Source organism: Chromobacterium sp. IRSSSOUMB001, from assembly GCF_023507765.1.
Lineage (GTDB): Bacteria > Pseudomonadota > Gammaproteobacteria > Burkholderiales > Chromobacteriaceae > Chromobacterium > Chromobacterium haemolyticum.
Genome location: NZ_JALCYU010000013.1, coordinates 1 through 167,122, shown reverse-complemented (window position 1 = coordinate 167,122; position 167,122 = coordinate 1). Strand labels below are relative to the sequence as shown.

Annotated in this window: 159 protein-coding genes, 1 other RNA gene and 1 riboswitch; of the genes, 105 read left to right on the top strand and 55 right to left on the bottom strand. The window is 62.5% G+C overall.

The features are described 5' to 3' along the window. A partial coding sequence (locus tag MOV80_RS23475; RefSeq protein ID WP_275975361.1) for a calcium-binding protein occupies window positions 1-677 on the top strand: 677 nt, incomplete at its 5' end. Between the two features lie 50 nt (window positions 678-727). On the opposite strand, the gene MOV80_RS17705 is transcribed toward MOV80_RS23475, so the two are convergent. Both MOV80_RS17705 and MOV80_RS17700 read right to left on the bottom strand, forming a co-directional pair. Then, window positions 728-1,909 (bottom strand): DUF1501 domain-containing protein, encoded by a 1,182-nt coding sequence (locus tag MOV80_RS17705; RefSeq protein WP_107732584.1) that lies wholly within the window; start codon window positions 1,907-1,909, stop codon window positions 728-730. 11 nt (window positions 1,910-1,920) lie between these two features. Continuing rightward, on the bottom strand, window positions 1,921-3,423 hold the full coding sequence (locus MOV80_RS17700; protein ID WP_118267959.1) for a DUF1800 domain-containing protein: 1,503 nt from the start codon (window positions 3,421-3,423) through the stop codon (window positions 1,921-1,923). 138 nt (window positions 3,424-3,561) lie between these two features. Further along, a riboswitch (TPP riboswitch) is annotated at window positions 3,562-3,656 on the top strand. A gap of 45 nt (window positions 3,657-3,701) precedes the next feature. On the opposite strand from MOV80_RS17700, the gene MOV80_RS17695 reads away from it, so the two are divergent. The 4 genes from MOV80_RS17695 to MOV80_RS17680 are packed head-to-tail and all read left to right on the top strand — an operon-like array spanning window position 3,702 to window position 7,777. Beyond that, window positions 3,702-4,718, top strand: coding sequence for a thiamine ABC transporter substrate-binding protein (locus tag MOV80_RS17695; protein WP_081574845.1), 1,017 nt, complete (start codon window positions 3,702-3,704; stop codon window positions 4,716-4,718). Beyond that, window positions 4,715-5,263: a GNAT family protein gene (locus MOV80_RS17690; protein ID WP_118267957.1), complete on the top strand. Its 549-nt coding sequence runs from the start codon at window positions 4,715-4,717 to the stop codon at window positions 5,261-5,263. The genes MOV80_RS17695 and MOV80_RS17690 overlap by 4 nt, the downstream gene beginning before the upstream one ends. Beyond that, window positions 5,263-6,816, top strand: coding sequence for an iron ABC transporter permease (locus MOV80_RS17685; protein WP_118267955.1), 1,554 nt, complete (start codon window positions 5,263-5,265; stop codon window positions 6,814-6,816). Before MOV80_RS17690 ends, MOV80_RS17685 begins: the two co-directional genes overlap by 1 nt. Beyond that, on the top strand, window positions 6,809-7,777 hold the full coding sequence (locus tag MOV80_RS17680) for an ABC transporter ATP-binding protein (RefSeq protein WP_043593059.1): 969 nt from the start codon (window positions 6,809-6,811) through the stop codon (window positions 7,775-7,777). The genes MOV80_RS17685 and MOV80_RS17680 overlap by 8 nt, the downstream gene beginning before the upstream one ends. Here MOV80_RS17680 and motA read toward each other — a convergent pair. Then, complete coding sequence (motA, locus tag MOV80_RS17675) at window positions 7,761-8,621, bottom strand: flagellar motor stator protein MotA (protein ID WP_019103943.1); 861 nt, start codon at window positions 8,619-8,621, stop codon at window positions 7,761-7,763. The genes MOV80_RS17680 and motA overlap by 17 nt on opposite strands. Before the next feature lie 935 nt (window positions 8,622-9,556). On the opposite strand from motA, the gene MOV80_RS17670 reads away from it, so the two are divergent. From MOV80_RS17670 to MOV80_RS17640, 7 genes are all read left to right on the top strand, one after another. Further along, complete coding sequence (locus MOV80_RS17670; protein ID WP_249605345.1) at window positions 9,557-10,369, top strand: N-acetylmuramoyl-L-alanine amidase; 813 nt, start codon at window positions 9,557-9,559, stop codon at window positions 10,367-10,369. Between the two features lie 378 nt (window positions 10,370-10,747). Further along, on the top strand, window positions 10,748-11,098 hold the full coding sequence (locus MOV80_RS17665) for a hypothetical protein (RefSeq protein ID WP_146176134.1): 351 nt from the start codon (window positions 10,748-10,750) through the stop codon (window positions 11,096-11,098). A 356-nt stretch (window positions 11,099-11,454) separates the two neighbouring features. After that, on the top strand, window positions 11,455-11,979 hold the full coding sequence (locus MOV80_RS17660) for a fimbrial protein (protein ID WP_019103939.1): 525 nt from the start codon (window positions 11,455-11,457) through the stop codon (window positions 11,977-11,979). 314 nt (window positions 11,980-12,293) lie between these two features. Then, a complete protein-coding gene (locus MOV80_RS17655; RefSeq protein ID WP_118267953.1) occupies window positions 12,294-14,717 on the top strand; it encodes a fimbria/pilus outer membrane usher protein in 2,424 nt (807 codons plus the stop codon). Window positions 14,718-14,733: 16 nt separating this feature from the next. Next, window positions 14,734-15,468: a molecular chaperone gene (locus MOV80_RS17650; protein WP_118267950.1), complete on the top strand. Its 735-nt coding sequence runs from the start codon at window positions 14,734-14,736 to the stop codon at window positions 15,466-15,468. A 30-nt stretch (window positions 15,469-15,498) separates the two neighbouring features. Then, window positions 15,499-16,509: a fimbrial protein gene (locus MOV80_RS17645; protein ID WP_141113142.1), complete on the top strand. Its 1,011-nt coding sequence runs from the start codon at window positions 15,499-15,501 to the stop codon at window positions 16,507-16,509. 66 nt (window positions 16,510-16,575) lie between these two features. Next, the gene (locus MOV80_RS17640; protein WP_019103935.1) at window positions 16,576-17,103 is read left to right on the top strand and encodes a fimbrial protein; all 528 of its coding nucleotides are present in this window, start codon (window positions 16,576-16,578) and stop codon (window positions 17,101-17,103) included. Window positions 17,104-17,171: 68 nt separating this feature from the next. Here the strand turns inward: MOV80_RS17640 and MOV80_RS17635 are convergent, their stop codons facing one another. After that, window positions 17,172-18,041, bottom strand: coding sequence for a serine hydrolase (locus MOV80_RS17635; RefSeq protein ID WP_019103934.1), 870 nt, complete (start codon window positions 18,039-18,041; stop codon window positions 17,172-17,174). Between the two features lie 223 nt (window positions 18,042-18,264). On the opposite strand from MOV80_RS17635, the gene uvrB reads away from it, so the two are divergent. Further along, window positions 18,265-20,277, top strand: coding sequence for an excinuclease ABC subunit UvrB (gene uvrB, locus MOV80_RS17630; protein WP_249605346.1), 2,013 nt, complete (start codon window positions 18,265-18,267; stop codon window positions 20,275-20,277). A 57-nt stretch (window positions 20,278-20,334) separates the two neighbouring features. Here the strand turns inward: uvrB and MOV80_RS17625 are convergent, their stop codons facing one another. Continuing rightward, window positions 20,335-21,306: a bile acid:sodium symporter family protein gene (locus tag MOV80_RS17625; protein WP_019100007.1), complete on the bottom strand. Its 972-nt coding sequence runs from the start codon at window positions 21,304-21,306 to the stop codon at window positions 20,335-20,337. A 95-nt stretch (window positions 21,307-21,401) separates the two neighbouring features. On the opposite strand from MOV80_RS17625, the gene MOV80_RS17620 reads away from it, so the two are divergent. The 29 genes from MOV80_RS17620 (at window position 21,402) to gltX (ending at window position 49,301) form a co-directional block, all read left to right on the top strand. Next, window positions 21,402-22,325 (top strand): LysR family transcriptional regulator, encoded by a 924-nt coding sequence (locus MOV80_RS17620; protein ID WP_191185616.1) that lies wholly within the window; start codon window positions 21,402-21,404, stop codon window positions 22,323-22,325. A gap of 193 nt (window positions 22,326-22,518) precedes the next feature. Next, complete coding sequence (locus MOV80_RS17615) at window positions 22,519-23,736, top strand: EAL domain-containing response regulator (protein WP_118267942.1); 1,218 nt, start codon at window positions 22,519-22,521, stop codon at window positions 23,734-23,736. An 11-nt stretch (window positions 23,737-23,747) separates the two neighbouring features. Beyond that, window positions 23,748-24,257, top strand: a complete 510-nt coding sequence (locus tag MOV80_RS17610) for a molybdopterin-dependent oxidoreductase (protein ID WP_043592932.1) — start codon at window positions 23,748-23,750, stop codon at window positions 24,255-24,257. 5 nt (window positions 24,258-24,262) lie between these two features. Next, on the top strand, window positions 24,263-26,488 hold the full coding sequence (locus tag MOV80_RS17605; protein ID WP_052052173.1) for an ATP-binding protein: 2,226 nt from the start codon (window positions 24,263-24,265) through the stop codon (window positions 26,486-26,488). A gap of 129 nt (window positions 26,489-26,617) precedes the next feature. Next, the gene (locus MOV80_RS17600) at window positions 26,618-27,115 is read left to right on the top strand and encodes a low molecular weight protein-tyrosine-phosphatase (RefSeq protein WP_083860550.1); all 498 of its coding nucleotides are present in this window, start codon (window positions 26,618-26,620) and stop codon (window positions 27,113-27,115) included. A 79-nt stretch (window positions 27,116-27,194) separates the two neighbouring features. Further along, a complete protein-coding gene (locus MOV80_RS17595) occupies window positions 27,195-27,893 on the top strand; it encodes a chemotaxis protein CheB (RefSeq protein WP_085951880.1) in 699 nt (232 codons plus the stop codon). Between the two features lie 22 nt (window positions 27,894-27,915). Next, a complete protein-coding gene (locus tag MOV80_RS17590) occupies window positions 27,916-29,292 on the top strand; it encodes a sigma-54 dependent transcriptional regulator (protein ID WP_019099999.1) in 1,377 nt (458 codons plus the stop codon). Between the two features lie 2 nt (window positions 29,293-29,294). Continuing rightward, window positions 29,295-29,615: a flagellar hook-basal body complex protein FliE gene (fliE, locus tag MOV80_RS17585; RefSeq protein WP_019099998.1), complete on the top strand. Its 321-nt coding sequence runs from the start codon at window positions 29,295-29,297 to the stop codon at window positions 29,613-29,615. Window positions 29,616-29,716: 101 nt separating this feature from the next. Continuing rightward, window positions 29,717-31,411, top strand: a complete 1,695-nt coding sequence (gene fliF / locus MOV80_RS17580) for a flagellar basal-body MS-ring/collar protein FliF (RefSeq protein ID WP_019099997.1) — start codon at window positions 29,717-29,719, stop codon at window positions 31,409-31,411. Further along, window positions 31,404-32,402, top strand: a complete 999-nt coding sequence (fliG, locus tag MOV80_RS17575; protein ID WP_043592937.1) for a flagellar motor switch protein FliG — start codon at window positions 31,404-31,406, stop codon at window positions 32,400-32,402. Before fliF ends, fliG begins: the two co-directional genes overlap by 8 nt. Further along, a complete protein-coding gene (locus MOV80_RS17570) occupies window positions 32,383-33,213 on the top strand; it encodes a flagellar assembly protein FliH (RefSeq protein ID WP_043592939.1) in 831 nt (276 codons plus the stop codon). The genes fliG and MOV80_RS17570 overlap by 20 nt, the downstream gene beginning before the upstream one ends. Further along, window positions 33,191-34,588, top strand: coding sequence for a flagellar protein export ATPase FliI (gene fliI, locus MOV80_RS17565; RefSeq protein WP_019099994.1), 1,398 nt, complete (start codon window positions 33,191-33,193; stop codon window positions 34,586-34,588). The genes MOV80_RS17570 and fliI overlap by 23 nt, the downstream gene beginning before the upstream one ends. A 9-nt stretch (window positions 34,589-34,597) precedes the next feature. Then, the gene (gene fliJ / locus MOV80_RS17560) at window positions 34,598-35,047 is read left to right on the top strand and encodes a flagellar export protein FliJ (RefSeq protein WP_118267938.1); all 450 of its coding nucleotides are present in this window, start codon (window positions 34,598-34,600) and stop codon (window positions 35,045-35,047) included. Window positions 35,048-35,120: 73 nt separating this feature from the next. Beyond that, complete coding sequence (locus MOV80_RS17555; protein ID WP_157221975.1) at window positions 35,121-36,062, top strand: flagellar hook-length control protein FliK; 942 nt, start codon at window positions 35,121-35,123, stop codon at window positions 36,060-36,062. 106 nt (window positions 36,063-36,168) lie between these two features. Continuing rightward, window positions 36,169-36,693: a flagellar basal body-associated FliL family protein gene (locus MOV80_RS17550; RefSeq protein WP_019099991.1), complete on the top strand. Its 525-nt coding sequence runs from the start codon at window positions 36,169-36,171 to the stop codon at window positions 36,691-36,693. Window positions 36,694-36,698: 5 nt separating this feature from the next. Beyond that, on the top strand, window positions 36,699-37,703 hold the full coding sequence (gene fliM / locus MOV80_RS17545; protein ID WP_019099990.1) for a flagellar motor switch protein FliM: 1,005 nt from the start codon (window positions 36,699-36,701) through the stop codon (window positions 37,701-37,703). Between the two features lie 95 nt (window positions 37,704-37,798). Further along, window positions 37,799-38,179 (top strand): flagellar motor switch protein FliN, encoded by a 381-nt coding sequence (gene fliN / locus MOV80_RS17540; RefSeq protein ID WP_198001705.1) that lies wholly within the window; start codon window positions 37,799-37,801, stop codon window positions 38,177-38,179. An 11-nt stretch (window positions 38,180-38,190) separates the two neighbouring features. After that, a complete protein-coding gene (gene fliO / locus MOV80_RS17535) occupies window positions 38,191-38,655 on the top strand; it encodes a flagellar biosynthetic protein FliO (RefSeq protein ID WP_249605344.1) in 465 nt (154 codons plus the stop codon). Then, entirely contained in the window at window positions 38,652-39,398 is a 747-nt protein-coding gene (gene fliP, locus MOV80_RS17530; RefSeq protein ID WP_039753250.1) for a flagellar type III secretion system pore protein FliP, read from the top strand. Before fliO ends, fliP begins: the two co-directional genes overlap by 4 nt. 71 nt (window positions 39,399-39,469) lie before the next feature. Next, window positions 39,470-39,739 (top strand): flagellar biosynthesis protein FliQ, encoded by a 270-nt coding sequence (gene fliQ / locus MOV80_RS17525; protein ID WP_019099986.1) that lies wholly within the window; start codon window positions 39,470-39,472, stop codon window positions 39,737-39,739. Then, window positions 39,739-40,515: a flagellar biosynthetic protein FliR gene (fliR, locus tag MOV80_RS17520; RefSeq protein ID WP_019099985.1), complete on the top strand. Its 777-nt coding sequence runs from the start codon at window positions 39,739-39,741 to the stop codon at window positions 40,513-40,515. Before fliQ ends, fliR begins: the two co-directional genes overlap by 1 nt. 226 nt (window positions 40,516-40,741) lie before the next feature. Then, a complete protein-coding gene (locus MOV80_RS17515; protein WP_019099984.1) occupies window positions 40,742-41,467 on the top strand; it encodes a YebC/PmpR family DNA-binding transcriptional regulator in 726 nt (241 codons plus the stop codon). A gap of 323 nt (window positions 41,468-41,790) precedes the next feature. After that, window positions 41,791-42,681 (top strand): ribokinase, encoded by an 891-nt coding sequence (locus tag MOV80_RS17510; RefSeq protein WP_019099983.1) that lies wholly within the window; start codon window positions 41,791-41,793, stop codon window positions 42,679-42,681. Beyond that, on the top strand, window positions 42,678-43,076 hold the full coding sequence (gene rbsD / locus MOV80_RS17505; RefSeq protein WP_019099982.1) for a D-ribose pyranase: 399 nt from the start codon (window positions 42,678-42,680) through the stop codon (window positions 43,074-43,076). The genes MOV80_RS17510 and rbsD overlap by 4 nt, the downstream gene beginning before the upstream one ends. 11 nt (window positions 43,077-43,087) lie before the next feature. Then, window positions 43,088-44,581, top strand: coding sequence for a sugar ABC transporter ATP-binding protein (locus MOV80_RS17500; protein WP_118267936.1), 1,494 nt, complete (start codon window positions 43,088-43,090; stop codon window positions 44,579-44,581). A 66-nt stretch (window positions 44,582-44,647) separates the two neighbouring features. Continuing rightward, on the top strand, window positions 44,648-45,586 hold the full coding sequence (gene rbsC / locus MOV80_RS17495; RefSeq protein WP_019099980.1) for a ribose ABC transporter permease: 939 nt from the start codon (window positions 44,648-44,650) through the stop codon (window positions 45,584-45,586). Window positions 45,587-45,648: 62 nt separating this feature from the next. Then, window positions 45,649-46,584, top strand: a complete 936-nt coding sequence (gene rbsB / locus MOV80_RS17490) for a ribose ABC transporter substrate-binding protein RbsB (protein WP_081574954.1) — start codon at window positions 45,649-45,651, stop codon at window positions 46,582-46,584. Window positions 46,585-46,744: 160 nt separating this feature from the next. Beyond that, the gene (locus MOV80_RS17485; RefSeq protein WP_043592956.1) at window positions 46,745-47,758 is read left to right on the top strand and encodes a LacI family DNA-binding transcriptional regulator; all 1,014 of its coding nucleotides are present in this window, start codon (window positions 46,745-46,747) and stop codon (window positions 47,756-47,758) included. Between the two features lie 157 nt (window positions 47,759-47,915). Continuing rightward, complete coding sequence (gene gltX / locus MOV80_RS17480) at window positions 47,916-49,301, top strand: glutamate--tRNA ligase (RefSeq protein ID WP_019101012.1); 1,386 nt, start codon at window positions 47,916-47,918, stop codon at window positions 49,299-49,301. A gap of 214 nt (window positions 49,302-49,515) precedes the next feature. On the opposite strand, the gene MOV80_RS17475 is transcribed toward gltX, so the two are convergent. From MOV80_RS17475 to MOV80_RS17465, 3 genes are all read right to left on the bottom strand, one after another. Then, complete coding sequence (locus MOV80_RS17475) at window positions 49,516-50,310, bottom strand: iron-containing redox enzyme family protein (protein ID WP_043592960.1); 795 nt, start codon at window positions 50,308-50,310, stop codon at window positions 49,516-49,518. 96 nt (window positions 50,311-50,406) lie between these two features. Continuing rightward, complete coding sequence (locus MOV80_RS17470; protein ID WP_019101010.1) at window positions 50,407-52,830, bottom strand: EAL domain-containing protein; 2,424 nt, start codon at window positions 52,828-52,830, stop codon at window positions 50,407-50,409. Between the two features lie 456 nt (window positions 52,831-53,286). Next, window positions 53,287-53,796: a winged helix DNA-binding protein gene (locus tag MOV80_RS17465; RefSeq protein ID WP_019101009.1), complete on the bottom strand. Its 510-nt coding sequence runs from the start codon at window positions 53,794-53,796 to the stop codon at window positions 53,287-53,289. 171 nt (window positions 53,797-53,967) lie between these two features. On the opposite strand from MOV80_RS17465, the gene pxpB reads away from it, so the two are divergent. The 7 genes from pxpB (at window position 53,968) to pcp (ending at window position 59,683) form a co-directional block, all read left to right on the top strand. After that, complete coding sequence (gene pxpB / locus MOV80_RS17460) at window positions 53,968-54,615, top strand: 5-oxoprolinase subunit PxpB (protein WP_019101008.1); 648 nt, start codon at window positions 53,968-53,970, stop codon at window positions 54,613-54,615. Next, window positions 54,608-55,540, top strand: a complete 933-nt coding sequence (locus MOV80_RS17455; RefSeq protein WP_043592962.1) for a biotin-dependent carboxyltransferase family protein — start codon at window positions 54,608-54,610, stop codon at window positions 55,538-55,540. The genes pxpB and MOV80_RS17455 overlap by 8 nt, the downstream gene beginning before the upstream one ends. Further along, window positions 55,525-56,262: a 5-oxoprolinase subunit PxpA gene (pxpA, locus tag MOV80_RS17450; protein ID WP_019101006.1), complete on the top strand. Its 738-nt coding sequence runs from the start codon at window positions 55,525-55,527 to the stop codon at window positions 56,260-56,262. Before MOV80_RS17455 ends, pxpA begins: the two co-directional genes overlap by 16 nt. Window positions 56,263-56,325: 63 nt before the next feature. Next, window positions 56,326-57,039, top strand: coding sequence for a DUF969 domain-containing protein (locus tag MOV80_RS17445; RefSeq protein WP_019101005.1), 714 nt, complete (start codon window positions 56,326-56,328; stop codon window positions 57,037-57,039). Continuing rightward, complete coding sequence (locus MOV80_RS17440) at window positions 57,036-58,022, top strand: DUF979 domain-containing protein (protein WP_019101004.1); 987 nt, start codon at window positions 57,036-57,038, stop codon at window positions 58,020-58,022. Before MOV80_RS17445 ends, MOV80_RS17440 begins: the two co-directional genes overlap by 4 nt. A 9-nt stretch (window positions 58,023-58,031) precedes the next feature. Further along, a complete protein-coding gene (locus tag MOV80_RS17435) occupies window positions 58,032-59,042 on the top strand; it encodes a DUF2891 domain-containing protein (RefSeq protein WP_019101003.1) in 1,011 nt (336 codons plus the stop codon). Continuing rightward, a complete protein-coding gene (gene pcp / locus MOV80_RS17430) occupies window positions 59,039-59,683 on the top strand; it encodes a pyroglutamyl-peptidase I (protein ID WP_081554967.1) in 645 nt (214 codons plus the stop codon). The genes MOV80_RS17435 and pcp overlap by 4 nt, the downstream gene beginning before the upstream one ends. A 6-nt stretch (window positions 59,684-59,689) precedes the next feature. On the opposite strand, the gene crcB is transcribed toward pcp, so the two are convergent. The 7 genes from crcB to MOV80_RS17395 all read right to left on the bottom strand — a co-directional run bounded on the left by crcB (window position 59,690) and on the right by MOV80_RS17395 (window position 65,148). Continuing rightward, window positions 59,690-60,079 carry a fluoride efflux transporter CrcB gene (gene crcB / locus MOV80_RS17425; protein WP_039754418.1) on the bottom strand — a complete coding sequence of 130 codons (390 nt, stop codon included), beginning with the start codon at window positions 60,077-60,079 and terminating at the stop codon, window positions 59,690-59,692. Window positions 60,080-60,284: 205 nt separating this feature from the next. Next, window positions 60,285-60,647 carry a roadblock/LC7 domain-containing protein gene (locus MOV80_RS17420; protein WP_019101000.1) on the bottom strand — a complete coding sequence of 121 codons (363 nt, stop codon included), beginning with the start codon at window positions 60,645-60,647 and terminating at the stop codon, window positions 60,285-60,287. Window positions 60,648-60,697: 50 nt separating this feature from the next. Next, window positions 60,698-61,330, bottom strand: coding sequence for a hypothetical protein (locus MOV80_RS17415; RefSeq protein ID WP_019100999.1), 633 nt, complete (start codon window positions 61,328-61,330; stop codon window positions 60,698-60,700). Further along, window positions 61,327-61,875: an ATP/GTP-binding protein gene (locus MOV80_RS17410; protein WP_019100998.1), complete on the bottom strand. Its 549-nt coding sequence runs from the start codon at window positions 61,873-61,875 to the stop codon at window positions 61,327-61,329. Before MOV80_RS17410 ends, MOV80_RS17415 begins: the two co-directional genes overlap by 4 nt. A gap of 18 nt (window positions 61,876-61,893) precedes the next feature. After that, entirely contained in the window at window positions 61,894-62,967 is a 1,074-nt protein-coding gene (locus MOV80_RS17405; RefSeq protein ID WP_118267934.1) for a hypothetical protein, read from the bottom strand. An 11-nt stretch (window positions 62,968-62,978) separates the two neighbouring features. Next, the gene (locus tag MOV80_RS17400; protein ID WP_249605343.1) at window positions 62,979-64,364 is read right to left on the bottom strand and encodes a hypothetical protein; all 1,386 of its coding nucleotides are present in this window, start codon (window positions 64,362-64,364) and stop codon (window positions 62,979-62,981) included. Further along, window positions 64,357-65,148 carry an MBL fold metallo-hydrolase gene (locus MOV80_RS17395; RefSeq protein WP_019102839.1) on the bottom strand — a complete coding sequence of 264 codons (792 nt, stop codon included), beginning with the start codon at window positions 65,146-65,148 and terminating at the stop codon, window positions 64,357-64,359. The genes MOV80_RS17400 and MOV80_RS17395 overlap by 8 nt, the downstream gene beginning before the upstream one ends. Before the next feature lie 255 nt (window positions 65,149-65,403). Between MOV80_RS17395 and hmpA the strand changes: the two genes are divergently transcribed. From hmpA to MOV80_RS17380, 3 genes are all read left to right on the top strand, one after another. Further along, the gene (gene hmpA / locus MOV80_RS17390) at window positions 65,404-66,621 is read left to right on the top strand and encodes an NO-inducible flavohemoprotein (RefSeq protein ID WP_019102838.1); all 1,218 of its coding nucleotides are present in this window, start codon (window positions 65,404-65,406) and stop codon (window positions 66,619-66,621) included. 188 nt (window positions 66,622-66,809) lie between these two features. Next, a complete protein-coding gene (locus tag MOV80_RS17385) occupies window positions 66,810-67,256 on the top strand; it encodes an Rrf2 family transcriptional regulator (RefSeq protein ID WP_019102837.1) in 447 nt (148 codons plus the stop codon). Window positions 67,257-67,354: 98 nt separating this feature from the next. After that, window positions 67,355-68,212, top strand: coding sequence for an endonuclease (locus MOV80_RS17380; RefSeq protein WP_019102836.1), 858 nt, complete (start codon window positions 67,355-67,357; stop codon window positions 68,210-68,212). 19 nt (window positions 68,213-68,231) lie between these two features. Here MOV80_RS17380 and MOV80_RS17375 read toward each other — a convergent pair whose 3' ends face one another. Genes MOV80_RS17375 through MOV80_RS17360 form a run of 4 tightly spaced genes read right to left on the bottom strand, consistent with a single transcriptional unit; the run spans window position 68,232 to window position 72,119 of the window. Then, window positions 68,232-69,086, bottom strand: coding sequence for a carbohydrate ABC transporter permease (locus MOV80_RS17375; protein ID WP_107732568.1), 855 nt, complete (start codon window positions 69,084-69,086; stop codon window positions 68,232-68,234). Between the two features lie 17 nt (window positions 69,087-69,103). After that, window positions 69,104-69,970, bottom strand: coding sequence for a sugar ABC transporter permease (locus MOV80_RS17370; protein ID WP_107732567.1), 867 nt, complete (start codon window positions 69,968-69,970; stop codon window positions 69,104-69,106). A 10-nt stretch (window positions 69,971-69,980) separates the two neighbouring features. Continuing rightward, window positions 69,981-71,225 (bottom strand): extracellular solute-binding protein, encoded by a 1,245-nt coding sequence (locus MOV80_RS17365; protein WP_019102833.1) that lies wholly within the window; start codon window positions 71,223-71,225, stop codon window positions 69,981-69,983. Between the two features lie 27 nt (window positions 71,226-71,252). Then, window positions 71,253-72,119: a BadF/BadG/BcrA/BcrD ATPase family protein gene (locus tag MOV80_RS17360; RefSeq protein WP_249605342.1), complete on the bottom strand. Its 867-nt coding sequence runs from the start codon at window positions 72,117-72,119 to the stop codon at window positions 71,253-71,255. Between the two features lie 232 nt (window positions 72,120-72,351). Between MOV80_RS17360 and MOV80_RS17355 the strand changes: the two genes are divergently transcribed. Continuing rightward, window positions 72,352-73,563, top strand: coding sequence for an ROK family transcriptional regulator (locus MOV80_RS17355; RefSeq protein ID WP_118267932.1), 1,212 nt, complete (start codon window positions 72,352-72,354; stop codon window positions 73,561-73,563). A 103-nt stretch (window positions 73,564-73,666) separates the two neighbouring features. After that, a complete protein-coding gene (locus tag MOV80_RS17350; RefSeq protein ID WP_249605341.1) occupies window positions 73,667-75,349 on the top strand; it encodes a glycoside hydrolase family 9 protein in 1,683 nt (560 codons plus the stop codon). 71 nt (window positions 75,350-75,420) lie between these two features. On the opposite strand, the gene MOV80_RS17345 is transcribed toward MOV80_RS17350, so the two are convergent. After that, window positions 75,421-76,740: a DEAD/DEAH box helicase gene (locus MOV80_RS17345; RefSeq protein WP_019102829.1), complete on the bottom strand. Its 1,320-nt coding sequence runs from the start codon at window positions 76,738-76,740 to the stop codon at window positions 75,421-75,423. A 521-nt stretch (window positions 76,741-77,261) separates the two neighbouring features. Between MOV80_RS17345 and MOV80_RS17340 the strand changes: the two genes are divergently transcribed. Together MOV80_RS17340 and MOV80_RS17335 are read left to right on the top strand one after the other, a co-directional pair. After that, window positions 77,262-78,791 carry an EAL domain-containing protein gene (locus MOV80_RS17340; RefSeq protein ID WP_233423348.1) on the top strand — a complete coding sequence of 510 codons (1,530 nt, stop codon included), beginning with the start codon at window positions 77,262-77,264 and terminating at the stop codon, window positions 78,789-78,791. Window positions 78,792-78,867: 76 nt separating this feature from the next. Then, window positions 78,868-79,695: a hypothetical protein gene (locus MOV80_RS17335; protein WP_107732564.1), complete on the top strand. Its 828-nt coding sequence runs from the start codon at window positions 78,868-78,870 to the stop codon at window positions 79,693-79,695. A 63-nt stretch (window positions 79,696-79,758) separates the two neighbouring features. Here MOV80_RS17335 and MOV80_RS17330 read toward each other — a convergent pair whose 3' ends face one another. Beyond that, the gene (locus MOV80_RS17330; RefSeq protein WP_019102826.1) at window positions 79,759-80,556 is read right to left on the bottom strand and encodes a response regulator; all 798 of its coding nucleotides are present in this window, start codon (window positions 80,554-80,556) and stop codon (window positions 79,759-79,761) included. Between the two features lie 302 nt (window positions 80,557-80,858). On the opposite strand from MOV80_RS17330, the gene flgB reads away from it, so the two are divergent. The 11 genes from flgB to flgL all read left to right on the top strand — a co-directional run bounded on the left by flgB (window position 80,859) and on the right by flgL (window position 91,081). Beyond that, the gene (gene flgB, locus MOV80_RS17325; protein ID WP_019102825.1) at window positions 80,859-81,272 is read left to right on the top strand and encodes a flagellar basal body rod protein FlgB; all 414 of its coding nucleotides are present in this window, start codon (window positions 80,859-80,861) and stop codon (window positions 81,270-81,272) included. After that, a complete protein-coding gene (gene flgC / locus MOV80_RS17320) occupies window positions 81,272-81,682 on the top strand; it encodes a flagellar basal body rod protein FlgC (protein WP_019102824.1) in 411 nt (136 codons plus the stop codon). Before flgB ends, flgC begins: the two co-directional genes overlap by 1 nt. 19 nt (window positions 81,683-81,701) lie before the next feature. After that, window positions 81,702-82,412, top strand: a complete 711-nt coding sequence (locus MOV80_RS17315) for a flagellar hook assembly protein FlgD (protein ID WP_107732563.1) — start codon at window positions 81,702-81,704, stop codon at window positions 82,410-82,412. A 36-nt stretch (window positions 82,413-82,448) separates the two neighbouring features. Next, on the top strand, window positions 82,449-83,693 hold the full coding sequence (flgE, locus tag MOV80_RS17310) for a flagellar hook protein FlgE (protein WP_043592998.1): 1,245 nt from the start codon (window positions 82,449-82,451) through the stop codon (window positions 83,691-83,693). A 17-nt stretch (window positions 83,694-83,710) separates the two neighbouring features. Beyond that, window positions 83,711-84,454, top strand: a complete 744-nt coding sequence (locus tag MOV80_RS17305; protein WP_039754246.1) for a flagellar basal body rod protein FlgF — start codon at window positions 83,711-83,713, stop codon at window positions 84,452-84,454. Between the two features lie 72 nt (window positions 84,455-84,526). Then, on the top strand, window positions 84,527-85,309 hold the full coding sequence (gene flgG / locus MOV80_RS17300; RefSeq protein WP_043593001.1) for a flagellar basal-body rod protein FlgG: 783 nt from the start codon (window positions 84,527-84,529) through the stop codon (window positions 85,307-85,309). Window positions 85,310-85,353: 44 nt separating this feature from the next. Continuing rightward, a complete protein-coding gene (locus MOV80_RS17295; RefSeq protein WP_233423349.1) occupies window positions 85,354-86,049 on the top strand; it encodes a flagellar basal body L-ring protein FlgH in 696 nt (231 codons plus the stop codon). Window positions 86,050-86,120: 71 nt separating this feature from the next. Then, complete coding sequence (locus tag MOV80_RS17290; RefSeq protein WP_249605340.1) at window positions 86,121-87,206, top strand: flagellar basal body P-ring protein FlgI; 1,086 nt, start codon at window positions 86,121-86,123, stop codon at window positions 87,204-87,206. 91 nt (window positions 87,207-87,297) lie between these two features. Then, window positions 87,298-88,284 carry a flagellar assembly peptidoglycan hydrolase FlgJ gene (flgJ, locus tag MOV80_RS17285; RefSeq protein ID WP_233423350.1) on the top strand — a complete coding sequence of 329 codons (987 nt, stop codon included), beginning with the start codon at window positions 87,298-87,300 and terminating at the stop codon, window positions 88,282-88,284. An 81-nt stretch (window positions 88,285-88,365) separates the two neighbouring features. After that, window positions 88,366-90,147, top strand: coding sequence for a flagellar hook-associated protein FlgK (gene flgK / locus MOV80_RS17280; protein WP_019101935.1), 1,782 nt, complete (start codon window positions 88,366-88,368; stop codon window positions 90,145-90,147). A 10-nt stretch (window positions 90,148-90,157) separates the two neighbouring features. Further along, window positions 90,158-91,081: a flagellar hook-associated protein FlgL gene (gene flgL, locus MOV80_RS17275; RefSeq protein WP_019101936.1), complete on the top strand. Its 924-nt coding sequence runs from the start codon at window positions 90,158-90,160 to the stop codon at window positions 91,079-91,081. A 63-nt stretch (window positions 91,082-91,144) separates the two neighbouring features. Here flgL and MOV80_RS17270 read toward each other — a convergent pair whose 3' ends face one another. From MOV80_RS17270 to MOV80_RS17260, 3 genes are all read right to left on the bottom strand, one after another. Next, on the bottom strand, window positions 91,145-92,164 hold the full coding sequence (locus MOV80_RS17270) for a hypothetical protein (RefSeq protein ID WP_146176133.1): 1,020 nt from the start codon (window positions 92,162-92,164) through the stop codon (window positions 91,145-91,147). Between the two features lie 106 nt (window positions 92,165-92,270). Beyond that, window positions 92,271-93,020 carry an MgtC/SapB family protein gene (locus tag MOV80_RS17265; protein WP_043593006.1) on the bottom strand — a complete coding sequence of 250 codons (750 nt, stop codon included), beginning with the start codon at window positions 93,018-93,020 and terminating at the stop codon, window positions 92,271-92,273. A gap of 70 nt (window positions 93,021-93,090) precedes the next feature. Beyond that, on the bottom strand, window positions 93,091-94,491 hold the full coding sequence (locus MOV80_RS17260) for a CoA transferase (protein ID WP_118267927.1): 1,401 nt from the start codon (window positions 94,489-94,491) through the stop codon (window positions 93,091-93,093). Window positions 94,492-94,665: 174 nt separating this feature from the next. On the opposite strand from MOV80_RS17260, the gene MOV80_RS17255 reads away from it, so the two are divergent. The 5 genes from MOV80_RS17255 to MOV80_RS17235 all read left to right on the top strand — a co-directional run bounded on the left by MOV80_RS17255 (window position 94,666) and on the right by MOV80_RS17235 (window position 99,568). Then, window positions 94,666-95,697 carry a flagellin gene (locus MOV80_RS17255; RefSeq protein WP_118267925.1) on the top strand — a complete coding sequence of 344 codons (1,032 nt, stop codon included), beginning with the start codon at window positions 94,666-94,668 and terminating at the stop codon, window positions 95,695-95,697. Between the two features lie 209 nt (window positions 95,698-95,906). After that, window positions 95,907-96,761, top strand: coding sequence for a hypothetical protein (locus MOV80_RS17250; protein WP_118267923.1), 855 nt, complete (start codon window positions 95,907-95,909; stop codon window positions 96,759-96,761). Between the two features lie 40 nt (window positions 96,762-96,801). Next, on the top strand, window positions 96,802-97,869 hold the full coding sequence (locus MOV80_RS17245; RefSeq protein WP_019104195.1) for a hypothetical protein: 1,068 nt from the start codon (window positions 96,802-96,804) through the stop codon (window positions 97,867-97,869). A 54-nt stretch (window positions 97,870-97,923) separates the two neighbouring features. Next, entirely contained in the window at window positions 97,924-98,688 is a 765-nt protein-coding gene (locus MOV80_RS17240) for a YdcF family protein (RefSeq protein ID WP_019104194.1), read from the top strand. A gap of 4 nt (window positions 98,689-98,692) precedes the next feature. Further along, entirely contained in the window at window positions 98,693-99,568 is an 876-nt protein-coding gene (locus MOV80_RS17235) for an AraC family transcriptional regulator (protein ID WP_052052177.1), read from the top strand. Here the strand turns inward: MOV80_RS17235 and MOV80_RS17230 are convergent. Further along, complete coding sequence (locus tag MOV80_RS17230; RefSeq protein ID WP_249605339.1) at window positions 99,542-100,126, bottom strand: LysE family translocator; 585 nt, start codon at window positions 100,124-100,126, stop codon at window positions 99,542-99,544. The two genes, MOV80_RS17235 and MOV80_RS17230, sit on opposite strands and share 27 nt — an antisense overlap. Window positions 100,127-100,361: 235 nt before the next feature. On the opposite strand from MOV80_RS17230, the gene MOV80_RS17225 reads away from it, so the two are divergent. Next, a complete protein-coding gene (locus MOV80_RS17225) occupies window positions 100,362-101,612 on the top strand; it encodes a glycosyl hydrolase family 18 protein (protein WP_118267921.1) in 1,251 nt (416 codons plus the stop codon). A 96-nt stretch (window positions 101,613-101,708) separates the two neighbouring features. Here MOV80_RS17225 and MOV80_RS17220 read toward each other — a convergent pair whose 3' ends face one another. Further along, the gene (locus MOV80_RS17220; protein WP_019104190.1) at window positions 101,709-102,437 is read right to left on the bottom strand and encodes a peptidylprolyl isomerase; all 729 of its coding nucleotides are present in this window, start codon (window positions 102,435-102,437) and stop codon (window positions 101,709-101,711) included. Between the two features lie 1,046 nt (window positions 102,438-103,483). On the opposite strand from MOV80_RS17220, the gene MOV80_RS17215 reads away from it, so the two are divergent. After that, the gene (locus MOV80_RS17215) at window positions 103,484-103,912 is read left to right on the top strand and encodes a thioesterase family protein (RefSeq protein WP_019104189.1); all 429 of its coding nucleotides are present in this window, start codon (window positions 103,484-103,486) and stop codon (window positions 103,910-103,912) included. Window positions 103,913-104,124: 212 nt separating this feature from the next. Here MOV80_RS17215 and mnmC read toward each other — a convergent pair whose 3' ends face one another. Continuing rightward, on the bottom strand, window positions 104,125-106,110 hold the full coding sequence (mnmC, locus tag MOV80_RS17210; RefSeq protein ID WP_019104188.1) for a bifunctional tRNA (5-methylaminomethyl-2-thiouridine)(34)-methyltransferase MnmD/FAD-dependent 5-carboxymethylaminomethyl-2-thiouridine(34) oxidoreductase MnmC: 1,986 nt from the start codon (window positions 106,108-106,110) through the stop codon (window positions 104,125-104,127). A 159-nt stretch (window positions 106,111-106,269) separates the two neighbouring features. Then, window positions 106,270-107,307, bottom strand: a complete 1,038-nt coding sequence (mnmH, locus tag MOV80_RS17205; protein WP_043593010.1) for a tRNA 2-selenouridine(34) synthase MnmH — start codon at window positions 107,305-107,307, stop codon at window positions 106,270-106,272. A 20-nt stretch (window positions 107,308-107,327) separates the two neighbouring features. Between mnmH and selD the strand changes: the two genes are divergently transcribed. Both selD and umuD read left to right on the top strand, forming a co-directional pair. Continuing rightward, window positions 107,328-108,368: a selenide, water dikinase SelD gene (gene selD, locus MOV80_RS17200; protein WP_052052178.1), complete on the top strand. Its 1,041-nt coding sequence runs from the start codon at window positions 107,328-107,330 to the stop codon at window positions 108,366-108,368. A 40-nt stretch (window positions 108,369-108,408) separates the two neighbouring features. Continuing rightward, the gene (umuD, locus tag MOV80_RS17195; RefSeq protein ID WP_240333817.1) at window positions 108,409-108,876 is read left to right on the top strand and encodes a translesion error-prone DNA polymerase V autoproteolytic subunit; all 468 of its coding nucleotides are present in this window, start codon (window positions 108,409-108,411) and stop codon (window positions 108,874-108,876) included. Between the two features lie 9 nt (window positions 108,877-108,885). On the opposite strand, the gene MOV80_RS17190 is transcribed toward umuD, so the two are convergent. Continuing rightward, on the bottom strand, window positions 108,886-109,368 hold the full coding sequence (locus tag MOV80_RS17190) for a hypothetical protein (protein WP_107732555.1): 483 nt from the start codon (window positions 109,366-109,368) through the stop codon (window positions 108,886-108,888). A gap of 243 nt (window positions 109,369-109,611) precedes the next feature. Here MOV80_RS17190 and clpB point away from each other — a divergent pair, with 243 nt between their 5' ends. After that, the gene (gene clpB / locus MOV80_RS17185) at window positions 109,612-112,191 is read left to right on the top strand and encodes an ATP-dependent chaperone ClpB (RefSeq protein ID WP_019104183.1); all 2,580 of its coding nucleotides are present in this window, start codon (window positions 109,612-109,614) and stop codon (window positions 112,189-112,191) included. Window positions 112,192-112,248: 57 nt separating this feature from the next. On the opposite strand, the gene MOV80_RS17180 is transcribed toward clpB, so the two are convergent. After that, window positions 112,249-112,815 carry a DNA-3-methyladenine glycosylase I gene (locus MOV80_RS17180; protein ID WP_191185606.1) on the bottom strand — a complete coding sequence of 189 codons (567 nt, stop codon included), beginning with the start codon at window positions 112,813-112,815 and terminating at the stop codon, window positions 112,249-112,251. Beyond that, on the bottom strand, window positions 112,815-113,249 hold the full coding sequence (gene fliW, locus MOV80_RS17175; RefSeq protein WP_019104181.1) for a flagellar assembly protein FliW: 435 nt from the start codon (window positions 113,247-113,249) through the stop codon (window positions 112,815-112,817). The genes MOV80_RS17180 and fliW overlap by 1 nt, the downstream gene beginning before the upstream one ends. 206 nt (window positions 113,250-113,455) lie before the next feature. On the opposite strand from fliW, the gene MOV80_RS17170 reads away from it, so the two are divergent. The 12 genes from MOV80_RS17170 to argS all read left to right on the top strand — a co-directional run bounded on the left by MOV80_RS17170 (window position 113,456) and on the right by argS (window position 129,404). Then, window positions 113,456-114,670, top strand: a complete 1,215-nt coding sequence (locus tag MOV80_RS17170; RefSeq protein ID WP_019104180.1) for an EAL domain-containing protein — start codon at window positions 113,456-113,458, stop codon at window positions 114,668-114,670. Beyond that, a complete protein-coding gene (locus MOV80_RS17165; RefSeq protein ID WP_081574981.1) occupies window positions 114,667-115,398 on the top strand; it encodes a response regulator in 732 nt (243 codons plus the stop codon). Before MOV80_RS17170 ends, MOV80_RS17165 begins: the two co-directional genes overlap by 4 nt. Before the next feature lie 10 nt (window positions 115,399-115,408). Then, window positions 115,409-119,263 carry an ATP-binding protein gene (locus tag MOV80_RS17160; protein ID WP_118267912.1) on the top strand — a complete coding sequence of 1,285 codons (3,855 nt, stop codon included), beginning with the start codon at window positions 115,409-115,411 and terminating at the stop codon, window positions 119,261-119,263. A 234-nt stretch (window positions 119,264-119,497) separates the two neighbouring features. Next, a complete protein-coding gene (locus MOV80_RS17155; protein ID WP_039754871.1) occupies window positions 119,498-120,331 on the top strand; it encodes a ferritin-like domain-containing protein in 834 nt (277 codons plus the stop codon). Window positions 120,332-120,363: 32 nt separating this feature from the next. Further along, the gene (locus MOV80_RS17150) at window positions 120,364-120,579 is read left to right on the top strand and encodes a hypothetical protein (protein WP_019101450.1); all 216 of its coding nucleotides are present in this window, start codon (window positions 120,364-120,366) and stop codon (window positions 120,577-120,579) included. Between the two features lie 166 nt (window positions 120,580-120,745). Further along, window positions 120,746-121,165: a hypothetical protein gene (locus MOV80_RS17145; protein WP_019101451.1), complete on the top strand. Its 420-nt coding sequence runs from the start codon at window positions 120,746-120,748 to the stop codon at window positions 121,163-121,165. 33 nt (window positions 121,166-121,198) lie between these two features. After that, window positions 121,199-122,542, top strand: a complete 1,344-nt coding sequence (gene yegQ / locus MOV80_RS17140; RefSeq protein ID WP_019101452.1) for a tRNA 5-hydroxyuridine modification protein YegQ — start codon at window positions 121,199-121,201, stop codon at window positions 122,540-122,542. Window positions 122,543-123,217: 675 nt separating this feature from the next. Continuing rightward, window positions 123,218-124,312: a polyamine ABC transporter substrate-binding protein gene (locus tag MOV80_RS17135; protein WP_043593021.1), complete on the top strand. Its 1,095-nt coding sequence runs from the start codon at window positions 123,218-123,220 to the stop codon at window positions 124,310-124,312. 314 nt (window positions 124,313-124,626) lie between these two features. Continuing rightward, the gene (locus tag MOV80_RS17130) at window positions 124,627-125,535 is read left to right on the top strand and encodes an ABC transporter permease subunit (RefSeq protein ID WP_081574983.1); all 909 of its coding nucleotides are present in this window, start codon (window positions 124,627-124,629) and stop codon (window positions 125,533-125,535) included. Then, on the top strand, window positions 125,532-126,371 hold the full coding sequence (locus tag MOV80_RS17125) for an ABC transporter permease subunit (protein ID WP_019104629.1): 840 nt from the start codon (window positions 125,532-125,534) through the stop codon (window positions 126,369-126,371). Before MOV80_RS17130 ends, MOV80_RS17125 begins: the two co-directional genes overlap by 4 nt. 112 nt (window positions 126,372-126,483) lie before the next feature. Continuing rightward, window positions 126,484-127,518 carry an MBL fold metallo-hydrolase gene (locus MOV80_RS17120; protein ID WP_161523963.1) on the top strand — a complete coding sequence of 345 codons (1,035 nt, stop codon included), beginning with the start codon at window positions 126,484-126,486 and terminating at the stop codon, window positions 127,516-127,518. 167 nt (window positions 127,519-127,685) lie between these two features. Next, on the top strand, window positions 127,686-129,404 hold the full coding sequence (gene argS / locus MOV80_RS17115; RefSeq protein ID WP_081574986.1) for an arginine--tRNA ligase: 1,719 nt from the start codon (window positions 127,686-127,688) through the stop codon (window positions 129,402-129,404). Between the two features lie 68 nt (window positions 129,405-129,472). Here argS and MOV80_RS17110 read toward each other — a convergent pair whose 3' ends face one another. From MOV80_RS17110 to ssrA, 4 genes are all read right to left on the bottom strand, one after another. Then, on the bottom strand, window positions 129,473-129,679 hold the full coding sequence (locus tag MOV80_RS17110) for a hypothetical protein (protein WP_019104626.1): 207 nt from the start codon (window positions 129,677-129,679) through the stop codon (window positions 129,473-129,475). Between the two features lie 161 nt (window positions 129,680-129,840). Beyond that, window positions 129,841-130,788, bottom strand: a complete 948-nt coding sequence (locus MOV80_RS17105; protein ID WP_249605338.1) for a diguanylate cyclase — start codon at window positions 130,786-130,788, stop codon at window positions 129,841-129,843. Beyond that, complete coding sequence (locus MOV80_RS17100; RefSeq protein WP_161523962.1) at window positions 130,679-131,452, bottom strand: hypothetical protein; 774 nt, start codon at window positions 131,450-131,452, stop codon at window positions 130,679-130,681. Before MOV80_RS17100 ends, MOV80_RS17105 begins: the two co-directional genes overlap by 110 nt. 153 nt (window positions 131,453-131,605) lie before the next feature. Further along, window positions 131,606-131,970, bottom strand: a transfer-messenger RNA (tmRNA) gene (gene ssrA, locus MOV80_RS17095). Window positions 131,971-132,438: 468 nt separating this feature from the next. Here ssrA and MOV80_RS17090 point away from each other — a divergent pair. Continuing rightward, window positions 132,439-132,882 carry a hypothetical protein gene (locus tag MOV80_RS17090; RefSeq protein WP_146176120.1) on the top strand — a complete coding sequence of 148 codons (444 nt, stop codon included), beginning with the start codon at window positions 132,439-132,441 and terminating at the stop codon, window positions 132,880-132,882. A 262-nt stretch (window positions 132,883-133,144) separates the two neighbouring features. Here the strand turns inward: MOV80_RS17090 and MOV80_RS17085 are convergent, their stop codons facing one another. The 4 genes from MOV80_RS17085 to MOV80_RS17070 all read right to left on the bottom strand — a co-directional run bounded on the left by MOV80_RS17085 (window position 133,145) and on the right by MOV80_RS17070 (window position 139,701). Further along, complete coding sequence (locus MOV80_RS17085) at window positions 133,145-134,245, bottom strand: two-component system response regulator (RefSeq protein WP_081575626.1); 1,101 nt, start codon at window positions 134,243-134,245, stop codon at window positions 133,145-133,147. After that, window positions 134,242-137,340, bottom strand: a complete 3,099-nt coding sequence (locus tag MOV80_RS17080) for a response regulator (protein WP_161523887.1) — start codon at window positions 137,338-137,340, stop codon at window positions 134,242-134,244. Before MOV80_RS17080 ends, MOV80_RS17085 begins: the two co-directional genes overlap by 4 nt. A gap of 238 nt (window positions 137,341-137,578) precedes the next feature. Beyond that, a complete protein-coding gene (locus MOV80_RS17075; RefSeq protein ID WP_118267903.1) occupies window positions 137,579-138,892 on the bottom strand; it encodes an amidohydrolase family protein in 1,314 nt (437 codons plus the stop codon). 20 nt (window positions 138,893-138,912) lie between these two features. Then, entirely contained in the window at window positions 138,913-139,701 is a 789-nt protein-coding gene (locus MOV80_RS17070; RefSeq protein WP_118267901.1) for a uracil-DNA glycosylase family protein, read from the bottom strand. A gap of 195 nt (window positions 139,702-139,896) precedes the next feature. Here MOV80_RS17070 and MOV80_RS17065 point away from each other — a divergent pair, with 195 nt between their 5' ends. From MOV80_RS17065 to MOV80_RS17050, 4 genes are all read left to right on the top strand, one after another. Continuing rightward, entirely contained in the window at window positions 139,897-141,459 is a 1,563-nt protein-coding gene (locus tag MOV80_RS17065; protein ID WP_118267899.1) for an alkaline phosphatase D family protein, read from the top strand. Window positions 141,460-141,554: 95 nt separating this feature from the next. Further along, window positions 141,555-142,100, top strand: a complete 546-nt coding sequence (locus MOV80_RS17060) for a TetR/AcrR family transcriptional regulator (protein ID WP_118267896.1) — start codon at window positions 141,555-141,557, stop codon at window positions 142,098-142,100. 132 nt (window positions 142,101-142,232) lie between these two features. Next, the gene (locus MOV80_RS17055; RefSeq protein WP_118267894.1) at window positions 142,233-142,544 is read left to right on the top strand and encodes an SMR family transporter; all 312 of its coding nucleotides are present in this window, start codon (window positions 142,233-142,235) and stop codon (window positions 142,542-142,544) included. 1 nt (window position 142,545) lies between these two features. Next, window positions 142,546-142,860 (top strand): SMR family transporter, encoded by a 315-nt coding sequence (locus tag MOV80_RS17050; RefSeq protein WP_118267892.1) that lies wholly within the window; start codon window positions 142,546-142,548, stop codon window positions 142,858-142,860. Window positions 142,861-142,877: 17 nt separating this feature from the next. On the opposite strand, the gene ampC is transcribed toward MOV80_RS17050, so the two are convergent. Together ampC and ampH are read right to left on the bottom strand one after the other, a co-directional pair. Further along, entirely contained in the window at window positions 142,878-144,047 is a 1,170-nt protein-coding gene (ampC, locus tag MOV80_RS17045) for a class C beta-lactamase (protein ID WP_205422939.1), read from the bottom strand. A 207-nt stretch (window positions 144,048-144,254) separates the two neighbouring features. Next, window positions 144,255-145,367 carry a D-alanyl-D-alanine-carboxypeptidase/endopeptidase AmpH gene (ampH, locus tag MOV80_RS17040; RefSeq protein ID WP_249605337.1) on the bottom strand — a complete coding sequence of 371 codons (1,113 nt, stop codon included), beginning with the start codon at window positions 145,365-145,367 and terminating at the stop codon, window positions 144,255-144,257. A gap of 496 nt (window positions 145,368-145,863) precedes the next feature. Here ampH and MOV80_RS17035 point away from each other — a divergent pair, with 496 nt between their 5' ends. After that, a complete protein-coding gene (locus MOV80_RS17035) occupies window positions 145,864-146,565 on the top strand; it encodes a hypothetical protein (RefSeq protein WP_048413902.1) in 702 nt (233 codons plus the stop codon). An 84-nt stretch (window positions 146,566-146,649) separates the two neighbouring features. Here MOV80_RS17035 and MOV80_RS17030 read toward each other — a convergent pair whose 3' ends face one another. The 4 genes from MOV80_RS17030 to MOV80_RS17015 are packed head-to-tail and all read right to left on the bottom strand — an operon-like array spanning window position 146,650 to window position 150,782. Then, window positions 146,650-147,840 (bottom strand): AMP-binding protein, encoded by a 1,191-nt coding sequence (locus MOV80_RS17030; protein ID WP_019104612.1) that lies wholly within the window; start codon window positions 147,838-147,840, stop codon window positions 146,650-146,652. Then, window positions 147,837-148,763, bottom strand: coding sequence for a glycosyltransferase family 2 protein (locus MOV80_RS17025; protein WP_019104611.1), 927 nt, complete (start codon window positions 148,761-148,763; stop codon window positions 147,837-147,839). Before MOV80_RS17025 ends, MOV80_RS17030 begins: the two co-directional genes overlap by 4 nt. A gap of 22 nt (window positions 148,764-148,785) precedes the next feature. After that, window positions 148,786-149,970, bottom strand: coding sequence for a hypothetical protein (locus tag MOV80_RS17020; protein WP_043593046.1), 1,185 nt, complete (start codon window positions 149,968-149,970; stop codon window positions 148,786-148,788). Next, entirely contained in the window at window positions 149,967-150,782 is an 816-nt protein-coding gene (locus MOV80_RS17015) for a hypothetical protein (protein WP_043593048.1), read from the bottom strand. Before MOV80_RS17015 ends, MOV80_RS17020 begins: the two co-directional genes overlap by 4 nt. On the opposite strand from MOV80_RS17015, the gene MOV80_RS17010 reads away from it, so the two are divergent. Continuing rightward, entirely contained in the window at window positions 150,765-151,055 is a 291-nt protein-coding gene (locus MOV80_RS17010; protein WP_141113228.1) for a hypothetical protein, read from the top strand. The two genes, MOV80_RS17015 and MOV80_RS17010, sit on opposite strands and share 18 nt — an antisense overlap. Then, window positions 151,012-151,368, top strand: a complete 357-nt coding sequence (locus MOV80_RS17005) for a DUF4180 domain-containing protein (RefSeq protein ID WP_249605336.1) — start codon at window positions 151,012-151,014, stop codon at window positions 151,366-151,368. The genes MOV80_RS17010 and MOV80_RS17005 overlap by 44 nt, the downstream gene beginning before the upstream one ends. 28 nt (window positions 151,369-151,396) lie before the next feature. On the opposite strand, the gene MOV80_RS17000 is transcribed toward MOV80_RS17005, so the two are convergent. Then, a complete protein-coding gene (locus tag MOV80_RS17000) occupies window positions 151,397-151,813 on the bottom strand; it encodes a DoxX family protein (protein WP_019100803.1) in 417 nt (138 codons plus the stop codon). Window positions 151,814-151,940: 127 nt separating this feature from the next. Here MOV80_RS17000 and soxR point away from each other — a divergent pair, with 127 nt between their 5' ends. Continuing rightward, complete coding sequence (gene soxR / locus MOV80_RS16995; protein WP_039754197.1) at window positions 151,941-152,402, top strand: redox-sensitive transcriptional activator SoxR; 462 nt, start codon at window positions 151,941-151,943, stop codon at window positions 152,400-152,402. A 114-nt stretch (window positions 152,403-152,516) separates the two neighbouring features. Here the strand turns inward: soxR and MOV80_RS16990 are convergent, their stop codons facing one another. Continuing rightward, a complete protein-coding gene (locus MOV80_RS16990; protein WP_019100806.1) occupies window positions 152,517-152,885 on the bottom strand; it encodes a LecA/PA-IL family lectin in 369 nt (122 codons plus the stop codon). 299 nt (window positions 152,886-153,184) lie between these two features. Further along, window positions 153,185-153,514 (bottom strand): hypothetical protein, encoded by a 330-nt coding sequence (locus MOV80_RS16985; protein WP_019100807.1) that lies wholly within the window; start codon window positions 153,512-153,514, stop codon window positions 153,185-153,187. 162 nt (window positions 153,515-153,676) lie between these two features. Between MOV80_RS16985 and MOV80_RS16980 the strand changes: the two genes are divergently transcribed. Together MOV80_RS16980 and MOV80_RS16975 are read left to right on the top strand one after the other, a co-directional pair. Continuing rightward, window positions 153,677-154,048, top strand: a complete 372-nt coding sequence (locus MOV80_RS16980; protein WP_141113227.1) for a hypothetical protein — start codon at window positions 153,677-153,679, stop codon at window positions 154,046-154,048. Continuing rightward, window positions 154,045-154,665, top strand: coding sequence for a CHAP domain-containing protein (locus MOV80_RS16975; protein ID WP_019100809.1), 621 nt, complete (start codon window positions 154,045-154,047; stop codon window positions 154,663-154,665). Before MOV80_RS16980 ends, MOV80_RS16975 begins: the two co-directional genes overlap by 4 nt. A gap of 16 nt (window positions 154,666-154,681) precedes the next feature. Here the strand turns inward: MOV80_RS16975 and MOV80_RS16970 are convergent, their stop codons facing one another. Continuing rightward, on the bottom strand, window positions 154,682-155,767 hold the full coding sequence (locus MOV80_RS16970) for a chitosanase (protein ID WP_240333816.1): 1,086 nt from the start codon (window positions 155,765-155,767) through the stop codon (window positions 154,682-154,684). 96 nt (window positions 155,768-155,863) lie between these two features. Here MOV80_RS16970 and MOV80_RS16965 point away from each other — a divergent pair, with 96 nt between their 5' ends. Next, window positions 155,864-156,763: a surface-adhesin E family protein gene (locus MOV80_RS16965; protein ID WP_162897083.1), complete on the top strand. Its 900-nt coding sequence runs from the start codon at window positions 155,864-155,866 to the stop codon at window positions 156,761-156,763. 173 nt (window positions 156,764-156,936) lie between these two features. Continuing rightward, window positions 156,937-158,034 (top strand): SGNH/GDSL hydrolase family protein, encoded by a 1,098-nt coding sequence (locus tag MOV80_RS16960; RefSeq protein ID WP_232060395.1) that lies wholly within the window; start codon window positions 156,937-156,939, stop codon window positions 158,032-158,034. A 2-nt stretch (window positions 158,035-158,036) separates the two neighbouring features. Here MOV80_RS16960 and MOV80_RS16955 read toward each other — a convergent pair whose 3' ends face one another. From MOV80_RS16955 to MOV80_RS16945, 3 genes are all read right to left on the bottom strand, one after another. Beyond that, window positions 158,037-159,458 (bottom strand): hypothetical protein, encoded by a 1,422-nt coding sequence (locus MOV80_RS16955; RefSeq protein ID WP_019102503.1) that lies wholly within the window; start codon window positions 159,456-159,458, stop codon window positions 158,037-158,039. A gap of 81 nt (window positions 159,459-159,539) precedes the next feature. Then, window positions 159,540-160,016, bottom strand: coding sequence for a hypothetical protein (locus MOV80_RS16950; protein ID WP_019102502.1), 477 nt, complete (start codon window positions 160,014-160,016; stop codon window positions 159,540-159,542). A gap of 161 nt (window positions 160,017-160,177) precedes the next feature. Then, window positions 160,178-161,119 carry a DMT family transporter gene (locus tag MOV80_RS16945; protein WP_200123245.1) on the bottom strand — a complete coding sequence of 314 codons (942 nt, stop codon included), beginning with the start codon at window positions 161,117-161,119 and terminating at the stop codon, window positions 160,178-160,180. Window positions 161,120-161,233: 114 nt separating this feature from the next. On the opposite strand from MOV80_RS16945, the gene MOV80_RS16940 reads away from it, so the two are divergent. Beyond that, a complete protein-coding gene (locus MOV80_RS16940) occupies window positions 161,234-162,142 on the top strand; it encodes a LysR family transcriptional regulator (protein ID WP_081575615.1) in 909 nt (302 codons plus the stop codon). Window positions 162,143-162,318: 176 nt separating this feature from the next. Here MOV80_RS16940 and MOV80_RS16935 read toward each other — a convergent pair whose 3' ends face one another. The 3 genes from MOV80_RS16935 to MOV80_RS16925 form a co-directional block, all read right to left on the bottom strand. Continuing rightward, window positions 162,319-163,689, bottom strand: a complete 1,371-nt coding sequence (locus MOV80_RS16935) for an amidase (protein ID WP_118267883.1) — start codon at window positions 163,687-163,689, stop codon at window positions 162,319-162,321. Beyond that, a complete protein-coding gene (locus MOV80_RS16930) occupies window positions 163,671-163,886 on the bottom strand; it encodes a hypothetical protein (protein WP_019102498.1) in 216 nt (71 codons plus the stop codon). The genes MOV80_RS16935 and MOV80_RS16930 overlap by 19 nt, the downstream gene beginning before the upstream one ends. A gap of 133 nt (window positions 163,887-164,019) precedes the next feature. Continuing rightward, window positions 164,020-164,964, bottom strand: coding sequence for an MBL fold metallo-hydrolase (locus tag MOV80_RS16925; protein WP_198001578.1), 945 nt, complete (start codon window positions 164,962-164,964; stop codon window positions 164,020-164,022). A 69-nt stretch (window positions 164,965-165,033) separates the two neighbouring features. On the opposite strand from MOV80_RS16925, the gene MOV80_RS16920 reads away from it, so the two are divergent. Next, window positions 165,034-165,921, top strand: a complete 888-nt coding sequence (locus tag MOV80_RS16920) for a LysR family transcriptional regulator (protein ID WP_249605335.1) — start codon at window positions 165,034-165,036, stop codon at window positions 165,919-165,921. A gap of 416 nt (window positions 165,922-166,337) precedes the next feature. Continuing rightward, a complete protein-coding gene (locus MOV80_RS16915; RefSeq protein WP_019102495.1) occupies window positions 166,338-167,027 on the top strand; it encodes a type 1 glutamine amidotransferase domain-containing protein in 690 nt (229 codons plus the stop codon). Window positions 167,028-167,122 lie beyond the last annotated feature (95 nt).

Below are 167,122 nucleotides of genomic sequence, written 5' to 3'. Positions count from 1 at the left end.
CGGTGAAAGACTGGTTCGCTGACCAGAGCAACTGGATCGAACTGATCACCTTCGCCAGCGGTGTGAAGTGGACGGCCGATCAGCTGATGCAACAGGGCGTGCCGCTGGTGGGCATGGAACTGGGCGACACCTTGCGTGGCGGCAACGTCAACGACTGGATGCTGGGCAACGGCGGCAACGATTCGTTGTACGGCGGCAACGGCAACGACCTGCTGGAAGGCGGGGCGGGCGACGACGGCTTGTACGGCGAAGAGGGCAACGACACCTTGCGTGGCGGCCGCGGCAACGACGTGCTTGAGGGCGGCAACGGCAACGACACCTATCTGTTCGAGCGTGGTGATGGCCAGGACGGCATTACCGACACCGGTGGCCAGGATCTGCTGAAGTTCGGCCAGGGCGTCAATGCCGATCAGCTGTGGTTCAAGCGTCAGGGTGCCAGCTTGGAGGTCAGCGTGATCGGCACTGACGACAAGGTGTCGATCAATAACTGGTTCGGCAGCGCCGCGAACCAGGTCGAGACCCTCCAGTCCGGCGACGGCAAGGCGCTGGCGGCCAGCCAGGTGCAGGCGCTGGTCAACGCGATGGCGGCGTTCAACCCGCCGGCAGCGGGCCAGGTCAATCTGCCGGACAACTATCAGGCGGCCTTGCAGCCGGTGCTGGCGTCCAGCTGGAAGTAAAGCGCTGATTTGAGCGTTGTAGACGGCCGGCCCTCAGGGGCCGGTTTTTTTCATGTCTTGAGAATGGGCAAGGGGGCGAAGCGTCCGCCCAGCGCATTGTGGCTGTCCTTGCCCCACCAGCTCTGGATGGCTGTGGCGTAGACCTGGCGGAAGTCTATCGCGTAGGGCAGGTTGCCGTCGCTGACGCCGGCCAGTTGCGGGCTTTGGCCGTACAGGCCGCCGCGCACGCGTCCGCCGCTGGCGAAATGGACGTTGGCGGTGCCGTGGTCGGTGCCGCGGTTGCCGTTCTCGCGCGGCCGGCGGCCGAATTCGGTGTAGCTGAGCACCAGGGTGTCGTCCCAGCGCCCTTGCGCCTGCAAGCGCGTGCGCAGCAGGGCGATGCCGTCGGCCAGTTCGCCGAGCAGCCTAGCCTGGGTGGGAAGCTGGTTGCCGTGGGTGTCGAAGCCGGTCAGCGTGATGCGGGCTACGGCGATGGACACGCCGCGCGACAGGGTGTCGGACAGGGTGGCGACGGCTTGGGCGAAAGCTCCGGCCGGCCGGGGGGCGGCCATCGGCGAATCCGCAGCGGCCACGGACTTGGCCGGCTGGCCCAGTTCGGCGGCGGCCTGGCGGATATCGCCCTCCACCTTGAGGATGTGGCCCAGCGCGCCGCCGGCGCCAGCGTGGCCCTGGTCCGCCGCCAGCTTGGCCTGGCGCGCGAAGTCTTGCTGGTTGCTCAGCACCACCGCGCGCGCGCCGCCGTCCAACGGGCCCAGCACCTGGCTGGACAGCACCACCCCGTCGGCGGCGAAATCGCGCGGCGTCGGCTGTTCGCGGAACAGCCGGCTCAGCCAGCCCTCGCTCAGGTATTGCTGGCTATTGGACGCGGTTTCCCAGATCTCGATGGAGCGGAAGTGCGACAGGTTGGGATCGGGATAGCCAACCCCCTGCAACACCGCCAGCTCTTGCTGCTGCCACTGCGGGCGCAGGCCGGCCATGGCCGGGTGCAAGCCCACTTGTTCGTTCAGCTGGATGACCTGCTCGCGGGGAATGCCGATGCCGGGGCGCAGCCGATAGTAGTCGGCGCTGGCGTAGGGCACCACGGTGTTGAGGCCGTCGTTGCCGCCCTTGAGCTCGATCAGCACCAGCAGGCGGCGATAGCCGGCCGGCGCCAGCGCCCAACTCAGATTGGGCAGCACCGATACCATCAGGCCGCCGGCCATGGCTTTCAGAAATTGGCGTCGCTGGAACATGGCGGAACCTTTCAATGGACTTGGTATACCGGGTCCAGCAACAGCGGGGCGATCGCTTGCGCGCCGCTGAGAGACTCGGGTAGAGGGTTGGCCGGCGGCAGCGGCAGCAGCAGCTTGGCGGTGTCCTGAGCGCTGCGCACCTGATAGATGGCGCTCCATTCGTCGGGCTGCAGCTTGAGCGAGCGCAGGCCGGCGGCCACCAGCCGGTTGATGCGCGCCTCGCGTCCCTTCATTTCGTCCATGCCGCCGTCCGGCAGCGCAAAGGCGTTGCGCGCCGGCGCGGCGTCGTGGGCGATGCGGTCCAGGAACTGCTTGCGGCTCAGCAGGGTGGCGCTATTGATCCAGGCTTCTCCGCCCGGCCAGCCCTTGACGTTGGGCGGCGCGAACACATCCTGGCCCAACTGGCGATTGAGCCCGGCCAGCGCGCGCCAGTCCGGCGGGCCGAGATCGAAGGTGACCAGCGTGCCCATGGTCAGTTCCAGTGGCGATTTCACCAACTGGCCCTGGCTGCTCCAGAACTGCGGGCTCAGCAACAAGGCGCGCAGCAAGGGTTTGATTTGGTAGCGGCTGTTGCGGAAGCCGCTGGCCAGCCGTTTGATCGCGGCCGGGTCCGGCTTGGGCGAGATAAAGGCTTTCCACAGTTTGGCGGTGATGAATTCGGCGGTGGCCGCTTGTTGCAGCAGCAGGTCCAGCACGGCGTCGCCGTCGAAATTGCCCCGCTGGCCGAAGATTAGCTTGTCGCCGTCGTCGTGCAGCTTGGGGCGGTTGACGAAGTTGTCGTCGCGATCCAGCCCCCAGCCGGTGAAGGCGCGCGCGGCCTCGCGGATATCCTGTTCTCTGTAATGGCCTTCGCCCAGGGTGAACAATTCCATCACCTCGCGAGCGAAGTTCTCGTTTGGCTGGCCCTTGCGGTTATTAGCGGTGTCCAGGTAGCGCATCATCGCCGGGTCGCGGGCGACGGCGTGCAGCATTTCGCCGAAATTGCCCAGCGCGTAGCGGCGCAGCAGCAGGTTCTGCTGGTACATCAGCTGCGGCGAACGCACCTTGTCCAGCGCGGACACGAAGTGGTTGTGCCAGAACAGAGTCATTTTCTCGCTGAGCGGCGACGAGGTGTAGCGCATCTCGTTCAACCACCAGCCGCGCAGTTCCACCGCGTGTTCGGCGCGCAGTTTTTGCAGCGCCTTCTTCTCTTCCTCGCTGAGATTGGGCTGGCCGGGGCGCTCGAACGGTTTCTCGACCCAGGCCGGCGGCGGGGTGGCGGCGGCGGTGTGGGTGCCCGCCAGCAGGCGGCCCACCGCCGCCTCGCGGTCCAGCGGCGCGTAGACGGCGATTTGCGCCGGGTTGGCGCCGAAGCCGGTGCGAGACAGCAAGTGGCGCGCGCCGGCGATGCCGATGCCAGCCTGGGCCAGCGCGGGCAAGCCGAGAACGGCCAGCAAGAGTCCGGCCTTGGCTGCGGCACAGATGGCATCCGCCGCTTTTGTCAGCGGCCAGCAAAGGATTTGCAAGGGGTTCAAGCATGGTCTCCCGGCGCGCCCGGAGCGGGCGCAAGCACATTCAGCTTAGAAGGCGCTTGTCATCGGCGTGTTAAGCCGCCGGCAGACTCTGTTAAAGAGTGTTGGCTGTCAGCGCGCGGCCGCTGCGGTATACTGGCGCGCTGTCACCAGGGGTGCCCGCGGCGCGGGCTGAGAAAATACCCTGCAACCTGATCTGGGTCATGCCAGCGGAGGGAGCGTGATGCGCGGGCCAGGGCCCGCATTCCGCTTGCTCCGGACTATCGTGTACGGAGATATCCATGAAGCGCTTTTCCTCTTTGATAGCCGTTGCGCTGGCGGCGTCCAGCCTGGCCGCGTCGGCGGCCGAGCTGCGTGTGCTGTCGCACAGTTCTTTCACCGTGTCCAAGCCCTTGCTGGCCGAGTTCGAAAAGCAGAACGGCGCCAAGGTCTCCATCATCAAGGCCGGGGACGCCGGCGAGATGCTGAACAAGCTGATTCTGACCAAGGCCAATCCCATCGCCGACGTGGTGTTCGGCATCGACAACAGCCTGATCGGCAAGGCGCAGCAGGCCGGCGTGCTGGCTCCGGTGCCGGCGGCGCTGGCCCAGGGCGGCAAGGCCGCCTTGCCCGGTGCGGTGAGCATAGACTACGGCTACGTCACCCTCAATTACGACAAGGCCTGGTTCGCTCAGCGTCGACTGGCCTTGCCCAAGACGCTGGAGGATTTGACCAAGCCGGCCTACAAGAACCTGCTGGCGGTGCAAAATCCGGCCACTTCCAGCCCGGGCCTCGCCTTCATGTTGTCCACTGTCGCCGCGATGGGCGAGGACAAGGCTTTCGCCTTCTGGGGCCGCTTGCGCGACAACGGACTGAAGGTCAGCAAGGGTTGGAGCGAATCCTACTACACCGATTTCTCCAAGAACGGCGGCAGCCGTCCGCTGGTGGTCAGCTACGCGACCAGTCCGGCCGCCGAGGTGTTCTACAGCAAACAGAAACTGAACGACGCGCCCACCGGCAATCTGCCCTTGAAAGGCGGCGTGTTCCGCCAGGTGGAGGGCGCGGCCCTGGTCAAGGGCGGCAAGGAGGCGGCGTTGGGCGAGAAATTCATCGCCTTCCTGCGTTCCGAAGCGGTGCAGAAGGACGTGACCACCACGATGTGGATGTATCCGGTGATGGACAAGGTGGCCTTGGACCCGGTTTACCGCTTCGCCGAGCAGCCGGCCGCGCACGACACCCCGGACAGCAAGGTGATCGCCGAGCGCTCCCGCCAATGGGTGTCGCGCTGGACTCGGGTCGTGTTGAAGGGCGGGCAATGATTCCGGACATCGAAACGCCGCGGCTGCTGCTGCGTCATCTGGACCCGCAAACGCTGTGGCTGTGCCTGGCCGGCCAACCGGAAACGGCTGCCGAGCTGCTGGGCGCGCCGCTGGCCGCGGAATGGCTGGACGAGCAGGAGTTGATGGGTTTGCGGCTGGACGATATCGAACGTCAGCCTGATTACGCGCCCTGGTCGGTGCGCGCTTTGCTGCGCCGGGATGATCTGACGATGGTGGGCCATGCCAACTTTCATTCCTTGCCCGGCCATCCTTATTTGGGCGGCTACGGCGACGTGGAGCTGGGCTATACGATTTATCCGGATTACCGCCGTCAGGGCTACGCCCGCGAGGCGGTGCTGGCGATGGGCGCCTGGGCGGCCTGGGCCGGCGCGCCGCGGCTGGTGCTGTCCATCGCGCCGGACAACCTGCCATCGCAAGCGCTGGCCGCCGGGTTGGGCTTCGCCAAGGCGGGGCAGAGCGTGGACGAGGACGGGGTGGAGGATGTATTGACCGCCTGTTGGCCGTTGAAGGGAACGCAGTCTTGATGTTGAGCCGTAGGAGCCGCCTATTGCTGGCGGCGCCCCCCTTGCTGTTTTTGCTGGCCATGTCCGCCTTGCCGTTGGCGCGGTTGTTGCAGGAGGGCGGAGAGCCGTTGTCCTTCGGTTTGCTCAGCGATCCCTATCTGCGCTGGCGCATGTTGTGGTCGGTGCTGCAGGGCGGAGCGACCTGCTTGCTGGCCTTGTTGCTAGGCGTGCCGGCGGCGTGGGCGCTGGCTCGATTCCATTTCGCCGGACGCGGCCTGGCGCTGCGCCTGCTGATGTTGCCTTTTGTGATGCCTCCCCTGGTCGCCGGCGTCGGGGTGCTGGCGCTGTTCGGCCCGCAGGGCTTGAGTGGGCTGGACCTGCAGGACTCGCCCTGGCTGTTGCTGTACGGCAATCTGTTCTTCAATCTGCCGCTGGTGATTCGCTCCGCCGCGGATGGCTTCGCTCAGGTGCCCGCCAGCCGGCTGGCCGCGGCCCGCAGTCTGGGCGCCGGCCGCTGGCGTGCGTTCTGGCGCGTGGAATGGCCGGCGGCGCTGCCCTGGCTGCTGCCCAATCTCTGCTTGGTCTTTCTATATTGTTTCTCCGGTTTCGGTCTGGCCTTGTTGCTGGGCGGCCAGCGTTACGCCACGGTGGAAGTCGAGATCTACACGCTGGTGGCGTATGAACTGAACCTGGCCGACGCCGGCGCGCTGGCGCTGTTGAGCCTGCTGGTGGCCGGCGGCGTCGCTGCGGTCTACGCCTGGCTGGAAGCGCGTTTGGGCGTGCCGGCGCGCTGCGAGCCGCTGCTCCCCGCGCCCGCGCGGACGTGGGTGGACTGCGCCTGGCTGACGGCGGCCCTTGCCATCCTGTTGATCTTCGCAGGCTTGCCCTTGCTGGCGGTGCTGTGGAAAGCGCTGTCCGCGCTTGATGGCCTGACCGGACTATGGGACGAGGAATTGCGACTGGCTTTGTTCAACTCGACGCATTTCACCTTGCTGACCGTACTATTGTCCGGCGTACTGGGCCTGTGCCACGCGCTGGCCACCGGACGCTGGCTGTGGTTGCGGGCCCTGGCCTTTCTGCCTTTCGTGGTGTCGCCAGTCTGCGTGGCGTTTGGCCTGCTGTTGCTGTACCCAAGCTGGAGTGCCGATTTGGCCATGCTGTTGGCGGCCTACGTCTTGTTGGCCTATCCCTTCGTCGCCAAGGCCGTCGGCGTGGCTTTGGACAGTATGCCGGAACATCTGGCGCAGGCGGCGCGCTCCCTGGGGGCCTCGCCCTGGCGGCTGTTTCGGCGGGTAATCTGGCCCTTGTTGCAGCCAGCTCTGCGGCGCGGGCTGGCCTTCGCAGCCGCCACTGCGGTGGGGGAATTTGCGGTTACCTTGTTTCTGTCCCGGCCGGAATGGCTGACCTTGACCACCTTGATTTATCAAAAGCTGGGCCGACCCGGCCAGGCCAACGCGGACGCGGCGATGTTGTTGTCCGGCCTGCTGATGGTGCTGGCGACGCTGGCTTTCGCTGTTATTGAAAGCAGCGCGGCGAGGCCGGGCGAGCCGGAGAAAGGAGATGGGCGTGCTTGAACTCAGAGGGATTGAAAAGCGTTTCGGCGCGAGAGTGGCGGCGGACGGCGTGTCGCTGGAGGTGGCGGCCGGAGAAACTTTGGCCTTGCTGGGACCGTCCGGCTGCGGCAAGAGCAGTTTGCTTAAAATCATCGCCGGCCTGCTGCCGCTGGACGGCGGCACCGTTCTCTTCGACGGCGAGGACATGAATCTGTTGCCGCCGGAACGGCGCGGCTTCGCGCTGATGTTTCAGGATTTCGCCCTGTTTCCGCATTTGGACGTGGCGGGCAATGTGATGTTCGGGCTGATCGAGCGCGGGCAGTCCCGTGCCCAGGCCGCTCGCGAGGCGGAAGCGATGCTGGAGCGGTTGGGGTTGGGAGGGTATCAGCGGCGCAAGGTCTGGACCTTGTCCGGCGGAGAGCAACAACGGGTGGCGCTGGCGCGCGCGCTGGTGACCCGGCCGCGGCTATTACTGCTGGACGAGCCGTTTTCCAGCTTGGACGCGCACTTGCGAGGCCAGTTGCAAGGGGAGTTCACGCAACTGCTGACAGAGTCGGGGATACCGGCGATTCTGGTCACGCATGACCGGGAGGAGGCGTTCGCGATGGCGAGCCGTGCCGCCGTGCTGTACCAGGGGCGCATCGTGCAATGCGACGCGCCGCGGCACTTGCTGGCTAGGCCAGCAAACGCGTGGCTCGCGCGCTTCATCGGTTATGAAAACGTGCTGGAACATGCTGTGGTGCCAGGCCGCGCTCTGCGGCTGGGGCCGCAGTACCCGCCAGCGCGTATTGAGTCGCTGACCTGGCTGGCGGACGGCGCCCGCGTGGAAGTGGCCGCGCAGGCGGGGCGCCTGAGCCTGAGTCTGTCCGCGCGCGAGGCGGCGAGCCTGGGCGCGGAGTTACGGCTAGGCGGCCAGTTTGGCCTGGGAGTGAACGCAGAGGAGCTGATCCCCTTGCCGGGCGAGCTTAGCGCAGGCTCTTGATGCGTTGTTCCAGTTCTTCGAACTCCGGGCGCTCGCTCGAAAACAGCACCTTGCGGCCAAACTCGATGGCGCTGGGCGGCGGATAGCCCTGCATGCCGGCCAGCAGCACGGTCTTGATGCATTGCAATTCCTTGCTGTCTTCGTCCAGCTTCTGTTCTAGCAGCGAGCCCAACGGCGTCACCATGCCGTAGGACAGCAGAATGCCCAGGAAGGTGCCTACCAAGGCGGAACCTATCATGCCGCCCAGCACCGCAGGCGGCGCGCCGACCGAAGCCATGGTGTTGACCACGCCCAGAACGGCGGCGACGATGCCGAAAGCCGGTAAGGCGTCGCCTAGGCGCTGGATGGCGGCGATGGGCGCCATGCCTTCCTGATGGTGTGTTTCCAGTTCCACATCCATCAGGTTCTCTATTTCGAAGGCGTTCAGATTGCCGCTGACCATGATGCGAAGGTAATCGCGGATGAAGCTTAGCGCGTGGTGGTCGCCGGCGATGGCCGGGTATTTGCTGAAGATAGGGCTTTGCTGAGGGGCATCGACATCGGCCTCCAAGGCCATCATGCCCTCTTTGCGCGCCTTGACCTGCAGTTCGTACAGCAGGCTGAGCAGATCCAGCGCGCGGGCCTTGTTGTGGCGCGAACCCTTGAGCGCGGCGGGCAGCGCGCGTGCCACCGCTTTCAGGTTCTTGGTCTGATTCGCAACGATGAAGGCGCCCATCGCGCCGCCCAGAATCGCCATCATCTCGGTGGGCATCGCGGAGAGAATGGCGCCGATGGCGCCGCCGTGGATCAGGAAGGCGCCGAAGATCATGCCGATCACGACGACGTAGCCGATGATTACATTCATATGTAGTAGTCCCAAGCGATTTAGGCCGCGGAGAGAGCGGCGCGTTTGCGAGAAAAGAAGGCGGAACGCTTGGAAACTAACCAAGGTTTCGCGAGAGAGAGGCAGGGCGTTGCGGCAGAGAAAGCGGAATGTACAAGCGGTACATGGAGCATCTCGCAGTCGCACTTCCCGTGTACGTTCTACGACGCGCGGTAGATCGTAAACAGGTTCTCAGGCGCGGGGCGGCCGGCGCGGAGGAGTGGGAGGAGGGCGTTGTTGAAGGGCGGTGACGAAGTCGGGCCAGCCTGAGGTCGCCGCGTTTGCCGCTAAGCTTGGGCTTGCGCATGGCAAAGCCTGACACTCTCCGCATCCGCCTAGTTCGCCGGCGCAGTGTGCGTGGCTGCCGCTCGCGATTTGCATTGTGGCGATGCCGTGGCCGGGGGCAAAGCGTTGGCCGGCGCGGCCAAGCGCGTCGTCGGCGTGAACCGCGGCGTTGGCCAAGGGCAGAGCCTGCCAAAGAATGAATAGTAGCAGGGCCAACCGGGTAATGGATTTGAATGCCGATAGTCTCAATGCAGGTTTCCCATGAGTCGCTGCGCAATCTAAAGCAGGATCAGTGGGTTGGCAAGCCTGAATGCATGATTTCACGCTGATCTTGAATATTTTCATGTTAATTAAATGGCATTTATCATGCCAATATCTTAATTGGAACTATTTATTAGTTAAAAAACTCTACCTGTGCAGCGTGTGCCGGAAAAATGACCGCGCGCATACTTGACGATAAGGTTGAATGGAAAATGATCAGTAGAAGACACATTTTGGGTTGGACGGGGGCCTTGCCCCTGCTGGCGCCGTTGGCGGCCAGCGTATTGAGTTCTGCATGCGCCAGCGCGGCGGGAACAGCCAAAAGCTATCGGATAGACGCTAGTTTGCTTTCCGAGAATCAGGATTCCAGGGTGCGCAACCTGGTTTTCCATTACACCGCCGTGCCCAATGCCCTGGCGCTGGAAATGCTCACGCAGAGCCAGCACGGGGCCAGTGCGCATTATCTGGTGCCGGATGCCGCTTTGCTGGGCATGTCCAACAAGGTGTACCAATTGGTGCCGGAGGAGCGCAGAGCTTGGCACGCCGGGCGCAGTTACTGGCAAGGGGACCGGCTGATCAACTCCAGTTCCATCGGCATCGAGATTGTGAATCTGGGCTATCCGTCTCCAGAAGAGGACGAACTGCCCCTGATGCGACGGCAGTGGTTCGACTTCGATGAGGCGCAGGTCTCGGTGGTGGCGCAGTTGGCGGCGGACATTATCGCGCGGCACCAGATTCCGCCGCACAAGGTCGTGGGGCACTCCGACGTGTCGCCGGGGCGCAAGGTGGACCCGGGGCCCAGGTTTCCGTGGGAGCGCTTATACCGCGACTACAACATCGGCGCTTGGCCGGAGCGCGAGGCGATTGAGTTCTACCTGCGGCAGGCGCCTTATCGCGGAGACATACGGGATTTGCAGAAACGCTTGCTAGATTACGGCTATGAAGCGCCGCAAACCGGCACACTGGATAAAGAGAGCCAGGACGTGGTGGCGGCTTTCCAGATGCATTTCCGGCCCGCTCGCTATGACGGCGTGCCGGATGCCGAAACTTCCGCGATTCTGGATGCCTTGCTGGAAAAGTACTTCAACCGGACGCGGCCGGGGCGGGCGCCGGGGTCGAAGCCGGTCGCGCCGCCGAGAAAAGACAATGGAAAGGGCAGCGATACCTGGCCGCTGATGCCCTGACATCGCCCAGTCATTCGAGCCGACATCAGGCCGGCGGAGCAAAGGGACGGTATGCCGTCCCTTTTTTGTTGCTGGTCGTCCCGTGGGCCTGTTCCTCTTATCCGCTCTGTTGGCGGCGATCGCGCTTAGTTTGTGCCATAACGATAGTCAGACGTCGTCATTTGATAAACTTAACTGTTTCCTAATTAAACATGCATTTATTAGTAAGTTTTTGTTAATTCTAAAACAAAACAATTTGTAATAAAATCTATCAAATAGCCCTTTCAATTTAAATGCCACTTGTACTAGAATGCAATTGAACCGGTTAAGCTTATAAAAAAAGCATAAACCTAAAAGTAATTGCTTACTAATTGCGGGATTTGGAAAGGAAGGTCGAAAATGAAACGTCTGCACGCACTTGGACTGGCAGCCCTGCTTTCCGCTCTCTCTACCGCAGCAATGGCTCAAGGCGGCCAGGTGCACTTCTACGGCGCCATCGTTGAAGGCGGCTGCAGCGCCCAAACCCACGAAGTGGCTAGCGCCGATGCGGCTCGCGCGAAGCCGGCCCTTGAACTCAATCAATGCGCCAGCCCGGCCAAGCTGACGCTGGACAGTGAAGCCGCCGCCCAGCAAGGCAAGATCGCCAGCCTCAGCGTGCGCAAAGGCGAGAACCAGTTCAGCAGCCGCGATTTGCTGCGTAGCGCCACCGCCCGAGCTGGCGCGGTGAATCTGGTGGTCAACTACTTCTGATAGCAGTCCAAAACTGCTCAATAATTCAGCAAAAAACCCACCTGGCATTATTGAGGTGGGTTTTCTTTATTTGAAGTGTTGTTTTATTGCAAATATTGCCCAATTCTTAACAAACCCCTGAAATAAAACAAATATTCAAGATTGATTCATCAAATCGTTTAAAGTCGGCGAGGCCTCTTTTTGTGTAGATTTTAAAGAAAAAATTTAATATGAAACAAAAAAATCTACGCAATGGTTCCGCTTGATACTATGCGTCTGCGTTCCAGTACTGCAGGTCAGCACTGGCGGATGGTCCGCGACGCGGCAAGCGAGGCTGCTGTGCGGTTTGAGAATGATTACCTTAGTCGGAGTCAAGAATGAAAAAATTTGTATTTGCTGGTTCCCTGATGGCTGTTGCCGCTTCCTCCATTTTCGCCGCCGCCGGCACCCTGGACGTTAAGGGCGAAATCGTTACCGCCGCTTGCGGTCTGGATTCCAAGAGCGTGAACCTGGAAGTGGGTCTGGGCAAAGTGCCGACCCATGTGTTCAAGAAAGTGGGCGACCGTTCGGCTCCGACCCCGTTCCAAATGACCCTGACCGACTGCACCACCACCACGCTGAAGACCGTGGCTGTGATGTTCTCCGGCACCGCTGGCACCAACAACGAACTGATGGCTCTGAAGAGCGGCGGCGCCAAGGGCGTGGGCGTTCGTCTGGTGAATACCAACAACGGCGACCAGATCAAACTGAATCAGTACGGCACCGCTGTGAACCTGGTTGACGGCAACAACACTCTGAACTTCAGCGCCGCATACGAAGCCGATGGCAAAGCCGGCGACGCAGTTGCCGTGACCCCGGGTCAAGCCGATGCCTTCGCCGTATTCGATCTGCAGTACAAGTAATCCGCAGTTCGATTCAAAAACGGAACCAAGCAAAGTTCCGACCCCTGTTTCCTTGTGCCCTGACGGTCTGTTCGCTTAGGCGATGATCAGGCCTGGTTTGTCCGCTGTCAGCAATGAGTAGTCTGCAAACCAGGGCATGAGGTTAGTCATCTGCAAGCATTCTCCCAAGGCATACTCCTGCGCCTGAAAATCGGCGCGGCTTCGTCATTGCTTGGCGGGACAGAATCAAGGCCGGCGCGATCAGACGCGACGGTGTGTTTTTGGCAAGGCTGCCGTAAGGCGGCGCATGCACTTAAATCGGGATATCAGCAGGCATGAGCAAGCATCGCATTTACATTGTGGCAGTGGCGTTGACGCTCGGCCCTTGCATTGCGCATGCGGTGGAGTTCAACGACGCCTTTTTGCAGCTAGACCCGAGCAGCAGCGTGAGCCTGGAGCAGTTCGAGCAGGCCGGCTATATCGTGCCGGGCCGCTATATTGCCGATGTGTATTTGAATCAGCGCTTTTTGCAGCAGTTGGAGCTGGATTTTCGCCCGGAAGGCGCAGATCAGACGGTGCGTCCGTGTCTGCCGCCGGAATTGATCCGCCAGCTTGGCCTACGCTCCGGCATTGTCTGGCCGCAGAACGAGCAATGTGTTGATTTGTCTGCGGTCAGCGCAGCCAAAGTGCGTTACAGCAAGAGCAACGCGCGCCTGGACATCTCGGTGCCGCAAGCGGAACTGGCTTACCGCGATGAAGACTATGCGCCGCCGGAAACCTGGAACGACGGCGTGCCGGCCGCGATGCTGGATTACCGGGTGTTCTATCAGCGCACCGACAACGGTCTTGGCGCCAGCAGCAGCAAGACCACCAGTTACGGCGTGGCCGGCGCCAACGCCGGTCCCTGGAGGCTGCGTTCCAATTACCAGTACGACGACAGCGCGACTAACCGCAGCCGTCTGAGTTGGAATAATACCCAGGTCTACCGCGATTTGCGCGGCATGCAGGCGCGGCTGACCTTGGGCGAAGTGTTCAAGACCTCCGAGATTTTCGACGCCTTCTCCATGCGCGGCGCCACGCTGAACAGCGATGACCGCATGATTCCGCAAAGCCTGCGCGGCTATGCGCCGCAGGTCAATGGCGTGGCCAAGACCAATGCCAAAGTGACCATCCGCAACCAAGGGCGGGTGCTCTACACTACCAATGTGCCGCCGGGCCCGTTTTCCATTCGCGATCTGAGCAGCAGCACGCAAGGGCAGCTGGATGTGACGGTGGAGGAGGCCGACGGCAGCCAGCAGACCTTTACCGTCAACACCGCCTCGGTGCCTTTCCTGACGCGTAACGGCATGTGGCGCTACAAGGCGGCCATCGGTCAGGCGGATCAGAACGGCAGCGCGTCGCACCCGAGTGTGGCCAGCGTCGAGGCGTCCTACGGTCTGACCCAGACCTTGTCGCTGTACAGCGGCTTCATCGCCTCCGCGGACTACCGTTCGCTGGCGATGGGCTTCGCCAAGGATCTCGGCGGCTGGGGCGCTTTGTCCGCCGACGTGACCCAGGCCAACGCTCAAATGCGCGGCGGCATGAATATGGCCGGCCGTTCTTACCGTTTCAACTACGCCAAGAAGTTTGAAAGCCTGAACGCGGATATCCGCCTGTTCGGCTATCGCTTTTCGGACCGCAATTTCCGATCCTTCGGTCAATTCCTCAGCGATCTGGACGGCCAGACCTATATCAGTGACAAACAGCGGGTGGGTATGACCGCCAGCAAGACTTTCGGCCAGACCAATGTGTTTCTGTCGGCGGAGAAGTCCACTTATTGGAATGCCACCGCCACCCAGCGCGTGGATTTGTCGCTGAGCCGCGACATCAATATCGGTTCCTTGCGCAATGTCAGCCTCAACTTGTCGGTGCAGAACCTGCGTGATCAGACCGGCAGCAGCAACCGTGTTTACCTGGGCTTGAGCATGCCGCTGGAGAATAACCGTCGCATCGGCTACGACATCCAAGGCAGCGCCGGCAATACCAGCCACACGGTGCGCTATTCGGACAGCAGCACCCCCAACCACAGCTACAACGTGGCGATGAGCGCGGATACCCGCTCTGGCAAGCCGCTCGTGTCCGGCGACTATCATTACACCGGCCGTGTCGTGCAGGCCGATGTTTCGGCCAGCAAGCAGCAGGGCGGTTACAGCAGCGTGTCCGCCGGGATGGGTAGCTCGCTGGTATTGCACGCCGGCGGCCTGACCATGGGCAACAGCTACGGCGGTGAAACCCGCATGCTGGTGGATACCGATGGCGTGGCTGGCGTGCCGGTGTACGGCGTGACGGCGCTAACCGACCGCAACGGCTTCGCTATGCTGAGCAGCGTGGCGCCGTACTACAGCCAGGACGTGCGCTTGGACGACGACAATATGCCGGACTCCGTAGAGGCCAGTTCCGTGGTGCGCCGCGTGGTGCTGACTGAAGGCGCGGTGGGGCGCACTGAGTTTCCGGTCAAAGTGGGACGCAAGGCCTTGCTGACGGTGAGGCTGCCAGATGGCAAAATGCCGCCTTTGGGCGCCACCGTGAGCGATGTGGCCGGCAAGCGCGATGTCGGCATGGTGGGCGACGGCGGCCTGACCTTCGTCACCGGCTTGAGTCCGACGCCCAAGCTGGAAATTTCCTGGGGCAAGACGCGTTGCCGCGTGGACCCGCTGCCGGCCGATTACGAGCTGAGCCAGGGCGGCCGCGACATGACATGCACGCCTCTCGCAGAATAAAGAATAAGGAATCGATATGAAAACTCTTCATCGCGCACTGGGGCTGGCGAGCGTGTTGGCCGCGCTGACCGCGCCGCTAACGGCCCAGGCCAACATATTGCTGGACCGTACCCGGATGATTTATCTGGAGCAGGACAAGAACGTCAGCATGGTGCTGACCAACAAGAACCCTGAGCAACCCTATTTGGTTCAGTCCTGGCTCAGCGACGGCGAAGGCAAGCGCCTGGCTTCGCCCTTCCTGGTGTTGCCGCCCTTGCAGCGTATCGAGGCCGGCGAGAAGGGCGTAGTGCGCTTGAGCCGCATTCCGGATCCCAGCTTGCCGTCCGACAGGGAATCGCTGTTTTATCTGAACGTGCAGGAAGTGCCGCCCAAGAGCGACAAGGACAATGTGCTGCAACTGGCGATCAAGTCGCGCATCAAGGTGTTCTACCGTCCCAAGGAGGCTCAATTGCCGCGTGGCGAAAACCCGGCCAACAAGCTGCAGCTGAGCTTCGACGCCGCCGCCGGCAAGCTGGTGTTCAAGAACCCTAGCCCGTATCACCTGACCCTGGTGGGGCTGGAACTGCCGGGAGACAAGAAGCCGCGCGATATGGACGGCCTGATGGTGCCGCCCAAGGGCGAGGCCCGTTTTGCGCTGAAGGCGCTGCCGGCCAGCCTGAAGCTGAGCAACATCAATGATTTTGGCGCTCAGGATACCTTTACCTTCGTTTGCGCGGACGGCCAATGCCAATGCCGCGAAGACAAGAAATAATTCCGTAAGCGCACAGTGCAGGGAGAGCCAATGTTGAATCGTCGTTTGCCGCGTTTGCTATTGATGGCCGCGCTGTCCATGCTGCCGGCCTTGAGCCACGCTCTGGCGTGCATGCCGGCGGATGGTAGCACTAACCCAATGATCACGGAAAGCATTGGCTCTACGGTGGCGGTGCCGATTACTGAGGCTTCGGGTAAGCCAATTTGGCATTCTTCGCCACGTTCAGTTTCAGTAAATTGCTATAAGGATCACGACGGACTTCGGGATGCCGAGAATGTTTATTTCTACCCGAATCCTCGGGGAGATGGTGTTCCGCAGGGCGTGCAGTTTGGTGTTGTCTATAACAATGTCCCTTACTATCAGACCCAAAAAATTGACACTGGCAAACGGATTCCCGCATGTGACCGATCTATCCCCATAGAGCGCTGCCCTAAAGTACGAATCGACTTGAATTTCACAGTGGAAATTGCCACAAAAACACCGTATCCCCCAAGTGGTGGGGTGGGGAAAAATGAATTTCAGGTTCTACAATTTGATGGTGTTGGTGGTATTAATGACAAGCCGAATAGTAACGTAGTATATAAATTGGTTGGTCTAAGCAATATTCGATTTATTCAGTGTGCGGTTGAGGTGCGCTTGGAGCCTGCAAATAATACGTTGGATTTCGGGCGAATAGTAAAAAGCGTGAAAGGTCTGGTGCCGACCTTGCCTAGGAAGGACTTCCGTCTGAACTTGGTGAAAACATGTGATGATCCCGTAAAAATTAATGGATTCTTCACCGGCAAAAATGGAAGCAATGATACATATACTGCGACCTTGGTTAAGAAAAAAGATGGTAGTGATAGCGGTTTGGGTTTGCAGTTGTTTTTTAGCGATGGCCGTCAAGTGCCGTTTGGGCGAACTGAGTTTCTAGCGGATTTCAAATTGGGCGATCGCCAGAAAACCGTGCCGATGTACGGAACCATTGTTCCCACTAATATGGGTAAAGTAGAAGAGGGCCCATTTCAGGGCATGATTAATATCGATCTGGATTATATCTAAGCGGCTTGGGCCGTCTGGTCTTCAGATGATCAGACGGTTAACTGAAGTGGCGTAAGGAGTGGAGCAATGAAATTCAAGGCAATGGTGCTGGCTTTGGCGCTGGCGGCGCCGCTGGCGCATGCGGCTGACGGCACCTTGAACGTTTTCGGCGAGCTGGTATTGAGCGCCTGCGGTCTGGATCCCAATTCACAAAGCCTGGAAGTGGGGCTGGGCTTGGTGTCCTCGCAAATGTTCCGCAAAATCGGCGACCGTTCCCGTCCGGTGGCCTTCGACATCCGGTTGACCGAGTGCTCCATCGACACCATGACAACGGTGGCGGTCCGCTTTAACGGAGAGGCCGACCGCGACAACGGCGAACTGATGGCGATCAACGGCAGCGCCGCTGGCGTGGGTATCCGCCTGATGGGGCCGGGCGGCGGGGACATTGTGCTGGGTCAGTATTCGCCGCTGGTGGGCTTGACCAACGGCAGCAACACGCTGCGCTTCAACGCGATGTACGAATCCACCCGCGCACCCGTGCCGCAAGGGCAGGAAGGCGGGATCAAGCCTGGCTCGGCCAACGGCCTGGCTCAGTTCGACTTGCGTTATATGTGAGCGGATGTAATGAAAACGGCCCTTCCGTCATTTGACGGAAGGGCCGTTTTCATTTGGGAACGGCGAGCTCAGCCGGCCAACCAGTTGCCGGGGTGCGCCTCCAGCCAGGTTTTGATGCTTTTGGCGTCGTTGACGCGGGCGGCGCTACCGCCGGCGGCCAGCAACACGATGATCAGAGGTTGGGAACCCACCGTGGCCTGCAACACCATGCAGCGGCCGGCTTCTTGGATGTAGCCGGTTTTTTGCAGCGAAATCTCCCAGTCGCCTTCGCGCACCAGCGCGTTGCTGTTCTTATATTGCAGTACGCGGCGGCTCACCGATTGAATCTGGTGTTTCTCCGTGGTGGTGAAGGCGCGAATCAGCGGGTAGCCGTGCGCGGCGCGGACCATGCGGGCGAGGTCCGCGGCGGTGGAGGTGTTGCGCATATCCAGGCCGGTAGCGTCGTAAAAAATGGTTTCGCTCATGCCCAGGCTACGGGCTTTGCGATTCATGCGCTCCACAAAGGTGGCGGTGCCGCCGGGCAGCGCGGTGCGGGCCAGGGTGGCGGCGGCGCGGTTTTCCGACGACATCAGCGCCAGCAGCAGCATTTCCTTGCGGCTGAGAGTGGTGCCCACCGCCAGGCGCGAGGAGGTGTTTTTCACCCGGTCGATCTCGGCGTCGGACACGGTCACTTCTTGGTCCAGCGACGCTCCGGAATCCAGCAGCACCATCGCCGTCATCAATTTTGTGATGGAAGCGATCGGCATGCGTTGGTGGATGTTCTTCTGGTACAAGGGTTCGCCGGTGATGCCGTTGAGCACCAGTACCGAATGCGAATTCAGCCGCGGAACGGATAGATCGGCCATCTGCGAGGCCACCATCACGCTGGACGGCGAACCTGCCAGCACCGGCATGGCTAACGCCGCGGATACCAGCAGGCTTGCAATTTTCTTGATCATGCTTCACTCCAGGGAGAGCGGATTTAACGAAATCTCGGACCGAAAAATAGGCTCGCGACATCTGCGCCGCAAGCCGTGTTTTATGCTTGGTCTGACTGTATTTTAAACAATGTTTTGACTGTGTATAGCCTGAATCGCAGCTTTTTTATATGCAGTCGCGTCGGGGGTGTGAAGCAGGGACGAACCGCGTAGAATCAGGCTATCTCCTCCGATGTCTCGACCCATGCTGCGCACCTATCCCAACAGTCCGTTCAAACTGCATCAACCATTCGAGCCTGCCGGCGATCAGCCGGGTGCCATCGCCCAACTGCTGGAAGGGCTGGACGACGGCCTGTCCTACCAGACCCTGCTGGGGGTCACGGGTTCCGGCAAAACCTACACCATGGCCAACGTCATCGCGCAAAGCGGACGTCCGGCCATCATCATGGCGCACAACAAGACACTAGCGGCGCAGCTCTACAGCGAGATGCGCGAGTTTTTCCCGGAAAACGCCGTTGAGTATTTCGTTTCTTATTACGACTACTATCAGCCGGAAGCCTATGTGCCCAGCCGCGATCTTTTCATCGAGAAAGATTCAAGCATCAACGAGCATATCGAGCAGATGCGCTTGTCGGCGACCAAGTCCATTCTGGAGCGGCCGGACTGCATCATCGTCGCCACCGTCTCCGCCATCTACGGCATTGGCGATCCTTCCGATTACCATCAGATGATTTTGCATCTGAAAGAAGGGGGGATGCTGGCGCAGCGGGACATCATCAGCCGTCTGGCCACCATGCAGTACGACCGCAACGACATGGATTTTGGCCGCGGCACCTTCCGAGTGCGCGGGGACGTGATCGACATTTATCCGGCGGAAAGCAGCGATACCGCGCTGCGTGTCAGCATGTTCGACGACGAAGTGGAAACGCTGACCCTGTTCGACCCGCTGACCGGAACGACCAAGCAGCGAGTGGGGCGTTTCACCGTGTTTCCCTCCAGCCACTACGTGACGCCGCGCGACACCGTGTTGCGCGCCTGCGAGCACATTAAGGAAGAACTGCGCGCGCGCCTGGAGTGGTATCAGAAGGAAGGCAAGCTAGTGGAAGCGCAGCGCCTGGAACAGCGCACCCGTTTTGACCTGGAGATGTTGTACGAGATGGGGTTTTGCAAAGGCATCGAAAACTACTCTCGACATTTCTCCGGCAGGGGGCCTGGAGATCCGCCGCCCACGCTGATCGATTACCTGCCGAAAAACGCGTTGATGTTCATCGACGAATCCCATGTCACCGTGCCTCAAGTGGGCGCCATGTACAAGGGCGACGCCGCGCGCAAAGCCAACCTGGTGGAGTATGGCTTCCGCTTGCCGTCGGCAACCGACAACCGGCCGTTGAAATTTCACGAATTCGAATTGCTAATGCCGCAAACCGTATTCGTGTCCGCCACGCCAGCCAACTACGAGAAGGAACACGCCGGACAGGTGGTGGAGCAAGTGGTGCGCCCCACCGGCTTGGTGGATCCTGTAATGGAAGTGAGGCCAGTTGCCACTCAGGTGGACGATCTGCTGTCCGAGATCCGATTGCGCATGGAAAAGGGCGAGCGCGTGCTGGTCACCACGCTGACCAAGCGCATGGCCGAACAACTGGCGGATTACTACACCGAGCACGGCATCAAGGTGCGCTATCTGCACAGCGACATCGACACGGTGGAGCGGGTGGAAATCCTTCGCGACCTGCGTCTGGGGGTATTCGACGTGTTGATCGGCATCAATCTGCTGCGCGAAGGCCTGGACATTCCGGAAGTCAGCCTGGTGGCGATTCTGGATGCGGACAAGGAAGGCTTTCTGCGCTCGGATCGCTCGCTGATCCAGACCATAGGCCGCGCCGCGCGCAACCTCAACGGCAAGGCCTTGCTCTACGCCGACCGCATTACCGACTCGATGAAGCGGGCGATGGACGAGACTGAACGCCGCCGCGCCAAGCAGATGGCCTTCAACGCCGAACACGGCATTGTGCCCAGAGGGGTGGAGAAGAAGATCAAGGACATCATCGACGGCGTTTACAGCGTGGAGGACGAACGCAAGAAGCTGGTGGACAACGCCCGCGTGGCGATGATGGACGAAAAGACGCTGGCCAAGGAAATCAAGCGCATGGAGAAGGAAATGATGGAGGCCGCGCGCAATCTGGAGTTCGAGAAGGCGGCCGGCTTGCGCGACCAGCTCAAGCACCTGAAGGAGCAGGCCTGGATCAACGATCTATAAGCGTCCTGGCCATGTCCGCGCAACACCCCGCTCGAATCCGAGCGGGGTGTTGTCTTTTTAACGAGACTCCGCCGTTTGTTGTTGCCGGCGGTAGCGCTGCGCCAGCGTCGCGCACGCCATCAACTGGATCTGGTGGAACAGCATCAGCGGCAGCACGATGGAGCCCAGCGTCGGCGCGGCGAACAAGACCTTGGCCATGGGCACGCCGCTGGCCAGGCTTTTCTTGGAGCCGCAAAACACAATGGTGATCTGGTCCGCGCGTGAAAAACCCAGCTTGCGGCTCAGCAGCATGGTGATGCCCAGCAGCAGGCCGAGCAGAATCAGGTTGACCAGCAGCAGCGCGGCCAGCGCCCGGGGAGGCGTTTGCCGCCACAGCCCGCTGATCACCGCGGCGCTGAAGGCGGTGTAGACCACCAGCAGGATGGAGCCCTGATCGACGTAGCGCAGCAGGCCCTTGTTGCGGTCCACCCAGCCGCCTATCCAGCGCCGGGCGATCTGGCCGGCGACGAAGGGCAGCAGCAATTGCATCACGATGTCCAGCACCGGCCCCCAGCCCTGGCCGGCGCCGTGGTGCTTGACCACCAGCAGGCTGACCAGCAGAGGCGTGATGAAGATGCCCAGGATGTTGGAGGCGGTGGCGCTGCAGATGGCGGCAGGCACATTGCCCTGCGCCATGGAGGTGAAGGCGATGGACGACTGAACGGTGGAAGGCAGCATGCACAGATAGAGCACGCCCAGGTAGAGCTCAGGCGTCAGCAGCGGCTGCAAGGCCGGTTGCAAGGCTAGGCCGAGCGCCGGAAACAGCAGGAAGGTGCAGCCCAGCACCAGCAGGTGCAGCCGCCAATGCGCGGCGCCGGCCAGCACCGCCTCGCGCGACAGCTTGGCGCCGTGCAGGAAGAACAGCAGCGCGATCGCCAGATTGGTGACGAGGTTGAACGCGGCGGCGACGTCGCCGGAGCAGGGCAGAACGGAAGCCAGCGCGACGGTGGCGAGCAGGGACAGGGTGAAGGCGTCGAGTAGTTTGGGCATGGGGCGATGCGGCGATGGCAGGGGAAGCCGCTATTGAACCGCAGCGCAATTGAGAATACAAATGCATTTATCTGATCTATTCATGAGTAATTGATATGAATGTGACTTTGCGCCAATTGCGGGTCTTCCAGGCCGTGATCGAACTGGGGGGCTTCAGCCGCGCCGGCGACGCGCTGGGCTTGACCCAGCCGGCGGTCAGCCGCGCGGTGAGGGAGTTGGAGCAGGCCTTGGACTTGCGCTTGTTCGACCGCACCACGCGAGAGGTGGAGCCCACCGCGGCGGCCCGCCGGCTGCAAGGGAAGCTGACGCGGGTGCTGGAAGCGCTGCAAGAAGCCTTGAGCGAAGCCCGGATGGAGGGCGCGCAGGCCCACGGCGTGGTGCACGTGGCCAGCAGCCCTACCTTGTCGGCTAGCCTGATGCCTTTGTTGATTGCGCGTTGTCGGCAGCGCTACCCGCAATTGAAGCTGGTACTGCACGATCAGGTGCAACGGTTGAACATCGAGGCGGTCACGAGCGGGGAGGTGGATTTCGGCCTGGTGGTGGAGCCCGACGCGGCTGTTCCGCTGGAGAGCGAACCCTTGCTGGAGGACGACTTCTGGCTGGTGTGCCGCAGCGACCACGATTTGGCCGCCCATGAGGCCGCGCATTGGGCGCAGTTGGACGGCCTGCCGCTGGTGTTGCTGGACCACAGCTCCGGCAGCCGCAGACTGATTGATGAGCTGCTGGTCAAGCATGGCCTGGAGTGCGAAGTGACGCAGCAATTGGGGCACTCGCAATCGGTGTTCCACATGGTGGAGGCCGGCCTGGGCCTCAGCGTCACGCCTGGGCTGGCCATGCCACTGCCCGCCGGCGGCGGTTTGAGCGTATTGCCCCTGCTGCCGGTGGAAAGGCGCCGCATTGTGTTGATCAAACGGCCTAACCGTTCCTTGTCGCCGCTGGCGCGGAAGGTCTGGCTGCTGGCGCTGGAAATGCGCGAGGAACTGGCCGTCGCGGCGCGCCCCGCCGCTTGGGGCGGCTGAGTTTGCCGGTCATGGCCGGGGGCGCTTGCTGGAAAAGACGAAGGCCGCAGGCTATTTAGATACTAGCAGGAGTAAAAACGGCCTTGGACCGTGGCGCGGCGTAAAACAGCGCAGAGGGGCTTGGTTGCGGAGGCTCGCAGCGGGCGCCGGTAGCGAAAATAGCCAGCAGGAGATGGGCTAGATGGGGGGGGAGATGCCGCAAATCTTGGTGGTTGACGATGAAGCCATATCCCGGCAATTCCTGACAGCAGTGCTGCGCCAAATGGGCATGAATAAGATATCCGAAGCGGTGGACGGCTTGGACGCGCTGATGCAGCTGGATGCCGGAGACCGGGCTTTCGATCTGATCTTTTGCGATTTGGACATGCCGCGGATGGACGGCGTCGAATTTGTGCGCCATTTGGGAGAGAGGGCTTACCAAGGTAAATTACTGATCACCAGCGGTTTCGACGAGAGGGTGTTGGACAGCGTGGCGGATCTGGCGAGGATGTACGCGCTGCGCTTGTGTGGCGTCTTGCCCAAACCGGTGGATCCGGAGCAATTGCTGGCAATGCTGGCCGCGCCCATTGCGGCGGGAGAGGCCCTTTGTCTACCCATGGAGCGGATCAATAGCGAAGAGTTGCGCCTGGGTATCGATCGCGGTGAAGTGGTGCCGTTTTTCCAGCCGCAGGTGGATGTGGCCTGCGGCCGGGTGTTGAGCGTGGAGGTGCTGGCGCGTTGGCTGCATCCGCAACTGGGCCTGCTCGGCCCGCTGCAGTTCATCGAGCTGGCCGAACAGAGCGGCCTGATCACGCAGATGACCAAGCGCTTGTTCGCTGATGCGTCGCAAGCGTTGAAGCGTCTGGACGCGTGGAAGCGCCTGGACATGTCGGTCAATCTTTCCATGCAGTCCTTGAAGGACTCCAGCCTGGTGGCTTCTTTGGTGTCGATTGCGCGCGAAACCGGTTTGGAGATGTCCCGGGTGACGTTTGAAGTCACGGAAAGCGGCGTAATGGCGGATCCGGCCTCTGCGCTGGAAATCATGACCCGCTTGCGTTTGAAGGGCGCTGGCCTGGCAATTGACGATTTCGGCACCGGTTTCGCCAGCATGGACCGGCTGGCGCGCATCCCGTTCACCGAATTGAAAATCGACAAAGGCTTTGTCATCGACGCGGCGGGCAACGCCACCAACCGCTCCATTTTCCTCGGTAGCGTCGAACTGGGGCACAGGCTGGGGCTGAAAGTGGTGGCCGAAGGTGTGGCTTCCGAGGCCGAATGGGCCTTGTGCCGGGAGTTCGGCGTGTCAGCCGCTCAAGGTTCCCTGATCTCCCCGCCGGTAGACGAGGCTTCCTTCGCCGAGTGGCTGGCGAGTTGCGCGGGAGGGGGGGGGCAGTCAGCGCGGGATTGGATATTCATTGCAACGCCTACCTAAGCGAGAAAATCATGAGACGACTTGGAACCCTATTGCTGCTGCTTGGCCTGGCCGTCGCGGCGCCCTTGGCCACGGCGGCCGCCGTTTTGGCCAAACCCGTCGGCAAAGCGGTGCTGGTGATCAGCGGCAACATCAGCCAAAAGAACCAGGGCGACGCCGCGGCCTTCGACATGGCGATGTTGGCCAAGCTGCCGCAACGCAGTTTCAGCACCCATACCCCCTGGTATCCGGGCTTGACCCGCTTTTCGGGGCCGTTGTTGCGCGATGTGCTGGCCGCCGCCGGCGCCCATGGCAAATTGTTGAAGGCGGTGGCGCTGAACGACTACAAGACCGACATCCCCTTTGACGACGCCAGCCGTTTCGATGTGATCCTGGCGACTCAGATGAACGGCAAGCCAATGCCGGTGCGGGAAAAAGGCCCCTTGTTCATCGTCTATCCCTACGACTCGCAAGAAGAGCTGCGTTCGGAGCTGTATTACAACCGTTCCGCCTGGCAACTCAAATCCCTGCTGGTGCATTGAGCGCGATGGATACGCCGCAGCGCAGCCATTCCACCTGGCGTAGCCTGATCTTGATCGGGGCTACGCTGGCCTGCGTGTTCGCCGGAGTGGCTTACATTCAGGTGCGGCAGGCGGACATGCTGAACACCGCGGCGCGTTACGAGGGCGACAACATCGTATGGGCCTACTTCCAGCTCGAAACCGAGGCCATGCGGCTGCAGACGACGATAGAACACGTGCTGAACCACGAGCAGGACCGGGCCGAGCTGCAGGAGCGCTACGACATCTTTGTCAGCCGGGTGGGAGTGGTGGATCACGGTCTGTACTCCAGCCTGCTGGACGGCACCCAGGAATACCAGCAGGCCCGTCCCAAGCTGGACGCCTTCATCCGCAAGGCCGACGCCTATTTCAGCCGCCAGTCCGGCGCGGTGCTGGAACTGGACGGCTTGCGACGGCTGGACTCCGAACTGGACTTGCTGAGCGGGCCGTTGCACGACCTGTCGCTGGTGGCCAATCAGCGCATGGCGGAGCAAGTGGACGCGCGCAACAAAAGCATGCAGCAACACATCGTGGTCAGCAATTGGTTGATGGCCTTTGAATGGGCGCTGATCCTCGGCTTCGCCACTATCGTGGTCCGGCAGTTGCGGCAGTTGGAGCGGCGGCGCCACGAGCTGGAAGAACTGACCGACGTACTGGAGCTGGCGCGGGTGCAGGCCGAAGCCGGCAGCATGGCGAAAAGCGTGTTTCTCGCCAATATGAGCCATGAAATCCGCACGCCGCTCAACGGCGTTCTGGGCATGCTCTCCTTGCTGGGAGACTGTACCCCCACGCCGGTGCAAGCCGACTACATCAAGACCGCCGAAGAGTCCGCTCGCCATCTGATGGCTTTGCTGAATGATGTGCTGGACGCCAGCAAGCTGGAGTCGGGCAAGCTGGACCTGCTGCCCACGGTGTGCAATTTGCGGCAACTATTATTGCAATGCGAAAGCCTGATGCGCGGTCAGGCCGTGGCCAAGGGGTTGGCCATGCGCATGGCTCTGGATTTGAACGTGCCCGAATGGGTGCTATGTGATCCGACCCGCCTGCGGCAAATCCTGCTCAATCTGCTCAGCAACGCGATCAAGTTCACCGAGATGGGCGCGGTGACTATCCAGGCTGAGGCCGTGGAATCGGGGGCGGAAAGCGGCGCCGTGTTGCGGATCACGGTCAGGGACACCGGCATAGGCATGGACGACGCCACCCTGGCGCGGCTGTTCAAGCGCTTCTCCCAGGGCGACAGCTCCACCGTGCGCCAATACGGCGGCAGCGGCCTGGGGCTGGAGATTTCGCAGAACCTGGCGCAGCTGATGGGCGGCGGCATCACCGTGCACAGCGCGCTGGGCGCGGGCAGTGTCTTTGTGCTGTCGCTACCCTTACAGGCGATGAGTGCGCCGGAAGGCCGGGTCAAGGCGGGGGGGGAGGCGGATCCGGCGGAGCTGGGACGTCAGCTGCGCGTTTTGGTTGTGGACGACAACCCGGTCAATCGCAAATACATGCAGGCGATGCTGCAGAAACAAGGGCATTTCGTCACCGTGATTCAGGACGGCGCGGAAGCGGTAGAGGCGGCAACTCGGCAACCTTTCGATCTGGTCTTGATGGATTTGCACATGCCGGCGATGGACGGCATCGAAGCGACAAGACATTTGCGCGAGCGTGCGATGACGCCGGGCATGAAGGTCGTCGCTTTGACGGCCGATGTTCTCGCGGAAACGCGGGATAAAGCCCTGGCCGGCGGGCTGGATGATTTTCTGGCCAAGCCGCTGCACGTGGAAGATTTCCAAGCCATGCTGGAGCGTCAGTTCGGCGATGAACCCGCTCCGGAGCACAGCGCCGAGCCCTCCATGCTGCCGGCCTTGCTGGACGTGGCGATGATAGAAAAAATGACGGAAATGCTGACCCTGGAAAAATACCGGGAGCTGGTGGCGCAATTCTTCGCCGGCAAGGTCGGCCGGGTGGACGAATTGCTGGCCGCGGCGCTGGCCGGTCAGCGGGATCAGGTGCGGCGCCACTCGCACAATTTGAAGGGCGCCGCGCTGACACTGGGCTTCAGCGCTTTGGGCGGGTCCTGTGCCGGACTGGAGCGCTTGGCCCTGGCCGCGGAGGAGGATTTGGCCGACGAGGCGGAAAGAGTGGGCCTCCTGTTTGATTCCACGCGCAGCGCCTGCATCGCGGCCGGCTATCTGGATGGCATGGACTTGCCGGCGTTGCGTTAGTCGCGGGGGCTGCGTGAAAATCGCCGGCGCGCCCCTCATGGGCGCGTAGCCGGCGGTGGAAGTGATAAGATCGAGGCGAGTCAGTGCTTGAATCCCATACTGAATAAAAATAGAGAGCCGAAGCCGTCCATGAGCCAGAACGATTGCTTGTCCATTTTGTTTGTTTGCATGGGAAACATCTGCCGGTCGCCAACCGCGGAAGGGGTGATGCGCGCCAAGCTCAAGAGCGCAGGCCTGGAGGCGCGGATGCGGGTGGAATCCGCGGGCACGCATGACTACCACGTCGGCGAAGCACCGGACCGGCGCACCTGTCAGGCGGCGCTGCGCCGCGGCTACGACCTGTCCGATTTGCGGGCAAGACAGGTGGAAGCGCTCGATTTCGAGCGTTTCGACTGGATTTTGGCCGCCGACCGGCAAAATTTGGCTTTGTTAAACGCCCAATGTCCGCCATCCTATCGCGGCAAGCTGCATTTATTGCTGGAGCCGCTGTCCGGCGCCGTCCGCGAGGTGCCCGATCCCTACTACGGCGGCGCTGGCGGTTTCGACGCCGTGCTGGATCTGGTGGAGGCGGCTTGCGACGCCTGGCTGGCCCGCATGGCCGACGCGGAGACGGAGCCGGCGCCATGAAGCCGTTTGACGCGGAAGTGCCGCGCGCGCGGGCTGTTTTTACGATAACCATAGAAAGTCAAGGACGCGTATGGGGCAGATGACGAGGGGAACCTCCGCCAAGAAGCCGCTGGATGTTGTGCCCAGCCACAATGCGGACATCATCTTGCCCAAGCAGGCCGGTAAAATGCCCTTGGCCAGCCAGGCAGTGATCGTCATCGGCTCTTCCACCGGGGGCACGGAGGCCCTGCGCACCTTGCTGACCGCGCTGCCGCCCTCGATGCCGCCCATTCTGATCACTCAGCACATGCCGGAAATGTTCACCCATTCCTTCGCCACGCGCTTAAACACCTTGTGCAAGTTGACTGTGAAAGAGGCGGAAGACAATGAACGGCTGCAAAACGGCACCGTCTACATCGCGCCGGGCCATTCCCACCTGCTGATCAAGCCCGCGCCCACCATAGGCTACGCCATCGGCCTGCATGCTGGGCCGCCGGTCAACCGGCATCGGCCGTCGGTGGACGTGCTGTTCCGCTCCGCCGCCAATCTGGTGGGCAAGAACTGCATCGGCGTTATCCTGACCGGAATGGGCAGGGACGGTGCCAGCGGCATGCTGGAGCTCAAGCAGGCAGGCGCCTGGAATATTGCCCAGGACGAAGCCAGCTGCGTCGTGTTCGGCATGCCCAAGGAAGCCATCGCCATGGGCGGCGCGCATGAGGTGCTGGCCTTGGAGAGCATCGCCACGCGCCTGTCGGTGCTGGCCTCGCAAAAGCAACACCAAGCCGGCGGGTCGGCTTAACCCTCTGATAGAACAAGAAAACATGAAGTATCTCCCTATTTTGGTGGTGGAAGACGACGCCGATTTGCGCGAAGCCATCGTCGACACTTTGAGCCTGGCCGGCTACCCCACATTGGAGGCCGGCGACGGCGCCGCGGCCCTGGCCAAATTGAAAGAAGCGCCGGTGGGGTTGATCGTGTCCGACGCCCAAATGGCGCCGATGGACGGCTATACGCTGTTTGAGGAGGCGAAAAAGCGTTATCCCGGCGTGCCTTTCATTCTGATGACCGCATACGGCGTGATTGAAAGGGCGATTGAATTGCTGCGCGCGGGCGCCGCGCATTACCTGCTCAAACCGTTCGAGCCGGCTAGTCTGATTACTGAAGTGGAAAAGCACCTGCTGCGCATGCCCAGCGAAGCGGGCGGCGAAGTGGTGGCGGAGTCCGCCGCGATGCGGCAACTGTTCGCGCTGGCCGGGCGCGTGGCCGGAAGCGACGTCAGCGTGATGATTTCCGGCCCCAGCGGCGTAGGCAAGGAGGTGTTGGCGCGTTACATCCACCGGCACTCCAGGCGCTGCGAAGGGCCTTTCGTCGCGGTCAACTGCGCGGCCATCCCGGAAAACCTGCTGGAGTCCACCTTGTTCGGCCATGAGCGCGGCGCCTTCACCGGCGCGGCGCAGGCCTTGCCGGGGAAGTTCGAGCAGGCGCAGGGCGGTACCATTTTGCTGGATGAAGTCACCGAGATGCCGCTGTCGCTGCAAGCCAAATTGCTGCGGGTGCTGCAGGAGCGGGAAGTGGAGCGCGTCGGCGGCACGCGAACCTTGAAACTGGATATCCGCGTGTTGGCCACTTCCAACCGCGACCTGCAAGCCGCGGTGGACGCAGGCCAATTCCGCGAGGACCTGTATTTTCGCCTGAACGTGTTCCCGATGCGCATCCCGGCGCTGGCTGAGCGGCGCGACGATATTCTGCCTCTGGCACGAATCATGCTTAAAAAGTACGCAGAGGCCGCCGGAAGAGGCAATCTGATCCTGTCCGAGGATGCGGAACGTCATTTGACGGCCTATAGTTGGGAGGGTAACATCCGCGAACTGGAGAATGTGGTGCAGCGGGCGGTGATTCTTGCCGCCGGGGCGGAAATTTTTGCCGCCGATCTGCTGCTGGATCACGACTCCGTCGCGGCTCAGGTTACCCGGACAGCGTCTGAAAAAGACAATTCCGTGTCGGATGAAACCGACATGAAAACGCTAGAGAAACGCCATATTCTGGAAACCTTGACCGCGGTGGGCGGCGTCAAGAAGCTGGCCGCGGAAAAACTGGGCATCAGCGAGCGCACATTGCGCTATAAATTGCAGCGTTACCGTGATGAAGACGCTGCCGACGGATGTCAGGAGGTTCCAGGTGGAAATGGCTTGGAGTAACCATGTCAGTGCCAAATATCGATCAACTGTTGGGCGAGCTGCGCACCGCCTCGGCCCTGGCCGCGGGCAAACCCGCCGCTACGGCCCCGGAAGCGTCCCAGGTGGACTTCTCCGCTGTGCTAAAGTCCACCTTGGAGCAGGTGAACTCGGCGCAGCAGACTTCGCAGGAGATGCAGAAGCAATTTGAATTGGGTGACGAGGGGGTCAACCTGCAGGACGTGATGGTGTCGCTGCAGAAAGCCAGCCTGTCGTTCCAGACCATGGTTCAGGCGCGCAACAAGCTGGTCACCGCCTATCAGGAAATCATGAATACCCAAGTCTAGCGCTGCCGGACCCGACCAGCCGGCGGCGGTGGGCTCGAACCTAAAACCACTGTATGGCTGACCTGGCAGAAGAAAACGCTACGCCCGTTTGGCGAAGCCGCATGAATGAAGCGTCTGATCGCTTCAAAGCGCTTCCCAACAATAAAAAAGTCCTGTTCCTCGCGGCGGTGGCCGCTATTTTCGCCGTCATCGTGGGCGCGGTGGTGTTGAACCGCACGCCCAGCTATAAAATCCTGTTCTCCAATATCTCCGACCGCGACGGCGGCCAAGTGGCCGCTTCGCTGCAGCAGATGAACGTGCCGTACCAACTGGGCGAGGGCGGCACCATCTCCGTGCCCTCGGACAAGGTTTACGACGCGCGCTTGAAGCTGGCGGCGCAAGGCTTGCCCAAGGCCGGCGGCGTCGGGTTCGAGCTAATGGACAATCAGAAGTTCGGCATCAGTCAGTTCGCCGAGCAAGTCAACTATCAGCGCGCGATCGAGGGCGAACTGGCGCGTACCATTGAAGCGGTGGGTTCGGTGGAGAGCGCACGTGTTCATATCGCCATCCCCAAGCAAAGCGTATTCGTGCGCGAGCAGCAACAGCCCACCGCTTCGGTGATGTTGACCCTGTTCCGCGGCCGTTTGCTTGACGCGGGGCAGATCGCGGGCATTCTGCACTTGGTGTCCAGTTCGGTGCCCAATCTGCCGGTTAAGAACGTCACCATCGTCGATCAGGATGGCAATCTCCTGTCCAAACAGAGCGGCCCGGATGAGAACTCGGGTCTGGATCAGAGACAGCTGGGGTACGTGCGGCAGGTTGAAGAGGGTTATGTCAAGCGCATTGAGGATATCCTCGAGCCCATTTTCGGAAAGGGCAACTCGCGCGCTCAGGTTACCGCCAGCGTCGATTTCGCCGAGGTGGAGCAGACCTCGGAAACCTTCAAGCCCAATTCCAGCCCCAACCCATCCGCTACCCGCAGCCAGCAGATCAGCGAAAAGCTGAATAACGGCGCGGCGCTGCCGTCCGGGGTGCCGGGAGCCTTGTCCAATCAGCCTCCGTCGGCCGCTTCCGCGCCGATCACGCTGCCGCCGGGTGCCGCGCCCGGCACGGCCACGTTGTCCGGGCAGACCATGGGCGCGTCCGGCACCTTGCAACGCGACATCACCACCAATTACGAAGTCGACAAAACCATACAGCACACTAAGATGCCGCAGGGCGGCGTCAAGCGCCTGTCCGCCGCAGTGGTGGTCAACTACCGGCGCATGCCAGACAAGAACGGAGAGATGAAGCCGACGCCGCTGACTCCGCAGGAGGTTCAGCAGATCAATAATCTGGTCAAAGAGGCGATGGGCTTCAACACTCAGCGCGGCGACACCCTGAACGTGGTCAACGCAGCCTTCGCCGACGCCGAAGTGCCGGCGACGCTGCAGGAAAAAGTTACCGACTACGTGACCAGCAACGGTTCCAGCCTGCTCAAGTACGGCCTGCTGACCATCGCAGTGCTCTACCTGTTGTTCGGCGTGGTGCGCCCCATCATGCGCGACTTGGTCAAGCCGCCGGCCCCAGCCAAGGGCAGCGAAGAAGAGGCCGCGGCGCAGGCCGCCGCCGCGGGCGGTCGCTTGCTGGGCGTCGCAGGAGAAGAGGGCGAAGAAGGCGCGGCCGGTCACGCTGGCGGCGCCGCGGGCGGCGGCGATCCGCGCGAAGCGCAGATGCGGCAATACACCACCAATCTGGAAGCGGTGCGTGAAATGGTGAAATCCGATCCGCGCATGGCCGCTCAGATCATCAAGGAATGGATAAGCGCCGATGAGTGAGAACGGAGTGCGCAAGAGCGCGGTGTTGCTGTTCAGCCTGGGTCAGGCGGAAGCCGTCGAGGTATTTAAATACCTTGGCCCCAAGGAAGTGCAGAAGATTTCTCTGGCGATGGCGGCGATCAATAATCTGAGCTACGAGCAGATTGACGAGGTAGTCAGCGAATTCAAGGGCGAGTGCGCGGCGCGCGCCAGCATCGGCGCGTCCGACGAATACTTGCGCAATGTGCTGATCGAGGCGCTGGGGCCGGATAAGGCGGCCAACCTGCTGGACAAGATCATGCAGGGCAACGATCACAGCGGGATCGAAAGTCTGAAGTGGATGGATCCTTCTTCCGCCGCCGACTTGATCCGCAACGAGCACCCGCAGATCATCGCCACCATTCTGGTGCATCTGGAGCCGGACCTGTCCAGCTCCATCCTGTCCTACTTCCCGGAACGGATGCGCAATGAAGTGCTGATCCGCACCGCCACGCTGGAAGGCGTGCAACCGCAGGCGCTGCGCGAGTTGAACGATGTGTTGACCCAGCTCTTGTCCGGCTCCGACCGCATCAAGAAGAGCGCGGCCGGCGGTATTGGTCTGACCGCGGAAATCCTCAACTTCATGGGGTCCAACGTGGAAGCCGCGGCGCTCAACTATATCCGCGAATACGATCCGGAGCTGGCGCAGCGCATTCAGGACAAGATGTTCGTGTTCGAGAACATCCTGGAAATCGACGACCGTTCGATCCAGACCATTCTGCGCGAAGTGCAATCCGATTCCCTGGTGATCGCGCTCAAGGGCACCAGCGCCGAGCTCAAGGACAAGATTTTCCGCAATATGTCGCAGCGCGCCGCGGAAATGCTGCGCGACGATCTGGAGTCCAAGGGGCCGGTCAAACTGTCCGAAGTGGAGGCCGAGCAGAAGGAGATTCTCAAGGTGGTACGCAAGCTAGCCGACGACGGCCAGATCGTGCTAGGCAGCAAGGGCGGTGATGAAGGTCTCGTCGAGTAATCCCATCATTCCCGGCGAAGAGTTGGAGGGCTGGAGCAGTTGGAGCCCCAACGCGCTGGACGGCCTGACCCAGAGACTGACGCCGGTGCAGCTGATGGAGCTGGCGCAGCAGCGTCGCCGTCAACAGGAGCAGGCGCAGGCTGAGTCCGCCGTCGAGCCGGCTTCGGCCGAGGGGGGGGAGGCCGCCGAAGCCGCGGACGGCGAGCGCGCGGTGAGCGGCTATCCCACCGCTGCCGAGCTGGAGGCCATTCATCAGGAGGCCTGGCAGTCCGGCCATGAGGCTGGGCTGGAGGCCGGCCGCGCGGCCGGTTACCAAGAAGGCTTGACCGCCGGGCGGGAGCAGGGCTTGGCCGAGGTGCGTGCTGAGCAGGAAGCTCGTTTCGCCGAGGCCTGGCAGCCCTTGCAACAGTTGGCGGAAGGGCTGGCGCAACAGATTTCCCGTTTTGAAACTGAACTGTCCGCGGATTGGTTGGCCTTGGCGTTGGAGCTCGCCGGCCAACTGAGCCATGGTCTGGCGCGGCAGAACCCTTTGCTGATTCAGGAGCTGCTGCGCGAGGCGCTGGACGATCTGCCTGCCACGCTGGCGCAGGCGCGCTTGCGTCTAAACCCGGCCGATCTGGAGGTGGCGCGAGAGTTTCTGGCGCAGGAAACACCGGAAACCCAGTGGCAATGGATTGAAGACCCCGAGGTGGAGCGCGGCGGCTGTGTAATAGACACTGCCGCGCTGAGGTTGGATCTGACCATGGGCACCCGTATTGCCGCCATGCGCAAGGCGCTGGGAATGGACGATGAGCCACCCGCAGCTGATTGAGCGCCAACGCGCATGGCTGCGCGACTGCGCGGACAGCGCGCGCGCCGCCAAACTGTGGCAGCCCTGTGGCAAGCTGGTTCGCGTTACTGGCATGGTGATGGAGGCTGTGGGTCTCAAGCTACCGGTGGGCAGCGCTTGTCAGGTGGCTTTGGCGGACCGGAAGCTTGTGGAGGCCGAGGTGGTGGGCTTTTCCGGCGACAAAGTGTTCCTGATGCCATTGAGCAACGTCCACGGCCTGTTGCCGGGCACGCCGGTGATGCCGCTGACGCCGCGGCACCCGCCGCAATTCGGCAAGACTCAAGCCCAGGCGGCCACCGACGGCTCGTCCGGCCGCATGGTGCCTGTGGGGCTCAGCCTGCTGGGCCGAGTGTTGGATTCGCTGGGGCGGCCGCTGGACGGCAAAGGCCCCATTCATCCTGATGCCTGGTTCCCGTTGCACAGCCAACCGATGAACCCGCTGGACCGATCGCCGGTGCGCGATGTGCTGGATGTCGGTGTGCGTGCCATCAACGGTTTGTTGACGGTGGGGCGGGGTCAGCGCTTGGGCCTGTTCGCCGGCTCCGGCGTGGGCAAGTCGGTGTTGCTGGGCATGATGGCCCGCTTCACCAAGGCCGATGTGGTGGTGGTGGGCTTGGTTGGCGAGCGCGGCCGAGAGGTCAAGGACTTCATCGAAAACATTCTGGGCGACGAAGGCATCGCCCGTTCGGTGGTGGTTGCCGCGCCGGCGGACATGCCGCCGCTGATGCGCCTGCACGGGGCGGCTTACGCCACCGCGCTGGCCGAATACTTCCGCGCTCAAGGCCTGGACGTGTTGCTGCTGATGGATTCGGTGACCCGCTATGCGATGGCGCAGCGCGAGATCGCGCTGGCCATTGGCGAGCCGCCGGTGACCAAGGGCTATCCGCCGTCGGTGTTCGCGCGCCTGCCGCAATTGATTGAGCGCGCAGGCAACGCCGCGGAGGGCGGCGGTTCCATCACGGGCTTTTATACGGTGTTGTCTGAAGGTGACGATCAGCAGGATCCGATTGCCGATTCCGCCCGCGCCATTCTGGACGGCCACTTTGTGCTGTCGCGAGAACTGGCCGAGTCCGGTCACTATCCGGCCATCGATATCGAGCAATCCATCAGTCGGGTCATGGTGGATGTGGTGCCTCAAGCGCAGATGGCCTTGGCCCGGCAATTCAAGCAGCTGTACTCCCGCTATCAACGCAACCGCGACCTGATCAGCGTCGGTGCCTACGTGCCGGGTTCTGACCCGGTGCTAGACGACGCGATGCGGCGCCAGTTGCCCATGGTCGGTTTTTTGACCCAGCCGATGCATGAGTCGCAGGATTTCTCTTCCAGTTGCGAACAATTGCAGGGCGTGTTGTCCTGAGGCTGAGCCGTGGCGGAAAGCAAATACCTGTTGTTGATTCGTTTGGCCGACGACAAGCAGAAAGCGGCCGCCGAGCGTATGCGGCTGGCGCAAAGCCGGTTGGCGGAGGCCCGTTCGCGCCAGGAGCAGCTGGACGCTTTTCGCGGCGAGTACCGGCAACGGCTGACCAGCCGCGGCGCGCAGGGCATCAGCGCTTTGCAATATCAGGATTTTCAACGTTTTCTCGCACGCCTGGATGAGGCCATGGTGCAGCAGCAGGGAGATGTGGAGCGCTGCACTCAGCGCTTCTTGCTGGAGCGCCAGGCCTGGCAGCATGAGTACAAGAAGCTCAAAGCCTACGAAAAACTGTTGCAGCGCGAGCAAGAGCGCGCTGCCGTGCGCGAGGCGCGGGCGCAGCAGAAGGCCAGCGATGAATTCGCCACCCGGCGGTTTTGGGACAGTACCCACGGCGAGGAGTGAGGGCCGACTCAAGGTCCGCGCTTGGCACGCTAGTTGCTTTATTGCTTGCGTCTTACTTGTTAGAGAGTCGGCCATGACGACACCTGTGAACGCAGCCGCGGCCAATCCGGTCAGCGGCAAAGCCAATATGCCGGGGGGCAATCTGGCCACTGCCGGCGATACCGGCGCCGGCGATCTGTTCGCCAGTCTGCTGGGGCTGCAGATGAGCTCCTTGGGCAGCTCCTTCTTGCCGGGCGCCAACGCCGACCCTTTGGCGGAGGCGATCCTGGACAAGGATAAGCCGACCAAGAGCGAGGATGGTCAAACTTTGGCGACGCCGTTGCCGGGAATGCCGCTGATGGGCTCGGCGCAGCAGCCTGTTCAGCAGCAGGCGGTGACTTCGCCGCGGGCCAATAGCGATTTACCGACCGGTGCCAAGCCCGTTGAACTCAAGCCCGACATTGCGGCGACGCTGCCCGCTTCGCTGGCCAAAGCCCGCAATCTGTCGCTGCCGGCGCAGCAAAATTTGCCGGAGGACGGCAAGGTCTTGCCGCAGTTTTTGCCGCTTCAGGGGCATGAGCAGCTAGCGGCCAAGCCGGCTGCGCCCACGCCGGTGTTCACCGTGCAACAGCCGGTGACCGATCCCAACTGGGCCAAGGCCATGAGCGAGCAGGTGATGGGCATGGTCAGCCTCAAAGCCGACAAGGCGCAGATTCAGCTGAACCCGCCGCAATTGGGACCGATCGAGGTAACGCTGAAGATGAACGGCAACGACCAGGCGCAGGTGTTGTTCGCGGCGGCGGTGCCGGCCACGCGCGAGGCGTTGGAAAACAATATGCATCGTCTGTCTTCCATGCTGGCCGCCGGCGGCATTCAGCTAACCGACGCGCAGGTGTCCAGCGGACAATCCGGACAGCAACAGCAGGCGTTCCAGCGCGGGCAATCGCAGCGCCAGAACGAGAACGCCGAGCCCGAGCCGATGGATGCATTGAGCAGCATCAAGGCGGCTCGCGGCATTCTCAGCATTTTCGCCTGATCATTTGTGATAATCTCCCCTGTTCAATTTGCATCTAAAATTAGAAAATATAGTGAAGAAATCGTTTAAGATTTCACTATGAACACCCAGTGAACAGGGCAGGTATATGGCAGAAGATAAAAAAGCGGAAAAAGCAGAGAAAAAAGCAGGGGGCGGCGGCGGTAAATTGATGCTGATCGTCATTATATTGCTGGTGCTGGTCTTGGCCGCGGTGGGTGGCTTGGCCGCCTATATGTTCACCAATATGAATAAGCCGGCGGCGGCTGGCGAACACGCCGAGCAGACCAAGGAAAAACCCAAGAAGAAAAAAGAAGGTCCGCCGATCTTCGAAAAGCTGGATACTTTCGTGGTGAACTTGGCCGGCAACGACGGCTCCTTGCTGCAGGTGGATATGCAGGCGGAGCTGGCCGACGAGGAAGCCAAAAAGAAATTCACCGATTACGCGCCTAAAATTCGCAGCGCGTTGATCTTGCTGCTGTCGTCCAAGTCCGCGGTGGAGTTGGCCACGCCTGACGGCAAGGTGCGGCTGAAGGCCCAGGTCAAGCAGATCATCAATGAGTCGATGGACGCCGGCGAGGAGCAGCCGGTGGAAAGCGTGCTCTTCACTTCCTTCATCATCCAGAAGCAGTAAGCGGCATGGGCGACGATATTCTTTCCCAGGAAGAGGTGGATGCCCTACTCAGGGGCGTCTCCGGGGAGGATGAGGATGATGGCGGCGGCGGGGACGCGCAAGGCGTCCGCGGCTATGACATCGGTCGGCAAGAGCGCATCGTGCGCGGCCGCATGCCGACGTTGGAAATCATCAACGAGCGTTTCGCGCGCAATCTGCGCATCGGCCTGTTCAACTTTATCCGCCGCAACGCGGAAATCTCGGTTGGGCCGGTGCGGGTGCAAAAGTACAGCGAGTTCATCCGCAATCTGGTAGTGCCCACCAACCTGAACCTAGTGCATGTCAAGCCCTTGCGCGGCACCGGGCTGTTGATTTTCGACCCGGACTTGGTGTTTCTGATTGTCGACAACCTGTTCGGCAGCGACGGGCGCTACCATGTGCGGGTGGAAGGCCGCGACTTCACTCCCACCGAGCAGCGCATCATCCGCCGTTTGCTGGATGTGGTGTTCGTCGAGTGTCAGAAAGCCTGGGAGCCAGTGCATCCCATCGAGTTCGTCTATCTGCGTTCCGAAATGAACACCCAGTTCGCCAATATCGCCACGCCCACCGAGGTGGTGGTGGCGATGACTTTCCATATTGAGCTGGGCGCCGGCGGCGGCGATTTCCATATTTGTCTGCCGTATTCGATGGTGGAGCCTATCCGCGACGTGCTGTCCAGCACCATGCAGGCGGACCGCACGGAGGTGGACAATCGCTGGGTCAACCTGATGACGCATCAGGTGCAGGCGGCGGAAGTAGAATTGGTGGCGACTTTAGGCAAGACCAAGGTGACCTTGGGTCAGATTTTGAATTTGAAGAACGGCGACGTGGTGATGCTGGAGATTCCGGAGCGGGTGGAAGCCGACGTATCGGGCATTCCGGTGTTCGAAGCCAGTTATGGCACCGTGCAGGGGCGCTATGCGCTGAAGGTGGAGCAGGTGTTGGCCGGCGCGAATGATTTTCACGAGCCTCTGGGGGATAAAGAGCAATGAGCGAAGAAGAATTGCAAGCCGCGCAGATGGAGGCCGAAGCGGCCGCAGCCGCGGCAGCCGCTGCCGGCGGAGCCGGCGGCGAGGAAGAAGTGTCGATGGACGACTGGGCCGCCGCAATGGCCGAGCAGGAAGTGGTGGATTCCGCTCCAGAGCCGATGCCGGCCCAAAACCTGTTCCAAGAACTGGGTGCGAGCACCTCCGGCGCGGGCGTCCCGCAGAATCTGGACATGATTCTGGACATCCCGGTGCAATTGACCGTGGAGTTGGGCCGAACCAAGATCGCCATCCGCAACTTGCTGCAATTGGCGCAGGGGTCGGTGGTGGAACTGGACGGCATGGCCGGGGAGCCGATGGACGTGCTGGTCAACGGTTGTCTGATCGCCCAGGGTGAAGTGGTGGTGGTCAACGACAAGTTCGGTATTCGTCTGACCGATATCATCACGCCCGCGGAACGCATTCGCCGTTTGCAAAAATGACGAGGTCAGCCATGTTTGCGATGACGCGCCGTGCTGTGCAGGGCGCTTTTTATTTGGCGGCGTCCGGTCTGGCCGCTGCCGCCACGGCCACGGCCACGGTAGCACCGTCTCCGGCGGCCGCGCCGTCGCCGTTCATGAGTTTGCTGCAGGTCTTGTTCGGCCTGGCTGTGGTGCTGGGCGCCATCGTCGGCATGGCCTGGCTGTTCAAACGGCTTTCCGGCGGCATGCTGGGCGCCTCCAACCGCCTGAAGGTGGTCAGCGGAACCATGGTGGGGCCCAAGGAGCGCGTGGTGATCGTGGAGCTGGAGGGGGAGTGGCTGGTGCTGGGCGTGACGCCGCAGCAAGTCAATCTGCTAAGCAAGCTGCCGCGCCCGGAAGGCGCGGAAATCGAAGCGGCGCCGGCGGCGGAGCCTTTCGCGCGCTGGTTGAAGGCGGCAATGGACAAGAGCCGCAATAGCAAGGCGGGACCGCGATGAGGCCATGTTTCCGATACGGCGCGCTGGTTTTGTTGGCGACGCCGTTGATCGCGGACGCGGCCGGCGGCTTGCCTTTGATGAGCAGCACGCCGGCGGCCGGCGGCGGGCAGAATTATTCGCTCAGCTTGCAGATGCTGCTGTTCATGACCGGGCTGACCTTCATCCCGGCGATGATGCTGATGATGACGGCTTTCACTCGCATCATCATCGTGATGTCGCTGCTGCGGCAGGCGATGGGCACCATGCAGTCGCCGCCCAACCAGGTGATCGTCGGTTTGTCGCTGTTCCTGACTCTGTTTGTGATGGGGCCGACTTTCGACCAAGTCTACGCCAAAGCCTGGGTGCCGTTCTCAGACGATAAGATCACGCTGCAACAGGCGGTGGACGAGGCCAGCAAGCCGATGAAGGCTTTCATGCTGCGCCAAACCCGGGAGAAGGACCTGGCCTTCTTCATCGAGATTTCTCAATCGGAAAAGCCGCAGACCAAGGCCGACGTATCCATGAAGACCCTGGTGCCGGCTTATGTGATCAGCGAGCTGAAAACCGCCTTCCAGATCGGCTTCATGGTGTTTATTCCCTTCCTGATCATCGATCTGGTCGTGGCCAGCATCCTGATGGCGATGGGCATGATGATGGTGTCGCCGGTGACGATATCGTTGCCGTTCAAGCTGATGCTGTTCGTGCTGGTGGACGGCTGGACCTTGCTGATGGGCTCGCTGGTGCAGAGCTTCTATACTGGCTGAGGCGGCATGACGGGGTGTGACTGGAAACGTCGCCGGGCGGGGCCCGGCGTTTTAGGCGAGGAGCGGGCGGCATGAGTCCGGAGCTGATCATCAATATCGTGCAGAACGCGCTGTACATCCTGATCATCGTCGCGGCGCCGGTGTTGCTGGTGTCGCTGTTGGTGGGTTTGCTAGTCAGCGTGCTGCAGGCGGCGACTCAGATCAACGAGATGACGCTGACCTTCATTCCCAAGCTCCTGGCGATGTTTCTGGTGCTGGTGCTGGCCGGACCGTGGATGCTGAACACGCTGATTGAGTACACCACGCGGCTGTTCCAGAGCATTCCGCACGTGATCGGCTGATGCTGAGCATTTCCGATGCGCAGATCAACGCGCTGGTGGCCATGTTCGTTTGGCCGTTCGCGCGCATCGTCGGCCTGCTGCTGGTGGAGCCGGTGTTCGCCTACCGCGGCGTGCCGCGCCGTTTCAAGGCCGGGTTCGCGCTGATCCTCACCGTGATGCTGGCGCCCTTGCTGCCCCCGTTGCCGGCGGTGCCGCTGGTATCGGCGGAGGGAATGGCCATTCTGTTGCAACAGTTGTTGATTGGCCTGTCGATGGGTTTCGTCATGCGTATCGTGATTTCCGCGGTGGAAGTGGCGGGTTTCATCATGGGTTCGCAAACCGGCTTGGGTTTTGCCATGTTCTTCGACCCGATGCACTCAGCTCAAGTGCCGGTGGTGTCGCAGCTGTTGACCCTGTTCACCTTCTTGCTATTCCTGGCCTTCGACGGTCACCAAGTGGTGTTGTCCACCTTGGTGGAAAGTTACCGGGTGCTACCGATAGGCATGAGCATGCCGGACCAGGGCATCAAGTCGCTTGCCCTGTGGGGCGGCCACCTGATCGAGTGGGGTGTCTGGCTGGCCATGCCGGTGATTGCGGCTCTGCTGATCACCAACCTGGCGATCGGGGTGATGACCCGCGCCGCGCCGCAGTTCAATATCTTCACTTTCGGTTTTCCGCTGACCCTGATGATAGGCTTCATCAGCATCTACCTGACCTTGCCAATGATGGTGCCGGTGCTGGAGCAGATGTATCGCGCCGGTTTCGAGATGATGCTGGCCATGCTCAAGGCCAAGTAGCGGCGGCCGCCGCCCCTGTCCAGACTCCAGTGGATTCGAAAAGCCTGCTGGCAGCGTTGATTCCGCGCTCGTTCGCTGTACCCCTTGTGTTTAGGCCTCTGTGCGCGGTGCGCCTTGCTCTCGAGACGCTTGCGACGGTATTCGAGGTCCCCTCAAGTTCTGATAGAATAGGCGCCAATTTTGACTGAAAGGTCCGTAGTGGACCGGACAACAGACAGAGGCAACTATGGCAGGTCACAGTAAATGGGCTAACATCCAGCACCGCAAAGGTCGTCAGGATGCCAAACGTGGCAAGATCTTTACCCGCTTGATCAAGGAAATCACCGTTGCGGCCAAGATGGGCGGCGGAGACCCCAATATGAACCCGCGCCTGCGCCTGGCGGTGGACAAGGCCAAGGCCGAGTCCATGCCCAAGGACAATATCGATAACGCGATCAAGCGCGGCACAGGCCAGTTGGAGGGCGTCGATTATGTTGAGTGCCGCTACGAGGGTTACGGCATAGGCGGCGCGGCGGTGATGGTGGACTGCCTGACCGACAACAAGACCCGCACGGTGGCCGATGTGCGCCACGCGTTCTCCAAGTACGGCGGCAATATGGGCACCGACGGTTGCGTGTCTTTCCAGTTCAGCCATTGCGGCTATCTGGTGTTCGCGCCGGGCGTGGATGAGGATGCCTTGATGGAAGCCGCGCTGGAAAGCGGGGCTGAGGATGTGGTCGCCAACGACGACGGTTCCATCGAAGTAATCACCGGTCCGTACGAGTTCTCCGACGTCAAGAGCGCGCTGGAAGCCAAGGGCTTCAAGGCGGAAATGGGCGAAGTGACGATGAAGCCGCAGAACGAGACTGAATTGTCCGGCGATGACGCCGTGCGCATGCAGAAACTGCTGGACGCGCTGGAAGACCTGGACGATGTGCAGGATGTTTACACTTCCGCGGTGCTGGACGAGTAAGAGCCTGTTCAAAGGCTTGCTCTAGTTCGCGAGATCGTAGACACGTTCTAAGCGCTGCTGCGGCATCCGGAAAAAAAGCTCCCTAAGGGGAGCTTTTTTGCGTCTGGGCTAGGCGCGCGGCGTGTAGTTGCCTCGCTACATCGAAGCGCAGCCGCCGTCAAGCGTCGCCGATGCGCTTCGCGAGGACTGTTGCATTTGCTGAACAGATTGAGTTTATCGCTTCCGGCCTGTAGGCAGCTCTGCTATAAAGCGTCAGCTGATTACGTTTTAGCAATGGATGCCGTCGACTAAGGCGCGCGTCGCTTGATAACGATGAGGAAATTATGACCCGGGTCCTGGTTGTGGGCAGCGTGAATATGGATCTGGTGGTGGAGGCGGAACGCTATCCACGGCTGGGTGAAACCTTGTTTGGCAAGCGCTTTGCGTCCTATCCGGGCGGCAAGGGCGCCAATCAGGCAGTGGCCGCCGCGCGGCTGGGCGCGCAGGTGACTTTGCTGGGCTGCGTGGGCCGCGATATGTTCGGTTCTCAGCTCAAGGAGACCTTGCAGGGCGAGGGCGTGGATATTGGTCGCCTGCGCGAAACGGACGTGGCCACCGGGCTGGCGACGATAACCTTGGCCGAGGGGGACAACGCCATCGTGGTGGTGCCCGGCGCCAACCATGAGTTGCTGCCGCAACATCTGAATCAGGACGAGCAGGCGTTTCGCGATGCCGACGTGGTTCTGGCGCAGATGGAGGTGCCGCTAGCCACGGTGGAGCGCGCGGCCGAACTGGCTCAGCGCCACGGCAAGCCTTTCTTGTTGAATCCGGCGCCGGCCCATCCGCTGCCGCCCAGCTTGCTGGAGCGCACCGCCTTGCTGACGCCGAACGAGCATGAGTTGGCGCAGGCTCTGGACGAACGGGGCGGGGACTGGCAGGCGCTGATGCGCAAACTGCCGGGAAGGGTGGCGATGACGCGTGGCAAAGACGGCGCTTATTTCTGCCGCGCCGACGGCAGCCTGCATCACCAACCCGGCTTCGTGGTGTCCGCGGTGGACACCACCGGCGCCGGCGACACCTTCAACGGCGCCTTGGCCGCGTTCTGGCCACAGGGTCTCGAGGCGGCAATGGCACTGGCCTGCGCCGCGGCGGCCTTGTCCGTGACCCGTGCGGGCGCGCAAAGCGGCATGCCGACGCTGGCCGCGCTGCAACAGATGTTGAAGGAGCAGGCATGAAGCGGCTGGGACATCTGAACCGCGATATCGCGCGGGTATTGGCCAGCATGGGGCATACCGACAGCCTGGTCATCGCCGATTGCGGCCTGCCGATTCCGCCCGGCGTAGAGTGCATAGACCTGAGCCTGCGCTTGGGCGTGCCGGAGTTCCCCAGCGTGTTGGACTCCATCCTGGCGGACTTCAAGGCGGAGCGTGCGCTGTTCGCCGCCGAGTGCCTGGAACACAGTCCGGCTGTGGAAGTGCTGGCCAACGATATGGCCGCGCACGGCGTGGCGGTGGAATACGTGCCGCATGAGGAGTTCAAGCGCCGCTGCCGCGAGGCCAAGGCGGTGATCCGTACCGGCGAATGTACGCCGTACGCCAATGTGATCCTGTATTCCGGCGTGATCTTTTGAAGGGGCGGGCAATGAAGGTAAGCATGCGCGGCATCAGCAAGGCCTTTGGTCCGGTCAAGGTGCTGGAGGCGGTGGATTTCACCGTGCAGGGCGGCGAAGTGCATGCCTTGATGGGCGAAAACGGCGCCGGAAAATCGACCCTGATGAAGATTCTATCCGGCGTGCACCAGGCCGACGCCGGAGAAGTACTGCTCAATGATCGGCCGGTGACGATCCGCTCCACCACCGAGGCCGAGGCCCACGGCATCGCCATCATTCACCAGGAACTGAACCTGATTCCGCAGCTGTCGGTGATGGAGAACCTGTTTTTGGGACGCGAGCGCGAGCATAGCCGCTTTGGCGTGATCAATCGCGCCGGCATGCGGCGCGAGGCGAGCCAGATTCTGCAGCAGTTGGGCGCCGGACGGATCAATCCGGAGACTGAGGCCGGGCAATTGTCCATTGGTCAGCAGCAGATGGTGGAAATTGCCAAGGCGATGTCTTTGAACGCCAAGGTGCTGATCATGGACGAACCAACCGCCGCATTGACCGAGCGCGAGATTGAAGCGCTGTTCGTCTTCATGGAGCAGCTCAAGCAACGCGGCGTAGCGATTGTCTACGTGTCGCACCGGATGGAGGAGATCTTCCGTGTCTGCGACAAGATCAGCGTGTTGCGCGACGGCTGTTTCGTCGGCGAGCGTCAAATCGCCGCCACTGATTTCGACGAGGTGGTGAGGCTGATGGTGGGTCGCGAGATCGGCGACCGTTTTCCCAAGCGCGCGTGCGCGCCGGGCGCGGTGCGTTTGGAGGTGGAGCGTCTGGCCGACGACGGCAGGATTCGGGACATCGGCTTCGACGTCCGCGCGGGCGAGGTGCTGGGTGTGGCCGGGTTGATGGGCGCTGGGCGCAGCGAGATTCTCAACGTATTGTTTGGCGTCAAGCCGCGTCGGCAGGGGCGGGTGCGGCTGGATGGCGCGGAGCTGGACATCCGCCGTCCCGGCGACGCCATCGCCGCCGGCATCGCCTACGTCACGGAAGACCGCAAGAGCCAGGGCCTGGTGTTGGGCATGTCGGTGCGGGAAAACGCCACCTTGGTTCATCTGCGCCGCCACGCGCGACTGGGGGTGGTGAGCCGTCGCTCCGAGAACGAAGAGGCGCGGCGGCTGATTGAGCAATTGCGCATCCGCACCCGCGACGCTGAACTGGATGTCAAATCCTTGTCCGGCGGCAATCAGCAGAAGGTGGTGTTCGCCAAGTGGCTGGCGGAGCCGCCCAAGCTGCTGCTGCTGGACGAGCCGACGCGAGGCGTCGACGTGGGCGGCAAGGCCGAAATCTACCACATCATCAATCAACTGGCCGCCGCCGGCGTGGCCATCGTCATGGTGTCGTCCGAACTGCCGGAGGTGATGGCGATGAGCGACCGCATCCTGGTGATACACGAGGGCCGCCGGGCCGGGCTGTTTGAAGCCGCTTCGGCGACGCAGGAAGACATCATGGCCGCGGCGGCCGGCGCGACGGCGGACTGAGCACCGCCGCGCATTGAATATTCAGGTCGCGCCCATTGGGCGCAAGCAAGGGAAACGGTAAGCAAGATGACCCCGCAACAAAAAGCAACGCTGCAAAAACTCGGGCCTTTCATCGCCCTGCTGGCGATCTGCGCCGGCTTGTCGGTGATGAGCGCCGACTTTCTGACCATGGGCAATCTGCTCAATGTGATGCGCCAGGTCTCCATCAACGCGCTGATCGCCTTCGGCATGACCCTGGTCATCCTGCTGGGCGGCATCGACCTGTCGGTGGGCTCCATCTTGGCTTTGTCGTCGGTGCTGACCGCGATGCTGCTGCAGGCCGGCGTGGATCCGCTGCTGGCCACCCTGTTGGGCATCCTGTCCGGCGCGCTGATGGGCTGCTGCAACGGTCTGGTGATCAGCAAGGGCAAGGTGGCCCCCTTCATCGCCACGCTGGCGTCGATGACGATTCTGCGCGGCCTGTCGCTGGTGGCGTCCAACGGCAGCCCGATCACCGGCTTCGGCAGCGATATGTTCTCCATGTTGGGCGGCGGCTATGTGGCCGGCGTGGTGCCGGTGCCGGTAGTGTGGATGCTGCTGATGTTCGCCGGCTTTTGGTTCATGTTGAAGAAAACCGTTTTTGGCCGCCATGTTTACGCCACCGGCGGCAACGAGGAGTCCGCGCGCCTGTCCGGCGTTAAGGTGGATCGGGTCAAGATCTGGGTCTACACCTTGTCCGGCGCGCTGTCGGCGATGGCCGGCGCGGTGCTGACTTCGCGCTTGAATTCGGCGCAACCCACCGCTGGCGCCGGCTATGAGCTGGATGCCATCGCCGCGGTGGTGCTGGGCGGCACCAGCCTGACCGGCGGCCGCGGCTGGATTGTAGGCACGCTGATCGGCGCTTTGCTGATCGGGGTATTGAACAACGGCCTGAATCTGCTGGGCGTGTCTTCGTTCTACCAGCAAGTGATCAAAGGCGTTGTGATTCTGCTGGCGGTGCTGTTGGACCGCAGCGGCAAGAAGTGAGAACGGGCCCGCCGCCGGCGGGCGCGTAGCGCAAGCGACCATTACACAAGGGGAGTTCCGATATGCAACGCTTAATCAAGCCTTTGGTTTTCAGTGTCATCGCGGCCAGTCTGATCGCCTGCACCAAGCAGGGTCCGGCCGACGGCGCGTCGGTTGGCGCCAGCGCGCCGGCCGCGGCCTCCGGCCAACCGGTAGTGGGCCTGGCGGTGTCCACGCTGAACAATCCGTTCTTCGTCTCGCTGCGCAAGGGAGCGGAAGACGAGGCGGCCAAAGAGGGTGTGCGCCTGATCACCGTGGACGCGCAGGACGATTCCGCCAAGCAGCAAGCCAGCGTTGAGGACCTGATCCAGAAGAAGGTGAGCGTGATCCTGATCAACCCCACTGACTCCTCCGCCGTCGCCAATGTGGTGAAGGAAGCGGTGAGCAAGGGCATCAAGGTGGTATCGCTGGATCGCAGCGTCAACGGCGCGGAAGTCAGCGCCCACATTGCCTCCGACAATGTGGCCGGCGGCAAGATGGCGGCCGACTTCCTGCTGCAGAAGCTGGGCGGCAAGGGCCGGCTGGTAGAGCTGGAGGGCATCCCCGGCTCCTCCGCGGCACGCGAGCGCGGCCAGGGTTTCCACGCGGTGGCGGACGGCAAGGCCGAGGTTAAGGTAGTGGCCAAGCAGCCGGCCGATTTCGACCGCGCCAAGGGCTTGTCGGTGATGGAAAACATTCTGCAGGGCAATAAGGACGTGCAAGGCGTGTTCGCTCATAACGACGAAATGGCGCTGGGCGCTTTGAAAGCAATTCAGGCCGCGGGACTGAAGAACGTTGTGGTGGTGGGCTTTGACGCCACCGCCGACGCCGTGGCTTCGGTCAAGGCAGGGGGGCTGGCCGCCACTGTGCAGCAACAGCCGGAGTTGATTGGCCAGTACGGCGTGCAGACCGCCAAGAAGCTGATCGACGGTCAGCAGGTGGAGAAATTCATCCCGGTACCTTTGAACCTGGTCAAGTAGTAAGCCGGGGAGGCCGCCATCGCTCTGGCGATGGCGGCCCGCTTGAGGTAAGGTTGCCAGCAATCGGCGGCCCCGCCCCGCGCTTGCGCAGGCCGGGGCTGTTTTGCAATCGAGTTTCGGGCGGCGGGCATGGCGCCGCCGCATGAGGAATAGGCTGTCGATGAGTGGCTACAAGCGTTTGACCATAGACGACATCGCCGAACTGGCCGGCGTGTCGCGCACTACCGCCAGCATGGTGCTCAACGGCCATGCCGAGCGTTATCGTATTTCCCGGGCGACGGTGGAGCGCGTGGAGAAGGTGGCGAGCGAGCAGCATTTCAACCCTTCGCAGTCGGCGCGCTCCTTGCGTTCGCGGCGCAGCAATTCGGTGGGGCTGGTGATTCCGGATCTGACCAACTCCGCTCACGCGGCGCTGGCCCAGGCGATGGAAGAGCTGTGCCGCCAGCGCGACTACCAGATGCTGCTGGTGACCAGTGACGAAGACCCGCGGCGCGAGGCCGAGGTCATGGCCCATCTGGCGGCGCGGCAGGTGGACGCGATGATCGTGGTGCCGTGCACGCACGAGGCCAAGTCCTACCAGAAATGGGTGCGGCGGTTGCCGCTGGTGTTTGTCGACCGCAGGGTGGACGGTAGCGGCATTCCGTCGGTGGTGACTGACGGTTGCGCCAGCGTGGAGCGGCTGGTGGGCGATGCGTTGGAGCAGGGCGTGTCTGAAGTGGTGTTCTTCGGCGGCCAAGCAGAGTTGTCGCCCAGCCGCGATCGCTTGCAAGGCTACCGCCAGGCCTTGGCGCTGCATGGCGTGGAGGAAAAGCCGGGCTGGGTGTGCCATCGAGACTACCTGCGCCGCTCCGGTTTCGAACTGATGCAGCAATGGCGGCAACAGCATCACCGCTTGCCGCAGGCGCTGTTCACCGCCTCGGTCTCTTTGCTGGAGGGCGCGCTGGCCTTCCTCAATCAGCACTGCGGCCTGGCCAACGCGCCGCTGCGCCTGCTGACCTTCGACGATCACTCCTTGCTAGACTGCTTGCCGTTGCGCGTCGACGCCATCGTGCAGGACAGCCGCGAGATGGCGGCGCGCAGCCTGGAATTGGCCTTGGCCTTGCTGGAAGGTCAGGCCCTGGCCGAGCCGGAGTTCTTGGTGCCGGCCAGTCTGCACCGGCGTTGGCCGGCTTAGAACCTGTTTGCGATCTACTTTTAGCCCGAGAGATCGTAAACACGTTCTTAAGGGGCTTGCGCTGGCAGGGAGGGCGTTTCCCACAAACCCTGGGGTTTGCTGCCGCTTCGTCAGCCGGCGTACAATAGCCGTTTTACGTTTTCGAGCCTGAGTCACCATGATCCGTACCCGTTTCGCTCCCAGCCCCACCGGTTATCTGCACATCGGCGGCGTGCGCACCGCGCTGTTTTCCTGGGCCTACGCCCGCAAGAACAAGGGCGTGTTCGTGCTGCGCATCGAAGACACTGATCTGGAGCGTTCGACGCCGGAATCGGTGAAGGCGATTCTGGACGGCATGCACTGGGTGGGCCTGGACTACGACGAAGGCCCGTTCTACCAGACCCATCGTTTCGACCGTTACAAGGATGTGATCCAGCAGCTGCTGGCCTCCGGCCACGCTTACCTGTGTTATTGCAGCAAGGACGAGCTGGAAGCGATGCGGGCAGAGCAGGAAGCGCGCGGGGAGAAGCCGCGCTACGATCGTCGCTGGCGTCCGGAAGCCGGCAAGACCTTGCCGGCGATCCCTGCGGATGTGGCTCCTGTGGTGCGTTTCAAGACCCCGCTGGACGGCGTGGTGGCGTGGGACGACGCGGTCAAGGGCCGCATCGAGATCGCCAATCAGGAACTGGACGATCTGATTATCGCCCGTCCGGACGGCAGTCCGACCTATAACTTCTGCGTGGTGGTGGACGACTGGGATATGCAGATCACCCACGTGATACGCGGCGATGATCACGTCAACAACACTCCACGCCAGATCAATATCCTGAAGGCTTTGAACGCGCCGCTGCCGGTTTACGGCCATCTGCCCATGATCCTCAACGAGGACGGCCAGAAGATGTCCAAGCGCCGCGACGCGGTCAGCGTGGTGGACTACGCCGACAAGGGCATTTTGCCGGAAGCGCTGCTGAACTACCTGGCGCGCCTGGGCTGGGGCCACGGCGACGACGAGTTCTTCAGCATGGAGCAGTTCGTCGAGTGGTTCAGCCTGGAGGCGGTGAGCGCGTCCGCCAGCCGCTTCAATCATGAAAAATTCATGTGGCTGAACGCCCAGCACATCAAAACCGCCGACAACGGCCGCCTGGCCGAACTGATCGCGCCGCGTTTGGCCGCCGCCGGCGTCGAGCTGTCCGGCGGGCCTGCCATCGAGGACGTGATCGCTCTGGTCAAGGAACGGGTGCAGGATTTGAACGCGCTGGCGCTGGAAGTGGACTACTTCTATCGCAAGCGGGAAGCCGCGGCGGCCGACGTGGACAAGCATTTGTCCGGCGACAGCGTGGCGCGCATGGGGCGTTTCGCCGACAAGCTGGCGAGTTTGGACACCTGGTCCGCGGAAGCCATCCACGAACTGTTCAAGCCTTTCTGCGCGGAAGAGGGCATTAAGATGGGTCAGCTGGGCATGCCGCTGCGGGTGCTGGTATGCGGCACCACGCAGACCCCTTCGGTGGACGCGGTGCTGGCCTTGATCGGCAAGGATGAGGTGTTGCGTCGCCTGCGCGGCTAAACCGCTCCATAGAGGCAAAGTAAACCGCCCTGCAAGTTTTGACTTGTGGGGCGGTTTGTTTTACGACGGGCGCTGTATGCGTTCATTGCCTGCTGCGCGGGGGCGGTTGTGCTTGGCGAGTACGGTTGCGGGATGTTTGCGCCGGTCTTGCGCGTCCCTCCTTTTCAGCCCCAAAGCTTTGTCCGTCCTGTGCTGGCGAGGCTTTGAGCAGTCTTCAGGCCAGCGCCGGCTCCGCGCAGGCGCGCGCGCAAGTTTCTGGCACGGGCTGGCTCATGTAATGATCCAGCAGTAGGCGCATGTAGCGGTGGCTCTGACAGATCGCGTGACGCAGTTCCGCCACTTGCCGCGAGCTTGGGTCTTCGCCCACCAGAGTGACGATGATTTCCAACGCCTCCCACGGGTGCTCGTCGTCGTAATGCGCGTGCAGCGCCAGCCACTTCATCGCTTTGGCGCGCTTTTCCTTGGGAAACTGCCGGGCGTAATCCTCCTTGGAGCAGACGGCGGCGCACCATTCTCCAGTGGCGCCTTCGATCGCATAGTTGGTGGCCGCCATCGCCACCTCCAGCGATTCACGCTCGCAGACCTGATGGCACCAGTGGCTGAGGCTCAGTGTTTCCAGCGCCTGGGGGTTGCGCAGCAGGCTGTCGGCGTCCACGCCGGACGCCGCGGCCCATTGCACCCAGTGGTCTGCGTGGTTTTGCTCCACGCGGATATTGCGGATCAGGTAGCGGCGCGCCATATCGTGGCCGCGATGCTGGCCATAGCGCACTTTCAGCAGGTTTTTGGCCATGTATTGCGGAAACTGTTCGATCACAGGCCAGCCGCCGCGCAGAAAGGCCTGGTGGACGGCGACGGGCAGCACGCCGTCGCGCATCTGCCGGAACAGCTCGTGCTCCACCACCTGGCGCTTGAAGACGTCGCAGTGACGCACCATCTCCCGTGTCCATTCCGGATAGCTGTGGAGGTCCATCAGCGGGCCGCTCCTGACAAAACCGATCTCTTTACTCATCGTGTCCCCTTTCCTTAGAAGCAAGGCCGGGCCAAGCCGGCCAGACGCGGCGGCCTCCCGGCCGCCCTGATCCGGCCTGACAATCAGGCCGGTAGCCTATTGCTGTCGCATTCGGCGGTCGCCTCGCGCATGGCGGAAGCCGAAGGGCTCCGGCCGGCTCAGGTGGAAGCCCTGGGCGTAGTCCACGCCCAGTTTGCGCAACTCGGCCACGATTTCGGGCGTGTCCACGAATTCGGCGATGGTGCGTTTACCGGTGACGTGGCCGATGTGATTGATCATCTCCACCATGGCGTGGTCTATCGGGTCTGTCACCATCTCGCGGACAAAGCTGCCGTCGACTTTCAGGAAGTCCACCGGCAAGTGCTTCAGGTAAGCGAAGGAAGACATGCCGGTGCCAAAATCGTCCAGCGAGAACAGGCAGCCGATTCGGCGCAGTTCGTGGATTAGCCGCTGTGCGGCTTCCAAGTTGGCGATGGCGTTGGTCTCTGTGATTTCGAAGCAGATCAGTTCCGGGGGGACGCCGCTGCGTTGGAACTGCTGCTGCACGAAGGCGAGGAAGCCGTCGTCGCACAGGGTGGAGCCGGATAGATTGATCGCGCAGTGTCTAATGTCCTGATTGCCGGCGCGGCGCAGGAGCGCCAGTTCCTGAAACACTTTTTCCACCACGATGCGATCAATTTCGGTCATCAGGCCGTAGCGCTCGGCGATTGGCACGAATAAGCCCGGGGGCACCTGGCTGCCGTCGTCGGCGTTGAGGCGCAGCAGCACCTCGACATAGCGTCCGCGCTCCGGATGGGCGGCCAGCGGGACGATGTCCTGAGCGTACAGAGTGAAGCTGTCGTCGCGCAGGGCCTGGCGCAGCCGCTGCACCCAGTCCATCTCGTGAAAGCGCGCCGACACTTCGGAATTGTGAGGAATGTGCAGTTGGATGCGATTGCGGCCTTTTTCCTTGGCCATGTAGCAGGCGATGTCGGCCGAACGCATCACCTCGGCCAGCGAGGTGTCGGCGTCGGACACGCAGACCAGGCCGATGCTGGCGCTGATGGAAAATTGGTTGCCTTCCCACTGGAAGCTGCACTCCATGATGGCCTGGCGCAGATTATTGGCCTTGGCGATGGCGGATTCCACCGAGCTGTTGCCGAGTAAGACGCCGAACTCGTCGCCGCCCAACCGCGCCAGCGTGTCCGAGGCGCGTAGGCGCCGCGCCACAGAGCGGCTGATCTGGCACAGGAGTTCGTCGCCGGCGGCGTGGCCGTAGGTGTCGTTGATCAGTTTGAATTGGTCCAGATCGATGAACATCAACGCCAGCGACGCCTCGGCTTGGTCCAGTTGCTTGATCGCCTTGATGGCGCGGGTTTCGAACTCCCTGCGGTTGACCAGGCCGGTCAGCGCGTCGTGGCTGGCCTGCCAGGACAGTTCGTTGATGTATTGCTGCTCCGCGGTATTGTCATGCAGTACCAGTACGATGCCGTATTGCTCGCCGTGGCGGTCGCGAATCGGCGCGGCCACCAAGCTGACCTGAAGCGGGATCGCGTTGTGGCGCAGCATGTTCAGCTTGGGATAGGTGCGGCTGGTTTCGTCCTGGCGGCAAAGCTCGGCGAAGCTCAGCGCGCTGTCGGTTTCTTGCCCCTGTTTGATCAGGCTGAGCAGTTCGTCGAAGTGCAGGCCCAGGCTTTCCGTCCCTAAGTGGCTCAGCATGTGTTTGGCGCTGTGGTTCAGATAGATCACCGCGCCTTGCATGTTCAGTGTGATCACCGCGTCGCCTATCGATTGCAGCGTGATCTCCGCGCGTTGCTGCTCCGCTTGCAAGGCGGCTTTGTAATTGTCTGAAGCCTGTATTAACCGGCGGATCTGCAAAATGGTCAGCAGCACCAGTAGCATCCCGGCGATCAGGTTGGCGCTCCAGACCGCTTGGCTTACCTCGCGGGAGGCGTTGCCCAGCACGCGGGAAAAGCCTTGGGCCGGCGCTTTCACCGCTTCGTTGATTTCGGCGATCTGAGAAGTGAGGGCGGCTTTGTCTGCCTGGCTCAAGGAGCCGTCGGCGTAGCCTTGGCGCAACTGCTCGCCTATGGTCTGAATTTCCTGCAGGTAGTAATCGCCAATTTTCCAATAGCGGATGGCTTCGGCCAGGTAGCTGATGCGGTGAAACCACAGATAGGCGCGGATGATGTTTTCAATGTCGTCTGGATGGTTGCCGCCGTCCAGGAAGCCTTGGCGCGCGGTATCCAGATCCGGCGGTTTGCGATCCAGCGCCAGCCGGGCCCGGTGGTCGCCCAGCTGGATGGAGATCGCCAGCCGGTAGCGTTGGAAATCGTGGTCGGACCCGGTCTGGGCGTAGCGGGTCAAATGGTAGATGGAGTCCTTCTGCGCTTTCGACCATAAGCCTTCCCCCGCCACGTAGGCTCGGGCGGTGGAAACCACATAGAGGCTGAACGCGCTTAGCGCTACCTGCATGACGACGATGAGCAGGAAGGGCAGCACGACAAAGAGCAACTGTCGGTTGGCGGTATTCGACCTCATGGCGGTTCCGGCTGATGAATATGGTAACTATGCGGCTAATGGTCCCCATCAAGCGCCGACGCCGACGTCTCTGGCCCGAGCGGCGAGCCGACGCCGCGGTTGAATTCGGAGCCGGCCTGTCGCGGCGCGCCCGCCGACGGGCGGTAGTTCACCGGTCTAAGTGCTGGTGTATGGCGTTTTTATCATCCCATTCGAAATTATTCAATGTTTTTGACAACTATATCGAATGTTTATTTTAGATGAGAAGGTTTGATAATAAATGAATAGCCTAATTTCTCTGGGCTTGCCGTTGGCGTGATTGAATTTGCGCCTGGGTACGGGAAGAGTCTGCGTCTGCGAGACACGGAGAGGCCAGCGGCAAGAGCGGCGTTCGCCGTAAGGTAGCAGGGCAAGCTTGGACCACGTTAGCCGCGCGAGTTTTTCTCCACGCGCGGCGGTTCGCAGATCAACCAGCGCTTACATAGAGGCCGCGTCGCGCGAGGCCTGATCGTAGAGGCCGGCCAGCATGCGCAGCAGTTGGGCGTTGTCGCCGATATCGGCCTGTTGGCCGCCGTTGTCGATCAGCGCGTTGATCAGGCATTGCTCGCGCACGTCGCGGTAGCGCTGGCACAGTTCAATGCCGGCCTGGGTCGTGGCGAACAAGGCTTCCTTGCCCACTTTTTCGCTGCCGACATAGCCCATTTTCACCAGCTTCTTCAGCGCGTAGGACACCACATGAGTGTCCTCGATGTTCAGCACGAAGCAGATGTCCGCCAATTTCTTGCTGCGGCCGCGGTGGTTGACGTGATGCAGCAGGGACACTTCCATCGCGGTCATATCGCTCTCTCCAGCGGCTGTCATGCAGCGGGTCATCCAGCGATTGAAAGCGTTGTTGGCCACGATCAAGCCGAATTCGAACTCGGATAGCTCGGCGCAACGCTCGGAGACTAGATGCGATGAGGAGACGATGTTGCGTTGAGCGTTCATGGACGGGTCCGGAGACGAAGTGGCTTGGCCGACCAGTATAACAAAACGTCATTTGCGCTGGACATAGCCAATAAATACAAATAATTTATAGATGTTTTATCAGCAAAATAACAGATACACGCACCGCGAGACGGGCGGCTGCAAATGGAGAATGGTTTGGCATCGAACTCAATGCGCTATTACCTGCTGGGCGAGCGGGCCGCTGTATTGGAAAGCGTTAGGCCGGCCGATCTGGCGTGTCAGCGACGCATTTGGTGGCTGGCGCAAACCTTGACGGGCGCGCCAGGGCTGACCGACGTGGTGCCCGGCATGAACAATCTCACCCTGATCTTCGACCCGGACGCCGGCGACGGCGAGGCTTGGCTGGGGCGCTTGCGCCGCGGCTGGGCGGAAGCGCAAGAGGCCGCGCCGCGTGTGCGGCGGGTGGATGTGCCGGTGCGCTACGGAGGTCGCCACGGTCCGGATCTGGCGGTGGTGGCGGCGCATGCCGGCTTGAGTGAGGCGGAAGCGGTTGCCGCTCATGCTTCGGCGGACTACGTGGTGTACTTCCTCGGTTTTCAACCCGGCTTCGCCTATATGGGGGGACTGCCCGAGCGTTTGGCCACGCCGCGGCGCGCAGAGCCCAGGCTGGCGGTGCCGGCCGGCTCAGTGGGCATTGGCGGCGGGCAGACCGGCATCTATCCAGCGACCAGTCCCGGCGGCTGGCAGATCATAGGCCGGACTCACCTGACATTATTCGATTCGCGACGCGCGGAGCCGTCTCTGTTGCTGCCGGGCGACTGCGTGCGCTTTGTGCCGCGGGAGGACGGAGATGATTGAAATTACGCAGGCCGGCATTCAAAGCACGGTACAGGATTTGGGCCGGCGTGGTTTGCGTCACCTCGGCGTCGCGCAGAGCGGAGCGCTGGACGCGCCGGCGCTGATCATGGCCAACCGTCTGCTGGGCAACGCCGCGGACGCGGCTGGCATCGAGGTGGCTTTAGGGCCGTTTGGCGCCCGCTTTCTGCGCGATGGCTGGTTCGCGTTGATGGGGTCGGACTTCGGCGCGGAGCTGGACGGCGAGCCGGTGTGGAGCGGCTGGCGCTATCCGGCCCGCGCGGGTCAGCATTTGCTCTTGCGCGGCTGCCGTCACGGCATGCGCGCTTATCTCGCCTTTGCCGGCGGCATCGACGCGCCTCTGGCTCTGGGCGCGCGCGCCACCGATCTGCAAGCAGGTTTTGGCGGCTGGATGGGGCGGGCGCTGGAGGCCGGGGACCGATTGCCCTTGGGGCCGGCGCTTGCGCTGTCTGGCCGGCTGGGCCGGCGCAATCTTGGCTGGACGCCGTTGTTGCGCGCCTTGCCGGGCCCGGAGTGGCAGCAGTTCTCCCGAGTGGCGCGACAGGCGTTCAGCGAGAGCGAGTGGACGGTGTCCGCGCAGAGCAATCGCATGGGCTATCGCTTACAGGGCGAGGCCTTGGCGCGGGAGGCCGCCGGAGATTTGCCGTCCCACGGGGTTCTCCCCGGCGTAGTGCAGGCGCCGCCGGGCGGTCAGCCCATTGTTTTGCTGGCGGACGCGCAGGCGACGGGAGGCTATCCGCGCATCGCCTGCGTGATTGAAGCGGATTTGTGGAAGCTGGCGCAAGCGCGGCCGGGGGCCAAGCTGCGTTTCGAGATGGTGGACGCGCAACAGGCGGCGGCGGCGCGCTTACGTCTGCGGCAGTGGTTGCAGGGACAGGATTGGAGTCAGGCATGCAGATCGATTTGAACGCCGACATCGGCGAGGGTTGCGGCGACGACGCGGCGATCATGGACCAGGTCAGCTCGGTGAACATCGCCTGCGGCTGGCATGCGGGCGACGCCGAAACCATGTGGCGAGCGGTGCGGGACGCGACGCGACGCGGGGTGGCGCTGGGTGCCCACCCAGGCTTTCCCGACCGCGAGCATTTTGGCCGAAAGACGATGCAGCGCGCGCCGGAACGGGTATATCAGGACGTGCTGTACCAAGTGGGCGCGCTGGAGGCGATGGCCCGGGCAGCCGGAACGCGACTGCGCCACGTCAAGCCGCACGGCGCGCTGTACAACCAGGCGGCGCGCGATCCGGCGCTGGCCGACGCCATCGCCCGCGCGGTGAGGGATTTCGATCCCGAACTGCGGCTGGTGGGTTTGGCCGGCGGAGAGTCCGGCCGCGCCGCGAGGCGTCACGGCTTGCAAGCGATAGAAGAAGTGTTCGCCGACCGCGCTTATCTGGCCGACGGCAGTCTGGCGCCGCGCGGAATGCCGGGCGCGGTGATCGAGGATGCGGAGCAGGCTTTGCGCCAGACCCTGGAGCTGGTGTTGCGAGGACGAGTGGCCACGCTGGACGGCGGGGAGTTGGAGATTCGCGCCGACAGCGTTTGCCTGCACGGAGATGGCGCGCACGCGCTGGAGTTCGCGAGGTTGTTGCGTCGGCGCTTGGAACAGGAGGGCGTTGGCATCATGGCTTTGTGAGCCTTATCCGGAAACTAGAGCCGTCCGCAGGCGGCCATTTCCATCATACAAAGGAGAAACTGCATGGATCTTGCATCCTACCTGCCCCTGGTGGGCATTCCCGTGGTTGTGGCGGGCTTCGCGTTGCGCTTCAATCCGCTGCTGGTGGTCACCGCCGCAGGTCTGAGCACAGGCCTGGCGGTCGGCATGGATCTGGGCGCGCTGTTGGAAACCTTCGGCGAAAAATTCCTCAATAGCCGTCAATTGGCCACCTTTATTCTGATCCTGCCGGTGATCGGCCTGTTGGAGCGTTATGGCCTGAAAGAACGCGCACAGCAATGGATAGCCGGCATTCGCAGCGCCACCACCGCGCGCATCCTGATGCTGTACTTCGTGGTGCGCGAGCTGACCGCCGCGCTGGGTCTGATCAATCTAGGCGGCCACGCCCAAACTGTGCGCCCTTTGCTGGCGCCGATGGCCGAGGGTGCCGCGGCCAATCAGCTGGGAGAGCTGCCGCCGGTCTTGCGCGACCGCATCCGCGCCCATGCCGCCGCCTGCGACAATATCGCGGTGTTTTTCGGCGAGGACATCTTCATCGCCTTTGGCGCGGTGTTGTTGATGGATGCCTTCCTCAAGGAAAACGGCATCGCCAATATCGAACCGCTGCACATCGGCCTGTGGGCGATTCCCACCGCCGTCAGCGCGTTGATCATCCATATGGCGCGCTTGGCGCGGCTTGACGCCAGATTGCAAAGCGATATCGCCGCTTGGCGCGCTCAACAGGAGGCTGCGGCATGAAGGCATGGTTCAGCATCAATGACATTTATTATCTGATTGGCATTGTGGTGATGCTCTTGGTGGGCATGACGCTGCGCGACCGCGGCAATCCCAAGCGCTATACCACCGCCTTGTTCTGGTTCTTGTTCGGTTCCACCTTTTTGTTCGGCGACTTGATAACGGCGGTTCTGGGCAAGGATATGGCCTATCGGCTGGTGGGCCTCATCGTGATCGCGCTTGCCCTGTTGGCCGGAGCCGGCTGTTTGGCGTCCGGCAGTTATAGCCAAAGCAGCGATCAGCAGCGACGGGAGGCCGCCAGCCGCCTGGGCAACAAGATTTTCCTGCCCGCCTTGTTGATTCCGCTGTTGACTGTGGCTTGCACGGTGTTGCTGAAGGATGTCGGGATTGGCGGCGAGGCCTTGTTGGATCAGAAGCATTTGACCCTGGCCGCCTTGGCGGTGTCCTGCGTCTGCGCGCTGTTGCTGGGATGGAAGCTGACTGGAGGCACCCCGCTGCAGGCGGTGCGCGAATCGCGTCGTCTGGTGGACTCCATTGGTTGGGCCGCCATCCTGCCGCAAATGCTGGCGATGCTGGGAGGGGTGTTCGTCGCCGCCAAGACTGGCCAGGCGGTGCAAGAGGTGGTGGGCCTGTTTGTTGATCCGGACAACCGTTTTCTGCTGGTGGCGATCTATTGTATCGGCATGGCCCTGTTCACCATGATCATGGGCAACGCCTTCGCGGCTTTTCCAGTGATGACTGCCGGCATCGCGCTGCCTTTTCTGATCGTCGGCCATCACGCCGACGCGGCGCCGCTGGTGGCGATAGGCATGTATTCCGGCTATTGCGGTACGCTGATGACGCCGATGGCTGCCAATTTCAATATCGTGCCGGCGGCCTTGCTGGAGCTGAAGGACCGATATCTGGTGATCAAGACCCAGATTCCCACCGCGCTGGCTTTGCTGGGCGTGAATATCCTATTGATGTATTTCATTGTGTTCCGTTGAGGAGACAGCATGAATCCGCAACAAGCATCCAAGCTGGCGGCGCTGCCGCTGGCCGGGCTGGTTCGGGAGTATCCGAATCTGCTGAGCCATCTGCTGAACGGGCCGGAGGACGCGCGCGCGCCGCGCGATTTGCACCCGGTGTTCTACGGCTGCTACGACTGGCACTCCGCCGTGCATGGCTTCTGGCTGTTGGCGCGCCTGGCGCGTCGTTTTCCACGTTTGCCGGAGCAGGCTGATATCGCCGCTCTATTCACCAGCCATTTTTCGCCGCAGGCTTTCCAGGCAGAGGCGGACTACTTTGCCGCCCCGGGCCGTACAAGCTATGAGCGGCCTTATGGCTGGGCCTGGTTGCTGGCCTTGACGCAAGAGCTTGAGGCCTGGGAGGCGCCTCAATCCGGTCAATGGCGCGAGGCGATGCGGCCGCTGCTGACTTTGATCCGTCAGCGCTGGCTTACGTTTCTCCCTTTGCAGGATTATCCGATCCGCAGCGGCGGGCACGCCAACACCGCCTTTGCCTTGTTGCTGAGCCTGGACTATGCACGCGCCGCCGACGATGCCGAGCTGGCGCAGGCGCTGGAGGCGGCAGCCCGGCGTTATTTCCTGTCCGATGCGGATTATCCGGCGCGCTTGGAGCCAAGCGGCGATGATTTCCTGTCGCCCTGCTTATGCCAGGCTTTGTTGCTTAGCCGGCTGTTGCCGGCCGAGCCGTTTTGCGCTTGGTTGCGCGTTTTCTTGCCCGATTTGCCGCGAAACGCTGCCCTGCTGAGTCCGGTAAAGGTCAGTAACGGCTCGGACCCCAAGATCGGCCATCTCATCGGCTTGAATTTGAGCCGCGCCTGGTGTTTGCGCCAGTTGACGGCGGCGCTGCCGGCGGACGACGCTTGGGGGGCTTTGTTGGGCCAAAGCGCGCGGGCGCATCTGGACGCCGGCCTGCCGCACGTGGTCAGTGGTCATTACACTGGGGAGCATTGGCTGGGGACTTTCGCCTTGCTGGCTTTGGACGAGGGAGAGCTTGAATGAGCAAGATCGTGTTGTTGACGGGCTTCGAACCGTTTGGCGGCGAGAGCGTGAATCCGTCATGGGAGGCTGCGAGCCGGCTGGATGGAGAGTCGTTGATGGGCGCGGTGGTGGCTGCGAGGCGGCTGCCATGTGTGTTTGGCGAGGCCTTGAGCGTTTTGCGCGGAGAAATGGCCGCATTGCGGCCGGCGCTGGTCGTGGCGGTGGGTCAGGCGGGCGGACGCCCCGAGCTATCTTTGGAGCGGGTGGCGATCAATGTGGACGATGCCCGCATCGCGGATAATGCCGGCCATCGACCGATAGACCGGCCGGTGGTGCCGGGGGGGCCAGCCGCTTATTTTTCCACTTTGCCGATCAAGGCGCAGGCGGCGGCCTTGCGCGCCGCCGGCATTCCAGCGGCCGTGTCGCAAAGCGCGGGGACCTTTGTCTGCAACCATGTGTTCTACGGCCTGATGCACGCCTTGACCGGCGCGCCCGCGCGCGGCGGTTTCATCCACATTCCCTATTTGCCGGAGCAGGCCGCCGCGCATCCGGGAGCGCCCAGCATGAGCTTGGAGATGATAGTCGCCGGTCTGCGGCTGGCCTTGGAAACGGCTTTGACCGCGACGGAGGACATTGTCGAGACGGGCGGGGCGACGCACTAGACGGCATCACCCCTTGAGCGCGCGCAGCCAGTGCCAGCTGGCGATGCCGGTCAGGGTGGCCAGCAGCGAGCCGCCGACATGAACGGTGACGGCGGCCAGCGCCGGCAACAGCCGTTGTTGCTGCAGCAAGGCGATGACTTCGGCGGAGAAGGTGGAGAAGGTGGTCAGGCCGCCGCAAAAGCCGGTGATCACCAGTAGCCGCCATAGCGGCGACACCCCCGGCGCGCTGGCGAAGAAGGCGACGGCCAGTCCGATGATGTAGCCGCCGATCAGATTGGCGGCCAACGTGCCTGGCGGCAGGCTGGGCCATAGACTGTTCAGCTTGACGCCCAGCGCCCAGCGCAACAAGGCGCCCAACGCTGCGCCGACGGAGATGGCGAGTATGGTTTTCCACATGGAGTCGAGTCTTGCGCGGAAGCAAAACCGTATTGTGCCGGCCATGCGCCGCCAAGCATAGGCCTGCTTGTTAGATCCTGTTCAAAGTCTGTTGTGCTTCGTGGAGCGTTGCACGGTGAGTACAAGCTCAAAATGCGCATGTACCACCCGACCATTCCGCTTTTTCGCTCGTTTTCGCCTTGTCTCGACCCTGCCCGCGAGGTTCTCAGAGAATTTCGGCAATGCTGCGCGCCGCGCGTTTGGCGTCGAGAAAAATCAGACCCAGCTTGGCCTCGCGCCGTGCGATCACGGTCAGCACCGCGTCCGGGCTGGCGTGGCTCATCAGAATGTAGCCGTGCTCTCCCTTGACCATCACTTGTTCCAGCCCGCCACGCGCCAGTTCTCGCGCGGTGCGCTCGCCCAGCGAGAGCATCGCAGCGGCCATCGCGCCGACCCGGTCTTCGTCAACCTCCTGCGGCAGCAGCGCCGCCATGGTTAGGCCGTCGGCGGAAATGATGGCGGATGCTTCTATGTCGGCGGTTGCGCCGTTGAGGTCGCTCAGGATGGATTTGAGCATCTGTTCACGCATGGTGTTCTCCAGGTTTTTGTTCAATTCGCCGGCCGTAGCGCGGCCGGGGTTCAGGCGTAGCGGCGCGCCAGCAACTCCACCAAGCCCACAAAGGCTTCGCTTTGCAGCCGAGGTTCGCCGCCTATGATCAACGCGAAGGCCTGCTGCGCCACGTGCAGGGGGTAAAAAGCCAGTTGGCTGCGGCCGGCCGGGTCCACCGCGGCCCAGGCGGCGCTTCCCAGATTGAGATGGTTCTTGAGCAATAGATGATGCCGACGGCTTAATGACATCAAATCGCCGGCCAGCGCGGCGATTTCCTCGGCGGTTTCGTGGTGGAAGCCTGCGGTGGCGTAATAGAGGCCGTTATCGTCGGCCAGCAAGGCCTGACCGCTGCCGGACAAAGCCTCCAGAAGCTCCGGCAGCTGGCTTTCCAGGTTGCCGGCGAGGGCAGGCCGCGGTTCCGCTGTGCCGTGCACGAATTCCAATCGTTGCAACCGATAAAGGGTGGCCAGCGCCTGTTCCAACTCGTCGTCGCACCATTCGCTGAGCAAGGGTTCGCTCAGCGGCACTGCATGGCCAAGCCGCAGGATGTTGAACAGCAGGCGACGGGTCAGGTCGGCTTCGGCTCCCGCTACGGCGTAAAAGGCCCCGGCCGGCGTGGCCATCGGGTAGAGCGGCCCGCTCAGCCGCAGTTCTTCGTTCATTGCGGTTCTCCCAGACCAGGGTCTATCGAGTACAGCAGCGCCAGCAGCAGTTGTTTGATGTCTTCGCGGCGGCGGCAGTCCACTTCGAACACCGGCGCGTTCAAGCCGCGCGCGGCGAGGGCTTCTGCGTAGACGTCGGTGGCGGACAGCGGCGCGAGATCGGTCTTGCTGACGCCCAGCGCCAGCGGCGCGCGGCGCAGCAGCGGTTCGAAGGCGCGCAGGAAGAAGCTGAGATCCTGCAGAGGGTTGGCGCGGCTGTGGTCCAACAGCAGGATCAGACCGATGCTGCCGCGGCTGACGATGTCCCACATGAAGTCGAAGCGTTCCTGGCCGGGGGTGCCGTAGAGGTGGACCTTGGTGTCGGCGTCCAGGCGCAGCATGCCGTAGTCCAGGGCTACCGTGGTGTGGTCCTTGCGATGCAGGGTCATGTCGCTGGCCTTGGCGTCGGTGCGGATCGGGGCGATGTCGCTGATGGCGGCGATGGCGGTGGTCTTGCCTGCGCCCACGGGGCCGGCGAAGAGGATTTTGTTATCGGGGCTGCGCATGATGGAAGGTCGTGAGGCTCACAAGCGGGTCACTTTTTGCAGGAGTCGGGACAAGAAGCCGGCGCCGTCTGGGCGCAGGGGGGCGGTCGGCGTCGAGCCGGGCCGCACCGGCGCGCTGGATATCACTTTCAGAGGCGGCGCATCGCTGCGCCAGTCCAGCAGACCCAAAGCATGGGCCGCGGCCAGGAAGGTGCAGGCGTGTTCGGGGTCCACGCGAAGCAGCCGGATGATGATGCGCAGCGTGGCCGGCGTTTTGGTCAGCAGCGCGCTCAGGCGCGTCGCATCCGGCAGCGCCTCCAACCGGGTCAGATTGGGCCATTGCCTCAGCCGCAGGGGAGTGTCAGCGCCGATGCCGGCGGGCAGCCGCCCCTGGCTGCTCCAAATCGCCAGTTGCCATAGCAGCGCCGGTAACGGCTGGGTGACGACGCCGGCGCTGGCACCGGCGGCCTGCGCCTGCAATGCGGGCGCATCCTGCCGACACAGCTCGCGCAATTGCTCCGCGGGCTGCAGGCATTGCGCTTGTGCGCGGTCCGGACGCAGCCATAGCAGCGGCCGGCCATCCACCAGCAACAGCGCCGGCCGCGGTTGGCGGGCCAGCCGCGTGGTCGCGCCGAGCAGGCCGCGGCGCGGATCGAAACGGGCGATGGAGATCGGCGGCATGGAAGACGGAGGAGCCGGCGCGGCGGCCGGTTCGGACCGAGGCGTCGAAGCCGGCAGCGGGTCCGTCGCCGGAGCGCGTGTCGGAATAGGTGCGGGCCCCAGCGCCGCTTGCAGTTGGGGAAACAGGGATTCCACCCGCAGCGGTTTGGTCAGCGTCGGAGCCGGGGCGTGTTCCGGCGGCGTAGAGGCGACGATCAAGGCGGGTAGCTCTGGGTGGCGGAGGCGGAATTCTTCCCAGGCTTGCCAGCCGATTGGACTGTCGATATCGACGATGGCCAGGTCTGGCGGGTGTTCGCCGGACGAGGACTCCAGCAAGCGGTAGCGTATGCTGTGGTGCAAACGAAAAGCCATGCGAAGCAGGGTCAGCTTGCGGTCGTCCATGCCGACGGCGAGCACGGCGATATCGGAGGCGGGTGGGGTGGGGCGCGGCATGGGCATTTTGCTTAGGCGGCCAGCATGCGCCGATGGGCGGCGTCGGCGTCGGCATCGAAACCGGCCAGTTGTGCGCGGACCTCCAGCGGCAGCCGCGTCACATGCGAGCGCAGCTGCTGTAAAAGCCAATGGAAGCGAGCACGGTCGTCTTGCCGACGGTAAAGCTGTAGCAAAGGCGGATAGTTGGCGGCGTCCTCCGGCCGGCTCAGAACCGCTTGTTCCAAGGTTTGGATAGCCATATCGACCTGGCCTTCGCTGAGATAGGCGTCGGCCTCGCAGCGCGCGTCGACGCTCTCAGTCGGCATCTTGACGGTTTGGCGCGTGACCAGCGGCCAGCGCAGAGGCGCGGAGGCGGGCGGCGCGCCGCTGAAGCCGAAACTGCGGCCGATGCGCTCCAGCTCCGGTCGTTCGGGGCGTTGCGCCAGCAGATCCAGCACCGGGTGGGCGCCGAGCAGCCAACCCGCGTGGATCAATTGTTCTTTGAGGCTTACGCCGTGCTCGCCCAGCGCCAAGTGAAAGCGCCAGAGCGTCCGCGCGTAGTGCGGTAGCTGGCGCCGCCGGTAATGCACGTGCAGCAGGTCAAGCAGATGGGTCAGCGAGTGGGGCCGCAAGGCCAGCGTCTGTTCCAACGCTGTGGCCGCGGCCGCGTATTCTTGCCAGCGCAGCCAGACTCTGGCCTGGCGTTCGAACGGCAAGAGCGCGGCGATGACGTCTTTCTCTCTTTCATTCAGCGGGAACAGCGGGGCGCAGCCATGCAGCAAGGCTTGGGGCCGTTTGGCGCCGATGGATGGAGATGGTGACGGGCGGGAGGGGAGGATGGCCGCCGTTGTCTCCTCTGCAGCCTCTTCCGATAGGTCCGGCGTGTCGTCGCCCAGACGCAGGCCGATCTCCTCCGGCCCCCAGCCCAGTCGCTGCTCCGCCAATACTCGCAGGGACAGGTGGTTGCGCTCGACGCGCAGCCCGGCCTCCACCGCCTGCTCCAGGGCTTCCCGTCCTATCAGCGCCAGATCGTGCTGGCGTTCCAGCATCAAGGCGTAGTCGTCCAGCGCCCCGGTTTGCAAGTATAGGCCGGCCAGCCTTTGAAGCTGCTTGCCGGAGTGTGGCGCCAGTCGGTCCACGTAGTGGCGCAAGGCTTGCGCGGCCTGTCCCAGATAGCCGAACTCGATGAAGATGTCGACCTCGGCGAGCGAATCGAGCTCATCCACCTGATAGGGCAGCTGGGCGTCGCCGGTGTCCGCAGGCTCCGGTTCCGCCATCTGGATGTCGGCGTTCCGCGCTTGCACCGCGCGGTCTCGGCGCGCTTGCCAGCGCAGCGCGGCCAACAAGCTCAGCAAACCTATGACCAGCGCCAGGCCGGAGACAAGGTCGAAATTACTCTGCGGCAGCCAGTCAGTCATGAGAGGGCACCTCGCGAGGCGGCGGCGTGAAATCGGCGGGGCTGATCAGGTCGGTGCCGCACTCCAGGGTTTCGAACCAGTCCAGAAAGCGCTTCACCATGGGCTTGCCCTTAAAGGAGCCGCCGTGTTGCGGCACGATCCACTCAATGTCCAACTGACGAACCATTTCCACCCATAGCCTGCAAGCCTTGTTATTGGACATATAACGCCGATGAAAGGCGAGCATGTGGCTGTCGTGCAGGTGGGCGTCGAAATCGTTGACCGGCAGGCCGGCCGCGTGGCCGTCCATCAAGGAGGCGCCGATGTCCCCGGAGAACAGGATTTTGCTGATCGGGTCGTAGATCTGGAAAAAGCCGACGGTGTGCAGGTAATGGGCCGGAACGATTTGCAGGTCCGCGCCGCCCAGCCGCAGCCACATGCCGCGAGGCGGAATCGCCACCAGCCGGCCGGCGGTGGCCCCACGCATGCAGAAGTGGGGCAGGAAGCGGGTCCATTCTTCGGCGATGATCACCTGAGCGTCGGTGATCAGCAGCCAGCCGCCCACCGAGGCGATGATGTCCGGGTCCTGATGAGAGGCGAATATGTAGCGAGTGTGCGAGGGCAGGAAGTAGTCGGCCAGTTCCGCGATCAGGTGCTTGTAGGTGAGATTGCCGCCCGGATCCAGCAAAATGCCCTCGCCTTGATCGATGATGGCGAACTGGTTGGATTGTATGCCTTCGCCTTGCACCAGTTCGGTGAAGGCGACGCATTTGTGATTGCCGTCGTCGTAAAGCACCAATGCCATAAGCCGCCTCATCAGGCCGGCCGCGCAATGGGCGCGGCGCCGCCGAGTTATGCCGTAAGAATGCGTCGATCTTATGCAAGCGGTATGGTTGGGGTGTTGACTTGGGTCAAGCCTGCCCGGAACGGATGTCTGCACGCGGCGATGACAATGCGGCAATAAAGATGTATTATTTATGCATCTTTAAGGCGGCCGGTGATCAACCGGCATTTTTACCCACAATAAAATGTATCAAGCACACATCTTTAGGAGCCCGCCATGCTGAATCCCGAAATCCGCGCCCTTGTCAAAGCCACTGTTCCAGTGCTGCAGCAACACGGCCTGGCTTTGACCAGCCATTTCTATCGCCGCATGTTCACTTACAATCCGGAGTTGAAAAACATCTTCAATCAAGGGCATCAGCATTCCGGTCAACAGCAGCAGGCGCTGGCGATGGCGGTATTGGCCTACGCCCAGCACATCGACGATCCATTGCCGTTGGCACCGGTGCTGACCCGGGTGGCGCACAAACATGTCAGCCTGGGCATTCGGGCCGAGCACTACCCCATCGTCGGCAAGCATTTGCTGGCCTCCATCCAGGAGGTGCTGGGCGAGGCGGCAACGCCTGAGTTGATAGACGCCTGGGCCGCCGCTTACGGCCAACTGGCGGATATCTTGATCGCCGAGGAGCACGAGCTGTATCTTGCCGCCGCCAACACCGAGGGCGGCTGGGCCGGCTGGCGGCCGTTCCGCATTGCGCGCAAGGTGGACGAGAGCGAGGAAATCACATCCTTCTATCTGGTGCCGGCCGACGGCGGCGCGGTGCCGGGTTTCCGTCCCGGTCAGTATGTTTCGGTCAAGTGCTTTGTTGCGGAATGGGGGCTGGCTCAGCCGCGCCAGTACAGCCTGTCTGACGCGCCCAATCGCGAACATCTGCGGATTTCGGTCAAGCGAGAAGCGGGCGGTGACGGCAAGCCAGCGGGACGAGTGTCCAATCTGTTGCATGCGGAAAAGCGGGAGGGCGACATTCTGGAACTGAGCGCGCCGCAGGGCGATTTTTTCCTGCATGAAGAGCGTAGCGGTCCTGTGGTGCTGATCAGCGCCGGCGTCGGCCAGACGCCGATGTTGTCCATGCTGCGGCACCTGCTGAAAACCGGCAGCCGCCGGGAAATCCGCTACCTGCACGCGGCTCGCCACGGCGGCGTGCATGCGATGCGCAACGGTTTGCGAGAGATGCAGGAACGCCACGCGCAGCTGCGCGCCCATGTTTGCTATGAAGCGCCGCGCGCGGAGGACAAACTGGGCCGGGACTATCAGCAACAAGGCCGTCTACAGCTGAACCAATTGCGTGAAATGACGCTGTTGCCGGATGCTGACTACTATCTGTGCGGCCCGGTGGGCTTCATGCTGGCGCAGCGCTCCAGCTTGTTGGACCTGGGCGTGGCGGTGGAGCGGATTCATTTCGAAGTGTTCGGCTCCAACGCCGTCGGCGCTTAAGCCATTGAGCCGGCGGCGCTTGCCGCCGGGCTCCGCCTCAGAACCTGTTCAATGTCTGCTGCGCGTCGACGACACGACGTTTAAAACAGTTTCAGAATGCTCGTGTACCATGTGTACACTTCGCGTCTTCAGTCATTTTTTGCCTTGTCTCGTGCTTGATCGCTAGGCTTGGAACAGGTTTTAAGACCATGCAATTGACCCGTTTTACCGACCTCGGCCTCCGCGTGCTGATGTATCTGACCTGGCAGGAAGAGGGGCAGCTGGCCACCATTCCGGAAATCGCCGCCCGTTTCGAGGTGTCGCGCAACCACTTGGTCAAAGTTGTCCATTTCATGGCGCAGCAGGGCTGGCTGCAGACCAGCCGCGGCAAGGGCGGAGGCCTGGCGCTGGCGCGCGCGCCGGAGCAGTACCGGGTGGGCGAGGTGGTGCGCGAGCTGGAAGGGCTGTCGCAGTTGATAGACTGTGCGGATCCGCCGTGCGCGCTTCGGCAAGGCTGTAGACTCAAGGGCGCGCTGGACGAAGCTTTGGCGGCGTTTTTCCGGACGCTGGACCAATATACGCTGCGCGATATGATGGCCGCGCCTACCGGCGAGGCCATCGTCCGGCTGCACCGGCAGCCCTTGTGTCCCGGTTAATGACATTGTTATTTTTGTTGAAATTTATATGGATTATCATTTGTAATATTTTTTGGATCTTATTGTCGTGAACGCGGCGGGTACTTACACTGCCCGCCATGCGTTATCCCATCCTCCTCTCCGTTATTGTGTTGTTGGCCGCTTGCGATGCGGCCGAATTTTCCAAAATCAGTCAATCCGCGGAAGTCAAAACCCTGGCCAAGGCCGGTGCGGCCGTGGTGCGCCAGCTGGAACAGGTGACGCGGCCAGCCGCCGACACGGGCGCGCCGGGCCGGGTACAGGCCGCGCAGTTGGTGAGCGGCGTCAAGCAAGTAGGACACCGCGATTTTTCCAACGCCAAGAAAGTATTGCCGCGGGTGTTTGCCGGTATGGAGCAGGATTTCTATTGCGGCTGCGACTACCGCGGCAAGGCGGTGGATTGGGCCTCCTGCGGCTATGTGCCGCGAAAATCGGAAACCCGCGCCAGCCGCATCGAGTGGGAGCACGTGGTGCCGGCCTGGAATCTGGGCCATCAGCGTCAATGCTGGCAGCAAGGCGGCCGCAAGAACTGCGCGGTCAGCGATCCGGTCTTCCGCATGGCGGAAGGCGATTTGAACAATCTGGTGCCGGCGGTGGGCGAGGTCAACGGCGATCGCGCCAACTTCGCCTACGGCGCGTGGAGTCGCAAGCCGACGACGATGTACGGTCAATGCCAATCGGTGACGGACTTCGGCAACAAGCGCTTTCAGCCACGTGAAGAAGTGCGCGGCGTGGCGGCGCGCATCACGCTTTACATGCATGCGCGCTATCAGCTGCGCATGAGCCGGCAGGACCAGCAACTCATGTGCGCCTGGGCGCGCCAGTACCCGGTGAACGCCTGGGAGCGACGTCGCGACGCGCGCATCGTCCAACTGCAGGGCGAGGGCAATTTTCTGGTGACGGAGCCGCAGCGTTTGGCAGAGCTGTGCGGAGCTTGAGCGTCGCGGCCGGGCGGCGTTATTTGACCGCGCCGTCCATGCCGCGCATGAAATAGCGCTGACAAAATAGAAATACCAGCAATACCGGCGCGATGGTCAGCACCGCGCCGGCGGCCACCATCCGCGTGGAGGTGGCGAAAGCGCCTTTCAAGTACTGCACGCCCACGGACAGCGGGTAGAGGTCAGGGTTCTTCAGCACCACGCTGGGCCAGACATAGCTGTTCCAGGACCATACCAGAGTGAAGATGGCCAAGGTGGCCAGATAGGGCCGGCTCAGCGGCAGGCATATGCGCCAGAACAGTTGCCAGTCGCCGGCGCCGTCCATGCGCGCGGCGGCAATGATTTCTTCGGGAATTTCCTCGAAGGCGTGCTTCATCAGGAAAATCCCGAAAGCCCCGGCCAATGTTGGAAGTGCTACTCCGACGCGGCTGTCGTCCAACCCCAGCCAGGACAGGGTCACGTAATTGCTGAGCACATTGGTTTCGCTGGGCAGCAGCAAGGTGGCGATGATGGCGTAAAACACCCATTGCCGGCCGCGAAAGCGCAGCTGCGCCAGTGCGAAGCCCGCGCAGCTTGAAACCAGCAGCGTGCCGGCAGTGGAGAGGCCGGAGATCAAAGCGGAGTTCCATAAAAACCGTCCCATCGGGATCTGATCCCATACTTCGCGGAAGTGGGTCAGCGACAAGGGTTCCGGCCAGCGCGGCGGGAAGTCGAACACCTGTTCGCCGTTGCCCAAAGCGATCATCAGCGTCCACCCAAACGGATAACAAGCGGCGCAGGCCAGCGCTAGCAGCAACAGGTAGTCCAAGTGCCGGAGCGCGCGCGCGCGGGCTTGCCGGGCGGGGCGGGCGAGTGGGCTTGAGGCTGCGGTCATGGCGAGTGTCCTGAAAGCTAGCGGTGGGCGGGGCGCAGCAGGCGGAAGTTGAGGCCGGCCAGCAATAAGCACACGCCGGTCAGCAGTAAGCCGGCGGCGGCGCCGCGGCCAAAGTCCAACTGATCGAAGCCTTGATGGAACATGTAATACAACACGGTGTAGGTGGAGTTCAGCGGGCCGCCGCGCGTCATCACCAACACTTCTTCGAAGGCTTTCAATGCGTCCAGCGTGGAAATCAGGCTGCAGAACAAGATGGTGGGCCTTAGCATCGGCAGCGTGATGCGCCAGAAACGCTGCCAGGCATTGGCGCCGTCCAGCACGGCCGCTTCCTGCATCTCCGCCGGAATCGCCTGCAGGCCGGCGAGGTAGAGCACCATGTAGTAGCCGATCCCGCGCCAGAAGGTGACGAACATCACCGAGAACAGGGCGATGTCCTCATCGCTGAGAAAGCCGATCTCCTGTTGCGCGGTCAAAAGCCGCAACCAGCGCAGCGCGCTGTTGAGGATGCCGTAATCGGCGTACATCCAGTTCCACATGATGCCGACCACGGCTACGGTGGTGATCACCGGCAGGTAGACGGCGGCGCGGAACAGCTTGATACCGCGCAAGGGCCGGTTGGCCAGCAGCGCCAGCGCAATGGCGGCCAACTGGATCGCCGGCACCACCAGCAGATAGAGCAGGGAGTTGCGCATCGCGCGCCAGAACACCTCGTCCTGCAGCAGGAATTCGAAGTTTTCCAGGCCCGCCCACTGCGGTGGCGACAGCAGGTCATAGCGGGTAAAGGCCAGGTAAGCGCCGAACAGCAAGGGCCAGATGGTGAACACCGCCATTAGCGACAGAGCCGGAGCCAGGAACAGCCAAGCGTTGCGGGCGCTGGATTTCATTGTCGCGCGCTTACTTCAACTGCCGGTTCCAGAACGCGACCGCCTCGTCCAGCGCCAGCTGGACGTCCTTGCGGCCGGTGACCGCGGCTTCCACGCTGTCCACCAGTTTTTTCTTCAGGTCCGCCAGCCGCGGCACCCCGCTCAGGCTGAAGGTGCGGATGTCCGGCGCAGCCTTGGCGCCCTGGGCGCGGGCGACGTCGACCAGGCTGCCGCCGGCCTGGGTGAAATAAGGATCGCGCAGCGCTGCGCGAGTGGAGGGGAAGGTGGCGCCGGTGACTTTGGAGAACGCCAGCTGCTGAGCGTCGCTGGTCAGGAAGCGAGCGAACTTGATCGCTTCGGCTTGAGTGGCCGCGGGCAGCCCTTTGGATACTGCCCAGCCGAACTGGTAGCCGCCCTGCGTCACGCCAGTGGGCCCTAGCGGCGCCGGTTGTACCCGGCTGACCTCGAAGATGGCGCGGGCGTCGGTCTGGGTGCGCCTCACCGCGGTGGGCGCGGTTTCCATCATTGCCAGCCGGCCGCTGTTGTAGAGCTTGACGCTGGCCTGGTAGTTGTCATCGGCGAACAGGTTCTCCTTGGCCAGCGCGCCGGCTTTGTAAGCGTCGGCGTACTGGCGCAGCAAGGCCACATGCGCCGGGCTGTTGAAGACCGCCTTGCCGTTTTGCAGCAGAGGCAAGCCGCGGCCAAGCATGATGCCGTCGATCTGGCCCAACTGCGGCAGCAGGCCGGGCACGCCGGTCTTGACGCGGATGGCTTTGGCGGCGGCCAGTTGCTGCTCCAGGCTGGCCAGCTTGCGAGCCGGATCCAGGCCGGCCTTGCGGAACAGCTCGCCGTTGAGCACCAGCACATTGACGTTGTTGTACCAAGGGTAGGCGTAGAGCTTGCCGCCCACGCTGAGGTCGGCCAGCGCATTGGGCAGATAAGCGGCCTTGTCCGCTGCCAGTGCGCTGTCCAGCGGCAAGAGCGCGCCTTTCTGCGCGTATTTATACAAGCGGGGCACGTCGTGGTTAATCAGCGCCGGCGGCCGGCCGGCGGCGATGGCGGCGTTGAGCTTGGTCTCGAAGCCCTCGTTGAACACATCCACCCAGCGCAGTTCGACATTGGGATTTTGCGCCTCGTACTGTTTCTTGGCGGCGGCGAAATAGGCGTCGAATTGCGGTTTGAGCGAGTCGGTCCAGTATTCGACCACGATTTTGTCGGCGCGGGCCGGGCCGGCCAGGGCCAGCAAGCCGGCGAGCAGCAGCGGGGAAAGGCGCATGGGGAGTCCTTTTCGGAGAGAGGGAGATCAGGCGGCCAGCAAGAGCAGCGCGCCTGCGCAGGCGTCGCCCTGCGGCGGGCTGAGCCGGGCGGCGAATTCCGGCGGCAGCCAGTCGCGCAGCGCTTGGCCCAGGCCGCCGCACAGCGCCACCGGCAAGCTTTCATCCGGGTCCAGCGCCTTGGCGATGGACCAGGCGTCGCGACCGGCCTGACGCAGCAGTTCGGCCGCCAGCGAATCCCGGCGGCCGTTGGCCACCACCAGCGGCGCCAGCTGTGCGAAGAGCGTCGGGGTGGCGCGGCCGTTCCAGGCCATCATCGCCTGCCAGTCGCCGCCCACATGCTCCAGCACCGCCCGCGTCAGCGGCGTCGGCTCCATGCGGCCGTCCAGCCCCATCTGCGCGTACTGGGCGGCGCGCTGGCCCAGCCAGGCACCGCTGGCCTCGTCGCCGCTGGGGTAGCCCCAGCCGCCGACTTCGCGGTGGCCGCCATCCGGATACAGCGCTTCGCCTATGCTGCCGGTGCCCAGCGCCACGATCACGCCGGGGTGGCCGCCATGGGCGCCCAGCAAAGTGGTGTAGCCATCGGTGGCCAGGCGCAAGCGGGCGTAGCCGGGATCGGCGGCGCGGAAGGCGTCGGCCCAGTCTGCGTTGTGCACGCCGGACAGACCAAGGCCGATCGCGCATTGCGCCGGCGGGGCCAGCGGCAGGCCGGCCTGCTCGAAGGCGCGAGCGATGACTTCATTCACGGCGGCCCAGGCTTGCGGCACGCCGCGCGACAAGGCGGAGGGGCCGCCTTCTGCGTGGGCCAGCGGGCGGGCGCGCGCGTCGCTCAAACAAACGCGGGTGCCGCTGCCGCCGCCATCGACGCCCAAGCGATATTCAAAAGCTTCAGTCACGGTGCTGTCCTTGGTCAAATGCGTGCGTCCGGCGCAAATCACTGAAACATCAGGGATTTGCACTGTCGCGATGCGATGCCATTGGCGTTTTTGGGAATTCAATCATTACAATGGCATTTCGTCAAGTTGATTTATTTAATTGTGGCGACAACACGGCCCGGCAGTCGCCGCCGATGCAACAGGCCTTGCCGGCGCGCTTGTCCGCCCTGCGCCGGGTCGCCATACTGCCTCCATGAAATCCATTCCCGCAGGTCGGGACTCGCGCACGGTGGCGGGGACCAATCTGGAACATGCCCGCGCGCACAACCGCCGCGCGGTGATAGAAACCATACGCCTGAACGGGCAGCTGACCCGCGCCGAGGTGGCTCGGTTGACCGCGTTGACGCCGCAAACGGTGTCCAATATCGCGGCGGAATTGCTGGACGGCGGCATGTTGTTGGCGGGGGAGCCGATGCGCGAAGGCGCGCGCGGCCAGCCGGCGATACCGCTGAGCATCAATCCCGACGGCGCCTACTCGCTGGGCATTCAGTTGGACACACAGTCGCTGATCGCGGTAGCGGTGGACCTGGCCGGGCAATGCCGCGCGCGGGTGGAGGCGCCGGTGCAGCGGCCGGATCCACAGCTGGCCCTGCCCTTGATCGAAGAGGTGGTGGGCCGGTTGCGCACGGACTCCGGAATAGACTGGGGGCGGGTATTGGGCTTGGGACTGGTGATGCCGGGTCCATTCGGCGTTGAGGGCATGAGTTCGGTGGGCCCTACCACCTTGCCGGGCTGGGAAGAGGTGGATGCGGCGGCGCAACTGGAGCGCAGGCTGGATCTGCCGGTCTTGCTTGAAAAGGACGCTACCGCCGCGGCCATCGGGGAGCGGCTATACGGCCGCGCCGCCGCGCTGCGCAATTTCGTTTATCTGTTCATCGGCGCCGGGCTGGGCGCGGGCTTGTTTCTGGACGGGAGGCTGTACGCGGGCGTCCGCCACAATGCAGGCGAGATCGGCCACATGATCGTGATGCCGGACGGAAGACCTTGCGATTGCGGCAACCATGGCTGTCTGGAGCGTTATGTATCGCTGCGCGCATTGTACGAAACCTTGGGGCTGGCCGACGACGCCGAGCTGGCTGCGCGCAGCCTGGAACGGCCGACGCCGGAGATCTGCTACGGCATGGAACGCTGGCTGGCTACCGCCGCGCCGCCGCTGCGCCAGGCGATCAATATCCTGGAGAGCCTGTTGGATATTGAGGCGGTGGTGATTGGCGGTTTCCTGCCGCAAGCCTTGCTAGAGCAACTGGAGCAACGGCTGCATCCGCTGCCGGGGTCTATCCGGCAAAGCTGCGGCCCGCGCGTGTTGCTGGGGAGCGCCGGCCGCGACACGGTGGCGCTGGGCGCGGCGGCGCTGCCAATCTTTGATGAATTCAATCCGCAGTACGAAGTGCTGCTCAAGGTTTGATGCGGCGTCTATTTATGTCAATGGCTTGACCTGGGCGTCTTGGCGCGTAAATATTGCCCGGCATTAAGGCAAAACGATTTACTTATTAGCCGGGAGACGCGCCATGAAGATTCTGCTGAATCATGTTGGTTTTGAACCCCAAGCGCCCAAGCAGGCCTTGTTGCAAGCGCCTGCCGGGGCTGGGCCTGCGACGCTAGCCTTGTTGGATGGGGAGGGACGGATCGCGGCCGACATTCCCTTGAGGCCGCAGGGCATGGCGGAGGGCTGGCCGGAATGGCACTACTGGCTGGCGGATTTCAGCGGCTGGACGCAGCCGGGACGTTACCGGCTGTGGTTACGGGACAGCGCGCCGCCGGTGATCAGTCACGAGTTCGTGGTAGGGCCTGATTGCCTGGGCAGCCAGATGCTGTCCGATCTGTTGCATTATTTTAAGTCGCAGCGTTGCACCGGTCTTTACGACCAGGCGGATCGAACCGCGCCGGAGTGGGGCGGAGAGGCGCGGCGGGATGCGCGCGGCGGTTGGTTCGACGCTTCCGGCGACTGTTCCAAATACCTGTCCCATCTATCCTACGCCAACTTCATGAATCCTCAGCAGACGCCGCTGCTGGCCTGGTGCCTGATGGCGGGCCGCGACGCTTTGCCGCCGCAGCCGCGCTGGTTCGACGAGCGCATGGTGGACGAGGCTTTGCACGGAGCGGATTTTCTGTTGCGCATGCAGCACTCGTCCGGCTTTTTCTACGTGACCTTGTTCGATGGCTGGAGCAAGGCGCCGGAGCAGCGCGAGCTGTGTGCTTTCACCACTCAGCGTGGTGTCAGATCAGGCGCCTTCCAGGCCGGTTTTCGCCAGGGGGGAGGCCTGGCGATCGCCGCGCTGGCGCGCGCTGCGGAACTGCCGCGCGACGGGGAGTTCGGCCGTGGCGATTATCTGGCCGCGGCGCGGCGCGGCTTCGCCCATCTGCAGCAATACAATGCGCGTTATCTGGACGATGGCTGTGAAAACCTGATCGACGATTACTGCGCGCTGTTGGCTGCCTGCGAACTATACGCGGCTAGCGGCGAGCCGGTGTTCGCCGATGCCGCCGACCGCCGCGCGCGGCGCATGTTGGCGCAGCAGGACGAGGCCGGTCGTCTCTGGATGGACGCGCAGCGGCGGCATAGCTATTTTCACGCGGTCGAAGCCGGCCTGCCTTATCTGGCCTTGCTGCGCTTCGCCGCGGTATTGCCGGCGTCGCCGCTGGCGAGCGATGCGCGGCGGGCGGTCCGGCGCGGGATGGAGGCGGAAATGACGCTGACGGCGGCGGCGGGAAACCCTTTCGCTTATCCGCGGCAATGGGTGGCCCGCAACGGCGAGGAGGGCGTGGCTCGCTTTTTCATGCCGCAGCAGAATGGCAGCGGCTACTGGTGGCAGGGGGAAAATGCGCGGCTGGCCTCGCTGGCGGCGGCGGCTTGCGGCCTGGCGCAACAGGAGCCGCAAGGGGAGGGCGATCCCCTGCGGGCTTACGCCCAGGGCGCGCTGGACTGGATTTTGGGGCGCAACCCCTTCGATGTCTGCATGCTGCAGGGCTGGGGGCGCAACAATCCGCGTTACGAGCCCGGCTATTACAACGCCTGCGGCGGAGTCTGCAACGGGATCACCGCCGCGCCGGGCGTGGACGACGGCGTTGCCTTCCTGAGCCCGGAACAGACCGATATCAGCCAGTCCTGGCGTTGGACCGAGCAGTGGCTGCCGCACGGCGCCTGGCTGTTCCTGGCCTTGGCTTTGCGCGGACGGGCGGACCGCACTTGAAATGCGAAACGCCATCGGCGAGCCGATGGCGTTCTGTTTCAGCGGCCCCCGCTGCCGGGGGCGTCTGAGATTTACTGCTGTTGGGTGCTGCGCGGGCCGCGGTTGCCCTGATAACCGCCTTCGCGGCGTTGGCCTTGGTAGCCGCCTTCGCGACGATTGCCGTAGCCGCCGCGACCGCCGCCGCTGCCCGGACGGCGATCACCGTAGCCGCCTTTGCCGTTGGCGTTGCGACGCGGGCCTTTCGGCGGGCGACGGGTCGGTTCCATGCCTTCGATCACGCCTTCGGTGATCTGACGCTTCAGGTATTGCTCGATGCGGCGAACCTTGTGGAACTCCTTGGACTCCGCCAGGGTGATGGCGGTGCCGTCGCGGCCGGCGCGGCCAGTGCGGCCGATGCGGTGCACGTAGTCTTCAGCTTGTTTCGGCAGGTCGAAGTTCACCACGTGGGTGATGGTGGGCACGTCGATGCCGCGGGCTGCCACGTCGGTGGCCACCAGGATCTTGATACGGCCGCGACGCAGATCGTTCAGCGTGCGGTTACGCCAGCTTTGCGGCATGTCGCCGTGCAGGCAGGCGGCGGAATAGCCCTGGTCGGACAGTTTGTCGGCCAGTTCTTCGGAGTAGGCTTTGGTGGCGGAGAAAATCACGCACTGGTCGAAGCCGGACTCTTTCAGAATATGATCCAGCAGACGATGCTTGTGGTTCAAATCGTCGGCGTACAGCAGGTGCTCTTCGATGGTGCCGCCCGAGGTTTCGGTGCGGGCGATTTCGATGCGCTGCGGGTCGCGGGTCATCTTCTCGGCCATGCGGCCGACGGTGCCGTCCAGCGTGGCGGAGAACAGCACGGTCTGACGGGTGTCCGGAGTGGCTTTGACGATGGTTTCGATATCTTCGATGAAGCCCATGTCCAGCATGCGGTCGGCTTCATCCAGCACCAGCATTTCCAGGCGCGAGAAGTCGATGCGGCCGGAGCGCATGTGGTCCATCAGACGGCCGGGAGTGGCCACGATCAGGTCTACCGGACGCGACAGCGCGCGGGTTTGGTAGCCGAAGGAGGAGCCGCCCACCAGACAGACGGTTTTCATCCAGCGCAGGTCCTTGCCGTATTCCAGCGCGTTCTTTTCCACTTGCTGAGCCAGTTCGCGGGTCGGGCACAATACCAGTACGCGCGGGCCTTGGCCTTTGCCAGTGGAGCGCTCGGACAGCTTGGTCAGCGCCGGCAGCAGGAAGGCTGCGGTCTTGCCGCTACCGGTTTGGGCGGATACCAGCAGGTCGCGGCCAGCGATGGCGGCGGGCACGGCTTGAGCCTGTACTTCGGTAGGGGAAGAATAGCCGGCGGCTTCCAGAGCGCGCAGGATGGTCGGGGCGATGCCCAGATCGGAAAAATGCATGATGTCCTTTCAGGCCGGTTACTGCCGGCGTCACTTAATAGCCAGGTTGGTGGCGGTCGGTTATACGGCGCCTTTAAGCCGTAAATCATCGGCACTAACCTGACAAGCGGCGAACAGCGGTCCAGTCTGATGCGACATTATAAGCGTGGACGAAGCCTGGAAATGGTCAGGGACGATGAAGCAATCTCACTCGGGCTGAGGCGTGGTTTGGAATGCCCGGTGGAAACACAAGAGGCCGGACTATACGGTAAATCGGGCGGCTTTACAACTGTTTTTTAAAAACATGCCGGCTAAGTATTTGATTGTTTGCTGCTTGCCGCGACGATTTTCCAAAAAAACTGCCGCTTGCTCGCGATGGCGGGTGAGGATTCGGCTCCGGAAGCGCGGCGTTGGCTTGTGGAGATTTGCGAGGTTCTAACTACACTTCAACGATGACGGGCCATGCGTGAAACCTTCGTTGAGGGCTGGCAATGAGTGGAAAGAACAGATTCGCAAGCACGGACCGGATGCATGCCTGGCTGATGTCCTGCTCCTCTGGCGCGGCCTATGTCGTTTGCGTCGGTTTGGCCTTGGCGCTGACGATGGTCTTGGCGCTGGCGTTGACGACGTGGCGGATGCAGTCGGCGGCCAGGGAGAGGGCCGAGTTGGTTGTCGGGCAGCTGACCTGGCAGTTGTCGCCCGCGTTCGCCGCGCTGACGCGATTGGACGGGCTGCCGCCGTCGGAGCCGGATTGCCGCGCTCAAACCCAGGCTTTGGCTGAATTGGTTCAGCGCACGTCGCTGGCGCGCTTCGCCTTGGCGCACGGCGCCGGCGGCGCGCAGTGTGCCTCCCGGCGCGGCGTTTCGGAGGGGGTGGCAGGGTTTGAGAATGGGGCGAGCTTGTTGCCGGCTGGCAATGGCCAGCTGTTGCCGGGGTTGCGGTTGGGGCATGCCGCAGGGGTGATTGAGTTGGACGCAGGGCCCTTGGTGGCTCAATTGGCGTTGGCCGAGCGTGATGGTTTGAAAGTGCGCTTGCTGGCCGGGGGGCGGGCGCTGGCCGCCAACGGCGAGGTGAGGGATCAGGGGGCGGATACGGGCGGAGAGGTGGTATGGGTGCCGTCCGCGCCGGCGCGCATAGGTGTGCTGGCGGCGCCGCAGTGGGCGGCCGCGCCCTTGTTGGCATTGCAAACCCAATGGTTGGCCCTGTTGGCGGCCGCAGCCTTGGGCGGCGGCGTCGCTTGGGGGGCGCGTCGCGGTTCCGGTGGGCGCAAGGCGACGGGGTGGGAGATATCCGAGGGGATTCGGCAAAAAGAGTTTTTCGCCCATTACCAGCCCATCGTCACCGCGGCTAGTGGCGAATGTGTCGGAGTAGAGGTGCTGGCGCGCTGGCGGCACCCGGTCCAGGGCAATGTGCGCTCCGAACTCTTCATTCAGACCGCGATTGAAGCCGGTATGATTGTGCCGCTGACACGCTATATGCTGCGGAGGGTGGCCGAGGAGTTGAAGCAGATCGTATTGCCTCCGGGCTTTATGGTTGGAGTCAATATCTCTACCGATCACCTGGCTTTGCCCGAATTGCTGGAAGATTGCCGGCCGCTGGTTAATCTATTGCGTGAAAAGCAGGCTCAGCTGGTGTTGGAGGTGTCGGAGAGGGCTCCGTTGCAAGAGGCTTCCGGCGCGCAAAAGGTGATCAACGGCTTACGGCAGATGGGCGTGAGGCTGGCCTTGGACGACTTCGGCGCCGGCTATGCCGATAAGGCCTATCTGAGCCGCTGGGGCTTCGATTATCTGAAGGTTGAGAAAGGTTACGTGTCGGCCTTGGGTCAGGACAGCCTGAAAGGGAATATTCTGGATGGCCTGCTTTTATCTTCCAACGAAATGGGGGTGCAGGTCATCGTGAAAGGGGTGGAGACCCAGGGCCAGCAAAGCTATCTGAATGTGAAGGGCTTCGAGTATTTGCAGGGCTTTTATTTTGGCAAGCCGATGACCTTGAATCATTTCCGGCAGTGGCTGTATTCAGGTATTGCGGAAAGCCGAGTCCGTCCGGCTGGCAAGAGGGGGGGCGACGGGTGAGTCCGGATCCCGGCTTGGGCGCGCGGGGGCGTTTTGTTACAATGCGCCCTTTTTTGTTTCAGGAAAGGGGTAGGGAATGATGTATGCCGTGCAGCGTTATGCGGCCTCCCGTCCTTGGGCCAAGCGCGTCAGCCAGTTGTATGTTCAGGCCTTGCAACCGTCGGCGGCGCGCAAGGAAATGAAGGAAGTGATCAAGCGCGAGTTGGAACGCGCCGCCCAGGTGTTCACAGTAAAGCAGCAGACCATTGTCGCCGAACTGGCTTTGGCGGAGTCCTGGGGCTGTTTCGCTCGTCATGGCCGCGTGATTTCCCATCTGGACGACGGCTTGGTGCGGGCCTTGGCCCACACTCGGCTGCCCTCGCAATTGCCGGATACGTTGAATTTGCCGGCCGACGCCTTCTTTCTGCATGTGCCCGGAGGCGGCGGGGCTTTCGTCTCGCATCAGCCGGAGCGCAAGGCCTTGCTGCTGACCTTGGTGGAGGAAGGGTTTTCGCGCGACGCCGCGCAATGGCTGCATGAGTCCGACGCGGTGGAAGCTTTGCTGGTCACCTATCCGGGCGAACTGGCGCCGCAGATAACGGAGGTGGCGGAGCGTTGGCAAGCCTTGTTGGCCGCGGTGCTCAATGGCCTTGCCATGATGACTCAGCCCAAGCTGGAGAGAGAGCTGTCCTGGCAGTCGGGTGCGCCGGAGTCATGGGTGGAGCAGGCCGGCGCGCCGACTTGCGCCAAAACTCGGCAGCGCGGCCGCAGTCAATTGCTGAAGGCCGGCTTCAGCGAGGTGAACTTCTGCCGCATTCCCGAGCTGGACGCCGCGCAGACTTATGCGACTCAGGGTTACTGGCGGCGACAGGCGTTTGGCGAGGCCAAGGCGAATTCGCGGCTGGTGTGGGTGGCGCCTAAGTAAAAAAGACGATTGACTGTTTAGGGCCTGTTAAAAGTCTCGCGTGCAAGGGCTTTGAGCTGGTTCTCAGTATTCCTGCAGCAGTTCGCGGATGGTGTCTCTCAGCTTATTGGTGGAGAAAGGCTTGTCGCAGCAGGCCGAGACGCCGGCCGCTTCCACTTCGGCCAGCCGGTCGTGGTCGGTCTCACTGGTGATCATCAGGATGGGGGTGCGCCCCTGGATGCTGTTTTGACGGATGTGGCGAGCTAGTTCGCAGCCATCCATGCCGGGCATGTGGTAGTCGACGATGATCAGTTGAAAGCTTTCGCTCTCCAGTAGCGGCAGCGCGTCGGTCCCGCTGGCGGCTTCGGTGAAGTGTTCGAAGCCCAGTCGCTCCAGCACGGCGCGCACATGGCGGCGCGAGGTGTGGCTGTCGTCTACGATCAACACCTGGACATTGGCCAGATCCGTGTCCACCTCCATGGCCAGGCTCTCGGTGTTGATGAAGTCCAGCGCGTTGGCCAGCACCTCGTCCAGTTGGCCATTGGTGAAGGGCTTGGGCAGGATGCCCAGGCTGCCCGCCTGGCGGATGGGTTCCAGCCGTTCCGGATTGGTTTCGCTGGAAACCAGAATGAAAGGCATGCCGCTGAGGTCGGCGCTTTCGCGCATCTGTTGCAGTAACTGCTGACCTGTCATGTCCGGCAGGTAATAGGCGCTGATCACTAAGTCGGGGCGCGACTCGCGCGCACGGCTGAGCAGCGCTTCGCCGTTGGGGTGGACCTCCACTTTGGAGATGCCCATCTCCCCCAACGCCTTGCTGATGATCTGCGCCTGCACATGCGAAGGCTCAGCCAGCGAGATGATTAAATGTTGTACTTCCAGCATGCCTCTTCCCCCGCCTGTATTCTCTAATTTTGTCAAAGCCGTCCGCAACCGTTGGCCAATGCGTAAGTGTCGACGATCCCGGGCGCGTCTTCAATGGTTCTTATGTTGGTTTGGCACGAATTGCGCGGTGCGGCAAGCAAAATCTGTCGCTTCGGCCGGGGGCGGCAAATCTTGCCGCCCATTGTTGCCGTTTGGGCCGCTGTGGCCGAGGGTGTGGCGTATTGCTCAGGAAAATCAAAGGGCTGTCGAGACGCGGTGGCTTGGCACGCTTCCTGCTTTAACGTCGTCTCAAGGAGGCTGACATGCTAGACAAAATCGCCAAACATTTCGACTTTCAGCAGCGAGCGCTGAATTTGCGGGCCTATCGCACCGAGGTGCTGGCCAGCAATATCGCCAATGACGAAACCCCTAACTACAAAGCGGTGGATTTCGACTTCGGCAAGGCCTTGCAGGCGCAAACGGATGCGCAGGGTCGTTTGGCGATGAATCTGACCGATGCCCGCCACCTTGCCGGGGCCGGCGGCGCGGGCAACGGTGCCGCGCTGCAATACCGCGCGGCAGTGCAGCCCAGCGTGGACGGCAACACCGTGGACATGGATGTGGAGCGGGCGGCTTTCGCCGACAACGCGGTCCGCTTCCAGTCGACGCTGACTTTTCTGAACAAGCGGATCAGCGGCCTGAGTTCGGCGATCCAGGGCCAGGGAGGCAATAGCTGATGTCTTTGTCCAATGTGTTTTCCATTTCCGGTTCGGCGATGTCGGCGCAATCGATGCGCCTCAGCCTGGTGGCCAGCAATATCGCCAACGCGGAAAGCTCGACCAGCTCCACCGGCGAGCCCTACAAAGGGCGTCACGCGGTGTTCACCGCGATTCCGGTGACGGCGGCGCAGCCGCAGGTGGCCGGCGTGCGCGTGACCGCGGTGGTAGAAGACCAGACCCCGCCGCGGCTCAAGTACGATCCGGGTAATCCGCTGGCCGATCAGCGCGGCTACGTGACGATGCCCAATGTGAACCCGGTGGAGGAGATGGCCGACATGATCGCCGCCTCCCGCGCTTATCAGAACAATGTCGAAATCATGAATACGGCCAAGACGCTGCAGCAGAAAGTGCTGCAGCTGGGCCAGTGAGGCGAGAGGAGTAACGGCAATGGCTAGCGCAAACCCTTATGACGTACTGAATAGTCAGACTCAGACCAACCCGAACAGCAGCGTCAACGGCAGCAAGAGCAATTCCGGCGTGGTCGGCTCCAGCGCCAACGACATTCAGAGCACTTTTCTGAAACTGTTCGTGGCTCAGATGCGTTCCCAAGACCCGATGAACCCGATGGACAACAGCCAGATGACGTCCCAGATGGCGCAGATCAGCCAGGTGGGCGGCATTCAGCAGCTGAACCAGTCTATGCAGGCGCTGATCGGCGCGCAGGCGGCGTCACAGTCTCTGATGGCGTCCGGCATGATAGGCAAAAAAGTGCTGGTGGCCGGCAGCAGCCTGCCCAAACCGCCGGATGGCGGCACCACCCCGGCCGGCGTGTTGCTGAACGGCCCGGCGCAGACGGTGAAAGTCAGCGTCAAGGACGCCAACGGCAATGTGGTCCGCACCATGACCATCGACAAGCCGGTGGCCGGCGTCAACACCTTCAGCTGGGACGGCAAGAACGACAAGGGCGAAGTGGTGCCGGCCGGCAAATACAGCTTCAGCGCCGACGTGACGCAAGCCAGCGCCAACGGCAGCACCAAGGCCGTGGCCTACAACACGCAGACAGTAACCGCAGTGGCCTGGGATCAGGGCATTCCCGAGCTGGTGCTGCCGGACGGCAGTCGCGCCCAGTTGGGCGACGTGGCGCAAATGACCGCCTGATCCCGCTGACCTCATTCGACTTCAAGGACTGACATCATGGGCTTTCAACAAGGTTTAAGTGGCTTGAACGCCGCCTCCACCCAACTGGATACCATCGGCAACAACGTGGCCAACGCCAACACCGTGGGCTTCAAGAGTTCGCGCACGGAGTTTGCCGACATGTACGGCAATACCTTGTACGGCATCGCCACCACTACGCCGGGCATTGGCGTCAAGGTAGCCGCGGTGACGCAGAACATGAGCAACGGCAACGTGACCACCACCGGCCGCAGCCTTGACTTGGCGATCAACAACGGCGGCTTTTTCACCGTGGCCCAGCCGGACGGCACCTTGTCCTATACCCGCAATGGCCAATTCCAGATCAACAATCAGGGTTATGTGGTCAATAACGGCAACTTCCTGCAGGGCTGGCAGGCGGACGCCGCCGGTAATATCTCCCAGGGGCCGGTCAGCAAAATACAGCTGAACTCCAACTTGGTGTCGCCGCAGGCCACCACCAAGGCCACCCTCGGCATCAACCTGGATTCTCGCAGTACCGTGCCGACTGTTGCGCCGCTGGACCCGACTAATTCAGCCTCCTACAACTGGTCGAACACCAATACGGTTTACGATTCGTTGGGCAACCCGCATCAGGTGACCATGTACTATGTCGCCGGCACGCCCACCGCCGCCGGCCGAACCTGGACCGCGACCGCCTATGTGGATGGCAACCCGGCCAATAACACGCCGCCCAACAGCAACAATTTTTCGCTGACCTTCAATACCTCTGGCGTACTGACCACGCCCGGACCGTTCAATATCAATTTCACCCCCAGCCCGCTCAACGGCTCGGCGGTGCCGCAGACTGTGGCCTTCAGCTTTACCGGTTCCACTCAGGTGGGTCAGAATTTCGGCGTGACCACTCCGCCGACCATTGACGGTTCCGCGCCGGGCAACTTGAAGGGCATCAATATTTCGTCCTCCGGCATCATCCAGGCGACGTTCACCAACGGCCAGACCAAGACCATAGGTCAGGTTGCTCTCGCCAACTTCATCAATCCGCAAGGCTTGCAGTCCAAGGGCAATAATTTGTGGGCGCAGACCTACGATTCAGGGATTGCCTCCTACAACGCGCCAGGCACCGGCAATACCGGCACTATTCAGGCCGGAGCGGTGGAGGATTCCAACGTCGATCTGACCGCGGAGCTGGTCAATATGATTACCGCGCAGCGCTATTACCAGGCCAATGCGCAGACCATCAAAACCCAGGACACCCTGGTGCAGACCTTGCTTAACATCTGATGAGCTGAGCGCGCGCGATGGATAGAATGCTTTACTTGGCGATGAACGGCGCCAAGCACGTGATGTGGCAGCAAGCCACTACCGCCAACAATCTGGCCAATGTGCACACCAACGGCTTCAAGGCCGATGTGGTGGCGTTCCGCGCCTTGCCGGTGGTGGGAGAGGGCGCGCCGACCCGGACCTATGTGGTGGACAATACCGTGGGCCACGATCTGAGCCAGGGTAGTCTGATGCACACAGGTAACGCTAGCGACTTCGCCATCGGTTCCAAGGGCTTCTTCGCGGTACAGGCGCCGGACGGCGCCGAAGCCTATACGCGCGATGGCGGCTATGTGCTCGACGCCACCGGCATGATGCGCACCCGCTCCGGCCTGCCCATCATGGGCGACGGCGGCCCCATTGTTGTCCCTACAGGTTCCCGCATTCAATTGGGCGAAGATGGCTCGGTCATGGCGATTCCGCTGTCCGGCGTGGTGCGCACGCCGCAGCTGGTCGGGCAGATCAAGATGGTCAACCCCGGCCCTAAGGACGTGTACAAGGGCGAGGACGGTCTGTTTCGCATCAACGGCGGCGGCAACGCGGCAGCCGACGCCAATGTCAAGCTGGTGCCGGAAATGCTGGAGGCCAGTAACGTCAATTCGGTGGAAAGCCTGGTGCAGATGATTTCCCACGCCCGCCAGTACGACCTCAACGTCCGATTGATGCAGACCGCGCAGCAAGGCGATCAGCAGGCGGCTCAGTTGTTGTCCACCAACGGTTAAACCAATAAGACAAGATTTCGCCGCGGCGGCCCGGTAGAGGCTGCGCGGTTCTGGAGACGAGGTAAACAAGCCATGATGCGCGCACTGTACATCGCCAAGACCGGCATGGATTCCAGCCAGTTTCAACTGGACGTGGTGTCCAATAACCTGGCCAACGTCAACACCGTGGGTTTCAAGCGCAGCCGCGGCATTTTCGAGGACTTGTATTACCAGACCTTGCGTCAGCCCGGCGCGCAGCTGGCCAACGGCAACACCACGCCCACCGGTCTGCAGGTGGGGACCGGCTCGGCGGCGGTGGCCACCGCCCGCATCCACTCCCAGGGGAATATGACTCAGACCGGGCAGCCGCTGGACATGGCGATCGCCGGCGAGGGCTTCTTCCGCATCCAACTGCCGGACGGCACCACCGCCTATACCCGCAACGGCGAGTTCAAGCGCAACTCCAACGGCGACGTGGTGAATCCGGACGGCTATCCGCTGAACCCCAATATCAACATTCCCGGCACCGCCAACCAGATTACGGTGTCCACCGCCGGCGTGGTGCAGTACTTCTTGCCCAACAACCCGGCGGCGCAAACCGCGGGCACCATCCAGCTCACCACCTTCATCAACCCGCAGGGCCTGGAGAGCGTGGGCAACAACCTGTATTTGCAGTCCGCATCCTCCGGCGATCCGCAGGATGGGGATCCGCAGACCGATACCCGAGGCGCGGTGCGCTCCGGTTTCGTGGAGGCGTCCAACGTCAACGTCACCGAGGAACTGGTCAATATGATCACTGCGCAGCGCGCGTTTGAAATGAACTCGCGGGCGATCACCACTGCGGACCAGATGCTGCAGAAACTGAGCCAGCTGTAAGCGGAAGCGGGCCGCCGGTGGAAGGCGGCCGATTGAGATTTGAATTGACGAGGTGTTTGATGAAGGCGATGGCGATAGCGGCGATGCTGGCCGCACTACTAAGCGCTTGCGTGACCCAGGAGCCGCCGCTTGTGCAGCAACCCACCAGCGCGCGTCCGCAACCGCAGCCGGTCAGCATGCCCACCAATGGGTCGATTTTCCAGGTAGCCAGTTACCGGCCGTTGTTTCAGGACCGGATGCCTGCTTATGTCGGCGACACCTTGACGGTGAACATCCAGGAAAACTCGTCCACGTCGGCGTCGGAGCAGACAACCAATACCCGCACTTCGGGTCTGAACAGCAGCATCAACGCCGGCATCAAGATTCCCTTCCTGCCCAGCGGCGCCGCCGGTGGCTTGGCCGGCGCCAATTTTGGCGGCACGGGCTCGGCCAACAATACCGGCAAGGGCGACAACAAGGTGGCCACCTCCTTTGTCAGCTCCATCACTGTCACGGTGTTGGAGGTGTTGCCCAACGGTAATCTGTCGATCAGCGGCGAGAAAGTCGTGCGCGTGAACAGCGATACCGAGTCGATCCGCCTGTCCGGCGTGGTCAACCCGCGCGATATCAGCGCGGATCGCAGCGTGTCTTCGCTCAAGGTGGCGGACGCCCGCATCGAACAGCAGACCAAGGGCACGCACCGGCTGTACAATGAGCCGGGCTGGCTCACCAAGTTTTTCATGAGTATATTGCCGATTTAACGGATGACCGGCCCGCCGCGGCCGCTTGGCGGGCGCGGCGGGCTGAAAGCGGGCGGAAAATGAAGCGATTGATGTTAGGGATGTTGTTGGCGCTGGCGCTGTTCCCTGCCTTGGCGGCGCAACGTTTGAAGGATCTGACCAATATCGGCGGGGTGCGTCCCAACCAACTGATAGGTTATGGCCTGGTGGTGGGTCTGGACGGCAGCGGCGACAAAGTCACCTCTTCGCCGTTCACCGGCCAGGCGATGTCCAATATGTTGAACCAGTTGGGCGTACAAGTGCCTCCTGGCACCAAGCTCGATCCCAAGAATATCGCCGCGGTCACGCTGACTGCGACCTTGCCGCCGTTTGCGCGGCAGGGGCAGGCCATAGACGTGACGGCTTCGTCGATTGGCGATGCCAAAAGCCTGCGCGGCGGCACCTTGCTGTTGTCGCCGCTAAAAGGCGCGGATGGTCAGATCTACGCGATGGCGCAGGGCAATGTGGTCGTCGGCGGCGCCGGCGCCTCGGCGGGCGGCAGCTCCGCCCAGATCAATCAGCTTAGCGTGGGCCGCATTCCAGCCGGCGCCACAGTGGAGCGCGAAGTGCCCACTGCGCTGGGGTCCGGCGAGTTCATCAATCTGGAGCTGCGCGAGTCCGATTTCACCACTGCCAACCGTGTGGTGCAGGCAATCAACAAATCGTTCGGCCAGGGCACCGCGCGCGCGGTGGACGGCCGGCTGATCGAAGTGCGCGCGCCGTTCGCCCCGGATCAGCGTGTGCAGTTTCTGGCCAAGATGGAAAATATTGCCGTCGACCCGGCAGATGTTTCCCCCACCGTCATTATCAACGCCCGCACCGGCTCCATCGTGATGAACCAGGCAGTGACCTTGGCACCGTGCGCGGTGTCGCACGGCAATCTGACCGTGACCGTCAGCAACACGCCGCAAGTGAGTCAGCCCAACCCGTTGTCCGGCGGCAAGACCACGGTGACCAATCAGACGGACATCAGCATCAACACCCCTGGGAGCAAGCTGATCAACGTGCCCAACGGCGCCAATCTGTCGCGGGTGGTGGCGGCGCTGAACGCGCTGGGCGCGAATGCTCAGGATCTGATTTCCATTTTGCAGGCGATGAAGTCCGCCGGCGCGTTGAAAGCGGACTTGCAGATCATCTGAGCCTTGCGAGGGCGGCAAAGGAAAAGACGGCCAAGCGGCCGTCTTTTTTCTGGCCCGAATCTTGCTTTTAGATGAGATCCAGGAGCGAGAAATGACGATTCAGCCCATCAATGCCGGCGCCATGAGCGCCAACGATTTGCTAAACCGGCAGTTGGCTGTGGATCCGAGCCAGCTGAATGAGCTGCGGGCACAGGCGATCAAAGACCCCAAGGGCGCGGCGCGGCAGGTTGCGTCGCAGTTCGAGGCCTTATTGATGAACACCTTGCTCAAGAATATGCGCGAGACCAAGTTCGACCCGGAAGGCGAATCCAACGATTTGAACACCTACCAGGGCCTGTACGATCAGCAGTTGACTCAGGCTTTGAGTTCCAACGGCGGTTTGGGTTTGGGCGACATGTTGTATCGCCAGATCGCCAAACAGTCGAATTTCGATCCGGACGATAAGAGCGCGCACACGATTTACGCCGCTTCCGGCCCGCAACTGGCTGCGCGCCCCACCGGCGGCTCCAAGGCCTTGCTGGCCTATCAGGAGGCGCAGCAGACCGCCAGCGCGGGGCTGACTTTGACGGCCCCGGCGGCTCATGCCAAGGCCGAAACGGCCGGCAGGGGCGGCAGCCGCGACTTCGCCGCCGAGATGTTGCCGCATGCCCGCACGGCCGCAGCCCAGTTGGGCGTGGCGCCCGAAGCCGTGGTCGCGCATGCCGCGCTGGAAAGCGGCTGGGGCAAGCGGGCGATCCGCCACCCGGACGGCAGCAACAGTCATAATCTGTTCGGCATCAAGGCCAGCGGGGATTGGCAGGGACGCACGGTCAGCGTGATGACCACCGAATACGAAGGCGGGGTCGCGCAAAAGCGAGTGGAAAAATTCCGCGCCTATGGTTCTTACGCCGAGGCTTTCAGCGACTATGCCCGTTTGTTGAAGGATTCGCCGCGCTACAAGAGCGCGTTGAACCAAGGGCAGAACATGTATGGTTTCGCGCATGCGCTGCAATCCGGCGGCTACGCCACCGATCCACGCTACGCGCGCAAGCTGGTGGATGTGGCGGCGACATTGGCGCAGCAAACCACGCGTAGTTGAGGACAAGGCTGCGGCAGCGGAACTTGCGTTTCAGGGTCAAGTTTTGGCGGGCCGGGCCGATAAAGCAAACAGAGGTAAATCATGGGCTCCAATATTTTCTCGATCGGCGTGAGCGGACTGAATGCGGCTCAAACGGCTTTGTCGGTAACCGGCAATAATATCGCCAACGTCTCCACGCCGGGGTACAACGTTCAATACATCACCCAGGCCGGCCGCACGCCGCAATATGCGGGCTTCGGCTTTCTGGGGCAGGGCGTGGATGTTACCAATGTGCTGCGCACCTATGACAAATTCCTGTCTGGCCAGGTGCAGACCGCGCAGACCAACAGCAGTTATTACAGCACCCAGGTCAAGCAGTTGAATCAGATCAACAATCTGATGGCGTCGACCGACGTGTCCATTCTCCCCGCCTTGCAGGATTTCTTTGGCGCGATGCAGACGCTGTCGCAGCAGCCGGACGCCATTCCCAGCCGACAGACAGTGTTGAACATGGCTCAGGCCTTGAGCACCAAGTTCGCCACCATCGACGGACAGTTGCAACAGCTGCAGTCCGGCGCCAACGGTCAGATCAAGACCACGGTGGACAGCATCAACGCGCTGGCCACGCAGATCGCCAGCCTCAATACCGAAATCGCCGCATTGACCGGCGGCAATCAGTTGAGCGCGCAGCCCAACACGCTGATGGACCAGCGCGATCAGGCCATGCTGGAGCTGAACAAGTTGGTCAGCGCCAAGGCTGTGCCGCAGGCGGACGGGACTTACTCGGTGTATATCGGCAACGGTCAGACCCTGGTGACCGGCGGTCAGACCAACACGCTGGCCACGCAGCCTTTGCCCAGCGATCCCACCACCTTGCAATTGGTGTTCAACAACCCCAATGGCACGGTGACGGCGATTCCGAACAATCTAGTCTCCGGCGGCCAACTGGGTGGTTTGCTGAACTTTCGCGATGGCCCCCTGCTGCAGGCCCGGCAGCAGTTGGGAACGATGGCGATCAATTTTTCCGCCTCAATTAATTATCAGAATCAGCTGGGCGTGGACAACACTGGCGCAGCCGGCCAGCCCATTTTCAACGATCTGAGCAGCTACGCCTCCAACCCGCAGAATGCGGCGAGCAATCTGCAAGTATTGATGGGCGACCCCAATAAACTGGCTACAGCCTCCAATATGGTGTCCACCGGCGGCGCCGGCGGCAACGGCGTCACTATGAGCGGCGTGTGGGCCACGCTGCCGGGCGGTTACGCGGGCAGCATCAACAGCGTGCCGCCGGTTTTTCCCGGCACCGGTACGCACCCGTCCATCGGCATGACTGGGATGACCATTACCGCCTCCGGCAGCCCGGCGACGATGACCGCCACCATCGCCGGCCCCAATGGCGGCGGTCCTTACAATGTGGTTCCGGTGGGTGGCGGGGCCAGCAACAGCTTCAAGTTGCAGACAACGGCGGTGCCGCCGGTGGACGTGGGCGTCAGCTTTCAGCTGTCCGGCGCGCCTATCAACGGCCAGACTTTCACCGTGGGGCCGGCCCCGGCCGGCACCAAGCCGCCGCCGGGCGACAACACCAATTTGCGCGAGTTGCTGGCGCAGCAAAACTTGAAGCTGATGGGGAATCAGTCCTACGGTTCTTATTATTCGACACTGGTGGCCTCGGTGGGCAATCAGACCAATACTGCGCAATTGCAGTCCGCGGCCATGCTGAATACGTTGAAGCAAACCACGGAAAGCCTGTCCAACGTCACCGGGGTGAGCCTGGATCAGGAGGCGGCCAATCTGATCAAGTATCAACAGTCCTATCAGGCGTGTAGCAAGGTGATACAGGTGGCGCAAACCACCTTCTCCAGCATCCTGAACCTGATGGGCTAAGGAGAGATCGATGCGTATCAGTTCCAATAACATTTATCAGTCCGGCCTGAACAATATGCAGAGCTTACAGGCCAGCATTTACAAGCTCACCATGCAGATCGACAATCAGCAGCGGGTGGTGACGCCGGCCGACGATCCGGTGGCCGCGGCGCGCATTCTGCTGATCAGCCAGTCCCAAGGCCAGAACAGTCAGTACATCAGCAATACCCAAGCGGTCAGCTCCTGGCTGTCGCTGTCCGAGACCGCGATCAAAAGTTCGTCGGACCTGATGGCCAGCATGAAGAGCCTTGCGATTTCCGCCGGCAGCGGCGCGTTGAGCCCAACCGAGCTGCAGGCGATTCAGAAGCAGTTGCAGGAGGGCATCACCGAGTTGACGACCTACGCCAACTCCACCGACGGCCGCGGCAATTATCTGTTCAGCGGCAACAAGACCGATACGCTGCCTTTCGCGGTCAGCCTGTCCGCGGTGCCGCCGGCTTCGTATCTGGGCGATACCGGCCAGCGCAGCGTGCAGATCAGCGCTTCGCAGCAAATGACGATTTCCGATCCGGGCAGCACGGTGTTCGGCACGCCCGGGGGCAGCGCCACCGCGGCCTTCGATGGCCTGATCCAGCTGAACACTCTGTTGGGCCAGAATCCAAAGCCCGCCAACTTCGGGGCTCAGTTGAATAGCGCGATCAACGCCATCGACTCGGCCCAGCAGCAGATGTCGCTGGCTTTAGCATCCATCGGCGCCCGCGGCCAGCAGAACGATAATATGCAGAATGTGGGGGGGAGCCTGAAATTGCAGTACGCCAGCAGCATTGGCGATTTGCAGGATCTGGACATGCCGCAGGCGATCTCTGATTTCACCCTGGCGCAGACTTCGTTGAAATACAGCCAGCTGACCTACAACAAGGTGACTCAGCTCTCGCTGTTCAACTATATCTCCTGACCGGCGTCCGCCGGATATGACAAAGGCCGCGCAAGCGGCCTTTGCTATTTGCTGCTGGCGGATTCAACCGTAGACATCCACCTGGCTGACACGGCCGGCGCGGCCGTCTTCAGTCAGGTAGACGCCGGAACGGCGGATGTCGGCTTGGGACTGATTGTCTGCGTTCTTGATGCTGAACGGGCTGTCCACGCTGGGCAGCAAAATGGCGCCGATGCCCAACTCCTTCAAGCCCATCAATTGATCCTTGTCGCCGTCTCGGCCGGACCAGAGCTTTAATTGAGCGAACGCAGCGTCGCCGTCATCAAGCACCCTGTCGCCATTGCCGTCCAATTTGGCCAGATCGGAAAAGCCGTTACCCGATTGAGTGCCGAACAACTCGCTGCCATCGTTGACCTTGCCGTCGCCATTGCGATCCAGAGTCAGCCAGCCGCCGTTGTTGATGAAGGGCAACTGGGTTTGCTTGCCGTTGCTTTGCAGGTCGAAGCTGACACTGGCGCCGCTGAAGCTGCCGGCATCGTTGCCCAGGCTCAACATTAAGGGGTCGGTGGCGTTGCCGTTGCCAAACTGAAGAGTGTTGCTGCTGTGGTACTCGAAGCTGCGGCTCATTTGTACGTCCAGCGCGAAGTTGAACTCGCGACCGTCCTGGGTCTTGATCGAACCCTTGGCCGAAAACGCCAGGCTTTCGCTTTCTTGGTAGTCGACGGTTTGCTTGAGCTCGCCGCCGACGAGCAGTTGCTGCGGCGCCGAGGACTGACCGGAACGCGCGGGGCGCGAGTCGGCCGCTGGCTGGTCTTTGCCGTCGTCTCTCTGCAAAGTGCCGTCAACCACTTTGAATTTGACGCCCAGCACTTTTTCTAGAATGTCCTTGATCAGCCCCAGCATCGGCGTCATGCCATCGGAGAATTCCTTGTTCTTGGCGCTAGCGTTGATGCCATCAGGACTCAGGCTGACGTCGGAGGAGGGTTTCGCAGGGGCGGAGGCGGGAGGGAGTTGTACCCAGGCGCGGCTTTGTTGTTGAACGGTGAGGCTTTGACTGAAACTGTATTGGCTGCTCATCGACAGCGCCATGGACGCGACTCGCATTGCAGGCTCCGGAACAGGAAGTGTAGGTGAACAGATATCGTCAATCCGGAGGGAAACTTGATGGCGTGGAAACACCTAGCCGGCGGCGGCCGGCCAGGCCGGAGCCTCAATTACGCGCAGGCTGAATACTGAGGGTTTCGATGTGGTCGATCTGCATGATCTCACGCGACAGGTCGACGACATTGATCAGGTCGCGCCGGTTTTGCGCTGAGACCAGAAAGCTCCATTCGGTGGCGTCCGGACCGGCGTTCAGCGCGATGCTGTCCTCGTGCAGACGCACGCCGAAGCGAAGCAGGCCTGCGCTCAGCGTTTGCACCGTCCACTGGTATTCCGGCTTGAAGCGGATGACGATGAACAGGCTGAAGCGGCGCGGCAGCCGGTTCTCCATTTGATTGATGGATAGCATGCACAGCACGCACAGCAGGGTGATGGCAATGGCGGCGGCGTAGAAGCCGACGCCGACCAGGATGCCTATCACCGAGGACATCCAGATTGAGGCGGCCGAGGTCAGGCCGCTGATGGTCAGGCCCTCCTTCATGATCATGCCGGCGCCAAGGAAACCGACGCCGGTTAATACGCCTTGGGCCACCCGGGTCATGTCGCCGTGGGTCATGTCGGGATAAAGGCCGCCGTACCAGTAGCCGGAATAACCGACGATGCTGATGGCCGCGGCCGAGGCCATCGACACCAGGCCGTAAGTGCGCATGCCGGCGGCGCGGCCGTTGAACCAGCGCTCGTAGCCCACCAGACAGCCCAGCAGCAGGCCGCCCAGCAGGTTCAGCGTGATTAGCAAATTGATTTCCCACTTGGGGGTGGACCAGTACTGACTGATCAGTTCGGCGAAGGAGATATCCATGCATGCTCCGTGGGCGCTTGGGCAGGAGTGCCGACGATAGCAAGTTGCGCCGGCGCGCGCCACTGTCGGCTCAGCGCGGCAGCCATTCGGTGGCGTGGCTGCCCAGCGGCATCGAGGACAGCGCCCAGTGCGCCGGCGTCAGGGAAAGCCGGGCCGCGTGGCGGACGGCGCGCAAGTTTCCAAAGCCCGACGCGTAGTCGTCCAGCCAGGGCGCAACTTGCTCCAGGCCGGGGTCCGCCGCCGCGCAAGCGGCTTGGTCGGCGCCGAGCTGGCGTAACCAGAGCCCGGTCCGCGCCAGCGAAACCTGCACCTGCCAGCTGCCGCCTTCCCGCATCTGACGGGCGAGCGCGGCGACGATGCCGAAGGCGAGCAGGTAGCCGGCGGCGTGGTCCAGCGCCTGGGCCGGCAAGGCGCGCGGCTGCTCGCCGCCGAATGCCGCGGCTTCCGCATGATTGAAGCCGCTGGCGGTCTGCACCAGCGAGTCGAAGCCGCGTCGTTCGGCCCAGGGACCGGCATGGCCGTAGGCGGACAGCGAGGCGTAGACGATGCCGGGCCGCAGGCGCGCGGCTTGTTCCGGGTCGAAGCCGAGCGCGTCGAGAGCGCCGGGCCGGTAGCCCTGAACAAAGACATCGGCCTCGGCCAGCAGGCGCCGCAGTCGTTCGCCGTCGGCGGCCTGGCGCAGATCAAGCTCAGCGTTGCGCTTGCCGCGGCCGGTATCGATGTCCAGCGGCGGGATGGACGGCAGCCGCGGCGAAGTGATGCGCAACACGTCGGTGCCGTGCGCGGCCAGGGTGCGGCCGCCCACCGGGCCGGCGATGATGCGGGTCAGATCCAGAACGCGCATGCCTTGCAAGGGGCGGGGCGCAAAGGGGCGGGCCAGCGGCGGCGCATCGCCTATCCGCCTTATGTCGAGCAAGGGCAGGGCGGCGACGGCCTGGCCCTGCGGATGCTGGTCCCATTCGTCAAAGCTGCGCATCGCCGTGGCTACCAAGCCGCGTTCGGCTACCGCCTGTTCAAACTCGAAAGCCCGCCAGCCTTGCAAGGCGGCGGCCACGCTGTCCTTGTCATGACGGCAGTCCAGCAAGCGCAGGATACCATCGCGATGATGAGGGAAATTCGTATGGATGCGCACCCAGCGGCCATCGCCGCAACGATAGGGGCCGGCAATGGCGTCCCATAGTTCAGGAGCCGGCGCGCCATCGACGCGCAGATAGCGTTCGCTGCGGAATTCGGCGGCGGCGTGAGCCAGGTCGACTGTGACGGTTTGAGCCGCGCCGCCGCGCAGACGCCAGAACTCCGCCGCCATCAGCGCGCTGGCGCCAATGCTGGCCTGGGCCAAGGCGCCGACGGCAAAGGAGGATGGCAGAGGCGGCGCGCCGGCGGGCAGCAGCGCGCGCTCCAGCGCGGAGGGATCAAGGGCGGCGGCGGCCCAAAGCTGGGCCAGGGCCTGCTGGCCGGTCAGTGCGGGCATGGGGCGTGTCGGGCAGTGGCTATGACTTTGAGCTTTCAACAGTTGGCGCGAGAGCGTCAAGCAATGTGATTTTTCACACTGACTGCGGATTTAAGTTTGCCGCGCGACGGCCGCCTTGTGAGGGTGACGGCAGCGATGCCGGACCAACCAACCTGACTTCTGGAGCACAAAGCTATGCTGAGCCTGCACACCAATATCGCCGCACTGAATACCAAGTCCAACCTGACCGGCACCCAAACCGCGCTGTCCACCTCGATGACCCGTCTGGGCACCGGCTTCCGCATCAACTCCGCCATGGACGACGCCGCCGGCCTGCAGATTGCTACCCGTCTGGACGCGCAAAGCCGCGGCATGCAAGTGGCAATGAAGAACGCCCAGAACGGCATCTCCATGCTGCAAACCGCAGAAGGCGCGCTGAACGAAGTGTCCAACATTCTGCAGCGCATGAAGGACCTGTCCACCGAAGGCGCCAACGCCACCTCCACCAAGGCCGACAAGAGCGCGATGCAGTCCGAATTTGCCGAACTGGGCAAGGAACTGACCAACATCATGAAGAACACTTCCTTCGGCGGTGAAAAACTGCTGCAAGGCGGCAAGCTGACCGAAGAGATGAAGTTCCAGATCGGCGCGTCGGCCGACGAATCCATGACGGTGAACATGAAGGATGGCATGACCGCGCTTAACAACGCGCTGGGCAGCGTTTCCAAGACCTTCTTCAAGGATGACGCCGCCGGCACCGCCTACGCCGCCGCCGTCAAGACCGCTACCGATGCGATGCCGGCTCTGGTGACTGCGACTGACACCGCCAAAGCCGCTTACGACGCGGCTCCGACTGACGCGACCAAGAAAACGGCTTACGAAACTGCGCTGAAGGCTCAGCAAGACGGCCAAGCCGCTCTGGACAAAGCCGCCAAGGGCGATGAAATCGGCAAGACCGACACCATCAATACCATCCAGGCCGCTCTGGATTCGGTGGGTTCGGTTCGTTCCTCCCTGGGTGCCAACGCCAACCGTCTGGACCACGTGAACAACAACCTGGCCAACGTGAACAACAACACCCTGGCCGCCAAGGGTCGTATCATGGATACCGACTACGCCAACGAAAGCGCCAGCATGACCTCCAAGCAAATGCTGATGCAAGCCGGCACTTCCATGCTGAAGCAAAGCGGCAGCATGAGCAGCCTGGCCATGTCCCTGCTGCAGTAATCGCGACTCCGCGTCGATTATCCGGCGCGTATCCAAAGCCAGCTGCGTATGCGGCTGGCTTTTTTGCGTCATGTGAGCGGTTTTTTTGAAGGAGCAAGGCTATTTCAATCCGAGCGATCACGGCGGCGGCTCCGGTCACGCCGAGCGCGCCGATTTCGAACGGCGCGCAGCCGGGCGCGGAGCTTGCGCCGGGCCGGCAGTGGCAGGCGGTGCTACGCCGAGCGGCTGACGGCCGGCCGCTGTTGAGCGGCGACGGCATCCAGCTGGCTTTGCCGTCCTGGCCGCAAGGCGCGGCGGAGTTGACGCCCGGCGCGGTGTTGAAAGTGCTGGTGCTGGCCACCCAGCCGCAGCTGAAGCTGTCGCTGCAGTTGGAGCGTCAGGGCGCGGCGCCTGAAGGCGAAACGCCGGCGCGCGCCTGGCAGTTGGAGCAGGCCGCCATGCCCAGGCTGGAGAGGCCGCAGCCGGCCGCTGCCGAGCTGGCCCAGGCCTGGAGGCAGGCTTTGCTGGGACGGCTGACGCAGGCGGCGGCGCAATTCCAGCAGGCAGGTGGCAGCCATTTGCCCGGAGCCTTGCTGCAACAATTGCCGGAGCTGGCCTTGGCCGGAGTGCGCAATGCCGCCGGCGAGCCGCCCCTGCCGCTGACGCTGCCGTTCTGGCTATGGGGCGGACCGGCGCTGACGCTGAGCGTGGAGGATGCGCTGGAGCGCGAGTCCGAGCCGGAGCTGGACGAATTGGACCTGCTGCTATGGCTGACGGTGCCGGGAATCGGCGCATTCTGCCTGCGCATCCGGCGCGTGGCGGCCGGGGTGGCGTTAGCCTTTGTGGCGGAGGGGGAGGTGTGTCGCGCCTTGCGTCGGCGTCTGCCGGAGATTGAAGCCGCGGCTGAGCGAGGGGGCGGCAAGCTAACCGCCTGCCTGATCGGCGAGAGCATGCCATGGAGCGGGTCGGCGATCAGCCGGCATGGCGCGACGGGTTTGCAGGCGCAGCGTCTGTCGCCGCTGCTGTTTGCCGTGGCGGCGGAAGTGGCGGGTCAATTGCTGGCGGGGAATGGCGTGCCGTTTTGACCCGGCTGTGGTCTATAGTGGGTCCATGTTGCGCCTTCTCATGCTGCTTCTGTGTCTGCTTAGCGTGGACTTCGCCGTCGGCGGCTCTACGGATGCCGGCGTTGACGCTCCACAAGCGAGGGAAAATCCGGCGCGGGAGTGGATCGAGTGGGATGGTCCGGTCAGCGGCCCGGCGGTAGAGCCTGGCCGCAGCGTCTGGTTTTTGGCCTCGGATCTGCGCAACGGCGGCGTGGTTGGGGTGTACCGGGGTTTGGCCGAGGCCGGACGTTTATTGGGCTGGCGCTTGACGCTGTTGGATGGTCAGGGGCAGCGGAGTTCGCTGCTCCAGTTTCTGGAAAGCGCGCAACGGGAACGGCCGGCCGCCGTGGCATTGGGGGGCTTCGACGCTCAGGAGTTTTTGCCGCAGATCCAACGCTTGCATGCGCAAGGCGTGATTGTGCTTGGCTGGCATGCCGGCGAGAAGCCCGGCCCCTTGCCCGGTGTGTTGTTCACCAATATCTCAACCAGCCCCTTGGCCGCGGCGCAAGCCGCCGCCGACTACATCGTGGCCAGCAGCCGCGGCCCGGTCGGGGTGGTGTTGTTCACCGATAGCCGTTTCGCCATCGCCACCGCCAAAACCAGGCAAGCGGTGAGGCAACTGCAAGCGTGCCAGCGCTGCAAGGTTTTGGCGGTGGAGGACATTTCGCTGGCCCAGGTCCAGCAGCTGCTGCCGGATAAAGTGGCGGAGCTGTATCAGCGCCACGGCAAGGCCTGGACCCACAGCATAGGCATCAACGACTTGTATTACGATTCCATCGGCCATCCGCTGGGGAAGCTTAACGCCTCTGTCGTGAATATCTCGTTGGGGGACGGCTCGCTGAGTGCGATGAGACGGATTCGAGCGGGCTTGATGCAGGAGGCGACCATTGCCGAACCCTTGCATCTGCATGGTTGGCAGATGGCCGACGAGCTGAACCGGGCCTTTGCCGGGCAGCCGCCCAGTCTTTACATCACCCAGCCGCATTTGCTGGTCAAACGGACGATACGCGATAGTTATCTGAGCATTGGCTACGACCCGGACAACGGTTACCGCCGCGCCTATGCGGCCATCTGGTTTCCGCGGCATTGATTTGCCGGGCATCGCATGTTTAACTGGCGCCAAGTCAATGCATTGTTATTTCCCATGGTTTCCTCGATTTCCACGCAAGTATTGGTCCACTTGGTCTTGGGCTCCTTGTTATTGCCGCCGCTGAACATGTTGCTGATGATGTCGCTAGGACTGTGGCTGCGTCGCCGCTGGCGGCGCTTGGGAGCCTGCCTGCTGATTTTGGGCATGGCCGGCCTGTACGCCTTGAGCACGCCGATAACCGCGATGTGGCTGAACCGCGGCCTGGAGCGTTATCCGGTGATCAGCGCCGAGCAACTGAACCGGGTGGAAGCTATTGTGGTGTTGTCCGGCGGCAAGAAGCCGGCGCCCGAGTACGGCGGGATGGAGCCCGGCGCGGATTCGTTGGCGCGGCTGCGTTACGCCGCGCGGTTGGCGCGTCAAAGCGGCAAGCCGATCCTGCTGACTGGCGGCGCGCCGATGGGCGGGGAAGCCGAGGCCGAGGTGATGGCTAGGGTTCTGCGCGAGGAGTACGGCATTGCCCCGCGTTGGGTGGAGGCGCGCTCCAACACCACGCTGGAAAACGCTCGATATTCCGCCGGCCTGTTGCATGCAGCCGGGATCAAGCGGATTGCGTTGGTCAGCCAGGGCTGGCATTTGCGCCGGGCCTTGCCGTTTTTCCAGCGCCAGGCTCTGGACGTGACGGCCGCCCCAACCGCCTTCATCCGTTACGATGGAGGCGGCGTGGCCTGGTTTCTGCCCAGCGGACGGTCGATGCAGGAATGTCGCGCCGCGCTGCGGGAGTGGCTGGGCATCTTGTTTTACCGGATGAAAGGAGAGTAGAGCGATGCCGGAACCATTCGCCGCGTCCCTATTCCCGGCCGGGAGACATAAGGTGGATCATCGCTTCTGGCGAGATGCGGCTTTGCCGCAGTTCGAGGCTCGCTCGGTGGCTGACGGCCGCCGCGTCTGTTACGCCAGACACGCGCACGAGACGTTTTCCATTGGCGTCATCACCGCGGGCGCCTGCGACTACTTCAACGGCAAAGTGCGCCGTAGCGAGCAAGGCTCCCTCGTGTTGATGAACCCGGGCGACACCCATGCCTGCAACCCCGTGGCGGCACAGGCCTGGTCCTATCGCATGTTGTATGTGGATGTAGCCTGGCTCGGGAGTTTGCAGCAAACTCTTGGCTTGGATCAGGGCGGCGGCTTTCGTCCTTTTGGCGACACGGTGAGCCAGGATCCGCGTTTGTTCGCCGGTTTCAACGCTTTGTTCGACTTGCTATGCGCGGAGGAACGGGAGCCTCTGGAGAAGGACACGGCGGCTACGGCCTTTTTCGGCGGCGCGCACCGAGTCTTGGGCTTGGCCGTAGAGCCGGCGGCGGAGTCGAGCCAGCGTTTGGCGCGCGCGGCGGAGTATATTGCGGCGCATTGCGACCAGGCTTTGCGCCTGGAGGATATCTGCGCCGCGGCCGATTTGTCGGCCTCCTATCTGATTCGCGCGTTCAAACGGCGTTACGGGGTCACGCCTCACGACTTTTTACTGAATCAGCGGGTGCAGATGGCGCGTCGACTGGTGCGCGGCGGGCTGCCCTTGGCGCAAGTGGCGCAGGCCGCCGGTTTTTCCGACCAGGCCCATCTGCAGAAAATCTTCAAACAGTATGTTGCCGCCACGCCGGGGCAGTACCGCGCCGGCTCAGTTCAGCAAGCCCAGCGCGCTTAGCCCCAGTAGTAAAGCCATTGTCTGGTTAAAGAGCCGAAGCCGCTTGGGCGACTCCAGCTTTTGTCCTAGCCAGGCTCCGGTCACTACCCAAGCCCCGACTGAGACGTAGCAAATCAGAAAGTAGAGCCCGGCGAAGCGCCATAACGCCATCGCGTCTTGACCGGAGGTGAAGGCCGCGCAGCCCGCCAGAGCGGCGATCCAGGCCTTGGGATTCAACCATTGAATCGCCGCGCCGCGCCACCAGCTTGGCCGGGCGCTGTTCTTATCCATATCCAGCGAGCCGTCGCTGCGAGCCAATTGATACGCCATATAGAGCAAGAAGGTCACGCCGGCCCATTGCAAAGCCTGGGTGAGCGCCGGCCATTGCCGCAAGGTCTGCTCCAGGCCCAGGCCGGTCAGCAATAGAAGCAGGGTGAAGCCGGCGGTGGCGCCGCCGACATGGCGCATGCCTGCACGCGCGCCGTAGCGGGCGCCGCAACTGAGCGCGACGAGGTTGATCGGGCCTGGCGTGATGGAGGCGGCCAGCGCGAAGCTGGCCATGGCGAGAGTCTGATTCATGATATCTCCTGACGGTGGGGCAGCGCGGCGGCTGGATATCCGCCTTTGGCTGTCGCGGACAAAGTAGCTGGGCCGGGGAGGGGTGTATTGTAGAAAATTGACCCGGCTGCCGGAGCGATTTAAAAAATGCCTTTGACATTACGTGTTTGATGTAATACCAATCAAATACCAGCTTGCGCCCAGTCCGGCATCCCGCCGGCAGCGCGTGTTGTCGTATCGCAAAGGAGGATGCCGCATGTACTCGAAGGGGAAAGCCGTGCTGTTGGCGCCGGTATGCGCAATGGTGTTGGGCGCAGGGCCGGTCTTGGCCGCCGCGTGTCCGGATTGGAGAGAGGGCTCAACTTACCAGGCGGGCGATGTGGCGGCCTATGCGGCGGCCAATTACACAGCGCGCGCGGCGCATACCGCCTATGTGGGAGCCAATTGGAATCCGCCGTCCACGCCCACGCTGTGGCAGGCCGGGGGAAGCTGCGGCGCGGCGCCGGAGCCGACTCCGTCCCCAGGGCCATCTCCATCCCCGGGCCCGTCCGCGCCGTTCGCCAAGCATGCGCTGGTCGGGTATTGGCACAATTTCGCCAATCCCAGCGGCGACACTTATCCGCTCAGCCAGGTTAGCGACGATTGGGATGTGATCGTCGTCGCCTTTGCCGACGATGCCGGCAACGGCAATCTCAGCTTCACGCTGGATCCCAAGGCCGGGTCCGAGGCGCAGTTCATCCAGGATGTTCGCGCCAAGCAGGCCAAAGGCAAGAAGGTGGTGCTGTCGCTGGGCGGACAAAATGGCTCGGTCACGCTGAACACTTCGGCGCAGGCGCAGAATTTCGTCAATAGCCTCCACGCCATCATCGTCAAATACGGTTTCGATGGCATCGATCTGGATCTGGAAAGCGGGGTGTCGCAGGGCGCGCCCATCATCGGCAACTTGATCAGCGCCGTGAAACAGTTGAAAACCAAGGTGGGTGCGGGTTTCTACCTGTCTATGGCGCCGGAACATCCCTATGTTCAAGGCGGCTACGTAGCCTACGGCAGCATCTGGGGTGCTTATCTGCCCATCATTGACGCCTTGCGCGACGATTTGAGCGTGATTCATGTCCAGTACTACAACAACGGCGGGCTGAACACGCCGTATTCCACCGCCGCCTTGTCGGAAGGTAGCGTGGACATGCTGGTGGGAGGCAGCAAGATGTTGATTGAAGGCTTTCCCCTGGCTTACGGCGCTTCGGGCAGTTTCAAGGGCTTGAGGCCCGATCAAGTGGCCTTTGGCGTGCCTTCCGGACGTAGTTCCGCCAACTCTGGTTTTGTCAGCGCGGATACCGTCGTCAAATCACTGGATTGCCTGATGGCCTTGAAGAACTGCGGCGTAGTCAAACCAAATCAGGCCTACCCGACGTTCCGTGGGGTGATGAGCTGGTCGATCAATTGGGACCGCAAGGACGGCTTCCCATTCTCGCGGCCGGTGGCGGCGTCTCTGCGCGGTCGCAACTGAGGCGCAGAAAAAAACCGAGGCGCGACTGCGCCTCGGTTTTTGATGGACTTGGACCGGGCTTGAGAGCCTGTTCAAAGTTTTGGATCGAGAGGGTTGTTACAGCGCGGGCATCGCATAGCCTTCGATTTGGGCGGCGGCTACCAATTGGCCCAGATAGGCCTGCATTGCCTTGTTGCCGGCCATGTCGTTCAGATATTGCTGCAAGCGGTCCTTGATTTCCTCAAAGCTCACTTTGCCGCCTTCGTGGCGTTCCTGTACCTGGATGATGTGGTAGCCGAACTGGGTCTGCACCAGGTCCGGCGCGATCTGGCCGGCGTCGGTGCTGAATACCGCCTGTTCGAATTCCGGCACCATCTGGCCGCGGCCGAACTGGCCCAGGCTGCCGCCTTGTTGGCCGGACGGGCAAGTGGAGTGTTCGCGAGCCAGGTCGGAGAAACGGGCCGGGTTGGCTTTGATTTCCTCCAGTACGCCTTCCGCCTTGGCCTTGGCCAGGCTGCCGGCCAGGCCTTCGCCCAGCGGGAACAGAATGTGGCTGGCCACGGCGGATTCGCCGCTGCTGAAACGCTCGGGGTATTGATTGTAGAACGCCAGGCATGCCGCTTCGTCGACAGCGTCAACCTGCAGCTCCTGTTCCAGCAAGGCGCCGATGGCGGTGCCTTGGTCGGTGGTGTCGATGCCGATGGACTTGGCTTTCTGCAGCAGCAGTTCGCGCAGGATCAGCTCCTGAACGGCGGCATCGTGCGGGTTCGGCGCGTCAGCGTAGTGGGCTTGTTCCGCTTGCACCATGTCTTCGGTGATTTCGATGCCGTTGACTCGAATGGTCATGGAGGTTTCCTGTGATAGTGAACGAGGGGGCGCCCAAAGGCGGAAAATTTGCGATTAGAAAAGCGTTCGCCGCGCTTGTCAAGAAAGGCTGCGGGCCGCCTTCAGGGCTTTGGAATAAAACACGAAAATTTTAAGAATAATCTTATATTTGCCCGGCGGCGTAGCCGCTAGTATACAAGCCATGCAGCTTCAAGGCTGGCATGAAGATTCGGCAGGCGGGTTTTACTGATTACTTCAAGCCGCTTGTAGGGCCTTTGATTGAGTTTGCGTTGTGTAGACGTCGTCCGTCTGTGCTTTAGTTTTGACGCGCCAAGTTTGTATTTGGACACTTTGTGAATTGAGATCCCCGTTTGGGCCGCCTTTGTGCGGCCTCTTTTTTTGCTTCGCTTCCGGAATTTTATCACGAAAGTATAGGAGCGGCGGTTCGCTCAGCCATGGCTGGAAGGTAAAAAAAGAGCCCCGGTAAGGGGGCTCTGAATTGCACCTTCGCTCAGGTGATCTACGCAGCTGCCGGAGGGCGTGTATCCACAGCGAACAGCGCTTCGATCGTATCAAACCGCCCTCGGGGGAGAGCGAATTCGATGGAGCCAGTATGCGCCTGCCGGAACGGGTCAAATAGAGTGATTATTGGGGGCTTGTGTGACGGGCTGTGATGAAATCGGGGTAGGCTTAACATTTGCGCAATGAATTTGCGCGTTTGTATTGACGCAGGGCCGCGGCGCATAAAAAAAGAGCCCCGGATGGGGCCCCAATTTGCACCTTCGCTCAGGAGACCAACGCGCTGGCCAGAAGGGGTAGGTAATTTCCAACAGAACCCGCGCGTTGATCATGCCAGATCAGGACTCTCGCGAGCCCTGGCTGCTGACGGAAACCAGTATGCCGTTTTGTTTCGAAGGCGGATATTTGGATTTGTTGTGTTTTATGTGACGCTATGTGACCCGGAAGGGATTGGCCGTTATCATGACGCAGTGCAAACAATCATGGCGCGCCGGCCGTGAACGGCGCTTGATGGACGCCGCGCCGGCCCGTCTTTCAAGGGGAACAGCGTGGACAAGCATTACCCGGTAATCGACACTCGCAGCATCGTGATGCGCTGGGGCGATATGGATGCCGTCGGGCATCTGAACAATACCTATTATTTCCGTTATCTGGAACAGATCCGCCTGGATTGGCTGGAGAGCCTAGGGCACGGGATCGATCCTTCCGGCTGCGGGCCGGTGCTGGCGGGGACTTCCTGCGTGTTTCGCAAAGAGATCACTTATCCGGCGACGCTCGACATTACCATTGAATTGGAAAAGCTGGGACGCAGCAGTTTGAAGCTGCGCCATCATTTTTATCGGCGCGACGATCCCGGCGTAGTGTACGCCAGCGGCGAGGTAACCTTGGTGTGGGTGGACTACCAGGCGGGCAAGTCGGTCTCCATTCCCGACGACATCCGCGAAGCGGTGGAGACGGCGGCCAAATCCGCTGTCTGAGACCCTGTTCAAAGTCTCGCGAGCAAGGCGAGACAAGGCGAAAACGAGCGAAAAAGCGGAGTGTACGAGGGATACATGAGCATTTTGAGCTTGTACTCCCCGTGCAACGCTCTACGAAGCGCAGCAGACTTTGAACAAGCTCTGAGACTCCCGCCGCTATTCTTGGCCCCCGGCGCTCTGATGCGTCGGGGGCTTTTGCCTGGTGACCCGCGTCAGCCCTGCTGGGAGACTTTGTTGCGCATCAGGTCGCGGATCAGGAATCGGCTGGGGTGGGTGGCCTGCATCAGACTGCGGGCCACCGGGGCGGGTTCGTCCTCCAGCAGGGCGGCGAGGATTTCGCCGGACAGCGGCGCGGTGATCATGCCGCGCGAACCATGGGCGGTATTGACGTAGAGACCGTCTATCCAGGGCGCTGATGCGCTGAGTTTCAGCGAGGCGTCCTTGCTCAGCGGCAGATAGGCGTCGATCAGGCTCTGCGCGTGGGCGACGGGGCCGACGATGGGCAGGTAGTCCGGGCTGGTGCAGCGCAGCGCGGCGCGCCCGGCCAGGGCTTTGTCCAGCAGGCCTTCTCCGCCCAAAGCCTGGTACAGGCTGGGCGCTAGCCCCGCCAGCATTTGCAGATTTTCCTGATGCTCGAACAGATTGACGCCGAGATCTTCGGTATTGAATTTGAAGGTGGCGCCCAGGCAGTGCTCGCCAAATCGGGCCGGGGAAATATAGCCCTCGCCGCACAGTACGGTGCGCAGCGCTTCGCTGTGTTCGGTTGCGCGCGCCACAGTGACTTGGCCGCGAATCTTTTTCAAGGGCAGGTGCTGGGTGGCGTCGAAGGAGCCGGTTTCCGCCGCACCGGCCAGAATGACCACGGAGCCGATGGCCACGGAGCCTTCATCGCCGATGGCGACCCAGCTTTTGTCCAATGGGTTGTAATCCAGCTCCACGATGGTGCGGCTGGTGCGAACCTGGATATTGGGATGATCCACCAGTTTGCGGACCAGAGCGGGCGGGTTGACCCAGCCGCCCTCCGGAAAGAACAGGCCGCCGTGCTGCAGTTCGACGCCGGCCAGCTCGCTGGCCTCGCTGGCGTCGACCGGGCGCAGGAAATCGGCGCCAAAACCGGCTGAGGCCAGGCCTTGCTGGCGTTCCGCCTCGGCCGCGTCATAGGCCAATTGCAATACGCCGCATCCGCGCCAGTTCGCGTCGTCTTCCGGCAACTGGGTTTTCAGCGTGCGGAGACTGTAGCCGTAGCCGGACAGGATCAGGCGGGTCAGCGGGGTGAAGTGTGGAGACAGCTTGGTGTACAGCACGCCTTGCGGGTTGCCGGAGGCGCCGCGGGCCAGTTCGGGCAGGCGTTCCACCACGGTGACTTGCCAGCCGCGGCAAGCCAGGCTGTAGGCGCTGGCGGCCCCGGCGATGCCGCCGCCGATGACAATGGCGCTGCGTTCGCCATGACGCCGCGCCGGGCGCGCGAACCACGGCGGCGACCACTCTCCGGCGGGCAGGGTTTGCAAATGACCGTGGCTCATTTCCCGCTTATGGCCGAAACCGGCGGTTTTGCTGACGGCGAAGCCGGCTTCGCTCAAACCGCGGCGCACAAAACCTGCGCTGGTGAATGTGGCGAAGGTGGCGCCGGGCGCCGAGAGCCGCGCCATGGCCTGGAACAGCTCCGCTTGCCACATGTCCGGGTTTTTGGACGGAGCGAAGCCATCAAGGAACCAGGCGTCGACGCGAGCGTCCACCTCCGGCAGCACTTCCAGAACGTCGCCGATCAGCAAGGTCAGCGTGACGCGTCCCTGATTCAGCAGCAGGCGGTGCCAGCCAGGGGGCAGGGCCTGGTATTGGGCCAGCAATTGTTGGGCCAGGCCGGCGAGCTGGGGCCAGAGCGCCAGCGCCTGGGTCAGATCGCGCGGGGTCAGTGGAAATTTCTCCGCGCTGATGAAGTGCAGGCGTGTGTCGACCGGCGCGTATTGCAGGAAACATTCCCACGCGCACAAGAAATTCAGTCCGGTGCCGAAGCCGGTTTCCGCAATGGTGAAGTGGCCGCCGGAGGGCAGTTCGGCGAAACGTTCGACCAAGCGGTTGTGCCGCAGGAAAACATGGCGGGTTTCGTCCAGGCCGGAGGCGCGGGAGAAATAGACATCGCCGAATGCGAGGGAAACCGGTTGACCGTCTTGCCAGTCAAGTTGAGCGTGTGGGGTCATGCGCGCGGAGTCGGGGCGCGGCGCGGCGCCGCTGATGAATTAGGATGTTCTGATGATACCGTAGTTTCGCGCTGCGATCAGCGCTGCTCCTCGAGACAGCGGCTGAGCCGGCTCTCAGAGCCTGTTCAAAGCCTGCTGCGCTTCGTGGAGCGTTGTGCCTCAGACGATGCGAGAGGCGGCCAGATCCAGCCGTTCCGGTGCCAGGCTGTCCAGCCGTAGAGGCGCGGCTTCGGCTAACTGAGGGTAATGCTTACCCAGCGAACGGTAGTAGAGCGGATCGTAATGCTTGGCCAGCAAGTCCGCTACCAGCGCGTCAAAGCGGCCGGCGCGGATCATCTGGTTCCAGGCGTCCATTTGCTCTCCTGAGTGCAAGCCCTTCAAAAATCCCAACTGGCGGATCAAGGCCTCGGGGTCTTGCAGATAGAAGGCGTAATCCTCAAGCAGAAAGCGCACGCGTTCGGCCAAGGGCACGTCGATCAGCAGGCAGTCGCCTTGGTGCATTTGACGGTACAGCGCGTCGGGCAGGGTGACGAAGCCCACTTTTTTGCTTTCCGACTCGATGAAGACGGGTCGCATGGGGTCCAGGCCGCGAATCTGTTGCAGCAGCAAGGTGTCGAACCACTTTTGCGGCGGCTGCGGCAAGTCCGGCAGGCGGCCGAGCACCGAGCCGCGGTGATTGGCCAGCTGTTCCAGGTCCAACACTTGATGGCCGGCGCGCGCCAAAGCATGCAGCAAGCGGCTTTTACCGGAGCCGGTGGGGCCGCAGATCACGCGCAGCTTGAGCTGGCACGGCAGCTCATCCAGCCATTGCAGCGCTTGGCGACGGTAGGCTTTGTAGCCGCCCTCCAACTGATGCGCTGGCCAGCCTATCTGTGCGAAGATCAGCGTCATGGAGCCGGAGCGCTGGCCGCCGCGCCAGCAGCAAATCAGCGGGCGCCAGGATTTGGGGCGATCGGCGAAGCGTTCTTCGATGTGTCGGGCGATATTCTTGGCGGCCAGCGCCGCGCCGACTTTGCGCGCTTCGAATGGAGAAACTTGTTTGTACAGCGTGCCGACGCGAATCCGCTCATCGTTGTCCAGAACCGGGCAGTTAATGGCGCCGGGAATATGATCCTCGGCAAATTCTGCCGGGGAGCGGACGTCGATGATCTCGTCAAACTGTCCAAGCTGTGATACGTTCGCGACCTTGAAAAGCATAAATATGGCGGAGTCCGCAAATGGCTGAAATCAAATTGACGCAATTGTCTCACGGCGGCGGCTGCGGCTGCAAAATTGCCCCGGCGGTGCTGGAGTCCATTTTGTCGACGGCCAAGGAAAAAATGGCCTTTCCCAATCTCTTGGTGGGGGCGGAAACCAGCGACGACGCCGCGGTGTATCAATTGAACGCCTCGCAGGCGATCGTGGCGACCACCGATTTCTTCATGCCCATCGTAGACGATGCTTATGACTTTGGCCGCATCGCCGCCACTAACGCGCTTTCAGATATTTACGCGATGGGAGCGACTCCCATCATGGCGCTGGCCATTGTCGGCATGCCGGTGAAGGTGTTGCCGGTGGAGACCATCCGCGACATCCTTTCGGGCGGCGAATCGGTATGTCATGCCGCCGGCATTCCGCTCGCAGGCGGTCATTCCATCGATTCCCCCGAGCCTATTTACGGGCTGGTCGCTTTGGGCGTGGTGCATCCTGACCAGCTCAAGCGCAACAGCGAGGCGCAAGATGGCGACGTGCTGATTCTGGGCAAGGGCCTGGGCGTTGGCGTGCTGGCGCAGGCGATGAAAAAAGGGGAGTTGGACGACAAGGGCTACCAGGCCTTGATCGCCTCCACCACTAAGTTGAACACCGTGGGAGCGGAGTTGGCGGCCATGGACGGGGTGCATGCGCTGACCGACGTGACCGGCTTCGGCCTGCTCGGCCACGCCTTGGAAGTATGCAAGGGCGCGAAGTTGGCGGCGCACATCGATATGACCGACGTGCCGGTGATCGAGGAGGCCCGCGTTTTTGCGGAGCAAGGCTGCGGTCCTGGGGCGATTGAGCGCAACCTGGCCAGTTTCGGCGAGCACGTTGACTTTGGCGCGGATCTGCCGGAGTGGCAACTGCGCCTGCTGGCCGATCCGCAGACCAGCGGCGGCTTGCTGGCCGCGGTGGCGCCGGAGCAGGCGGACGAGGTTTTAGCGCGTTTCCAACGCGCCGGCTTTGGCTATGCCGCCAAGATCGGCAGGCTGGCAGCGGGCGAGGCTCGCGTCATCGTCCGCTGAGCGGCGCGAGATGAACGACGAAAAGTCGAAGAGACCGTCGTTGGTTGCCCGCGACCGGCCTTTGTCGGAACTGGCCCGGCTTGCGCCGGACCGGGTAAGCGCCGCGCGCGGCCCCGCCGCCGGCGACACTCATGTTTCGTGGTTCGACGGCAGTGTAGCGGCGGGCTTTCCGTCGCCGGCCGACGACTATCTTGAGCGTTCGCTCAATCTCAACGACTTTCTGATCCAGCATCCGGACACCAGTTTCTTTGTGCGCGTTGCCGGCGACGCCATGGCCGGGGCCGGCATTTTCGACGGTGACCTGTTGATCGTTGATCGCCTGCCGCCGCCGCGCCACAACGATGTGGTTGTGGCGGTGGTGGGCGACGAGTTTCTGGTGCGTCGGCTGCATCTGAGCCCAGCTCATGCCTGCTTGCGCGCCGCGCAAGCAGGCTGCGTGGATTTGCCGGTGGAGACCGGCGTCGAGATCTGGGGCGTGGTTAGCGCGGTGGTGCGCTCGCTGCGCTAGCGCTTGCCTTTAAAAGGTCCAGCGTAGATTGAAGGTGGTGACGGCGACTCGCGTTTTGTGCGGCGTATAGTCCATCTTGGGCGCGTAACCCACTTCCAGCGCCAGCTTGCGTGTGCCGATGCTCAGCATGGGATAGGCGACCACCTGCTTGACGCCGGAGCCGTCCAGATAACCGAGCAACAGGGTGGTGCCGGCGTAGAGCGGGCTGGAGCCCAACTGCCATTCCTTGCGCCAGCCGCCGGCGACGAACCAGGCCGTTTCGCGGAAGGAGTCGCGATAAGAGCCGATGCGGCTTATCCAGCGTCCATCCGCGTCGTTGCCCAGCGGCGCCCATTCCAGCCCCAAGCCGGGGTTTTCACCGTTGAAGTCGCAATGTTTTCCGCTGCATTGACTGTGTATGGATGCGCCGAACACCAGCAAGGAGATGTCGTTGTCGGCGTGGGCCAGGGAACAGGCTGCGCATAGTAGGCCGGCGCTCAGGAGTTGTTTCATGGTGATGCCCCTTTTAAGATTCGGTAAGCGATTTCATCAGGCGGGCGGCTCAAGACTTGGGGCCCTTTGTCAGGGCCTGGTCCAATGCCACTCTTGATTTAATGCATAGATTAAGTTTTTCGGCAATGCCATGTGGAAGTGGCATCAAGTGTGAAATTGAGTTCAAGATCGACAATAGAGAGGCTTGAAAAGCAACTGGCCATGCCCAAATAGTGCATATCAATGTTCCGAAGGAGCCACTCCATGCGATTCGACAAGCTGACCACCAAGTTCCAGCAGGCGCTGGGGGATGCCCAGAGCCTGGCCCTGTCTCAAGACCATGCTTATATCGAGCCGCAGCATTTGCTGCTGGCCATGCTTGACGACGCCGACGGCGGCATTGCCGGCCTGCTGGCGCGCGCCGGGGTCAATGTGCCCGGCCTGAAGGGCGCGCTAAACCAATCTTTACAGCGTTTGCCGCGGGTGCAGGGCAACGGCGGCGAGATCACCGTGTCGCGCGATTTGGCCAATCTGTTGAACCTGAGCGATAAGGCCGCGATGAAGCTGGGCGACGAGTTCATCGCCAGCGAGCTGTTCCTGTCCGCGTTGAGCCAGGACAAGGGCGAGGCCGCTCGGCTGTTGAAAGAGCATGGCGGCCAGCCAGCGGCGATTCAGGCTGCGATTGATGCGGTGCGCGGCGGCGAAAACGTCTCCAGCCAGGATGCGGAGAGCCAGCGCGAAGCCTTGAAAAAGTACACTCAGGATCTGACCGAACGCGCGCGTCAGGGCAAGCTGGACCCGGTGATCGGCCGTGACGACGAAATCCGCCGCGCGATCCAGGTTTTGCAGCGGCGCACCAAGAACAACCCGGTGTTGATCGGGGAACCCGGCGTCGGCAAGACCGCCATCGTCGAAGGTCTGGCTCAGCGCATCGTTAACGGCGAAGTGCCGGAAAGCCTGAAAAACAAGCGCCTGCTGGTGCTGGATCTGGCCGCGCTGATCGCCGGCGCCAAGTTCCGTGGCGAGTTTGAGGAGCGGCTGAAAGCGGTATTGAATGATCTGTCCAAGGACGATGGCCAGACCCTGATCTTCATCGACGAGATCCACACTCTGGTGGGCGCGGGCAAGGCCGACGGCGCGATGGACGCGGGCAATATGCTGAAGCCGGCGCTGGCGCGCGGCGAACTGCACTGCATCGGTGCCACCACGCTGGACGAGTATCGTCGTTACATTGAAAAGGATGCGGCGCTGGAGCGCCGCTTCCAGAAAGTGCTGGTCGGCGAGCCGTCGGTGGAGGATACCATCGCCATTCTCCGCGGCTTGCAGGAAAAATATGAGATCCATCACGGCGTGGACATCACCGACCCGGCCATTGTCGCCGCTGCGGAGCTGTCGCAGCGCTATATCACCGATCGTTTCCTGCCTGACAAGGCCATCGACCTGATCGACGAGGCCGCCAGCCGCATCAAGATGGAACTGGATTCAAAGCCGGAGGAAATGGACCGGCTGGACCGCCGGCTGATTCAATTGAAGATCGAGCGGGAGGCGGTGAACAAGGAAAGCGACGAAGCCTCGCAAAAGCGGCTGAAGTTGATTGAGGACGAGATCGCCGAGTTGTCGCGCGCTTATGCGGATCTGGACGAAATCTGGAAGGCGGAAAAGGCCGCGCAGCAGGGTTCGCAGAGCATCAAGGAGGAAATCGAGCGACTGAAGGTGGAGATGGAGGATCTGAAGCGCAAGGGCGATTGGCAGAGGCTGGCGGAGCTGCAGTACGGCAAGCTGCCGCAGCTGGAAGCGCGGCTGAAGGACGCGGAGGCCGCCGGCGTCGGCGAGCAGGCCAAGCCCAATCGCTTGCTGCGCACCCAGGTGGGGGCGGAGGAGATCGCGGAAGTGGTCAGCCGCGCCACCGGCATTCCCGTGTCCAAGATGCTGGAAGGCGAGCGTGACAAGCTGCTGCGCATGGAGGACGTGCTGCATCAGCGCGTGGTGGGACAGGACGAAGCGGTCAGCGCGGTGGCCGACGCCATCCGCCGCTCCCGTTCCGGTCTGGCCGACCCCAACAAGCCTTACGGCTCCTTCCTGTTCCTGGGGCCGACCGGCGTGGGCAAGACCGAGCTGTGCAAGGCATTGGCCGGGTTCATGTTCGACAGCGAAGACCACCTGATCCGCATCGACATGTCCGAGTACATGGAGAAGCATTCGGTGGCGCGGCTGATCGGCGCGCCGCCGGGTTATGTCGGCTACGAGGAGGGCGGCTATCTGACCGAGCAGGTGCGCCGCAAGCCGTATAGCGTGATCCTGCTGGACGAGGTGGAGAAAGCGCACCCTGACGTGTTCAACATTCTGCTGCAAGTGCTGGACGACGGCCGCTTGACCGACGGCCAGGGCCGTACCGTGGATTTCAAGAACACGGTGGTGGTGATGACGTCCAATATCGGCAGCCAGCAGATACAGGCAATGGACACCGATGATTATCAGGTAATCAAGCTGGCGGTGATGGCGGAGGTGAAAACCCAGTTCCGGCCCGAGTTCATCAACCGCATCGACGAGGTGGTGGTGTTCCACGGCCTGGGTGAGCAGCACATCAAGTCCATTGCCCGCATCCAGCTTAAGAGCCTGGAAGGCCGTCTGGCCAAGCTGGATCTGGATTTGCAGATCAGCGAGGAGGCGTTGACGCTGTTGTCCGAAGCCGGCTTCGATCCGGTCTACGGCGCGCGGCCTTTGAAGCGGGCGATCCAGTCCGAGTTGGAGAATCCGCTGGCCAAAGCGATTCTGGCCGGCGAGTACCCGCCGAAATCCACCATTATGGTGGAGGCGCGGGACGGCCATCTGAGTTTTGCCTGAACTTGGGTCCGCTCGTAAAAAAGCCCGGGAATCCGGGCTTTTTTTTGCGCGGCGGGTTCAGCCTCGGTCGGGGCGGAGAAAGCAGGCGGACATATGGTCGTTGACCACGCCGCAGGCTTGCAGATAGGCGTAGATCACCGTGCTGCCGACGAAATTCATGCCGGCCTTCTTCAAGGCCTTGCTGACTCTGTCGGACAGCTCGGTGCTGGCGGGCACCCGCTCATCGTCGCGGCGGCGCAAGATCGGCCGGCCGTCCACATGCGCCCACAGCCAGTCGGCGAAACTGCCGTGTTGTTGCTGCATCTGCAGGAACACTTTGGCGTTGCGGATGGCGCTCTGGATCTTCAGCCGGTTGCGCACGATGCTGGCGTCCTGCATCAGCCGCTCGACGTCGCCGTCGTCCATCGCCGCCACCTTGGCCGGGTCGAAGCCGTGGAAGGCGCGGCGGTAGCCATCGCGCTTGCGCAGGATGGTGATCCAGGACAGGCCGGCCTGCGCGCCTTCCAGGATCAGCATCTCGAACAGCTTGCGGTCGTCGCGTTCCGGCCGTCCCCATTCCTCGTCGTGGTAGGCGACGTAGAGCGGGTCATCGCCGCACCAGGCACAGCGGGTCTGAGCCGGCATCAGCGGTTATGCAGCAGGATGTCGCACTGCAGCCCCACTTTTTGCAGGCCGGTGCGGCTTTGCAGATTGATCACCAGCGGATTGCGGATATTCGCCTTCATCGTGGACAAGGCAGGATGCTGTTCGTCGGCCTGATTGCTCAGCATGAGCAGGATGGCCACATCCTGCGGCTGTTGCAACTTCAGTTCGGACACCTCGGTGTCCTCCAGTTCGATCTCGTAGCGGATGTCCAGCGCTTCCGGCGTGGTGATGCTGAAGATGACGCCGGGGTCGTCCAGCGATTGCAGCCAGAACACTTGAGGTTGCGCCTGAGTGGCGTTGTGAAACAGCTTGAAGCGGGTGCAGTTTTCCAGCGCGGGGATGCCGCGCGGGAAAGTGATGACGGTGCTCTCGTCGATATCGACTTGGCCGAGCTGGCTGGACTGGAACAGCATGGCGTGCCTCCTGGCGTGACAATGTTCTCATTATGCATGGCGGCGGCGGCAATTGCACAAGCGGAACTTCGCGCGGGAGAAGATTGCAAGCTGTGGTTGTGGCCGCGGGTTTAACGACCTATATCAATATTACTCGAATGTCGTATTTAAATTGGGTTGCGGCCGGCCGGCAGAGTGCCCGCGCGCGATGCCAAGGGGGAGATCCCATGGGCTTGCCAGCAAAGCGGTTTCTGATTCTTGAAGACCAGCTGGTGTTGCGGAAATTGATTTCTCGTCAGGCCAGCTTCTTTAGCCGTTACGAAGTGGCCATCGATGAGTTCAGCGATCCGGCTGAGGCGCTGCGCAGCATCGGCGAGAACAGCTACGATCTGATTGTCACTGATATCGGCATGCCGGGCATGAACGGCATCGACTTCATCAAACACGTGGCTTTGCTCGGTTACCAGGCGGCGTTGCTGATCATCTCCGGCTATGACGGCAAGACTCTGAACACTATCAGCGAGATGGCTTGCAGCCTGGGCATAGGCAGCACCCGTTTTCTGTCCAAGCCGTATTCGGCGGAATCCTTTCTCACCGCGCTCAACAGCATTTTCAACGATCTGGAGCGCGCCTACCAGGTGCAGCAACTGGAAGTAGAGAGCTTTTTCGCCGACGTGTGTTCCGGCGAGTTCAAGCTTGAGCTTGAGCCGATCTTGAGCTTGCCCGGCCACCGGCTTGCAGGCTTTGACGTGACGGCGCTGATCCGGCCGCAAGGGCGGGTGGAGTGGAGCGGGGGGCTGTTCAATGTGCTGGCGCGCCGCAAGGGAATTTCCGCGCTGGTGTTGGAGGAGTTGGTGGCCCGCATCGCCAACCTGCTGGCCGGCTTGCGTCAACAAGGATTGGGTGAAGAGTGCGGTTTCAATGCGCGCATCGACAAAGCCTGCCTGGAGAGTGAAAACCTGTTTGATCACTGTCATTCTCTGTTGCAGCAGCGAGGCGTGCCGCCGCGGTTGTTGGGCTTCGAGTTGGCCGAGGGCCTAGGACAGCAATCGCCGGCTCAGTCTTTCGAGAATGTCGCCAAGATCAAGTATCTGGGGTTCCGGCTGATTGCCGATCACTTTGGCACCGGCTCGCTGACCCAGAGCAATATGCTCAAGCTGCCATTCGACCATGTGAACATCCCCATCGAATCCCTGCGATGGATAAGAACCATGCTGGGAGCGGATCCGCAGGCGCTGCGTTTTTTGCGTATTTACGGTTTGCCGCCGGGAGCAATTACCGTAAGCGGTGTCGATGAGGAAGAGGACGTCGCGCTGGCTCAGGAGATGGGATGTCCTCGCGTGCAGGGCGCTTGTATGGCCTTGCCGGTACGTGAAAACGAGTTAAGCGACTATTTGCGGCGGAGCCAAGAAACCGCGGCGGCGGAAGGAGGCGCGGGATGAGCGTTGCGACAGTGGATTTTTCGCGGATGCGGATATTGGTCGTGGACGATCAAACCCTGGTGCGTTCCTTGATCAGCCAAGCTTTGCAGACCATGGGCATGCGTTCGGACGCCATTTTTCAAACCGCGGACGGCACCGCGTCGATGCGGTTGTTGGACATCCGCATGGTGGACCTGGTGCTGTGCGATGTGCAGATGGCGCCGATGAACGGCATGGACCTGCTCAAGGAATTGCGCTGCGGGCATACCATGAATCCTTCCAACCTGCCGTTCGTGTTTTTGTCCGGCCATGCGGATCGCAGCAATGTGGTGCTGGCCAGTCAGCTCCACGCCGACGGCTTTGTGGTCAAGCCGCCGAAACCGGCCGATGTCGAGAAGGCGATTGTGGCGGCGATGCAGCGCAAGCGGCCGGAAATCGATCCGTTCAGCTACTACGGCGTTGCCACCGGCACCGAATATGATCGCAAGGTCTTTGGCCGGCTGTTCGACGCTCCCGCTCTGCCAGAGGCACCGTCGGGCACTGCGGTGAGCTTGCTGACGGTCAAGGCCGGAGCGGTGCTGGCTCAGGACCTGTTCAGTAAAAACGGCCATTTGTTGCTGCCGCGCGGTGCGGCCATCTCCGCCAACCAGATCACGGTATTGCGTGATTTCAGCGATCGCTACGGCGTATTGAGGCTTTTCGTCGAGGAGATTTCCGAGGCCGAAGCCGAATCGTCTCGCGAACATTGAGTGGCCGTCAATGAAGTTTGCCAGGTCGCGCCAGGACCATATCAAATCCATCCGCCGAGCGGTCATCCTGATCGTGCTGTTGCTCGGCGTGTTGCAGGCAATGGCCATTCTGCGGTTGTTGAACGAGTCCTGGGACTCTTATCGCACGGCCCGGCACCTGGCCGAGCTCAATCGCGATATTTCGGCCTTGTATCAGGCGGTTAGCTCGGAAAACCTGGAAAGCAGCAAGCTGCGCCTGCTGTTGACAGCGAAATCTCCGCCGACGCTGCAACAACGCGAGGAGCTAAGCGGGCTCGCCCGCAATACTGACGCCAAGTTCGACGTGGCGTTGGCCTCCATTCCCGTGATGACCGGGATGGACGCTTCCAGCCAGACACGGTTGAGCAATCTGGCCCACGATTTCAAAGTGCTGCGTGAGGAATCTTCCGCGACATTGAGTCGGCCGGACTTTCAGAATGAGTCTTTGAGCAATTTGCTGTACTTGGCCACGGCGCGGATGCGCAACGAGGCCGGCGGCATTCTGGCCGCGGACATGGCGCAACTGGCTAGCCAGGGCGACCCCACCCTCAACAGCCTGATGATGATCAAGCAGAGCTTGTGGCAGTTGGGCGGCCAATTGCGCGGCAACGTGGTGGCGCTCATCATGCGGGAGCAGTTGGGGCATAGAATGAACCGCGACATCGAGGACGACCTGGCCTTCCGGCTAAGCTCCGCGATGTTGATGGTGGAGCAGCTGCGCCCAGTGATCCTGGGGGTGCACGACGATGCGTTGAAAGCCGAGTTCACCAATTTGGCTACCCTGACGCTGAAGCTGCAATTGGTGGTTAAGCTGCAGCTCGAGCAGATCGACGGCGCCCAGCCCTTCGATCAGGCCACGGATTTTCACGCCAGTTTGGCGGAGCTGGACGGGGAGCTGCAGCGCATCTTCGACATGGTGGAACGGATGACGGCCGATCGCATTGACGAGAGCCGGCGAGTCAATTTGTTCCGCATGGTGCGCGATGGACTGTTCGGCGTGTTGGCGTTGGGCCTGATGCTGGTGTTGCTGTACTACATGGTGCGCCGCGTGCTGCGGCCGCTGTCCGCCTTGAAGCATATGCTGGATGCTTCCGGCGATGCGGTGCTGATTGTCAATCGCAACGGGCGGATCGAGATCGCCAACGCCGGGGCCGGCAAAATGTTCGTTTATCCTCAGGCGGCGCTGCACGGCATGTCGGTCTACAGCTTGCTGGAGGTGCCGGGCGGCGCGGCGCACCTGACCCAGGCTTTGAATGATCAAGAAACGGTGGCGTTGTCCGGGGAGGGCTTGTCCGCTAACGGCGAGCGTTTCTATGTGGCGATTTCCCTTAGCCAGTTCAGCAATAGCCGGGACCATGGCTGGCGCATGCTCACGGTACGCAACGAACAACAAAGACGGCAGGCGGAAACCTCGCTGGAGCGCAGCGTCGAGTTGTTGTCCGCGATTTCTGTGGTGGAGGGCATGTTGTTGGCGCGAGAGCCGCGCGACAAGGTGTTTGAAGAACTGCATCGCGTGTTCTGCCACCATACTGGCGCTCGCGAATGTCTGCTGGTGGCTTGGTCACCGCTGGATGAGGGCGGGCAGTCCTTGTGCTTGCAGGCTGGCCAATGGCCGCCGGAGTTGCCGCCGTTGTCGGAAGTGGCGTATGCGGCCGCTCCGCTCAGTCAATTGTTCCAATTGCTCAGCGAGCGCTCCACTTGGATTTCCCTGCCGGTGATGCTGGGAGGCGATGTCGCCGCCGCGGTATGCATGCAACAGCCGGACGTGTACCGGTTGGGTGTAGGCATGCAGCCTCTGATCGGCGCTTACGCCAATATCCTGGGTTTTTACGACGAGGAGGCGCGGCGCAAGGTGTCGGAAGCGCAGTTGCGCACCGTACTTCAGGAAGAGGAGGCGGTGTTTGCTTCGTCCCCCGTGGGTTTGTTGCGCCTGAACGAGCAATTGCAGATTTCCCGCTCCAATCAGACGGCGGAAATGATTTTCGATGTTGGAGTCTATGGCCTGGTTGGCATGCACTTGATGGAGTTGATGGCTTCGGATCAAGCCTGGATTGAGCTGACTGAGCATTTGCAGCAAATGCGGCAAGGCACGCGTGTTCACTGTGAACTGGAGTGCTTTACCGGCGCCGGCCTCCCGATTTGGGTCTTGTTCGAAGGCCAGATGGTGGCGACGGAAACGGTAGAGGGTGTGATGATCTTGGCATGCCTGGACATTACCGAACGCAAGATGGCCGAGTTCGAGCTTCGCATGGCGCGTGACCAGGCCAATGCCGCCAACCGCGCCAAGAGCGCCTTCCTGGCCACCATGAGTCATGAGATTCGTACCCCGATGAATGGGGTGTTGGGCATGTTGGAGCTGTTGAACATGACCCGGCTGGACGGCGAGCAGCGGGACGCGGTGGCCACGATACACGACTCCGCGCATACGCTATTGCGTTTGATCGACGATATTTTGGATTTTTCCAAGATCGAGGCCGACAAACTGGAGATCGTTACCGCGCCCACGGCGATGCGGCCGTTTTTGGAGAGTATCCGCAGCCTGTACCAGGAAAACGCCTACAAGAAAGGCTTGGATTTTCAGCTGGAAGTGGATGAACAACTGGCGCCGACGCTGGTGCTGGACCCCTTGCGCGTACGGCAGATTCTTCAAAACTTCATCAGCAACGCGATCAAATTCACCACTCAGGGCGGGGTGATCATTCGCGTCAAGGTGCTCAGCACCATGGCCAATTATCAATCGCTCAGTTTTGAGGTGGAAGATAGTGGCATTGGTATGACCGAGGACAGTTTATCCAGGTTGTTCCAGCCTTTCACCCAGGCGGATTCCGACACCACCCGGCGTTTTGGCGGCACCGGTCTGGGGCTTGCCATCTGCCGGCGGCTGGCCGGTTTGATGGGCGGCCATGTGGAGCTGGAAAGCGAATTAGGCAAGGGCAGTTGCGCGCGTCTGTTGCTGGAGGCGGAGTGGTCGGAACAGGTGGTGGCGCCGGTCAGCCTGCCCCAGGTTCACGTGCCAGCGGAGACGCCGCGCGAGGAGGAGATCGAAACCGCGGCGCCTTCGCCGGAGCAGCGCGTGCTGCCCATTCTGTTTGCCGAGGACAACCCGACCAATCGCAAACTCACGCTCAAGCAACTGGAAAAACTGGGCTATTCGGCGGAATGGGCCGAGGACGGCGAGCAGGCTTTCGCCAAATGGCAAACCGGCCGCTACTCGATGATTCTGACCGATTGCCACATGCCTGGCATCGATGGTTATCAACTGGCGCGGCTGGTGCGCGCGCAAGAGCAAGAGGAAGCGGCTCGGGGCCATATTCCCATCGTCGCCTGCACCGCCAACGCCGCCAAGGAGGAGTTGGACAAGACCCGTGACGCGGGCATGGATGATTTCCTGACCAAGCCGCTGTCGATCGCGGAGCTGTCCGCCGCCTTGCAAAAATGGACGACGACGGAGGGCGCTCCGGAAGCCGGGCCTCCGCCGCCTGCCGCGGCGGGGCCGGAGGACGGGCCGGTGGACCGCTCCGTTCTGCAGGTGTACAGCAACGGCGACCTGCAAGTTGAACTGGAAATCCTGCGAGACTTCCAGCAGGGCAACGCCGAGGACGTGGGCGAACTGCGCAGCGCCATCGCCGAAGGCTCAAGCGACCGCGTCAGTTTCGCCGCCCACCGGGTCAAGGGCGCTAGCCGCATGGTGGGCGTCAATGCTTTGGGCGCCGCCGCCGAAGCGGTGGAAAAGGCGGGCAAGGCCCAGTCGTTGGAGCAGGTGATGGTTCTAATGCCGGCCTTCGACGCGGCGCTGGCCGAGTTTGACGCCTGGATGGCCCGGCAGAATGAAACCAATTTGGCATGAGGGTCTGTCGTTTATTGCGCTTCATCAGATATGGCGCGATGAGTAGCGTGTCGAAATGCTCATCAACCACTCGTACATTCCGCTTTTTCACTCGCTTTCGCCTTGTCTCGCTTTAGCTCGCGAGATCGAGAACAGCTGCTTTACCCGCTCCGCTCTGTCAGTCGTTCTTCGCCTTTGCTCGCTAGACTTTGAACAAATACAGAGGCGCGCCAAGGTCGGCTAGAATGTCCAGCCATGAGCGAGCCGACATCACTTTACCCACAGTTGGAAGCGGCGCTGCTGTGCCGCGACGTTGAGCGCAAGATGGCGCTGGCGGTTGAGGCCTTGCACGGCTGGCGCGTCGACGCGCTGCCGCGCAGCGCGGATGCGCCGCCGCCATACCCGTTGCCCGAGGCTGGGCGTCCTCCGCTGCCGGAGCTGGTGCATCCGTCCAAGGTGCCCAAGCGCAGCCTGTCCACGCGCCAGGGGCATGCTGCCTTGCTCCACGCCATCGCCCACATCGAATTCAACGCTGTCAACTTGGCGCTGGATGCCGCTTGGCGGTTCCGCGCGATGCCGGATGCTTTCGTCAGCGATTGGCTGCAGGTTGCAGCGGAAGAGGCGCGCCACTTTTCCCTGTTGCTGCGGCGTCTGCGGGAACTGGGGCACGACTACGGGGATTTCCCGGCCCACAACGGTTTGTGGGCGATGAGCTGCAAGACCGATTACGATCCGCTGGCGCGCATGGCTCTGGTGCCCAGAGTGTTGGAAGCCCGCGGTCTGGACGTGACGCCGGGCATACAGCGTCGGCTGGCCGGCATCGGCGATCACGCGAGCGTAGCGGTGCTGGACATCATCTTGCGCGAGGAAGTGGGGCATGTGCGCATCGGCAACGCTTGGTTTGGCCGGCTGTGCCGACAGCGCGGCCTAGAGCCGGAGACGTGTTTTCAGGAACTGCTGCGACGCCACGATGTCCAGCTTTACCGCGGGGCTTATAATCTGGCAGCCCGCGAGCGGGCGGGGTTTTCAGTCAGGGAGCTGGAAGCGCTGCGCGCCTTGTGCGAAGACGACACCGCTTCAGCCGGCTAAACTGCCGGCGGCCTTACCTGGAACGACGAAATATGCTATTGAATTTGTTTAAGAAGATGCAAAAGCAGCGGCGCTTCGCCATGACGGTGCTGCTGCTCAGCACCTTGATCTTTGCGCTCAGCTCGGCGCTGTGGCGCGGCTTTGACGGCGGTCCCGGCCCGTTGCTGGCCATTTTGTGTCCGCTGGCGATGTTGCTGGCCCTTATCTGCCAGTTCAGCGCTTTGCTGGCATTGGCGAAAAGACCTTAAACCAAAAAAGGATTTTTAAAACAGCGGCTTAAAGTGTTGATTGCGGACAACGAGCGGACTTGACTGGCACCGGCAGGCCGCGCATAATCGCCCCCGTATCGATAAGGGTCAGGGCTCCACATTGGGTGGAGCCTTTGCTTTTTGGAATTTTCGGAGAAACCGAGTCATGGACCATCAGGCATTCCTGCGCCAATTGGAAACCAACGCGCTGCCTGCATCCGACTTCAACCATCGCGCGCATCTGTACGCCGCCTGGGCCTATCGTCGCCAATATCCGGCGCCGGAGGCCGCCGCCCGCTGCGCGCGCGCGCTGTCCCGTTTCGCCATGGTGAACGGCGCGGCGATGAAGTACCACCACACCCTGACCATGGCCATCCTGGTGATTCTGTACAGCCGGATGGCCAGCCAGCCGCAGTTGCTGGAAGATTGGGAAGCGTTCGCCAGCCACTGCCCGGACATGCTGGCCGACCCCCGCGCGGTGATCCTGCAACACTATTCTTCAGAGCGCCTGGACGACGAGTCGGCGCGCAAAGGCTTTGTCGAGCCGGACCGCGAGCCGTTGCCGATGTCCTGTCTGCTGCACTGAGCCCTCGCTCAACGAACCTCACCAGAATAAACAATGAAAGCACCGGAACTTCTGCTGCCGGCCGGCACGCTGGACAAGATGCGCGCCGCCTACGACTTCGGCGCCGACGCCGTCTACGCCGGCCAGCCGCGCTACAGCCTGCGCGCCCGCAACAACGATTTCAAGCTGGAAGAGCTGAAGCAGGGCATAGACGAAGCCCACGCACGCGGCAAACTGTTCTTCGTCGCCAGCAACATCCTGCCGCACAACAGCAAGATCAAGACCTATATGGCCGATATGGAGCCGGTGATCGCGATGAAGCCGGACGCGCTGATCATGGCCGATCCAGGCCTGATCATGATGGTGCGCGAGAAGTGGCCGGAAGTGCCCATCCATTTGTCGGTGCAGGCCAATACCGTCAACTACATGGGCGTCAAGTTCTGGCAGAAGCTGGGCGTGTCGCGCATCATCTTGTCGCGCGAGCTGAGCCTGGACGAAATCGCCGAGATCCGCCAGCAATGCCCGGACATCGAACTGGAAGTGTTTGTGCACGGCGCGCTGTGCATCGCCTATTCCGGCCGCTGTCTGCTGTCTGGCTATTTCAACCATCGCGACCCGAACCAGGGCACCTGTACCAACGCCTGTCGCTGGGACTACAAGGTGCATGATACCCAGGGCGATGATGCCGGCGATGTGCAGACCATCAAGTTCGACTTCAACAAGGCCCTGGAAGAGGCCAACCAGAGCTTCGCCTCCTGCGGCGGCGCCGAGCGTCATCCGTTGGCGGACAAGACCTATCTGATCGAAGAAGGCAGCCGCCCCGGCGAATTGATGCCTATCATCGAAGACGAGCACGGCACCTACATCATGAACTCCAAGGACCTGCGCGCTGTGGAGCAGGTGGAGAAGCTGGCCAAGATCGGCGTGGATTCGCTGAAGATCGAGGGCCGCACCAAGAGTTTGTACTACGTGGCGCGCGCTGCTCAGGTATACCGCAAGGCCATCGACGACGCCGTGGCCGGCCGCCCGTTCGACCTCGGCTTGCTGGCTGAGCTGGATGGCCTCGCCAACCGCGGCTACACCCCGGGCTTCCTAGAGCGCCACCAGACGCAGGAGTATCAGAATTACATCACCGGCCATTCCAAGGCCAAGCAGAGCCAATACGTTGGCGACGTGCTGTCCGTGGATGCCGAAGGCTGGGCGCTGATCGAGGTGAAAAACCGCTTCGCGGTGGGCGACCGCATCGAAGTGATTCATCCCAGCGGCAACCAGATCATCGAACTGGCGCAGATGACCCGCAACGATCAGCCGGTGAGCGTGGCGGCCGGCAACGGCATGCAGGTCAAGATCCCGGGCATGCAGGGCAAGGAAAAGGCTTTGCTGGCGCGTTTGTTCTGAACCGCGCCGACGCGGAGTTGCGCCTGACGGGCGGCCATTGCGGCCGCCCGTTTTTTATGGCGGAGCGCCGGCCTCATCAGGCTCTTATGTTGAACATAGTTAACGACGTGAGCACAGTCTGTGGCGGGCGTGTTTATTTTTTTGCGCGGCAGCATCGATAAAAGTTGCATGGTTCTAAAAACATGGTTAAAAAGGTAGAGCGTTACAGATAGATGTGTAAATTTTATTAAACACACGCTTGGCGCGGAGAAATGAGAGACAAAAGAGGAGACGATGGATGCCGGCCACCGCCTGTCCAGGGCGAGCCAGCCGGCTTTCCGCACAGGTTTCCCCGGCTCGCGCGTCGTCGTTCCAGTGGCGCGCAGGCCATATTGGCACCTTGACGCTTTGCAAGCTGTCCACGATTTCGCGGACCGGTTCTTACAAATCGTAGCGAACGGACAGCTGGAATCGCGCGCGATGCGGTGTAAGTTGGCAAAGCGGCGCTCGTCGTCCGCAGCGGTCGGCAGCGGCGCTTCGGCGCGCCGACATCGCGTTTGGCCTTGAGCGGCTTTCGCCGCCAGGGGAGAGGGAGCGGCGCCATGGCCCGGCAACGGGCGCAGAGGGCGGCGCTGAACTTGTCGTCGGTCAGGCCGGGCCTACGCCGGCCGCGGCCTTCCATTGAGGAAACCTGTCATGAAGAAGCTGGCTCGCAATCTGTTTTGTTCGCTGCTGCTGCTCCCCGCGATGGGCGCGCAGGCGAAGGACAAGGCGCTGAATGTGTACAACTGGTCGGACTACATCGCCAAGTCCACCATCCCCGGATTTGAAAAACAGAGCGGCATCAAGGTCAAGTACGACGTTTACGACAGCGACGACACCTTGCAGGCCAAGATGCTGACCGGCCGCGCCGGCTACGATGTCGTGGCGCCCACTTCCAATTTCATGGCCAAGCAGATCGAGGCCGGCATCTATATGAAGCTGGACAAGTCCAAGCTGCCCAATCTCGCCAATCTGGACAAGGCGCTGATGGCTAAGATCGTCGACGCGGACCCCGGCAACGCGCACGGCGTTCCCTGGGCCTACGGCACCGACGGCCTGGGTTACAACCTGAACAAGGTCAAGGCGGCGCTGGGCAAGGACGCGCCGTTGGACAGCTGGGATATCCTGTTCGATTCCAAATACGTGTCCAAGCTGAAAGGCTGCGGCGTGTCGGTGCTGGATCAGGCCAACGACGTGTTCGCCGTCGCCTTGCACCATCTGGGCAAGGATCCGAACAGCAAGAACCCCGCCGACTACCAGGCCGCTTTCGAAGCGCTGAAGAAAATCCGCCCCTACATCACCCAGTTCAACTCCTCGGGCTACATCAACGACCTGGCCAACGGCGACATCTGCCTGGCGCTGGGCTTCTCCGGCGACATCAACATCGCCAAGCACCGCGCCCGCGAGGCCAAGCGGCCCTACCAGCTGGCCTATGTGATACCCAAGACCGGCGCGCCGCTGTGGTTCGACGTGATGGTGGTGCCCAAGGACGCGCCGCATCCCGAGGCCGCGCACAAATGGATCAACTACATCCAGTCGCCGGAAGTCAACGCCGCGATCACCAATGAAGTGTTCTATCCCACCGCTAACGCCGCCGCGCGCAAATTCGTGAAGCCGGAAATCGCCAATGATCCGGCGGTGTACCCGCCGGACGCGGTGGTGAAGACGCTGTTCCTGCTCAAGCCCTTGCCGACCGACATCATGCGCCTGCAAAACCGTTTGTGGACGCAGTTGAAGACCGGTCATTGACCGCCGGGCCCGGACGGCTTCCGCCGCGCCGGGCCTGACAAACTCATGCCGACTCGATACCCCGGGACCGCGCCGCGCGGTGCCCTCGGGTGCTTGCGTCCGGCGCAGAATGGAGAGCATGTACCGGGCCATCCAGCAGCCGGCTGTGGGTGGTCTGGAGCCGGCATCCTGGCCTTGCAAACAGTGGCCCGGCCGGACTCCTAGGAGAATTCAAGAGGAAGCCGCCGAGCCACGGCCCGCATCAGACGGGCCGGGCCGTCGGTAAAACAAGCAATGCAAGCCAAGCCGGAACGCGCCGGCCACGTGGTGCTGATATGAAAAGTCTCAAATTAAAACGATGGTTGCCCAGCGGACGAACTACCGTCATCGGCATTCCGTTTCTATTCCTGTTCGTATTCTTTCTATTGCCCTTCCTGCTGGTGGTGGGCATCAGCTTCTCGCAGCAGCAACTGGGCATTCCGCCTTACACCCCGCTCACCAAGCTGGAAGACGATGTCTTCACCATTGCGCTGAATATCAGCCACTACAAGTTCATGCTCAGCGATGACTTGTACTTCGCCACCTACATCAGTTCGGTGAAGATGGCCTTCGTCTCCACGGTGCTGTGTCTGTTGATCGGCTACCCGATGGCCTACTACATCGCCCGCGCCTCCGATCGCGCGCGCGATACCCTGATGATGCTTGTGATCCTGCCGTTCTGGACCTCCTACCTGATCCGGGTCTACGCCTGGATCGGCATTCTGAAGAACGACGGCTTCCTCAATCAGTTCCTGCTGTGGCTGGGCGTCGTCGACACTCCGCTGCGGCTGTACCACACCAATTGGGCGGTGTATATCGGCATGGTGTTCTCTTATCTGCCGTTCATGATCATGCCCTTGTACGCGCATCTAGTGAAAATGGACCTGCGCTTGCTGGAGGCCGCCTACGATCTGGGCGCCAAGCCATGGAAGGCCTTTGTTCAAGTCACTTTGCCGTTGTCCAAGAACGGTATCATCGCTGGCAGCTTGCTGGTGTTCATTCCGGCGGTGGGCGAGTACGTGATTCCGGAACTGCTGGGCGGCTCCGATACGCTGATGATAGGCCGGGTGATGTGGGACGAGTTCTTCAACAATATGGATTGGCCGATGGCGGCGACGGTGACCTGCGCGATGGTGCTGCTGTTGCTGGTGCCGATGGCGCTGTTCCAGCACTACCAAGTCAAGAATATGGAGGCCGCGAAATGATCAAGCCGAACAAGCCGCTGTCTTTTCTGGTGCTGGGCCTGGGCTACGCCTTTCTCTATCTGCCCATCGTGCTGTTGATTCTGTTCTCTTTCAACGAGTCCAAGTTGGTGACGGTGTGGTCCGGCTTCTCCACCAAGTGGTACGCCGCTTTGCTGGAGGACGAAGAGCTGATCAACGCGGCATGGCTTAGCGTCAAGATCGCCCTGATGACCGCCACCGCCTCGGTGGTGATAGGCACGTGGGCCGGTTTTGTGCTGGCGCGTTTTGGCCGTTTCCGCATGTTCCCGTTGTTTGCCGGCATGATCAACGCGCCGCTAGTGATCCCGGAAGTGATCCAGGGCATTTCGCTGTTGCTGCTCTTCGTCGCCATGGAGCAGGCCTTTGGATGGCCGGAGGGAAGGGGGGTGTTCACCATCTGGATAGGTCACGTGATGTTGTGTGTGTCCTATGTCGCTATCGTGGTGCAGTCGCGAGTGCGGGAACTCAATCTTTCGCTGGAAGAGGCCGCGATGGACTTGGGCGCACGGCCGTTGAAGGTGTTCTTCGTGATTACGTTGCCGCTGATTTCGCAGGCGTTGATTTCCGGCTGGCTGCTCTCGTTCACGTTGTCGCTGGACGATCTGGTGCTGACCGCCTTTCTGTCTGGTCCTGGCTCGACCACCTTGCCGATGGTGATCTTTTCGCGGGTGAGGTTGGGTTTGAATCCGGAAATGAACGCGCTAGCCACTTTGTTCATTCTCTTTGTTTCCGTCGGCGTCATCGCCGCCAACTTCTATATGCGCGCGGCGGAGCGGAAGCGCGAGCGTGAAATGAAGCTGGCCTTCGCTCAAGGTTGATTGAGAGCGGGGCGGGCCGGCGCTATCGAGCGGCAGGACGACGGAGCCGGCCGTCTTTTGTTTTCCCTTTTCATCGGCGACAATGCCGGAGTCTTTTCGGTATGGTGACGTCATGTCGCGATTGAAATCCTGGCTGCGGCATCGCTGGCCGCTGCCGGTGTATCGGCCCGATCCGCTACTGCCCCATCATGGAGCGGACGGTTACCGTAATCTGTACCCTTTTCAGCAGCCGAAGCTGGCCGATGTCTTGCGCTGGGAATGGCAGCGCCGCCGCATGCCGGCTGTGCGGCACCGGCTGGAACGCATCCCGCGGCGGGTGCCGGAGCTGGCGGCGTTGAATGGTAACAGAGAGCGGCCCTCGCTGACTTGGGTGGCTCACGCCACTAGCTTCATACAGTTGTGCGGCAAGAACATATTGATTGATCCAGTTTGGTCGCAACGCGCCTCGCCGTTTCAGTGGGCTGGACCTGAGCGGCAGTCGCCTCCTCCGATGGCTTTGCAGGAACTGCCGGCGATCGATCTGGTGCTGATCACCCACAATCATTACGATCACCTCGACTTCAACACCGTGCGCCGGCTGGCGCGCCAAGCGGCTGCTTGCCCGCGCTTCGTCGCGCCGCTGGGTGTGGGAGTGATCCTGCGGCACGCCGGCGTGCCGGCGTCGCGCATCCATGAGCTGGACTGGTGGCAGTGTTACCGGCTGGACGGCGTGGAGGCCGAGTTGACGCCGGCTCACCATTGGAGCAAGCGCTGGATGTTCGGCGACGAAAACCGCGCGCTGTGGGGTGGTTTCGCCGTGCGCGGCGATGGGCTGCAGTTCTGGTATCCAGGCGACACCGGTTATCAGGACCAGCTGTTCCGGCTGATAGGCGAACGCATCGGCTTGGTGGATCTGGCCTTGTTGCCGATAGGCGCTTACGAGCCGCGCTGGTTTCTCAGTCCGCAGCACGTGAATCCGGAGGAGGCTGTGCGAATTTTGCTGGACACCGGGGCGCGAGCCGCCTGGGCAGTGCATTGGGGCAGTTTCATCCTTACCGACGAGCCGCTGGATCGCCCGCAGGACGATCTTGCCGCCGCGCTAGCGCTATGGAATATCTCGCCGGAGGTCTTTAAACGGCCGGCCATGGGCGAAACACGCTGGTTTTGAGTCCGATCTTGGCAGTAAATCCCAAACGTCGTCGTTTGAGGCTTATTTTACCGATGCGGCTTGGCTGCAAGCATTGCCCCTGATGGCAAGCGGGAATACAATCAACAAGTAGTTTTTTTCAGAAGCGAAGACTAATTTTCGTTTTCGCGGCAATTCTTGGGGCTCTAATGACTATTCTTCAACTGATCAATCAACGGGTGCAGGCCGCCCTGGCGGCAGCCGGCGCGCCGGACGCGCCCGCCGTGGTGCAGCCGGCGTCCAAGCCGGAATTCGGCGACTATCAAGCCAACGGCGTGATGGGCGCTGCCAAGCAGCTTAAGACCAACCCGCGCGAACTGGCCCAGAAAGTGGTTGCCGCGCTGGATCTTGCCGGCATCGCCGACAAGGTGGAAATCGCCGGTCCGGGTTTCATCAATATTCATTTAGCCCCTGAATATCTTGCCCGACGAAGCGAAGCCGCCCTGAAAGACGACAAGCTCGGCATCCGTCGCGTTGCGCCGCAGCGCGTGATGGTGGAGTACTCCTCGCCCAACCTGGCCAAGGAAATGCACGTCGGCCACCTGCGTTCCAGCATCATCGGCGACGCGCTGGCCCGTGTGATGGAATTTGTCGGCCACGACGTGGTGCGCGCCAATCACGTGGGCGACTGGGGCACCCAGTTCGGCATGCTGACCGCCTACCTGGTGGAAACCAGCCACGCCGGCGACGCCGAGCTGCAGCTGTCCGACCTGGAAACTTTCTATCGCAACGCCAAAGTGCGTTTTGACGAAAGCGAAGATTTCGCCAACCGCGCCCGCGACTACGTGGTCAAGCTGCAAGGCGGCGACCAGGAAGTGCTCAAGCTGTGGGAGCAGTTCGTCGACGTATCGCTGAAGCATTGCGAAGCCGTGTACCAGAAGCTCAACGTCGGCCTCAAGCGCGAGCATGTGCGCGGCGAATCCTCGTACAACGACGATCTGCCGGTCATCGTCGAGGAGTTGCGCGTGGCCAGCCTGCTGACCGAGGACGACGGCGCCCAAGTCGTGTTCCTGGAAGAGTTCCGCACCCAGGAAGACAAGCCCATGGGCGTGATCATCCAGAAAAAGGATGGCGGCTATCTGTACACCACCACCGATTTGGGCGCGGTGCGCTACCGCCATAAAACCCTGAACCTTGACCGCGTGATCTACGTGGTGGACGCGCGTCAGAGTCAGCACTTCGCCCAGATGTTCTCCATCTGCCGCAAGGCCGGTTTCGCGCCGGACAGCATGAAGCTGGAACATGTCGGTTTCGGCGTGATGATGGGCGATGACGGCAAGCCGTTCAAGACCCGCTCCGGCGGCACGGTCAAGTTGATCGAGCTGTTGCAGGAGGCCGAAGAGCGCGCGTTCGCGTTGGTGTCGGAGAAGAATCCGGATCTGCCGGAAGCCGAGCGCCGCGAGATCGCCGCGGCCGTGGGCATCGGCGCGGTCAAGTACGCCGACTTGTCCAAGAACCGCATGAGCGACTACATCTTCAACTGGGACACCATGCTGGCCTTCGAGGGCAATACCGCGCCCTATCTGCAATACGCTTACACCCGAGTGCAAAGCGTATTCCGCAAGGCAGGCGACTACGACGCCAATGCCGGCATCGTCATTACCGAGCCGGCGGAGAAGCACTTGGCCGCGGCGTTGGCTCAGTTTGAGGATACCTTGCAGGCGGTGGTGGACGGCTGCTATCCACACTACTTGTCCCAGTATCTGTACAACATCGCCACGCTGTTCTCGCGCTTCTACGAGGCTTGCCCCATCCTGAAGAGCGAGGGCGACGTCCGCGCCAGCCGTCTGCAGTTGTCGGCGCTGACAGCCAAGACGCTGAAAACCGGTCTGGATCTGTTGGGCATCAAGGTGCTGGATTCGATGTAAACCGGTTTCCCCGGCTCAAGCATGCCGCCCGCGCTTCGCGCCAGCGGCATTTTTCATGGGGAGGGAGTTCAAGGCGCGGCGGGTGCTTTGCCGACCTTGGTTTCTCCGTTTGCGTCCGCAGTCGGGGCGGCCTCTTCGACGCCCATTGCTTTGTTCGCCGGTGGCTGGATGGAGGCGCCCAGCATTTCCAGCACCTTGGCCATGCCGGCCGGCATGGCCGTGTCGCCGCGTCCCACTTCAACACGGTATTTGGCGGATAGCGTTTGCTTTTTCATGTTCACATCCTTGGAATGGGGGCGGAGGGCAGTCTACGCCGATTGCGATGTCTTTGTCATGGCATTGACTGGGGGGCTTCAAGATGCTCCGCTCTTTGTGTCCAGCGCAACTTGGTTCCGGCCATTGGCCTTGGCGCGGTAAAGCGCCTGGTCGGCGCGTTTCACCACCGCTTCGGGTTGGGCATCGGCGGGGCTGGCCATGGCAAGGCCGATCGTGGCCTGGCCGACATCCGGAGCTTGCGAGCATTCGACGACGGCGCGGATTTTCTCAGCCAGCACCGCGGCGCCCCTGTTGTCTGTATCGGGCAGTAGCAGCAAGAATTCTTCTCCACCGTAGCGAGCGGTGAAATCCGTAAGGCGGCGGTGGTTTTCAGGAGTTGAGCGATGTGACGCAGCACGCGGTCGTCGGCGTCGTGGCCGAAATTGTCGTTGACGCGCTTGAAGTGGTCTACGTCCAGCAGCAGCACTGAATAAGGCATGCCGCTGCGTCCGTAGCGCAGGTGTTCTTCCCGCAGTTGCTCATTGCAGGCCATGCGGTTGTTCAAACCGGTAAGCGCGTCGCTGCGCGCCTGCTGCGCCAGCCGTGTGGCCGTACGCACCAACTCGTGGTTGACCTCGCGCAGGAAGTCGGTGCGCTCCTCCACCAGTTGCTCCAGTTTGGCGTTGATGTCAGTCAGTTCCTGCTTGCGGGCGAGCAGGGCTGTGGCCATGTTCCGCATCGCTTGCGACAACAAGCGCAATTCCTGAGCGCCGCTGGCCAGCGTCCAGTCGGCGTGTTCGTCCCCCTGGCCGATGCGTTGGGCAATGTCGGCCAATTGTTCCAGAGGCCGGCTGAACAGGGCTGCCAGCCGGTAGACGGCAACCATCAGCAGCAAGGTGGCGGCCAGGCCCAGCAGGATCAGGCTAATGCGCAATTGGCTCAGGGGCGCCAGCGCCTGCTGTCGCGGCTGGCGGACGACCACGCGCCAGTTGAGTCCAGCTTCACGGACCCAGGCCTCGCTATACAAATAGTCTTCGCCGTCGGGCCAGGCTCCTAGGTGGAAGTCCCGCCCGGCGGTCAGCGGCGCGGACGCGCGCTCCTTCCCGATTGCTTCGAACGGCGACAGCATATTGTTGTGCTGGTCGATGATGAAGACTTGTTGCGATTTTTTGGCAGGCAGCCGTTCTCGTAACGTTTCTTCCACCCAGGCCAGAGCGCGTGCGTGGCCAGAACGCCGCGAAGCTTGCCCTCGGAGTCGTAAATCGGGGAGGCGAAGTCGACAAAGCGCAGCGGCTCTCCGTTGCGAGAGGCGGAGGGAATGAGCTTGGCCAGTAGCACTGCCTGGTGTATGTCGCCGACAAAGGGGCATGGCGCCCATGGATGAACCAGGGGCGTTTGGCCGCGCTCTGGCCCTGCAACATGCCGCTGGTGGCGGAAACAATATTGCCTTCAGGGTCGGCAATGCCTATCCATGCATAGTAGCGATAAGCGCGTTTGGTGCGTTCCAGGCTTTTGCGCAGATCGTCGCTGTCCAGCGGCGCGCGAACGTAGGCGGGGGTCTGAGCCAGCAGCACGACTTCGCGATAACGTTCCTGCAGATTGGCGGCGATAGCCTTGGCGATGTTGTCCGCCAGCGCATGCATGGCTTCGCCCTGGTTTTGCACGATGCGGCTGCTCAGCATGTGGTCCAGGGATAGCGCGGCCAGCAGCGCCGTGGCGAGAAACAGCGCGCCGAACAGCGCGGTCAGTCGCAGCCGGAAGCTGTCGGGCAAGCTTGGGAGCATGCGGGGCATGGTCGCTTTGCGGGGGTGAGGACGATTGGATTATAGATTGGCTGCGTATTTGGGGCGCCTTGCGAAAAGGGTGGCTCAAAACGACAAAAAACCCCGAAAGCCGTGGGCTATCGGGGTTTCTGAGTTTTCATGACGCGTCATGAAATGGTGTTGTGGTGGAGGCGGCGGGAATCGAACCCGCGTCCGAAAGTCCTCTACAGTGAGTTCTACATACTTAGTCGTGTCATTTGAATTTAACCGCTGCCACGCCGACGGACAGGCTGGACTTTGGCGAGTTACCTATTGTTTCGCACTATGCCAAGTAACCCGACATAGCACTAGCAGATGTAAAGTGACACTACAGGGTTTTGACGCCCCCGGCCCATCTGCGAACCGTTGTAGTGTCTAGCTAGCCCTTAGGCTGCCAGAGCGTAAGTTTCGTCGTTTGCGACTAAATAAACTCAGTGTTTTACGGGGTGACTGAAATCCCGGTATGCCCTCATCTGCTTCGCAACCCTCGTCGAAACCAGGTCGCCCCCAGATAAGAATCCAGATTATATAGACAATGCGAGCCCAAGGCTAGTTCCGCGGCCTTTTTTGTACGAATTCAACCGTTGTCGGGAGGGCTGGAGGGCGGGATCGGCTAGGGATGATGCTTGTCATATGGCTCTGTTTGAAACAGATTGAGTGCTTCTCTTGTGCAAGCCGCGGTCTTAAGGAGAGGACGAAGTCAGGCTGTCGGAAATGAAGACCGTGGTCTAGAGTAGTAGTTTTATTGATGCGCAATGGAGTGTGACGCTCCGGGTTTCGATTATCCTATTTTCATGGGCGAAGTGAGCTTTCCGAAAATTTTAGTGTTTAATTTTTTTTCCATCAGGCGCTGAGTGCGGATGGGCCAATTTCAAATTAATGGGCTTTTTACGCGTGAACATTTGCAACTTCAGTTGGATTGACTATGTTGACTTCATGACTGGCCGCAAATGCGTACTTCTCAGCGAGGAGGAAATATGATGGATAAAGAGGCGCTCAGGCAGGAAGCCATGAGATGGCGAAACTGGTTTAGCAAAGGTCAGCGGCTTTGGAGCTTCGCCCATCATACGGCCATTTTCGGATCGATTCTTTGCAGCGTGGTGGTGGGGGGCTTGCTGCAGGTGCAAGGGCATGATCTCAAGGGTTATTCCACAGTGCTGACTTCAATCGCTGCGGCCTTGTCCAGCTTGGCCGCCGCCGGGGGCTTTGAGCGCAAGTGGAAAAGCAACCGCTTGAGCCGCAGCCGGGTGGATGGTCTGTTGATCGATATTGAGGCAGGTTCGTACAGCATGTCGGAATTGGCTTGTCAATTGAAGGAAATCATTTCCAAGCATGATCTGGACGTGACTAAAAGAGACAGCATGGAGCCCTTGCTGGTGGAGCATAAAACCAGCAGCACCGTTAAATCCCTGCTTTCCTAAGCGGCGTTTCCGTAAATAAAAAAGCGCTGATGGCGGCCATGGCGCTTTGGTTTGAATGTATAACAGTCCTTGTCGTTTATTCGATGCGGACTGTTTTCTTATTGTCGGGTGAATGGTGGCGAGTTTTTGCTAGCTCGCTAGGCGTTCTTAGAACCGCTAACAAAACCTCGCAGAGAACCTGAGCCAAGGGGCGCCGACGCAGGCAGTACCCGTAGTACGATAAGGAGGCGCAACACAGGATCAGGGGTTTTGTTAGCGGGTCTTAGTCGGTATAGCGCTCGGCAATGGCGCGGAAGGTCTCCGTGATGGTCAGGAAGGCGGCGACGATGTCCGGGTCGAAATGATTGCCGCAGCCTTCGCGGATGATGGAGACGGCCTGTTCATGGGGGAAGGGAGGCTTGTAGACGCGGCGGGATATCAAGGCGTCGTATACGTCCGCCACCGCCATGAGCCGGGCGGAGATGGGGATGTCGTCGCCGGCAAGACCCTGAGGGTAGCCGCTGCCGTCCCATTTCTCCTGATGGCTGTACGCGATCTCCTTGGCATGACGCAAAAAACTGCTGGGAGAGTTCAGTAGCTTCTCCGCCGAGGCGATGGTATCGCGCCCCAGCGTGGTGTGGGTTTTCATGATTTCGAACTCTTCCGGCGTCAACTTGCCCGGTTTGAGCAGGATATGGTCCGGAATGCCCACCTTGCCGATATCGTGCAAGGGCGCGGATTTGAACAGCTCTTGAATGGTCTCCTCTTCCAGCGCGGCTTGAAAGCGCGGGTGGCTGCGCAATTGAGTACACAAGGCGAGAACGTAGTGTTGCGTCCGGCGCAGATGGTTGCCCGTTTCATGGTCGCGGGTTTCCGCCAGAGAAGCCAGCGCGAGAATGGTGACGTCCTGGACGACTTGCACTTCGTGGGTGCGGCGTTCCACTTCGCTTTGCAGGAAAGCGGCCTTGTCTTCCAGAAAGTCTGCGGCGGCTTTGAGCCGCAAATGGGTTTTGACCCGGGCCAGCACGATGGGGGGCGAGATAGGTTTGATGATGTAATCCACCGCGCCGGCGTCGAAGCCGGCCTGTTCATTTTCGTTTTCGCCCATCGAGGTGAGAAAGATCACCGGGATCCGCGCGGTGCGCGGATTGGCTTTGACCTGGCGGCAGGTCTCAAAGCCGCCGATGCCGGGCATCATGACATCCAGCAATAGCAGGTCCGGGAGTGTTTCTCCCTCCAAAAGCTCCAGCGCGCGTTCGCCGCTGTTGGCGATTTGGGTTCGGTAGTGGTCTTTGAGCAAACCGTAAAGCAAAGTGAGGTTTTCCGGCGTATCGTCCACGATTAGAACGGTCTGGCGCGGCGCGGCCGGGGCGGAGTCCGTCATCTTGTATTCTCCGGCAAAGGGATGCGCTGGGCAGCCGCGGCGTGGCGCAGCAAGGTCAGAGCGCTGACGAAGTCGAACTGGTTCAGCGCTTTTTCGAAATCGGCGAATTCATTTGGGGCGAGCAAGGCGCGCAGGGACGACGCTTGTTGCAGGAAGAGCTCCAGCGCGTCGCCGTCGCTGGCTGCCAGTAGCGCCGCCAGCCGCAGCAGCAGCGCAGGATCGGCCTGAGCGTCCGCATTTGGCGCGCCGACGCCGGATAAACGGTCTTCCGCTTCCAGGCCGGCGCGCAGCGCCGTCATCACCTGTTCCAGCGCTTGTTCCAGCGGGGCCAGACGGACGGCGCCGCGCGAGCGCAAATCCCGCTCTAGCGCTGCGGCGGCATCCTGAAGTTGTACGCAACCCACATTGCCGCTGACGCCTTTTAGCGTATGCACGGTGCGCTCGGCCTGGACAAAGTCGCCTATTTCCAGTGCAGCCGACAGGCGCGCGGCGGCGTCTGCCTCTTCTGTGACGAATTGGCGCAGCAGATGCAGGTATAGCTCGCGTTTTCCGGCCACGCGTTTCAAGCCGGCTTGTTGATCCAGGCCGGGGATGTCCGGCAGCGCGAGCGCGGACGAGGCGGCGTGCCGGAGCTCCGCACCCGGCGGTATCGGTTTGACCCAACGCAGCAGGGTCTGGAACATCGCATGCGGGTCAATCGGCTTGGCGATGTAGTCGTCCATGCCGGCGTTCATGCAGTCTTCCCGCTCTTCCGACAGCGCGTCTGCCGTCATCGCCAGCACCGGCAAGGAGGAAAACCGCGGATCGGCCTTGATTTGCCGGGTGGCGGATATGCCGTCCAGCACCGGCATTTGAACGTCCATCAGCACCGCGTCGAAGCCCTGCGGCCCCATCGCGGCCAGGCGGGCCAGCGCTTCGCCGCCGTGATTGGCCAAGGTTACCAGCGCGCCGGCGTCGCCCAGCAGTTCTACGGCGATTTGCTGATTCACCAGGTTGTCTTCCACCAGCAGCAGGCGCACGCCGTCCAAGCGCGGCAATTCTTCTGTGAGCGCCACTATGCCGTGATCACGCTGAGGTCCGAACATCGCCAGCACCACGTCGTAGAGCGAAGACAGGCTTACGGGTTTGATCAGAACCGCGTCGCAGCCGCTTAGCTCGCCTTGGGCGCGAACGTCGTCGCGGCCAAAGGCGGTGGCCAGGACAACCTTGATGCTGTGGCTGATGCTGCGAATCTGTGAGATGGTTTCCACCCCGTTCATGCCCGGCATCATCCAGTCTACGAAAACCGCGTCGAACGGCCGGTCCAGATTGGCCTGAGCGATCGCGGCCACGGCCTCCGGCCCGGAGGCGCAGGCGTGAGCGAAAAAGCCCAGCGAGCGCAGTTGGTCGGACAGGATGTCTCGCGCCGACGCGTTGTCGTCCACCACTAGCACGCGCAAGCCCTTGATCTCTCCGGGCAAGCTCTGGCGGCGGGTGTCCACGACGGAGGACACGCCCAGCCAGGCGTTGAACATGAACAGGCTGCCCCATCCGGGGGCGGACTCCACTCGGATCGAGCCTCCCATCAGTTCCACCAGCCGCTTGGCGATGGTCAGGCCCAGGCCGGTGCCGCCAAAGCGGCGTGTGGTGGAGCCGTCCGCCTGGCTGAACGGCTGGAATAGCCGCGCAGCTTGTTCCTCGCTCATGCCGATGCCGGTGTCGTGCACGCAAAAACGCAGATGGACCTTGTCGCCCACTTGTTCCAGCCGGCTGATGATGATGGCCACTTGGCCCTTTTCCGTGAACTTGATCGCGTTGTTGCTCAAATTGATCAGCACTTGGCTGAGCCGCAAGGCGTCGCCCACAAGGCCTTTGGGTACATCCGAGCTCACTTCGAACAGCAATTCCAGAGATTTGTCGGTTGCTTTTTGCGCCACCAGCGAGGACACCGCCTCCAACACATCGTCTAGCCAGAACGGTTCTGCTTCCATTTCCAGCTTGCCGGCTTCCACTTTGGAAAAATCCAGAATGTCGTTGATGATGCCCAGCAGAGAGGTGCCTGCGTTGTGGATTTTGCTGACGTAGTCGCGTTGCTGCCCGGTCAGCTTGGTTTTCAGCGCCAGATAGGACATGCCTATGATGGCGTTCATCGGCGTGCGGATTTCATGGCTCATATTGGCCAAGAACATTGACTTGGCCTGGGTGGCGTCCTCAGCCTGTTGCTTGGCCACGCGCAATTGCCCGGCGCTGTCCGCCAGGCGCGCGTAGAGTAGGCCGTTTTCCAGCAGAAGGATGATCAGCACAAAGCTGGCGGACAGCAGGCCATAGCCGCGGCCGGCGTAAAAGCCCAGGTCGAAGCGGCTGGCGTTGAGCATGGCGGACAAGGCGATGTCGCACAGCCAGGCCGTCATCACGACCGCCAGCCAGACGTCCAGCAAGGTGCGCTTCCAGCGCCGCAACAGCAGCAGCAAGGCCAGCGCGCTGAAGCCCCAAACGGCGGACACCACGCCGAACATGATGGGCGTGTAGCGGCTGCCCTGCATGATAGGGGGGAACCAGGGGTGGCCCAGCGTGGCCAACGCCGTCAACGCTACCATCAGCGCCAGCGAGCCGGCGATGCAGCCCAGCACCGCGGGCAGCGCGCTGGTAAAGCGTTTTGGGCCGTCGTTGCGTTGAGCCAGCAGCGCGTAAGCCAGCACCATCAGCGGAAAGCCGCCGTGCCAGAACATATACATCCAGGCCGTGGTTTGCGGCCCAGCCCCCAATAGGCCGCCCGGCGCGAACACGCCGGGAAAGGTGAGCGCGTGAGCCATTGCCATCAGCGCGGTGAATAAATAGGCCGTGGCCAGGGCCAACAATGCGCGGGCGCGCAAGATCGCGTATTGGCCGAACAATAGCGCCGCGGTGACCAGATCGCACACCGCCATCGCCGCCTGATACGCGGGAATGAAGGCGGGCACTTTGGGCAGGGGCACTTTGGCGAAAGGCAGGGCGCAGATGAACACCAGCATGGACACCAGGATGGCGGCCAGCGCCATCCGGCGCTGCGCCGGGCTGGGCGGCAGCGTGGATAGAAATTCGAATGCGTCGTTGCCGGAGGCGGGCGTTTGCTGCATATGTCGAAGCTCCATCCATCCGCGGATTCCGTGTTTATGAAGCAATCATATTTTGCTGTTTTATAGCATAAGGACTCGCAGGAAGGGATGGAATGTCCATTGCCCAGCCTCGGGTGTCCAAGTGGCGGATAGATTCAAGTTGGCTGCGGAGGGGATGTGAGCGCGTCACCGCACCGATGTTGCCGCGAAGCGCGGAGGGCTTGAACAGCGTGTGAGGAAGGGGGCGATGGGGAGATGCTCAAGGTGCTAGCGGCGCCACGCCGGCGTATACCTTGAGCAGCGCGGCGCGAATGTCGTCCAGCCTTTGCTCGCCCTTGGGCGTCTTTGGAGTTTGCGCGCAGAGCCGCTTGGGCGCGCCGTCCACGGTCAGAGCATCGCAATCGGCGCGGCCGGCCGCAGCCATCGCGTCGTTGTCGCCATACAGCAATTGGCCGCCCACCAGCACCGCGGCCACGTCGCGCAGCCTGGCGTCCAGTAGGGACTGGCCGGAGGTGGCGGCGCGGCTGGACAGGATGACGACGTCGGCCTTCAGGCCGGCGCGCAGCTCGCCGATGTAGTCGTCCAAGGCCAAGGCCTGCGCCGGGTGACTGGTGATCATGGCCACCCAGTCCCGATCCAGTATCGCGCCCTGAAACTGCTGCTGATTGACGCGTTCCGCCACGCGCAGTTCGTCGAACAGATTGTCGCTGCCGGTGGGGTTCCAGTCCAGGCCCAGCGAAACCGGCACGCCGTGGCGCAGGGCGAGGTCGACGCGGGTGGTGCGGCCGTACAAGGCCAGATTGCTTTGCGGGGACCAGATCAGCTTACTGCCTGCCGCGCCCATCTGACGGAACTCCTCGTCGCCGAAGGCGGTGCCATGGATGACGGCGGTGCCGGGGGAGAGCAGGCCCTTGGCCTTGAGTGTGGCGAATTCCGCCAGCGCGTCGGCGTCCACGCCTTCGGCGACGTGGATCAGGAAGGCGCTGGTTTCGTTCCAGTCGATCTTGGGCGCGCCGCCGACGTCCAGGATGAAGGTGCGGACGTGCGCGGAGGAGACGAGCAGGCCGGATTGAGGGTTCTCCGCGTTGCGAACCAGCCCTTGCAGGCAGCGGCTGGCGGGCGATCCCTGGATGGTGGTTACGCCGCTGATCAGGGCCTTGGCCTCGCCATATTTCACCATTTCGCAGATCAGGCCGCGTTTCTTCAATTGATCGTAGGGCCGTTTGAACGCTTTGTAAGAGGCGGAGCGCTGCCATTGCCCGCGGTTTTGGTAGAGCTTGGGCGGTGTCCATTTGGGCAGGGCGTTGTAGGCCACGTGATTGTGGGCGTCGATGAAGCCGGGAAAGACGTAGCCCTCGCTCACCGTCAGCACCGTGGCGCCGGCGGGTTCGACGCAGTCCGCGCCGGCGCAGACGATGCGGTCGCCGGCCAGCACCAGCCGGCCGTCGCTCTCTTGTTCCGCCAGCACCAGGCGGCCGCGGATCACCAGGTTCTCGCCGTCGCCCGGCGTCACCGTCACCCCGGCGTAGGCCGGCAGCAGCGCGGCGCACAGCAGCCATTCCAAGCGTTTCATCTCGCGTTCTCCCGCCGGTTTCAACCCTGGTCCGCTTGCGCCGTCCACAGGATGGAGGCGTTGGCGGCCGGGGTTTTCAGTTTGGCCTGGCCCTTGATCACCCGCGTGGCCATATCGCCCTGGCCCAGCCAGGCCGGCATGCCGAAGGGCAGGTCCGCGGCGGGGATCCGCGCCAGGTCCTGATCGCGGAAACCGGTAAGCGCGTAAGGCGAGGGGTCCGGCGCGGCGCCGGGGTCCGGGCTCAGCAGCGGCGCCAGCGCGGCCAGCGTCTGGTTCCAGGATTTGAGCAGCGCGCCCGGAGAGCGCGCGGTGGGGTGCTGCGGCTGAAACAGCCGCTGCGCGGCCTTGAAGGTGGCCGCGCCGGGCCAGTCGTCCAACACCTTGGCCGCCGCCTTGCCAAAGCCGATCACTGCTTGCAGGCCGGGCTGCTTGAGCTGGTCCAGCAACTGATTGCGCCAGGCGCGCACCGCGGCCTGGTCCATGAAGCCGGCCATCTCGCCGTCGAACTGGCCGTAGATGCTGTACAGGCTGGCGTTGACGATGACGTAGGAACGATCCAGGCCCAGCTTGCGCAGAAAGCCTTGCACCCGTTGGCCGGCGGTGCCGACCATGGCGCGGCGCACCAGGTTTTCGTCGGCGGACGGGTCTTGTCCCACGATCAGCACTTTGGCGCTGCCGTCCAGGCGGCCGCGGTAATAGATGGGCCCCCATTCCAGGCGGAATTTGGCCGGGAGGGCCTGATAGCTGGCCAGCGGAGCGTGCTCGAACAGCGAGGAGAAAGGCGGGGGCGGCCCGGGGTCCCAGAGCATGTGCTTTCCTTTGAACCAGTTGGCGGCGCCCGTTGACGGCAGGCCGGCTGGGAAGGCCGCGGGGCGGGGTGTTTGAGGTATATGCGATCAGGCGCGCGAATGAAATACGTAAAACCCGCTAGCGGGACATCCTGGCGTCATCTTGCCGCGGCAAGATCGGCGTTTTGACCGTCTTGATCGAAACTGGAGAACGCCATGGATCGCCGCCGTTTTTTGAAAACCTCGCTTGCCGGCGGAGGACTGCTGCTGGCCGGGCCGGCGCTGGCCGCGCCGGCCATCGTCACCTCGGACCGGCTGCGCCCGGTTCTGGGCTCCGGCATCCAGATCGGCGATGTGGGCGCGGACCGAGCCATCGTCTGGGCGCGTTCGGACCGGACCGCGCGGCTGGTGGTGGAGTGGGACTGCAGCGAACGCTTCGCCAGCCCGCGCCAGGTGCGCGGGCCTTGGGCGACAGAGGCCGGCGACTTCACCGCGCGCGTGGATCTGAGCGGCTTGCCGGTCGGCGAGCAGCTGTATGTGAGAGCGCGTTTTGAAGACGCCGTCCATCCGCGGGCCTGGTCCGAGCCGGTGGCGGGCCGCTTCCGCACCGTGGCGGAAACGGCGCGCGATCTGCGCTTCGTCTGGTCCGGCGACACCGCCGGCCAGGGCTACGGCATCAACCCGGATTGGGGCGGCATGCGCATTTACGAAACCATGCGCCGGCAGCGTCCGGACTTCTTCGTGCATTGCGGCGACACCATCTACGCCGACGGCCCGATGGCGGCGGAAACCGCGGTGGAGGGCGGCAAGATCTGGCGCAATCTGCTGACGCCGGAAGTGAGCAAGGTGGCGGAGACGCTGGACGAATACCGCGGGCGCTATCGCTACAACCTGATGGACGCCAATGTGCGGCGCTTCGCCGCCGAAGTGCCGCAGATCTGGCAGTGGGACGATCACGAGGTGGTCAACAACTGGTCGGACGGCAAGGACTTGTCCGCCGATCCGCGCTACCGCGAGAAGAACATCGGCGTGCTGCAGGCGCGCGCCACCCGCGCTTTTCTGGAATACGCGCCGATGCGGCTGCACGGCAATCGCGAGGAGGAGCGGGTGTATCGCCACTTGCCGCAGGGGCCGCTGCTGGACGTGTTTGTAGTGGACATGCGCAGCTATCGCGGCGCCAACGGCGCCAATCTGCAGAAGGACGGCGAGCCGGGCGCGGATTTCATGGGCCGGGAGCAATTGCGTTGGCTGCTGGACGGCCTGCAGGCGGCCAAGGGCGTCTGGAAGGCGATCATGGCGGACATGCCGCTGGGCCTGCAGGTGGCCGACGGCAAGAACGCGGACGGCAGCGCGCGCTGGGAGGCGATGGCCAACGGCGATCACGGCCGGCCGCTGGGGCGCGAACTGGAGCTGGCCTGGCTGCTGCGCGAGATCAAGCGCCGCGATATCCGCAATGTGGTGTGGTTCACCGCCGACGTGCATTACACCGCCGCCCATCACTACCATCCGGAGCGCGCCGCCTTCGCGGACTTCGATCCGTTCTGGGAGTTCGTGTCCGGCCCGCTGAACGCCGGCACCTTCGGTCCCAATGCGCTGGACATGACTTTCGGCCCCAAGGTGGTGTACCAGAAAGCGCCGGAGACGCAGAACCTGTCACCCCTGGCGGGCATGCAGTTCTTCGGCCAGGTGGACATAGACGCCCGCAGCCGCGCGATGACGGTGCGGCTGAAGGACGTGGCCGGCCATACCCTGTTCACCCAGGAGTTGACGCCGGCGTGAATGGGCCGCGAGGGCGGGCCGCCCGCCGCGCAATTGACGACGTTTGTTTCGTTTATTAGAATACGTACGTATGTATTCAATAGCGGGAGGGCACAGTGGGCAAACCCAGATCCATCGATCGCAATCAGGTGTTGGACGCCGCGGAAGAGATCATTGAACGCAACGGGGCGGCCGCCCTCACCATAGACGCCGTGGCCAAGGCCGTGGGCATCAGCAAGGGCGGGGTCCAATCCTGTTTCGGCGCCAAGCACAATCTGGTCAACGCCATGCTGGAGCGTTGGGGCAAGCACTACGACGCGTGTTTCGAGAAAACCGCGGGCGCCGCCGCCGAGCAGCTGTCCAGCGTCGAGCAAGTCAAAACCCATGTCCGCATCACCGCGACGGAAGAGGCGTTGATCGCCCGCGCCGCCTGCCATTTGAGTGCGATGCTGGAGTCCAAGGATCAGAAAGACTGGGTGCGGGCCTGGCATGCCGAGCGCCTGGGCAAGCTGGACGTGGCCACCGAGGAGGGCCGCCGCGCGCGCGTGGCCTATCTGGCGGTGGAAGGGGCTTTCATGCTGCGCTATTTCGGCCTGGCGGAGATGAGCGAGCAGGAGTGGCGGGACGCGTTTCATGACATCGAGCAATTGGCGGGGGGCTGACAAGCGCTTCGCTCCCGCCGGAGAGGCGGTGAACGGGTTTCAAGAGCGGCCGGCGAAAACCTGCGTCGCGGCCGAGGCAAGGCGCGGCGCTGGGCGGGATTTCATTATGCTTACGGGGAAGGGCGGTTAAAGATGTTTAGTTGGATGTTGTTGTTGCTCGCCAGCGGGCTGGAAGTGCTGTGGGCGGCGGGTTTGAAGCGTTCGGACAGCGTGTTGGAGTGGTTGGCGACCATCGCCTGCATCATCGGCAGCTTCTCCCTCCTAGTGCTGGTCACCAAAAGAATGGGGGCGTCGACCGCCTATGTGTTTTTTGTGATCTTCGGCACCGTGGGCACTTATCTGCTGGACGTCGCGCTGTTCGGCAAGTCGGTCAGCCCGCTTGCGGTGCTGGCGATCGCGGTGATCCTGTTTTCGGTGGTGCAACTCAAGCAAGTGAAAGACTGAAATGGACTGGCTTTATCTATTGACGGCGGGGGTTCTGGAAATCCTGGTGGTGGTGGGCATCCGGGACATCGCGCTGAAACGCTACGCCAGGGGCTGCGCGATGTACGGGCTGGGCCTGGGCAGTTCCTTGTTTCTGCTCTACCTGGCGATGAAAACCATAGACATGTCGATCGCCTACGCCGCCTACACCGGAATTGGCGTGGTGGGCACGGTGGTGACCGGCATCCTGTTCTGGGGCGACAAGAAGAGCGGCAAGAAGTTTGTCTACCTGTCGCTGCTGGTCGCGTCCATCGTCGCGCTCAAGACCGCCGGCTAGCGCCGCCGGCCGCGCGCTCATGGCCGGGCGGCGGGCGCCAGTCCGTCGTCCAGCCGCTCCAGGATGCGGTAGGCGGCGCTGACCCGCTCGGCCAGCGGATAGGACTTGTTGGCCAGCAGCACGATGCCCAGCCGTTTTTCCGGGATGTAGGCGGCGTAAGCCGAAAAACCGTTGGTGGAGCCGGTCTTGTTGATGAAGGCCCGCGTTTGCGGCGGCAGCGGCGGATCCAGGCGCTGCGCCGGCATGCCCTGGTAGATGTAGGCGGCGGAATTGCCGTTCAGCAGCTGCGGCAGGGCCACCGGATACGGGTATTGCTCCCAGATCAGGCTCTGAGTCAATTCGCCGGCGCGGTAGTAGCCGATGTGGGCGTCCTTGAGCGCGCCCTGAAGCTTGGGCGCCATCGGCAGCAGGCCCATATTGGCGTTCAGAAAGCGCGCCAGGTCGGCGGCGTTGGATTTGACGCCGTAGGCCTCGTCCGCCAGCGGCGCCGGCGTCAGCCGCGCGGGCCGGTCGTTCTTGTCGTAGCCCTGGGCGTAGTCGCTCATTCTCTGGGCGGGGATGTTGACGAAGCTGCTGTCCATGCCCAGTTTGGCGAAGATCCTGCCTTCCACCGCCGCCGCGTAAGGCATGCGCATGCTGGCGGCGGCGATCTGACCCAGGACGCCGATGCCGATATTGGAATAGACCCGCTGGCTGCCCGCCGGCTGCTTGGGGCGCCAGCTCCGGATGAATCGCCGCAGCTGGCCGGCGTTGACGACGTTGTCCGGCACGAACAGGGGCAGGCCGGAGGTTTGAGTGCCCAGGTTCAGCAACGTGACCCGCTCCAGGCCGCCGCCGGCCAGCGCCGGCAGGTGCTGGCTTAGGGGATCGGCCAGCGAGAGCCGGCCTTCGGCCTGGGCGTAGCTGGCCAGCGCGGCGGTGAAGGTTTTGCTGAGCGAGCCGATTTCGAACAGCGTGGCGCGCGTCACCGGCCTATGGTCGGCCTTGGAGGCGACGCCGTAGTTGTAAACCTGAACGTCGCCGTCGACGGCGAGGCCCACCGCCATGCCGGGGATGCCGTTCTTGCGCATCAGCGCGGGAATCTCGGCGTCGACGGCGGCCTGTGGCGTGGGCGCGGCGACTGCGACGGCGCTGACGGAGAGCGCGGCGCAGGCCAGCAGCAGGGTATGGCGGTTCATTTCGGGCATGGCGATGCCTCCTTGACGATGAGAATGTGGAAAGGGGAAGGGCGGAGCGCCGGGCGCGGTCGACGCGCCTGGCTTGAAGAATGGCTCGCGTCCGTTCAAAGCCTCGCGAGCCAGGGCGAGGCCGGGCGTTGCGGCGGAAGGGTCAAGCGGCGCGCGAGCGTCCGCCGTGTCAGTCCCCGCGACGCGCCGCGAATCGCAAGCCGGTTCCTAGGCGCGGTTCAGCGCCAGCAGCAACTGGTTGGCGCCGTCGCTCATGGCCTGGTAGCGCGTTTGCTTGCCGCGGGTCAGCGCCACCCATACCGCCGTCTGCTGCTGGGGATCGATGGCGACATAGCTGAAGAAGCCGCCGCCGCCGGCGGTTTTTTGCAGGAAGGGCCTGGCGTTAGGCTGATCGCGCAAGGCCACCCAGCCCAGGCCCAGCGCGTCGGCCTTGCCGGGCACGTCCATGCCGGCGAGGCTGCGCAGCTCGGCGCGCTGATAGCGCATCTGGAAAGTTTGCTGGTACAGGCGCTTGCGCTGCTCGTTCTGCGGCCGCACCAGGTCTTGCAGCCAGCGCTGCATATCGGCGGCGGTGGAATAGACGCCGCCGCTGCCTATGGCCGCGCTGGTGTTGACGCAGGGACTGGTTTCCACGCCGCGCAGCAGGCGCGCGCACTGAGCGGGGCTGGGGCTGAAGGTGGTGTCGCGCATGGCCAGCGGTCCGGTGACGGTGTCGCGCAGCAAGGCCGGGTAGGGCTTGCCGGCGGCGACGGCCAGCGCGTCGGCCAGGTAGTCGTAAGCCAGGTTGGAGTATTGCGCGCTCTGTCCCGGAGCGAAGCGGGCCTTGGTCTTGGACAGCCAGCGCCAGCGCTGTTGCCGGTCGGGCCAGACGAAAACCGGCGTGTCGCGCGGCTTGACGCCCGGCAGCTCGCGCGGGAAACCGCTGGTGTGAGTGGCCAGGTGCAGCAGGGTGATGGGCTGGCCGCCCAAGGCCTTGGCCGGCCGGGCGCCGGCCGGCGCGAATTTTTGCAGCGGGTCGTCCAGCTTGAGCCGCTGATCCAGCGCCATGGATGCCAGGACTTCGCTGGTCATCAGTTTGCTGAGGCTGGCGATGCGCAGCAGCGAGTTGGCGTCCGGCGTCTGGCGGCTGCCGGGGCGGGTTTCGCCGTAAAAGCGCTGCAGGCTGCCTTGCTTGTCTATCACCACCATCACCATGCCCACCGCCTGGCTGTCCTTGAAGATTTTTTCGGCTTGCTGGTTCAGTTGGGCAATGGGCATGGCGGCCTGGCTCAAGGCCGGCAGGGCGGCCAGGGCCAGGCAGATGAATCCCTTTGTTCTCATGGAGCGTGCTTTCTCTTGGGTGAGGCGGCGCTTCGATCGGCGCTGTCGATGGCGTGCATTCTATGGGGGCTGCGGCGGGCGGCATAGCGCGCAATTTGTAACGGCTGTAACCGATATATTCTACCCAGTCCCAAAGGACAGGCATGCCCGGCTTTCGAGGTGCTATTACTGGCTAGTTGAAGTCCCTATCGCCGCCATTATCGGCCCCGCCTCGACCGCGCCAAGGCGCCCGCCCCTGATTGACGACTTAGTGGCTGTTTGTTCGTCCGCTTCGCCCGCGCGCCGCGCGGGGGAGGAGAAATCCATGCGCCATCGCGAGACCATCACGCCGAGCAAGGGGTAGAACCGCTGGCAAAACCCGCTTGAACGAGCAAGCCCGCGCGCCGCGCCGGCGCTTTGCCGTTTGCGCCGGTTTCGCCAGCTGCTGTTGCCGTATGGAGGGCGCCGGCCTTGCGCCGGCGCCGGGCAGCTGACTCACTTTTCGGAGGAAAGCGTCATGCCATCAGTCAATCAGTTCGCCTATGTGCCCAACACCAGCACTTACAAATTCGCCTACGGCGGGTCCATTCCCAATATGGCGATCGCCAATATGCCCAACGACACCAACTGGGCGCGCTGGACCATGCTCAACGACGGCGAGTACTACCGGATGTATTTCTTCAAGGGCAGCAGCGCGAACACCTTGTATCAGGCCGCGTTCAATCCGGCCACGTCCAAGTACGAGTTCGGTTTCCACTCCATCCCGGAGCTGAAGATCACCGGCGCGCCGCCGGACGCGGACGCCAGCAGCGTGTCCATGCTTTACGACGGCAGCACCAGCACGTACCGCTTGTACTTGCGGCGCTTGGGCGCGCCCACGGTGTTGTACCAGTTTGGCTTCAACCGTTCCACCAACCACTATGAGTACGGCTACAACTCCATTCCCACCTTGAACGTCACCGGCGCGCCGGGGGATACGGATTTTCACCGTTGGTCGATGTTGTTCGACGGCAGCACCTATCGCTTGTACGCCTTCAAGGTGGGCAGCGTGGACACCTTCTACCAGTTCGGCTACAACCCGCAGACCCAGGCGTATCAATATGGTCACGACTCCATTCCCATCCTGACCCTGGTGGGCACGCCGGCCAACAGTAATCTGACCAGTATGTCGATGCTGTTCGGGCAGGGCGATTACCGCTTCTATTTCCAGACCTTGTGAGCGGGCGGGCGAGGACGGCGGACGGCCGGGATGGCGGTCCGCCGGGGGCAGCTTGTTCGAAGTCAGTGGATGTTGAACAGGCGTTCAGGCCCGCAGGTCCACGATTGGCTGGGTTTTGCTGGTGATGGGGTCCAGCCGCCATTGTGCTCGCGCCGCCGGTATGAGCGCGACGGCGCAGGCGTCCGCCTGGCCGAGCAAGGCCGTCAGGCGCGAGCGCAAGGCCGCCTCCGCGGGGGTGGTCAGCGGCCCGGCCAGCAGCAGGGTCAGCCGCTCGCGGCCGCTTGGGTCGCGGTCCAGTTGGATCTGGAAGCCGTCTTCCGCGCCGGCCAGCTTCGCGAAGTCGTCCAGTTCGTAAGTGGTTTCATTGAGGCGGAAGGAGCGGCCGTCGCGACCGCGCAATTCCAGCCAGCGTTCACCGTCGCGTTCCACCCAGCGGCCGATGTCGCCCACGCAGTAGCGAAACACCGGAAAGCGCCGCCGCCAGGCGTTGCTGACTGCAATGCGGCCGTAACCGGCGTCGTCCGGCTGCAGGATCTCCACCGCCACCCGCGGCAGCACCCGAAACAGGCCGGGGCGGCGGCTGGCGTCGCTCCAGGCCCAGATGCCGGTTTCCGCGCCGCCGTACAGTGACCAGACCTGACCCGCGCCCAAAGCGGCGCGCAGCCGTGCGAGAGTGGATGCGTGCAGGGTTTCACCGGCGTACAGCAGTTGCGGAATCTCCAAACGCTCATCCGCGGCCTCCAGGTGGGCGGCGAACAGCGCCAGCCGCGACGGGGTGCCCAATATATGGCTGGGGCGGAACTGCAGCGCCGCGGCGAGGATGTCGGCGTCGGCGGCGTGGGCGCTCATCGGCAGGGTGGTGGCCTGGCAGCGCTCCAGCACATCGTCGACGATGGCGGCGGTGCGGTAGAGGTTGGCGTAGCCAAACAGATTCAGGGCGATGCTGGCGGGGCCGAACATCCCGTCGGCGCGCAGCCGGTCCGCCAGCGCCTGTCGTTGGGCCAGGTTTTCCGCGATATCCACCGGGAAGATCAGCGCCGCCTGGGTGCTGCCGCCGGAGCGCACCAGATAGAGGCCGGAAGCCTCCCGTTCCGGCGCAAACGACGCCAACGCGGCTTGCAGAACCGCTTTTTCCAGCGGCTGCGCGGCGTCGGCGCAGTCTACGCCGCAGTAGAGCGTCTGATAGAAGGGATGGGCGCGGGCAAGCTCGAAACACTCTCGCAACAAGGCTTGCTGACGGGCCGACGCGGAAGGCTGGGTCAGCGGCGCGTTCATGCCGGCAGCCTCGCCGCGTCTGTTTGCGGCAGCCCCAGCTGGATCAGCAGCGGGCGATGGCGGGCCAGGAAGGCGCGCCGCTGCGCGGCGTCCGGCAGCGACTCCTGCGCGTAATCCAGCCAGCGCTGCGCCAGCATGCGAGCCAGGCGCAGCTCGTCCGCGTCCTGGCTGCCGGCATAACGCAGCACGGTGGGCGGGGTGGCCAGCAGCCGCCAATCCCGGCACGGCCGGTGTGACAGGCTGTCCGCCAGAATGCGGAAGCGAATCAGCGGAGCGGACAGCACCCCGGCGCGCCCGCCGTGCGCGACGATCTCCTTCAACACCCGATACCAGAAATCGATGCCCTCGTTCAAGCGCGCGCCGGCCACGTAGCGCTGCGTCAGCAGCCATTGCCGCCGCGCGGCCACATTGCTGGCCCGGCCCATGAAAAAGTCAGGATGGCCGGCGGTGCGCAGCGGGCGCGGAAGCAGGAAAACTTCGTCCTCCAGGGGCTCCCACTCGGCACGCAGCGCGCCCAGTTGCGGGAAGCGCTCCTCCGGCGGCGCGCTGTCATAGCCCAGCACCGCCAGGTCCAGCCGGTGCTCGTTCATTTTTTGCTCCAGCAAGCGCAGGCAGTCCGGGCGGTAGCAGTCGTCCGCGTCCAGAAAGCTCACTAGTTCGCCGCCCGCCAGCGCCAGCCCTGCGTTTCGCGCCGCGCCGGGGCCGCTGTTGCGCGGCAGCCGCAGCAGCACGCTGCGGGTATGGCTTAAATCCTGAGCGTGGTGGCGCAAGGCGTGTTCCGCCGCCTCGGCGCTGTCGTCGGTGCTGGCGTCGTCAACGATGATGATCTCGTGCGGCGCTTTCTCCTGCGCCGCCAGCGAGGCGATGGTTTCTCCGATGTAGGCGCGTTTGTTGTACAGCGGAATAATGACCGAATGCCGCATGAAGCCCCCTGTGCAAACCGGTTCAGGCCGCGGCGGCGGCGGAGTACAGCTTGCCGCGGCGTTGGTGCAGATTGATGATCAATTCGTCCGAACCGCGAAACACGCCGGGGCCGTAACTTTCCGCGTCGCGGCATAGCTGCATGCCCACCAGCCGGATGAGCTGTCGGCTTTCCGGGTCCTCGAATTCGCTTTGTTCAATATAGTTTTGAAACATGTACCGGGGCCATTGCTCCCGCACCAGCTTGCGCCAGGCGGCTTCGCCGCAGGCGGAGCGCACCAGCGAGCCCAGGCCGCGTCCGCCGCTGCTGGGCTTGGCGATGAAATCGCCGGGAAGCGCCAACAGGGCTTCGGCCTCTTCCCGCGAGGCCGGCGCGAAGGAGGGGATCAGGAAGGGGCGGAGGGCGGCGTAATCGTCGGCGTCCAGGCAGTCCCGCATGATGTCCTCGCGGTTCAGGACCGCCAGAGAGCGCTTGTCGTGCACCAGGATCAGCGTGCGGATATCGTTGAAATAAGCGCCGCTGTCCAGCAACTGGTCCAGCACTTTGTCCGGCAACAGCGGCAGTTCGCTACGGTCCATTTCCAGAATGCAGCGGTCCACTGCGCGGCCGTCCAGCCACAGTTTGCCGTTGCGGACGCTGAGCGCTTCCGGCCGGGCGGACAGAAAGTGAGCGCCGTCGCGCCGCAGCGTTTCCGCCAGCAGAAAAATCTCGGTGCCAGGTTCGCGGGCGTGCGCCAGCGCCACCACGCAGCCGGGCGGGTGCCATTGACGCAGCGTTTTCAAGAAGGCGTCGTCTCCCTCAGCCTGGCCCAGCCAGTGGCTGATCATCCAGCCGTTCATTGGATAGCGCGCGCCCACCTCGCAGATGCGCGGCAGGCCCCCGCGGTCGTAAATGAAGTCCGGGCGGTAAAATCCCACGCTGTAAGGCCGGCCGTGCGCATGCAGCAGCAGCGCCTCCATCGCTTTGGGCAACTGATAAAGCGCCCGGATGCGCGGGTCCAGGAAATAGCGGCCGACGATGGCCCGGAACGCGGCGTCAAGCAGCGCGCTCAGACGATGCAGGCTGCTCAGATAGCCGGCGGACACCTCCACGCGGGCGCGCGCCAGCTGCTCCGGGGCGAACAGCGGCGGCGTGCCCGGCGGCCAGGCGGGCGGCGCGGCGGCGGCCTGGTCCGCCAGCCGCAAGAGCGGCGGTTCGGTTCCGCTCACAGCGCTTCCGCCGCGACGTCCAGCGCCACCGTTTCCAGCACCGCCGCCTTTTGTTCCAGGTAAGCGCCGACGATGCCGTCCAGACTATAGCGCTCCAAGTCCAGCGCCATGGCCCGCGCGTAGTGGCGGATAGCGTTCATGGCGTGAAAGAAGTGGTTTTTCTCGGTGGGCCCGCAGTGCACGCTGATCCAGCCCAGCGTACGAGTGGCGTCGCGCTCGGTGAAACCCAGGGTTTGAATCAGCCAGCGGCGGAACAAAGGCAGGATGAACTCCACTTCGCCGTGAGTGTAAATCTCGTGCGTCAGCGTGGTCAGCAGCGCAATGGCCAGGTCCGGCTCGCGCAGCGACTGATGGTCCTTCCAGCTCTTGAAGGCCTTGGCGCTGGGGTGGAGGTAGGCATGGGACAGCCACTGGTCATCTCCGACAATGCCCGTGGCCATGTTGTAGTACATCTGGGCGTGCAGAATTTTGTGCGTGACCGCCAAATCCTCGTCCACGATGCGGTTCAAGCAGACCATGGCGGCCAATAAAGCTTCGCGGTCCGCTACCGGCCGGCCGGTGTGAATGAGCAAGGTCATCCGGTTGCTGATGCCGGCCACCGTCATCGCGCTATTGTTGGTCTGGCTCCAGCTTTGAAAAAAACGGCGCAAGGTCTCAGGACTTTGCCGCTGAGAGGTCAGGCGCGCAAAGCCGGCTTCGATTGCTTCAAAGTGGCGGCCGTGCCGTTCAAAGGCTTGCAGCAGCTCGCGTTTGAGGTGGGAGGCGGGCAAATCCCGCAGTACCGGCATGATGATATGGCTGAGATGATTCATGAGCAGGACCCCTTGCTGGCATTGAGTGCGCGCCGCGGCGGGCCTGGTGGGGAGGCCGCCGGCCCGTTCCTTTTTTCGGTCGGGCAGACATCAATATGGTTTAAGGATCAGACTGCCGATATAGGTACTACCACGATATTGAAAATTCGCATGAATGATCTAATGGCGCTTGTCGCACTGCGTATTGATTTGGCATCATTTGTCTTTTCCGGCAAGCGAGGCAGCGAAAATGCAAGCTCAAGTGATAACCGTCAAACAGGCGAGGTTGATTGAATGCCTAGCCGGCGTGGAAAGCCTGGATCAGGCGCTGGAACTGGTGGCGCTGTGCGCGGAGCACGACGCGCCGTGCGTGCTGCTGGCGGAGGGAGCCTTGCCGCCGGCGTTTTTTGACTTGAGCAGCCGTTTTGCCGGGGAGTTCATCCAGAAACTGGTCAACTACCGTCTTGCCGTGGCTGGGGTGTTCGTAGACGGCGCCGCTTATGGTGAGCGGTTTGGCGAATACCTGCACGAAGCGCGCCGGGGCCGGCAGTTTCGCGTGTTCGACGATAGGGAGGCTGCTCTGGCCTGGTTGGCGGCGCAGCATTGAGAAACCGCTAAATGCGAAGCCTGTCGTTTTATCCCGGCAGGAGCCGACGTCGCATGGTGCTGACTATGGCGGCTAGCAGCAAGCCTCCAACCAAGGAGATATGCTCCAGCGCGAAGTACAGCGATATTTGCGCTTGAGGGCCGGTCTGCTGCCAGAAGCTATGCACTAACAGGATAGTGAGCGCTAGAAAACCGGTCAGAATCAGGGCGCCCAAGAATAATGCCCGGTCCAGCAACAGCAAGAGCGATCCGAACAATAGCGCTATTGCTGCCGCAGCATTGAACAGCCCGGCGGGTTCAAGTCCGGCGGCCCGAGTTTCCGCCAGGCTGCCTTCGATATCAATGACCTTGGCCAAGCCGCCGCTGACAAAAACCACGGCCAGAAACAAGCGGGCAGCCAGCCATAGCGCAGGGCTGCTCAAAATCCGGTCAATACGTGCTTGCATTTCGCTCTCCTTTTGGCGGGCCTGTTAACCATCCGCGATGCCGGTATGGATATGCCGGGCCGCCGCGACTGTGAGCAGGCCAGGCGTGGCCACTATAATGGCTCGAGTTAACTTGAGGTCAATGCCAATGTCGCAAGGTCGAGCCATTGATTTTTCCAGATTGCTGACGGTGGGTGAGGTGGCTAGTCGTAGCGGAGTGGCGGTATCCACCCTTCATTTTTACGAAGGCAAGGGTCTGATACGGAGTACGCGCAGCGCGGGAGGCCAACGACGCTTCACTTCTGCGGTGCTACGTTATATCGCGGTCATCAAAGTGGCGCAGCGTACTGGAATCCCGTTGGCGGAAATCGCCGAAGTGTTTCGCGACATCGACACCAGCCAACCGCTGAGCCGCAAGCAGTGGCAACAACTGTCTCAGACATGGCGTACTAGCCTGGATCTGCGGATTGTGAAACTGACGCGCTTGCGGGATGAACTGGACAGTTGTATTGGTTGTGGCTGTTTGAGCCTGGAGGAATGTCCGTTGCGTAATCCAGCCGATGCATTGGGCGCACAGGGGCCGGGGCCACGTATTTTGGACCGGGGCTGAGGTTTGAGCCGTCGCGTCGCCGGCGAGCTTGTCCAGAAACAGGACAACTCTCGCCCTGTCGAGATCGGGGAAAAGCAGCCCCTGAAGGGGCTGCTTGCGAGCGGGAGAGCGCGATCAGACCGCGTCTTTGCCGATGCTTACCTGGAAAGAACCGGAGTTGTTGCCGTAGGTGTTGGGCACATCGTTGTAGTACAGCGTGATCTGGCCTTGCGCGTTGGCCGGCGCTTTCCAGCGGAACAGGCCGGTGTTCACCGGGATGAAGCCGCTGGCGCCGATTTTCATCACCAGCGCGCCGCAGTAGGCGTCTCCGCAGATCAGGCCCTGATTGGGGTGGCTCTTGTCGCCCTGCGGGCCCCAATTGGGTTGCGGGCCGTAACCGGCCCAGCCGGACGCGACGATGGTGATCACATCGCCGGGGTTGTAAGTGATGGTGGTGGGCTCCCCGTTGGGATTGTTCGCAGCGACAGTACCGGTCCAAGCCATGGTGGATCTCCAAATGAAAGTGAGAGACAGCAGATTCAACGCCGTATTGGCGGCACGAAGAATATGCTTATCTCATTAAAGTTGGCGCTGGAGAATTCGGCTGCTGGCCTTTCGGTACGGTTGGAGGAGGGAGCTCTGAGAATCTGTTCACGATCTCGCGAGCAAGAGCGATACAAGGCGAAAATGGTTGAAAAAGCGGAGTGTACACACCGGATATGAGCATTGTGAAGCCGCTTTTCAACGCCGTATCGCCGACGCGTAGCAGATTGTAAACAGGTTCTGAGAGAGGCGGCAGGGTGTCAGCGGCCTTTATCCAGTTCGCAGGCGAGGCCGGTGCCGGCGAAGCCGCCGTAAAGCTTCATTTGGTCCGGCTGCTTGCGGGTGACGAAGAAGCTGTCCGGCAGCGGCAAACCGGTGGCGCCGCGCGGCCAGGTCAGTAGTCCGCGTTCGTCCATATAGCCCTGAAAGCGCTGTTCGCCGCGGATCAATTCCACCGTTTGGCTCTGGCGGCTGAAGTGGAAGCGGGTAGCGTCGGCGCAGTGGTAGCTGGCCTGCATCGCTTGCGGCTTGCAGCCGGCAGTCAGGGCCAGCGCCAAGCTGGCGAAGAGGAAACGGGCGGGGAGGGTCATGGGCGGCGTTTGGGCTTAGGACGGAAGGCCGCCAATATAGCAAGAGCGGGCGGCGACGGCTAGCCGCGCTCCAGGAGAGGCTGGTCCATTCGCGAGGCAACTGTTAACATGCCGATCGATTTTTTGGCCGTTGATCCCGATGGCGGCAGCAAGGAGACAAGCATGTTTTCGCGAAAGTTGATGCTGGTGGTTTTGGGCGCGCTGACGCCGTTTGCCGCGATGGCGGCGGATATCTATATCGGCATGTTGAGCATGAACGAGGGAGCCATGCGCTTGACTCGTTGCAGCATAGGCAAGCCGGTCTATCTGCTGCTGAGCCGGGAAGGCCGGCCGTTGACGGAATGGCCGGGCGTGTCGCCGCAGGCGCTGGACGATAGGGCCAGAACCTCGGCGCGGATCTTGGGCGAGTTTGAGGAGCGGGACGGTAAGCCGGCCTTGCGGGTGGAGGGAATCGACGCGATCCGCTCCGGCGAGTCCTGTCATCTGGACGATTGGCTGGACGAGCAAGCCGCGCCAGGGGTGGAGCCGCGGTGAAGTTGAGCAAAGGCAAGGCGGCGCTATCGCTGTTTGCGTTGCTGGGCGGCGTTTACTGGGCGGCTACTCATTTCAATAGCAATTGGGACCGCGTAGTGGGCGAGCAGGTGGACGCGTTCAACGGCGTCGCCGTGTATTACAACGGCGGCGTGCAGAACGTGGAAGGGCGCAACCTGACGCCGGATGGCTACAACCTGGGCTTGCGCTATCAGTGCGTGGAGTTCGTCAAACGCTATTACTACCAGCGCTTTGGCCACAAAATGCCGCAAGACAAGGGCCATGCTCGGGACTTCTTCCTGCCCCTTCTGGACAATGGGGCGCTCAATCCCGAGCGCGGCCTGCTGCAGTACCGCAACGGCGTCGGCGACGCGCCGCGGGAAGAGGATCTGATCGTGTTCGCGCCCTGGACCTTCAATCGTTACGGCCATGTCGCCATCGTCAGCCGGGTTGGGCCGGATTTCATCGAGATCATCCAGCAGAACCCCGGCCCTTTCGGCGATGCGCGGGAGCGTTTGCCGCTGCTCACTGAGGCCGGCATTCCGCGGGTGGATCATGAGCGAGTGCTGGGCTGGCTACGCCGCGCGCGGGAGGCCTCGGCGCCGGCGGACAAGGCCTGAGGCGCGCGACAGCCGGCTACTTCATTTTCCAGTTGGTGGCTTTCAACACCGCGGCGTCGGCGTCTTTCAAGTCGGTTTCTCCCTGGCTCAGCAAGCCGCTCCACTGTTTGACGCGATTCTTGCCATTGGGCGGTTGATTGTATTCATTGGTGTCCACCACCTTGCTGCGCTCGGCGTGAAAACGAGTCATGAAGGTTTTCTCGTCGCCGTCGCCGGAGCGAGACAGCAGCCCCTGCAGCGTGTCGCCGCCGCCGCTGGCGCCCTGATTCAGCGCGGTGTCCACGAAGGAGCCTATCGTCAGCGCGCTGCCGAAGCCGCGTTGGCGCGCCTGCCGCACGCTGTACTGGATGTAGACTTTGTAAAAGGTTTGCCACATCGCTTCGCGCCAGGCCGCGTTGTTTTGCAGCGCGGCTATCTTGCCGCAGAACACCTTCTCGCTATCGCTGATCTTGAGCACCGGCCCTTGCATGCCGCCGCGCACCCCGGCGCGCGCCAGCCCGCCGGCGATGGAGGGATTGCCGGCGCCGCTGGCGGCGTCAAACTCCTTGAACAGTGTTGGGCCGTCCGGCCCCTGATCGCGGGGGCCGCCGGTGGTGGCGCCGAAAATGCCGATGGTGAAGCCGCGCTCGTCGTCGATGTCCTCGCAATAGCCGTAAAACTTGGGCCAGTCCAGAGAGTCCTGCTCCGGCTTGTTCACCAGTTTCATGATGTTGTTCCACTGCTCGCCGTCCAGCCCAGTGTTGGCTTTCAGGAATTTCAGCGTGCTGGGAGAGAAGTTGGCGTCCGGGTTGGCCGCCTTGTTCCTGCTGGCCGGCGTGCAGCGCGCTCCGGCGGTCCAGGGTTGGCCGATTTCCGCCGCGCCGCTGCTGGCGTCCGGCGTGTTGCCTTGGGTCCAATAAACCGCGGTGAAGTTGACGCCGTGATGGCTAGCCACGCTGCCGGCCGGGTAGGGCGTGGCGGCCTTCCACGGCGCGGCGCAGACCGCCAGCCGCGCCGCCAGTCTAGGAGCGCTGCCGGCGGGGGAGGCCTGCGCCCAGGATGCGCCGGCGCAGGCCAGCCAGCCGGCGCCGGCCAGCGCCAGCATCGAGAGTGTGCGTTTCAAAACGTTCTCCGGTAGACAGAGGTAGGGCGGCGCGAGCCGGGAAAACGCATAAAATGCCATATGGGTTTTTGCGAGGAAAGAGGCGGGAACTGGCAAATGGGACTGGCGGCATTCGGCGGGCTTAGGCTATGCGGTCTGGCCGCTATTGTCCGTTTCCTGTTTCGCGACGAGTCGGCGCGGGTTTTTCCAGAAGCCGGTCAAACCAACTATCGCCATTCCGATCCGCAGTTGGATAAGTCAAAGCCTGCTCAAAGTCTCGCGAGCAAGAGCGAAGCAGGGCGAAAACCACTTGAGAAAGCGGGTATGAGCATTTCGAAGCGGGTTTCAACGCCGTATCGCCGAAGCGCGGCAGACCTTGAGCAGGTTCTAAGAAAACAATCCTGGTTCGCGACCCACTCAAGACTTGGCGGAGTGCCCCGCCATTCACAAGGAAAAACCAGGGCTGTTATCATGCCCGCCGCAGCTGCATTGCGCGTATTGATTGGAAAAATATTGGGAATCAGAATGTTGAAAGTCATCGTCTGCGTTTTTGTCTTGTGCTCCTCCATGGCCAGCGCCTCCAGCTGGGATTTCACTTATTTCAACCCCAGCGAGGGCGGGCTGTTGATCGATACCGACAGCATCGCGCAATCGCCTCACGGCACTACCAAATTCTGGACGCTGTGCGCGCCCAGATTCGAGGCGGGCAAACCGATGGCGGGTTATGCCTACAGCCAGTCTTTGTACGAGATCCATTGCAGGCAGCGACTGATCATGATGCCGATGACGGTGGTTTTCGATGTGAAGGGCGAACCACGCGAAACCGAGTTTGAGCATGCCAAGATGGAGGACATTCAGCCGGACACGCAGGAGGATTTCCTATGGACCTATATCTGCAAGCCGGAAAAGCGGCCGGACATGGCGGTGGCGATGCGGCAGGGCATCCAGGGGTTCTTGAGGGAGCAGCGACGTTACGCCAGCGAACATCTGGCGTTTCAACGGGATAGGAGCCGCTGACCGGGCCGGGAACGGTTCGAGTCCAGAAATAGCCCTGCGACGCCAGGGCTTTTTTGCGCGCGCGGCCGGCGGCGTGATCGTTTTAAGCAAGCTTGCGTTCTTGCGTTTAGGCATGCTGCGGCTCATTGAAAACCAATCGATCGCGCCACGGATCACGCACAGGAGCTTACGCCATGCCGATGACTTGCAAACTCGTACCCGGAAAACTGCTAGTGCCCAGGCACTGCGTCCAGCGCGAGGAGGCCCGCCTGGCGGAGGCGTCCAGGCTGATCATGAGGTTGCGTCAATTGCGGCATGATCCCGCCACGCTGTCGCAGTCGGATTCCGTGAGCTCGCTTGACTTCGACAAGAAGGCGCTGTTCGCGCTGGCGTTGAAGAACCAGGCGGTGCAGGGCAAGGCGCCGGTCTCGGCGGCGGGGGAAGGCAAGAGTCTGAACCATATCCAGCGCCTGGTGGTGATAGGCGACAGCCTGTCGGATTCGGAGGGCCGCATGCTGAGCAAGAGCCTGGGAGTGATGCCGTCTTCGCGTCAGTACTATGAAGGGCGTTTCACCAATGGCTTCGCCTGGCCGGATTTCTTGGCGTCCAAGGCTTTTTTGGGCAAGCAGGTGGTCAATTACGCAGAGGGTGGCGCGGTGGCCGGCAAGTACTCCAAGTGGAACCCCGCTTTCATGTTCATTTCCCATATGGAGCGCCAGATCAATAAACATGATTTCCAAGCCGGGGATATGGCGGTGTTGGCCCTGGGCTCCAACGACTACATGACTTTTGGCAAGACCGACGTGGACAAGGTAATCCGGACCTACGAACGGCAGATAGACAAGCTGGTGGCCAAGGGAGTGAAGAACATTCTGGTGGCCGGCGCGCCGGATTTGTCGAAAACCGTGAACGCGCGAAAGCAGCCGCCGGAGGAGGCCGCCAAGCTGAAAGACTTGTCGCAGCGACATAACCGGCAACTGAGCCAGGCGGTGGAGGCCTTGCAAGCCCGCTACCAGGACGTCGGGCTGACCATTCGTTTCTTCGATATCGGCGCCAAGCTGGACTATCTGATGTCGCTGGCGGAAAAAGTGGATTACGACACAATGCACAATAAGCACGAGGGCTATATCGACCTGCCGCGCGTGTTCGGTTTCGCCGGGGACACACGGCCGCTGGACAGCTCGCACCGCCACCTGTTCCACGACGAGGTGCACCCCAGCCAGGAGGTGCACCAGATCCTGGCCGCGCATATGACGGACTTTATCCGCGAGCAATACGGCAGGCCGGCCTAAGCTCAAGGCGCGGCCAGGTCCGCCAAGTAGCTCAGGCCGCCGATGCCGGGGAAGAAGCAATACGCGCCGCCGCGGGTGGTGATCATCCGCGAGAAGCCCTTCAGCACGGTGTTGTTCTTGCCCATGCGGCCGGGCGCGGCCAGTGTGAAGCTGCTGTCCGCGGCGCTGTTGACGCCTAGGAACACATCTTCCCCGCTGATATTGAACACCGCGTTGCCGGCGTCAGGGTTGCCCGGTTCGGTTGCGGATTTGACGAAGTCGCTGAGCAGATTCCACTGGCTGCTGAGAAATTCGAACTGATTCCTCAGGCTGGCGTTGATGAAGTAGCCGATCAGCCCGCGCGCCGCCTGGGTGGGGCGGAGCGGGTCGTAAGCCGGGCCGTAAGGCATGGCCCTGCGCACGATGCGGTGATGCGAGCTGTCTGTGCCCACCACCGCGCCGTTGCGAGGGTTGTTGCGGCGGATATGCGAGCCTATCGGGCATTTCAGGCCCAGGGTGTCGTCCTGGGACGGTTGGCTGTTGACGTAGTTGAAGTCGTTTAATTGGTCGGCGGGCAAGGTGGCGCCGGCCTCATCCGGCCGCAGCGTCAGCGGGTTGCCGTTGCGCCAGCGTCCGCAGACCTTGGCCGCCAGCAGCTCGGGGTCTATGCCCGCCTTGGCCGCGTACTCGTTCAGAAACGCGTCGAAGCCGGCCACGTCCTGTTCCAGGATGCGGAAGGCGGCGTAGCTGCCGTTGCGGCTGAGCTGTTCGGGCTTGACCGAGTACACGCCGCCGCTTTGGTTGAGGTAGCCCAGCAGAAATTCCCCGGTGGCGACGACCTCCTGATCATCCGGAGCTTGGCGTTTGCGCGCCGGCGCGCCGGCGATGGTGGGCTGGGCAATGCTGTCGCGATAGCCGAAGTGCACTTGGTTGTCCGGCAGCGCTTGCGCGTCGTGAGCGGACAGCTCGCTGAAACCGTCGGCGAAGCTCTGGCGCAGGCGCGCGCTGAGGCTTTCCAGCAGCGCCGGGTCCTTGGCCACCCACAGGCTTAGCAAAACATGCACCCGGCCGCCATCGGCCAGGCCTCCTATCCACTGTGCCGGCGCGCTGTCGCCCACGTCGCCGACGGCGCTGGCGGAGGCCGCGCTGGTGGCGCCCAACTGGAAGGCCGGATCGAAGCTGGCCAACTGTTCCGCGTTGACGCCCAGCGCGGCCAGCCCGGGACAGGTGAAGCCGATGTTCAGAAAGCAGCCGGGTTTTTTCAGCCAGCGTTCCGCGGTGGTGACGCGCGGCAGGCCGTCCTGTCCGGTCACGAGTTTGCGGATGAAGCGGCCGGCGGCGGCCGGATCGCGAATGCTCAGGACGAAGTGCCGGGCCAAGTCCACGCGGTAGCCGCGCAAAATCGTGCCTTGGATATCGTCGTATTGGAGAACGGGGCTGTTCATGGCGGGCCTTTCAGCAAGGGCGGGCGTGGACCGGGCCGCGCGCGGCGCAAGCGGGGGCCGCCCGCGCCTGGCGAAGGTGGGTTATCCGAGCGCGGCGAGTATGGTCTGCACAGTGTATGGGTAGGCCTGGTACAAACCGTTGTCGTTCTGAGTGCCGTCGCCGTTGTTGGGTGGTTGCTGGGAGGCGTCGTTCTTGGTGACGAAGGCCTGGAAGGCCGCCACATTATTGGCCACCGGAATCAGCGCTTTGCCGCCCACCACGAATTGCAGCAAGGCGTCGAAGACGTTGCCCACCTGGGCGACGAAGTCGTTGATGTAGGCGTTGAAGCTGCCGTCGTACTCGGTGATCACCGCGATGACGTAGTTGTCGCCGGCTTGGCCGGTGGGCTGCAAATTGGCGGCGGAGCGGTCCAGCAGCAGAGTGCGCGCGTAATGGACTGTGCCGATGGAGGTCAGCGCCTCATGCAACTTCGGCTGGTATTCCGCCAAGGTGGCGGCGATGGCTTGCAAGCTGGTGCCGGGGACGACCGGCATCAGCAGGGTGAGCGGGCTGGCCATGGGGCTTCTCCCTAAGGGGTTTGGGAATTGAAGCCTAGCAGCGCGACTTTGACTGTCAATGCGATTTTATTCGTTTTGCAAATCAAATGCCTTGGTTTAGGTATTCGTACTAAGGATTTGCCCGATGGCCGCGCCCGGCATGAACGGAGGCGGCCGGGCGCTCATTTTCGATTGGTCAAGGACACGCCCGCCGCCGCCAGCGCGCCGCCCGCCAACATGGACGCCAAGATGGGTTCCCCCAGCAGCCCCGCGGACAAGATCACGCCGAAGGCGGGCACCAGATTGGTGAACACGGCTGCGCGCGACGGGCCGATTTCCCGGATGCCCTGGTAATACCAGATGAAACCCACCACGGTGCCTATGGCCCCCAAGTAAAGCATGGACAGCCAGATCCGCCATCCAAAGGAGGCCCACGGAACGGAGCCGATTTCGCCGGCCGCGCCCAGGGACAGGAAGGCCAGCCCCCACAGGGTGGCGTAGGTGGTGGCCGCTATGGGGCGCAGGGTTTCCATCGCTTTGCGCGAACCCAGCGTGTAGGCCGCCCAGCTCAGCACCGCCAGGCTCATCAGGGCTTCGCCGGCGCCGAAGGATTGGCTGAAATCGTGGACTGTGCCGGCAAGATCGCCGCGGGTGATGACCACCATGGCGCCGAGCAAGGCCACGCCGATGCCGGTCCAGCGGCGCAGGCCCAGACGCTCCCGGAAAATCAGGCTGGCGGCCAGCGCGGTCATGATGGGGTTGAGGCTGACGAACAAGGCGGTGCGGCCGGCGGGTATGCGCGCCAGCGCCCCGAAAAAACAGACGTTGTAGAGAAAGATGCCGGTGAAGCCCAAAAACGCGGTGACGGCGATCTGAGAGCGGTTCAGCCGCGGCAGCCCGCCTTCCAACCGGCAGGCCACCAGCACCAGCAGCAGAGCGGCCACCAGAAAGCGGCCGAAGGCGGCGGTCATCAAGGGCATGGACTGCGCCAACACTCTGCCGGCGATGAAGGTGCCGCCCCAGAACAGCGCGGTCAGCGCCAGTTTGAAAGTCAGGGCCGGCCTGAGAGCGGCGTGCGCGCGCGCCGGCTGCGCGGCGATGGCGATGGAGCTTGGGTGAGTCATGGTGGGCGCCGGGCAAGAGGTCCGGCCTCCTGATGCTATGTGGGTGCGTATATACTATTGATTGTTTCAATTCATGGAAAAATGAGCTTTTGCTCATGAGTGGGCGAGACGGTCATGACCTTTACGCAGTTGGAAATTTTTGCGCTGGTGGCGGAGCTGGGCGGCTTCACTGCGGCGGCGGACAAATTGGGCATTAGCCAATCGGCGGTATCGCACGCGATCAAGCAGTTGGAGAAGGAGTGGGGGCTGACGCTGCTGACGCGCGGCCAGGCCGGCATAGAAGCCACCGAGGCCGGAAACAGCCTATTGTTGCGCGTGCGCGAGCTGCTGGGCGTGGCCGAGGCGATCCGTCAGGAAGCGTCGGCGGCGCGGGGCTTGAACCGCGGCGTGCTGCGCATCGGTTCCTTCGGCACGACATCGTCGCTGCTGTTGTTGCCGCGCATTCTCGAACAGTTCCGCGCTGCTTATCCGGAAATCGACGTGTTCGTGGAAGAGGGCGAGGACGACGAAGTGGCGCAGTGGGTTAGCGAGCGCCGGGTGGATGTGGGCTTTGTGGTGCTGCCGGACGAGCGTTTCGACACCTTGCCGCTGGTGGAGGACCAATTTGTGGCCCTGATTCCGTCCGGCCATCCGCTGGCCGGCCAGCCGGCTGTGGAACTGGCGGATTTGTGCGACATGCCTTTCATCATGACCCTGGCGGGCAACACCACGTTGATTGAGAGACTGTTTGAAAACGCCGGCCTGCGGCCCATGGTCAAGCACCGCTACGCCCAGATCATCACCATCGTCAAAATGGTGGAAAACGGGGCCGGGGTGTCCATCGTCGCCGATCTCGCGGTGCCGGCGCCCTTGCTGGCCTTGTGTCCCGGGGTGGTGAAAAAGCCGCTGGCGCCGAAGGTGAGGCGCGCGGTGGGTCTGGCGGTGCCCAGCCGGAAGCACGTCAGCCCGGCGGTGGCGGCTTTTCTGCACACGTCTAAAACCATGGCCAAGAGCCTGAGTGACGGCTCGCTGGGCGGTTTGTGAGCCGGTGCGAGGCAGAGCGAGAATAGGCTTTTAGAGCGTGTTTACGATCTCTCGAGCTAAGGCGAGACAAGGCGAAAACGAGCGAAAAAACGGAATGTACGAGGGGTACATGAGCATTTTGAGCTTGTACTCACCGTGCAACGCTTCACGAAGCGCGGCAGATCGTAAACAGGTTATTAGGCCCGCGGCAGGTCAAACCGGGTGTGGCAGCGGTCCTCTAACACCTGGCCGGCGCGCAGCACTGCGCGTTCGTCAAAAGGCCGGCCTATCAGTTGCGCGCCAAACGGCAGTCCGGCCTGGTCCAGCCCCACCGGCACCGTCAGCGCCGGCAGGCCCAACACATTGGCGGGCATGCTCAGTCGAATATAGGCGGAAACCACGCTCTCCTCGACGCCGTCCGGCCAGACGAAGCTGTCTTGTCCGTGCAGCGGCGCGGTATGCGGCACCGTGGGAGCCAGCAACAGGTCGATGTCGGCGAACATTCGCCGCCAAGCGGTCTGCAGCGCGATCCGGGCGCGCTGGGCCTGGACATAATCGCTGTCCGGCACCAGCGAGCAGGCTTCCAGCAGCGTCCTAACTTCCTCGCCATACAACTGCGGAACGCGTCGTAGCTCGTCCCTGTGATTGGCGGCGGCTTCCGGCGCCACCAAGCCCCATTGGGTGGGCATGATGAGGTCGGCCAGCGGGATGTCGACATCCACCAGCACCGCGCCGGCCGCAAGCAACTCGGCTTGCTGCTCCCGCAGCGAGGCTTGGATTTCCGGCGCGATGCGATCGTTGAAATAATTGCCGGGCACGCCGACGCGCAGGCCCTCCACCCCTTGGTCCAGACCCTGGCGGTAGCTGTCGGCCGACGCGGGCTGCCGGATTGCGATGGCGTCCAAAAGCGCCGCGGCGTCGGCCACGGTGCGGGCGATGGGGCCGACATGGTCCAGCGATCCGGACAGCGGCACCACGCCTTGGCGGGGCACCAGATCGTAAGTGGGTTTAAGGCCCACCAGTCCGCACAGCGCCGCCGGCACCCGGATTGAGCCGCCGGTGTCGGTGCCCAGCGCCGCCAGCGCGCCGCCGTAGGCGACCGCGGAGGCGGAACCGCCGCTGGAGCCGCCCGGGGAGCGCTCCGGCGCCCAGGGGTTGTTGCTTTGCGGCGTGGTCAGGCCAAACGCGAACTCATGAGTGTGCGTCTTGCCGGTCAAAATCATGCCGGCTTGCCTGAGCCGGGCCGCCACCGCGCTGTCGGCTGCGGCGAGGTGATGCCGGCGCACGCGCGAACTGGCGGTGGTGGGCAGGCCGGCCGCGTCTATCAAGTCTTTCAGCGTATAGGGGATGCCGTGCAAAACGCCGCGGTAATCGCCGCGGCGGATGTCCAGTTCGGCCTGCCGCGCGTCGGCCATGGCCTGGTCCGCGGCGAGCGCGACGTAGGCGGACAACTGGTCTTCCCGCTGTTGCGCCCGTTCCAGCACCGAGCGGGTCAGTTCCACCGGAGACAGCTGGCCGCTCTCAATCAGCCGGGCGGCGTCCATGATGTTCAATTGATAAGCTTGCACGGCGCTGACCTCCAGTCTGGATCGAAGGGTTGGGCAAAGCGCGCGTCGGCAAGGCAGGGCTGGTCCAGCTTAGCGATTTCCGCGCGGATGAAGGCCAGGGCGGCGGCAACGGCCTCCAGGCGCTCGGGATCAAGGCTGAGGCCGGCGGCCTGGGCCTGGGCGGCCACGGCCTGCGGCGCCAGGATGGGAAGGGGCATGGGAAGCTCCTGGGGTTGGGGTCCGTGCAAGGTCTCGCACTGCACAGCAGGCATTAGAGCAGCTTGTCGGCAACGGATCAAAGTTGCGCGGGCTAGGGCGCTCCACTTAGCTCGCGAGATCGTAAACACGTTCTCAAAGGAATTGCCAGTCAAAATCGCCGCCGTCCCGGCGCGTGACCCGGCCGGCCGAGGAGCCCGAGAAATGCGCGCTGAACACGAGGGCGCTGCGCTCGGCGGCGAAGTCCAGCAGCCAGCGCCTCGATTTACGCGCCTCGTCCTGCTCCCGGCAGAAGACGGAATTCCACTCCGGACGGTAGACCTGCATCGGCGTGTGCATCACATCGCCGCAGAACAGCGCCGTCTCGCCGCGGGAACTCAGTGAAATGGACATGTGTCCGGCGCAATGGCCGGGCGTGGGGTGGAAGCGGAAACCGTCCTGGTAGTCGCCGCCGTCCCGGCCGATGACGCGGGCCTGACCGGAGGCGATTACCGGCGCCACGCTGTCGTCGAACACCATGCGCCGGCTGTCCGCCTCCGGCGTGGCGAAGAAGTCCAGATCGCCCTGCGGCAAAGCATAGAGGGCCTTGGGGAAGGTGGGCGTCCACTGGTCCTTGATCAGCCGCGTGTTCCAGCCCACGTGGTCCGCGTGCAAATGGGTCAGCAGCACGTGGTCGACATCCGCGGGCTGGATGCCCAGTTGGGCCAGGCGTTCCAGAAAGGGCGTTTGCAGCCGGTGGAACAGCGGGTTGAACGCGCGCTCCTTGTCATTGCCGATGCCGGTATCGATCAAGAACACCTGGCCGGCCCATTCCACCGCCCAGCTGTGCACGCTGAGGGTGAGGCTCGCGCCTTCCGCATCCAACAAGCCGCGCAGGCCGGGCCGCCGCTCCAGCAGCGTGTCGCTCCAGTCGCGGTAGAGGAAGGAGGGGGCCAGGCCGTGCAGCAGCGTGTCCGTCACGCGGGTGATTTTTGCGTCGCCAAGCTGGTAAGTGGGGCTGATGGTGCTCATATCGGTCTCTGCGGGTAGGGGGGACGCCGGCGTCGTCGGCTGCTTGACCGCCACTATCGCGGAAATCATCAATGCTTTCCAATGCCGAATTATTAATTCATGATAACTTTAAAGCATAGCCAAGCCGAAAGACTCTGCATGGAATTGCGCCATCTCCGTTACTTCATCGCCGTGGCCGAGCACCAAAGCGTGCGCCTGGCCTCAGAGCGCCTGCACATCACTCAGCCGGCGGTGTCGCGGCAAATCCAGGACCTGGAACAAGAATTGGGCTTGCCCTTGTTTGAACGTGCGCCGCGCGGCCTCAAGCTGACCGCCGCCGGCGCAAGTTATCTGCGCGACGTGCGCAAAGCGATGGCCGTTCTGGACGACGCGGCCGAGGGCGCGCGGCGCGTGGCCGCCGGGCTGTTGGGCCGGCTGCGGCTGGGCTGCGTGGAGAACGCCGGCTGGGACGGATTGGTGCCCCAGGCGTTCAGCCGCTTCCAGGCGGAGGCGCCGGAGGTGGCGCTGGAACTGAGTGTGTTGAACACGCCGCGGCAACTGGGCGCATTGGCGGAGGGCACGCTGGACGGCGGCTTCATCTACCAATACGAGCCCTTGCCGGAAGGCGTCGCCGGCATCCCCTTGCTGGAACACGACGTGGTGTTGGCGCTGCCGCGTTGCTGGGACACCGGCCACGACGAAAACCTCCCCGTCGCGCTGAGCAGCCTGGCTGACCGGCCCTTTGTCATGTTGCCGCGAGAAGCGTATCCCGGCTATTACGATCGCTTGATCGGCGCGTGTCAGCAACAAGGCGTGCATCTCAAGGTGGCGCAGGAAGCGGGCACCGAGACGGCGATCCTGTCCCTGGTCTGCGCCGGCATCGGCGCCGCCATCGTCAACTCCGCCAACCTGGGCCGGCCGCCGGCTCAGGCGCGTTTCTTCCGGCTGCGGGACCTGTCCTTGCCGATGCCGCTGACCTTCGTCAGCCGCCTGGACGCGGGCAATCCGGCGCTGGCGCGCTTTCTGACCACGCTTCAGGGCGTTTGAGGCAGCCGGCTCAGCGTCTCGTTGTGAGCGCGGCGAGGCCGTTAGAGGGGGCATGAGCGTTTTAAGACGGTTTCAACGCTCTTGTCCGAGCATCCTATCGACGCGCTGCAGACTTTGAGGTTTTAAGAGTCTGTTCAAAGTCTCGCGAGCAAGAGCGAGACAAGGCGAAAGCAAGCGAAAAAGCGGAATGTACAAGTGGCACATGAGCATTTTGAGTTTGTACTCACCGTACAACGCTTCACGAAGCGCAGCAGACTATGAACAGGTTCTAAGCGCCGGATGGGACAGGCGAAAATGTCTTGACCATCCACTTGACTTGTAACTTATGCTGCGACAGGTCAAGCGCCGGTCCAATCCCGCCGCGCGGCGTGAACCGCTCCCAAACCCCTGCGGCACTTCGACAAGGATAAGCCGTCATGAGCAAGCGCATTCTGCATGTGGTGAGCAATGTCGCTCACTACGTCGACCCGTCGGAAGCCACCGGCCTGTGGTTGTCGGAGCTGACCCACGCTTACGAGCTGTTCGCCGCGCAAGGCTGGGACCAGCAGTTGGTCAGCCCGCTGGGCGGCGTCTCCCCGTTGGAGCCGCGCTCGCTGAAATGGCCAAACATCGACGCCTCCGCACGGGCCTGGCTGGCCAGCGCCGACAAGCGGGCCTTGTTGGCGGAGACCGCCAGGCCGGAGGATGTCGACCCGGCGACCTTCGACGCGATCTATTTCACCGGCGGCCACGCGGTGATGTGGGATTTCCCGGATCACGCCGGGTTGCAGCGGCTCACCCGAGAGATCTACGAGCACGGCGGGGTGGTTTCCTCTGTATGCCACGGTTATTGCGGGCTGCTGAACACCCGGTTGTCCGACGGCGCGTTGCTGGTGGCGGGGCGCCGGCTCACCGGCTTTTCATGGCGGGAAGAGGCGCTGGCCGGCGTAGCCGGCAAAGTGCCTTACAACGCCGAGGAGGAGATGCGGCGGCGCGGCGCGCTGTATGAGAAAGCCTGGTTGCCCTTCATCTCCAAAGTGGTGGCGGACGGCCGCCTGGTGACAGGACAAAACCCGCAGTCGGCCAAGGCCGTCGCCAGGCGCGTGGCCGCCTTGCTGTCGCGCTGAGGCCGGGAGAGACGGTCTCGCGCGGCCACGCTTTCGATGGCGCGGCGTGGACGGTTTGTCGTCTTGCCATAAGGAACGGAGGCGTTCGGCATGCC

What these genes read in the sequence shown, in the direction of transcription:
- fliN (WP_198001705.1), top strand. Translation starts at nt 37,799, where the DNA reads ATGGACGACTGGGCCGCCGCAATGGCCGAGCAGGAAGTGGTGGATTCC.
- flgL (WP_019101936.1), top strand. Translation starts at nt 90,158, where the DNA reads ATGCGTATCAGTTCCAATAACATTTATCAGTCCGGCCTGAACAATATG.
- MOV80_RS17705 (WP_107732584.1), bottom strand. Translation starts at nt 1,909, where the DNA reads ATGTTCCAGCGACGCCAATTTCTGAAAGCCATGGCCGGCGGCCTGATG.
- MOV80_RS17000 (WP_019100803.1), bottom strand. Translation starts at nt 151,813, where the DNA reads ATGCAAGCACGTATTGACCGGATTTTGAGCAGCCCTGCGCTATGGCTG.
- MOV80_RS17190 (WP_107732555.1), bottom strand. Translation starts at nt 109,368, where the DNA reads ATGAAACAACTCCTGAGCGCCGGCCTACTATGCGCAGCCTGTTCCCTG.
- fliQ (WP_019099986.1), top strand. Translation starts at nt 39,470, where the DNA reads ATGAGTCCGGAGCTGATCATCAATATCGTGCAGAACGCGCTGTACATC.
- MOV80_RS17665 (WP_146176134.1), top strand. Translation starts at nt 10,748, where the DNA reads ATGAAACGTCTGCACGCACTTGGACTGGCAGCCCTGCTTTCCGCTCTC.
- MOV80_RS17435 (WP_019101003.1), top strand. Translation starts at nt 58,032, where the DNA reads ATGAATCCGCAACAAGCATCCAAGCTGGCGGCGCTGCCGCTGGCCGGG.
- MOV80_RS17025 (WP_019104611.1), bottom strand. Translation starts at nt 148,763, where the DNA reads ATGCGGCATTCGGTCATTATTCCGCTGTACAACAAACGCGCCTACATC.
- MOV80_RS17595 (WP_085951880.1), top strand. Translation starts at nt 27,195, where the DNA reads ATGACGAGGGGAACCTCCGCCAAGAAGCCGCTGGATGTTGTGCCCAGC.
- MOV80_RS17465 (WP_019101009.1), bottom strand. Translation starts at nt 53,796, where the DNA reads ATGAACGCTCAACGCAACATCGTCTCCTCATCGCATCTAGTCTCCGAG.
- MOV80_RS17690 (WP_118267957.1), top strand. Translation starts at nt 4,715, where the DNA reads ATGATTCCGGACATCGAAACGCCGCGGCTGCTGCTGCGTCATCTGGAC.
- fliR (WP_019099985.1), top strand. Translation starts at nt 39,739, where the DNA reads ATGCTGAGCATTTCCGATGCGCAGATCAACGCGCTGGTGGCCATGTTC.
- MOV80_RS17485 (WP_043592956.1), top strand. Translation starts at nt 46,745, where the DNA reads ATGAGTGGCTACAAGCGTTTGACCATAGACGACATCGCCGAACTGGCC.
- MOV80_RS17050 (WP_118267892.1), top strand. Translation starts at nt 142,546, where the DNA reads ATGGACTGGCTTTATCTATTGACGGCGGGGGTTCTGGAAATCCTGGTG.
- flgE (WP_043592998.1), top strand. Translation starts at nt 82,449, where the DNA reads ATGGGCTTTCAACAAGGTTTAAGTGGCTTGAACGCCGCCTCCACCCAA.
- MOV80_RS17695 (WP_081574845.1), top strand. Translation starts at nt 3,702, where the DNA reads ATGAAGCGCTTTTCCTCTTTGATAGCCGTTGCGCTGGCGGCGTCCAGC.
- MOV80_RS17445 (WP_019101005.1), top strand. Translation starts at nt 56,326, where the DNA reads ATGGATCTTGCATCCTACCTGCCCCTGGTGGGCATTCCCGTGGTTGTG.
- MOV80_RS17145 (WP_019101451.1), top strand. Translation starts at nt 120,746, where the DNA reads ATGGACCATCAGGCATTCCTGCGCCAATTGGAAACCAACGCGCTGCCT.
- MOV80_RS17590 (WP_019099999.1), top strand. Translation starts at nt 27,916, where the DNA reads ATGAAGTATCTCCCTATTTTGGTGGTGGAAGACGACGCCGATTTGCGC.
- fliE (WP_019099998.1), top strand. Translation starts at nt 29,295, where the DNA reads ATGTCAGTGCCAAATATCGATCAACTGTTGGGCGAGCTGCGCACCGCC.
- MOV80_RS17625 (WP_019100007.1), bottom strand. Translation starts at nt 21,306, where the DNA reads ATGCCCAAACTACTCGACGCCTTCACCCTGTCCCTGCTCGCCACCGTC.
- MOV80_RS17420 (WP_019101000.1), bottom strand. Translation starts at nt 60,647, where the DNA reads ATGCGTGAACAGATGCTCAAATCCATCCTGAGCGACCTCAACGGCGCA.
- MOV80_RS17170 (WP_019104180.1), top strand. Translation starts at nt 113,456, where the DNA reads ATGGGCTTGCCAGCAAAGCGGTTTCTGATTCTTGAAGACCAGCTGGTG.
- mnmH (WP_043593010.1), bottom strand. Translation starts at nt 107,307, where the DNA reads ATGCTTTTCAAGGTCGCGAACGTATCACAGCTTGGACAGTTTGACGAG.
- MOV80_RS17055 (WP_118267894.1), top strand. Translation starts at nt 142,233, where the DNA reads ATGTTTAGTTGGATGTTGTTGTTGCTCGCCAGCGGGCTGGAAGTGCTG.
- MOV80_RS17655 (WP_118267953.1), top strand. Translation starts at nt 12,294, where the DNA reads ATGAGCAAGCATCGCATTTACATTGTGGCAGTGGCGTTGACGCTCGGC.
- MOV80_RS17165 (WP_081574981.1), top strand. Translation starts at nt 114,667, where the DNA reads ATGAGCGTTGCGACAGTGGATTTTTCGCGGATGCGGATATTGGTCGTG.
- gltX (WP_019101012.1), top strand. Translation starts at nt 47,916, where the DNA reads ATGATCCGTACCCGTTTCGCTCCCAGCCCCACCGGTTATCTGCACATC.
- MOV80_RS17355 (WP_118267932.1), top strand. Translation starts at nt 72,352, where the DNA reads ATGAAATCCATTCCCGCAGGTCGGGACTCGCGCACGGTGGCGGGGACC.
- MOV80_RS17315 (WP_107732563.1), top strand. Translation starts at nt 81,702, where the DNA reads ATGGCTAGCGCAAACCCTTATGACGTACTGAATAGTCAGACTCAGACC.
- MOV80_RS17260 (WP_118267927.1), bottom strand. Translation starts at nt 94,491, where the DNA reads ATGCCCGCACTGACCGGCCAGCAGGCCCTGGCCCAGCTTTGGGCCGCC.
- clpB (WP_019104183.1), top strand. Translation starts at nt 109,612, where the DNA reads ATGCGATTCGACAAGCTGACCACCAAGTTCCAGCAGGCGCTGGGGGAT.
- rbsD (WP_019099982.1), top strand. Translation starts at nt 42,678, where the DNA reads ATGAAGCGGCTGGGACATCTGAACCGCGATATCGCGCGGGTATTGGCC.
- motA (WP_019103943.1), bottom strand. Translation starts at nt 8,621, where the DNA reads ATGAATGTAATCATCGGCTACGTCGTCGTGATCGGCATGATCTTCGGC.
- MOV80_RS17235 (WP_052052177.1), top strand. Translation starts at nt 98,693, where the DNA reads ATGCCGGAACCATTCGCCGCGTCCCTATTCCCGGCCGGGAGACATAAG.
- MOV80_RS17475 (WP_043592960.1), bottom strand. Translation starts at nt 50,310, where the DNA reads ATGAGTAAAGAGATCGGTTTTGTCAGGAGCGGCCCGCTGATGGACCTC.
- MOV80_RS17105 (WP_249605338.1), bottom strand. Translation starts at nt 130,788, where the DNA reads ATGCTGTCGCCGTTCGAAGCAATCGGGAAGGAGCGCGCGTCCGCGCCG.
- MOV80_RS17340 (WP_233423348.1), top strand. Translation starts at nt 77,262, where the DNA reads ATGTCCTGCTCCTCTGGCGCGGCCTATGTCGTTTGCGTCGGTTTGGCC.
- fliP (WP_039753250.1), top strand. Translation starts at nt 38,652, where the DNA reads ATGAGGCCATGTTTCCGATACGGCGCGCTGGTTTTGTTGGCGACGCCG.
- MOV80_RS17570 (WP_043592939.1), top strand. Translation starts at nt 32,383, where the DNA reads ATGAAGGTCTCGTCGAGTAATCCCATCATTCCCGGCGAAGAGTTGGAG.
- MOV80_RS17155 (WP_039754871.1), top strand. Translation starts at nt 119,498, where the DNA reads ATGAGCGAGCCGACATCACTTTACCCACAGTTGGAAGCGGCGCTGCTG.
- argS (WP_081574986.1), top strand. Translation starts at nt 127,686, where the DNA reads ATGACTATTCTTCAACTGATCAATCAACGGGTGCAGGCCGCCCTGGCG.
- selD (WP_052052178.1), top strand. Translation starts at nt 107,328, where the DNA reads ATGGCTGAAATCAAATTGACGCAATTGTCTCACGGCGGCGGCTGCGGC.
- yegQ (WP_019101452.1), top strand. Translation starts at nt 121,199, where the DNA reads ATGAAAGCACCGGAACTTCTGCTGCCGGCCGGCACGCTGGACAAGATG.
- MOV80_RS16985 (WP_019100807.1), bottom strand. Translation starts at nt 153,514, where the DNA reads ATGACCCTCCCCGCCCGTTTCCTCTTCGCCAGCTTGGCGCTGGCCCTG.
- MOV80_RS16950 (WP_019102502.1), bottom strand. Translation starts at nt 160,016, where the DNA reads ATGGCCAGCCCGCTCACCCTGCTGATGCCGGTCGTCCCCGGCACCAGC.
- MOV80_RS17345 (WP_019102829.1), bottom strand. Translation starts at nt 76,740, where the DNA reads ATGCATTTTTCCGATCTGGGCATCGCCCCGACCATCCTGCGCGCTCTG.
- fliF (WP_019099997.1), top strand. Translation starts at nt 29,717, where the DNA reads ATGAATGAAGCGTCTGATCGCTTCAAAGCGCTTCCCAACAATAAAAAA.
- fliO (WP_249605344.1), top strand. Translation starts at nt 38,191, where the DNA reads ATGTTTGCGATGACGCGCCGTGCTGTGCAGGGCGCTTTTTATTTGGCG.
- MOV80_RS17685 (WP_118267955.1), top strand. Translation starts at nt 5,263, where the DNA reads ATGTTGAGCCGTAGGAGCCGCCTATTGCTGGCGGCGCCCCCCTTGCTG.
- MOV80_RS16960 (WP_232060395.1), top strand. Translation starts at nt 156,937, where the DNA reads ATGCCGATGACTTGCAAACTCGTACCCGGAAAACTGCTAGTGCCCAGG.
- pxpB (WP_019101008.1), top strand. Translation starts at nt 53,968, where the DNA reads ATGCGCTATTACCTGCTGGGCGAGCGGGCCGCTGTATTGGAAAGCGTT.
- MOV80_RS17500 (WP_118267936.1), top strand. Translation starts at nt 43,088, where the DNA reads ATGAAGGTAAGCATGCGCGGCATCAGCAAGGCCTTTGGTCCGGTCAAG.
- MOV80_RS17290 (WP_249605340.1), top strand. Translation starts at nt 86,121, where the DNA reads ATGTTAGGGATGTTGTTGGCGCTGGCGCTGTTCCCTGCCTTGGCGGCG.
- MOV80_RS17265 (WP_043593006.1), bottom strand. Translation starts at nt 93,020, where the DNA reads ATGGATATCTCCTTCGCCGAACTGATCAGTCAGTACTGGTCCACCCCC.
- pcp (WP_081554967.1), top strand. Translation starts at nt 59,039, where the DNA reads ATGAGCAAGATCGTGTTGTTGACGGGCTTCGAACCGTTTGGCGGCGAG.
- fliI (WP_019099994.1), top strand. Translation starts at nt 33,191, where the DNA reads ATGAGCCACCCGCAGCTGATTGAGCGCCAACGCGCATGGCTGCGCGAC.
- MOV80_RS17400 (WP_249605343.1), bottom strand. Translation starts at nt 64,364, where the DNA reads ATGACTGACTGGCTGCCGCAGAGTAATTTCGACCTTGTCTCCGGCCTG.
- MOV80_RS17220 (WP_019104190.1), bottom strand. Translation starts at nt 102,437, where the DNA reads ATGACCATTCGAGTCAACGGCATCGAAATCACCGAAGACATGGTGCAA.
- MOV80_RS16920 (WP_249605335.1), top strand. Translation starts at nt 165,034, where the DNA reads ATGGAATTGCGCCATCTCCGTTACTTCATCGCCGTGGCCGAGCACCAA.
- MOV80_RS17070 (WP_118267901.1), bottom strand. Translation starts at nt 139,701, where the DNA reads ATGCTCTGGGACCCCGGGCCGCCCCCGCCTTTCTCCTCGCTGTTCGAG.
- MOV80_RS17100 (WP_161523962.1), bottom strand. Translation starts at nt 131,452, where the DNA reads ATGCCCCGCATGCTCCCAAGCTTGCCCGACAGCTTCCGGCTGCGACTG.
- MOV80_RS17065 (WP_118267899.1), top strand. Translation starts at nt 139,897, where the DNA reads ATGGATCGCCGCCGTTTTTTGAAAACCTCGCTTGCCGGCGGAGGACTG.
- MOV80_RS17005 (WP_249605336.1), top strand. Translation starts at nt 151,012, where the DNA reads ATGCAAGCTCAAGTGATAACCGTCAAACAGGCGAGGTTGATTGAATGC.
- MOV80_RS17415 (WP_019100999.1), bottom strand. Translation starts at nt 61,330, where the DNA reads ATGAACGAAGAACTGCGGCTGAGCGGGCCGCTCTACCCGATGGCCACG.
- MOV80_RS17135 (WP_043593021.1), top strand. Translation starts at nt 123,218, where the DNA reads ATGAAGAAGCTGGCTCGCAATCTGTTTTGTTCGCTGCTGCTGCTCCCC.
- MOV80_RS17395 (WP_019102839.1), bottom strand. Translation starts at nt 65,148, where the DNA reads ATGGCATTGGTGCTTTACGACGACGGCAATCACAAATGCGTCGCCTTC.
- fliM (WP_019099990.1), top strand. Translation starts at nt 36,699, where the DNA reads ATGGGCGACGATATTCTTTCCCAGGAAGAGGTGGATGCCCTACTCAGG.
- MOV80_RS17080 (WP_161523887.1), bottom strand. Translation starts at nt 137,340, where the DNA reads ATGCAGCAAACGCCCGCCTCCGGCAACGACGCATTCGAATTTCTATCC.
- MOV80_RS17305 (WP_039754246.1), top strand. Translation starts at nt 83,711, where the DNA reads ATGGATAGAATGCTTTACTTGGCGATGAACGGCGCCAAGCACGTGATG.
- MOV80_RS17600 (WP_083860550.1), top strand. Translation starts at nt 26,618, where the DNA reads ATGAGCCAGAACGATTGCTTGTCCATTTTGTTTGTTTGCATGGGAAAC.
- crcB (WP_039754418.1), bottom strand. Translation starts at nt 60,079, where the DNA reads ATGTGGAAAACCATACTCGCCATCTCCGTCGGCGCAGCGTTGGGCGCC.
- hmpA (WP_019102838.1), top strand. Translation starts at nt 65,404, where the DNA reads ATGCTGAATCCCGAAATCCGCGCCCTTGTCAAAGCCACTGTTCCAGTG.
- MOV80_RS17350 (WP_249605341.1), top strand. Translation starts at nt 73,667, where the DNA reads ATGAAGATTCTGCTGAATCATGTTGGTTTTGAACCCCAAGCGCCCAAG.
- MOV80_RS17660 (WP_019103939.1), top strand. Translation starts at nt 11,455, where the DNA reads ATGAAAAAATTTGTATTTGCTGGTTCCCTGATGGCTGTTGCCGCTTCC.
- fliG (WP_043592937.1), top strand. Translation starts at nt 31,404, where the DNA reads ATGAGTGAGAACGGAGTGCGCAAGAGCGCGGTGTTGCTGTTCAGCCTG.
- flgG (WP_043593001.1), top strand. Translation starts at nt 84,527, where the DNA reads ATGATGCGCGCACTGTACATCGCCAAGACCGGCATGGATTCCAGCCAG.
- MOV80_RS16925 (WP_198001578.1), bottom strand. Translation starts at nt 164,964, where the DNA reads ATGATTTCCGCGATAGTGGCGGTCAAGCAGCCGACGACGCCGGCGTCC.
- MOV80_RS17385 (WP_019102837.1), top strand. Translation starts at nt 66,810, where the DNA reads ATGCAATTGACCCGTTTTACCGACCTCGGCCTCCGCGTGCTGATGTAT.
- flgJ (WP_233423350.1), top strand. Translation starts at nt 87,298, where the DNA reads ATGACGATTCAGCCCATCAATGCCGGCGCCATGAGCGCCAACGATTTG.
- MOV80_RS17225 (WP_118267921.1), top strand. Translation starts at nt 100,362, where the DNA reads ATGTACTCGAAGGGGAAAGCCGTGCTGTTGGCGCCGGTATGCGCAATG.
- MOV80_RS17015 (WP_043593048.1), bottom strand. Translation starts at nt 150,782, where the DNA reads ATGAATCATCTCAGCCATATCATCATGCCGGTACTGCGGGATTTGCCC.
- MOV80_RS17640 (WP_019103935.1), top strand. Translation starts at nt 16,576, where the DNA reads ATGAAATTCAAGGCAATGGTGCTGGCTTTGGCGCTGGCGGCGCCGCTG.
- MOV80_RS17470 (WP_019101010.1), bottom strand. Translation starts at nt 52,830, where the DNA reads ATGAGGTCGAATACCGCCAACCGACAGTTGCTCTTTGTCGTGCTGCCC.
- MOV80_RS17610 (WP_043592932.1), top strand. Translation starts at nt 23,748, where the DNA reads ATGAGACGACTTGGAACCCTATTGCTGCTGCTTGGCCTGGCCGTCGCG.
- MOV80_RS16915 (WP_019102495.1), top strand. Translation starts at nt 166,338, where the DNA reads ATGAGCAAGCGCATTCTGCATGTGGTGAGCAATGTCGCTCACTACGTC.
- MOV80_RS17615 (WP_118267942.1), top strand. Translation starts at nt 22,519, where the DNA reads ATGCCGCAAATCTTGGTGGTTGACGATGAAGCCATATCCCGGCAATTC.
- MOV80_RS17650 (WP_118267950.1), top strand. Translation starts at nt 14,734, where the DNA reads ATGAAAACTCTTCATCGCGCACTGGGGCTGGCGAGCGTGTTGGCCGCG.
- MOV80_RS17645 (WP_141113142.1), top strand. Translation starts at nt 15,499, where the DNA reads ATGTTGAATCGTCGTTTGCCGCGTTTGCTATTGATGGCCGCGCTGTCC.
- MOV80_RS17035 (WP_048413902.1), top strand. Translation starts at nt 145,864, where the DNA reads ATGCCATCAGTCAATCAGTTCGCCTATGTGCCCAACACCAGCACTTAC.
- ampC (WP_205422939.1), bottom strand. Translation starts at nt 144,047, where the DNA reads ATGCCCGAAATGAACCGCCATACCCTGCTGCTGGCCTGCGCCGCGCTC.
- MOV80_RS17515 (WP_019099984.1), top strand. Translation starts at nt 40,742, where the DNA reads ATGGCAGGTCACAGTAAATGGGCTAACATCCAGCACCGCAAAGGTCGT.
- MOV80_RS16955 (WP_019102503.1), bottom strand. Translation starts at nt 159,458, where the DNA reads ATGAACAGCCCCGTTCTCCAATACGACGATATCCAAGGCACGATTTTG.
- MOV80_RS17410 (WP_019100998.1), bottom strand. Translation starts at nt 61,875, where the DNA reads ATGCGCAGCCCCGATAACAAAATCCTCTTCGCCGGCCCCGTGGGCGCA.
- uvrB (WP_249605346.1), top strand. Translation starts at nt 18,265, where the DNA reads ATGCTGCGCACCTATCCCAACAGTCCGTTCAAACTGCATCAACCATTC.
- flgK (WP_019101935.1), top strand. Translation starts at nt 88,366, where the DNA reads ATGGGCTCCAATATTTTCTCGATCGGCGTGAGCGGACTGAATGCGGCT.
- MOV80_RS16945 (WP_200123245.1), bottom strand. Translation starts at nt 161,119, where the DNA reads ATGACTCACCCAAGCTCCATCGCCATCGCCGCGCAGCCGGCGCGCGCG.
- MOV80_RS17180 (WP_191185606.1), bottom strand. Translation starts at nt 112,815, where the DNA reads ATGCCGGCTCAGACCCGCTGTGCCTGGTGCGGCGATGACCCGCTCTAC.
- MOV80_RS17120 (WP_161523963.1), top strand. Translation starts at nt 126,484, where the DNA reads ATGTCGCGATTGAAATCCTGGCTGCGGCATCGCTGGCCGCTGCCGGTG.
- MOV80_RS17605 (WP_052052173.1), top strand. Translation starts at nt 24,263, where the DNA reads ATGGATACGCCGCAGCGCAGCCATTCCACCTGGCGTAGCCTGATCTTG.
- MOV80_RS16980 (WP_141113227.1), top strand. Translation starts at nt 153,677, where the DNA reads ATGTTTTCGCGAAAGTTGATGCTGGTGGTTTTGGGCGCGCTGACGCCG.
- MOV80_RS17365 (WP_019102833.1), bottom strand. Translation starts at nt 71,225, where the DNA reads ATGCGCCTTTCCCCGCTGCTGCTCGCCGGCTTGCTGGCCCTGGCCGGC.
- MOV80_RS17075 (WP_118267903.1), bottom strand. Translation starts at nt 138,892, where the DNA reads ATGAAACGCTTGGAATGGCTGCTGTGCGCCGCGCTGCTGCCGGCCTAC.
- MOV80_RS17555 (WP_157221975.1), top strand. Translation starts at nt 35,121, where the DNA reads ATGACGACACCTGTGAACGCAGCCGCGGCCAATCCGGTCAGCGGCAAA.
- MOV80_RS17125 (WP_019104629.1), top strand. Translation starts at nt 125,532, where the DNA reads ATGATCAAGCCGAACAAGCCGCTGTCTTTTCTGGTGCTGGGCCTGGGC.
- MOV80_RS17255 (WP_118267925.1), top strand. Translation starts at nt 94,666, where the DNA reads ATGCTGAGCCTGCACACCAATATCGCCGCACTGAATACCAAGTCCAAC.
- MOV80_RS17375 (WP_107732568.1), bottom strand. Translation starts at nt 69,086, where the DNA reads ATGACCGCAGCCTCAAGCCCACTCGCCCGCCCCGCCCGGCAAGCCCGC.
- fliW (WP_019104181.1), bottom strand. Translation starts at nt 113,249, where the DNA reads ATGCTGTTCCAGTCCAGCCAGCTCGGCCAAGTCGATATCGACGAGAGC.
- MOV80_RS17010 (WP_141113228.1), top strand. Translation starts at nt 150,765, where the DNA reads ATGGCTGAGATGATTCATGAGCAGGACCCCTTGCTGGCATTGAGTGCG.
- MOV80_RS17160 (WP_118267912.1), top strand. Translation starts at nt 115,409, where the DNA reads ATGAAGTTTGCCAGGTCGCGCCAGGACCATATCAAATCCATCCGCCGA.
- MOV80_RS17380 (WP_019102836.1), top strand. Translation starts at nt 67,355, where the DNA reads ATGCGTTATCCCATCCTCCTCTCCGTTATTGTGTTGTTGGCCGCTTGC.
- MOV80_RS17245 (WP_019104195.1), top strand. Translation starts at nt 96,802, where the DNA reads ATGCTGCTTCTGTGTCTGCTTAGCGTGGACTTCGCCGTCGGCGGCTCT.
- MOV80_RS17270 (WP_146176133.1), bottom strand. Translation starts at nt 92,164, where the DNA reads ATGCGAGTCGCGTCCATGGCGCTGTCGATGAGCAGCCAATACAGTTTC.
- MOV80_RS17130 (WP_081574983.1), top strand. Translation starts at nt 124,627, where the DNA reads ATGAAAAGTCTCAAATTAAAACGATGGTTGCCCAGCGGACGAACTACC.
- MOV80_RS17110 (WP_019104626.1), bottom strand. Translation starts at nt 129,679, where the DNA reads ATGAAAAAGCAAACGCTATCCGCCAAATACCGTGTTGAAGTGGGACGC.
- rbsB (WP_081574954.1), top strand. Translation starts at nt 45,649, where the DNA reads ATGCAACGCTTAATCAAGCCTTTGGTTTTCAGTGTCATCGCGGCCAGT.
- MOV80_RS17455 (WP_043592962.1), top strand. Translation starts at nt 54,608, where the DNA reads ATGATTGAAATTACGCAGGCCGGCATTCAAAGCACGGTACAGGATTTG.
- MOV80_RS17085 (WP_081575626.1), bottom strand. Translation starts at nt 134,245, where the DNA reads ATGACGGACTCCGCCCCGGCCGCGCCGCGCCAGACCGTTCTAATCGTG.
- flgB (WP_019102825.1), top strand. Translation starts at nt 80,859, where the DNA reads ATGCTAGACAAAATCGCCAAACATTTCGACTTTCAGCAGCGAGCGCTG.
- MOV80_RS17440 (WP_019101004.1), top strand. Translation starts at nt 57,036, where the DNA reads ATGAAGGCATGGTTCAGCATCAATGACATTTATTATCTGATTGGCATT.
- flgC (WP_019102824.1), top strand. Translation starts at nt 81,272, where the DNA reads ATGTCTTTGTCCAATGTGTTTTCCATTTCCGGTTCGGCGATGTCGGCG.
- MOV80_RS16930 (WP_019102498.1), bottom strand. Translation starts at nt 163,886, where the DNA reads ATGCCCCTTCCCATCCTGGCGCCGCAGGCCGTGGCCGCCCAGGCCCAG.
- MOV80_RS17550 (WP_019099991.1), top strand. Translation starts at nt 36,169, where the DNA reads ATGGCAGAAGATAAAAAAGCGGAAAAAGCAGAGAAAAAAGCAGGGGGC.
- MOV80_RS16990 (WP_019100806.1), bottom strand. Translation starts at nt 152,885, where the DNA reads ATGGCTTGGACCGGTACTGTCGCTGCGAACAATCCCAACGGGGAGCCC.
- pxpA (WP_019101006.1), top strand. Translation starts at nt 55,525, where the DNA reads ATGCAGATCGATTTGAACGCCGACATCGGCGAGGGTTGCGGCGACGAC.
- mnmC (WP_019104188.1), bottom strand. Translation starts at nt 106,110, where the DNA reads ATGACCCCACACGCTCAACTTGACTGGCAAGACGGTCAACCGGTTTCC.
- MOV80_RS17090 (WP_146176120.1), top strand. Translation starts at nt 132,439, where the DNA reads ATGATGGATAAAGAGGCGCTCAGGCAGGAAGCCATGAGATGGCGAAAC.
- rbsC (WP_019099980.1), top strand. Translation starts at nt 44,648, where the DNA reads ATGACCCCGCAACAAAAAGCAACGCTGCAAAAACTCGGGCCTTTCATC.
- MOV80_RS16940 (WP_081575615.1), top strand. Translation starts at nt 161,234, where the DNA reads ATGACCTTTACGCAGTTGGAAATTTTTGCGCTGGTGGCGGAGCTGGGC.
- MOV80_RS17335 (WP_107732564.1), top strand. Translation starts at nt 78,868, where the DNA reads ATGATGTATGCCGTGCAGCGTTATGCGGCCTCCCGTCCTTGGGCCAAG.
- soxR (WP_039754197.1), top strand. Translation starts at nt 151,941, where the DNA reads ATGTCGCAAGGTCGAGCCATTGATTTTTCCAGATTGCTGACGGTGGGT.
- ampH (WP_249605337.1), bottom strand. Translation starts at nt 145,367, where the DNA reads ATGAGAACAAAGGGATTCATCTGCCTGGCCCTGGCCGCCCTGCCGGCC.
- MOV80_RS17240 (WP_019104194.1), top strand. Translation starts at nt 97,924, where the DNA reads ATGGTTTCCTCGATTTCCACGCAAGTATTGGTCCACTTGGTCTTGGGC.
- MOV80_RS17150 (WP_019101450.1), top strand. Translation starts at nt 120,364, where the DNA reads ATGCTATTGAATTTGTTTAAGAAGATGCAAAAGCAGCGGCGCTTCGCC.
- MOV80_RS17620 (WP_191185616.1), top strand. Translation starts at nt 21,402, where the DNA reads ATGAATGTGACTTTGCGCCAATTGCGGGTCTTCCAGGCCGTGATCGAA.
- MOV80_RS17405 (WP_118267934.1), bottom strand. Translation starts at nt 62,967, where the DNA reads ATGCCGCGCCCCACCCCACCCGCCTCCGATATCGCCGTGCTCGCCGTC.
- MOV80_RS17370 (WP_107732567.1), bottom strand. Translation starts at nt 69,970, where the DNA reads ATGAAATCCAGCGCCCGCAACGCTTGGCTGTTCCTGGCTCCGGCTCTG.
- MOV80_RS17635 (WP_019103934.1), bottom strand. Translation starts at nt 18,041, where the DNA reads ATGATCAAGAAAATTGCAAGCCTGCTGGTATCCGCGGCGTTAGCCATG.
- MOV80_RS16965 (WP_162897083.1), top strand. Translation starts at nt 155,864, where the DNA reads ATGGGACTGGCGGCATTCGGCGGGCTTAGGCTATGCGGTCTGGCCGCT.
- MOV80_RS17510 (WP_019099983.1), top strand. Translation starts at nt 41,791, where the DNA reads ATGACCCGGGTCCTGGTTGTGGGCAGCGTGAATATGGATCTGGTGGTG.
- MOV80_RS17230 (WP_249605339.1), bottom strand. Translation starts at nt 100,126, where the DNA reads ATGAATCAGACTCTCGCCATGGCCAGCTTCGCGCTGGCCGCCTCCATC.
- MOV80_RS17030 (WP_019104612.1), bottom strand. Translation starts at nt 147,840, where the DNA reads ATGAACGCGCCGCTGACCCAGCCTTCCGCGTCGGCCCGTCAGCAAGCC.
- MOV80_RS17330 (WP_019102826.1), bottom strand. Translation starts at nt 80,556, where the DNA reads ATGCTGGAAGTACAACATTTAATCATCTCGCTGGCTGAGCCTTCGCAT.